This window comes from Ferrovibrio sp., from assembly GCF_964218355.1.
Taxonomy (GTDB): Bacteria; Pseudomonadota; Alphaproteobacteria; order Ferrovibrionales; family Ferrovibrionaceae; genus Ferrovibrio.
The window spans coordinates 1-222869 of record NZ_CAXPMC010000020.1; the positions used below are offsets into that span (position 1 = coordinate 1).

Consider the following 222869-nt stretch of genomic DNA (forward strand, 5'->3'; position numbering starts at 1 on the left):
GGGCGACAACGTGGCGATGGATGTCGAGCTGATCGCGCCGATCGCCATGGACGAAGGCCTGCGCTTCGCGATCCGCGAAGGCGGCCGCACCGTCGGCGCCGGCGTCGTCGCCAAGGTCATCGCGTAAGCGACGGCTCCGGTCTGTCGCGCGTGCAGGGGCGTAGCTCAACTGGCTAGAGCACCGGTCTCCAAAACCGGGGGTTGGGGGTTCGACTCCCTCCGCCCCTGCCAGCGTGGCGCAGACATTGGGTGAGTTGAAGGTTAGGTAAGAGGCGATGGCGAAGGTCAGTCCGATCGAGTTTATCCGGCAGGTTCGGCAGGAAACTGCCAAGGTGACCTGGCCGAGCCGGAAGGAGACCCTCGTCACCACGGCGATGGTGTTCCTGATGGGACTGGTCGCCGCCTTGTTCTTTTTTGCCGTGGATTCGGTGCTGCGCCTGGTGGTGCAGCTGGTCCTCGGTCTCGGGAGCTGACGATGGCGGCGCGTTGGTACATCGTCCATGTGTATTCGAACTTCGAGAAGAAGGTTGCCCAGGCGATCCGCGATGCCGCGGCGCAGAAGGGCATGAGCGATCTTTTCGAGGAAGTGCTGGTGCCGACCGAGGAAGTGGTGGAAGTCCGCCGCGGCCAGAAGGTCAATGCCGAACGCAAATTCTTCCCCGGCTATGTGCTGGCGAAGATGGAAATGACCGATGAGAGCTATCATCTCGTCAAGAATACGCCGAAGGTCACCGGCTTCCTGAGCTCTGGCGGCAAGCCGTCGCCGATCACGGAAGCCGAGGCGCAGCGCATCGCCAACCAGGTGAAGGAGGGTGTCGAGCATCCGAAACCTTCCGTCACCTTCGATGTCGGCGAGCAGGTGCGGGTGGCCGACGGTCCGTTCACGTCGTTCTCCGGCGTGGTGGAGGAAGTCGACGAAGAGCGCGCCCGCCTCAAGGTGGCGGTGTCGATCTTCGGTCGCGCCACCCCGGTGGAGCTGGAATACAGCCAGGTCGAGAAGCTCTGACCTGACTGCCGAGTACCCGGGCGCGTATCGGCCCGGTTCACCGCGTGGGAGGCTGCCAGGGTCCATTCGCCGGACCGGACGCCGCCGTACCGCGCCTCCGCTGACTGGAGGGCAATGCCGCTCCGAGGCAGGAAAGGACTGAGAGTATGGCGAAGAAGATTGAAGGCTACATCAAGCTGCAGGTTCCGGCCGGCAAGGCCAACCCGTCGCCGCCGATCGGCCCGGCCCTGGGCCAGCGCGGCGTCAACATCATGGAATTCTGCAAGGCGTTCAACGCGCAGACCAAGGATCTCGAGCAGGACATGCCGATCCCGGTGGTGATCACCGTGTATTCGGACCGCTCGTTCACCTTCATCACCAAGACCCCGCCGGTGACCTTCTTCCTGAAGAAGGCTGCCAAGATCAAGTCCGGCGCCAAGCTGACCGGCCGTGGCGAGAAGGTGGGCGCGGTGACCATGGATCAGGTGCGCGAGATCGCCAAGCAGAAGATGAAGGATCTCAACGCTCACGACATCGATGCCGCCTGTCGCATGATCGTCGGTTCGGCCCGCTCCATGGGCCTGGACGTTCACGGCGAATAAGGGGAGATCAGGACATGAGCAGCAAGGGCAAGCGTTACACCGCCGTCGCCAAGACCGTGAACCCCGACAAGCGCTACGGCGTGGACGAGGCGGTCAAGCTGGTGAAGGCCGCCGCCAAGGCGAAGTTCGACGAGACCATCGAGATCGCGATGAATCTCGGTGTCGATCCGCGCCATGCCGACCAGATGGTCCGCGGCGTCGTCACCATGCCGTCGGGCACCGGCAAGACCGTGCGCGTCGCCGTCTTCGCCAAGGGGGCGAAGGCCGAGGAGGCCCAGAAGGCCGGCGCCGACCTGGTCGGTGCCGACGATCTGGCCGAAATCATCAATGGCGGCAAGATCGAGTTCGACCGCTGCATCGCCACTCCGGACATGATGGCGGTGGTCGGCAAGCTGGGTAAGGTGCTGGGCCCGCGCGGCCTGATGCCGAATCCGAAGCTGGGCTCGGTCACCATGGATGTCGCCGGCGCCGTCAAGGCGGCCAAGGGCGGCCAGGTCGAGTTCCGCGTCGAGAAGGCGGGCCTGATCCATGCCGGTATCGGCAAGGCATCGTTCACCGAGGCGCAGATTCTCGCCAACGTGAAGGCCTTCATCGATGCCGTGCTCAAGGCCAAGCCGACCGGCGTGAAAGGTCATTACGTGAAGAAGATCGCGCTCAGCTCGACCATGGGTCCGGGCGTGCGCATCGAGCTGAGCGATGCGCTCGGCGGCGGCACCGAGAAGGCGGCCGCCTAAGACGTGACGAGTTTCGCCGGGCCTTCTTCGGGAAGGGCCGGCGAAGCGGCGCCTCTTTCGGCTTCGGCCGGGGACGTGTCCGCATCCTGTCCGAGACTGCAGGCGACCGGAGGCTTCGGCCGAAGGACTTAAGGGTACGCCACCTGCATAGACGGGGAAGAGAGCTTTCACGGGTCCGGCTGCGGCCGGGCTCAGGAAGGTTCGAGCCCTGGGACAGGCGAACCGGGTGATCGGTTTGCCGCAACCGGCCGAGCTGGAGACAGCGACAGCCGGAGCGACAGGTCGGTCGCTCAAGTGCCAGACAGACCGGATGCGCTCCGCAAGGAAACCACCCGGTTCTTGTTAGGGAGACGAGCAGTGGATCGTGCTCAAAAACAGGAGATGGTGACCTCGCTCAACGCGGTCTTCAAGAAGGCCGAGGTTGTCGTGGTAACCCAGAACGACGGTCTGACCGTTGCTCAGGTGACTGAGCTGCGCCGTCAGATGCGTGCCGCTGGCGCCAGCTTCAAGGTCGCGAAAAACCGGCTTGTCTGCCTTGCCCTCGAGGGCACCGCCTACGCACCCCTGAAGAATCTCTTCAAGGGCCCGACCGGCATCGCTTATGCGAATGACCCGGTCGCGGCAGCGAAGGTCGCCGTGGAGTTCGCCAAGAAGAACGACAAGTTCGTCGTTGTCGGCGGCGCCATGGGCGAAACCGTGCTGAATGCGGAAGGTGTGAAGTCGTTGGCGAGTCTGCCGTCGCTCGATGAGCTGCGCGGCAAGATCATCGGCCTGCTCAACGCGCCTGCGACCAAGGTCGCCGGTGTCGTGCAGGCGCCGGCTGGCCAGTTGGCCCGCCTGCTCAACGCCTACGCCACCAAGGGTTAAGGCTGAAAGCCGAACCGTAACAGTCCAACCAGGTATCGAACCTAAACTATCGGAGTCACTGAAATGGCTGATTTGAACAAGATCGTCGACGAGCTGTCGACCCTGACCGTCCTCGAAGCCGCCGAGCTCGCCAAGCTTCTCGAAGAGAAGTGGGGCGTTTCGGCCGCTGCCCCGGTTGCCGTTGCCGCTGCCGGCGGCGGCGCTGCCGCTCCGGCCGCCGAGGAGAAGACCGAGTTCAACGTGATCCTCGCCGACGCGGGCGCCAACAAGATCAACGTGATCAAGGAAGTGCGCGCGATCACCGGCCTGGGCCTCAAGGAGGCCAAGGACCTGGTCGAGGGCGCGCCGAAGGCGGTCAAGGAAGGCGTCAACAAGGACGAGGCCGCCAAGCTCAAGGCCCAGCTGGAAGGCGCCGGCGCCAAGGTCGAGGTCAAGTAAGTCTCGATCCAGTTGCTTACGGGCGGGGCCGGTCCGGCGTGGACCTGCCCCGGTTCCCGCACCAGTCAGTACCACGCTCCTGGCCGCCGCAGGGTTTCGGCGGACCAACGATACCGGATCTGGGCGCGGCGATCGCCCGGCGGGATATGGGCCCGCGAAACTCATCGCTTTCCGGATCGTTCGCAGTCTCCCCCGGAGGCTGCCCTGAGATGAGAGATTAGGAACAGACATGACCTTGTCGTTCACCGGCCGCAAGCGCGTTCGCAAGAGCTTCGGGCGCATCCCGAGCGTAACCTCGATGCCCAACCTGATCGAGGTGCAGAAAAGCTCCTATGACAGCTTCCTGATGATGGGCGATGACGCCGCGACGCGGCCCGATGCGGGCCTGCAGGGCGTCTTCAAGTCGGTGTTCCCGATCAAGGATTTCTCCGAGACGTCGTCGCTGGAATTCGTGAAGTACGAGTTCGAGGCGCCGAAATACGACGTTGACGAATGCATGCAGCGCGGCATGACCTATGCCGCGCCGTTGAAGGTGACGCTGCGCCTGATCGTCTTCGAGGTCGATCCCGACACCCAGGCCAAGTCGGTGCTCGATATCAAGGAGCAGGATGTCTACATGGGCGACATGCCGCTCATGACCGACAAGGGCACCTTCATCATCAATGGCACCGAGCGTGTCATCGTCAGCCAGATGCACCGCAGCCCGGGCGTGTTCTTCGATCACGACAAGGGCAAGACCCATTCCTCGGGCAAGTATCTCTACACTGCCCGCGTGATCCCGTATCGCGGTTCGTGGCTGGATTTCGAGTTCGACGCCAAGGACATCGTGCATGTCCGCATCGACCGTCGCCGCAAGCTGCCGGTCACCACGCTGTTCTTCGCGCTTGGCCTGACCCAGGAAGAGATCCTGGACGCCTTCTACAAGAAGGCGATCTACAAACATGACAAGAAGGGCTGGCGCACCGATTACAATGCCGAGCGCATGCGCGGCATCCGCCTGAATTCCGACCTGATCAACGCCAAGACCGGCAAGGTTGCGGTCGAGGCCGGCACCAAGCTGACCCCGCGTCTGGCCAAGAAGCTGGCCGAGGACGGCCTGAAGGAACTGCTGGTCACCCCGCAGGATATGGCCGGCAAGTACAACGCCCTCGACATCATCAACGACACCACCGGTGAAATCTATCTCGAGGCGGGCGAGGAGCTCGACGTCAAGAAGATCGAGATGCTGGAAGCTGCTGGCATCGAGCAGATTTCGGTGCTGGATGTCGACCATGTGACCATCGGGTCCTACATCCGCAACACCATGGTGGCGGACAAGAACCAGAACCGCGAGCAGGCGCTGTTCGAGATCTACCGCGTCATGCGTCCGGGCGAGCCGCCGACGATGGATACCGCGGAGGCACTGTTCCACGGGCTGTTCTTCGATTCCGAGCGCTATGACCTGTCGGCGGTCGGCCGCGTCAAGATGAATGCCCGCCTCAACCTCGAAGCCGAAGACACCGTCCGCGTGCTGCGCACCGAGGATATCCTCGCCTGCGTGCGCACCCTGACCGAGCTGAAGGATGGCCGCGGCGAGATCGACGACATCGACCATCTCGGCAACCGCCGCGTCCGTTCGGTCGGCGAGCTGATGGAGAACCAGTACCGCATCGGCCTGCTGCGCATGGAGCGTGCGATCCGCGAGCGCATGAGCTCGGTGGACATCGACACCGTGATGCCGCACGACCTGATCAATGCCAAGCCGGCGGCGGCGGCGGTGCGCGAGTTCTTCGGTTCCAGCCAGCTCTCGCAGTTCATGGACCAGACCAACCCGCTCAGCGAGATCACGCACAAGCGTCGCCTGTCGGCGCTCGGCCCGGGCGGTCTGACCCGCGAGCGCGCTGGTTTCGAAGTGCGCGACGTGCACCCGACCCATTACGGCCGCATCTGCCCGATCGAGACGCCGGAAGGCCCGAATATCGGTCTGATCAACTCGCTGGCGACCTATGCCCGCGTCAACCAGTACGGCTTCATCGAAAGCCCGTACCGGCGCATCCGCGATGGCAAGATCACCGATGAGGTGGTCTATCTGACCGCGATGGAAGAGGGCAAATACACCATCGCCCAGGCCAATGTCGAAATCGACGCCAAGGGCAAGCTGGCCGGCGATCTGGTGTCCTGCCGCTGCAACGGCGACTTCGTGATGACCCGCCCCGAGGGCGTCGACTTCATGGACGTTTCGCCCAAGCAGCTGGTTTCGGTGGCTGCGGCGCTGATCCCGTTCCTCGAGAACGACGACGCCAACCGCGCGCTGATGGGCTCGAACATGCAGCGTCAGGCGGTGCCGCTGATCCGCGCCGAGGCGCCGCTGGTCGGCACCGGCATGGAAGAAGTGGTGGCCCGCGATTCCGGCGCCACCATCGTGGCGAAGCGCTCGGGCGTCGTCGACCAGATCGACGGCACCCGCATCGTGGTGCGCGCCACCGACGAGACCGACATGTCGAAGTCGAATGTGGATATCTACAAGCTGCTGAAGTTCCAGCGCTCGAACCAGAATACCTGCATCACCCAGCGTCCGCTGGTGAAGGTGGGCGACGTGGTGAAGGCCGGCGACATCATCGGCGACGGCCCGTCGACCGAGCTGGGCGAGCTGGGCCTCGGCCGCAACGTGCTGGTCGCGTTCATGCCGTGGAACGGCTACAACTTCGAAGACTCGATCCTGATCTCCGAGCGGATTGCCAAGGACGACGTCTTCACCTCGATCCATATCGAGGAATTCGAGGTGATGGCCCGCGATACCAAGCTGGGGCCTGAGGAAATCACCCGCGACATCCCGAATGTCGGCGAGGAAGGCCTCAAGAATCTCGACGAGGCCGGCATCGTCTATATCGGCGCCGAGGTGCATCCGGGCGACATCATGGTCGGCAAGATCACGCCGAAGGGCGAAAGCCCGATGACCCCGGAAGAGAAGCTGCTGCGGGCCATCTTCGGCGAGAAGGCCTCGGATGTGCGCGACAGCAGCCTTCGCGTGCCGCCGGGCGTCTCCGGCACCATCGTGGAAGTGCGTGTTTTCTCCCGCCACGGCGTCGAGAAGGACGAGCGCGCGCTGGCCATCGAGCGGGCCGAGATCGAGCGTCTGGCCAAGGATCGCGATGACGAGAAGGCGATCATCGAACGTTCGATCTACGGCCGTCTGCGCGAGCTGCTGCTCGGCAAGCAGGCCGAGAAGGGGCCGAAGGGCTTCAAGGACGGCGGCAAGATCTCCGAAGCCGTGCTTGAGGAACTGACCCCCGGCCAGTGGTGGCAGATCGATCTCAAGAACGAAAAGAACATGGCCGACATCGAGGCCCTGAAGAAGCAGTATGATGCGGCCACCACCCGCATCCAGAAGCGCTTCGAGGACAAGGTCGAGAAGCTGCAGCGCGGCGACGAACTGCCGCCGGGCGTGATGAAGATGGTCAAGGTCTTCGTAGCGGTGAAGCGCAAGCTGCAGCCGGGCGACAAGATGGCCGGCCGCCACGGCAACAAGGGCGTCATCTCCCGCATCATGCCGGAAGAAGACATGCCTTATCTCGAGGATGGCCAGCCGGTAGACATCGTGCTGAATCCGCTAGGCGTACCCTCGCGCATGAATGTCGGCCAGATTCTGGAGACCCATCTGGGCTGGGCTTCGGCCGGCCTCGGTCGCCAGATCGGCGACATGCTCGACAAGGTGCGCCGCAACTCGGCCAAGGCCGAAGAGCTGCGCAAGGTGCTGAAGTCGGTCTACTCGAAGCAGGAATATGCCGAGAAGATCAACGACCTCGGCGACGAGCAGGTGATCGAGCTGTGCGACAATCTGCGTCGCGGCGTGCCGATGGCCACCCCGGTCTTCGACGGCGCCCATGAACCGGACATCGTCGAGATGCTGGAGAAGGCCGGCATGGACAAGTCGGGTCAGGTCACCCTGATCGACGGCCGTACCGGCGAAGCCTTCGACCGCAAGGTCACGGTCGGCTACATCTACATGCTGAAGCTGCACCACCTGGTCGACGACAAGATCCATGCCCGCTCGATCGGCCCGTACTCGCTGGTCACCCAGCAGCCGCTGGGCGGCAAGGCGCAGTTCGGTGGTCAGCGTTTCGGCGAAATGGAGGTCTGGGCCCTGCAGGCCTATGGCGCCGCCTATACCCTGCAGGAGATGCTGACGGTCAAGTCGGACGACGTTGCCGGCCGCTCGAAGGTCTACGAGGCCATCGTGCGCGGCGACGACAACTTCGAGGCCGGTATCCCCGAGTCGTTCAACGTGCTGGTCAAGGAGATGCGGTCGCTCGGCCTGAATGTCGAGCTGTCGCAGCGCTCCTACTGATCATCGCGAAACGCATTCTCCACGAGGAGACGACACCATGAACGAGCTTAGCAACGTTTTCGGCCAGCCGCAGGGCGCCCAGAGCTTCGACCAGATCCAGATCTCGATCGCCAGCCCGGAGCGCATCCGCTCCTGGTCCTACGGCGAGATCAAGAAGCCGGAAACCATCAACTACCGCACCTTCAAGCCTGAGCGGGACGGCCTGTTCTGCGCCCGCATCTTCGGCCCGATCAAGGACTACGAGTGCCTGTGCGGCAAGTACAAGCGCATGAAGTATCGCGGCGTGATCTGCGAGAAGTGCGGTGTCGAGGTCACACTGTCCAAGGTCCGGCGCGAGCGCATGGGCCATATCGAGCTGGCCTCGCCGGTGGCGCATATCTGGTTCCTCAAGTCGCTGCCCTCGCGCATCGGCCTGATGCTGGACATGACGCTGAAGGACCTCGAGCGCATCCTGTATTTCGAGAATTACGTGGTGGTCGAGCCGGGCCTCAGCCCGCTGAAGCAGTTCGACCTGCTGACTGAAGAGCAGCTCTACCGCGCCCAGGAAGAGTATGGTGATGACGCTTTCGTCGCCAAGATTGGCGCCGAGGCGATCCGCGACCTGCTGACCGCCATCGATCTCGAAAAGGAACGCGAGAATATCCGCGAGGAGCTGGCCGAGACGACGTCGGAACTGAAGCCGAAGAAGCTGGTCAAGCGGCTCAAGCTGATCGAGTCCTTCATCGATTCCGGCAATCGTCCGGAGTGGATGGTGCTCACCGTCGTGCCGGTGATCCCGCCCGAGCTGCGCCCGCTGGTGCCGCTGGATGGCGGCCGCTTCGCCACTTCGGACCTCAACGATCTGTACCGTCGCGTCATCAACCGCAACAACCGCCTGAAGCGGCTGATCGAACTGCGCGCGCCGGATATCATCGTGCGCAACGAAAAGCGCATGCTGCAGGAATCGGTCGATGCGCTGTTTGACAATGGCCGCCGCGGCCGCGTCATCACCGGTGCCAACAAGCGCCCGCTGAAGTCGCTCAGCGACATGCTGAAGGGCAAGCAGGGCCGCTTCCGCCAGAACCTGCTCGGCAAGCGCGTCGACTATTCCGGCCGTTCGGTCATCGTGGTCGGCCCGGAGCTGAAGCTGCATCAGTGCGGCCTGCCGAAGAAGATGGCGCTGGAGCTGTTCAAGCCGTTCATCTACTCCAAGCTTGAGCTGCGTGGCCTGGCCGCCACCGTCAAGATGGCCAAGAAGATGGTCGAGAAGGAGCGGCCCGAGGTCTGGGATATCCTCGAGGAGGTGATCCGCGAGCATCCGGTGCTGCTGAACCGCGCACCGACGCTGCACCGCCTGGGCATCCAGGCCTTCGAGCCGACCCTGATCGAAGGCAAGGCGATCCAGCTGCATCCGCTGGTCTGTGCGGCCTTCAACGCCGACTTCGACGGCGACCAGATGGCGGTGCACGTGCCGCTGTCGCTGGAGGCCCAGCTCGAGGCCCGCGTGCTGATGATGTCGACCAACAACATCCTCAGCCCGGCCAACGGCAAGCCGATCATCGTGCCGTCACAGGATATCGTGCTCGGCCTGTATTACACCTCGATGGAACGCGCCAGCCCGCTGGGCAACCGCGTCCAGATCAAGGATCCGGCCGTACTGATCAAGGCCTGGGCGGAAGATGACGTCATCGTCTATGACGCCAAGACCCATGTCGAGCTGCCGAAGACTACGGTCAAGGCGGAAGCCGAGCGGATCATTGCGTCCGGCGCGCTGATCGAGAAGACCCCGGTCTTCACGACGGTTGCCGAAATCCAGCAGGCACTGGATGCCAAGGCGATCACCCTGCATCACCGGATCAAGGCCCGCCTGCATACGGTGGATGCCGAGGGTGAACCGATCATCGCCCGCGTCACCACCACGCCTGGCCGCATGCTGCTGAGCGAGATCCTGCCCAAGCACAAGAATGTGCCGTTCCGGGTGATCAACCAGCTGCTGACCAAGAAGGAGATCACCAACGTCATCGACGTGGTGTATCGCCATTGCGGCCAGAAAGAGACCGTCATCTTCTGCGACCGCATGATGGCGCTCGGCTTCACCCGCGCCTTCAAGGCCGGCATTTCCTTCGGCAAGGACGACATGGTCGTGCCGATGGCGAAGGAAGGGCTGATCGAGGAGACCCGCAAGCTGGTCGGTGAATACGAGCAGCAGTACCAGGACGGTCTGATCACCCAGGGCGAGAAGTACAATAAGGTCATCGACGCCTGGGCGCAGTGCACCGATCGTGTTGCCGACGAGATGATGAAGATCATCCAGACCGATATCGACCAGGAAACCGGCAAGCGCAAGGGCATCAACTCGATCTGGATGATGGCCCATTCCGGCGCCCGCGGTTCGGCGGCGCAGATGAAGCAGCTGGCCGGCATGCGCGGCCTGATGGCCAAGCCGTCGGGCGAGATTATCGAAACGCCGATCATCTCGAACTTCAAGGAAGGCCTCACCGTGCTCGAGTACTTCAACTCGACCCACGGCGCCCGCAAGGGTCTGGCCGACACCGCGCTGAAGACCGCCAACTCCGGTTACCTGACCCGCCGCCTCGTCGACGTGGCGCAGGACTGCATCATCACCGAGGAGGATTGCGGCACCGAGCGCGGCCTGACCGTGCGCGAGGTGGTCGAGGGCGCCGAGGTGATCGCCACTCTGGGCGAGCGCATTCTCGGCCGCAGCGCGGCGACCGACGTCAAGCACCCGCTTTCGGGCGACGTGCTGGTGGCGGCCGGCGAGCTGATCGAGGAACGCGATGTCGACCGTATCGAGACGGCTGGCGTCGAAAGCGTCCTGATCCGTTCGGTGCTGACCTGCGACAGCCAGGTCGGCGTCTGCGGCAAGTGCTACGGCCGCGACCTGGCCCGCGGCACGCCCGTCAACATCGGCGAGGCGGTCGGCGTGATCGCCGCCCAGTCGATCGGCGAGCCGGGTACCCAGCTGACCATGCGCACCTTCCATATCGGCGGCACGGCCCAGGTGGCCGAGCAGTCGAGCCTGGAAGCCGCTTACGACGCAACCATCAAGATCGTCAACCGCAATCTCGTTACCGACAGCCAGAACCGCTTCGTGGTGATGGGGCGCAACTGCGAGGTTGTGCTGGTCGACGCCAATGGCCGCGAGCGCGCCCGCCACAAGGTGCCCTACGGTGCCCGCCTGGTGGCCGACGAGGGCGGCAGCGTCAGGAAGGGCCAGCGCATCGCCGAGTGGGATCCGTATACCCGCCCGATCATCACCGAACGCGAGGGTATCGTGAACTATCGCGACCTCGTCGAGGGCGTGTCGATGCGCGAGGCGACCGACGAGGCGACCGGCATTTCCTACAAGGTCGTCTCCGACTGGAAGCAGAACCCGAAGGGCAGCGAGCTGCGTCCGCGCATCACCCTGCGTGACAACAAGGGTGAGGTTCTGACCCTGGTGAGTGGTGCCGAGGCCCGCTACTACCTGTCGGCAGACGCGATCCTGTCGGTCGAGGACGGCGCCCAGGTCCATGCGGGCGACGTACTTGCCCGTATCCCGGTGGAAGGCACCAAGACCCGCGACATCACCGGCGGTCTGCCGCGAGTGGCAGAGTTGTTCGAGGCCCGGCGTCCGAAGGACCATGCGGTGATCGCGGAGATCGATGGCCGTGTCGAGTTCGGCAAGGACTACAAGGCCAAGCGGCGCCTGCTGCTGAAGCCGGCCGAGGAGGGTGCGGATCCGATCGAATACCTGATCCCGAAGGGCAAGCACATTGCCGTGCAGGAAGGCGACTTCGTGCGCAAGGGCGAGCATCTGCTCGATGGCAACCCGGCGCCGCACGATATCCTGAAGGTGATGGGCGTCGAGGCACTGGCCAACTATCTCGTCAACGAGATCCAGGAGGTCTATCGTCTGCAGGGCGTGAAGATCAACGACAAGCACATCGAGGTGATCTGCCGCCAGATGCTGCAGAAGGTCGAGATCACCGATCCTGCCGATACCACCTTCCTGATCGGCGAGCAGGTCGACCGCAGCGAGTTCGACGAGGTCAATGCCAAGACCGAGGCCGAGGGCCGCAAGATCGCCAAGGGCATGCCGGTTCTGCTCGGCATCACCAAGGCGAGCCTGCAGACCCGCTCGTTCTTCTCGGCGGCGTCCTTCCAGGAGACCACCCGCGTGCTTACCGAGGCTGCCGTTGGCGGCAAGGTGGACAAGCTGGTCGGCCTCAAGGAGAACGTCATCGTCGGCCGTCTGATCCCGGTCGGCACCGGCGCCCTGATGAGCCGCATGAAGTCGCTGGCCGCCCAGCGCGACCGCGATTTCGCGGATGCGCTGGAAAGCGAGCTGCAGGCTGCGGTCGGCGACGCCGCCGACTGAGCCTGAACGGAAACCACGCAGAGATGCTGCGTCAGAAGGGGAGCGGCTTCGCGGCCGCTCCCTTTCTTTTTGTGCTGCTTCTGCTGGCCGGCCCGGCAGCAGCGCAGGATCTGGTACCCGGGACGACCCTGGCCCATGGTGCCGGGGCGATCCGGCAGGCCTGGTTCGCCGCGCCCACCACGCGCTATCCCCATGGCGCGCTGGGCGACCCGGTCGAGGCTGGGGCCTTGGTGCTGCGCAATCCCGCCGGTGCCGATTATCGCCTGACCCTGCCGGAAGAGCGTGTCTTCGAGGATCTGGTCCCGCGGCTTGTGACCGCCGGCGGGCTTGGCGATGCCGCCATGGTGATCGAGAGCGACCGCGACCAGGGCGCCCGGCTGGCCTTCTACGGCCTGTGGCAGGAACAGGTGGTCCTGCTGGCTGCCACCCCCTTCATTGGGCGAAGCAACCGCTGGCTGGCACCGGTCGGCATCGGCGATTTCGACGGCGATGGCCGGGCGGAGGAAGTGGCGCTGGTGGCGATGCCGCATCTGGCCGGCCTGCTGCGGGTCTATCGCCTGCAGGCGGGCACGCTGCCGCTGCTGGCCGAGGCGGCCGGTTACAGCAACCATGTCTATGGCCGGGCCGAGATCGCCATGTCGGCCGTGATGAAGGCGGCAGGCCGTGATCTGATCCTGGTGCCCGACCGCGGGCGGCGGCGCCTGCTGCGGCTGTCGCTGCGCGATGGCCGGCTGGCAGAGGAAGAGGGCGCGGGACAGGAACTGCCCGCAGCCCTGCGGCGCCTGCGTCCCGAAGGCGCCGGTTTCACGGCCGAACTGGACGACGGCCGGGTCATCCCCGTGCCGCCCTGAGGCTGCTTGCCGCCTTGGACGAATCGCCTTAAGCCGGGGGCATGGACTGGCAGGATGAAGCGGTGGTCTTGAGCGTTCGCCATCATGGCGAGAATGCCCGCATTGCCACCCTGCTGACCGAATCCCATGGCCGTCATGCCGGATTGATCCGTGGCAGCGGTGCAGGCCGCGGAGGCAGCATACAGATCGGCCAGATCGTCCGCGCCGGCTGGCGTGCCCGGTTGTCCGAGCATCTCGGCAACTGGCAGCTGGAACCGCTGAGCCATCCCGCGGCAATGATGCTGGACGATCCGGCCCGGCTGGCGGCGCTGGCGGCGGTCTGCGGCCTGACCGATGCCGCCCTGCCGGAGCGCGAGCCGCATCCGGCCCTGTTTGCGGCCACCCGGCTGCTGTTCATGCATATGGCAGATATGCCTGACCCGGAAAGCTGGGGAGCGCTGTATGTGCGCTGGGAGACTGGCCTGCTGGCCGAGATGGGCTATGGCCTCGATCTCGACGCCTGCGCCGCCACCGGCGCGGCCATGGACCTGACCCATGTCTCCCCGCGCACCGGCCGCGCCGTTTCGGCCGCCGCCGCCGCACCCTATCTGGACCGCCTGCTGGTCCTGCCGGGCTTCCTGGTGCCGGGGCGGGGACTCGTGCGCAATGACCCCATGGCGGAAATGCTGGATGGTCTGGCACTGACCGGGCATTTCCTGGAAAACCGCCTCTTCGCCCAGCTCCATGCGGCCGTCCCGGCGGCGCGGGCGCGGCTGCTGGAGGCCATCCGTAGAACCGGTCCGGCATCTGGTGTAGAGAACGGGACATGAGCAAGCACGTACCGCCCAAGGATATCCCCGAGTCGATTCGCAATGTGCCGCTGCCCGACGCCCTGTCGGAGCGCTATCTGGCCTATGCGCTGAGCACCATCACCTCGCGCTCGCTGCCCGATGCCCGTGACGGGCTGAAACCGGTGCAGCGCCGGGTGCTCTATGCCATGCGCATGCTCAAGCTGGATCCGGCCTCGGGCTACAAGAAATGCGCCCGCGTGGTTGGCGACGTGATCGGCAAATACCATCCCCATGGTGACCAGTCGGTCTATGATGCCATGGTGCGGCTGGCGCAGGATTTCGCCCAGCGTTATCCGCTGGTCGACGGGCAGGGCAATTTCGGCAATATCGACGGCGATAACGCGGCGGCGATGCGCTATACGGAAGCGCGCCTGACCGAGGTGGCCAATGTGTTGCTGGCCGGGCTGGATGACGACACCGTCGATTTCCGCCCCAATTACGACGGCGAGGATGAAGAGCCGGCGGTGCTGCCGGCCGGTCTGCCCAACCTGCTGGCCAACGGCGCCAGCGGCATTGCCGTGGGCATGGCGACCTCGATCCCGCCGCATAACCTGCCCGAGCTGTGCGATGCGCTGCTGCATGTGATCAAACATCCGAATGCCAGCATCGAGAAGCTGGTCGAATATGTGCAGGGACCGGATTTCCCCACTGGCGGGCTGCTGGTCGAGCCGCTGGAAAGCCGCATCGAGGCGTATAAAACCGGCCGCGGCAGTTTCCGCGTCCGCGCGAAATGGCAGAAGGAAGAACTGCCACGCGGCACCTGGCAGATCATTGTCACCGAGATTCCCTACCAGGTGCAGAAGTCGCGGCTGATCGAGAAGATTGCCGAGCTGATCACCGACCGCAAGGCACCTTTGCTCGATGACGTGCGCGATGAATCCGCGGAAGACATCCGCCTCGTGCTGGTGCCCAAGAGCAAGAATGTCGATCCGGACGTGCTGATGGAAAGCCTGTTCCGGACCACCGATCTGGAGACCCGCTTCCCGCTGAACCTGAATGTGCTCGACGGCGGCCGCCTGCCGAAGGTGATGAACCTGCGCGAGGCACTGCAGGCCTATCTCGATCACAGGCACGAGGTGCTGGAGCGGCGCAGCCGCTATCGCCTCGGCAAGATCGAGCATCGTCTCGAAGTGCTGGATGGCTACCTGATCGCCTATCTCAATCTCGACGAGCTGATTGAGATCATCCGCCGCGAGGACGAGCCCAAGCCGGTGATGATGAAGCGCTTCAACCTGACCGACGTGCAGGCGGAAGCGATCCTCAACATGCGCCTGCGCAGTCTGCGCCGGCTTGAGGAGATGGAGATCAAGACCGAACACAAGGCGCTGTCGAAGGAAAAGGCCGAGCTGAAGAAGCTGCTGGGCGACGAGGCCCTGCGCTGGCAGACCATTGCCGGCGAGGTGCAGGAGCTGAAAAAGCAGTTTGGCCCGAAGACGGCCCTCGGCCGCCGCCGCAGTGCCATCGGCGACGCGCCGGTGATCTCGGAAGAGGCCTTCGAGGTGCTGGTCGAGCGCGAGCCGATCACCGTGATCTGCTCGGCCAAGGGCTGGATTCGCGCCATCAAGGGCCATGTGGCCGACGACGGTTCGGCCGCCTACAAGGAGGGCGACAAGGGGCGTTTCTGGCTGCATGCCGAAACCACCGACAAGCTGGTGCTGTTCGGCACCAACGGCCGCGCCTACACGATCAGCTGCGACAAGCTGCCGCGCGGCCGCGGCCATGGCGAGCCGGTGCGCCTGACCGTCGATCTGGGCAACGACCAGGATATCGTCACGCTGTTCAGATATCAGGGTGACCGCAAATACCTGGTGGCCAGCAGCGATGGCCGCGGCTTCATCGTGCCGGAAGCCGAGATGCTGGCGGCCACCCGCACCGGCAAGCAGATCCTGAATGTCTCCGGCCCGGCCGAAGCCTGTGTCTGCCGCGCCGTGGAGGGCGATACGGTTGCGGTGATCGGCGAGAACCGCAAGCTGCTGCTGTTCCCGCTGGATCAGCTGCCTGAGATGACCAGGGGGCGCGGTATCACCCTGCAGAAATACAAGGATGGCGGCCTTTCCGATGCCCGCGTCTTCACCCTGAAGCAGGGGCTCAGCTGGGTCGATTCCTCGGGCCGCACCAAGACCGAGGGCGACCTGAAGGAATATCGCGGCGAGCGTGCCCAGGCCGGTCGTGTCGTCTTCCGCGGTTTCAACAAGAACAACCGCTTCGACTGAGCGGCCTGCAGGAGATCAATCCTCGGCGGCGGGCCCGGCTTCAGCCTGTTTCGCGGCCCTGTCCAGTTCCTCCTTGAGGAACCAGGGGATGAAGGGAACCTCGACCTTGATCTCGGCGAAAGTGAAGTCGTTGATCTGACGCTGGCTGAGCGCGGCGGTGAATTCCGAAGCACCCAGGAAGATGGCCCGCTGGTCGGCATCCATCGGGTCTGTTGCCGCCATCACTACCGAGGTTACTCCGGGCAGGGCGCGCAGGTAGTAACGCAGGGCGACCCGGGCCGTATCGTCGGACTGGGTTGCCGCGAAGGGGGCCTTGACCACGGTAACCGACTTGCCGTTGATCGCGGTAACGGCGATCTCGTGGGTCATGCTGAAGGTGTCGGCGATTTTTGCGGCCTTCTTTTTGCGCCGGCCGAACAGGAATCCGAACATGCTGGTGCCAGTCCCGGTTGAAGGCCGTTGCCCGGCCCGGCAAACCAGATAGGCGAAGCCGCGACTTTGTGCAAGCTGGCGGCGGGCGTTCGGGGAGGGCTGTGACTTGCATGGGGCAGGCCGGCGTACTAGCAATGTTCGAGCCTCGGCAGGTCCGGGGCAACGGGTGGATTGAGCAGCGGGATACGTGATGGTGACGGAGTATCTGCAGGCGGCCCTGCTGGGTGTGGTCGAGGGCCTGACCGAGTTCCTGCCGGTGTCCTCCACCGGCCACCTGATCCTGCTGATTGACCTGCTGGGCTTTCAGGGCCCGGAAGGCAAGGTTTTCGAGATCGCCATCCAGCTGGGCGCCATCCTGGCCGTGCTGCTGGTCTACTGGCCGCGTTTCTGGGGCACCCTGACCGGTCTTGGCCGCGATGCGCGGGCCAACCGCTTCACCCTCAACCTGATCTTCGGCGTGCTGCCGGCCCTGGTGCTCGGCGCGGCCCTGCATGGGTTCATCAAGGCGGTGCTGTTCAGTCCCTGGGTGGTTTCGGTGGCGCTGGTGCTGGGCGGCGTGGTGATCCTCGTGGTCGAGCGCATTGTCGGCCGCGGCGTGGTGGCCAGTGTCGATGATTTCAGCTCCCGGCTCAGCCTGAAGATCGGCCTGATCCAGTGTCTGGCCATGATCCCCGGCGTCTCGCGGTCGGGCGCCACCATTATCGGCGCCCGCCTGCTGGGGGTGCAGCGGGCGGCGGCGGCCGAGTTCTCGTTCTTCCTCGCCGTGCCCACCATGGTGGCCGCCACCGCCTATGACCTGTTCAAGAACCGCGACAGTCTGACGCTGGATGGCGTCGAATTGATCGCCATCGGTCTTGTGGTGTCTTTCATCTGCGCGGTCCTGGTGGTGCGCACGGTGATCGCCTTCATCAACCGCTACGGATTTGTGCCCTTTGCCTGGTACCGCATCGCCATCGGCTCGGCGATGCTTGTGCTTCTGGTGTTGCGCTGAAAAGATAGCTGCAACGAGACCAGAAACATCACTTGGGAGGAGGGCGCCGGACATGACCCTGCCGGCATCCGTCTATGCGGCTTTCGCGGCCACCGCCGCACAATATCCGGATCACAGCTTTCTCTGCGTGCCCGTCCGGCCGGGCCGTGACTACGCGTCCGGCGGACTGGAACTCAGCTACCACGCGGCCGCCGCGCGGGTGGAAGCCCTGCGGGAAGCCTATGCCGCCGCCGGCTACGGCCCGGGGCATCGGGTGGCGCTGCTGCTGGAGATGCGGCCCGACCATTTTCTGCATTTCCTGGCGCTGAACGCGCTGGGCTGCGGCACCGTGCCGGTGAATCCCGATTACCGCCATGACGAGATGCTCTACCAGATGGAGCATTCCGAGGCCGATCTCGTCGTCGCCGTACCGCATCGCGTCGCCGACCTGCGGAAGGTTGCCGACGAGCGCAAGGCCAAGCCGCTGCCGGTGCTGGATGTGGATGCGCTGCCGGCCGCCTTTCCGCCGCCGCAGGCGCCGGCGCGCGATGTCAGGCCGGCGCAGGATACCGAGGCGAGCCTGCTCTATACCTCCGGCACGACGGGCCGACCCAAGGGCTGCATTCTCGACAATTTCTATTTCCTCAATGCCGGTGCCTGGTATCGCGACCTTGGCGGCCGGCTGGCGATCCGGCCCGGCGAAGACCGCTTCTACAATCCGCTGCCGGTCTTCCACATGAATCATTTCGCGGTCACCGGTACCTGCGCGATCCTGACCGCCAACTGCCTGATCCTGACCGAGCGGTTCAGCCCGAACCGCTGGTGGCAGGAGGTGGTCGAGACCCGCGCCACCATCATCCATTATCTCGGCGTGGTGCCGCCCCTGCTGCTGAACCAGCCGGAGACGGCGCTGGAAAAGCAGCACCGGGTGCGCTTCGGCATGGGCGCCGGCGTGGAGCCGCAGCTGCATGCGCGGTTCGAGCAGCGCTACGGCTTCCCGCTGGTCGAGGTCTGGGGCATGACCGAAACCGGCCGCATCTTCGCCGACTGCCACGAGCCGCGGCAGACCGACACCCGCGCCTTCGGCCGGCCGCTGCCCGGTTTCGAGGCGATGGTGGCCGACGAGCAGGGCCGCGAGATGCCACGCGGGCAGGAAGGTGAGCTGCTGGTGCGCCATTCGGCGGCCGATCCGCGCCGCGGCTTCTTCTCGGGCTATCTGAAGAACGACAGGGCCACCGAAGAGGCCTGGGCCGGCGGCTGGTTCCATACCGGCGACGTGGTGCGCATGGCCGATGACGGCATGATCTGTTTCGTCGACCGCAAGAAGAACATCATCCGCCGCTCGGGCGAGAATATCGCCGCCGCCGAGATCGAGGCCTGCCTGCAGGCCCATGACGCGGTGGCGCAGGTGGCGGTGCTGGCCGCGCCCGACGAGCTGCGCGAGGAGGAGGTGATGGCCTGCATCCTGCCGATGGCGGGGCAGGCGCCGACGGCCGAGCTGGCCGAGGCCCTGTTCGCCTGGTGCAACGAACGGCTGGCCTATTTCAAGGCGCCGGGCTGGCTGCTGTTCGTCGGCAGCCTGCCGACCACGGGGACACAGAAGGTGCAGAAAACGCAGATTTTCAGCCCCGGCGAGGATCCGCGCAGCCGGCCCGGCATCCACGATTTCCGCGCCCGCAAGAAGCGCTGAGAACCGCGACAAAGCAGCGCAGCCCGGGAATCTGCCGGGGGCTTTCCCGGGGCGCCGCGACGGGCTACATCAGGGACAGTCGCATTCGCCGGAGTTCCGCCCGTGAGCCTTGCCGCCCAAGCCATGCCCGCCCGCAGCACCGCCGGCAGCAACCCGCGCGCCGTCGCCATCTGGCTGTTTGCCGTAGCCGGGCTGGTCGCCCTGATGGTGGTGATCGGCGGGCTGACGCGGCTGACGGAATCCGGCCTGTCCATCGTCGAGTGGAAGCTGGTCACCGGCATCCTGCCGCCGCTGTCCGACGCCGCCTGGGCGGCCGAGTTCGAGAAATACAAGCAGTTTCCCGAATACCAGAAGATCAACATCGGCATGACCCTGGAGGGCTTCAAGGGAATCTTCTGGCTGGAATACTTGCACCGCCTGCTCGGCCGGCTGATCGGCGTGGCCTTCTTCCTGCCGATGGTCTGGTTCTGGCTGCGCCGGCAGATCCCGGCCGGCATGAAGCCGCATCTGGTGGCGATGTTTGTGCTCGGCGGCAGCCAGGGTGCGCTGGGCTGGTTCATGGTGAAAAGCGGCCTGGTCGATCATCCCGATGTCAGCCATTACCGCCTGACCGCCCATCTCGGCCTTGCCCTGCTGATCTTCGTCTACCTGTTATGGGGCGCGCTGTCGCTGGCACGGCGCGGCCGCATGACCGGCTTCGCCGGCGGCGGCATTGCGGGCTGGCTGGCTGGCCTCGTTTTTCTGCAGGTTCTCTCTGGCGGACTGGTGGCCGGCATGAATGCGGGACTGGCGCACAATACCTGGCCGCTGATGGATGGCGCCTTCATCCCGGATGGCCTTCTCATTGCCGATCCCTGGTGGATCAATTTCTTCGAGAATGCGATGACGGTGCAGTTCCAGCATCGCATGGGTGCCTATCTGGTGGCGATCCTTGCCGTGGTCACCGTGCTGCGCCTGAAGGGCCGCGCGGCCACCGGGCTGCGTCACGGTTTGCTGACCGCCGTGGCCCTGCAGATCGTGCTCGGCATCATGACCCTGCTGCATCACGTGCCGGTCTCGCTCGGCACCCTGCACCAGGCCGGCGCCGTGCTGGTGCTGGGCATCGCCACGGCCCTGTGGCATGACCGCGCCCTCCGGTCGCAGAAAGCCGCCTGACATGACGGACGGCGACCGCATCGTCCTGCTCTACTGCACGGCCGCCAGCGTCGTCGAGGCCGAGAAGGTTGCCGAGGCCGTGGTCGGGCAAAGGCTCGCCGCCTGCGCCAATATCATCCCCGGCATGCGGTCGCTCTACTGGTGGCAGGGCAGGCTGGAAAAGGGCGAGGAGGCGGTGCTGATCCTCAAGACCCGGGCCAGCCTTGCCGAAGCGGCGACAGAAGCCGTGAAGGCCGCGCATTCCTACAGCGTGCCCTGCGTGCTGCCGCTGCCGGTGGGGCAGGACGGCAATGCCGACTATCTCGCCTGGCTGCTGGCGGAGACGGAACCTGAGAGCGGTCCGGATCGCCGCTGACCGGGCATTGTCTTGCTACAATTCCGGTACTGTTCCGGACCCGGACGGACTGCTATTCTCCCGGCCTTCCGGAGGATTGAGTCCATGGCCCGCACTGCCGGTTTCCTGACGCTGGTGTTTTCCAGCCTCGCGCACACCTTCTCGCATCTCTTCACCCTGCTTTACGCCACCGTGGTGCTGGTGCTGGAGAAGGAATGGGGCATGGGCTACGACACACTGTTCGCGCTGTCGATCCCGATGAGTGTGCTGTTCGGTGCCGCCGCCCTGCCGGCCGGCTGGCTGGGCGATCGCTGGAGCGCCTCGGGCGCCATGGCGCTGTTCTTCGTCGGCGTCGGCGGCTGTTCGGTGCTGGCCGGCCTGTCGGATACCCCGCTGGCGCTGGGCCTCAGCCTTGCCGGCATCGGGCTGTTCGCGGCGATCTATCATCCCGTCGGCATTCCGTGGCTGGTGCGCAATGCCACCAACCGCGGCCGCGCGCTCGGCATCAACGGCGTGTTCGGCTCGGCCGGCACGGCCGGCGCCGCTTTGGTGGCGGGTTTCCTGGCCGATCTCTATGGCTGGCGCGCCGCCTTCATCCTGCCGGGCGCGGTCTGCCTGGTGGTCGCCGCCGGCTTCATCTGGGCGCGGCAGGCCGGCCTGCTGCTGGATCGCGCCGAGGATGCCGTGCCGCAGCCGGCACCGCAGAAGGGCGATATCTGGCGGGTCTTCTGGGTGATGTCGGCCACCATGCTGTGCACCGGCCTGATCTACCAGGCCACCGCCTTCGCGCTGCCCAAGGTGTTCGACGAGCGGCTGTCGGGCTTCTTCCATGACAGCGTGCTGGGCATCGGCGGCATGGTCACCATCGTTTACACCTGTTCGGCGCTGACCCAGCTGCTGGGCGGCGAGCTGGCCGACCGCTATTCGCTGCGCGGCGTCTATGCCACGGTGCAGTGGCTGCAGATTCCGGTGATCATTGGCGCCATGATGACCATCCATCCGGCGCTGGTCGGCGTGGCCGCCCTGATGGTCAGCCTGAATGTGGCCGGCCAGCCGGCGGAGAATTCGCTGCTGGCGAAATACACCCCACCGCGCTGGCGCGGCCGGGCCTTCGGGGCCAAGTTCGTGCTCACCCTGGGCGTATCGTCGCTGGGCGTGGCGGTGATCCCGGTGATCTACCGCCTGACCGGCACTCTGGACATGCTGTTCGTGCTGCTGGCCGCGGCCGCGGCCTGCGCTGGCATCTTCGCCCTGCTGCTGCCGCGCGACGGCCGCAGCCAATCGGCCGCTGCCGCGGATGCCGCGCAGCCGGCCGCGGCTGAATAGAATCGTGCCGGTTCTCGGGGTCCTGCCAATTCGTCACTCCCACGTAAGCGGGAGTCCAGACTTTGCACTGACTTCTGGGTACCCGGCTGGAGCCTGCTCTCGGCCGCGCCAGCGCGGACCCGTGGGCGGGCGTGGCGATTGATGTTTTAATAGTGCAGGCCGACGTAGTTCTCGGCCAGGCTGGTCATCGCCGCCGGCGACGAGACCAGATAGGCCAGTTCAGCCTGCTGCATCTTCTGCTCGAAACCACTGCTGTCCGGGAACCGGTGCAGCATGGATGTCATCCACCAGGAGAAGCGTTCGGCTTTCCACACCCGTGCCAGCGCCCGGGCCGAATAGGCGTCGATGCCGGCTTTCGAGCCTTGTTTGTAGAATTCCGATAGCGCCTGCCAGAGGTAATAGACGTCGCTGGCGGCGAGGTTGAGGCCTTTCGCACCGGTCGGCGGCACGATATGGGCGGCATCTCCGGCGAGGAACAGGCGGCCATGGCGCATCGGCTCGGCCACGAAGCTGCGCAAAGGCGCAATGCTTTTCTCGAAGGAGGGGCCCTTCTGCAGCCTGGCCACCGCGTCGCCGTCCAGCCGGCGTTTCAGTTCCGCGTAGAAACGTTCGTCTGACCAGTCCTCGACCCGGTCCTCCAGCGAACACTGGATATAGAGCCGGCTGCGGGTATGGGACCGCATGGAGCAGAGCGCGAAGCCGCGCTCGTGACTGGCATAGATCAGCTCGTCGGAGACCGGCGGCTTTTCGACCAGGATGCCCAGCCAGCCGAAAGGATAGACCCGCTCGAAACTGCGCAGCACGCTGTCCGGGATGCTTTTGCGGCTGACCCCGTGATAGCCGTCGCAGCCGGCGATGTAGTCGCATGCGATCTCGTGTTCGGCGCCGTCCTTTTTGTAGCGGACGCGCGGCTTGTCGCCGGTGATGTCATGCAGGCTGACATCCTCGGCCTCGTAGATGGTCGGCGCGCCGGCGGCGGCACGGCCTTCCATCAGGTCGCGGGTGATCTCGGTCTGGCCATAGACAATCACGCTCTTGCCGACCAGTTCGCGGAAATTGATGCGGTGACGCTCGCCGCCGAAAGCCACCTCGATGCCATCGTGGATCAGGCCTTCCCTGTGCATGCGGGCGCCGACACCGGCCGCGTCCAGCAGGTCGGCCGCGCCTTTCTCGACCACGCCGGCGCGGATGCGGCCGAGCACATACTCGCCGGTCTGGCGTTCAAGAATCACATTGTCGATGCCCTGTTTCGTCAGCAGCTGGCCGAGCAGCAGGCCGGCGGGGCCGGCGCCAATGATGGCGACCTGGGTGCGCATCGTGTTTCCTCCTGAATTCCGTCAGGAGAAACTAGGCCGGGCATGCGCCATGGGCGATGGACAGATGCGACAAAAAACAGGACAATCCGAACATGTCTGCCAGGCCCCGCCGGAAAACCGGCATCCCGACTTATGCCCTGTACGGAGAAACCGGTGACGATTTCCATGCCGGCTGGCTGCATTGCGAATCGATCCCGGCCCGCAGCGCGCTTTTCGAATGGGAAATCGGGGCGCACCGACACCGGAGTTTCTTTCAGATTCTGAACATCACCCGGGGCCGTGCAATCTGCCTGCTGGGAGATGCCGAAGAGGCGGCGGACCCGCCTGCCATGGTGACAGTGCCCCCGGGGATCGTGCACGGCTTCCGCTTCTCATCCGATATCGACGGCCATGTGATCACCCTGCAGACCGGACAGGCCGAACGCATCCTCGGAGGCATGGCCGGCGCGGCGCCGTTGCTGGCCGGGCCGCAGGTCTTCGCCCTGGCCGATGCCGGACAGGCGCAGGCCATGGCCGGCAGCGTGGCGGCGCTGGCACAGGAATTTGCCGGCAGCGAACCGGGGCGGCAGGGCCTGATCGAGGCGCATCTGTCGATCCTGCTGCTCAGCCTGAACCGGCTGGCGGTGGCCAGCGCGCGCGACAGCGGCGGCGTGGCCGATCCGGGCGCGCGCCACGCGGCGGCCTTCCGCGGCCTGCTGGACCGGCATTACCGGACAGAGCGGGCGGTGGCCTTCTATGCCCGCCGGCTGGGGATTTCCGAGACACATCTGAACCGGGTCTGCCGGGCGGCCTTCGGGACCTCCGCTCTGGGCGCGATCAGCCGGCGGCTGGCGCTGGAGGCGACCCGCGATCTGACCTTCACCGTCCTGTCGGTGAAGGAGATCGCCTATTCGCTGGGCTTCGAGGACCCGGCCTATTTCACCCGGTTTTTCACCAAGCAGACCGGCGAGACGCCGACCGCCTTCCGCCGCCGCTCAAGCTGAGCGTCAGGTCGCATTCAGAGCCCTGCGACCGTCAGGTCGCATTGAGCGCCCTGTCGAGGTCGCGGATCAGGTCATCGGCTTCCTCGATGCCGATCGACAGCCGGATCACGTCGTCGCCCGAACCGGCCGCGGCGCGCTGCTCGGGGCTGAGCTGGCGATGGGTGGTCGAGGCCGGGTGGATCACCAGGCTGCGGGTATCGCCGACATTGGCGAGGTGCGAGAAGATCTCCACCGTGTCGACGAATTTCAGGCCGGCCGCGTAGCCGCCCTTCAGGCCGAAGGTGAAGACCGAGCCGGCTCCGTTCGGCAGGTATTTCTGCGCCAGCGCATGATAGCGGTCGCCCTTGAGGCCGGCATAGCGGACCCAGGCGACCTTCGGATGTTTCGCGAGGAACTCCGCCACCGCCTGGGCGTTGTCGCAATGCTTGCGCATGCGCAAAGATAGCGTCTCCATGCCGGTGAGGATCATGAAGGCGTTGAAGGGCGAGATGGCCGGCCCGAGATCGCGCAAGGAGATGGCGCGGCAGGCGACGGCAAAGGCCATGTCGCCGAAAGTCTCCCAGAAGGTCAGGCCGTGATAGGCGGGCGAGGGCTGCGACAGATGCGGGAATTTGTCGTTCTGTCCCCAGTCGAACAGGCCGGAATCGACGATCACACCGCCCATGGAATTGCCATGGCCGCCGAGGAACTTGGTGGCCGAATGCAGCACGATGTCGGCGCCATGCTCGATCGGCCGGCACAGATACGGCGAGGCCATGGTGTTGTCGATGATCAGCGGGATGCCGGCGTCATGCGCGATCTCGGCCAGGGCTGCGATATCCGCCACCACGCCGCCCGGATTGGACAGGCTTTCGGCATAGATTGCCTTCGTCTTCGGCGTGATCGCCTTCCTGAAACCGTCGAGATCGTCCGGATCGACGAAGCTGGTATGCCAGTCGAAGCGCTGGAAGCTGACGCCAAGCTGGGTGATCGAACCGCCATAGAGCTTGTTCGAGGCAACGATATGGTCGCCGGGATTCATCAGCATGTGAAAGGCGACAGTCTGTGCCGCATGGCCGCTGGCCACGGCGGTGGCGGCGCGGGCGTTTTCCAGCGCCGCCACCTTCTGTTCCAGCGCCGCCGTCGTCGGGTTGGTCAGGCGGGTATAGATGTTGCCGAAGGTCTGCAGGTTGAACAGCGAGGCCGCATGGTCCGCATCGTCGAATACATAGGCGGTGGTCTGGTAGATCGGCGTGGCGCGCGCGCCGGTGGCCGGGTCGGGTGCGGTGCCGGCATGCACCTGCAGGGTGTCGAAGCCGTAGGGGGAGGTATTCTCCGCCGCGCGGTTCGCGGCGGGCTTGTCGGTCGCGGCCACGGTCAGATCCTGTTCTGCTTCTTCGAGTTGATCACGCGGGTATTGACGCCCATCCAGCCGATCTCGCGACTGAGCCGGCCGAACTCGATCTTCGGACAGCGGTTCATCACCACTTTCAGGCCGGCGGCCTCGGCCTTTGCGGCCGCCTCGTCGTGCCGCACGCCGAGCTGCATCCACAGCACCTTCGCGCCGATCTTTACGGCCTCGTCGGCAATCGGCGGGATGGTCGCCGAGGCCCGGAAACAGTCGACCATGTCGACCTTCACCGGGATATCCGACAGGCTGGCATAGACCTTTTCGCCGAGAATCTCGCCACCGGCTTCCTTCGGATTGACCGGGATCACCCGGTAGTCCTTCTGCTGCAGGTATTTCATGGCGAAATAGGACGGCCGGTTCCAGTTCGGGCTGGCGCCGACCATGGCGATCACGCGGGACGCTCGCAGGATGCCGCGGATGTAATCGTCGGAATACTTGTCGTGATCGATACGGTGCAGAACATCGCTCACGTCAGCGGCCTTCCCAGGTCGGCTGGCGTTTCTCGATGAAGGCGTCGATGCCTTCCTCGGCGTCACGGGCCAGCATGTTCTCGGTCATCACCCGGCTGGCATAGTCGTAGGCCTGGGCCAGCGGCAGTTCGATCTGGCGGTAGAAGGCCTCCTTGCCGGTTTTCACGCTCAGGGACGATTTCGAGGCGATCAGCTGCGCCAGCCGCAGCACCTCGCCATCCAGCGCCGCCTCGGGGACTGCGCGGTTGATCAGGCCGATCTCGGCGGCGCGGTCGGCCGGCACCAGCTCGCCGGTCAGCAGCATCTCCATGGCCTGCTTGCGCGGCACGTTGCGTGACAGGGCCACCATCGGCGTCGAGCAGAACAGGCCGATATTGACGCCGGGGGTGCCGAAGCGGGCCGTCTCGGCCGCCACGGCAAGGTCGCAGCTGGCCACCAACTGGCAGCCGGCCGCGGTGGCGGTGCCGTGCACCCGGGCAATCACCGGCTGGGGCAGGGCGACGATGCTCTGCATCAGCAGCGAGCATTGCCGGAACAGGGCCTCGTAATGCTGGCGGCCGGGATTGGCGCGGATTTCCTTGAGGTCGTGGCCGGCGCAGAAACCGGGGCCGGCGGCGGCGAGGATCACCGCCCTGATGCGGCCATCGGCCCTGATGCGGTCGAGTTCCGCCTGCAGGGCGGTCATCAGGCCCGTGGACAGGCTGTTATAGGCGCGCGGCCGGTTCAGGGTCAGCCGGACGATGCCGGCTTCCGGCTGGTCGCGGAGGACCGGCGGGGGCGTTTCCCCGGCTGATTCAGGCACTGCGGACACGGACGTCCCTCCTTGCTCGGCCGGCATGATAGGACGGGCTGCCGGGCCGGAAAAGGATGGGCGCCCGCAATGATGGAAAAACCTTGAAAAAGGGCCGTATTTTTGCCCCATTGCAGAGGCATGAAATGAACCCCCGCAGTTTCGGCGGCCGGTTGCGCCGGGCCGGGCTGCGGCGTAAAACCCGCCGGGACACCGGGGGCGAATCGTCCTTGTGACTGTCTAACGAGAAGAAAGCCCGCATCATGATCCGTCCGATCCGCAAAGCCGTTTTCCCTGTCGGTGGCCTGGGCACCCGGTTCCTGCCGGCCACCAAGGCGATGCCGAAGGAAATGCTGCCGGTGGTCGACAAGCCGCTGATCCAGTATGCCGTCGAGGAGGCCAAGGCCGCCGGCATCGAGGAATTCATCTTCGTCACGGGCCGCGGCAAGCATGCCATTGAGGACCATTTCGACCGCTCCTACGAGCTGGAAGACGTGCTGCGCGAGCGCGACAAGCGCGACCTGCTCGACCTGATCAATGGCTGGATGCCGAAGGCGGGCCAGGTTTCCTATACCCGCCAGATGGAACCGCTGGGGCTGGGGCATGCCGTGCGCTGCGCCAAGCCGCTGGTGGGCGATGAGCCGTTCGCCGTGCTGCTGGCCGACGACCTGATCCTGGCTGGCGAGCCCTGCCTGGCGCAGATGGTCGAGGCCTACAACAATACCGGCGGCAACATCATCGCCGCCATGGATGTGCCGCACGAGCACACCAAGCGCTACGGTGTCATCAAGCCGGGCAAGGACAGCGACCGCATGGTCGAGGTGACCGGCCTGGTGGAGAAGCCGGCGCCCAAGGATGCCCCCAGCAACACCGCGGTGATCGGCCGCTACATCATCCAGCCGGGCGTGTTCCATCACCTCGACACCATGCAGCGCGGTGCCGGTGGCGAGATGCAGCTGACCGATGCCCTGGCCAAGATGATCGGCGAGGTGCCGTTCCACGGGCTGCGTTTCGAGGGCGAACGCTATGATTGCGGCGACAAGGTCGGCTTCCTTCATGCCAATATCGCCTTCGCCCTGGCGCGGGGCGATATGAAGGCCGACGTGGCCACCATCGTCCGCGACATCGCGAAGACGCTCTGAGCCGAGCGATACCGTAGGGGGACCAGACAATGCGTGTTGCGATGATCGGTACCGGCTATGTCGGCCTGGTGTCCGGCACCTGCTTTTCCGAATTCGGCCACACGGTTGTCTGCGTCGACAAGAATCCGGAACGGATTGAGGCCCTGCAGAACGGATCGATCCCGATCTTCGAGCCCGGCCTTGAGGATCTGGTCGCCCGCAACGTCAAGGCCGGCCGGCTGTTCTTCACCCAGGATATCAAGGCCGCCGTCGACGGCGCCGATGCGGTGTTCATCGCGGTCGGCACTCCGTCGCGTCGCGGCGACGGCGAGGCGGACCTGTCCTATGTCTATGCCGCGGCTGGCGAGATCGCCGCGGCGATGACCCGCTATACCCTGGTGGTTACCAAGTCGACGGTGCCGGTCGGCACCGGCCGCGAGGTCGAGCGGATCATCCGCACCGCCCGCCCGGACGCCGATTTCGAGGTTGCCTCCAACCCGGAATTCCTGCGCGAGGGTGCCGCGATCGAAGATTTCATGCGGCCCGACCGCGTGGTCTGTGGCGCCGAGAGCGAGCGGGCCCGCGAGGTGCTGCGCGGCCTGTACCGGCCACTGTATATCAACGAGACACCGATCCTGTTCACCGCCATCGAGACGGCGGAGCTGATCAAGTATGCAGCCAATGCCTTCCTTGCCACCAAGATCACCTTCATCAACGAGATCGCCGATCTGTGCGAGAAGGTGAATGTGAACGTGCAGGATGTTGCCCGCGGTATCGGTCTGGACGGCCGCATCGGCGGCAAGTTCCTGCATGCCGGGCCGGGCTATGGCGGCTCCTGCTTTCCGAAGGATACCCAGGCACTGGTGGCAACGGGCCGCAAATATGAAGCGCCACTGCGCATCGTCGAGACCGTGGTCGATGTCAACGACCGCCGCAAGCGGCAGATGGCCGAGAAAATCGTCGCTGCCTGCAGTGGCAGCGTGCGGGGCAAGACCATTGCCGTGCTCGGCCTGACCTTCAAGCCAGAAACCGACGACATGCGCGACAGTCCCAGCCTCGAGATCGTGCCGGCCCTGCAGGCGGCCGGCGCCACGGTGCGGGCCTATGACCCGGAAGGCATGGGTGAGGCAAAGAAGCTGCTGAACGGCGTGGTCTGGTGCGACGACACCTATGCCGCTGCCAGCGGGGCCGACGCACTGGTCATCATCACGGAGTGGAACCAGTTCCGCGCCCTCGATCTCGGCCGCCTGAAGGGGCTGCTCAGCCAGCCGCTGATCGTCGATCTGCGCAACATCTACAAGCCCGCCGAAATGCAGCAGGCCGGCTTTGCCTATCACTCGGTCGGGCGACCGCCGGTCAGGACCTAGGCCGCGCCCGCAGCGGCAGTGCATACCAGGCCAGCGTCGCCGCCAGCAGGGCCGCCAGCAGACCGAAGGACCACTGATAAGCAGCCGCCGGGTAGCGCCCGTCGGCCGTCTGCGGCCACAGGTCGATGATCCAGCCGATACCGGCCTGGATGACGAAGGTCAGCCCGAACACCACGGCATTCAGCAGGGCGTTGACCCGGCCGGATTTCTCCACCGGGAAATCCGCGCTGCTGATCGGGTAGGCCAGCACGGTGGTCAGGCAGGTCAGGCCGAAGGCCACCCACAGCAGCGGGCTGGCCGGAAACAGGCCGGCGGCCACCACCACAAGGCAGACCACATACAGCGCCGTGGTCCAGATCATCGTCTGCGCCAGGGTTACGCCCAGCCGCTGCAGCCGGTCGGCCATGATGCCGTTCAGCGTGAACCCTGCAGTCAGGGCTACGGCCAGTACCAGCTGGATTTCTGCAGCCGCGCCCTGGCCGAGGCCGCCGACATCGCGCAGATAGGGACCACTCCACAGGGTCTGGATTGCCATGCCGCTGCCCATGCCGACCACTGAAACCGGCGCCAGTTTCAGGAAGCGGATATCGGCAAGCAGGCTGCCGAAATCACGCAGCTGGGCCGCGAGGCCCGGGCCGTCATGGCCGGGGCGGGCCTCGTCCGGCACGGCCAGGAAGATGAAGATGGCGGACAGCACGGAGAGGGCGGCCAGGACCCAGAACAGCGCCGGCCAGCCTGCCACCTGCAGACCCCATTCCACCGGCACGGTGGCGGCCAGCGCGCCGAGGCCGCCGGCCGTCATGAAGGCGCCATTGGCCAGCGCCCAGCGTTCGCGCGGCAGCCATATGGCGATGGCCTTCATGGCACTCATCAGACCGCCGGCGACGCCAAGCCCGATCAGGGCGCGCGACAGCGCCAGCATCGGCAGGCTGTCGGCCGAGGCAAAGGCAACGGCCCCCAGTGCCGCAATCAGCATCAGCCCGGCCTGCACCCGCGGCGGCCCGAAGCGGTCGAGCAGGATGCCTACCGGCAGCTGGGCGGCTGCAAACGTGACGAAGTAGGCCGCGGTCAGCACACCGAGATCGCCGGCGCCGATGCCCAGATCGGCCTGCAGGTTCGGTGCGATCACGGCATTCACGCTGCGGAACAGGTAGGACAGGAAGTAGCCGCAGGCGAAGGGAAACAACACGCGGCCGGCGACGAAGGCCGTGCCGGGATTCACGGGGACAGGCATTTCCTCGAACTCTTTTTGTCGTTACGAGACGGTATGCAGTTGTATAGCAGTGCTTTTGCCCGGGAGCGAGAATTCGCCAAGCGGGGTGCTGGTGATGCCGGCCGGCGGCGGTGCCACGGCAAGGGCCTCCGCCGAGGCGATGGTGGCATGGGCCGGCAGGGTCTTGGCGAGCTGTTCGATCCGCGCCGTGGTGTTGATGGTGTCGCCCAGCAGCACGATCTCGCGTTTGACCTCGCCCATTTCACCGGTCACCACCTCGCCGGCATGCAGCACGGCGCGGAATTGCGGGGCGACGCCGAATTCCTTCAGGTAGCTGTCGCGCAGGCTTTCCATCCGGGTATGGGCAGCAATGACGGCGGCGAAGGCCCCGGACGGATCACGGCTGCCATCCAGCGGCCAGGTGACGATCATCTCGTCGCCGACATATTTATGGACCACGCCGCGCCAGGCCAGGACCGGCTCGGTCAGGTCGCTGAAAAACCGGTTCAGCAGGCGGTGAAAGGCAAGGTCGCCGATCCGTTCGGCAATCGCGGTCGAACCGCGCATGTCGAAGAAGACGAACAGGCGCCGTTCCCGTCTTGGCCGATGATACCGTCCGCGCAGCATGTCGCGCAGCACACCGGGGCCGAGCAGCTGCGACATCTCGATCATGAACGAGAACAGGATGGCGAACAGCAGGGAGGCAGCCACCGTGATGATCGTGGTCTGGTTGAATCCGGTGCCGGGGTCGCCGGCAATCGGTACCAGCCGGCCACCCAGCCAGATGCTGCCGAGGATAACTGCCGTGTAATAGACGCCCTTGAGCAGGACGAGAGACAGGAAGGGCAGGCTGCGCAGACCGCCGCGGCCGGTATTGACCAGGAAAATGTCGAAGCCGCCGATCAGGCCGCCGATCAGCAGGCCTGTCACGATTCCCCGCAGCGTCCCCAGGACGATATCCGTCAGCATTTCGGGTGTAGCATCGCCACGGGACAGGGTGTAGGTGATAACGCCGCCATATACCGCCCCGGCCATGGCGGAGATGATCAGCACATAGGCCAGGATCATGCGGCGGCGGCGTTTCAGGCTGGGCGTGATCATCGGACGGGCCGGGTGGCTGGGGATGCCGCCATCATAGGAAAGCCAGCCGGCCCGGCAAGCGGGCCGAAGGGCGGGCAGACAAAAATGAAACCGCCGCGGTGACGGCAGTCACCGCGGCGGCGGATCATCAGGGCAGAGGCGTGCTCAGCCGGCGTCGGGCGAGACCACGGAGCAGGTAACCTTTTCCCGCTTCAGCTTCTGGCAGGCGGTGCGGGCATCGGCCTCGGACAGGCCGGTCATGCGGGCACGGTAAAGGGTGGTCTTGCCATCTTCCACCGGCTCGACCAGCGGCTCGGCCTCGGGCAGCTTGCCGCGGACCTTGTTGAGCAGCTTCTCGGCCGAGGCGGGGCGGCGGAAGGCGCCGAGCTGCACGGCCCAGTCGCCGATGGCGGCCTCGGCGGCGTCGGGCTTGCGTGCCGGCCGGGGTGCGGAATGTCCGGTCGATGCCTCGGCACTCGAGATCAGGCCGAAGCTGGTATCGTCGCGGCCCTTTTTCTCTGCCAGCACGGTGGCAGGGACGTCGCCGACCTTGCTGAAGCCGATATCCAGCAGCTGGACCATCCGGTTGTCGCGGGCCTTGACGCTGCTGCCGCCGAAAATGACGGCAACGATGCGGTGGCCGTCGCGTTTCGCCGAGGCGACCAGATTGAAGCCCGAAGCGGCGATATAGCCGGTCTTGATGCCGTCAGCGCCTTCATAGCGCTTCAGGATGTGATTGTGGTTCGGGAAGACCGCATCCTTCCATTCGAACTCGGCGGTCGAGAAATAGGTATAGTAGGACTTGTGGTCCTTGATCAGGGCGATGCCCAGCCGCGCCATGTCGCGCGCCGTGCTCTTCTGGGCCCGGTTCGGCAGGCCCGAGGCATTCTTGAACACGGTGCTGGTCATGCCCAGCTCACGGGCCCGCTTGGTCATCATCGCCGCGAACTTGCTTTCGGTGCCGCCCATGGCCTCGGCCAGCACCACGGATGCGTTGTTGGCAGACTTGGTGATGGCGGCGAGGATGGCGTCGCGCACGGTGATGGTCTGGCCGGCACGCAGTCCGATGCCATAGGGCTGCGCGGCGGCATGGGCCGAGACCGGCAGGGACTGGTTCATTTTCAGGCGCCCGTCCTTCAGCGCATCGAACGCCATGTACAGCGTCATCATCTTGGTCAGTGATGCGGGGTAGCGCTGTTCGTCGGCATCCTGGGCATGCAGGACGCGGCCGGTATCGGCATCCACCACCAGGGCAGAATAGCTGGCGGCCCGCACTGCAGCCGGCAGCGTCACAAGCAGGGCCGCAATGAAACAGATTGTTACGGTTGCGGGCAGAATCCGCCCCAGCGTTGCGGCGACAAGCCTCATTGCATCCCTACCACGGTTGCGCTTGTAATCGGGTGCGACCGGGTTCCCCCCAGGACGCGAATCAGTTTCAGGATATTAACCATGCTTCCTCTTGTCTAGCCTAATGTGTACTAACAAGTTGAATCTGCATGGATTCGCGGAAAACCGCAGCAACATCAAATCGTGGATGGCAGACTAAGATGCGCAGTCTTAACAAAACGTTGTTGCTGGCTTTTGCCCTGGCAGCAGGGCTTGGCGGCTGTGCTGCCGTCGGGCCGACCGATGATCCGATCCTGCGCAGCCTGACCTGGGAGCGATATGTCGGCGGCGACGATCTCGACCGGGGCTGCGTGGCGGGGCAGCCGCCGCGTTACCGGCTGGTCTACAACGCGGTCGAAAGCGAGCAGCGGCGGACATACGACATCACCGGCGTGGCTGACGGCGGCGGCATGCTTGAGGTGCGGGTGATCGGCCGCCCGAACCTGAATGACCGGCTGAACCCGATCAGCCTGCGCGATCCGCTGGCGCCCTGGCGGGGGCAGTCGGCGCTGTATCGGCTCGGTGCCGGCGAGCTGGCGGGCATTGCAGCGGTGCTGGAGGATGTTGGGTTTGGCGCCCGGGCTCCGGACGGGCTTTTCCTGCGCGGGGACAGCTTCTACTGGACGGCGGCATCCTGCCTGGACGGCGCCTTTCACTTTCATGCATGGTCCCGCGAGGGTGGGGCAGATGGTTTCGACAGGGTAACTTCGCGGCTGTTGGCGGCGCTGGCGCCGTTCGACCGCACCGGGGTTGCGGTCTATCAGCCGCGCGAGCTGCCATTGCCACCCTACAGCACGTATTTCAACGAAACGGCAGCTGATCGCAGCCGCGAAATTCCACACCGTTTTCAGGTTGGCAGGAACGGCCTGCGTTATTCCCAGGGGACAGTTAACTGACCGAAATACAATCAGTTAACTGATATTCCGCGCCCGGATATGTAAATTTGTGCGGCGCAAAAAAAACTGTTTGACGGGACAGCCTTGGGTTGGTATAAAAACAATGTTGCAGCGCAGCATTTTTCTAGCCGCCCCCGCTTAGCGGGTCCGGCCCGTTACCCACCGGACAAGCAAGGACGAGATTCCCCATGGCTACCAAGACCACCAAGACCAAAGCTGAAGGCGAAACCGCCGAGATCCTGAATGGCAACCCCTATGAGGCTGTGATGTTCGCGTCGAAAGAACAGATGGACAAGGCCATGAAGGCCGGCACCGAAGCCGTCGAGAAGGCCTTTGCGATGAGCAAGGACCGCTTCGAGGCGGCCGTGAAGAGCGTCGATGACGCCGCCAAGCTGGGCAAGGATCAGGTTGAAGCCGTTGTCACGGCGGGCAATCTGGCCAGCAAGGGCTTCGAGAGCATCAATGCCGAGATCATGGCCTTCACCAAGGCGCAGATCGAAGACAGCATCTCCGCCGCCAAGGCGATGATGGGGGTGAAGACCCTGCAGGAACTGATCGAACTGCAGAACGACTTCGCCAAGAGCGCCTTCGAGGCCTATACCGCCCACACCACCAAGGTGAGCGAGGTGGCCACCAAGACCGCGCAGGACGCCTTCGCCCCGATCAATGCCCAGCTCCAGGTCGCCGTCGAGAAGATGGTGAAGCCGCTGGCCGCCTGAATCGGCCGGAGCACAGTTTTCGGGTCTCCGGACCCGCTGTAACAGTAGCGTCCCCAGATAGCAGCGTATGACAGCCCGGCCCCTGTGGCCGGGCTCTTTTTTTGCGCCGGGGGTGCTGGTATTTTTTTACCCGGAGGCCATATCATTGACTTAAGCGCTTCTGGCAACAGGGGGGCTCCGGCAGTTGGGTATCGAGGCATGAGCGAACGGGATGGACGTGACGGACGCGGGCGGACCGAAGTCGGCGTGGTCACCAAGACCCGGCCGAAGACGCAGAAGCCGCCAATGTACAAGGTGCTTCTGCTGAACGACGATTACACGCCCATGGAGTTCGTCGTTCACGTGCTGGAGCGCTTTTTCAGCAAGCCGCGGGAAGAAGCCACGCGGATCATGCTGCATGTGCATCAGAAGGGGGTCGGCCTCTGTGGTGTCTTCACCTACGAGGTGGCCGAGACCAAGGTGACGCAGGTGATCGATTTCGCACGGCAGCACCAGCATCCGCTGCAATGCACCATGGAACGGGACTAGAGTATCGCACTGGCCGGTCGGGCAGAGTTTTCGCAACCTCGATCGAGGAGGCAGTAGGGCATGGCATCTTTCTCGCGCACACTGGAGCAGACGCTCCACAGGGCCCTGTCGCTGGCCGGAGCCAAGAAGCATGAATTCGCCACGCTGGAACACCTGCTGTTCGCCCTGACCGAAGATCAGGATGCGATTGCGGTGATGCGGGCCTGCAATGTCGATGTCGACAAGTTGCGCGAACGGGTCGGCGCCTTCATCGACGAGGATTTGCGCGGGCTGGTGGTTGGCGTGGTGCAGGATGCCAAGCCGACGCTCAGCTTCCAGCGCGCCGTGCAGCGCGCCCTGTTTCATGTGCAGTCGTCTGGCCGCGAGGAGGTGACCGGCGCCAATGTGCTGGTCGCCATTTTCTCCGAGCGGGAGAGTCATGCCGTGCATTTCCTGCAGGAGCAGGACATGACCCGGCTGGATGCCGTCAGCTATATCAGCCATGGCGTTGCCAAGGCACCGGGCCGTGGCGACCGCCGTGCGGTGCGCGGTGCCGACAGCGATGTCGAGCAGCGTGCCGAGCGGGCGGAACGCACCGACCGCGATCGCAATGCCGGCAAGGAAAAGGAGGCGCTGGGCGCCTACTGCGTCAATCTCAATGAGAAGGCCAAGGCCGGCAAGATCGACACCCTGGTCGGCCGCGAAGCCGAGATCGAGCGCACCATCCAGATTCTGTGCCGCCGCACCAAAAACAATCCGCTCTATGTCGGCGATCCCGGTGTCGGCAAGACGGCCATCGCCGAGGGGCTGGCCCTGCGAATCGTGCGCGGCGAGGTGCCGGCGGTGCTGCAGCAGGCGGTGATCTATGCTCTCGATATGGGCAGCCTGCTGGCCGGCACGCGCTATCGCGGCGATTTCGAGGAACGCCTGAAGCAGGTGATGCAGGAGCTGGAGAGCCAGCCGGGCTCGATCCTGTTCATCGACGAGATGCATACCGTGATCGGCGCCGGCGCCACCTCGGGCGGCGCCATGGATGCCTCCAACCTGCTGAAGCCGGCACTGGCTTCCGGCGCCCTGCGCTGCATCGGTTCGACGACCTACAAGGAATTCCGGTCCTACATCGAGAAGGACCGCGCCCTGCTGCGGCGGTTCCAGAAGATCGATGTCAGCGAGCCGTCGCCCTCCGATGCGATCAAGATTCTCAAGGGGATCAAGGGGTATTACGAGGAGCATCACGGTGTCCGCTACACCGAGGATGCGATCAAGGCCGCCGTCGAACTTTCGGCCAAGTACATCAACGACCGCAAGCTGCCCGACAAGGCGATCGACGTGATCGACGAAGTCGGCGCCGCCGAGCTGCTGAAGCCGGAAAGCCGTCGCCGCAAGACCATCGGCGTGAAGGAGATCGAGGCGATTGTGGCCAAGATCGCCCGCATTCCACCAAAATCGGTCTCGCGCGAGGACAAGGAATCCCTGCGCAACCTGGACGCCGAGCTGAAGCGGGTGGTCTATGGCCAGGACAAGGCTATCGAGGCCCTGTCCAGCGCGATCAAGCTGGCCCGGGCCGGCCTGCGCGAGCCGGAGAAGCCGATCGGCAACTACCTGTTTTCAGGGCCGACCGGTGTCGGCAAGACCGAGGTGGCGCGCCAGCTGGCGACCATCATGGGCGTCGAGCTGATCCGTTTCGACATGTCGGAATACATGGAGCGGCACAGCGTGTCGCGCCTGATCGGCGCGCCGCCGGGCTATGTCGGTTTCGACCAGGGCGGCCTGCTGACCGATGCGGTCGACCAGCATCCGCATTGCGTGCTGCTGCTCGACGAGATCGAGAAGGCCCATGGCGACCTGTTCAACATCCTGCTGCAGGTGATGGATCACGGCAAGCTGACCGACAATAACGGCAAGCATGTCGATTTCCGCAACGTCGTGCTGATCATGACCACCAATGCCGGCGCATCGGAAATGACCAAGCAGGCCATCGGTTTCGGCCGCGGCATCAAGGAAGGCGAGGACGAGGAAGCGATCAAAAAGCTGTTCACGCCGGAATTCCGCAATCGTCTGGATGCGGTGATTCCCTTCGCGCCGCTGTCGCCGGACGTGATCAACCGTGTGGTTGACAAGTTCGTCGCCCAGCTGGAAGGCCAGCTTGCCGATCGCAACGTCACCATCGCGCTCAGCGACGAGGCGCGCCTGTGGCTGGCCGAGCGTGGCTATGACAAGCTGTACGGCGCCCGGCCGCTTGGCCGCGTGATCCAGGAGAATATCAAGAAGCCGCTGGCCGACGAGTTGCTGTTCGGGCAGCTGGTCAAGGGCGGCCATATCCTGGTCAAGGTGGAAGACGGCAAGCTCACTTTCGAGATCACCGCCGAAAAGGGGCGGGCCGAGAAGAGCGGCAAGGTACCGGAATACGCCGGCTGACACTGCCCGGGGTCTCTTTCGGGAGCCCCCGGGGCAGCCCATAGACACTTCTCAGACGTGTAATTAAAGTTGCGGCAATGTGACGCGGCCGGATTCATGGTGGCGTCCACATAAGAACCGCACGCAAGTGCATGCATGTCTGACAGGAGGCATAATCCATGGCCGTTATCCGTTTGAAAGCCGCGCTTCTCGCGGGGGCTTTCATGCTGGCCGCACCCATGGCCACCAGCGACGCGTTCGCCCAGGCTAAGACCCTGCGCTGGGCCAGCCAGGGCGACTACCTGACAATGGATCCGCACAGCCAGAACGAGGGGCTGACCCGTACCGGCAGCTTCCAGACCTATGAGGGTCTGCTCGGCTACAGTGCCGATCTCAAATTCGTGCCGGCACTGGCCACATCGTGGAAGGCCGTGAACGATACCACCTGGGAATTCAAACTGCGCCAGGGCGTGAAGTTCCATGACGGCTCGCCATTCACGGCCGACGATGTGGTCTTCTCGGTCAAGCGTGCCCAGCATCCGAATTCGGATTTCAAGACCTATATCGCCAGCATTGCCGACGTGAAGAAGGTCGATGAGGCCACCGTCCATGTGGTGACCAGCGGACCGAATCCGATCCTGCCCAACCAGATTGCCAACATCTTCATCATGTCGAAGGCATGGGCGGAAAAGAACAGCGTGGTCGTTCCGCAGTCTTACAAGGACAAGGAGGAGACCTTCGCCGTGCGTAACACAAACGGCACGGGTCCGTTCATGCTGAAGCTGCGCGAGCAGGATGTCCGCACCGTGATGGTGAAGAATCCTGACTGGTGGGGCCTGAAGCAGAATCCGCATAACATCGACGAGATCGTCTACACTCCGGTCAGCACCCCGGCCACCCGCGTGGCCGCGCTGATCTCGGGCCAGCTTGATTTCGTGCTGGATGTTCCGGTGCAGGATGTCGAGCGGGTCAAGCGCTCGCCTGGCCTGCAGGTGAAGAAGACCAACGAGATCCGTTCGATCTTCCTGGGTCTCGATGTCGGCAGCGCCGAGCTGAAATACTCTGATGTGAAAGGCAAGAACCCGCTGGCGGACAAGCGTGTTCGGCAGGCCATGTATCATGCCATCGACATGAATGCGATCGCCCAGAAGGTGATGCGTGGCGACGCCGTGATCGCAGGCATGATTACGTCGCCCGGCGTGCATGGCTATGAGAAGGCGATCGACAAGCGGCTGCCCTATGATGTCGGCAAAGCGAAAGCGCTGCTGAAGGATGCCGGTTATGCGAATGGCTTCGGCATCCGTCTCGACTGCCCGAATGACCGCTATGTCAATGACGAGGGCATCTGCCAGGCGGTGGTCGGCATGCTGGCGCAGGTCGGCATCAAGGTCGAGCTGGTCGCGCAGTCGAAGACCCTGCATTTCCCCAAGCTGCAGAAGAAGGATACCAGCTTCTACATGCTGGGCTGGGGCGTGCCGACCTTCGACTCCCATTATGTGTTCTCGTATCTGGTGCAGACTCCGGACGGCAAGAATGGCGCCTGGAACTTCACCAACTACTCGAACCCGAAGCTGGATGGCATGATCAACGGCATGCTGACCGAACTCGACCAGGCCAAGCGCGACAAGCTGATCGCCGATGCCTGGAAGACGGTCAATGACGAGGTGATCTATCTGCCGCTGCATCACCAGGTTCTGAACTGGGCGATGAGCGACAAGCTCGACATGCCGATCATCGCGGACAACGTGCCGCGCTTCCACTTCGCGAAGCTCAAGTAAGCGGACTGCGCCGAACCTTCGGCCGGGAAACCGGCCGGGGGGATTCGCGCAGGATAAGCCCCATGCTCGGTTACATTGTCGGACGGCTGGCTCAGGCCGCGGTGGTCATGCTCGCGGTGGCGCTGGTCGCATTTCTGCTTTTCAATTACGTTGGCGATCCGATCAACAACATGGTCGGACAGGAAGCCACCACCACTGACCGTGCCGACCTGCGCGAGCAGCTCGGACTGAACGATCCGGCAATCGTCCAGTTCGGCCGGTTTCTCTTCAATGCGGCCGAAGGCAATTTCGGCCTGTCCTACCGGCTCAAGCGGCCGGTGGCGGTGCTGATCCAGGAACGCCTGCCGGCGACACTGGAGCTGGTATTCCTGTCGGCGCTGATCGCCATGGCACTGGGGCTGCCGCTCGGGGTATATACCGCGCTGCGCCGCGATGGCTGGCTCAGCCGGGTGATCCTCACCTCCAGCCTGGTGGGCGTGTCGCTGCCGACCTTCGTGATTGGTATCGGTCTGATCTACCTGTTCTCCGTCCAGTTCGACCTGCTGCCCAGCTTCGGTCGCGGCGAAGTGGTGCGGCTTGGCTGGTGGAGTACGGGTTTCCTCACGGCTTCCGGCTGGGCGGCGATCGTGATGCCGGCCATTACGCTCAGCCTGTACCAGATGACGCTGATCCTGAGGCTGGTCCGCACAGAAATGCTCGAAGTGCTGCGCACCGACTATGTCAGGTTCGCCCGTGCCCGCGGGCTCAGCAACCGCGCGGTGCATTTCCGTCATGCCCTCAAGAACACCATGATGCCGGTGGTCACCATTATCGGCCTGCAGATCGGCTCGCTGATCGCATTCTCGATCGTGACCGAGACGGTCTTCCAGTGGCCCGGTATGGGATTGCTGTTCATCCAGGCGGTCAGTTTCGCCGATATCCCGGTGATGGCAGCCTATCTGGTGATGGTCGGGTTCATGTTCGTGGCGCTCAATCTGGTGGTCGACCTGGTCTATTTCATGATCGATCCGCGGCTGAGCGGTCCGCGGCGGGCGGGGAAGGCGGCATGACGACGATGCTGGTCACCCTGCGCCGGTGGATTGACGGCGATCTGTTCTACAGCTTCCGGCAGTCTCCTGCCGTGGTCGTTGCTGCAGTCGTTGCCCTGACCATCATCCTGGCTGCCGTTTTTGCGCCGCTGGTATCGCCGTTCAACCCCTTCGATCCCGGTGCGGTACGGTTGATGGATGCCTTCACGCCACCAGCCTGGACGGATGCCGGGCAGGTGCAGTTCCTGCTGGGCACCGACGACCAGGGCCGCGACCTGTTCTCAACCATTCTCTATGGCAGCCGGGTGTCGCTGCTGGTCGGATTCTCGGCCATCGCCTTTGCGGCGATCTTCGGTACGCTGCTGGGTGTGCTGTGCGGCTATGTCGGGGGCTGGCTGGATATTGCCGTCATGCGGCTTGCCGATGTACAGCTGACCATCCCCAGCATCCTGATTGCGTTGATGATCGATGGCGCCGCCCGCACCGCATTGCCACGCGAACTGCATCACGAGATTGCCATCTTCGTTCTGATCTTCGCCATCGGCATTGCCGACTGGCCGCAATTTGCCCGGGTTGCCCGCTCGGCGGCACTGGTCGAGCGGAACCGCGACTATGTTGCCTCGGCCCGCGTCATCGGTCTGCCATCCTGGGCCATCGTGCTGCGCCATGTGCTGCCCAACACGCTGGGACCGGTACTCGTGCTGGCCACGGTGGGCCTCGCGCTGGCGGTGCTGTCGGAGGCGACACTCAGTTTCCTCGGCGTCGGTGTGCCGCCGACCCAGCCCTCGCTCGGCACCCTGATCCGGGTCGGCCAGAGTTTCCTGTTCAGCGGCGAGTGGTGGATCACCTTCTTTCCGGCACTGACCCTGGTTCTGCTGGTGCTGGCGGTGAATGTTCTGGGCGACTGGCTGCGCGACGCGCTGAATCCGAAGCTGCGCTAGTTCGCGGCCTGCCGCGCCGCATTTTCCCAGTAGCGCTGCCTTGCCGGATTGGGCGGCAGGTCGGCCCGGCCTGCGGCATAGAGGGCGGCCAGATCCTGCATGGCGGCAACATAGCCAAGGCGTGCGGCTTGCTCCAGCCACTGCCGTTCCAGCCTGCTGTCCCGGGCCACGCCATCACCGCTGCCATAACGGGTGGCCAGGGCATAGGCCTCGGCTGCATTGCCCAGTTCGGCGGCGCGCCGGGTGGCGTGCAGGGCGCGGGGATGGTCCCTGAGATAGCGGTAGCAGTCCGCCAGCAGCGACCAGGCCTGCACGTGGTCCGGCTGCATGCCGACCACCTGCTCCAGTTCGGCAGCAGCCTGGGCATATTCGTTGATCAATGCGGCATAGCCGGCGAAGCGATAGCGGTATTCGGCGGCTCCGCCGGCAACGGCAATCGCCCGGCGCAGGCTCTGCAGGCCTTCGCCATAGAAGCCGCCGGCAAAATAAGCCTGGCCGAGCAGGGCATGCAGTTCGGGGTCGCGTGGCCGATCCAGCAGCGCATGCTGGCAGGCGGCAGTCAGGCCGCGGGCAGCCTCGTCGCGGCAGCGTGCCAGCCCGTCCTCCGCCGCCGCGCCGTCCGGCAGCGCCGCCGGCAGCGCTATGGCGGCGGCGAGCAGCAGGATGGCAAGGCGGCCCGGCACCGCCATCACAGGCGGGCGCGGATATCCGCCGCCAGCCGGGCGATGCTGTCAGGGTCGCCGGGTGATAGGCTCCAGTTCATCTCGGCATGGTCGCCGAGCCGGCGGGGCAGCACATGGACATGGTAATGCAGCACCGATTGGGCGGCACCACGGCCATTCGCCTGCACGATGTTGATGCCGTCGGGTTGCACGGCGTCCTGCACGGCGGCGGCGATCTTCTTGGCGGTGACGGCCACGGCTGCAACGCTTTCGGCATCAGCGTCATGCAGATTGGCTGCATGACGCTTGCTCAGCACCAGGGCATGGCCGTGGTTGAAGGGATTGATATCCATGATGGCAAAGCTGAGGCTGTCTTCATACAGACTGAAGCTGGTGGCTTCACCGCTGATGATCCTGCAGAAAATGCAGCCGGCATCCTTGTTCATGACCGTTGTCTCCTCCCGTTTGCCGCCAGTCTACCCCGGCGCTGCGCGGGGGGCTATTCGCTTTCCTCCGGCCCATCTTCCTCGGGGTTGGGCCCGGACTGGCGGAAAGGTGAATGCTGGTCGAGCGCATCGATCATGCCGGTCATGTAGTCGCGCTCCTGCTGCAGGTAGCGGTCGACGGCCGCCTGGAAGCCCGGATCGGCCATCCAGTGTACCGAGCGGATCGGCACCGGCAGATAACCGCGGGCCAGCTTGTGCTCGCCCTGGGCGCCGGCCTCGACCCGCTGCAGGCCATGACGGATGGCATAGTCTATGGCCTGGTAATAGCAGCATTCGAAATGCAGGAAGGGATGCTGCTCGATGCAACCCCAGTTGCGGCCATACAGGGCCTCGCGGCCCAGCATGTTCCAGGCGCCGGCGATCCAGCGGCCCTCCCGCCGAGCCATCACCAGCATCACCCGGTCGGCCATGGTCGCCTGCAGCCGACGGAAGAAATCGCGGTTGAGATACGGTCGGCCCCATTTGCGGCTGCCGGTATCCATGTAGAAATCGAAAAAGGCGTCCCAGTGCGCGTCGGTCAGGGCCTCGCCGCTGAGGCATTCGATCCGGATGCCGGCGGCCACCGCCTCGCGGCGTTCCTTGCGGATTGCCTTGCGCTTGCGCGAGGCCAGGGCGGTAAGGAAGGCCTCGAAATCGGCATAGCCGTCATTCTGCCAGTGGAACTGTTCGCCCAGCCGCAGCAGCAGACCGTTCGCCTCCGCCCAGTCGGCCTGCTCTCCGGTAACGAAATTCACATGCAGGGACGACAGGCCGTACCGCGCCGCCAGTTGACGTGCCGCCTGCAGCAGGGCGCCGGCAATCGCCGGCCCGTCGCCACCCGGTGCCACCAGGAAGCGCGGGCCGGTAACCGGTGTGAACGGTACTGCGCTCAGCAGCTTGGGGTAATACTCGCCGCCGGCCCGCGCATAGGCCTCGGCCCAGCCATGGTCGAAGATGTATTCGCCCTGGCTGTGGCCCTTGATATAGAGCGGCAGGCAGCCGATCACATCACCGCCGGCATTCTCAGCCACCAGGTGAACCGGCTGCCAGCCGCTGCGGGGGCTGACGCAGCCGGATTGTTCCAGCGCATCGAGAAAGGCATGGGTGACGAACGGATTGTCGACGACGCCATCTGCATTGCCGGCACAGTGGTCCCAGTCGGCAGCCGGCAGCTCGGCAATGCGCTCCAGCGTACGGATCGTGATGGTTGCGCCTGTGTCCGTCGCTGCCGTCATGCCGCCGTCGAAAGATCCTCGAAGATCACATTGTCGGCATGGGCCGCTGCGCGGGCGCGCTCGGCCGGGCTGCGCACGGTCCAGCTCAGGATCGGCAGGCCACGCCGTCGCGCCGCCGCGGTAATCTCGGAGGGCAGGTCGCGCACGTCATAGGCAAGAAAATCCGGGTCGCCGTATCCCGTCATCAGGGCCCGTTTCAGCTGCAGCCTGGTGAACCAGCCGAGCCCCTTGGTCATGCTGGCCAGATCGGTCGCGATCTGGCCGCGCACGATTTCCGGCGCATTTTTCTGGAACCATTTCACCGTACGCGGGCTGAAGGACTGCACCACGAAGGGGCCTGGATAATGCTGCAGCATCTTCGCCACGCTGGCCTCGAGCAGGCCGGCAGGCTCGCCCTTGTCTTTCTTGATTTCGACCACCAGCGGCACCTGGCCCTTCACCTGATCGAGCAGGTCGCGGAAGCTGGGTACGGTCTCCGTCGTTCCCAGGATGGTCAGCCCGCGCAGTTCGGCCAGCGGCATCCGCTGCACGATGCCATCGCGGCCACAGAGTCTTTTCAGGTCGGCATCGTGGAACACCGCCACCTGGTTGTCGCCGGTCAGCCGCACGTCCATCTCGATCGCATAGCCGGCATCAATGGCGGCCTGGAAGGCGGCTCGTGAATTTTCCGGGATGCCTTTGGCAAGGTCGTGCAGGCCGCGGTGCGCCACCGGGGTTTTGGTCAGCCATTGCGGGGAAGTGCGGCGGCTCATGGTGCGGTGTCTCAGTCGATCAGGAAAAGGCCATCGGCCTCGAAGGCGATGTCGAAAGGCAGGGACGGGGCCATGGTGACCGAACGGGCCGGCACGGCTTCCGCGCCGAACAGCTGGGCCAGCAGGTCTGTCACTCCGTTGGCAACCAGATGTGCCTCGTCATAGGTGGCGGTGGCATTCACCAGCGCGAAGACCTTCACGCAGCGGTGGATACGATCTAGATCGCCGCCGCAGGCGGCCTGCATATGCGCCAGCAGGTTCAGGCCGGTCAGCCGCGCGGCGGCATAGCCATCCTCGGTGGTCAGGCCGCCGCCCAGCTTGCCGGCATGACGGATGCTCTGGCCCCAGGTCGGGCCGACACCGGCAACATGCACCAGATTGCCGGTGACCGTGTAGCCGACATAGGTCCCGGCCGGCTGATGCTGCGGCGGCAGTTCCAGTCCGAGGGCTGCCAGTTTTGCGGCAATCCGACCGGCCATGGATCAGGCTATCTCGAAAATCGCGTCGACCTCGACGGCCACGCCGCGTGGCAGCGAAACAGCGCCGACCGCGAAACGGGCATGCTTGCCGGCCTCGCCGAACACTTCGACCATCAGGTCGGAAGCGCCGTTGATCACCTGCGGATGGTCGGTGAAATCCGGCGTGCAGTTCACGAAACCGCCCAGTTTGGCGCAGCGGATGATGCGGTCGAGGCTGCCGCCCAGCGCCGCCCGGGCCTGGCTGATGATGTTCAGGCCACAGAGCCGCGCCGCCTGCTTGCCGGCCTCGATGTCGAGACCGGCACCCAGCTTGCCGAGATGCCGCAGTTCGCCGTTGAAGATGGTGATCTGGCCGGCCACGAACAGCAGGTTTCCGGCGATCACCGTCGGCACGTAGTTGGCGGCTGGTGCGGCCGGGTTCGGCAGCTCGATCTTCAGGGCGGCAAGGCGGGCATCATGGCTCATGGCGCGGGCTCCGGTCTGGACGGCAAAAGAAAGCCTGCCGGTTCTAGCGCGGAAAGTGGCCCGGGGGCAATGTGCCGGGGCCGGACGGTCATACCGGGGCAGGCTCAGCGGGCAGGGGAAGGCGGCAGTTTTGTCTGCTTGCGCTGGTACATGGCCCGGTCGCTGGCCCGCAGCAGCGCTGCCGGGTCACTGGTGCCGTCATAGGGCGCGATGCCGTAGCTGATGCCGACGGGAAGGGCAGCATCGCCGAAGCGCAGCGGCTGTCGCTCGATACGCTCGGCCAGGGCGGCAAGCCGCGGCTCGGCCTGTTCGGGCAGGGCTCCCGGCATGACCAGCACGAACTCATCGCCATGCAGGCGGGCAACGAAATCCGAGGCCCGGGCAGCGGGCCGCAGCCGCAGGGCCACCTGACAGAGCACGGCATCGCCGGCGGCATGGCCGTGGCGGTCGTTGATCGACTTGAAGCGGTCGAGGTCGATGAAAGCGAGGCAGCCGCCTTCCTGTTCGCGGCGGGCGCGGGCCAGTTCTCGGGTCATGAAGGATTCGAAGGCGCGCCGGTTTGGCAGCCCGGTCAGATCATCGGTTCCCGACAGCGCTTCCAGCTCGGCGATGCGGCCGGCCTGGTCGGCCAGCTTCTGCTCGCTTTCCGCAGCCGCCGTCAGGATCTGCTCGACCAGAGTCTGCTTGCGCGGATCGGGGTCGCGACGCAGGGCAAGACGCAGGCGCAGCACCAGGCTGGCAAAGCCCTCCTGCCGGAAGGCCGTTTCCTGGGCGGATATGGGCCAGCTGGAGGGCTGGCCGTCATTGGCGGGCATCGCAAGGGTCATGGCGAAACCGTCAGGTTGATCTCAGGCATAACAAAGCAAGCCATGTGCCAGCCATAAATGCCGGAAAACAGTCATTAAATTTTGCGCCAGCCGGCAGATTTTGCCGCCCTGGCACCGTGCTGCGGCCGGGCCGCATGTTTCCATCTCATCCGGCCGCAGCTAGTGTGGATAGGCGTGTTGTGCTGGATTCCGGGGATTCGTCTTGGTCATTCTGCGTCTGATCAGCCTGCTGGCCCTGCTGCTGGGCGCCGGCCTGCCCTGGCCGGCTGCGGCGGCAGAGGGCGCCGGCCTGTCCGCCATCGGCCAGGGGCTGGTTTCCCATCGCGCGCTCTACACCCTGTCGGTGGCCCGGCTCGACCCGCGCAATTACCGCAGCGGCGTGACCGGCGGACTCAGCCTGGAATTCATCAATGCCTGCGACGGGTTCGTGCTGAACCAGCGGTTCCTGATCGAAACCACCACGGATGACGGCACGATCCTGAACAACATGGTGCTGAATTCCTGGGAATCCCATGACGGCATGCGCTTCCGCTTCAAGTTGCGCGACGAGGTCAATGGCGACCTCGATACTGAGCTGAATGGCGAAGGCATATTGTCCGGGCACAACCGGGGTGGCCTGGTCCGTTTCTCGCAGCCGGAGGATACCGAACTGTCGCTGCCATCCGGCGCGCTGTTCCCGACCGAACACACGATACGGATGCTGGCGCTGGCGCAGGGCGGTGGCCACTGGCTGCACGCCCCGGTCTATGACGGCTCGTCGGCCGATGGGTATGCCGATGTCGGCGGGTTCATCGGCACGGCCCTGCCGCCGGAAACCGCCGGACGCGATGTGCTGCTGGCCCTGAAGGGGTTGCGCTCGTGGCGGGTGCGGCTCGGTTATTTTCCGTCCGACCGTGCGCAGGACACGCCCGATTACGAAATCGCCTATCGCCTATACGAGAACGGCGTTGCCGACGATATCGTGTTCGATTACGGCGACTATGCGATCCGCGCCACACTGAGCAAGCTGGAAGTACGGCCGCGCGACCGCTGCTGAGCGGTCACGCCGTCGCGGGGCTGCCGGCCGGCCACAGCCAGGCGGCACCGCGCACGCCGGAACTGTCGCCATGGCGGTGCCGCACCAGCGGTGTCGTCACCGTGTCGGAAAAGACCCATGCACCCCACAGGCGCGGCACGTTCAGATACAGCCGGTCGAGATTCGACAGGCCGCCGCCCAGCACGACGATATCCGGATCCAGCACGTTCAGCATGGCGGCCAGTCCGCGCGCCAGCCGGTGTTCGTAGCGCTGCATCGCGGCTTCGGCCGCCATGTCACCGGCGGCCGCGGCTTCGGCAATCTGCGGGCCATCGAGGTCGCGTCCAGTCTGTTGCCTGAAATCCGCGGCGAGGCCCGGTCCGGACAGGAAGGTCTCCTGGCAGCCATGTTTACCGCAATAGCAGGTCGGACCGGGTGTTTCATTGCCTTGCGGCCAGGGCAGGGGATTGTGCCCCCATTCTCCCGCTATGGCATTGGGCCCGGTCAGCACCCGTCCCTCGACCACGATGCCGGCGCCGCAGCCGGTGCCGAGGATCGCGCCAAACACGACGCCATGCCCGGCGCCGGCGCCGTCGCGGGCTTCCGACAGCGCGAAGCAGTTGGCGTCGTTGGCAAGCCGCACGGCGCGCCCCGTGGCTGCCGCAAGATCGCGGTCCAGCGGATGGCCGATCAGCCAGACCGAGTTGGCATTCTTGATCAGGCCGCTGGCCGGCGAGACGGTGCCGGGGATGCCGATGCCGACCGGGCAGGGGCGCCCCGCTTCTGCCTCAAGGGCGGCGACGAGATCGCGGATTGTCGAGACGGTGGCGGCATAGCTGCCGCGGGGCGCGGCGATGCGGCGGCGGGCGATGATTGCTCCGTCATCGGCCAGGACAATCCCCTCGATCTTGGTGCCGCCGAGGTCAATGCCGATTCGCATCGGTCACCCAGCCCCGAACAGCCTGTCGATATGGCGATGCAGGTCCGGCCAGGATTCCGCGCGGTGATGGCTGTCTGCGGCCGGTCCCAGCAGGGCCCCCAGGCGCGGGTCAGCGACGAAATGCAGACGATGCACCGCCGGTGCCAGGCGGGCCACCGAAGTGTGGTTCTGCGGGATGTCGTCGATGAAGACGGCCGGTGCGCCGACCTGATCGATCAGGGCGGCAACGGCGGGGCCCTTCGGACCACTGTTGGCGACCAGCGGGTAGGCCATGCCATGCCGGGTCAGGGCCCGTTCGCGGGCCGCCCGGGCCGGCAGCGGCACATTGCTGAGGATCACAACCTGTGCCTGCCGGCTCAGTTCCCGCAGGGCCTCGGCGGCACCATCCACAGGCATCAGCGATTCGGTCGCTTCGGCGAAGAAACCCTCCAGCAGGCCATGCAGATCCTCGGCCGGGACCACCGCGTCATCGTCGCGGCGGCGGATATTGCCGTAGAGGGCATAGGAGGCCCAGTCGAAATAAAGGCCGCGCCCCTCGAGAAAGCCCTCCAGTCCGCGCAGGAAGTAGAACAGCACCTCGTCCGCATCGGCGATCACCAGCGGCCGGCCGGGAACCAGCGACAGCGCGGCAAGCTGGGCGGCAACCGGATCCGGCAGGGGGGGGCTGGTGGTTGCTCCCGGGTTTGCTACAGTCTTCATTCAGGGGTCTCAAACGGCTTGGCCGGGCCCGGCGGGGATGGTACAAAACACTGGATATACTGGAAAACATAGCCCAGACGGGACGATAAGAATATCCGGGGAAGGCGGGCGATGAGCAAGACTGTACTGATTGTCGAGGACAACGAACTGAATATGAAGTTGTTCCACGACCTGCTGGATGCCCATGGCTACCAGACCCTCCAGACCAAGGACGGGATGGAAGCCCTGGCGATGGTACGGCAGCACCGGCCGGACCTGATCCTGATGGACATCCAGCTGCCGGAGGTTTCCGGCCTGGAAGTCATCAAATGGATCAAGGAGGACGATAATCTGCGTTCGATCCCGGTCGTCGCGGTGACGGCCTTCGCCATGAAGGGCGACGAGGAGAAGATGCGGGAAGGCGGCTGCGACGCCTATATCGCCAAGCCCATCTCGGTCGGCAAGTTCATCGAGACGGTCAAGCAGTTCCTGGAACCCGTCGCCTGAAGATCGCGTCCGATGACCGCGCGCATTCTGGTCGTCGATGACATCCGCACCAATATCAAGGTGCTGGAAGCCAAACTGACCAGCGAATATTACGAAGTGATCACCGCCGGCAGCGGCCCGGAGGCGCTGGATGCTGCCGCCCAGCAGAAGCCGGACCTGATCCTGCTCGACGTGATGATGCCGGGCATGGACGGTTTCGAGGTCTGCCGCCGGCTGAAAGCCGATCCGGACACTGCCTATATCCCGGTGATCATGGTCACCGCGCTCGGCGACCCGGAAGACCGGGTGCAGGGCCTCAGCGCCGGTGCCGACGATTTCCTGACCAAGCCGGTCGACGACATCGCCATGTTTGCCCGCGTCCGCTCGCTGCTGCGGGTCAAGCTGATGCTCGACGAGCTGCGGATGCGCGAACGCACATCGGCCTCGCTGGGCGTGATTTCGCCGCCGGTGCCCAGCCTCGACGAGGATTATTCCTCGGCCAGCATCCTGCTGGTGGAAGACAATCCGCGCGACCAGATGCGCCTGCAGCGCATGATCGAGGGCCAGTTCCGCACCGAAATCACGGCCGATGGTGCCGATGCACTGGCCCGCGCGCGCCGGCACGAATACGACTCGGTGGTGGTCAGCCTCAGCCTGCAGAATCCCGATGGCCTGCGGCTCTGTTCGCAGTTCCGCACCACCGAGGAAACCCGCAACGTGCCGATCCTGCTGCTGGTCGGGCCCGATGACCAGAAGCAGCTGGTGAAAGGCCTCGAGATCGGCGTCACCGACTATGTCGTGCGGCCGATCGACCGCAACGAGTTCATCGCTCGCCTGCGCGCCCAGGTGCGCCGCAAGCGTTATCAGGACCGGCTGCGGCAGCATTACCAGCAGAGCATCGAGATGGCGGTCACCGATCCGCTGACCGGGCTGTACAACCGCCGCTACATGGCCTCGCATCTGGCAACCCTGCTGACCCAGAGCGCGGCCCAGCACAATACCGCCGTGCTGATCATGGATCTCGATCATTTCAAGCAGATCAACGACACCCACGGCCACCCGGTGGGCGACGAGGTGCTGCGCGAGGTGGGCAACCGCATCGTGCGCAACATCCGCGGCATCGACCTGGCCTGCCGCTATGGCGGCGAGGAATTCGTCGTCCTGATGCCGGACACCGATCTCGACTCCGCCGAGATCGTTGCCAGCCGCCTGCTGCAGGCGATCGGCGAGAAGCCGGTCGGGGTGAAGACGGCGGCGGGCCAGCTGACCGTGACCTGCTCGATCGGCTGCACCGGGGCGCTGGCCGGAGACAGTGCCGAGAGCCTGCTGAAACGGGCCGACGACGCGCTATACGAGGCGAAGACCGGCGGCCGCAACCGGATCATCTACAGGCGCGCCTGAGCGCACTGCCGGGTATCCGCATAACGAAAAACCCCGCCGGGCTGCCCAGGCGGGGTTCCTGTTATCTGGCGCCTGCCCGTACGGGGCGGCGGCCGGAAACCTTACTTGATCTTGGTTTCCTTGAATTCGACATGCTTGCGGGCGACCGGGTCGTATTTCTTGAACGACAGCTTCTCGGTCTTGGTCCGCGGATTCTTCTTGGTCACGTAGAAGAAGCCGGTATCGGCGGTGCTCAGCAGCTTGATCTTCAGGGTGGTCGGCTTGGCCATGACACTGATTCCACGGGTTCGTACGGCAAGGATTGGCGGCGCAGCATAGGGATTCGCGGCGCGATGTCAACCGATTACCGGGGGGCCCCGTCCGGTGCCGCATTTGTCCAGCGGATCAGGGGCTTACCCAGCCGGTAGCACCAGAAGGCATGGCGGTCCGGGCGCAGGTCCGGCCCCAGTGTGGCCAGCTGGTCGAGCACGAATTCGGTGATGTCGGCCACCGGCAGGCGCCAGGCGGCCGGCAGGGGCCGGAAACCGAGGTCGAGCAGTTCCCCGGACCCGCCCAGGGTGACCGGCAGGCCGGTCACGTCGCACAGGAAGAACCGGGCGTGGAAGCGGATCGGGCTCTCTGCCGGGGTGATGGCCCGGCACAGATAGGTCAGTCCGGCCAGATCCGGCCGCAGCCGCCCGGCCGCCACCGGGCCCAGCGCGATGCCGGTTTCCTCCCAGGTCTCGCGCAGGGCCGCCACGGCCAGCGCAGTGGCCGTCCGGCGGTCTCCGGCTACATGCTTTCTCAGAAAATCATCGTTATATTTCAATAAATTTATAGGAGTTTCTGACCTGTCCTCTGCATCCAGGCGTCCGCCCGGGAAAGCATAGAGATTGGGCAGGAAGCGGTGGCGGCCAGCCCGGCGGCCCAGCAGCACCTCGGGCCCGTCCGGACCCCGGCGCAGCAGCACCAGGCTGGCGGCATCCCGCGGCGTCACCGGACGGGCAGCCATCATTCCCAGGACAGCTGGCGCCGGCCATGGCGCATGAAATGGAACGGCACCTGGCGGGCGGGATCGTCCATCGCCGCCGGTTCCAGCCACCCGGCTAGGTGCGCCAGAACATATTGCGTGATGCCCGGCAGCAGCAGGTCGCCGGTTTCCTCCGGCCGGATCCAGGTGAGCTTGTCGAGTTCGGCGGAGGGGCGGATATCGCCGCGTGCCGATTCGGCCGGGGCGGCGAAGAAACGGGCATCGAAGCGCCGCGGGCGGCCCGGCGGGGTGATCGCCCGGCAGATATACAGCAGCGGCGCCGGGTCGGGGATGAACCCGTCCGCGCAGAAGGCCGCCCAGCCCGGCGAGGGCGGCACGGCCGGCAGGCGGCCCGGGACTGCCAGCCGCAGGCCGGATTCCTCGAAGGTCTCGCGGATCGCGGCCAGAGCCAGGGCGGCGGCCTTGCGCGGGCCGGTGCGCCTGCTGCGGCCGAGCCGGGCCAGGCTGACCGGCGACAGCGGCGTGGCCGGGCGGATGCGGTAATCGGCTGGATCGAGGCGGCCGCCGGGAAACACGAAGCGGTTGGGCAGGAAGGCGCTGGCCCCATGACGTTCGCCCATCAGCACTTCCAGGCGGCCGCCGCGCCGGCGATACAGGATCAGGGTGGCGGCATCGCGCACCGGCTGCGATGCCGGCCTGGCTCCATCGCCGTCAGGCATGATCGGGTTCACCGCCGAAGCCATGCATGCGCTTGGCCCATTGCAGCCCGATCAGGCAACCCTTGATATGCGGCAGCAGCCACAGCGACAGGCCGAGCGTCAGCGGCAGCCACAGCACCATATGCACCCATTCCGGCGGCTGGACATGCTGTTCGAGCATCAGCATCAGCGGCACGATGATATGGCCGACGATCAGGATGGTGAAATAGGGCGGGGCATCGTCGGCACGGTGGCCGGCCAGTTCCAGTCCGCAGGAGGGGCAATGCCCGTTGACCTTCAGGTACCGGCCGAAGATGCGGCCCTGGCCGCATTGCGGGCAGCGGCCGCGCCAGCCACGCCGCATGGCATCGCCGGCCGGCCGCTCCGCCAGGTCGTCGAGCCTGAGCGGCATCACAGCCATCCCTTGCGCTTGAAGAACCAGTAGGGCAGCACGGCCGAGGCAATCATCAGCCCGATGGCGAGCGGGTAGCCGAAGCTCCAGTCCAGCTCCGGCATGTGCTGGAAATTCATGCCGTAGATGCTGGCGATCAGGGTCGGCGGCAGAAACACGGTCGCGGCAACCGAGAAGATCTTGATGATCTTGGTCTGCTGGATGTTGATCAGGCCGAGCGTGGCATCGAGCAGGAAATTGCCCTTGTGGGCGAGGAAGGCGGCCTGCTCGTTCAGCGACTGCACGTCACGCGCCAGGGTCTTCAGCCAGGTGCGGCTTTCCTTGGTGCCGCGCTGTTCGGCCATGGTTAGGTTGAGGAAGGCGATCAGGCGGGTCAGCGATACCAGGCTGTCGCGGATGCGCGAGGTCAGGTCCTCGACGCGACCGAGCTTGCGCACGGCATCCTCGAGATCGGTCTCGTCGGCCGATTCATGTTCGCCCTGCGGGGTGTAGCCGAAGATGTCGCGCGATACACCGTCGAGATCCTTGCCGGCATTCTCCAGCACGTCGGCCGCACGATCGATGATCGAATCCAGCAGGCCGCAGAGCACCGCATCGGGATTGCTGCGCAGACCGGGCTGACGCTGGGCGCGGGCGACATACTGGCGGAAGGACAGCGGATCGGCATAGCGCAGGGTGACCAGGGCCCGCGGCGTGCGCATGAAGGTGACGGCCGTCGTCTGCGGCAGCGGTGTCTCGGCATGGTACAGCACGTTGGCTGTCAGGTAGCTGACATCGCCCTCGCGATAGAGACGGCTGGAGGTTTCGATCTCCTGCATTTCCTCGCGGGTCGGCATGTCGAGTTCGAGCATGCCGTCGACGGCCTTTTCCTCCTCGGCTGTCGGCTCGATCAGGTCGATCCAGATCACGCCCTCGGGCAGGGGATTGCCGGGGTCGAGCGAGATGCGCTGGAATTCATTGCCTTGCGGCAGGTAGGCGTGAATCATGCGTGCCTTCCCTGTTTCTGGCCTGATCGAAAAATCGTGGTGTGGCGCCCTTTTAGACCCGTTTGAGGGCCGAGGGAAGCCCGGGAATCCGCCCCCGGCGATTTTGCCGCAGGGTCGTGACCCCGGGGTTACAGATCCGTCAGGGGCGAACCGGACTGGGTGCCGGCAGGGGCAGGCCGCGGGCCTGCAGCACTGCGCGCAGACGGTCCGGGTAGTCGCTGATCAGACCGTCGACCTTCAGGTCGAGCAGACGGTTCATGTCATCCGGGTCGTTCACCGTCCATGGCACAACCGCCAGGTTGCGGGCATGCGCGGTGGCGACAAGCTCGGCCGTCACGTTCCGGTGGAAGGGGGACCAGATGCCGCAGCCGGCGGCCTGCACCAGGGCCGGGGTCTGCGGGAAATCGTCGGCATCCAGCCCGGCAAGCCAAGGGCTGGCATCGGGCCGGCCGCGCTGCACGTTGTCGAAACTGGTGCCTTCGATGGTCAGGCAGGCGCGCGGAATATCCGGCGCCAGCCGCGCCGCTTCCTTCAGGCTGCGCCAGTCGAAGGACTGGATGGTGGCGCGCCGTTCGAGCCCGGCGGCACGGACGGCATCGACCAGGGCCACGGCCATCTGCTCCGGTGAGGCCGTTTCATCGGGCTTCAGCGGGTTGAGCTTGGTCTCGATATTGAACCGTACGTCTGCATTGCCGGCCTTGCGGACCAGCGCGAAGACATCCTGCAGCAGCGGCAGCTGCGTACCATCGACTGGTATCTGGTCGGGGAAGCCGCGGGCATAACGGCTCGACGGGTCCAGCCGGCCGACATCGAAGGCCTGCAGGTCCGCAATGCGGCTGTGCCAGATGGCCGGGCCGGGTGCCGCGATCCATGCGCCATCCTTGCGGGCCAGATGCGGCTGCAGCAGCGGATCGTGGCTGACCACCAGCTGGCCATCGGCGCTGAGGCCGACATCCAGTTCCAGCGTGGTGACGCCCAGCGACAGCGCCGTGGCGAAGGCAGGCAGGGTGTTTTCCGGCGCCAGGCCGCGGGCGCCGCGATGGCCCTGCAGGTCGAAGGCAGCAGCCGGCAGGGCCGCGGCGAGAATGGCGGTGCAGGCGAGGATACGGATCATTTTTTCTTCCGGCTGCGATGCTTGCTCCACGGCGCCTTGCTGCCCTGCCGCTTCTGCTCGGGGCGCTCCGCCGGTCTGCGGCCCCCGCGGCGCCCGGTATCGAGGCTGCGGCCCTCGCGGTCCAGCATCTCGAAGCGCAGGCCGCCGGTCACCGGCGTTGCTTCGGCCAGCCGCACGGCGACGCTGTCGCCCAGCCGGTAGCGCTTGTTGCCGCGCCGGCCGACCAGGGCGCGTTTCGCTTCGTCATGGGTGTAGAAATCGTCGCCGAGGCTGGAGATCGGCACGAAGCCGTCGGCACCGGTCTCGGCCAGTTCGACGAACAGGCCGAAGCGGGTGACGCCGGTGATGCGCCCGTCGAAATCCGCGCCGACATGTTCCGACATGTAGGCGGCGACGAAGCGGTCCATGGCGTCGCGTTCGGCCTGCATCGAGCGGCGCTCGGTCAGCGAGATGTGTTCGGCGGTCTGCTCGAAGGTCTCGTCTTCCTCCGGCGGCAGGCCGTCATCGCCCAGCTTCAGGCCGCGGATCAGCGCGCGATGCACCAGCACATCGGCATAGCGGCGGATCGGCGAGGTGAAATGGGCGTAGCGCGACAGGTTGAGGCCGAAATGGCCCTTGTTGTCGGGCGTGTAATAGGCCTGCATCTGGCTGCGCAGCACCACCTCGTTGACCAGCCGCTCGTATTCGCCGCCGCGGGCCGCTTCGAGGATGCTGTTGAAATGCATCGGCCGCAGGCCCTGGCCCTTGGCCAGCCGGTAATCCAGCGTGGCGAGGAACTTGCGCAAGGAATCGATCTTCTCGTCCGACGGCTGCTCGTGCACGCGGTACATGCAGGGCTGGCGGCGTTTCTCCAGCTCCTCGGCCGCCGCCACGTTGGCCGTGATCATGAAATCCTCGATCACCTGGTGGCTCAGCATGTGTTCGCGCGGGCGGATGGCAGCAATATGGCCGTCGCGGCCCATGACCACCCGGCGTTCCGGCGCGTTGATCGCCAGCGGCTGGCGGGCGGCGCGGGCTTCGTTCAGGGCGGCATGGCAGGCATAGAGCGGTTTCAGCACCGGATCGAGGAAGGGTGCGGATGCCTCGTCCGGGTTGCCGTCAATGGCCTGCTGCACCTGGGCATAGGACAGGCCGGCGGCGCAGCGCATCAGGCCGCGCACGAATTTGTGGCGCAGCTTTTTGCCCTTGGCGTCGAACCACAGATGCACGGCCAGGCAGGCGCGGTCCTTGCCCTCGACCAGCGAACAGAGATCGGCCGACAGCGCTTCCGGCAGCATCGGAACCACGCGGTCGGGAAAATAGGTCGAATTGCCGCGCATGCGGGCATCGTGATCGAGCGCGCTGCCGGGCTTCACGTAATGGGCGACATCGGCGATGGCGACGATGGCATGCCAGCCGCCCCTGTTGTTCGGATCGTCGTCGGGTTCGGCAAAGACCGCGTCGTCATGGTCGCGGGCATCTTCCGGATCGATGGTGATCAGCGGGATATCGCGCAGGTCGTCGCGGCCGCGCACCGTCACCGGCCTGGCTTTCTCGGCTTCGCGGATGGCGGCCTCGGAGAAATTCACCGGGATGCCGAAGCTGAAGATCGGAATCAGGCTCAGTGCCTTGGGGTCGGTGGCGCTGCCGATCACCTCGGCAACCCGGGCCGGCCGCAGGCCGAAGCGGCGGCCGGGCAGGGGCTGGGCCACCACGAACTGGCCGGACGATGCGCCGCCGTAATCCTCCGGCGCAATGACGTATTCGTGGCGCACCTTCTTGTCGGTCGGCTGCAGCCGGGCATGGCCGTCGGCATCGATGGTGAACAGGCCGAGCACCGGCTGTTCGTCCTGTTCCAGCCGTTTCATCACCCGGCCGGCATAGCGGTTGCGGCCGGCCCGGCTGAGGCGGGCCAGCACGCGGTCGCCGACGCCGGCTTCGGCTGCCTCGCGACGGCGCGCCTTGCCGCCGGTCTCGAAAACGATCTTCGGCGGATCGCCGTCGCCGGTCCACTCGACCGGCCGGCCGATCAGGTCGCCATGGCTGTCCAGCCGCACCAGGTCGACGAGGCAGACTTCGGGCAGCTCGCCCTTCGGCGTCATGCGTTTGCCATGGCCCTGCTGCAGGTCGCCGTCGGTTTTCAGTTCGCGCAGCAGTTTCTTCAGTGCCAGCCGGTCGTCGGCGCTGACATTGAAGGCGCGCGCGATTTCGCGCTTGCCGACCCTGCCCGGGTTCTCGGCAACATATTTCAGGATGTCCTGCTTGGACGGGAGGCCGGCCGCGACCTTCTTCTTCGCCACCGGCTAGGCCGCTGCGGTCTTCTTGGCCGCCGGCTTCTTCGCCGCGGCCTTTTTGGCGGCCGGCTTCTTGGCTGCCGCCTTTTTCTTCGGGGCGGCCTTCTTGGGCTTGGCTTCGGCCTTTTCCGCCTTCGGCGCAGCGGCCTTCTTCGCCTTCGGCGCGGCCTTTTTCTTCTTGCCGCCCTTGGCACGGGCGGCAATCGCCTCGATGGCCTGCTCCAGGGTCACGCCATCGGTCTCGACACCCTTGGGCAGCGGTGCATTGGTGGCGCCGTGCTTGAGGTACGGGCCGTAGCGGCCGTCGATCACGTTGATCGCCTCGCCATCATCGGGATGCTTGCCGACCTCGCGCAGGATGGTCAGCTGCGCGCCCTTGCGCGGACCCTTGCGGCGGGCATCGGCGGCGGCGATCAGCTCGACCGCGTGGTTGATGCCGATCTCCAGCGCCTCCATGGCGTCTTTCAGCTTGGTATAGGCGCCGTCATGCAGCAGATACGGCCCGAAGCGGCCGAGGCCGGCGACGATCTCCTTGCCGGTGCTGGGATGCGCCCCGACCACGCGCGGCAGGGCCAGCAGCTTCACGGCCAGTTCCAGCGTGACATCGTCCAGCGTCACGCCGCGCGGCAGCGAGGCGCGTTTCGGCTTGGTCTTGGCCTTGCCTTCGCCTTCGGCCTCGCCCAGCTGCACATAGGGACCGAAGGGGCCCTGGCGCAGGGTGATCATCTGGCCGGTGGCCGGGTCGGCGCCCAGCTCCTGCGGGCCGGAGATGGCGATGTCGCCATGACCGCCGCCGGCCGACAGCGGCCGTGTATAGCTGCATTCGGGATAGTCCGAGCAGCCGATGAAGGCGCCGGTGCGGCCGGCCTTGATGGCAAGCTGGCCCTTGCTGCAGGCCGGGCAGAGCCGCGGGTCCTTGCCGTCCTCGCGGGCCGGGAAGAAATGCTGGTCCAGCAGCGCGTTGATGGCATCGAGCACCTCGCCGCGGCGGCCCATCTTCTCGTCGATGCGGGTGACGGCATCCTTGACCGACAGCATGGTGGGGCTGTGGTCGTCGGCATGCAGGCTGAAATCCTGCCAGAAGTCGGCCAGCACCTGCTTCCAGTCGAGCTTGTGCTCGGCGATCTCGTCGAGTTTCTCTTCGAGGCCCGCCGTGAAATCGTAGGCGAAATACTGCTCGAAGAAGCAGACCAGGAAGGAATAGGCGAGCCAGCCGGCATCCTCGGGCTGGAAGCGCTTGTTCTCCAGCTTCACGTAGTTGCGGGCCTTCAGCACTTCCAGGATGGCGGCATAGGTCGATGGCCGGCCGATGCCGAGTTCTTCCAGCTTGCGCACCAGGCTGGCTTCCGAGAAGCGCGGCGGCGGCTCGGTGAAATGCTGTTCGGGCGTGATGCTGTCGCGGTCCAGCGGATCGCCGGTCACAAGCTTGGGCAGCCGGTTGTCGGCTTCCTCGTCGCCGGTCTTGTCGTCGATGCCTTCCTCGTACAGCTTGAGGAAGCCCGGCGACAGCACGACGGTGCCGGTGGCGCGGAACATGCCGGTACGGGCAGAATCGCTGATATCGATGGTGGTGCGCTCCAGCTCGGCGGATTCCATCTGGCTGGCCAGCGCGCGGACCCAGATCAGCTCGTACAGTTTCAGCTGCACGTCATCCAGATAGCGGGCGACCGCCTTCGGCCGGCGGCGGAAATCGGTCGGCCGGATCGCCTCGTGGGCTTCCTGCGCGTTCTTCTGCTTGGTCTTGTAGACACGCCAGCTTTCCGGCACGGCATCGCGGCCGAAATCCTCGCCGATCACGGCGCGGGCCGAGCGGATCGCCTCGTCGGCCATGCTGACGCCGTCGGTACGCATATAGGAGATCAGGCCGGTGGTCTCGCCGCCGATGGTGACGCCTTCATAGAGGCGCTGGGCGATCTGCATGGTCATCTGCGCCGAGAAGCCGAGCTTGCGCGCGGCTTCCTGCTGCAGGGTCGAGGTGGTGAATGGCGGCGCCGGATGGCGCTTGGCCGGCTTGATCTGCACGTCGACCACGCCATAGCGCAGATCCTGCAGCTTCGCGACCGCAGCCTTGGCCGCGGCTTCGGTATTGATGTCGAACTTGTCGAGCTTGCTGCCGCCCAGCTCGAACAGCCGGGCCTGCACCTTCTGGCCGTCCTTGTTCAGGAATTCGGCGCCGATGGTCCAGTATTCGCGGGGCCGGAAGGCCTCGATCTCGGTCTCGCGCTCGCAGATCAGGCGCAGGGCCACCGACTGCACGCGGCCGGCCGACTTGGCCGAGGGCAGCTTGCGCCACAGCACCGGCGAGAGGGTGAAGCCGACCAGGTAATCCAGCGCGCGGCGGGCCTGCTGGGCATTCACCAGGTCCATGTCGATGTCGCGCGGATGCGCCATGGCATCCAGCACGGCCGACTTGGTGATCTCGTTGAACACCACCCGCTTGACCGTCTTGTCCTTGACCACCTTGCGCTTGGTCAGCGCCTCCAGCACATGCCAGGAAATCGCCTCGCCCTCGCGGTCGGGGTCGGTGGCGAGGATCAGGGTGTCGGCGCCCTTGAGCGCACCGGCGATGTCGGAGACGGATTTCGATCCGCGCCCGGACATCTCGTAATGCATCTCGAAATCCTTGTCGGGCTCCACCGAGCCGTCCTTGGCCGGCAGGTCGCGCACATGGCCGAAGGAGGCCAGGACCGTATGGCCGGGACCGAGGTATTTCTCGATGGTTTTCGCCTTCGCCGGGCTCTCGACGACTACGACTTTCATAAGGCGCTGTTTTCCAACAAAAATTTTTATACGGGACAGCGACGGCGAGACCGGCGCGGCTCCCGGAACATGGGCGAAGCCCGGGGGCTTGTCAAATCGAGGGGGGCGGTCGTCCTCGTAAGCCTCTAGAATATATTTGGATTTTCAGGGGCTTCGGCGGGGTGGCCAGAGCCGGGCCGACTCAGGAGTAGCGGTCTTCCGGCGCCGGCTCCAGCGGGAAGGCGGCCACCAGCAGCATGCGCACGTCTTCGCTGCCGGCGGTCAGCGGCAGGGCCAGCCGTTCCCAGCTGCGCTCCACCTGCCAGGCCGAGCGCTTGTCGCGCGAGGTATAGTCGAAAGTGGCGGTATAGCGCCGCGACATCGGCATCCGGCTGTGCACCACGGCGTCATATTCGGTGCGCAGCAGCTCGGCCTGTTTCGCCGGCAGGCCGCTGACATGCTTGCCGGTCATGTCGACCTTGAACTGGTTGACGAAGGTCGAGCCGTAGAGGCGGTAGACGTAATCGCCATCATCCTTGCGCTCGACCAGCATCAGGTTGCCCAGCCAGGGCTTCATCTCGATCGGGTCGATATCGGCGCGGTCGGGCATGGACCGGCCCTGCCGCTTGCCGGCCCAGTAGGCATAGAGCGCCTGGAGCGTGTCCAGCGACAGCTGCGGTGCGCCTTCCAGCATGCGGCCCATGACGTCCGACCATCCCCCGTGGCGAAACGAATCGGTGGATATCCACTATATCCGGTGTTTCGCCTGACAGGTTAACGCAAAATCAGGGGATTGTCAGCCCTGCCGGCACATCCGCAGAATCGGATTCGACAGCACCGTGCGCACCAGATCGGCCTGCCGGCCACAGCCGGTCTTGGCGAAGACGGCCTTCAGCTGGGTCTTCACGGTATGCGGGCTCAGGCCGGTCCGCACCGCATAATCGTCGGCATGCTCGCCATCCAGCAGGGCGGCGGTCAGCCGCGCCTCGGCCGGCGTCAGCCGGAACTGTGCGGTCAGCGCCGCCTCGGTCGGCGTGATGCGGTCGTCGGGGTTGTTCACGAAGATGATGGCCGCCGCCTGCAGGCGGTCGGTACCGACCCGGTAGCCGGGCGCGGGACAGACCAGCAGCGACAGCGGCAGGCCGTCACGCCGCGGCATCACCAGCATGCCGGCATGGGACGAGCGGCCGGAAAAGCCCGCGACGGCCTCCCGGATCGTCTGCTGCAGCATCGGGTCGCGGTCATTGAACTGGGCGCGCAGCTGGCCGTGGCTGACGGTGATGCCCTGGCCTTTCCGCAGCAGTTTCTCGGCGACAGTATTGGAGAACAGCAGCCGGCCGGCGGGATTCACGACCATCACGCCGACGGCGAGTGCTTCGAGTGCGGCGAGGCCGATGCCGCCCCGTTGTTCCAGCCCGTGCAGCCTGCGGTACATCTGCAGGGCGCGGGTCAGATGCGGCAGCAGCAGGCCCACCGTCTGCCGGTCGTCCTCGGAATAGCCGCGGGCACCGTAGGCCCGGTGGATACCGATGCCGGCCATGGCGCTGGAATCCACGGCCAGCATGCCGCCGGCAAGATGGAAAACGCCAATTCCCTTGCACCAGTCGGCATACAATTCGGAATTCAGCAGCACGCTGTCGTCGACAAGCTGGTTTCCCAGCACCGGGATGCCGAAGCCGAGTTTCAGGGCGCCATCCACGTACATATCGGTGGCGTAGAAATGCGCTTCGTAATCGGCGAGCGCCTTGGCATCGTAATTGTCGGTATGCGACAGGATCACTGTCTGGCCGCTGGCCAGCTCGCGGAGCTGGATGGCGCAGCTGCCGGACTGGAAGGCCCGGGCCATCTCGGGCGCCACGTTGTGCCAGCCCTCGGGATTCAGAGCGGCGTCGTACAGCCCCTCCACCAACGCGGAAAACTGGCGCAGATCCATGCTACCCCCATCCCGCCGTTCCCGGCCGTGCCCCCGCACGGCGCCACTCTGGCACACCAATAGGTTTATTGGCAGGAATTTTCTTTGGCATACCCCGTTCGGGGGATGCCGCCGGCCTGGGCGATGAATACCGGTAGACCGGGGAATAGGCGATGCAGGGAGATCTGGCATCGGTATCGCCCCGCTACTTAACCGGGAGATCGATGAGATGAAAATGTCACTGGTGCTCGTCGCCGCAGCCATGCTGCTGGGCGCGCCTGCCGTTCAGGCGGCGGAGGATCCGGCCGAGGTGGATGCGGTGGTGGCCGCCACCAAGGCGGCCAATCCCGAAGTCTGCAAGGGCGGCGCCGCCGGCATTACCGCCGCAGTCAGCGCCCAGGTCCGGTCGCTGGCGCAGGCCGGCAAGATCAAGGGCAATCCGCAGGCGGTCGGCGCCGAGGCGGGCCAGAAGCTCAGCAGGAGCTGCATGGGCGGCTAAACCGCTGCATGCCGGACAAGGCCGCCGCCGGGTTTCGGCCGGGTGGCGGCCGATGCCTGGTGGGAGAGGGATGATGAGAAACCTGGCTGTGGCCGTGTTGGCCCTGATGACACTGGCGGCCTGCGCGACCAGCCAGAATGCGCAGCCGCTGGCGACGCCGCTGCCGCCGGCACCGCTGCCGGACTACAGGGTCGGCGACCGCTTCCTGTTCAAGGTCGGCCCGATCGAGGACCTGCAGAGCGTGATTGCGGTCGAGGCCGACATCATCACCTACCAGACCCGCGTGTTCGGCACCGTGCGGCAGTCGCGGGCCTTTGCCAATCCTGCCAACTGGTCGGGCGGCTCTTTCGCGGGGCCGATGAAGGTCGAGACGGAAGGCCGCATCGACAGCCTGTTTCCGCTGCGGGTCGGCAATGTCGCGACCACGAAGGGCGTCAATGAATTCGCCGGCCGGACCACCAAATTCACGCTGACCTGCCGGGTGCCGCGGCAGGAGAGCATCACGGTGACGGCCGGGCGGTTCGACACCATCGTTGTCGAATGCGAATACGTCCACGAGCTCGGCTCGTACTTTTTCACCTACTGGTACGCGCCCGCCGTCGGCCATTGGGTGGCGGTGCGTCGCGACGGCCGCTATCAGGAGCTGGCCTCCTGGACACGGGCCGGACAGTAAGCGCCACAGTGAGCGCCTTCGCCTGTCTCTGGTCAGCGCCCCGCAGGGCGGGCTAGTCTTCCGGTACAGGAATTCCGGGAGGAGAACAGGCGTATGGGCGGCGGATCGGACAGGGTGGCATTGGTGACCGGTGCGGCGCGCGGTCTCGGGCTGGCGGCAGCGACGAAATTCCTCGCCGAGGGCTGGAGCGTCGCCATGCTCGACGTTCTGGGGGATACCCTGCGGCATGCGGAGAAGGCGCTGGCGGCACCGGGGCGGACGCTGGCCATTGAGGCCGATGTCTCCGACCCGGCCGCCGTGCATGCCGCCGTGCAGCAGGCGAAGCAGCATTTCGGCCGCATCGACGCGCTGGTCAACAATGCGGGCATCGCCATCTTCAAGCCGATCCTCGAGGTCAGTCTCGAAGACTGGCAGCGCGTCATGGCAGTGAACCTGACCGGGCCGTTCCTGATGACCCAGGCGACGGCGCCGGTCATGCGCGACCAGGGCGGCGGCGCCATCGTCAACATCACCTCGATCTCCGGCCTGCGCGCCTCGACCTTGCGTGTCGCCTACGGCACCAGCAAGGCCGGGCTGGCGCATCTGACCAAGCAGCAGGCGGCCGAGCTCGGCGAATACGGTATCCGCGTCAACGCCGTGGCGCCGGGGCCGGTGGATACCGCCATGGCGAAAGCCGTGCACACGCCGGAAATCCGCGCCGACTATCACGACCACATGCCGCTGAACCGCTACGGCCTCGAAAGCGAACTCGCCAACGCGATCTTTTTCCTGTGCAGCGATCAGGCCAGCTTCGTCACCGGGCAGGTGCTGTGCGTCGATGGCGGCTTTGATTCCACCGGCATCGGCCTGCCGACCCTGCGCGGACAGCGGAAGAACAGCTGACGCTCTGAGAGCGGGGTCAGGCCCGCCCGCAGCATTGCTTGAACTTCCTGCCCGATCCGCAGGGGCAGGGGTCGTTGCGGCCGGGTTTCTTCGCCGGCTGCAGGTCGGTCTCGCCGTCGACATAGACCCAGCCGCCATCCGCCGCGTCACGCCGGAAGCGCGAGCGCTCGCGCAGGGCGCGCATCTGGCCCTGCACCTGGAAGCGCGCAACGAATTCCACGATGCCGGTGCTGTCATCCGCGCCGCCGTCCACGGTGTCGAGGATCTCCAGCCCCAGCCATCGCGTCGTCCGCATGCCGGCAAGAATGTCGGCCGCGTCGAAGCCGGCGCGATGCTCGGGCGCCAGCGTGCGGGCCAGATGCGCGACGTCGCCGCGCGCATAGGCCGTGTAGCGCGAACGCATCAGCGCCAGCGCCGTGGGGGCAGGCGCGCCGACCAGAATCGGGCCGCAGCAGGCCGCGAAAGACTGGCCGGACTGGCAGGGACAGGACGCCATCGAATGGGCGGCAGCTTACGCTGCCGGCTTCTCGTGATGCTCGGCCGGCCGGGCGAATTGCGGGAAGTTCGGATGCAGCACCAGCGGGATCACGTCGATATTCGTGAAGCAGGGATACAGCGGCAGGGCGCGGATGCGCGCCGCCACGGTGTCACTGTCCGGCAGGTTCCAGATCACGACGGTGCCGAGCGCATTGCTCTTGCGCCAGATGCCGACCAGTTCGCGCTTGGCGATGGCATTCTCGGAGGCGCGCCATTCCGCCTGCACCAGATCCTGGAATTTCTCGCCGGCGCGCAGATATTCGATCCGCACATCCACCATGTGCAGGATGCTGTCGGGCTTCGGTTTGCTGTCCGGCTTTTCATGGGCGGCCGGCGCCTTGGCGAACTGGGGGAAGTTCGGGTGGCCGATCAGCGGCGTGATCGTCACGCCGGTGAAGAACGGATACAGCGGCATGGCGCGGACCTGGTTGCCCAGCGCCTCGTGGTTCGGCACGTCGAGGATGAACATCGTGCCCATGCCGTTGGCCTTGCGCCAGATGCCGACGAACTGGCCCTTGGCCAGCAGGTCTTCCTCGACATCCCATTCGGCACGCACCAGCTGCTGCGCCCTGTCGCCCAGCGCCGAGAAATTGAACGTCACGTCGATCAGAAACAGCATGGGTCGTCCTTTGCGTCATTCTCGTCATCCCGGCCAGGCGGCGTTTTGCGCCGCGCGAGCCGGGATCCCATTCATTCGGTCCCGACAAAATGGGATCCCGGGTCTCCGCTGCGCTCCGCCCGGGATGACGGGTAAGAGGGGTCAGTCCACAATCCGCTTTTTCACATAGCTGCCCGGCGCGTCCTCGATCGCCTTCAGCTTGCCGGCGCCGGGCTGGCGCGCCGGCACTTTCGGGCCGGATTTCTTCGACAGCCACTTGTCCCAGTCGTTCCACCAGGAACCGACATGCTCGGTGGCGCCGGCGATCCAGTCCTCGACACTGGCCGGATTGGTCCTGGTGTCGTTCAGCCAGTGCTGGTACTTCTTGGCATTCGGGTGGTTGATCACGCCGGCGATATGGCCCGAGCCGGCCAGCATGAACCGCACCGGCCCGCCATAGAGATGCGTCGCCTTGTAGACCGAGCGGCAGGGTGCGATGTGATCCTCGCGGCTGGCCTGCAGGTAGACCGGAATTTTGATCCTGCCGAGATCCAGCTTCTCGCCGGCCAGTTCCAGCTTGCCCGGCTGCGACAGCAGGTTCTGCTGGTACATGTTGCGCAGGTAGAAGGTGTGCATCTTCGCCGGCATGCGGGTGCAGTCGGCATTCCAGTACAGCAGGTCGAAGGGGAAGGGCTCCTTGCCCAGCAGGTAGTTGTTGACCACAAAGGACCAGATCAGGTCGTTGGCGCGCAGCATGTTGAAGGTGGTCGCCATCTCGCCGCCGTCGAGATAGCCCTTTTCGCTCATCTTGCTGTCGAGATATTTCAGCGTGTCGTCGTCGGTGAAGACGCTCAGCTCGCCGGCCTCCGAGAAATCCACCTGCGCGGCGAAGAAGGTGACCGCCTTGATGCGGTCGTCGCCCTTCGCCGCCATCCAGGCCAGCGTGGAGGCCATCAGGGTGCCGCCGATGCAGTAGCCGATGGCGGTGACCTCGTCTTCGCCGGTGGCCTTCTTCACCGCATCCAGCCCGTCGAGGATGCCCTCGCGCATGTAGCTCTCGAAGGTCTTGTCGATCAGCGTCTCGTCGGGCTGGTTCCAGGAGACGACAAAGACCGTGTAGCCCTTTTCCAGCATCCAGCGGATGAAGGAATTCTCCGGCTTCAGGTCGAGGATGTAGAACTTGTTGATCCAGGGCGGCACGATGTACAGCGGCCGCTTGTAGACCTGCTCGGTCACCGGCGTGTACTGGATCAGTTGCATCAGGTCGTTCTGGTAGACCACCTTGCCGGGCGTGACCGCGATGTTGCGGCCGACCTCGAAGGCCTTGGCATCCACCATCTTGACGTTCAGCTTGCCCTTGCCGCGGTCGAGATCCTCCAGCAGGTTTTCGAGGCCTTTGACCAGGTTCTCGCCGCCGCTGTCCAGGGTGGCGCGCAGCACTTCCGGATTGGTCAGCGGGAAATTCGACGGCGACATCGCGTCGACGAACTGCCGGGTGTAGAAATCCACTTTCTTTGCCAGTTTGGGGTCCAGCCCGCCGGTCTGGCGCACGGTGTCCTGCATCCAGCGGGCGGTCAGCAGGTAGGACTGCTTGAGGAAGTCGAAGACGTGGTTTTCCTGCCAGTCGGGATGCCTGAACCGCTTGTCGCTCTTGTCGGGCTGCACCACCGGCTCGGCGGTCTTGCCGAGGAAGCGGTCGGCGGTATTCGCCCAGAGGGCGGCGTAGTCCTGCCACAGCTTCGTCTGCAGCTCGGCCAGCCGCTTGGGGTCGGCCATCAGCTGGGCGGTCATCGCCAGGAAGGCACCGCCCAGATTGAGGGGGTCGGGATGGGGCGGGGATGCCTCGTTCTGCTGGTGGGCGGCAAATTCCGAAAGCAACTTCTGGCTGCGCTCGGCGATCTTCGCCCAGTTCTGCGCCCAGACGGCCGGGTCGGGGAGTTTGATGTCACTGTCCGGTTGCTTCGCCATCCGACAGTCCTTATTCTCGGGCCCGTTTCCTCTGCCGTACGAATCAGGCACTTGCCCGGATTTGCACGACGTGATCTGAGGTTACGGGATCGGTCTGGGCCCCGCAAGACCGAGTTCCTGAAAGTCCGGCGACGCGGGGTGCGCGAATTGCCGCGCCGGTTTCCGGGCCGCGGTTTTACAGGCTGCAGCGAGTGGTAGGGGGATTTTGACATGGCAGGCATCGGCAGGGCTTCCGCCGGAACGGCGACCCGGGGCGCGGTTCGCATGCGCGGCGTGACCATGGCGGTCCTGCTGGCGGTCAGCCTTGGGCTTGGCGCCTGCTCGGTCCCGGAATGGGCCGACCCCACCGAATGGTTTGCCGGCGACGACACGCCGGCCCCGGCCGGCACTGCCGGCCAGCCGGCCAGCGCCCCGGCCGATGCCCGCTTTCCCAATCTCGGCCGGGTGCCGCCGCGGCCGGTGGAGCAGACCACCGCCGGCGAGCGCCAGCAGGCGATCAGCAGCCTGGCCGCCGACAGCGCCAATGCGAAATACACCGACGAGCAGCTGCGCGCCCGGCCGGCCGACAGCAACACGCCGCCGCCGGCCCCGCGCCAGCCGGTCAGCCAGCTGCCCTCCGCCGCGCCGGCCCAGCCGGCCGCGCCCCAGCAGGGCGGGGCGGGCCCGGTGACCCTGCAGCCGCCGGCGCCGACCGCGCCGCGGCCCGCCCAGCAGCCGGCGCCCGCCGCAACGGGCAATGCCGTGGTCGATACTTTCGCCCAGAGCCTGGCCCAGTCCTCGGCCACCACGCTGCCGCCGAACCTGGCCCAGTCCGCCGCCGGCGGCCAGCCGGGCGCGATGCCGGGCCAGCCGGGCTATGTCGCTCCCGTCGCCGGCCAGCCGGGCGGCAGCCAGCTGCTGGCGGTGATCCGCTTCAGCAACGGCGACACCGCGCTGGGCAGCGACGACCGCGCGCTGGTGCGCAAGGTGGCGGAGTATTTCAAGGGCCTCAGCGGCAAGGGCCAGCTGCGGGTGATCGGCTATGCCTCCAGCCGCACCGGCGACATGGAAGCCAGCGCCCATCGCCAGCTCAACTACAGCCTGTCGCAGAAGCGCGCCGAGGCGGTTGCCGCCGAACTCCGCCGCCGCGGGGTTGCCCGAGCTAGTATCGCGGCGGAGGCCCGCGCCGACGCAGCCCCGGTCTATTACGAGGCCATGCCGCGCGCCGAGAACTATAACCGCCGGGTCGAGATCTACCTCACCAACTGAGCAGATCACGACCGAGGAATGGCGGGGGCGCGGGGCGGAAAGCTGCCGCGCCTTCGTGCAACTGGACCCCTGTTTCCTGGACCTGACCAATGGATACCGAGTTTTACCGCATCAAGCGCCTGCCGCCCTACGTGTTCGAGGAAGTGAACCGGATGAAGGCGCAGGCCCGCGCCCGCGGCGAGGACATCATCGATTTCGGCATGGGCAACCCGGACAACCCGACGCCGCCGCATATCGTCGCCAAGCTGGTCGAGGCGGCGCAGAATCCGCGTGCCCACCGCTATTCGTCCAGCCGCGGCGTGCCCGGCTTGCGCAAGGCGCTGGCCAATTATTACGGCCGCCGCTTCGGCGTCGAGCTGGATCCTGAAAAGGAAGCCATCGTCACGCTGGGTTCCAAGGAGGGGCTGGCCAACCTCGCCATGGCGATCTCGGCACCGGGCGACACCGTGCTGGCGCCGAACCCGAGCTATCCGATGCATGCCTTCGGCTTTGTCATTGCCGGCGCCAATGTGCGCAGCGTGCCGATCGGGCCGGGCTTCGATTTCTTCGCCGGCCTGGACCGTGCCTACCGCCATTCCGTGCCGGCGCCGATCGCCCTGATCGTCAGTTTCCCGGCCAACCCGACCGCGATGACCGTCGATCTGGCCTTCTACGAGGCGATCGTCGATTTCGCCAAGAAGCGTAACATCTGGGTGATCTCGGATCTGGCCTATTCGGAAATCTATTTCGATGGCAACCCGCCACCCTCGATCCTGCAGGTGAAGGGCGCCAAGGATGTGGCCATCGAGTTCACCTCGCTGTCCAAGACCTACAACATGCCGGGCTGGCGCATCGGCTTCGGTGCCGGCAATCCGACGCTGGTCGGCGCGCTGGCCCGCGTGAAGTCGTATCTGGATTACGGTGCCTTCACGCCGATCCAGGTGGCGGCCACCGCGGCGCTGAACGGTCCGCAGGACTGCGTCGAGGATATCCGCAGGACCTACAAGGCGCGCCGCGACGTGCTGGTGAAGGGCCTGAATGCCGCCGGCTGGGCAATCCCGATGCCGAATGCCTCGATGTTCTGCTGGGCACCGATCCCGGACCGCTATGCCCATCTCGGCTCGGTGGAGTTTTCTAAGCTGCTGTTGCGCGAGGCCGAGGTCGCGGTCGCTCCGGGCATCGGTTTCGGCGAATACGGCGACAACTTCGTGCGGCTGGCCTTCGTCGAGAACGAGCACCGCACTCGCCAGGCGGTGAAGAACATCCGCAAGCTGCTGGGATCGCCCTCCAACCCGCCGGCCCCCGAGGGCAAGGCGGCCGCCAATGACTAAGGCTGTGGTCGGGAAAAAGGCCATCGGCGTCAGCCTGCCGCCGATGAAGGTCGGCATCGCCGGGCTGGGCGTGGTCGGTGCCGGCGTGGTGCGCCTGCTGGACCGGCATGCCGACATGCTGGCGGCCCGCATCGGCCGCCCGGTGAAGGTGGTTGCCGTTTCGGCGCGCGACCGGCGCCGCAAGCGCGACATGCCGAAGGGCAGCTGGCGCTGGTATGCGAAGGCCGAGGAACTGGCCGCCGATCCCGAGGTGGAGGTGGTGGTCGAACTGATCGGCGGTGCCGACGGCGTCGCCCGCCGGCTGGTCGAGGCCGCGCTGAAGGCCGGCAAGGGGGTGGTCACCGCCAACAAGGCGATGCTGGCCATGCACGGCGCAAAGCTGGCGGCCCTGGCCGAAAAGCATGATGCGCCGCTGGCTTTCGAGGCGGCGGTGGCCGGCGGCATTCCGATCGTCAAGGCCCTGCGCGAGGGACTGGCCGGCAACCGCATCGACAGCATCACCGGAATTCTCAACGGCACCTGCAACTACATCCTGACCGAGATGCGCACCACCGGCCGCGGTTTCGCCGAGGTGCTGGAGGAAGCCCAGAAGCTCGGCTATGCCGAAGCCGATCCCAGCTTCGATATCGACGGCGTCGATGCCGCCCACAAGCTGGCGGTGCTGACCTCGCTGGCCTTCAACACGGCGGTCGATTTCAGGGCGGTGCATGTCGAGGGCATCCGTCATGTCTCGGCGCTGGACATCTCGTTCGCCCGCGAATTCGGCTATCGCATCAAGCTGCTCGCCATCGCCCGGCGGACCCCCAAGGGCATCGAACAGCGCGTGCATCCCTGCATGGTGCCGGCCGACACACCGATTGCCCATGTGGACGGTGTGTTCAACGCGGTGGCAGCCGAGGGCGACTATGTCGGCCCGGTGCTGTTCGAGGGCCGCGGCGCCGGCAGCAACCCGACCGCCTCGGCCGTGGTGGCCGATCTTGCCGATCTGGCCGCCGGCCGCCGCGCGCCGGCCTTCGGCGTGCCGGCGGTGAAGCTGCAGCCACTGAAGGCTGCGGCGATGGCCGATCATGTCGGCCGTTTCTACATCCGGCTGATCGTGCGCGACCAGCCGGGCGTGCTGGCCGATGTCTCCGCCGTGCTGCGCGACCACAAAATCTCGATCGAGAGCCTGGTGCAGCGCGGCCGTGCCGAGGGCGACCGCCAGCCGGTGGCGGTGGTCCTGATCAGCCACGAGGCACGCGAGGCCGACATGGCGAGAGCCCTGCAGCGTATCGCGAAGCTGCGTTCGGTGCTGGAACCGCCGGCGCTGATCCGCATCGAGCAGCTCTGAGGGAGGCGTCCATGCCGCCGGCGAAGAAGAGCGTAGGCACGGCCAAAACCAAACCTGCTGCGCAGACCATCGCGGTGGAGCGCAATCTGACCCTGGAAGCCGTGCGCGTCACCGAGGCCGCGGCCATCGCCGCCGCCAGGCTGGCCGGGCAGGGCGACGAGATGGCCGCCGACCAGGCCGCCGTCGATGCCATGCGCACGGCGCTGAACGGCCTGAACATCGCCGGCACCATCGTGATCGGCGAGGGCGAGCGCGACGAAACGCCGATGCTGTATGTCGGCGAGACGGTGGGCAGCGGCAAGGGGCCGCGCATCGATATCGCGCTGGACCCGCTGGAAGGCTCGTCGATCACCGCCAAGGGCGGCCACAATGCGCTGACCGTGATCGCCTTTGCGAATGCAGGCTGTTTCCTCAATGCGCCCGATGTCTATATGGACAAGATCGCCGTCGGCGGCGGCCTGCCCGAGAATATCGTCGATCTCGATGCCGCGCCGGCCGAGAATCTGCAGAATCTGGCCGCCGCGAAAGGCGTTGCCGTCGCCGACCTGACCGCCTGCATTCTCGACCGCCCGCGCCATGCCGACCTGATCGGCCAGGTGCGGGCCGCCGGTGCCCGTGTCTCGCTGATTTCCGACGGCGACATTGCCGGCATCATCGCCACCACCGATCCGGATACCGGCATCGATATCTACATGGGATCGGGCGGCGCCCCGGAAGGCGTGCTGGCGGCGGCCGCCTTGCGCTGCATCGGCGGCCAGATGCAGGCCCGCCTGATCTTCCGCAGCGAGGACGAGCGTGCCCGTGCCCGCAAGCTCGGCATTGCCGATCTTGCCCGCAAATACAGCCTGACCGACCTGGCCTCGGGCGACGTGATCTTCGCCGCCACCGGGGTTACCGATGGCGACCTGCTGAAGGGCGTCAAGCGCGTGCCCGGCGGACATCGCGTGCAGTCGCTGGTGATGCGCTCGCAGACCGGCACCATCCGCCGTATCGAGGCGGTGATCCGGCCGCAGCCGTGAATGCCGTGACCGCCGTCGCGGAGGCCCCCTTTCTCGGCGTTGCCCGCTCGCTGCAGGGCCGGCGCTGGCGCCTGCGCAATGCCGACGAGCGGCTGGCCCTGGCCCTGGCCCAGCGCGCCGGCCTGCCCGAGGTGCTGGGCCGCGTGCTGGCCGGCCGCGGCGTCGATCCCGACAGCCTCGACGACCACCTCAACCCCAGCCTGCGCCGCCTGCTGCCCGATCCCTCGCGGTTCCGCGACATGGATGCGGCGGCCGACCGGCTGGCTGCCGCCATCATCGCCGGCGACAGCGTGGCCGTGTTCGGCGACTATGATGTGGACGGTGCCACATCCTCCGCCCTGCTGGCCCGTTTCTTCGCATCGCTGGGCCGGCCGCTGCGGGTCTATATCCCCGACCGCCTGAAGGAAGGCTACGGCCCCAATGCGCCGGCTTTGCGCGCGCTTGCCGCCGAGGGCGTGAAGCTGGTGATCACGGTCGATTGCGGCACGCTGGCCTTTGCACCGCTGGAAGACGCCGCCGCCGCCGGGCTGGAAGTCGTGGTGGTCGACCACCATCTGGCTGAACCGGAACTGCCGCGCGCCGTGGCCGTGATCAACCCGAACCGGCTGGACGAGCAGCCGGGCTTCGGCCAGCTTGCCGCCGTGGGCGTCGCCTTCCTGCTGGTGGTGGCGGTCAACCGCCGCCTGCGCGAGCGCGGCTTCTACAATGCAGATACCCGCCCGGAACCCGACCTGATGGGCTGGCTCGATCTGGTGGCTTTGGGCACGGTGTGCGATGTCGTGCCGCTGACCGGCGTGAACCGCGCGCTGGTTGCCCAGGGCATCCGCATCCTGCGCGGGCGCGGCAATGCCGGGCTGGCGGCGCTGGCCGATGCGGCCGGCATGGCCGAGCCGCCGGGCGCCTATCACCTCGGCTTCCTGATGGGGCCGCGGGTGAATGCCGGCGGCCGGGTGGGGCGCGCCGATCTCGGCACGCGGCTGCTGGCCTGCGACGATCCGCGCGAGGCCGCCGCCATGGCCGCCGAACTCGACCGCTACAACCGCGAGCGGCAGGAGATCGAGGCCGGCGTGCTGGCCGAGGCGATGGCCGAGCTGGAGCATGTGCCCGACGAGGCCGCGCTGGCGCTGGTGGCGCGGGCCGGCTGGCATCCCGGCGTGATCGGCATCGTCGCCGCCCGCATCCGCGAGGCGGCCGGCCGACCGAGCTTCGTCATCGCGCTCGACGACGAGTCAGGGCTCGGCAAGGGCTCCGGCCGCTCGATCCCCGGCGTCGATCTCGGCGCGGCGGTGGTGGCGGCCGGGCAGGCGGGGCTGCTGGTCAATGGCGGCGGCCACGCGATGGCGGCGGGCCTGACCGTCGAGGCCGCGAAGCTGAACGAGCTGAAGGCCTTTCTCAACACGCGGCTGGCGGCGGCGGTGGCGGCGGCCGGCGCCTCGGCCAGCCTCGGCATCGACGGCGCGCTGGGCATCGGCGGCGCCAATGCCGCCCTGTTCGACCAGCTGGAAAAGCTCGGCCCCTATGGTTCCGGCAATCCCGAGCCGCGGTTCGCCCTGCCGGCGGCCCGCGTCGTCACCGCCGATGTGGTGGGCGAGAAGCATGTGCGCTGCCTGCTGGCGGCGGCAGATGGCGGCGGCCCGCGCCTGCGCGCCATCGCCTTCCGGTCGCTGGACGGCGAGTTCGGGCCGGCGCTGCTGCAGGCGCGCCAGACCGGTGCGCCCCTGCACCTGGCCGGCCATCTGCGCGCCGATCACTGGCGCGGCGAGCGCCGGGTGCAGTTCGTGCTGGAGGATGCCGCGCGGCCCTGACCGGCGGCGTTCAGGGCGCCGGGCTGCCCGGCGGGTCGGCCGGCGGCAGCACCCGGCCGCGCACCCGCTCGCGGTGCAGCACATACAGCCCGCTCGCGACGATCAGCAGGATGCCGGCGGTGGCCATCTCGTTGGGCACGTCGCCCCAGACCAGCCAGCCGATCAGCAGCGCCCACAGCAGGCCGGTATAGCGCAGCGGCACGATCACCGGCACTTCCGCATGGCGGAAGGCATCCACCACCAGCAGGTAGCCGGCGGCGATGAACACCGCGGCGATGCCCAGCAGCAGCAGTTCGTACCAGCCCATCGGCACCCAGCCTTCCACCGTCGCCGCCGCCGACGTGACCGCGGCCATCATGCCGACATTGGTGAGGATGACGATCAGCGATGGCACGCCCGGCGCGATGGCGCGGGTGACCAGGTCGCGCACCACCAGGCAGCAGACCGCGGCGACGGCAACCAGCGAATAGGCATTGAAGCTTTCGGCGCGCGGCTGCACCACCAGCAGCACGCCGATGAAGCCGGCCACCACCGCGCTCCAGCGCCGCCAGCCGACCGGCTCGCGCAGCAGCAAAGCCACCGTGGCGGTCATCATCAGCGGCGAGGCCATGTTGATGGCCATCATGTTGCCGATCGGCATCTGGAACAGGGCGAACATGTAGAGATAGCTGCCGAACAGGTCGGCCAGGCTGCGCATCAGCACGCCGCGGTCCAGCGCACCGGCAATCTGCCGGGTGGCGCCGGTGGCATGGGCGGCAGCCAGGATCAGCAGCAGGGCGATGCCGCCGCGCACCGCCATCACCTGGCTGGTCGGCACCGTGGCGAAGACCAGCTTGCACAGGGCCTCGTTGACCACGAACAGGATGATGCCGAGCGACATGGCGAGGATGCCGCGGCGGTTGCCGGACCCGAAGATCCGCTCGTAAAGCATGATGGTACCGGACTGGAGAGGGAGGGGGCAGAAAGCAGAGAACAGAGGGCGGGCGTTAAGCCTTCCCGCCGGCATCGGGCGCCGCGTGGATCGGGTCGACCCAGAACACGGATTCAGGCTTTTCCACCGGCTCGATGTCGAGATTCACCACCACCGGGTCCTGGCCGGAGCGCACCAGCACGCATTCCAGCGTCTCGTCGGTGCTGGCATTGATTTCCTGGTGCGGCACATAGGGCGGCACGAAGATGAAATCCCCCGGCCCGGCCTCGGCGGTGAATTCGAGCGCGTTGCCCCAGCGCATCCGCGCCCTGCCTTTCACCACGTAGATCACGCTTTCGAGGTCGCCATGGTGATGGGCGCCGGTCTTGGCGTCGGGGTGGATATGCACGGTGCCGGCCCAGATCTTCTGGGCGCCGGCGCGGGCGAAGTTGATCGCCGTGGCGCGGTTCATGCCGGCGGTCTTGCCGGCGCTGGTCGGGTCCAGCCTGTCGGCCGGGATCACCTGCACGCCGTCATGCTTCCAGTCGGTGGAATGCGGGTGATCGGCGGCGTGATCGTGACCCATGACTCGGCTCCTGCGATGCTGAAAGCCGGATGGTAGGCAGCCGCCCCCGCCGGGGCAAGGGGCGCGGGCCCGGCAATGGCGGCTAACCCCCGGATTCCATTGACCTGTGCCGTTTCCGGCCGCCGCGCCGAAGCGCTTGATTTGTGGGGCGGAACCCGGTACACAGCCCTCCGCCGCGCGGTTTCTGCCGCGCCGCCAGGCCGACCCCATCGTCTAGAGGCCTAGGACGTCACCCTTTCACGGTGAAGACACGGGTTCGACTCCCGTTGGGGTCGCCAGCTTCCAGGCCAGCGACAGCACAGACCAGACGCACAGCCGATGCCCGCTGTGCATGAATGCGCGCGCATGGCCGCGCGATTGCAACTCCGGTTTTATGACATTTGCCGAAACGGCACAGAAAACGCATGGCGCCATGCGCTGCGGGCCAGTTTTGTATTGACCCGCTTTCTTTTGTCATAATGTAATATCGATATAACAAAAGCGGAAAGATCGATGCGCCCCGTAGCCTGCAGCCCGACATTCCTTTGCGCATCCCGGCCCGTCTGTGCATCCCGGCCGGGTCCGGCTGCAAAGGCGCGGCAGTCATGATCGCGGTCCGGGGCGCCGCCAAGATTTTCGTCGCGCGCGGCGCCGAGGTGCCGGCGCTGCTGCCCACCGATCTCGACATCCCGTCCGGCCGCTTCGTGTCCTTCGTCGGGCCGAGCGGCTGCGGCAAGTCCACCCTGCTGAACATGATCGCCGGCATCGTCGCGCCCTCCTATGGCGAGATCGAGCATGACGGCGCCGTCGTTTCGGGAATCAACCGGAATGTCGGCTACATGACCCAGGCCGACAGCCTGCTGCCCTGGCGCAGCGCCGAGGAGAATGTGTCGCTGCCGCTGATCCTGCGCGGCTGGCCGCGCGACAGGATCGCCGCCCGCGTCGACAGCATGCTGGCGATGGTGGGGCTGACCAAGTTCCGCCGGCATTTCCCCGCCGAGCTGTCGGGCGGTATGCGCAAGCGCGTCGCGCTGGCCCAGGTTCTGGCCTACGACCCCGGCACCCTGCTGATGGACGAGCCCTTCGGCGCGCTGGATGCCCAGCTCAAGCTGGTGATGCAGAACGAGCTGGCCCGCATCTGGGACGATACCCGCAAGACCATCGTCTTCGTCACCCATGACCTGGCCGAGGCGATCGCGCTGTCCGACGAGGTGGTGATTTTCAGCGGCCGGCCGGGCCGCATCAAGTCGGTGCGCAAGATCGACCTGCCGCGGCCGCGCGACGTGTTCCGGCTGCAGTTCGATCCGGCCTTCCGCGCCCTCTACAACGAGCTGTGGGACGCACTCGCCCCGGAGATCGGCGCGGAGGCCCGGGCATGAACGACAATGCCGTCGACACCCGCCGCGCGGCCGCCGCGGCCGCCGATATCGAGCGCACGCCCGGCCATGTGGTGCCGGGCCAGTTCCTGCGCGCCGCCGAGCGGGCCGAGCGCAACCGCCGCTGGAGCATCCGCGTCGGCCAGGTCGCCATCGGCATCCTCGTGCTGGCCTTGTGGCAGGGCGTTTCGGGCTGGCTGATCGATCCGTTCTTCATCTCGTCGCCGGCCGATGTGGCGGTGCGCCTGTGGTCGTGGACCATGAACGGCACCCTGGCCGGCGCCTTCGCCTATACCATGCAGGCGATGATCCTCGGTTTCGTGCTGGGCAGCCTCAGCGGTTTCACCGCCGGCTTCCTGCTCGGGCGGTCGGACCTGCTGGCGCGGATCTGCGACCCCTATATCACGGCGATCTACTGCCTGCCGAAGATCGCGCTGGCGCCGCTGATGATCATGTGGTTCGGCATCGGCATCGAAAGCAAGATCGCGATGGCGGCGCTGATCGTCTTCTTCCTGGTCTTCCTCAACACCTTCGCCGGCGTGCGCGATGTCAGCGCCATCCACCTGAACACCGCGCGGATCATGGGCGCCAATGGCTGGCAGCTGCTGCGCTACGTGATCTTCCCGTCGGCGGCGGCCTGGGTGCTGACCGGCCTCAAGGTCTCGGTGCCCTATGCGCTGATCGGCGCGGTGGTCGGCGAGCTGATCTCGTCCAATCGCGGCATCGGCTTCCTGATCGGCCAGGCCTCCGGCCTGTTCGACACCGCCGGCGTGTTTGCCGGCCTGGTGGTGCTGGCGGTGACCGGCATCGTGCTGAATGCCGGCCTGAAGATGCTGGAACGCCACCTGCTGCGCTGGCGCGACGGGGCATGAGGCAGCGGACAGGATACGGAAAGGCGGAACGGAACGGCCATGGCTTATGATCTGAAGATTACCGGCGGCACCATCGTGGACGGCAGCGGCGCGCCGGGCTATCGCGGCGATGTCGGCATCCGCGACGGCCGCATCGTCGCCCTGGGCGATGCGCCGGATGCGGCGACGCGCAGCATCGATGCCGGCGGGCTGACCGTGGCGCCGGGCTTCGTCGACATCCACACCCATTACGACGCCCAGGTCTTCTGGGACCCGATGCTGACCATCTCGCCCTGGCATGGCGTGACCAGCGTGGTGATGGGCAGCTGCGGTTTCGGCATCGCGCCGACCCGGCCGAAGGATCGCGGCCTGATCCTGCGCACGCTGGAGCGGGTCGAGGCGATGCCGCTGACCGCGCTGGAAGCGGCGCTGGGCGACGACTGGCCGTTCGAGAGCTTTCCGGAATATCTCGGCGCGCTGGAACAGCGCGGCACGGCGATCAATGTCGGCGTGATGATCGGCCATACGCCCACGCGGCTGTATGTGATGGGCGAGGCCGCGGTCGAGCGGGCCGCCACCGAGGACGAGATCCGGCAGATGCAGGATATCGTGCGCGACGGCATGAAGGCCGGCGCCATCGCCTTCGCCACCTCGGTCTCGCCGATCCATATCGGCTTCGACGGCAAGCCGATCCCGAGCCGGCTGGCCGGGATCGACGAGCTGCGCGCGCTGGCCCGCGCGGTCGGCGATGTCGGCCGCGGCGTGATCCACTATAACGGCGCCCGCGAGCCGCTGTTCGACCAGTATCTGGCCATGCATGAGGAAAGCGGCCGTCCGGTCTGCTGGACCGCGCTGCTGGCCGGCCAGCTCGGGCCGGGCCGCCACCGCGAAAGCCTGCAGCGCACCCGCGACCTGCTGGCCGCCGGCAAGCCGATCTATCCGCAGGTGGCCTGCCGCCCCATCGTCAGCGAATTCGATTTCCGCTCGCCGGTGGTGTTCGACACCTGGAGCCTGTTCCGCCCGGTGCGGCTGGCGAAGGGCGAGGCCGAGCTGTTGGCGATCTACCGCGACCCCGGCTTCCGCCGGGATTTCCGCGAGGAGGTGGCCGGCCGCGGCGGTCGCGACGGCGATTTCTCCGGCGGCCGCGACGAGGGCGAGATGCGCCGGGCCTCGTGGCGGCTGACCGAGATCAGCTATTGCGAGCCGCATCCGGAGCTGGTCGGCCGCAGGGTGGAAGAGGTGGCCGCCGAACGGGGACTGCCGCCGACCGACCTGATCCTCGACCTGGCGGTGGAAAGCAACCTGCGCACCCGTTTCCGCATGCCGCTGGTCAATTTCCAGGAAGACGAAGTGCAGGAACTGCTCAGCGACCCCAATACCGTGGTCGGGCTGGGCGATGGCGGCGCGCATCTCTCGCAGCTCTGCGATGCCTGCTATGCCACCCATCTGCTGGGCTACTGGGTGCGCGAGAAGGGCGCCTTCAGCCTGGAGCAGGGCGTGCACATGCTGACCGGGCGCACGGCGGAGATTTTCGGCATCGCCGATCGCGGCCTGCTGAAGACCGGCCGGCCGGCCGATGTGGTGGTGTTCGATCCGGCCACCGTGGGCGCCGGCCCGCTGGAGCGGGTCTACGACCTGCCGGCCGGTGCCGACCGCCTGATCTCGCGGCCATCGGGCATCCATACCGTGGTGGTGAACGGCACCGTGCTGCCGCCGCCGGGCGAACCGATGCCGGCCGGCACGAAGCTGCCCGGCCAGGTGCTGCGCAGCGCCGCCGCCGGCTGACACATCACAGGAGAGTCTGCGTCATCAACTCAGGAGGGGAATATGCGGGATATCGAACGTAGGTCTTTCATGCAGGGCGTTGCCTCGGTGGCGATGCTGGGCGGCTTCGGTGCGGCGGGGATGGCACCGGCAGCCTTCGGGCAGACGGCGCTGGAGGCGTCGAGCCTGCGGTCGAATGCCAAGTCGTTCCTCTGGGGCGCCGAGGATTTCGCCCAGGGCACCGGCCTGTTCACCGGGGCGGGGCTGAAGCTGTCGCTGGCGGCGACCAACCGCGGCGTCAACCAGGATGCGCTGATCGGCGGCGCCGCCGATATCCTGCTGGGCGCGCCGACCCAGAACATGCGCGTGCAGATCCGCCGCCAGCCGGTGAAGATGATCTGCGGCTGGGTCAACAAATTCGCCTCCAACGTGGTGATCCGCAAGGCGGCGGCCGACAAGGCCGGCGTCACCGAGGCCTCGGCGCCGGTGCAGAAGGCGGCCGCGCTGCGCGGCCTGAAGATCGGCACCACCGGCCCCGGCGGCGGCCCGGACCAGCTGGCGCGCTACCTGATGCGCATGGCCAAGATCGATCCGGCCACCGATGCCGAGCTGGTGCCGATCCAGGGCGGCGGCGCCGCCATCCTGGCCGCCTACGAGCGCGGCACCATCGACGGCTTCGTGCTGTCCTCGCCCACCTCGGATGTGGCGATTTCCAAGTTCGGCGCGGTCTACCTGTTCAACATGGTGACCAACCCGCCGCCGGAGCTGGAGGATTACCTGTACATCACCGCCAGCGTCAGCGAGAAGACGGCGAAGGAAAAGCCGGCCGAGCTGACCGCCTACTGCAAGGGCATCGCGCTGGCTTTGCGCGGCATCAGCGGCGATCCGGCCGGGTTCAAGGCCTGGGCCAAGACGCATTTCGGCGACATGGACCCGGCGCTGTTCGAGACGGCCTTCTCGAACAATATCGGCATGTACATGAAGACGCCGGTGCCCAGCCGCAAGCAGTTCGACCTCAATCTCGAATTCCTCGATGCCGAGCTGAAGCAGCTGGCCCAGCCGGGCATTCCGGCGGGGTTCAGGTTCGAGGATGCCTATGATCTCAGCTTCGCCGAAAAGGCGATGGCCTCGCTCTGACCGCAGCGGACGGGCCGATGGGGAAGGAACGGGGCGCTGCGGCGCCCCGTTCTGCTTTCAGGGCGGGCCGGGAGCCGGAGCCGGAAGGGTCATCTGTGTGCTGGCATCCCGCCCAAGCTCTGGGGGGCAATTGGGGCTAACCGTCAAGCCGAGGGCTCGGTAGAGGAATGATGTAGCAAGGCGGGGGTGTTTTGATGATAGTTTATTGAAGTAATTCTAATAATCCGATATTCGGAATTGATGATACGCCAAGCAACTTATTGTTGTGGAAGGATAAATTTGACACTTCGCGTTCCTCTACCCAGCATAAATTTGTTCTTCATATAGGCTAAATTAATTGCCGTTTTAGTCGAAAATAAGCTTGGTGCGTACTTGCAAAGGGGATAAGCGCCCAACATCTATTCAACTAGGCTGCGCTCTTGGGTTGAGGCAAGTCGATATGGTCGCGATTGGTGAGTCGCGGCGTGCCCGCGACTGTCAAATTGAACAGGTCGGCAAGGCCCGAAATGGCAAGCCGCGATACTGGTGCCGCGTTCATGGAGCATCGGCTACCGGGCACTACGGTGTGCGGCTAGCTCAGTGCGAATCGGCATACCGAGATACTGCACAACTTGGCGAAGCCCTAGAGCTACGAGATTCCGACTACCCGGGGGGTATCGCACTCTGGGGGGTCGTGGCGCCAGTGTATGACACGACGGGGCTCCCTCCTGATCGCGGCGTGCATGTCCATGCACGGCACGAACACAACGGCAAGAAACAGATTGATGCCACGTTTCCAGCCGTCGTTATGGCTTACAACAAAGGCGACCTATTTGCCGACGGGCGACTCCTGATTTCTCAAGAGGCTGCAGTCAGCTACTATATCTCTAAATTCATCGGGCACCCGGTAAAGCATCTGTTCTGCGTAAACTGCGGCGAGCTTCACCTTGATGCAGACTATTTTGCCGTTCACCCGCATCGTAAGCATCTATGCCATGGTTGCGGAAAGTATTTCAAAGATCCGTCCGGGGAAAGTGTCTCCAATCCTATTGCGTATCTTCCCAATCTTAGAGCGGATGCGCGGAAGACAAGAGAAATCATCCGGACATCAAAGGTATTGGAGGTTTCGCAGGCCGATCATCCGGGGGGTATTCAAGTCTGGGCGTCGAATCCTGCAATACTATGGACGCGTAACTTTCCCGAGGAGGAAGGCATTCACGTTCATCTGTATGGCGCCGACAACAATTGCCTAGATAAAGATGACACATACGGAACCGTGATAATCGACGGCGTAAAGCTGGATGAAGATTTGGTCGGCTACCTTATGGCCCAACGATCACTTCAATACTTGGCCAACAAGGTGGTCAGCCTGAATTGTCCGACGTGCGGAGCTTCACACTTTGATCGCAGCGAGAAGGCGTTCTATCCGCACCATGAGCATGAATGTGAGGCTTGCGGTTCAACATTTGTAGCGCCTGGGCGTCGACGGAAAGTAGTTTGTAATCCACTGGTGGAAATTCTTGATAGGTTGTGCGAATCAGCGGGCCGATTGCACGGAGAGCGAGCTAGATGAAGGGCTATATCTATATAACTGGCAAAGGCGCTGACCCGGGATTGTTCAATAACTTGAATGATCCGATCTTGTTTGCCAAAACACCGACGCTGGGCGCCTGCATGCCGAATATTCGCCGCCTTGTGACTAAAGGCGACTTTGTTTTCGTTGTTAGTGGGAAAACGGCCAGGGTTCAGCAGTACGTCGTTGGCGGTTTCAAAGTGAATGAAAAGATCAGTGCGCTCGCGGCGTTTCGACGGTTCCCTGAAAATCGCCTAGAGATGGGCGAGAATGGGCTGCAGGGGAATGTTGTGGTCGATGGCGCTGGAAAAAAACACCAGCTTGACCATCACTCGCCAGACACCTTCGAGAAGAGGATAGAAAACTATCTGGTAGGAACCGATGGGATCGCGCTGGAAACGCCAAGAGAGGTTGAACTGGGGCGTCAGCAGACGCTTTCAAAGCTATCCCAAATACTGAATCGGCCGCGCGGGAATCGCGTGATTGACGTGATGAGTCGTTGGTCAAAGCTTGATGAAAAGCAGGTCAACGATATGCTGGATTGGTTGAGGGGAATTAAAACCGATTCGGTGTAGTTAATGAACAAGGCTGCGGACGTCCTGCGCGAGCTTTCGCTATCGGAATCGGAAATAGCCGACCGGTCAAAACTACCTCTTGCCACTGTCCGTAGTATTTTAGCGGGAGGTGATCCGACCCTTGCGGATCTACGTGCATTGTCACGTGGCTTGCGGATTCCATTGCGAGTATTCGCTACCGGACTCCCTGCATTAAAGTCGGAACAGAATCTATCTCTGCTCTTCCGTAATACGCCGGGCAAAGAAAGGCGGCAGTATGAGGTCACGGTAGAGTCGGTGGCTAGTTTTGTCGACGCGTCACTAAAAATTCTTCCCAATAGGATCGGTAATCCACAATGGCTTTCGGCGTTCGACTATTCCGAAGAGACTTATGCTGAGGCGCATAGGCTAGCGGAACTGTTCCGAATGCAATTCATTCCGGATCGCCAGGATGAACCGATTCCGGATTTAGCTCAGGTCATCGACGCAGAGGGCTTAGCTGTTATTGGACGGCTGAACTTCTCCCAGTACGAAGGCGCTTCAGTCATCGCTGGTGGGCATGCATTTGTGTTCGTCTCGCCGCGCTTTGCGAGCAGGATGCTCTTCACTTTGGCCCACGAACTTGGGCACATCATTGCGCATCACCGTTTCGGCCATGCGGCAATATTTGAGCGTGCTTCAAGTATTGGGCGGGCGCGGTCAAAGTCTCGTAGCGAGGCATTTGTAGATGCATTCGCTTCTATTCTTTTGTTACCCGACCAGGGCGTCGGAAGAACTCTAAAGACGGTTCGAGACGTGTTGCGTATTGATACGCCGCAGCTAGGTGATATCGAAATATTACTGTTGGCGCGCATTTATGGAGTGAGCTTCGACGTTGCGGCTCGTAGGTGCGAGAATCTCGACTTGCTCCCAGCGGGAGGGGCAGTTGCGCTCGTGGATGAGCTAAAGCGAGCACATGGCAGCGCAGAGAGGCGGGCAAAATCTGCAAACCTGCCACCAAGAGTCAGTGTAGTGATTCCGCGCGTTTCTTCCAGCCTACTTCAGTTGGCCGTTGAGAAGGTTAAGGCAGGGGAGGTCTCTGCGGGTTGGTTATGTGATCAACTTGGCATCTCTGTCGAAGAGCTATACGCCGCACATGCGGGGCCCAACATTGACTCAGAATTACGTCATTGATGCTAGCTCCGCAATAAACCTCCTGAATGCGGGCGCATTGGGGGTAGTGTGCAGGCTGCGTGGATGCCGCTTGTGGCTGACCCCCATTGTTGTTAGCGAGTGCAATCCGACCCATGCAGCAGAAATTCTATCTCTTCATGAAGGTGGGCAGTGTGACTTTGTGGACGAAAGCGTCATTCCTGCTCAACTATTCACCGACTTGTTGAGTGCGCATGACTTGGGGGAGGGTGAGACAGAGTCGATCGCTGTCAGTCATAGTCTTGGATATGGGTTGTGTTGCGATGATCGCAAGGCACGTAGATTAGGGGCAGATGTCCTCGGTCCCGACAGTATTACTGGAAGTATCGGGTTGCTAAAGTTATGTGTGGAAGAGGGATTGCTTGAATGCGTTTCTGCGTTCGAGAAATTTTGCCTCATGCGTGATGCAGGGGGATTTCTGCCAGACACTCCCAGAACGCATTTCTGCGACGGAATTGATACGTGCTGAGAGTTTAGCTTGTGATCTCTATCTCAATCTGTATCTGCTAGATTAATAGCTAATAATCGCCCCTAGCGGCGGCGCCACTCCCGCGGACTGACGCCAAAAGCCCGCCTGAACGCGCGGCTGAAATGCGCCGCATCGCTGAAGCCCCAGCGGAAAGCAATCTGCGCGATGCTGCCGGTCTGCGCCGGCGCCAGCGAGAGATCGTGACGGCAGCGCAGCAGGCGCTGGTGCCAGATCCAGCGGTCGAGGGTGCAGCCGCCGGCGGCGAACACGCGATGCAGGTGGCGCAGCGACAGGCCGAGCGCATCGGCGATGCCCTGCGGATCAAGCGCCGGATCGTCCAGCCGGCCGCGTATATGGGCCATGATGCGCCGGCGCAGGGCGGCCGCGTTGTCACGGCCGTCGCTGCCGTGGCCGGCCAGCGGATCGAAGGCCGCGCCCAGCAACGTGAGCGCACTGTGCAGCACCGCCGGCTGCTGCATGGCCGGAAGATCGTCGCCGCGCAGCAGCAGCCGCAGCTGCGCCAGCAGCAGGGCCCCGGCGCCGTCGCGCAAGCTGACCGGCTCGCCCACGCGGTCGGCGGCATCGGGCAGGGCAGCCAGCAGCAGGTCCTGCGGCAGCAGCAGGGTGATCTTGCGCAAGCGCGCCGGCGCGCGGAAGCGCATGCGCCGCGTGCTGTCCCACAGCATGGCATGGCCGGCGGCCAGCGGCGTCTCGCGGCCCGCGCTGTCGAGCCATTCGCCGCCCTCGAGGATGCAGAGCAGGCCAAAGTAAGCCGCGTCGTCGCGGGCGATCTCGCCGCGGCCGCGGCGGCCGTCGCAGGGATCGCAGCGGCAGGCGATCAGCCCGGCCGGGCCGAGCGCGCGGCTGCGGATGCGGCCGTCGAAGGCGGCCTCGCTGCGCGCCGGCAGGTCCCAGGCCAGATGGGTGGCGCTGACCGTCTCGCGCCAGTGCTGGTACTGGCGCGCCGGCGGCTGGGCCGTGGTGGCATAGGTGGCGGGCGCTGTCATGTCGCTGGCATGCGCTCCGGTTTCCTTCCCTGTGCGGGCCTGCCACATCCGAGGGCGGGTCCCGATGGCATTGTCGGTCAAGTCCGGCGGCATGGCCGGACAAGACCGCGCGGCGGCCTTTGGCGAGAATAGTCGGGCACGAAACGGCAGGGGTCAACGCACCTTTTCATCCGCAGAAGACCGTTTCGCATCAGGAGGAGACCAGCATGACCGCATCCGCAACCAGCACTGCCGATACCGCAGCCGACAACCCGCCCGACCTGCTGTGCCAGACCGCCGCCATGGCGTGGATCGGCTTCGCGCCGGGCATCGACTACAAGGTGCTGCGCACCAGCGCCGAGACCGGCGTGTGGACCGTGATCTTCCGCTGCGGGAAGGGCTCGTCCTTTCCGCCGCATTTCCACCACGGCGCCGGCGAATACCTGATGCTGAAGGGCCTGATGGATTACCGGGCCGGGCAGGCGCGGGCCGGCGATTACGGCTACGAGCCGCTCGGCGTCTATCATGAGCGCACCGAGTTCCTGGAAGACAGCGAGCTGCTGTTCACCAATCACGGCCCGGTCGCCTTCACCAATCCCGATGGCAGCATCGCCATGCTGCTGGACTGGAAATTCTTCGCCGACAAGGCCGCCGGGCAGCAGGCGGCCCAGGCTGCATGAAGTGGGCTGCCTGAAGCGGGCGGCCTGAGCCGGGCCGGCTGACAGGGCCGGCTGACAGGACCGGCCGGCAGGGCCGGCGCCGCTGCCTCCGTATTGCATACGATAACATGCGATACGGCGGGCCGGGGCCGGCCTTGTCCCGGCCGGAATGTACACTATATGTTCCTGTCGGACAGAGGATGATGCCGGCGGCGGATGGCCTGCCGCCGCGGAGAGAAAGGAGGGGATGGCCGTACAGCCAGCGGTCGCAATAAGACGAAACGGTGCGCAGCGGTCAGAAACGGTCAGCAGCGGTCACGGCTGGTCACCAGCGGTCAGGAACGGTCACCAGCGGTCACCAGCGTCCGTAACGGTCAGAAACGGTCCGCAGCGGTCACCAGCGGTCCGGACTGGCGCAGCCCTGGCGCGGGAGTCCGGGCGGGGACAGGCCGCGCCGGAGCGGCTAGGCTGCCGGCATGACCACCGATTCCACCGATGCCGGCACCCCGGATGACGGCGCCCCGGATGACGGCGCCCCGGATGACGGCGACAGCCGTCCGCAGCGCATCCACGTCACCGGGCGGATCGCGCTCGATCCGCGCGAGATTGCCTTCAGCTTCATCCGTGCCTCCGGGCCGGGCGGGCAGAATGTCAACAAGGTCGCCACCGCCGTGCAGCTGCGCTTCGACGTGCGCCGCTCGCCGGCCCTGCCCGATGCGGTGCGGATGCGGCTGGAGACCCTGGCCGGCAGCCGGCTGACCCGCGAGGGCGTGCTGGTGCTGACCGCCCAGCAGCATCGCAGCCAGGAGCGCAACCGCCAGGATGCGCTCGACCGGCTGCTGGCGCTCATCCGGCAGGCGGCCGCGGTGCCGAAGACCCGGCGGCCGACGCGGCCGACGCTGGGCTCGAAGAAGCGCCGGCTGGAGGCGAAGGGGCAGCGCAGCGCGACCAAGAACCTGCGCCGGGTGCGGCAGGGCGATGAATAGGCGCGACCGGCGGGGTGCGGGCCGTTTTCCCGCCATAATCGGCCGGCAGGCTGGCCGCCATCGTCCTTCCTGCGAGTCCCGCCCGACCATGTTGCCAGGTTTTTCCGCTGCCGGCCTTGCGGCCGTTCTGCTCCTCTCCGTCCAGCTGCCCGCCCGCGCCGCGGACAACAGTGGGGCGCCTGCCAGTGAGATGCCGGCCAGTGAGACGCCGGGCGACAAGGCGCCGGTGGTCAGGGCCGGCAGGACCGAGCCCGAGCAGGTCGGCATCTTCAGCTTCGTGCTGGAGAACGACCTCTTCTACGATACCGACCGCCGCTACACCAACGGCGTGCGGCTGACCTACCTGACGCCGAAGGGCGGCGAGCCGGCCTGGCTGCGCGATGCCTTCCTGGCCCTGCCGATGTTCAACGCCACCAGCGACATCCGCGTCGAATACGGGCTGGGCCAGAACATGTACACGGCCTCCGACAAGCTGCAGGCCGATCCGCCGGCCAACGACCGGCCCTATGCCGGCTGGCTCTATGGCTCGGTCGGCGTGATCGCCAGCACCGACAAGGGCAATGGCAGCCGGGTGCTCGACCAGCTGCAGGTCAGCCTCGGCGTGGTCGGCCCGGCCGCGCTGGCGCATGAGACCCAGGATTTCATCCACGGCATCATCGAATCACCGAAGGCGCAGGGCTGGGACACCCAGCTGAAGAACGAGCCGGCGCTGCAGCTGACCTACCAGCGCAGCTGGCAGTCGGCGCCCTTCACGCTGCCGGCCGGCTTCGCGCTGGATGCCACGCCCCATGCAGGCGCGGCTTTGGGCAACGTCTTCACCTTCGCCAATGCCGGCGCCATGCTGCGCTTCGGCCAGAACCTGCCGGTGGATTACGGTTCGGCGCGGGTGCAGCCCAGCCTGCCGGGCTCCGGCTATTTCCAGCCGGTCGAGACTTTCGGCTGGTATCTCTTCGCCGGCCTCGACGGCCGCGCGGTGGCGCGCAACATCTTCCTCGACGGCAACAGCTTCGCCGACAGCCGCAGCGTCGACAGGCGCATCGTTGTCGGCGATGTCGCGTTCGGCATCGCCGTCATCGTGCAGGATGTGCGCTTCGCCTATACCCATGTGCTGCGCACCAGGGAATACGAGACCCAGGACGAGGCCGACCAGTTCGGCGTGTTCAGCGTGTCGTTCCGCTTCTGAGCGCCGCTCAGAGCGGGAAGAAGACCGTGTCGATTTCCTCGCTGGCGACGGCGCTGCCATCGGGCAGGTGGTCGCCCTGCTGGTACAGGGTGATGCCCAGCATCTGGAAGATGCGGCCGTCGCCGTCGGCCAGCGGCAGGCAGATCCGCTCGCCGACCCCGCTGTCGCCAAGGGCGGCAAAGACCCGGCCGGCCGCCCACATGATCGACGGCTCCTCGCAGACCCGGCGGTAATAGCGCTGCACGATCGGCAGGGCATCCGGCGGCATGATCGCCGCCAGCGGCTGTCCGGGCAGGGCGTCGGGCAGCCGGCGGCGGATTTCCTCGCCGGCCAGCCGCAGCACCAGGTCGCGCGGGCCCGGCAGATAGTCATACAGGAAGACATGCGGCAGCAGCTGCGGGAACAGGAAGATGTCGAGATCCTGCCGGCGCGGCACGGGGCGGCCGCCGCGCTGGGCATGCCAGTGCGCAACGAAGTCGCGCAGCACGGAGGCATGGATGTTCTGCAGGATCGGCTGGATGTCTGACACGGTCGCGGGCTTCGGGCAGGGCAGCCCCAATCCTCGCGATAATTGCGGCCGGCGCAAGCCGGCCGCCGCGGATTGCGCGGATTATTCGGCCGCCTGGCGCAGGGGCGGCAGGCTGGCGGCGAAGCCGCTGAGCGTGCGGCCGAGGCTCTCGCCCTCGGGATCGGCGAGCGCGGCGGTGCGCGCCTGCACCAGGGCATCGGCGGCGGCGGCCGGTGCGATGCGGCTGTCCAGCGCCGGACGGATGATCTGGTCGCGGATGCGCTCGTAATTACCGGCACCGCGCCTGAAGGTGTCGCCATAGCCCTTGATCAGGCGGGCGCAGTCGGCGATCTCGCGGGCCAGGGCGGAATCCAGCTTCGCCGCCCGCCGGATGCTGCCGAGCCAGTCCTCGATGCGCGCCTGTTCTTCGGCATAGCGGAAGCTGCGGGGCCGCCATGGCCGCAGCCCGGCCAGCAGCCGGAAGCGCAGCCAGCCGCCGATGCGGTTGCTGCGCACGGTCATGCCGAAATACACGCGGTCGAGCCAGCCGCGCCGGGCGCTGAAGCCGATCAGCGGCCGGGCGAGGAAACCGGGCAGCAGCGAGGCGATTTCCTCGATGCCGGGCTTGACGTAATCCGCGACCAGATAGGGCTGGCCGGGCCCGACCCGCTGTTCGCGCTCGATGGCGGCGAAGCGCTCCGGCTTCAGCTTCAGCTGGGCGACGCGGATCACGTCCTCGAAGCTCATGCGCAGCGCCAGATGCCGGGCCACCTCGGCGGTCAGCGCATCGTCGCCGAGGACCGCGACTGTCTCCAGCCGGTCGAGATAGAGGCCGGCATAGGCGAGGTCCTGGTAATCGGCCAGGCGTTTCACCCCTTCGGCCGCATGACGGCGGGCCGCATCCGGCAGGGCGGCGATGCGGCCGGGCAGCAGCGATCCGGCGCTCGCGGCCGTCTGGCTGGCGCTTTCGTCGCGGGCGGCGATCTCGCCGCGGCCATGGGACAGCCCGAAGCGGAAGCCGGCGAGGTTGCTGTCGACCGCCTTGCCATCGGCGCGGATGCCGGCCTCGAAGGCATCGGGCGGCAGGGGCAGGGCGCCGGCCCCGGCCAGCGCGCCGAGCAGCACGGCATTCAGGATGCTGCCGGCATCTTTCGCGGCCTGGTCCATGTCGAACAAGATGCTGGCCCGGGCGAAATCCCTGGCGGCGCGGAACAGGCGGCCGGTATCGTAGCGGCCGTCGCCCATGGCGCTGCGTTCGGCAATGGCAAACACGCGGTGGGTGGAGGCGATCAGCAGGGTGCGGTCCGGCGTCACGAAGCCGTTGGCGATGGCGCGCCCGGCTTCGACGAACTCGCTGGCGATCATCACGTCGACCTGCCCCGGCGCCGGATTCAGCGACATCACCGGCCGCTGCTTCGTCTGCTCGGGCCAGATCTCGATATAGTAGGTGGTGGCGCCGGTGCGCTGGGCGACGCCGGGAATCGAGGTGGCCTGCACGGGAAAGCCGGCACGCTGGGCGGCGCCGGTGATCCAGCCGGTCAGCACGCCGCCGCCTTCGCCGCCCATGGCGGCAATCAGGATGCAGATCGGACGCGACACGCTCATCGGACTTACTCTCCGGCCGCCGGCTGCGGCTGGGTGGCCGCACGGCCGCCAAGCCGGGCGATCACCGCGCGGTGCAGGCGGTCGCTGAACCGGTCCCACCAGCCGGGATTGTGGACGATCTCGGTTTTGTAGAAGGAGGGACACAGCACGGCGGCATGGGCGACCTCGCCGCAATGGCCGCAGCCGACGCAGCCGGAATTCACGCTGGCGACCGGATCGGTGCGCAGCGGATCGGGGTTCGGCTTGATGGTCAGCGAGGGGCAGCCCGACAGGCGGATGCAGGAATGATCGCCGGTGCAGACGGCGTCGTCGATGCCGAAACGGGTGCGCACGACGCGGTCGCCGGATTTCAGCGCTTTGGCTTCGGTCACCCGCAGGCGGCGCTGGCGGGCCAGCTGGCATTCGCCGTCGGCGATGATCACCTTCAGACCCTGCTCGGCGGTGGTGATCGCCGTGCGCAGGGCCTTCACCATCTCCGGCAGGCTGTAGCTGCGGATGCGTTTCACCCAGCGCACCCCCAGCGCCTTCACCGTGGTCTCGATATCCGAGCCGCCGGGCTGGTGATCGACGCGGTTGCCGCTGGATGAAGGCAGATACTGCACCCCGGTGGCGGAGGTATAGCCGTTCTGCATCACCATCAGCACACCGTCGCCCCGGTTGAACATCGAGGAGGCGACACCCGACAGCACGCCGTTATGCCAGAAGCCGCCATCGCCCATCACGGCGAGGGGGCGCTTCTCCGACAGCGGGCCGACACCGGCCATCGAGGCCAGCGACATGCCGTAGCCGAGGATCGAGTTGCCGGTGCTGAACGGGGCGAAGGTGGCCAGGGCATGGCAGCCGATATCGGCGGCGATATGCAGCTTTCCGGTCTGGCGCTCGACCAGCTTGATGGCTGTGAAGACCGGCCGCTCCGGGCAGCCGGTGCAGAAGGTGGGCGGCCGCAGCGGCAGGTCCGGCCCGATCAGGGCCTGGGCGGCCCTGCGGCTGTCCTGCATGGTCGAGAAGGCGGTGCGCGGTGCCGCGATGTCGATCTGCGGCTGCTCGGCGGCGATGAATTCCAGCAGGCCGCGGGTCAGAACCTCGATCGTGTATTCGCCGGCCGCCGGCAGCATGCCCTTGCCATGTACCCGGGTGTTGATGTCGGCGCGGCGCAGGGTGGCATGCAGGGCCTGCTCGATGTAGTCGGGGTTGCCTTCCTCGACCATCAGGACGGCCCGCTTGCCGGCGCAGAATGCGGTCAGCTGTTCCGGCACCAGCGGCCAGGTGACGTTGAGGACCAGCATCGGCACCCGGCTGTTGCCGAAGGCATCGCTGAGCCCGAGATTCATCAGGGCACGGTTGAGCGCATTGTACAGCCCGCCCTGCACGATGATGCCGACATCCGCCAGATCACCGGGCATGACTTCGTTCAGGTGGTTCTCGACAATGAATTTCCGTGCCGCGGGCAGGCGCTGTTCCAGCTTCAGCTTTTCCTGTGCGAAGGTGGCCGGCGGATGCGCCAGGCGGTCGTAATTGAAGCGGGCCGGCTGTTCGACGCGGCGGTTGCGGGAAACCGTGGCCGGAATGTTGTCGCTGGCCGGGAATTCGCCGGTGACATGGCAGGCGCGGATGCGCAGTTCCAGCATGACCGGCGTGTTGGAAGCCTCCGACAGGGCGAAGCCTTTCTCGACGCTGCGCACGATGGTGGGCAGATCCGGCCGCGGATCCAGCAGCCACATCGACGATTTCATCGCATAGGCATGGCTGCGCTCCTGGATCACGCTGGCGCCTTCGCCGTAATCCTCGCCGATCACGATCAGGGCACCGCCGATCACGCCGGGAGAGGCGAGATTGCTGAGTGCATCGGAGGCGACATTGGTGCCGACGATGGATTTCCAGGTGACGCAGCCACGGGCGGGATAGTTGATCGAGGCGCCGAGCAGCGCGGCCGCCGAGGCCTCGTTGGTGCAGGTCTCCAGATGGATGCCGAGATCGTCGAGGATGTCCTGCGACTGCACCAGCACGTCGATCAGGTGCGAGACCGGCGCACCTTGGTAGCCGCCGACATAGGAGACGCCCGATTGCAGCAGCGCCTTGGTGACGGCGAGAATGCCTTCGCCGTGAAAGGTGTCGCCGGCGCCAAGGCGCAGCGCTTCAATCTCTTTCGCGAAAGAGCGTTCCATACTCTGTTCCTCCCACTGCGGGGAGTCTCGCACCGGCCCCGGACAGCGTCAAGAATTAGTTGGAACTCAAACGAAACTGTATGGACTTCCATGGGGAGCCGCTGTTAGTCTGGCCCGCCTAACAACAGGGCGGTCCATATCCAACGAGGCTGCCCGGATCCGGAGGAAACATCATGGCCCTGATGAAACGTCACCTTTTTGCCTGTGCGGCTGCCGCGCTCGGCGTGGTCGCCGCTGCCGCCGCACCGGCCCCGTCTGCCTCGGCGGCCGACATCACCCTGCGCCTGGCCCACTGGCTGCCGCCGCAGCATCCGCTGCATCCGGCCTGGCAGGCCTGGGGTGCCGATCTCGAGAAGGCGAGCGGTGGCAGCCTGAAGGTGCAGATTTTCCCGGCCCAGCAGCTCGGCGCCGCCAAGGATCACTATGACATGGCGCGCGACGGCGTTGCCGACCTGACCTATGTCAATCCGGGCTACACGCCGGGCCGTTTTCCGGTGATTGCCGGCAGCGAACTGCCGTTCCTGTTCTCCAACGGCAAGAGCGGCTCCGCAGCCATTGACAGCTGGTACCGCAAGTATGCCCCGAAGGAGATGGCGGATGTGAAGGTCTGCATGGCTTTCGTGCACGAGCCCGGCACCTTCCATTCCAAGGTGAAAATCTCCAAGCCGGATGACGTGAAAGGCCTGAAGATACGCGCCGCCAACTCGACCGTGGCGCGGCTGGTGACCATGGCAGGCGGCACCAACGTGCAGGTCTCGGCGCCGGAGGCGCGCGAGGCGCTGGAACGCGGCGTGGCCGATGCCATCACCTTCCCGTGGGACAGCCTGTTCATCTTCGGCATCGACAAGGTCGTGAAGTATCACACCACGGTGCCGCTCTATATTTCCAACTTCGTGCTGGCGATGAACAAGGCCACCTACGCGAAGATGACCGACGCCCAGAAGAAGGTGATGGATGCCCATTGCACCTCCGAATGGTCGGAAAAGATCAACACCACCTGGTCCGACCGCGAGGCCGCCGGGCAGGCCAAGATGCTGGGGCTGGCCGGACATGAGGGCGTGAAGCCGGGCGATGCCGACATGGCGGCCTGGCGCAAGCTGGCCGACGAGATGACCAATGCCTGGTACGAGGATGCCAAGAAGGCGGGTGTCGACGGCAAGGCCGCCCTGGCCGAGCTGAAGGCCGAGCTGAAGAAGCGCAACGCGGCATTCTGACCGGTATTCCGGCGGAGCGGGGGCGGCAGCCATGCGGCGGTCGCCCCCGCCTGCATTCCGGGTTAGGCTGCGGGCGGGAATCGGCGGTCGGGGAGGGGCGCCATGGATCGCTTCATCGACAAGGTTGAACTGGTGGCCGGGCTGCTGCTCGGGGCCATCGCGCTGCTGACCTTTTCGGCGGTGATGGCGCGCTGGCTGTTCAATTACGGCATTCCCGATGCCTTCGACGTGTCGCGCCTGCTGCTGGGCACGGCGATGTTCTGGGGCATCGCCTCGGCCGGTTTCCGCAACCGGCATATCCAGGTCGACGGTTTCTGGGAGATCAGCCCGCCGCTGGGGCGGCGCCTGATCGATCTTTTTGCCACCGCAATCACCTTCGGCTTCTTCGCCCTGCTGGCCTGGATGCTGTATGGCAAGGTGGTCAGCGTGCTGGCCAGTTCGGAGCAGACCTTCGATCTGCGCCTGCCAGTCTGGCCGTTCTATGCGCTGGCGGCGCTCGGCATCCTGCTGGCTGCCGTGCTGCTGGGGCTGCGGCTGTTTCGTCTTGTGATCGCCCGGGGGCGCTGACGTGGATCAGGATTTCGTTGCCGTCGCCGGCTTTGTCGCATTGTTTGCCATGATGGTCCTGCGCGTGCCTGTGGGCGTGGCCATGGGCATTGTCGGCGTTTCCGGCTTTGCGGTGCTGGCCGCTTTCAATCCGGCGCTGAACCTGCTGGCGCAGTCGCCGATCCGCACCGTCACCTCCTACGAGCTGGCGGTGATCCCGATGTTCATCCTGATGGGCAGTTTCGCCACCGCCGCCGGCATGAGCCGCGAACTGTTCCGTGCCAGCGAGGCGTGGCTGGGGCATCGCCGCGGCGGCCTGGCCATGGCGACGGTGGCGGCCTGCGCCGGCTTTGCCGCCATCAACGGCTCGTCGGTGGCCACTGCGGCAACGATGACCAATGTGGCGCTGCCGGAAATGCGCCGCTTCGGCTACAGCGCCAGCCTGTCGACTGGCGTGATCGCCGCCGGCGGCACGCTCGGCATCATGATTCCGCCCTCGGTGGTCTTTGCGCTGTATGGAATCCTGACCGAGCAGGACATATCCAAGCTGTTCATCGCCGGTATCGGCCCGGGCCTGCTGGCCGTGGCGCTGTATATGCTGGTGATCCAGGCGATCGGCGCGCTGCGGCCCGCCCTGATGCCGCGCGGCGCGCGGACGCCATGGCGCGAGCGGCTGGCCAGCCTGCGCGACATCTGGGCTACCATGACGCTGTTTGTCGCCATCATCGGCGGCATGTATGGCGGCGTGTTCACCGCCACCGAGGCGGCCGGCTGCGGCGCGGTCGGTGCATTGCTGATCGGCATCCTGCGCGGGCGGCTCGACTGGGGCAAAATCCGCGGCTGCCTGATCGAGAGCGTGCGGACCTCGGCGGCGATCTTCACCATCGTGATCGGCGCCTTCCTGTTCGGCTATTTCCTGGTGATCACCCAGACACCGCAGAAGGTGAGCGACTTCCTCACCGCCCTGCCGATCGGACCCTATGGCGTGCTGGCGCTGATCCTGCTGATGTACCTGGTGCTGGGCGCGGTGATGGACGAAATGGCCATCATCCTTGTCACCGTGCCGATCATCTTTCCGGTGATGATGCAGCTTGGCTTCGATCCGATCTGGTTCGGCGTGATCGTGGTGATGCAGACCACGCTGGGGATGGTGACACCGCCGATCGGCATCAACGTTTTCGTGATCAACTCGATAGCGCGGGATGTCAGCCTGGGGCAGATATACAGAGGCGTGGCGCCGTTCATCCTGATCGATGTCGTTCGCATGATCCTGCTGGTGGCATTCCCGGCCATCGCCCTGTTTTTGCCCGGCCAGATGAACTAGGGCACAGACGCTGATGGCTCCACGCATGGCAGCGAAGAAACCACTTTCCGGCGCCGCCGCCGAAGCCCCCGTGGCCCCCGTCGCCGTCGTGCAGGCGGGGGGCGGTGGCGAGCCGCGGGTCGACCGTGGCCCGCTGCCCGGCTTCTACGGCTACAACCTGCGCATCGCCCAGACGGCGGTGTTCGACCATTTTGCCCGCACCGTCGGCCATATCGATGGCGAGGACATTTCGCCCGGGCGTTTCAGCCTGCTGGCCCTGCTGGGGGCCAATCCGGGCATCAACCAGACCGAGCTGAGCCGGGCGGTGGGGCTGGACAAGTCGACCCTGACGCCGGCGCTCGACCAGCTGGTACGCAAGGGCATCGTGCTGCGCGCCCGCACCGCGAATGACCGGCGCACCTATGCCCTGTCGCTCAGTCCGAAGGGCCGGGCCCTGCTGGACCGCCTGATGGCGCGGGTGCTGAGTCATGAAGAGGCCATCGTTGCCATGCTGAGCGCCGGCGAGCGGGCCACCCTGCTGCGGCTGCTGAAAAAGATAGCAGGCGGCCTGCGGGGCGCAGATCCCGGCTGACCGGGCGGACCGCTCACCGGCACGTGAAGGCGGTTTCCCTTGCCGCGGCTCCGGTTTTCAGAGAGCATCACCGCAATCCGGATACCGAAAATCACGGCGCCCGGCGGATCGTACGCGCGCCGCCGGCAAGCCGGACACCGCCGCCGCGACGAGGGATGTTCATGCCGGTCCTGTACCGTGCCGTATTGCTTGCCATGCTGCTGCTGGGGATTCCGGCCGTCCCCGCCATCGCCCAGACGGCAGGCGCGCTGTCCGGCCCCGATACCCGGGAGCTGGTGCAGGCAGACCTGATTGCCGAACCGGCCGCGGTCACGCCCGGCCAGCCTTTCTGGGTCGGCGTCCGGCTGCGCATGAAGGAACACTGGCATACCTACTGGCGCAATCCCGGCGATTCCGGCCTGGCCAGCGCGGTCGACTGGCGGCTGCCGGAAGGCTTTGCCGCAGGACCGATTGTCTGGCCGGCGCCGCAGCGCCTGCCGGTCGCGCATCTGGTCAATTTCGGTTACGAGGGCGAAACCCTCCTGCTGACCGAGATCGTGCCGCCGGCCGCCGCCATCTCCGCAACATCGGTATCCATCGGTGGCACGCTCAGTTTCCTCGTCTGCGAGACGATCTGCATTCCCGGCGAGGCGGAACTGGCACTGACTCTGCCGGTGGCGCCGCCGGGGCAGGCCGCGGCCGAACCGGCATCCCAAGCGACCTTTGCCGTGGCGCGCGCGGCGCTGCCGCAGCCCGCGCCATGGCCGGTTACGGTCGAGGCCGGCAAAGAGGTGGTCATGCTGCAGGTCGCGGCGGCCGGCCTGCGGGCCGATGCCATCCGCACGGCCTTTTTCTTTCCGCATGCCGAGACCCTGATCGATCACGCCGCCCCGCAGGCACTGACGGTGGACGGGAATGGCCTGACCCTGCGCATGACGCCGAGCCGTTATGGCGACGGCAAACCGGCCGCCACCGGTGGCGTGCTGGCCGTGGAGGAGGATATCGGCGGCCGCATCGTTCGCCATGCCTTTGCCGTGGCCGGCGACGGCGCGGCAGCCGCTGGCGCGGTGCCCGCCGCCGCGCAGGCACTGGCATCGGCATCGACGCCGGCCCCGGTTCCGGCTCCGGTCCCGGCCGGCGGCCTTGCCGCGATCCTGCAGGCGATGCTGTTCGCCTTCCTCGGCGGCATCGTGCTGAACCTGATGCCCTGCGTGTTTCCGGTGCTCTCGATCAAGGTGCTGGCGCTGGTGGCCCATTCCGGCGAGAGCCGCGCCCGCATCCGCCTGCACGGCCTGAGCTACACCGCCGGGGTGCTGGCGATGTTCCTGCTGCTGGCCGGCATCCTGCTGGCAGTGCGGGCGGCCGGGGCGCAGGTCGGCTGGGGTTACCAGCTCCAGTCGCCGGTGGTGATCGCGCTGCTGGTCTTCCTGCTGTTTGCCATGGGACTGAACCTGTCCGGCGTCTACAGTTTCGGCGGCGGCCTGTCCGGGATCGGCGGCGGGCTTGCGCAGCGTGGCGGCCTGGCCGGCTCGTTCTTCACCGGCAGCCTTGCCACCGTGGTGGCGACGCCCTGCACGGCGCCGTTCATGGGGGCGGCCGTCGGCTTTGCCCTGACCCAGCCGGCGGCAACCGGCCTTGTCGTTTTCGCCAGCCTCGGCTTCGGCCTGGCCGCGCCGTTCCTGCTGCTGACCCTGGTGCCCGGCCTCGCCGCGCGCCTGCCCCGACCGGGCGGCTGGATGGAGGTGCTGCGGCAGCTGCTGGCGTTTCCGCTCTACGCGACGGTGGTCTGGCTGGTCTGGGTTCTGAGCCAGCAGACCGGGCCGGATGGCCTGCTGGCGGCCCTGGGCGGGCTGGTGCTGGTGGCGCTGGCGGCCTGGGCGCTGGGGCTGGCGCAGCAGCACGGGGGTCGTCCGGGCCCGCGGCGCTGGGCACAGGGGACCGCGCTGGCTGCACTGGCCGGCCTCGCAGGGCTGGCCATGCTGCTGGCCCAGGCGGCGCCGCGTAGTGCCGGTCCGGCCACCGCCGCCGCGCCGGCAGCGGCTGCTGCGGGTGCCGCCATTGCCTACAGCCCGGCGCGGCTCGATGCGCTGCTGGCCGAGGGTCGGCCGGTTTTCGTCAACATGACCGCGGCCTGGTGCATCACCTGCCTGGTCAATGAGCGCACGGCCCTGTCTGCCGACAGCGTGCAGGCCGCGCTGGCCGCCGGCAACATCGCGTATGTGAAGGGCGACTGGACCAACCGCGACCCGGCCATCACCGCGCTGCTGGAGCGCCATGGCCGCAGCGGCGTGCCGCTCTACCTGTTCTATGCCGGCGGCGGTGCGGCGCCGGTGGTGCTGCCGCAGATCCTGACGCCGGCCATCGTGCTGGAGCATATCGGCCGTGCCACCGCCGCTTTATCCCGCCAGAGTGCCTCCATCCCAACCCCAGCAGGGAGTGTGCGTCCATGACCATGATCGCCAGACGTTCGGTCCTCGCCGGCGCGCTGCTTGGCAGCGCCGCCATGTTCGCCACCGGCCTCGTGCTGTCCGACAGCGTTGCGGCAGGCCTGCAGCCCGGTGCGTCGGCGCCGGATTTCACCGCCATCGACAGCAACGGCCGCACCGTGTCGCTGGCCGGGCTGAAGGGCAAGACCGTGGTGCTGGAATGGACCAACCATGAATGCCCCTTCGTGCGGAAGCATTACAGCTCGGACAACATGCAGGCACTGCAGAAGAAATGGACCGGCCAGGGCGTGGTCTGGCTGTCGGTGATCTCGTCGGCGCCGGGCGAGCAGGGCAGCGTGACGCCGGCACAGGCCAACCAGCTGACCGCCGAGCGCGGCGCCGCGCCGACCGCGGTGCTGATGGATCCGAAAGGGCAGATCGGCCGCGCCTATGGCGCCCAGGTCACGCCGCATATGTACATCATCAGGCCGGACGGGCAGCTGGCCTATATGGGCGGCATTGACGACAAGCCTTCGGCGCGGACGGCCGACATCGCCACGGCGAAAAACTTCGTCGATGCGGCGCTGACCGAGCTGGCCGCCGGCAAGGCGGTCAGCGCCACCAGCGCGCGGCCCTATGGCTGCACGGTGAAATACGCCGACCCGACGGGCTGAACGGTCAGCCGGCCGGCCGCGCCATCACGGGGTGGCCGGCGATTTCCAGGATCAGCTTGCGGCGGATCGCCTCGCGGAAGGCGTCGAAGCTGCGTGCCGGCACGATGAAGGCGCCGGGGCCGCCGATCACCTCGCGGGCATAGTATTCGTCGATATCCGGTTCCATATGCAGGATCGGCAGGCCGTTGATGGTGATGCCGAGTGCCATGGCCTCGGCGCGGTCGGCGTCCGGCGCGGGACCGACATTGGTGCGGCCGTCCCCCGAGACATCGATCACCCGCCGCACGGCCAGGAACGGCCGGCCTTCGGTCTGCAGGTCGCCCAGCAGCAGGCGGCCCTGCCGGATGGCCCCGGCGGGCGAGGTGCCGCCGCCATAGATGCCGCGTCCCGCCTGCTGCATCTGGCCGGCAAAGGCGGCGATGTCGGCATCGCCTTTCAGCAGGGTCCACGGGATGACCTGGGTCTGCAGGCTGTAGCCCGACCACTGGATATAGCAGACTGCGATGCCGCCATGGATGCCGCTGCGGATCGCCTTGATCACGTCGGGCGACCGGAAGGCATCGGCATAGCCCTGCTGCTGCAGCATGTAGAAATCCGGGCTGACGCTGCCTGAACAATCCGCCGCCAGCACGAGGGCGAGGTCGACGTCCGGTGCTCTGGCCAGCAAAGGTGGGGCGAGGCCCGCGGCTGCCGCAAAACCGGCCATGCCCGCCAGCAGCTGGCGGCGGTCGGGTGAAGCGGCTGTGCATCGGGCAGTCATCGCGGCGGTTACCCCTGCGACTCGGCCAACACGCGGCAAGCATACCACAGCCATTCCGCCCCGACCGGGAATGCGTGACCGGGGCCCGGGGCGGCAGATGTCACAGCAGAGGAAATAGGCCGCCGGCCGACGGTGACCAGAGCGGCCGGGCCGGCAGACCGTCAGCCGGCCGGCCCGGGAAAGCTGGCAGCTTCGATCTTGTTGCCGTCTGGATCGAGGATGAAGGCGGCGAAATAGGTTGTCATGGCTGCCTGACGTGGCCCCGGGGCGCCGTCGCTGCGACCGCCATGCTGCAGGGCCCGATCATGGAAGGCGGATACGGCGTCGGCATCGGCTGCCCGCAAGCAGACATGTGCGCCGGTTCCTTCCACTGCGGGAATCATCTGCGGTCGCAGATTCAGCCAGAACTCCGGATAACGCTTGCCGTAACCGATGGTGGCTGGACGTTCGGCCAGCCGCGTCAGTCCCAGCGGCGCCAGCACGGCATCATAGAAACGGCTGCTGACGGCAAGGTCCCGCACCGCAATGGAGATATGGTCGATCACTCCGCCATCCCTTTCACCGCTGCTGCCGGGCCCGTCATTCCGATGTCAGCCGCGGAACACCACGGTACGATGGCCATTCAGGAAGATGCGGTGCTCGACATGGTATTTCACCGCCCGGGCCAGCACGAGACTTTCGATGTCGCGGCCGACTGCGGCCAGCTGGTCGGGCGACAGGGCATGGTCGACCCGGCCGGTTTCCTGCTCGATGATCGGGCCCTCGTCGAGATCCTCGGTCACGTAATGCGCGGTGGCGCCGATCAGCTTGACACCGCGGGCATGGGCCTGCTGGTAGGGGCGGGCGCCCTTGAAGCTGGGCAGGAAGGAATGGTGGATATTGATGATGCGGCCGGGGAATTCGCGGCACAGGTCCGGCGACAGCACCTGCATGTAGCGCGCCAGCACGATCAGGTCGATGCGCTCCTGCACGATCAGGTCGCGCAGCATTGCTTCCTGCCGTGTCTTGCTGGACGCGGTGACCGGCCAGTGATGATAGGCGATGTCATGGGCCGCAGCACGCTGATACCAGTCGCGATGGTTGGACACGATGGCCGGAATCTCGATCGGCAGCGCACCGATCGAATAGCGGTAGAGGAGGTCGTTCAGGCAGTGGCCGAATTTCGACACCATGACCAGAACCCGGGCGCGGGCGGCTTCGTCATGGATCGCCCAGGTCATGGCAAACCGGGCGGCCACGCTGCCGAAAGCTTCGCGGACGCCTGCCGCAGTGCGGGTGCCGTCGAGATCCTCGAAGCTGACCCGCATGAAGAACAGGCCGGTCTCGGCATCGCCGAACTGGGCCGAGTCACGGATGTTGAAGCGCAGCTCGGCGAGAAAGCCGGACACGGCAGCGACAATGCCGGGGCGGTCGTGGCAGGACAGCGTCAGGATCATGCTCATGGGAATCGGTCTGTCTGGTTCAGGTATCGCGTGGGACGGGGCGTTTCTGGGGCGTGCTGCGCAGGGCCAGTGTGATGCGGCTGAACAAGGCGGCGCTGCGTACCGGTTTGACCAGCAGGCTGGGGACATCCAGTTTCTGCAGGCGGCTGAGCACACCGCCATCTGCGGCGGCGGTCATAGCCACGATCGGAATGGCGGTGCAGGCCAGATTCGGGTTGCCGCGGATGCTGCGGATCAGTGCGAATCCGTCATGGGGCGGCAGCGTCAGCTCGGTGATCAGCAGATCGATCGGCACCTCGGCGCGCTGCAGGATGTCATAGGTCTCGGTGCTGGTGGTGGTTTCGCGCACGTCGCCAAGCTGCAGCCGGGCCAGCATGCGCATCAGGCTGGTGCGGGCGGCTTCATCGGGATCGGCGAGCAGGATGCGGCGCAGGCGGATATCGACCGGCAGCCGCATGGCAGAGGAGGAAGAATGGGGAAACGAGGGCAAAGCGAGTCTGTATCTCTGAAACAGGGTTAACAAACAGTGTGGAGCGAGGGGATTCGGATTACAAGAATTGCCTCGCTTCCCGGCGGGGGCCAGCTTAATCTTCCCGGCAATATCAACAGATTCGCCCGGAATACAACGGACCATGATCAACCGCGGCCCCGATTATCTGCGCCAGATGGTGAACAAGGTGCTCGACGCGATGCTGCAGGGCGTGGTGGCCCAGGCCAAGAAGGGGCCGCTGACCCCCGAGCAGGTCGCGCGGCTGATCGAGGCCATGAAGAGCGCCCCCGATTACGATCATTTCTACCGGGCCTCGTATGCGGCACTGCTCAAACTCGACGAGGACGATCAGAAGCGCGGCGCCCGGATCAATGCCTTCGGCCGTCTGCTGGTGCACCCGCTGGATACCCTGTTTGCCGAGAACAAGCTGGATCGCCGCCTGATCGGCAACTTCTTCTTCTTCGTGCGTTCGCTGTTCGGCGATGAGGTCGATGCCATGGCCGAAGAGGCCGCCGCGATTGCCGACACCCTGCGCGAGGCAGACGGCAATCTGGAATGGCCACGGTTCTATGCCGATACCAGGGTCAAGCAAATCTACTTCCGGGTGATTGTGCGGCTGATGCGGGCTTTCCGCAGCTTCGATGCGCGCCGCGACTGGACGATGAAGGTGATGCAGCACGACCCGACTGCGGTCGGCCTGTCGTCGACGGTGTATATCGAGCGGCCCTTCGAGGGACAGCCGCTGCCCTTCGGTGACCGGGAGTTCTACCTGTTTTTCTCAGGTCTGGTGCGGCCGCTGGTCAAGCTGTCGGTCGAGGATGCCAAGCTGTTCCAGGAAACGACCGGTGAGAAGGCCCTGCATGTGGCCGGGAATTTCCTCGAACGGCTGGACGAATACCGCCCCAAGGTGGCCTGACGGCAGGAGTCGCCGGCTTCAGTTGGAATTCGCCGGCTCGCGGTGATCCAGCTTGGAGGCGAACTGTTCGAACAGTTCGCTGACGCAGCGGGCGACGGTGCGCTGGTGGTTGTCGTTCAGCTGATCCGCGGCGCGCATGCACATATCGGCGAATTTGCGGGCCAGCACCACGGCATCGCGATTGCTCTCCTGCCGGATGTCGTCGAACACCGTGGCGATGAAGTCGCGGGTCTGGCTGCCTTCGTGATGGGTCACCGGGCGTTCGCCCATCAGTGAATCCAGCATGGCGTTGAAGGTCTGCGAGGTGTCGATGGCAATGCTGGCAAGGATCTTTTCGATCCGCTCGTTGTCCTTCGGCGTCACGGGCTTTTTGTGTGCCTGCGGGCGCCGCTCGGCGGTCTCGCTGTCAGGCTGGCTCGGCTTGGGGTTCGAACGGGTCCACATGGCAGGTCACTCGCTGTAGTACTGCCGCCATTCTGCGGCAGCCGGTGATCAGTTCACGACTTCGCGGGAGGCACGGATCAGGTTGTCGATATGCCAGCCCTGGAACAGGCGGATGCCAGCAGCCATGCCGGCTTTCAGCGCCTCTTCGGTCTCGCAGCGGGCCATGATGACGCGGTTTGCATCGGCGTCGGCGATCCGGCTGGCAATGTCCTTTGCCGTCCATTCATCGTGGCGGTCGCGGAAATAGAACAGCTTGATGAAGTCCGCCTTGAGTTCCTTGCGCCCGAACAAGGCGAGCAGGTCGGGCGTGATGCCGTCCAGCAGCAGCCGGTAGCCGGAATTGTGCAGGAACTCGCAGGCCAGCAGGTATTCGCCGTAATCCCAGAACACATCATAGCGCTGCAGTTCGATGATGATCTGTTCCTTCTTCACGATATTGCCGATGCGGCTGTCGAAATCGCGGAAGGTGTCGCTGAGGATCGTGCTGACGTTGAGGTTGATGCTGAACGGTCCGCTGTTGCGGCTGACATAGCCGTCCAGCAGCGAGCGGAAAACGCGCGTGTCCAGCGTGCGGGTCAGGTGATGGAACAGCGAGCGGGCGCCGCGCAGGTTGACGTTCGGCGCGATGGCCTGGCGTAGTTCGTTCACGCCGACGAAGATTTCCTGGAAGATCGGTTTCGGCGGCTGGTTGCCGAAACAGACGGCGACCGGCTGCCGTTTCATGAAAGTCGAGACATCGGCCTTCTTGAGAATGTCGTCGATCTGCTGCAGCGCACCAGGGGTCAGCGGGGCGCCTTCGCCCTGGCCGGCGGCCGTGCCGGCCTTGGCCAGCAGGCGCTTGCGGCGCTCGGTGAAGGTCCGGAACCGCTGCTGCAGGCCGTCCATCCAGTCCTGCATCTCGTCCAGCTGGCTGTCGAAACGGTACCAGCGGACGGCATTCTCCGCCTCTTCAGGGGTCAGCCCGATGGCGATGTTGTTGCGGGTCAGGATGTCGTCGATCTCGAGGACCAGCTTCTCGAAGGTCTGGTCGAAGAAGCGTTCCGAAAGCCGCACGAACAGCACGATCGAATAATCGTGCAGCGTGTAGAACGTGCCCTCGTATTTGGACATGAGGGAACGGATCGAATGAACGACGATGTTGTAGCTCTCGCGGTTCCGTTCGAAGGTCTTGGGATTGACGAACTGGAGCACCGCCGCAAGACGACCACCGAAAATCTTCCCGCGCATCAGGCGGTCGAAATCGGTCAGCATCTTCTCGTCGTCGGTGGTAATCTGGTTCTGGTTTACTGCCTCGCTCATCGAAACGGTCGCTTTCTCCGGTAACGGTCATGGAGAGGGCGGCAACACGCCGATCTGTCGCTGTTATTTGGCCCCCGCGAGTATTCCACTATGGCAAATTACCCGCTGAGGCAAAAGCCATAAGACCCGATTACTAGCGAGCAGAGGATAAAATTTGCATTAACTGCAGGTATTTTTATGGTTACCTGGCCGTCAGGCCTCGTGCCGCCAGCATCGCCGGCGTGTCGTAATCCTGCAGAATCCCCGGATGATCGACGGCAACGTCGCAGATCCAGTCCGCATGCGGCATGAACAGGCTGCGGGCGCCGGCATCGCCGGCCAGCCGGCTCAGGTCCGGGAAGAACTGGGCTCCCCACAACACAGGGTTGCCGCGCTTGCCCTTGTGGGACGGCAGGCAGATGGCCCGGCCTTCGGTCGGGTTGAAGGCGGAAACCAGCTGCTCCAGCACGGCCGGCGGCACGTCCGGCATGTCGCCCAGACAGATCAGGGCGCCGTCGATATCACTGGGCAGGGCGGCCAGGCCGGTGCGCAGGGAACTGGCCATGCCCGATGCATAATCCGGATTATGTGCGACTGCGATGCGGTCGCGGTTGCCGGCGGCGGCGGCAACCGCCTCCGCCTGATGGCCGGTGACCAGCAGGACCGGGCGGTGATCCGTTTGCAGAGCATTATCGATCACATGGCGGATCAGCGGCCGGCCATCAAGTTCCGCCAGCAGTTTGTGGCTGTCGCCGAAACGGCTGGACAGACCGGCGGCAAGGACAAGGATGGCGATCCGCGGCCGGCTGGGCGGCCGGGCCGGTGTGGGGCGGTCGGCATTGTCGCGCGGCATCGGACGGCTGGGAATCTCCTTCAGCAGGCCGCCGAGGCCCATGCCCATGATGTCACGCGGCGTCACGTCGAGCCCGGCACAGAGACGCTGCAGCACCCAGTCGAAGCCGTTCAGCTTGGGCGAGCGCGCGCAACCCGGCACGCCGATCACCGGCACCTCGCCATGGCGGCCCAGCACCAGCAGGTTGCCCGGATCGACCGGCATGCCGAAATACGCGACCGTGCCGCCCGCAGCGACCAGACCGGCCGGCACCACATCGCCGCGATCGACGGTGGCCGATGCGCCGAAAACCAGGATCGGCGCGCAGCCGGCCGCTTTCAGGTCGCGAATCGCGGCCGCTATCGCCGGCTCCTCATGGGGCACGGTGCGGCTGGCCGCGATGCGGCTGCCCAGCCGGCCGAGGCGGATGGCGACGGCCTGTTCGGTCTTGGCCAGCACGCTGTCCTTCGTTTTGGCCACCCGGGTCAGCACGAGGCCGACCGCACAGGGCCGGAAAGGCGCGATCCGCACCAGCGGCCCGCCCTCGCGCAACAGGGCCTCGCCCTGCGCGATCACCGTCTTCGGCGCGGCAAATGGGATGATCTTCACCGTGGCCAGCATCTGCCCCGGTTCGACGATGTCGTGGTTTGCCAGGGTGGCCACGGTCAGGGCCTCGTCCAGGGCATTGAGCGCGGTCAGCCTGGCCGCATCGACCACGACCAGGCCGGCGGTTTCGGCATAGAGATTGGCGCGGCCGGTGAAGGCGGCGGCCGGCCGTGCGCCGGGACCGGCCGCGGTGGTGGCAATGCGGCGTGCGGCTTCGTCTTCCGGCAGGTCATCGTCATCGAGGCGGGCGATATGGATGCGGCTGTGACCGGCAGCCGCCAGTGCCGCAACGTCCTCGGCGCTGAGCAGCCGGCCCTTCCGGAAGCGTTCGTCGCCCACGGCGAGACTGTGGCCGAGTATACCGCCGGCGGCCTCCTGTACGGCAACGGGACCGAAGAACATGGATGTCAGGCCGCGGCCGGGCCGGCCGGCGCCGGTGCGGGAGCCGATGCGGCCGGCTGGCGCAGGGACGCGGTCATCTGGGCGAGAATGGAAATCGCGATCTCGGCCGGCGATTTCGCGCCGATGGTGAGTCCGACCGGGCCGTGGATGCGGGAAAATTCATGCTCAGCGATACCGGCCTCGCGCAGGCGCTCCAGCCTTGAGGCATGCGTCTTCTTGCTGCCCAGCGCGCCGATGTAGAACACGTCGGATTGCAGGGCCGCGATCAGGGCCGGGTCGTCGATCTTGGGGTCGTGGGTCAGGGTCACCACCGCCGTGCGGATATCCGGTTTCAGCTGGGCCATTGCTTCATCAGGCCAGTCATTCGACAGCTGCACGCCTGGGAACCGTTCGGCCGAGCCGAAGGCGCTGCGCGGGTCGATCACGATCACCTCGTAGCCGGCCAGCTGCGCCATCGGTACCAGTGCCTGCGCGATATGCACGGCGCCGACCAGCACCAGCCGCAGCGGCGGATTGAAGACATTGAGGAAGAGGGGGCCGTCATCCGTCTCGATGGTGCGCGGCCTGTCTTCCAGCATGGCGGCCCGGGCCGCCTCGCCGATGCGCGGGTCGCTATCCTTCAGACCCTTCTTGCCGTAGAGATACAGCAGCCGCTGCTCGCCGGTCTTCAGGAAGGTCGCCAGCACCACCGGGCGCTTTTCGGCCCGGTCCTGCTGCAGCTGTTCAAGGATTCCCTTTTTCATCCGTCGAGCCGTTCGACATAGACCTGGATCTTGCCGCCGCAGGCGAGGCCGACTTCCCAGGCCTGCGCATCCGAGACGCCGAAATCCAGCAGGCGCGGCTTGCCGTCGGCGATGGCGTCCAGCGCCTCGGTCACCACGGCACCCTCGATGCAGCCGCCGGAGACCGAGCCGATGAACTTGCCCTCGCCATCGACGGCCAGCTGGCTGCCGACCGGGCGCGGGGCCGAGCCCCAGGTGGTGACCACGGTGGCGAGTGCCACGTCGCGACCGGCTTTCTTCCAGTCCAGCGCGGCGGCGAGAATGTCGTCCTGGATGTCGGTGGTCATGCGGCCATCCTTCCGAGATTGTCCTGCAGGCGGTTGCCGGCCGTGCTGTCGCGGCTGAGTGCGGCGGCAAGGTCGGCAATGGAACTAAGATTGTGAACCGGCCGGAAATCGTCAACCTGGGGCAGGATGGCGCGGATTCCGGCCGCCTTCGGCTCGAACCCGTCCCAGCGCAGCAGCGGGTTCAGCCAGATCAGACGGTTGCAGGATTTGTGCAGGCGTTCCATCTCGCGGGCCAGTCCGCTGCCGCCTTCGCGGTCCAGCCCGTCGGTGACCAGAACCACCACGGCGCCCTGACCCAGCACGCGGCGCGACCACAGCCGGTTGAACTCGGCCAGCGTGGTGCCGATCCGGGTACCGCCCGACCAGTCCGGCACGGCTTCGCTGACCGCGGCCAGCGCCTTGTCGACATCGCGCTGGCGCAGCATGCGGGTGATGTTGGTCAGCCGCGTGCCGAACAGGAAGCTGTGCACCCGGGTACGGTCGCTGGTCAGGGCATGCATGAAATGCAGGAACATGCGGCTGTACTGGCTCATCGAGCCCGAGATGTCGCACAGCACCACCAGCGGCGGCGGTCGCAGGCCGGGACTTTTGCGCTTCAGGGGGATGATGGCGCCGCCGGTACGCATGGAGGCCTGCAGACTGGCGCGCAGGTCGATGCGGTGGCCACGCGGATCGGCACGCAGGCGGCGGATTTTCTGCGGACGGAACGGCCAGTCGATCCGGTCCAGTGCCGCCTTTGCCGCCTCCAGTTCTTCGGCGGTCATCTCGGCGAAGTCCTTCTGCTGCAGCAGTTCGTCAGCCGAGAAGGTCAGCGTCGCATCGATCTCGACCTCTTTCGGTGCGGCCTCCTGCGGCCGGTCGCCCTGGCCCGGCAGCATCGCCTGCCGGATGCGCTGCGAGAGTTCCTTTTTCTTCGGGTCGGCGCTGCCCTCGGCCTGCGGCAGCATCAGACTCATCATGCGCTCCATGATCTTCGGGTCGCGCCAGAAGATGTGGAATGCCTGGTCGAACAGCTCGCGCTGGTCGCGGCGGTTCACCAGCACCGAGAACAGCGTCCAGTACAGATCGTCACGGCGGCGGATGCCGGCAACCTCCACGGCGCGCACGGCATCGATGGCCTTGCCGGGCCCCAGCCGCAGGCCGGCGGCGCGCAGCAGGCGCACGAAATGCACGATATTGGCGGCAAAGGCGCCAGGCGTGCTGCCGGGATGCCCATGGTCTGGCAGGTCGGGCAGCAGGGTGTTCATGCCGCCACCGTTCAGACGCCGAGGGCGGCCATGTCCTGCTGCACCTTGTGCAGGATCGCGGCGGCCTCGGAGCCTTTCATCTTGGCGATGTCATCCTGGTATTTGAGCAGCACGCCGAGCGTGTTGTCGACGGTTTCGGGGTCCAGCGCCACCTTGTCGAGGAAACTGAGGGCGCGGGTCCAGTCGATGGTCTCGGCGACGCCGGGCAGCTTGAACAGTTCGGTTTCGCGCAGATGCTGCACGAAGGCGACGATCTCGCGGCTCAGCCGCTGCGGCACGCCGGGCACCTTGCGCTCGAGGATCGCCAGCTCGCGTTCGGCATCGGGATAATCGACCCAGTAATACAGGCAGCGGCGCTTCAGGGCATCGTGAATCTCGCGGGTGCGGTTCGAGGTGATGATGACGATCGGTGGTGCGGCGGCCTTGACCGGGCCGATCTCGGGGATGGTGATCTGGAAGTCGGACAGCACCTCCAGCAGATAGGCCTCGAAGGGTTCGTCGGTGCGGTCGAGTTCGTCGATCAGCAGCACCGGAGCACCGGCCGGATCGGGCCGCAGGGCCTGCAGCAGCGGGCGCTCGACGAGAAAATCGGGGCTGAACAGGTCGCGGGCCAGCGAGCCCTTGTCCCCTTCGCCGGTGGCTTCCGCGAGACGGATTTCCAGCATCTGGCGCGGGTAGTTCCACTCGTAGACGGCCGAGGCGAGATCCAGGCCTTCATAGCATTGCAGGCGGATCAGGCTGCGGCCCAGCGTCTGCGCCAGCACCTTGGCGATCTCGGTCTTGCCGACGCCGGCCTCGCCCTCGAGGAACAGCGGCCGGCCCATTTTCAGGGCAAGAAACAGTGTCGTGGCCAGCGGCCGGTCGGCGACATAGTCGCCCTGGTTCAGCAGGGTTTCGACGGCATCGATGGAGGCGGGCAAATCGGTCATCTGTCTCGGAGATTTAGGGCGGAACGGATCAAAATCATGCCCCGATTGACCGGGGCCCGCAATGATGGCCGGGCCGGGGCGTCACAAAACGGCAGGGCGCACCGTCTGGGGGACAGGAAATCATGCAAAGGAAGCCGCCATGACTGCCGCGATCCCCGATCCGCACCCGAACCGCCAGATGCTGCTGCGTCATCTTGCCGCCGAGAATGCCCATGACATGGAGGGCACCCTGGCAACCGTGCATCCGGACTGCATGTTCCGTGATTTTGCCACCGGGCAGGTCTTCCACGGGCTGGCCGGCGCCGAACGGCATTACCGGCAATGGTGGGAAGCCTTCGGCAATGTGGTCGAACGCATGCCCGATGGTGCCGCCTGGTGGATCGACGACGAAACCTATGTGGCACAGCCACAATATGTCGGCCGCCATGTCGGCCCGTTTCTCGGGATTGCGCCGACCGGACAGTCTTTCGTGCTGCCTTTTGCGGTCTTCGTGCGCTTCCGGGGCGGATTGCTGGCCGAGGAACGCTTCTACTACGACCTGGCCACCCTGCTGCGCCAGCTGGGGCAGGAGGCGCCGGACCCGGCCATGCTGGCCCAGGCCCGGGACTGGGCCGCCGGCCAGCCCGCCGGCGATCAGCGCGTCAGGATCGTGTAGCCGCGTTCGATGACCCGCTTGGTGGCCTCGAAGGCATGCACCAGTTCGTCATTGGTCTCGCGGGCGGCCCTCAGCCGGGCAATGTCCTCAAGGCTGGGATTGGCCTTGCCGGAGAGTTCGAGGGCGATCTTGACATAGCGGGCCCGCGCCTCGGCAACCCGGACGGCAAAGGCCATGAAGGATTCCCGGTTGAGCTCCGGCACCGCCCTGCGGATCACCTCGCGGTTGGCGCTGAAAATCCCCATTTCGATCTCTTCGAGGAATTTCTGCAGCTTGCGGGCGGATTCCCGGTCGAGCATGTCCTTGCTGACCAGGTGATCGACCTTGTTGTCCTTGCCAAACCCGATGATCTTCATCGCCGCCTCCTGCCGCGATTCGGGGAATGATCGTCACCATACCGCGTTTTCCGCAGCCGATGAGAGTGTATTCCTGATAATGGGCTATCTGAGGGGTATGGGGCATTCGGTTCCCGGGTGGCCCGGAAACGGCGCCACTGCCTTCCGGGCCGGAGAGGTCACGGGAACCGGAGGCGTCACGGGAATGGAGGTCCGGGCCGGAATTGAACCGGCGTACGCGGATTTGCAGTCCGCTGCGTCACCACTCCGCCACCGGACCCCAGCAAACGCGCCTCTTACTACGGGTTTCGCCCCCGCGGGGTCAAGGGGTTCAGGGGGCGTCCGGGTAGTGTGACGGATCGCACGCCGCGCCGGGTTCGTGGCCGCTAACCCCGCATCGGGCCATTGTTTTCACCGCATCGCAGCATTATAAGGGCAACATTCTTCCTTCCGCGTTTCAGCCCGGATTGCACGCCCATGGCCCAAGCCGACCGCCAATTTGCAGAAGCCCGCCGCTATATGGTGCTGACCCAGCTGCGGCCCAACAAGGTGATCGACGAGCAGGTGATCGCGGCCATGGCCGAGGTGCCGCGCGAACAGTTCGTGCCCAAGGCCTACCGCGGCGTCGCCTACATGGACGAGGATGTTGCGGTCGCGCCGGGCCGATTCCTGATGGAGCCGATGATCCTGGGGCGCCTGCTGCAGGAAGCGGAGATCGCCCCCTCGGACACGGCCCTCGTGGTCGGCAGCGCCACCGGCTATGACGTCGCGGTGCTCTCGCGGCTGGCCAGCACCGTGATCGGCCTGGAGGCCGACCCGGCACTGGTGGCGCAGGCCGGCCAGGTTCTTGAACAGCTGGGCAATGTCAATGCCGTCATGGTGGAGGGGCCGCTGGCCGCCGGCCTGCCCAAGCAGGGTCCGTTCAACGTGATCCTGCTGGCGGGCGCCGTGCCGGAGATTCCGCCAGCCCTGCTGGACCAGCTCGCCGAAGGCGGACGGCTGATCGGCGTGGTGCGCGCCGCGGAAAGCCCGATCGGTCAGGCGGTGATCGTGCGTCGGACGGCCGGGGTGCTTGCCGAGCGGGTGCTGTTCGATGCCGGAACCCCGGTGTTGCCGGGTTTCGAGCAGCCGGCCGGATTTGTGTTCTGAGCGGCACCATGGCCGTCAGCAGCCTGCCACTGGAAATCGGCGTCGCGGAACTTGATGCCTGGCGGCGTTCCGGTCGCGACATTGCCGTGCTGGATGTACGCGAGGACTGGGAAGTCGCGCTCTGCGCCGTGGATGGCAGCCTGCGCATTCCGATGCAGCAGGTACCAGGCCGCAAGGACGAACTACCACAGGACAAGCCGCTGGTGGTGATGTGCCATCACGGCGGCCGCAGCCGGCAGGTGATGCAGTGGCTGCGGGGGAACGGCTTCGCACAGGCCATCAACCTGGCTGGCGGGATTCACGCCTGGGCCAGCGAGATCGACCGGGATATGCCGACATACTGAACTCGAGTGATTGCATAATCAGGCGGAATCGCCGGGTGCTGACGGGGAACGACGCTGCAAGAAGCGCTCACAGGAAAAAAGGACAGATGCGCGTCATGACATTCAAGCAGGCCCTTCTGGCGTCGGCGCTGACCGGTGCCGTTGCAATTGCCGCCCCGTCGGCCTTTGCCCAGTCCTTCGCGGACGCGCTGTCCGCTGCGTATAACAACAACCCGACCCTGCTGGCGGCCCGTGCGGCGCTGCGGGCTACCGATGAGGGTGTGCCGCAGGCCCTGTCCGGCTGGCGCCCGACGGTGACGCTGAGCGGCGAGATTGGCCGGCAGCGCCAGGAATTCAGCGTGGCCTCGACCTCCTCGCGGGATGGCTATACAGATCCGCGTTCGCTCTCACTGACCGTGTCGCAGCCGCTGTATCGCGGCGGTCGCACCGAAGCCGCCACCGATGCAGCCGAGGCACTGGTGCTGGCCGGCCGCCAGGACCTGGCATCGACCGAGCGCAGCGTGCTGCTGGATGCGGTGACGGCGTATATGGACGTGGTGCAGAACCAGGCGGTGCTCGAGCTCAACCGCAACAACGAGGAAGTGCTGCGGCGCCAGCTGGAAGCCACGCGCGAGCGGTTCCGTGTCGGCGAGATCACCCGCACCGATGTCGCCCAGGCGGAATCGCGGCTCAGCGGTGCCACCGCCGGCAGGATTTCGGCTGAAGGCGCACTGGTTTCCAGCCGCGCCGTGCTGGCCCGGGTGATGGGCGAGATGCCGACCACACTGGTCAACCCGCCGCCGCTGCCGCCGCTGCCGAAAAGCGAGGAAGAGGCGCTGGCGGTTGCCTATGATGAAAATCCGACCCTGCTTGGTGCGCGGTTCCGCGAGGTCGCGGCGAAGTTCGATGTCCGCACGGCATCCGGTGCGCTGCTGCCGACCGTGTCGCTGAATGGCACGCTGACCAAGGCGGAGGAGCAGTCCACCACCCATATCGATTCGGAAACGGCCAAGATTGCACTGTCGGTTTCGGTGCCGCTGTATGAGGCCGGTTCGGTCTACAGCCAGACCCGCCAGCGCAAGCAGGTACATAACCAGCGCCGCATCCAGGTCGAGGAACAGCGCCGCGCCGTGCGTCAGCAGGTGGTGCAGGCCTGGGAAAATCTCAACACGGCCCGTTCGAATATCCAGGCGCGCCAGGCGCAGGTCGAAGCCGCCCGCATCGCGCTGGAAGGCGTGCAGCAGGAAGCCGAGGTCGGTTCGCGCACCACGCTCGACGTGCTGGATCAGGAGCAGGAATATCTCGACGCGCGGGTTGCCGAGGTGCGGTCACGCCGCGACGAGTATGTTGCCGGCTTCACCCTGCTGTCGGCGGTGGGGCGCCTCGGAGCCCGCCAGCTCAGCCTGCCGGTCGAATACTATGACCCGATAGCCAACTATGACCGGGTCCGCGACAAGTGGTTTGGCACCGATGGCGGCCTGACGGCGGACTGAGCGGCCTCAAAAAACGCAGCGAATCGGGTAATTCGTCGATCGATAGGGGATTTCCGGGAAAATCCCCTTAACCGGTGTTAACAGTTCGGTTATCCTTCCGGCGCATACCATCGGTCTATGATTCGGCCATGGCATGCGCCGGACGGTGTTTACGCGCCGGCCGGGATTTCAGGCCGGTGCTGGCTTCCGGACGGTATCCGGGATACGGACCAATTTTTCGGGCGAGGGCATGAGCGACCCCAAGGCAGGTCAGAATGAACCGACGATGGAGGAAATCCTTGCCTCCATCCGACGGATCATTTCCGAGGACAATGCCGACGGCGCTGCCGCCGATGCCGATGCTCCGGCTGCCGAAGCGGAAGCCCCGGAGCCGGAGGCTGCAGAGGACGAGCCGGTGATGGCGGCGCCGGAGCCGGACCCCGAGCCGGAGCCGGAACCCGAGCCTGCCTTCGAACCGGACCCCGAGCCGGCGCCGGAACCCGAGCCTGCCTTCGAACCGGAACCCGAGCCGATGATGGCCGAGCCGGAACCGGAGCCGGAAGCCGCTTACGAGCCTCCGCCGCCACCCCCGCCGCCGCCGCGCCGGGCTCCCCCGCCGCGTCCGCAGCCGCGCGAGGATATTCTCGAACTGACCGACATGGTCGACCGCGATTTCGAGGGGCTGGTTTCCGAGCCGACCGCCGCCCGCGCCGCCGCCCATCTTGGCCAGCTGTCCAGTGCGGTGGCCGGTTCGCGGGCCATGGCCATGGGCAACAGCCAGCGCACGCTGGAGGAACTGGTCAAGGAACTGCTGCGGCCGATGCTGAAGGAATGGCTGGATGCCCATCTGGCCACCATCGTCCAGCGCATCGTCGAGCGCGAGGTCGCCCGCCTGACCATCCAGGCGGAAGAAGAGCAGGATCACCTGTAAAATCGCGGCCGGCCGGCCGCTCCGGAACCAGTTCACACGCGGCCAAGTCTGGACTTGGGCCGCCGGATCGTCTTTATTTTCCGCCCTTTCCCGGAATTGCCGAAGCTGACCGAGCCCATGCTGGACAAGACCTATTCACCCCAGGACGTTGAAGCCCGCCTGTACAAGGCCTGGGAGGAGGGCGGCTGCTTCCGGCAGGGCGTGAAGTCCGGCCGGCCCTATACCATTGCATTGCCGCCGCCGAACGTGACCGGCAGCCTGCATATGGGGCATGCGCTCAACCATACCCTGCAGGATATCCTGATCCGCTGGCAGCGCATGCGCGGCCGCGATGCCCTTTGGCAGCCGGGCACCGATCATGCCGGCATCGCCACCCAGATGGTGGTGGAACGCCAGCTGGCGGAAAAGCAGCAGAACCGCCACGACATGGGCCGCGAGAAATTCGTCGAACGCGTATGGCAGTGGAAGGCGGAATCAGGCGGCATGATCACCGGCCAGCAGCGTCGGCTGGGCGAAAGCTGTGACTGGAGCCGCGAACGCTTCACCATGGATGACGGCCTCAGCCATGCCGTGCGCAAGGTCTTCGTGGAGCTTTACCGCGAAGGGCTGATCTACAAGGACCAGCGGCTGGTGAACTGGGATCCCAAGCTGCTGACCGCGATTTCCGATCTCGAAGTCGAGCAGCACGAGGTCAAAAGCCATCTGTGGTATTTCCGCTACCCGGTCGAGGGCATGGCGGACACTTTCATCACCGTGGCCACCACGCGGCCGGAGACCATGCTGGGCGATACCGGCATCGCCGTGCATCCGGAGGACGAACGCTACCAGGCGCTGGTCGGAAAGTACGCCATCCTGCCGATCGTCGGTCGCCGTATCCGCATCGTTGCCGACGAATATTCCGATCCCGAGAAGGGCTCGGGCGCGGTGAAGATCACGCCAGCACATGACTTCAACGATTTCGAGGTCGGCAAGCGGCACAGTCTCGAGATGATCAACATCTTCGACCGGCATGCGCATCTGAACGAGAATGTGCCGGAAAAATACCGCGGCATGGAGCGTTTCGCCGCCCGCAAGGCCATCGTTGCCGAGATGGAAGAGCTGGGGCTGGTCGAGAAGATCGAGCCGAACCGGCATATGGTGCCGCATGGCGACCGCTCGCAGGTGGTGATCGAGCCCTGGCTGACCGAGCAGTGGTATGTCAACGCCGCGGTGCTGGCGAAACCCGCCATCGAGGCGGTGGAGAAGGGCGATATCCAGTTCGTGCCGAAGAACTGGGAAAAGACCTACTTCGATTGGATGCGCAACATCCAGCCCTGGTGCATCTCGCGCCAGCTCTGGTGGGGCCACCAGATTCCGGCCTGGTACGGCCCGGATGGCAGGGTTTTCGTTGCCTATGACGAGGCCGAGGCACAGGCGGAAGCGGCGAAGCATTACGGCAAGGCCGTGGACCTGACCCGTGACGAGGATGTGCTGGACACCTGGTTCTCGTCGGCGCTGTGGCCGTTCTCGACCCTCGGCTGGCCGGAGCAGACGCCGGTGCTCGGGAGCCATTACCCGACCGATGTGCTGGTCACCGGCTTCGACATCATCTTTTTCTGGGTCGCCCGGATGATCATGATGGGGCTGCATTTCACCAAGACGGCCCCGTTCCACACGGTCTACATCCATGCCCTGGTCCGCGACGAGAAGGGCCAGAAGATGTCGAAGTCGAAGGGCAATGTGATGGACCCTCTCGACATCATCGACAAATACGGCGCCGATGCCTTGCGCTTTACCCTGTCGATTTTCGCCGCCCAGGGCCGCGACGTGAAGATGTCGGAGCAGAGGGTGGAGGGCTATCGCAACTTTGCCACCAAGTTGTGGAATGCTGCCCGCTTTGCCGAGATGAATGGCTGCGTGCTGCCGGACGATTTCGACCCGAAGGCGCCCGAGGGCATCATCAATAAATGGATTCTCGGCCGCCTGGCGCAGGCGGTGCGCGATGTGGATGCCGCGCTCGAAGCCTACAGGTTCAACGACGCGGCCGGTGCGCTGTATCACTTCACCTGGGGTACCTTCTGCGACTGGTATCTCGAACTGATCAAGCCGGCCCTGACGGGTGAGGATGCGGCGCTCAAGGCTGAAACCCAGGCAACCTGCGCCTATGTCCTGCGGCAGCTGATTCACCTGCTGCACCCCTTCATGCCTTTCGTCACCGAGGAGCTGTGGGACAAGCTGTACGGCCGGCCGGATGGGTTCCTGATGCTGCGTAGCTGGCCGGGCGACGGGGTGCGCAGCGAGGACAAGGCCGCGGCGGCCGAGATCGACTGGCTGATCCGCCTGATCGAGGGCGTGCGCGGCGCCCGGTCGGCACTGAACGTGCCGGCCGGCGCCAAGATCGCCATGCAGGGCATTGGCGATGATGCCGAACTGATCCGCCGCCTGTTGCGCCACAGCGACCCGATCAAGCGCCTGGCCCGCATCGAAACCATCACCATGGAGCAGGCTGCGCCGACCGGCGAGCAGGCCCAGGGCTGCGCCCGCATTGTCATTGACGGCACCACCTTTGTCCTGCCGCTGGCCGAGGTGATCGACATCGCGAAGGAAAAGGAGCGGCTGGGCAAGGAGCGCGACAAGGCGCTGGCCGAAATCGCCAAGATCGATGCCAAGCTCGGCGATGCCAGTTTCGTCTCCCGCGCCCCGGAAGCCGTGGTCGAGGAACAGAAGGAGCGGCGCGGCTCCTATTCGGCCCAGGCCGAGAAACTGGCCGACGCCTTGCAGCAGCTCGGATGAATGCCGCACCGCTCAGCCCCGAAGATCTCGCGCTGATCACGGCAGCCTCCGCCCTGATCCGCAAGCGCTATGCCGTCGGGCGGCACCATATCGCGGCGGCCCTGCGCACCCGGTCGGGCCGCGTCTTCACCGGCCTGCATCTCGACACCTATGTCGGCCGCGCCTCGGTCTGTGCCGAGGCGGTTGCGGTTGGTCAGGCGATGGCGGAAGGGGCCGGGCCCGATGATCCGGTCGAGGCCATCGTCTCGGTGCGGCATCCACGCCCGACCGAGCAGCACCAGGATATCCAGGTGGTTGCGCCCTGTGGCATCTGCCGCGAGATGATCCGCGACTTCGCCCCCGAGGCACGGGTGATCCTGAATGCCGAAGGCCGGTTGTCGGCCTATGCGCCGTCCGACCTGCTGCCGCTGAAATACCACCGGCAGCCCTAGGCCTCAGGCCGGCAGTCCGGCGAGGAAGACGCGGCGGATATTGCCGCCCAGCAGCTTCAGCATCTCCTCCTTCGAGAATCCCTGCGCCAGCAGGGCTGCCGCCAGCCCCGGCAGCTGGTCGTAGCCCGGCAGCACGGCCGGGCTGAGCAGACCCATCATGTCGCTGCCCAGTCCGACATGGTCGATGCCGGCCACTTCCACCATGCGCGCCATGCCTTCGGCCATGGCGGCAAGATCGGGGTAGATCGTGGAAGGCGGCCAGATGCCGATCACCCCATTGGTCTCGGCGATGACACGGGCATGATCCGGCCCGATGGTGCGGCTGTAGCGGCCGGGCTTCGGGTTCAGCGAGGTGTGCGACAGCACCAGTGGCTTGTCGGTCACGGCGGCGGCACGCTTCACCAGGTCGTAGGTGCCGTGCGCCACATCGACGACGATGCCGAGCCTGTTGCAGCGGCGGACCACGGCTTCGCCGGCCGCGGTCAGCCCACCATGCACCGGAGGCTCGGTCTGGATGTCGCCCAGTTCATTGACGCGATAGTGCGTGAGCTGCAGATGGCGCAGGCGCCACTTTGCAAAGGCTTCGTCGACACGGTCCGCCCGCCCTTCGAGGAAGTCGCCGCCCTCGCTGCTGACGATCACCGACGGTCGGTCCGGCGTTGCCGCCTGCAGGTCTGCCCGGGTGGCGACGACGCCGAGTTCCTGGCTGCGCACCAGATCGAAAAGCCGCGCGAAGGCCTGCCCGGCATAGGCATACAGTTCACCGGGGTCGGGATCGCGGTAGGGGCGGATGCGTTTGTCTTCGACCCGCGTGGCAGGACTGTCGGCCACCACGGCAAGGCAGATCGCCGCCATGCCGCCCTCGCGCATGGGGGCGGCCAGCGGGGAGAACGGGGCCTTTTCACGAATGCGCCGCAGCCCGATCAGGGAGCCGCCATGGCTGTGCAGATCCATGGTGGTCTGCCCGTCCAGCAGCCGGCGGGCTGCAGCAAAGGCGCCGGCATCGGGGGCGGCCTGTGCGGGGCGCAGCGGCATCCACGCGGCCAGCCCGGCCGCCAGCCCACCGGCGATCAGGTCCCGGCGGGTGAAGCCGGGGGCGATCGCGGCCGGTGCGGCCGGCACCGGCCGCTGCAATTCGCACCACCAGTCGCCGGCGGTGGTCTCGGCCAGTCGCAGAATACCGCGCAGCCGGTGCAGGCCGGCTGCCGCGCCGGTCAGTTCTGGCAGATGCAGGCGGCGTTCGGGCGCGGCCGGCAGGCAGCCGGCGCAGCAGACCGGTTCCTCGGTCAGCACGCTACCGGCCCCGGCGTCTTCCGGGTCGGCCGGCGACAGCCAGCCCTCGATCTCGACCATGCGGCCCTGCCACGCCGCCGCGGTATCCCGCCGCAACTCCGTCCAGGTGATCCGCATTGGCCGCCTCCCATGGGCCGCGGACAAGGCCGGCGGCCAATGTCAGCATACAATGACCGGCTTGACGGCGGGAAGACGGCCTGATGATGTGCGCTGCCAGGGAGACACCGCCGATGACCGATTCCGCGATCACCGACATCCTTGCCGTGGTGCAGATCTATCTCGATGGTCTGTACGAGGGCGATACCGCCAAGCTGCGGCAGGCCTTCCATCCGGCTTCCAGCCTGTTCGCCGCGGCCGACGGCAAGCTGATGCATGTGCCGCGCGAGGAGTGGTGCAAGATGGTCGAGGGGCGGGCTTCGCCCAAGGCGAACGGGCAGGGCCGCGAATACGACCGTATCCTGTCGGTCGACCGCACCGGACCCGATACCGCCATGGTGAAGCTGAACTGCGCCATCCTGCCGCGGGTCTTCACCGACTATCTCAGCCTGATCCGGCTGGATGGCCGCTGGGTGGTGATCAGCAAGACCTTCACGGCGGAAACGCTGCCGGCCGAAACGGTGCCGGCATGAAAGCCCGCGCGATCCTTGCCGCCATGGCGATCCTGCTGGGCCTGTCGGCCTGCAGCGATCCGGCCACCACATTTGCCGCCGGCCTGCGCAGCTGGTGCAAATCGGCCGACAGCTGCACCGACCACGGCCGGAACTGAACCGGGGGCCTGTATCCATGTCCGGACGGGACAGCGGCACCATCCGGTGTGGCCGCTTCACTCTGCAATACGCCATCGAGGGCGAGGGACGCCCGGTGCTGGTGATCGGCTCGGCCCTCTATTACCCGCGGCTGTTCTCGCAGAATCTGCGCCGGCATCTGCGCATGGTTTTCATGGATCATCGCGGCTTTGCGCCGGGCAACGACTGCACGGATGCGGGCGAGTACACGCTGGAAAAGCTGACCGGTGATATCGAGCAGGCCCGGCGCGATCTGGGTCTCGGGAAGGTCGTGATCCTCGGCCATTCCGGCCATGCCTTCATGGCGCTGGACTATGCCAGGCGGTATCCGCAGCATGTCTCGCATGTGGTGATGCTGAATGTGGCGCCGGATTATTCGGCTGCAGGCCATGCCGCCGCCGAACGCTATCTTGCGGAGTCCGTCTGCCCGGAGCGCAAGGCGGCACTGGCGGCCAACATGGCGCGCCTGCCGGCGGCCATGGAGGCGGCACCGGAAAAGGCCTTTGTGACATACTGCCTGCTGACCGGACCGAAGAGCTGGTATGACTGGACCTTCGATGCCGCCCCGCTCTGGGACGGCATCGAAACCAACATGACCATGTTCAACCATGTCTGGGGTGAAGTCTTCCGCGATATCGACATCACCGCCGGCCTCGATGCGCTGGACCGGCCGGTGTTTCTCGGCCTTGGCCGCTACGATTACCTGGTGCCGCCGCCCTGGTGCTGGGAAGCCGTTCGCGAGCGTTTCCGCGACCTCACCATCCGCGTCTTCGAGCGCAGCAGCCATGCGCCCTGCTTCGAGGAGCCCGCGGCCTTCGACGCCGAACTGCTGGGCTGGCTGGACTCGCGGCCTGCTGTCTGATCAGGCAGGCTGCGGCTGCGATCTGCGGCGGATCGCAACGGCCGTCAGCGTGGTCAGCGCCAGCATGGCGGCGACGAACCACAGCACCTTGCTGGCACCGCCATGGTCGAGCAGCAGGCCGATCACCAGCGGTGCCAGGGCCGAGCCGGCATCAAGGCCGGAATAGACGAAGCCGAAGACGCGGCCGGAGGCACCCTTGGGCGCGGCGCCACGCACGATCAGGTCGCGCGACGGCGTGGTCAGGCCCTGCAGGAAGCCTGCACCCACCACCACGGCCACCAGCATGGCTGCCGGCAGGTCGAGATTGGCCACCACCAGCATCAGGGCGGCAGCACCCAGCAGGCCGCCGATCACGATGGTTTCCAGCCGCACGCCGAGATCGGCGATCCAGCCGCCGACCATCACGCCCGCCGAAGCCCCCAGCAGGAAGCCGGTCAGTGCCGTGGTCGCCACGGTCAGCGGCGTCTCATAGAGGGCTGCCAGCGTGGCGGGCAGGAAATTCTGCGTGCCGATCAGGGCAAAGGACAGCAGCAGGAAATACAGGAAGCACATCACCACCGGCAGGCTGAGCAGGGGGCCGAGGGCTTCGGTCTTGGCACCGGACTTGACGGCGGCACGGCGGGCGGCGCCGGCATCTTCCTTCAGCAGGTCGCGGTTCAGCAGCAGGGTGGCGAGGATCGCATAGCCGACCAGGGCGGCGATCACCGGTGCCGCGCGCCAGCCGAACAGCGCGGCACCGCCGGCCATCAGCACCGGCGCCAGTGCCCAGCCGAGATTGCCGCCCAGCGTGTGGGTGCCGAAGGCGCGGCCGAGCCGCTTCTGGTCGACCGAGGCGTTCAGGATCGAGAAATCGGCCGGATGGAACACGCAGTTGCCGATGCCGGCGACGATCGCCACCGGCACCAGCATCCAGTAGGAGGGCACCAGGCCGTAGAGCAGGATGGCGGTGCAGAAGATCGCCAGCCCGCCGATCAGCACATTGCGGGCGCCGATGCGGTCGACCAGGAATCCGGCCGGGGTCTGCAGCACGCCGGAGGTGACGTAGAACAGCGTCATCACCAGACCGAGTTCGGTATAGCTGACGGCGAATTCGGTCTTCAGATACGGGAACAGCGGCGGCAGCACCAGCTGGAAGAAATGGCTGCAGCCATGGGCGACGCCGATCAGCGCCATCACCTTGAGGTCGCGGTTGGGAAGCGAGGAGGCGGGCTGGCCCGCGGGAAGGGCGAGATCGGTCATTTGCGGCCTGCGAGACGACGGTGTGGAGACTGGGGCGCGGTCGGGTGGCGTTTCCACCGGCTGTATCCGCCGGTTGCCGCGACTCTAGCAGATTGTTCATATACGGCCAGCGGAAAGTAACCGCCCGGTTCGGCGCTGCAGCAGGCTGGTGCCGGTGCAATAAAAAGCGCGGGGCACCAGGCCCCGCGCTGCGGTTTGCGGTGGGAAAGCGACCGGCTTACTTCGGCATCTTCACGCTCTTGTCGAGAAAGTCGTTGGTGTAGGATTTCGCAATATCGAAATCCTTCTCCATGCCGAAATAGGTCTTCACCAGATCGTAGTCGCCGGCCAGCCGCTTGCCGTCGAAGGCGCCAAGGGCGACGCCGGTGGTGGTCGGGTCGGTCATCAGCTCCTTGATGCGGTTCCACTGGTCGCGCTGGTTCGCCTCGTCGAGGCCGCTGACGCTGGCCATCAGTGCCTTCAGGCAGGGCGAGACATCGGCGACGCAGGCGGCAAACGCCTTCTGCGACACCTTGACGAACTTGGCCACCGTGTCGCGGTTCTTGGCGAGGTAGTCGCCGTTGACGATCACCGAGTTGCCGTAGAGGTTCAGGCCGATGTTGCGCCAGGCGAGGAAACCGAGGTCCTTGCCGAATTCGCGCACCTTCAGGTCATGCTCGTTGTAGAAGTCGCTGGTGATGTCGATCGCCTTGCTTTTCAGCGAGGCGAGCTTGGCCTGGGGGCTGACATTCACGAAGCTGACGGAATCGGCCGGGATGCCGACCGCCTTGGCGAAGGCCGGCCACATCACGCGCGAGGCATCGCCCGGCGGGTTGCCCAGCTTGTGGCCGGGGAAATCCTTGGGGCCCTTGATGCCCGAGGAATTCAGCCAGTAGAAACCCTGCGGCGAATTGGCATAGACGGTCATCACGGCGACGATGTCGGCGCCTTTGCTCTTGGCGACCAGGGCCGTGGCCATGTCGGCGACGGCAAATTCGGTGTTGCCGGCGCCGATGCGCTGGGCCGAGACGCCGGAGCCGCGGCCGGCCTCGATGCTGACATCCAGCCCTTCCTTCTCGTACCAGCCCTGGGCCTTGGCATAGTAGTAGGGCGAGTGATCGGCAGTCGGCACCCAGTTCAGCAGCAGGTTGGCCTTCTCGGCGGCATGGCCGGCGGTCGGGACCAGTACCGCGGCAACGGCCCCGCTGACGGCTCCGGCAACGGCGGTGGCAAGGAAACGGCGAAATGTCATGATGACCCCCTCGTGGCTGATTCGCCGGCCGCCTCCGGAAGTCCGTGTCCTGAGCAGGACCGGCGGTCTCCGGGCGGCGGGAACCGGCAGCATCCCGCCGCGGGCCCCGTGGGACCCTGCGGTGCAAACTGTAGCCAGCCCGTCATCGTGGTTCAATAAATAATCAACCAGTTGGATGATTGGTTGCCGAGTGCTAAGGAAGAGGAACTGATGTCCGAGACCACCAGCCGGGGACGGGAAGAGCCCACAGAACGCCGCCGCGACCCGGTTGCCACCCGGGCAGCCCTGCTGCGGGCCGCGGTGGCGGATTTCGCTGCCCGCGGCTTTGCCGGGGCCCGGATCGACGAGATCGCCCAGAAGGCGGGGGTCAACAAGCAGCTCGTCTATCATTACTTCGGCAGCAAGGACGAGCTGTACCGGGCGGCGCTGGAGGCGGTCTATGCCGAGATCCGCGCGCGCGAGAAGGCGCTGCAGCTGGGCGACCTGCCGCCGGTGGCGGCGATGGAGCGGCTGGTCGGCTTTTCCTTCGACTACCTGGCCGAACACCCCGAATTCATCGCCCTGCTGAACGACGAGAACCGGCAGGAGGCCCGCCATGTCCGCGGCTCCGAGCGGCTGGAGGAGATGCATTCGCCACTGGTGGCGCTGATGCAGGAAACCCTCGAGCGGGGCGCCGCCGCAGGGGTGTTCCGCCGCGATCTCGATCCGGTGCAGATGTATATCTCGATCGCCGGCCTGTCGTATTTCTTCTTTTCCAACAACCGCACCCTGTCGGCGATTTTCGGTCGGTCCCTCGACCGCCCCAAGGCGGTCTCCGAATACCGGCGCCATGTGGTGCGCTTTGCCCTGGCCGCCCTGCGGCCGGAGGCTGCCGACTGAAATAATCAAACAGTTGGTTGATTATGGTCCGGCCCGGGGCTAGACTGGCTCCAGTCATCCGGGCCGCACCGACGGGAGGGGGCATGGCGTCAGGCGACACAGCGGCCGCGGCCGCAAGCGAGACCGCTGCCGGAACCGCAGCCGAGAGCGGCGGCCGCTACCTGCGCTGGCTGGCCATTGCCGCCGTGCATGTGGCCGCGGTCATCCTGTGGGAAATCCTCGTGCGGCTGACCGGCCTGCCGGCCTTCATCCTGCCGGCGCCCAGCGTGATCTTCGCCACACTCGCCAAGGCCAATTACGGCTGGCTGGACAATACCTGGGTCACCGGGCTGGAGATTTTCGGCGGCTATGTGCTGGCGCTGGTCTCCGGCGTGCTGCTGGCCCTGATGTTCACCTGGTCGCGGCTGCTGACACTGGCGATCTTTCCGCTGTTCGTCACCCTGAACATGATCCCCAAGGTGGCGCTGGGGCCGCTGATCATCGTCTGGTTCTCCTACGGCATCAGCACCAACATCCTGATCACCCTCAGCCTCTGCTTCTTTCCGATCCTGCTGACCACCGTGCGCGGCCTGAAGGAGGTCGAGCCCGACCTGCTGGATCTGGTGCGCTCGCTGAAGGGGTCGCGCTGGCAGACCTTCATCTACATCCAGCTGCCCGGTGCGCTGCCCTATGTGTTCTCGGGTATGAAGGTGGCGGCGATCCTTGCCGTCGCCGGCGCCGTGGTGGGCGAGTTCATCGCGTCGGACCGCGGCCTTGCCTACCTGATGATCCAGGTGCAGGCGGCGCTGGATACCCCGGCCATGTTCATGGCCGTCATTCTCATCACCCTGCTTGGCATCCTGCTCTATCTGCTGGTGCTGGTGCTCGAGCATCTGCTGATCCGCAAGGATGCGAGGATTGCGTCATGACTGCGTCGAAAGAATTGTGGCTGGATGACAGCCCGCTGCCGGACGGCTTTGCGGACGAGGCGGCACTGGAGGAATTCATGACCCGGCCGAGCCGGGCGCTGGCCGCCGATCTCGAAGCGACCGAGGGCGACATCATGATCCTCGGCGTCGGCGGCAAGATGGGGCCGACCATGGCGCGGCTGGCCAAGCGTGCCGCACCGAACAAGCGCGTGATCGGCGTCGCCCGCTTCAGCGAGAAGGGCTTGAAGGAAGGTCTGGAGAGCCATGGCATCGAGACCATCGCCGCCGACCTGATGGATCGCGGTGCACTGGCGAAGCTGCCGGGCGCGCGCAACATCGTTTTCATGGCTGGCCGCAAGTTCGGCGCCAGCGGCAACCAGGCGCTGACCTGGGCCATGAATGCCCATGTGCCGGCCCTGGTGGCCGAACGCTTCCACGCGTCGCGTATCGTCGCTTTCTCCACCGGCTGCGTCTATCCCTTCGTGCCGGTCGCCAGCCAGGGCGCCACCGAGCAGACCCTGCCCGAGCCGCCGGGCGAATACGCCATGTCCTGCATTGGCCGCGAGCGCATGTTCGAGCATTTCTCGCAGGTGCATGGCACACCGGGCCGCCTGTTCCGCCTGAACTATTCCATCGACCTGCGCTATGGCGTGCTGCACGATGTGGCGCAGCTGGTGATGCGCGGCGAGCCGGTGGATGTCACCATGGGCCATGTCAACGTGATCTGGCAGGGCGATGCCAATGCCCAGGCCCTGCGCTGCCTGAAGGCGGCGACGGTGCCGACCTCGCCGCTGAACGTGACCGGGCCGGAAACCATCGCGGTGCGCTGGCTGGCCGAGAGTTTCGGCCGGCGTTTCGGCAAGACGCCGCAGATCACCGGCACCGAAGCGCCGGAAGCCTGGCTCAACAATGCCGCGGAGGCCGCGCGGCTGTTCGGTTATCCGCGCATCCCGCTGGCGGCCATGCTCGACTGGGTGGCCGACTGGGTGGCCCGCAGCGGCCGCAGCCTCGGCAAGCCGACCCATTTCGAAGTGCGCGACGGCGCCTACTGACCGCGATGGATGCCGTGCTGGACATTGACCACCTGACCGAAGCCGACCTGCCGGGCATGCTGGCCCTGTCGGCCGAGGCCGGCTGGAACCAGACGGCGGACGACTGGCGGCTGTTTCTCGATCTCGGCCGGGTGGTCGGCATCCGCGACGGCGACGGCCGGCCGGTGGCCTCGGCAGCGATCATGCCCTATGGCCGCTTTGCATGGATCAGCATGGTGCTGGTGACGGCACCGATGCGTCGTCACGGCCTCGGCACCAAGCTGCTCAACCACTGCATCACGGCCCTGCGCTGGGATGGCATCGTGCCACTGCTGGATGCCACGGCGGCCGGCGAGAAGGTCTATCTGCCGCTCGGCTTCCGGCCGCTTGGCGGCATCACCCGGTGGCAGGGACAGGGCGGGCCGGATGGCGGCAGTTTCGGTGCCGTGCTGCCGCTGGAGGAAAGCCAGCTGCCGGCGGCCGTGGCGCTGGATGCCGCCGTGTTCGGTGCCCCGCGCGCCAGCCTGCTGCGCAGCTTCCGTGCCCGCGCGCCGCATCTGGCCCTGCGGCTGAAGGAACATGGCATCGTCGTTGCCCGGCCAGGCCGGCTTGCCACCCAGATCGGTCCGCTGGCCGCCAGCGACGAGGGGGCGGCGCTGGCCCTGCTGCGCGCGGCGCTGGCGCGCGCGACCGGCCCGGTCTTTCTCGACGTGCCGGACCGCTGGACCGGTCTTGCCGCCGAGCTGCAGCGGCGCGGCTTCACGATACAGCGCAGTTTCCGCCGCATGGCGCTGGCGGACCGGCCGCCGGTCCTCGGCGACGCGGCCCGCGGCTTTGTCATCGCGGGTCCGGAATTCGGGTAGGACGACTAACCAGGGACGAGAGGCGTAATCATGGGTCTGCATCATTCCGGTCTGCCGCAGGACGTGCTGGCCAATCTGCGCAGGGGCGTGGTGATCCCGGCGCATCCGCTGGCGCTGGACGCGAACCGGCAGTTCGACCGCCGGCGCCAGCGCGCGCTGACCCGCTATTACGTGGATTGCGGCGTCGGCGGCCTGGCGGTCGGCGTGCATACCACCCAGTTCGCCATCCGCGAGGTCGGCCTCTACGAGCCGGTACTGGCGGCGGCCATGGAAGATGCGAAGGCGTGGACCGACCGTCCGCTGGTGATGGTGGGCGGCCTCGCCGGCAAAACCGCGCAGGCGGTGAAGGAAGCGAAGACGGCGGTCGGCCTTGGCTATCATGCCGGTCTGCTCAGCCTCGCCGCCATGAAGGATGCCTCGCAGGACGAGATCATCGCCCATTGCGAGGCGGTGGCGGCCGAGATTCCGCTGGTCGGATTCTACCTTCAGCCGGCCGTGGGTGGCGTGGTGCTGGATGCGGAATTCTGGCGCCGCTTTGCCAGCATCGACAACGTGATCGCCATCAAGGTGGCACCGTTCCACCGCTACCGCACGCTCGACGTGATGCGCGGCGTTGCCATGGCCGGCGCCGAGAAGCGCATTTCGCTCTATACCGGCAACGACGACCATATCGTGCTCGACCTGACCATTCCCTTCACGGTGAAGCGCGGCGACGAGACGGTGTCCTTGCGCTTCGTCGGCGGCCTGCTCGGCCACTGGTCGGTCTGGACGCAGCAGGCGGTGAAGCTGCTCGACCGGGTGCATGAAGCCGTGGCCGCCGGCAGCGTGCCGCCCGACCTGCTGGGGCTGGATGCGCGGGTGACCGACTGCAACGCCGCCTTCTTCGATGTCGCCAACGATTTCCACGGCTGCATCGCCGGCTGCCACGAGATCCTGCGCCGCCAGGGTCTGCTGGAGGGAATCTGGTGCCTCGATCCGAAGGAGGGACTCAGCCCGGGTCAGGCCGCTTTGCTCGACCGCGTCTGCCGCGAGCATGCGGACCTGTCCGACGACGCTTTCGTGGCTGCCAACCGCGCGCGCTGGCTGTCATGACTCCACCGCTCATCCGGCTGCAGAATGTCCGCAAGGTCTACCGCACCGGCGGGCGCGAATTCACCGCCGTCTCCGATGTCACCTTCGACGTGGCGGAGGGCGATCTCGTCTCGCTGGTCGGTCCGTCCGGCTGCGGCAAGACCACCGTGCTCAAGATCCTGGCCGACCTGCACAAGGCCACCGACGGCATTGTGCAGATCGGTGTTGCCGGGCAGGGCGGGGGCACCGGCTTCGAGGCCGGCCGCGATGTCGGTATGGTGTTCCAGCAGGCGCTGCTGCTGAAATGGCGCAGCATCCTCGACAACGTGCTGCTGCCGGCCGACATTCTTGGCCTGCCGCGCAGGGCGGCCCGCGAACGGGCGCGCGACCTGCTGGCCATGGTCGGGCTGGCCGGCTTCGAGGATAAATATCCCTACGAGCTGTCCGGCGGCATGCAGCAGCGCGCCGCCATCGCCCGCGCGCTGGTGCATGATCCGAAGCTGATCCTGATGGACGAACCCTTCGGCGCGCTGGACGCCCTGACCCGCGAGAAGATGAATCTGGAAATGCTGCGCATCTGGCAGCAGAGCCGCAAGACCATCATCTTCGTGACCCATTCGATCCAGGAAGCGGTGTTCCTCGGCTCGCGCTGTGCCGTGCTGACCGCCGGCCCGGCCCGCATGGCCGAGACCTTCCCGATCGACCTGCCATTCCCGCGCACGCTGGACATCAAGACCACCGAGCGCTTCGGCGACTATACCCGGCGCATCTACCGCCTGCTGGGGATGGAGTGAAGCCTACGCGGCCGGCTGGGCCGCCACCCAGTCGAGATAGGCCTGCAGGATGTAGCCCGCCGCCAGCTTGTCCACGAGTTCGGCCCGGCGCGCCCGGCTGAGATCGGCTTCATCCGTCATCATCCGCTGCACCGCCATGGTGCTCATCCGCTCGTCCCACAGGGCGACCGGCAGGTCGACCAGCTGGGCCATGTTGCGGGCGAAGGCCCGGGTCGCCTGGCAGCGCGGGCCCTCGCTGCCATCCATGTTCACCGGCAGGCCCAGCACCAGGGCGCCGACATTCTCGGCGGCGATCAGCGCCGTCAGCGCGGCGGCATCCTGGCTGAATTTCCGGCGGGCGAGGGTGCGCAGGGGCGAGGCGATGCGGTGGCCGGCATCGGACAGGGCCAGCCCGATGGTTTTCGTACCCAGATCGAGGCCCAGATAGCGCCGGCCGGGCGGCAGGCGGACGGGGCCTTCGGCCGGCCGGAATGGCGGCTTTTTTGCCGGATTTTCCGGCCCCGCGCCGGGGGGTGAGTCAGGGTTGCCGGTAGCCATGCCGGGTGTTACTTTCCGCCGCTATTTCAAGGGATTCTCCCCGGATATTACAGCGGACGGACAGCGCATGTCATTGGATAGAGACGCCGTGGCCAAGATCGCCCGGCTGGCCCGGCTCCGGATGGAGCCCGACCGGCTGGAGGGCATGACCGCGGAACTGAACCGGATTCTCTCCTTCGTCGAGGAGCTGCAGGCGGTCAACACCGACAATATCCCGCCGATGACCTCGGTGATGCCGATGAAGCTGCGCCAGCGCGAGGACATGGTCAATGACGGCGGCAAGCCGGAAGCCGTGCTGAAGAACGCGCCGCAGCGCCAGGGCGATTTCTACACGGTGCCGAAGGTGGTCGAGTGATGAGCATCGATCCTGCCGCCCTCACCATTGCCGGCGCCCTCGAGGGACTGGCGAAGAAGGACTACACCAGCGTCGAGCTGACCAATGCCTGTATCGAGGCGATGCGGGCGGCCAAGCCGCTGAATGTCATGATCACCGAGACGCCGGACAGGGCGCTGGAGATGGCCGCCGCCGCCGATGCCCGCCGGGGCAAGGGCGAGGCCGGCCTGCTGGACGGCATCCCGCTCGGCATCAAGGACCTGTTCTGCACCGAGGGCGTGCTGACCACCGCGGCCAGCCATATCCTCGACGGCTTCCACCCGGCCTATGAGAGCACCGCCACCGCGCGGCTGTGGCAGGCCGGCGCGGTGATGCTGGGCAAGCTCAATCTCGACGAATTCGCCATGGGCTCGTCGAACGAGACCAGCTATTACGGTCCTGCCGTCAATCCCTGGCAGACCAAGGATGGCCCGAAACTGGTGCCCGGCGGCTCGTCGGGCGGGTCGGCCGCAGCCGTGGCGGCGGGCTTCGTGCTGGGTGCCACCGGCACCGATACCGGCGGCTCGATCCGCCAGCCGGCCGCACTGTGCGGCATCACCGGCATCAAGCCGACCTACGGCCGCGTCTCGCGCTGGGGCATCGTCGCCTTCGCCTCGTCGCTGGACCAGGCCGGCCCGATGGCCCGCACAGTCCGCGACTCGGCGCTGATGCTGCAGGCCATGGCCGGCTTCGATCCGAAGGACAGCACTTCGGTCAACGAGCCGGTGCCGGATTACTGCGCCCATCTCGAAGCCGGCGTGAAGGGTCTGCGCATCGGCATTCCGCGCGAATACCGCATGGACGGCATGGACCCGGAAATCACCGCCCTGTGGGAGAAGGGCATGGCCTGGCTGAAGGATGTCGGTGCCGAGATCGTCGATATCCACCTGCCCAACACCCACTATGCCCTGCCGGCCTATTACATCGTGGCCCCGGCCGAGGCCTCGTCGAACCTCGCCCGCTATGACGGCGTACGCTACGGCCTGCGGGTGCCCGGCAAGGACCTGATCGAGATGTACGAGAATACCCGCGGCGAAGGTTTCGGCCGCGAGGTGCAGCGCCGCATCATGATCGGCACATATGTTCTGTCGGCCGGCTATTACGACGCGTACTATACCAAGGCGCAGAAGGTGCGCTCGCTGATCAAGCGTGATTTCGACCAGGCCTTCCAGCGCGTCGATGCCATCCTGACGCCGACCGCGCCGAATGCGGCCTTCCCGATCGGCATGACGCATGACGATCCGGTCACCATGTATCTGAACGACGTGTTCACCGTGCCGGTCAATCTGGCCGGCCTGCCGGGCATGTCGGTGCCGGCCGGGCTGAACAGCGCCGGCCTGCCGCTCGGCCTGCAGCTGATCGGCAAGCCGTTCGATGAGGCGACCCTGCTGCGGGCCGGCCGGGCGCTGGAGAAGGCGGCGGATTTCAGGGCAAAGCCTGCCCAGTGGTGGAGGTCGTAAGATGGCCGAGAAGGATTACATCCAGGGCAGCACCGGACCGTGGGAGGTCGTGATCGGCATGGAGGTGCATGCCCAGGTCTCCTCGCAGTCCAAGCTGTTTTCCGGTGCCGCCACCGCCTTCGGTGCTGAACCCAACCACCAGGTCAGCCTGGTCGATGCCGCCATGCCCGGCATGCTGCCGGTGATCAACGCCTATTGCGTCGAGCAGGCGGTGCGCACCGGCCTCGGCCTGAAGGCGCAGATCAACCTGCATTCGGTGTTCGACCGCAAGAACTACTTCTACGCCGACCTGCCGCAGGGCTACCAGATCAGCCAGTACAAGCAGCCGATCGTCGGCGAGGGCAAGCTGCTGCTGGACATGCCCGACGGTTCCACCCGCGAGATCGGCATCACCCGTCTGCATCTGGAGCAGGATGCCGGCAAGAGCCTGCATGACCAGAGTCCGCGCGAGAGCTTCATCGACCTCAACCGCTCCGGCGTGGCGCTGATGGAGATCGTGTCCGAACCCGATATGCGGAATTCGGAAGAGGCCGGCCTCTACCTGAAGAAGCTGCGTACGATCCTGCGCTATCTGGGTACCTGCGACGGCAACATGGACGAGGGCTCGATGCGGGCCGATGTCAACGTGTCGGTGCGCAGGCCCGGCGGTCCGCTCGGCACCCGCTGCGAGATCAAGAACGTCAATTCGGTGCGCTTCGTGCAGCAGGCCATCGAATACGAGGCACGGCGCCAGATCGAGATCCTCGAAGACGGCGGCAAGATCGACCAGGAAACCCGCCTGTTCGATACCGGCAAGGGCGTGACCCGCAGCATGCGCTCGAAGGAAGAGGCGCATGACTATCGCTACTTCCCCGATCCGGACCTGCTGCCGCTGGAATTCGAGCAGAGCTGGGTCGATGGCATCAAGGCGACACTGCCCGAACTGCCCGACGAGAAGAAGACCCGCTTTATCGACAAGCTGGGCCTCAGCCCCTACGACGCCTCCGTGCTGGTGGCCGAGAAGGAAGCGGCCGATTTCTACGAGAAGGTGGCGCAGGGCCGCGACGGCAAGCTGGCCGCCAACTGGGTGATCACCGAGTATTTCGGCCTGCTCAACAAGTCCGGCCAGTCGATGGAGGATTTCGTCATCACCGCCGAGAAACTCGGCGGGCTGATCGACCTGATCGCCGACAACACGATCTCCAACCGGCTGGCCAAGGATGTCTTCGCGCTGATGGTGGAAACCGGCAAGGATGCCGCCACCATTGTCGAAGAGAAAGGCATGAAGCAGGTCACGGATACGGGCGCCATCGAGAAGGTGATCGACGAGGTGATGGCGGCCAATGCCGACAAGGTGGCCGAATACCGCTCGGGCAAGGACAAGCTGTTCGGCTTTTTCGTCGGCCAGACTATGAAGGCCTCGGGCGGCAAGGCCAATCCGGCTGCCGTCAACGAGCTGCTGAAAAAGAAGCTGGCCGGCTGATCCGGCCGGATATCGCCAGCATGGAAGGCCGGGCTTGTCCCGGCCTTTTCTGTTGGGTTACCAAATATTTAGGTGGCGGTTGGCGGAAATTAAGCCCAGCCCGGCCGGTATCCGCACTACGGTGGCAGGAACGATCAAGGAGCTGCCTGCCGTCATGCGTGACGAGGTTTCATACTGCACGACCGATATCGACTTTTTCGGCACCGGTGCGCGCGAACTCGCGTTCCGGGTGGCGCGGCCGTATCTCGAGCAGGAAGGCCTGACCACTGCCGAATTGCTGTTCGGCCGGCTGCGCCAGAAGGTGCTGGCCAATGACGGCAGCCGGCTGGCCGACCTGCTGCTGCGCGTTGCCGCGCTGCAGTCGCAGCAGACCCGCCAGCAGGTGCCGGACAGGCAGGCGGAACTCGACCGGCTGGCCATAGCCGCCATGCGCCGGATCGACCTGCTGACCCGGCAGACGCCGTCGGATTTCGTCTTTGCCGGCCGGCCGCTGTCGCGCCTGGCCGATGAAACCGGACCTGAAGGCCTGCTGCGCGCGGGTATCATCCTGGCGGCCCGGCTGGCCACCGGCGACGAGGCCCGCAAGGCGCGGATCTGTCTCGACCTGCTGGAAAGCGGCGCTTCGGGCCTGTTCCTGGCGCATCTGGACCAGACGCTGGCCGAGCTTCTGCGACTGCAGCCGGCCCTGATCGGAAGCGATGGCGACCGGCTGCATCTGATCGGGATCGGGCTCATGCTCGCCGGTGCGGAGGGGGGCGACCTGTCTGTGCACCCCCTGCGCGAACGGCTGAGGGCGGGCATCGACGGCGGCGATCTTCCGCTGGTTGTGGCGGCCCTGGCCGAACTGCTGGCTGAAGCCCTGCAGGCGGCGCCGCTGCTGTCGGAAGAGGGCGTCGTCGGCGAGCTGGAGCTGCTGGCCGGTCTGCGGACGCGGATTTCCGCATTGCCGCTGCTGGCCGGAGAGCAGGCGTTGCGCGATGCCCTGCAGCGCCGCTTTGTCCGGCTGGCCGGTGCCGAGCTGCTCAATCGCGGCCTGTCCGAACTGCCGGCCTATGGCCGCAAGGCGCTGTTTCTTGCCGACCTCTATGCCGAAATCGACGAGGGCGAGGTGCGCGCCGACCTGCTGGCCTCGCTGGATTTCCATTTCGGGCATCGTGATTTCGTGCCGGCCTTTGCCGGGCCCGATGTCACGCGCGCGGAGGCGCTTGTGCTGGCGCAGAAGCTCGACAAGGCGCTGCAGCATCCGGGCTTTCCCGAGCACCGGCAGGCCCGGTTCCGCGATGGCGTCGCGACGGCAATCGCCGAAATCCAGAAGGGCGGCGATGAAGCCCCGCGCGATCCGCGTACCATCAACGGCGCCGAAGACTGCGTGCTGGTCGCCGGCGAAAGCATGCGGCTGCATAACTGGAGCCCGGTCGGCCTGCTGTTCGGCCCGGCCAGGACGGCGCCGTCGGTCGGCCAGACATTCAGCGCCCAGGTCACGGTGCGGGCCCCGGGCCTGGATATCCGTTTCGATGTGACGGCCGAGGTGGTCGGGCTGACGGGCGGTCTGATTGCGGCGCGGTATGATTGCATCGACGAAGCGGCCCGGCTGGCGATCCGCCAGTATTTCGCGCGCTGACGGCTGCGCCCCGGGCGCCTTCTTTTCGCCCATTTTGGCCGGCATAACCGGCATCTCTCCAGACCGAGGACCATAATGATCCGCAGCGTGATTCTGCCAGCCGCCCTGATTCTGTCGCTGGCCGCCTGTTCCAGCGTCCGCGAGACGCAGCCCGACCATACCGCCACCGAGCAGCTCCTGTTCTCGACCGCCGCCGACCGCGCGGCGGCGAAGCTGTCGCTGACCGTGCCCGACGGTGCGAAAGTCTTCGTCGACGGCAATGCGACCGATGGCAGCATGCAGGCAAAGTATCTGCTGAGTGCCATCCGCGATCAGGTGCTGCGTCGCGGCGGCCGGCTGGTCGACGACAAGGGGCAGGCCGACATGGCTGTCGAGCCGCGCATCGGTGCCATGTCGGTGGACCGCAACACCACGCTGTATGGCATCCCCGATTACGGCATTCCGATTCCGCTGGCGGGCGAGGTGAAGACGCCGGAACTGGCGCTGTACAAGCGCGACATCCAACAGGGCGTGATCAAGCTGGCGGTGACCAGCTACGACCCGAAAACCGGCGCGCTGATCCAGGCCGCCGATCCGGTCTATGGCTTCGCCCATACCACCGAGCGGGCCCTGCTGTTCTTCATCTACTGGACCCGCAACGATCTGGCGCCCGATGCAGCGGCAGATGGCTGGGTCAACCGGGTCTGACGCGCCGGCAAGACCATGGCCGTGGATGCCGTCTGCTTGGGTGAAGGCGTTCCAAATACGCTATACGGTTGTGAATGACGGTGGTAGCACAGCGCGCTCTTGCATAAAGCCGGCGGTTGTCGCTAAGTCTCGGCCATGAGCCGTTTGCACCGCAGAATCAGCGGATGATGTTTTGCGAGAACGCCAGTCAGACGCTGGGTGACGAAGCCCGCGAGCTGATCTTCCAGGTGGCCCGCGGCTATCTGGAACGGCACGGCATCACCGCCACCCAGCTGGTTTTCGATCCGGCCCAGCATGCCGCCCTGCTGGACGATGGCGCACGCTTCCAGGAAATCCTGCAGCGCATCGCCCTGCAGCAGGGCCAGCATACGCGGCGGCCGGTCTCGGAGCGCATGAAGGAACTGACCGCCCTGGCCGAAGCGGCGATGGCCAGGGTCAAGGCGGTGCAGCAGGCGGGGCCGGCGGCTCCGGGCAGCGATCCGGTCGTGCAGGCCGGTGTGCTGCTGGCGCAGCTGCTGAACCGGCTGCCCGACTGGAATGCGCGGGCCCTGCAATGCCTCGACCTGCTGCGCGCCCGCACCGTTGCCCAGGGCTTCGGCATGCTGGACCAGACGCTGGCGGAAATTCTCCGGCTGAAACCGGCCGTGGCCGATCTGTTCGGTGGAGAGTCAGATCGCGCGCGGATGATCGAGCTGTGCCTGATCCTCTCGGGTGGCGGCAGCGACCTGGACATGAGCGCGCTGCCGGTGGTGCAGCGGATCAGCCGGGAGGGCGGCCTCAGCGGCCTGCCGCGCTGCCAGGCGGCCCTGCGCGAACGGCTGCTGGAACTGCTGGGCGGTTCGCTGCCGCTCTATGCCGCCGAAGCATATGAGGAATGGCCGGCGCTGCTGGCACTCAAGCAGCGGATGCGCAGCCGGCCCGAGCTGGATGCCGACTGGCAGCTGGCCACGGCGATGGCCCGCCGCTTTGCCCGTTTCGCCAATCCCGAACAGCTCAACCCGATGCTGGCCCGCGAACCGGAATTCGCCCGCAAGGTCCTGCTGCTGCTGCAGCTCTGCCGCGAGATCGATGACGAGACGGCGAAGATGGAGCTGCACGGCATCCTCGGGCATTACCTTGAACACAAGGATTTCTCCGCCAGGTTTCTCGGTGCCCAGGCAACCCGCGAGGATTTCGACGATCTGGCGGCAACGATATCCGGCGATCTGGCCGGGGTGGGGATTCCGGAACCGCGCCGTTCGCATCTGCAGGAGGTGTTCCGCAGCCAGCTGGCGAAGGTGCCGCGCCCTGCCGGATCGCGGGCAGCCCAGCGCGGCATTGCCGGCCCTGCGGATTGCGTCACGGTGGGCGGCATCCGGGTGCCGCTGCGCAACTGGAGCCCTGCCGCCCTGCAGTTCGGTCCCTGTCCGCCGGGCATGGCAGTGGGCGACCGGCTGGCGGTTACCGTCAGTATCCGCAATGCCAGCCTGTCGATCGACTTCGGCGCCGAGGCCGAGATTCTGCGGGTGACCGATGGGCTGGCAGCGGCGCGCTACCGCTGCCAGGACAGCGGCGACGAGGCGCAGGTCCGCGCCTTTTTCGCCGGGTAAGCCCGGCAATGCGGCTACTCGATGCCGTTCGCCCGCTGTACCTCGCGCACGAAACGGATGATCGCGTCGATCTCATCCTGCGAAACCTGCGGCTGCGGCGGCATGTCGCCGAACGGCCAGTGATGCTGGCGGGTGCCGCGCTGGATGGCCATGACGAAGGCGATATCGGCGTGGTGGGAGGGTTCGTAGATGCGATGGATCAGCGGCGGTCCCTGCCGGGTGCCGCCGCCCTGGGGCCCGTGGCAGGCGGCGCAGTTGCGTGTGTAGGACATCTGGCCGAGCCGGGCCATCGGACTGAGGCTGGCCGGCATGGTCACGCCGGGGGCGGTCTGGTCGCCGCGGGCGGAGAGGGCGGGCAGGGCGAGCGCGGCGCCGGCAAGCAGCGCCACGGAAGAGAACCGGGACAGGAGACTGGATCGCGACATGCCGCCAGACTAGAAGATTCCCAGATGGGAAGGTCAAGCGGCCGGGCGACGGCAGCGAGGGAGACGTCATGAACCTGATGGAAGCGACGCTGTTCACCATCCTGCTGACCGCGCCGCCGGCACCCTTCACCTGCCGGCTGACCGACGATCCGAAGGCGGCGATCTGCAGCAACGACATCGTAATCCGCGAAGAGGCCGACGGCATGCTGGATTTCGGCGGCAAGTACACCGTGAAAAAGAACCGGCGCCGCGATCTGGTTTTCTCGAATGGCGTGACCGGCCATTTCGACAGCTTCGGCTGGCTGCAATTCTCCAACGGTTATGCGGTGCGCCGGATGGAAGGCGATACCTTCAAGATCGCACTGCCGAAAGGCGGCGACCTGACCTGCCGCTATACGGTTCCGCAGAAGGCCACACGCTGCGCACCCGGCTGATGGCTGCGGATCAGCGCTTCATGTCGATCAGCCGGGACAGCATCTCGTCGGTCGCGGTGATCACCTGGCCGTTCAGCGAATAGGCCTGCTGGGCGACGATCAGCTTGCTCATCTGCTCGGCGACATCGACATTCGACTGCTCGACGGCGCTGTTAATCAGGGAGCCGACGCCGGTATTGCCGTTGGGGTCGCCCGGTGCGCCGTAGACGACATTGCCGGCAAAGCGGTTGCCGATGAACGCGGTGCCATCGACACGGTCCAGACGGTCCGGTTCGGGGAAGTTTGCCAGCAGGATCTGCCCGCCAACGGCGCTGCGACCGTTGGTGTAGTTGTAGATGATCTGGCCGTCCTCGTCGAAACTGACGCTGGAGAATTCGCCGGCGAGCAGGCCGTTCTGGCGGATGTTGAAATTGGAGACATTGTTGTCAGCGGTGCCGAACTGGGTCAGGCCGCTGGTATTGCTGGCCGAGAAGGCACCGTTGAAATTGCCGAGATTGACGGTCACGGCCTGGGCGCCGGCGCCGAAATCGGTCGAGAAGGTGGCTGTGGCGGCCCCGGCCCCGGTGACGGTGAGATTCGGATCGGCCGAAACCATGGTGCCGAGCAGGCCGTTGGCGAAAGTGACGGTCACGGGGCCGAAGCTGGCCGGGGTGCCGTTCGCCGTATTGAACGTCATTTCCCAGGTATCGGTGGCGGTCTTCTGCCAGCTCACCTGGAAACTCTGCTCGTTGCCGTCGGCATCGATGATGCCGATGCCGTTGGAAATCTGGCGTCCGGTCTGCGCGCCGGCCGGCAGGTTGATGATATAGTCGACCGTGGCGGTCGCCGTCGCGGCGATCGCGGTCGTGTCGACGATGAAATCGCCCGGCGTGGTGCCGCCGACCGCAGCCGCCTGCAGGTAATAGCCGGCGGAGTTGACCAGCCGGTTGGAGTTGTCCTGGCGGAAATCGCCCAGCCGCGTGTAATAGGTGGTGTCGTCGAAAGTCAGCGGCTGCTTGGTCGTCGGGTCGACGCTGGTGGCCCGTGCCACCGGGATATAGCCGCCGCCGGCAATCGCGAAGGAGGTCCGGTTGCTGTTCTGCAGGACGGTGCCGTTGCGCCGGTTGTTGAAATCGGCGCTGGCGGTGATGCCCATGTTGCGGTTGGAATCCATCACCGGGCTGGCGCCCAGCACCTTGGTATTCACCAGGTCGGAGAACCGGGTGCTGACCTGGCGATAGCCGTTGGTGCCGGCATTGGCAACGTTGTCGGAGATATGCCCGATCGCGGTGGCCTGGGCATTGATGCCAAGCACCGCGGTACCGAGCGAGCCGAAGAACGTCATGGCGGACTCCATGTCCTGTGGATGCGTCTGTCGGCTGGACCGTAGCAAGCGTCATGCCGGTTCTTGTTTTTCGGTAACAGTATGAAATACAATGTCTTTGCTTTCGGGGTGGAGAGGGCGACCCGGCAATTTTTGCCGTTTTGCCTTGTTGCCGGAACCGGGCGGGCCATAATGTGCCGGCCTATCCCGGCCAGTGGACAGATGCTGCAGAGACCATTCCAGACCGCGCCGGAGGCGCAGGACGGCCCGCCCGGCAGAGTTCCGGCGGCGGGGACTGGCGACCTGTTTGCGGCCGTCTCCGTTTTCACCCGGCTGGGCGAGTTCAGCGACCGGCGCCGCGAAGCGGCTTATCTGGAAACCTGCACCGAGGAGATCCGCAGCCTGCTGCGCATCTGCGGCGTGGCGGCCACCGCCGCCTTTTCCCTCTTGGTGATCTATGACTGGCTGTTCTACGGGCCGGGGCCGGTCTTCTACTGGAAGGCGGCGGTGCGCTGCCTCGGCCTGCTGACCGGCGCCATTTTCTTCCTGGTGGTGCAGCGGGCGCCGAACGTGCAGATCCTGCATGCCGCGATCACGGTCGGCATGGCCACGCTCAGCTCGCTGGTCATGCTGACCTGGCTGATCGAGGCGCCGCCGACGCTGTCCTGCGCCACCCTGGCCTTCGCCCTGCTGCTGATCTACTACCTGCTGGCACCCGGCACCACAACCGGAATCATCGGCAATGCGGTGTTCCTCTCGGCCGGCGCGGTCGGCGTCAGCCTGTCGCGGCTGGGCAGCCACCCGGAGGACATCGTCGGCGTCGTGCTGCTGCTGACCGCTGCCAACGGCCTCGGCCTGGTCGGGATGCGCAAGTTCAAGCTGGACCGCCGCCGCACCTACCTGGCCCAGGAAGAGGCCCGGCGCGTCACGGCCGCGCTGTCCCTGTCGCGCCAGGAAAGCCGGCGCCGCAGCGAATACCAGGCCTGGGCGCTCGACTCCCTGCAGGTCGGCGTGCTGCTGCTGGACCCCGACTTCTACCTGCACACCCTGAACCGCCGGGCGGTCGAGCTGCTGGCGCTGCCGGCCGGATCGATCATCCCCGGCGACCGCTACGACGCGCTGATCCGCTTCCTGATCCGGCGCGGCGATCTCGGCGATCTCGACCTGTCAGACGTGCGCTACCATATCGACCGGCTGCTGCGCGGCAAGGCGGCAACCGTGGCCCTGCGGCTGCGCAGCACCGGCAAGGTGCTGGAAATCACCGCCGGCCGACTGCCGGACGGCTCGGTTTCGGTGACGGTGTTCGACGCCTCCGAACGCTATGCGCTGAACCGCCGGCTGCGCCATGCGGTCGAGGTGGCCGGCGACGGTTTTGCCATCTACGATGCCAACGACATCGTCACCATCTGCTCCAGCCGCTTTGCCGCACTGTATGGACTGACTGTCGACCAGACGGTCGGACGCAGTTACGACGAGCTGATCCAGCGCGGCTACGAACGCGGCGTGTTCGACCGCACGGGCGGCGGGCCGGGGGCGGTGAATGCCGCGGCGCTGACCCGCCGGCGGATTCCGGAACGGATGGTCGAGCTGCGCACCACCGCCGGCGAATGGTTCCTGGTGCATGAGCGCGTCACCCCGTCCGGCGACCTGGTCGAGCTGCGCACCAATATCACCGCCCGGCGCCGCATCGAGGACGAGCTGCGGCGCTCGAAGGAAGAGGCCGAGCGCATGCTGGCCGGCCTGCGCGAGGCCCAGGCGAACCTGATCCTGTCGGAAAAGATGGCCTCGCTGGGTTCGCTGGTGGCCGGCATGAGCCATGAAATCTCCACGCCGCTGGGCATCGGCGTCTCGGCCGCCTCGCACCTGGCCGAGGAGATCGAGCGGCTGTCCAACCTGTTCCGCGAGGACCAGCTCAAGCGCAGCGAGATGGACCAGTTCCTCGAGGCGGCCACCGAGGCGACCCGTATCATGCAGGCCAATCTCGGCCGCGCCGCGCGACTGATCCAGGCCTTCAAGCAGGTTTCCGCCGACCAGACCCGCGATGAAATCCGCAGCTTCGATCTCGGTGCCTACCTGCGCGAGATCATGCTGTCGCTGGCACCGGCCCTGCGGCGGCTGAGCCGGCCGGTGGAGATCGACTGCCCGGCCGGCCTGACCGTGCGCAACCGGCCCGGCGCGCTCGGCCAGATCGTCACCAACCTGGTGATGAATGCCGTGCAGCATGCCTTTGACGAGGATGCCACCGGCGCGCAGATCGACATCCGCGTCGGCCAGCCGCGCGAGGACCGCATCACCATCGAGTTCAGCGACAACGGGCATGGCATCGATACCGACAGCCTGCCGCGGATCTTCGACCCGTTCTTCACCACCCGCCGCGGCACCGGCGGCACCGGCCTCGGCCTGCATATCGCCTATAATCTGGTCACCCAGGTGCTGGGCGGCACCATCGCAGTTTCCAGCCGGCCGGGTGCCGGCACCCGCTTCATCATCAGCTTTCCCCAGGACGCCAGGTCCTGAAGCGCCGGCGGCCGGCCTGACGGCTGACAGGAGGTGTACGGAGGTTCTATCCTGTCCCTCCCGCCAGCCTTCCGGAGCCCGCCCGTGTCCGCAGCTTTCCGTTCCGTCTTCGTCGATGCCAACCCGACCCTCGGCGCCGTTGCCGACCGTCTGCACAGGGCCGGCGATCCGCCGCTGACCGTCAACCGCCAGCCCGACATCAGGCCGGAAGCGCTGCCGGCCCTGCTGGGCGATGCCCCGGTCTGCTGGATCGACCACACCTCTCTGCCCACCGAGATCGCCCGCCAGTGCAGGGGGCTGAAGCATGTCGTCTTCCTCGGCACCGGCGCGCGCAGCTACATGAACGTGGAGGAGCTGGCAGATCTCGGGATCGCCGTGCACCTGATCAAGGGCTATGGCGATACCGCGGTGGCCGAATGCGCCTTCGCCCTGATGTGGGCCGCGGCCAAGGGCTTTGCCGTGATGGACCGCGGCATGCGCGCTGGCAACTGGCTGCGCAGCGACGGCGTGCAGCTGACCGGCAAGACCGTCGGCCTGGTCGGCTTCGGCGGCATCGCCGCCGAGATGGCCCGACTCTGCCTCGGCGCCGGCATGAAGGTGCTGGCCTGGAACCGCAGCCCGAAAAGCTTTCCCGGCGTCACCTTCACCGATATCGACAGCCTGCTGGTGCAGAGCGATGTCGTCTCGGTGCATCTGCTGCTGAACGACGAGACCCGCGGCTTCCTTTCCGCCGCCCGCCTGGCGCGGATGAAGACCGGCGCGATCCTGGTCAATACCGCGCGCGGCGCCGTGGTCGACGAGGCGTCGATGATCGCCGCGCTGAAAAGCGGCCAGCTTGGTGCCGCCGGCCTCGATGTCTTCGATGTCGAGCCGCTGCCGGCCGGCCATCCGCTGACCATGCTCGACAATGTGACGCTGTCGGCCCATTCGGCCTTTCGCACCCCGGAAGCCAGCGACAACCTGATCCAGGCGGCGCTCGACCACAGCCGCCGCATCGCCACCGAAGGGAAATGACCATGGCGCGCCGTTTCGACCTGCTGTTCCGCGACGTGATGCTCTACGACGGCAGCGGCGGGCCGGCGCGGCGCGGCGATCTCGGGGTCAGTGGCGACCGCATTGCCGCCATCGGCGATCTTGCGGCCGACAGCGGCGACCGCGAGATTCTCGGCGCGGGCCGCCTTGCCCTGGCGCCGGGCTTCATCGATGCCCATACCCATGACGACGGCGCCATCCTCTGCGGTGCCGACTGCATGGAATGCAAGCTGTCGCAGGGCGTGACGACGGCCGTGATCGGCAATTGCGGCCTCAGCCTGGCACCGGCGGTGATGCGCCAGCGTCCGCCGGCCCCGCTCGACCTGGTCGGCGGGCCGGACAGCTGGCGGTTTCCCAGCTTCGCCGATTATGCCGATACGCTGCGGCGCCAGCCGCCGGCAGTGAATGCCTATGCCCTGATCGGCCATATGTCGCTGCGGGTGCAGGCGCTGGATTTCGATGTGCAGCGACCGGCGACCGACCGCGAGGCCGCGCAGATGAAGGCGAAGCTGGAACAGGCGCTGGACGAGGGCGCCTCGGGCTTTTCCACCGGCCTGTGGTATCCGCCCAGCCAGGCGGCACCCACCGACGAGGTGATCGCGGTGGCCGAGGCGCTGCGGTCGCGCGGCGGACTCTACGTGACCCATATGCGCGACGAGGGCGATGGCATCGTCGACAGCATCGAGGAAACGCTGAAGATCGGCCGCGATACCGGCAGTGCGGTGGTGATCAGCCACCACAAATGCATGATGCCGCAGAATTTCGGCCGCTCGGAAGAAACGCTGGCGCTGATCGACCGCGCCGCGAAGACCCAGGCGGTGGATTTCGACGTCTATCCCTATCCGGCCGGCTCGACCGCGCTGATGCCCGACCGCGTGGCCGCCGAACTGCCGATTCAGATCAGCTCGTCGGAGCCGCATCCCGAGATGGCTGGCCGCATGCTCAACGACATCGCCGCCGAATGGGGCGTCGATGCCCGCACGGCGGCCGAGCGGCTGCTGCCGGCGGCGGCGATCTATTTCTTCATGGACGAAGGCGATGTGCGCCGCATCCTCGCACATCCGCGCAGCATGGTGGGCAGCGACGGCATCCCCAGCAACGACATGCCGCATCCGCGCCTGTGGGGCACCTTTCCGCGCGTGCTCGGCCATTATGCCCGCGAGCTGGGCCTGATCTCGCTGGAGGCCGCCGTGCACAAGATGACCGGCCTGACCGCGAAGGTGTTCGGCATGGTCGACCGCGGCAGCCTGCATGCGGGTGCTTACGCCGATCTGGTGCTGTTCGACCCCGGCACCGTGATCGACACGGCCACCTTCACGGCGCCGAAGACCCCGGCCCGCGGCATCGCCGAGGTCTGGGTCAACGGGATTTCCAGCTACATGGCGGGCAAGGGCGTTACCGGCGCCACCGCCGGCCGGCTGGTGACGCGGAACATGGCCTGAGCCACGGCTGTTTCCGCAGAATTGTGCCTTTCATATGATTTCCCGGGCAGGGGAATCTAAGCAATTCCCAGTTGTGCATAACCGGTTGGTTACGGCATACTCCGGCAAACAGGATTTGATCGGGGATTCCCATGGAGATGTCGCTGCTGCCGGATATCCGGCCGGAAGGGGAAGAGCGCTACTTCCCGCGTGAGACCGAGGTGATGGTCCAGCGCTGGTGCACCATGGCCAAGATGAGCATGGACGACATCGCCGACAAGGTCGGGGTGCCGCGCTCCAGTCTCAGCCTGATGCTGAAAGGCGTCGACCCGGTGCCGGTGATCGTCGAGCGCAAGCTGCGCGGCCTGATCCGCTAGATCACACCATCGTCTGCATGAAAGCCGGCAGCGGCCGGCCTTCGCCCAGCAGCCAGCGGCCCATGGCGCCGGCCACCTGGCGCACCGCCGGCCGCTGGGTCATCCGCGTGCGCCAGGCGATCAGGTGTGCGGCCTCTGCCGGCATCGGCGCGCCCATGCGGTCGCCGAAGATGCCGGCCATGAAAAACGCGATATCGGCATAGCTGTAGTCGGGCCCGGCCAGCCAGGGGCGGCCATCGGCCAGCAGACCCTCGATGCGGCCGTAGAAGGCGGCGGCGCCTTCGCGGGCCGCCACCGCGGCCGGATCGCCGGGCGTGCCCTGCAGGCCCATCAGCCGGATGATATGGGGGAAATAGACCTCGTCGGACAGCAGCTCCAGCTGGCGGGCGCGGGCGCGGGCGGCGGTGTCGCGCGGCCATAGCGCCGGATCGGGCGCGAGGTCTTCCAGGTATTCGAAGATCTGGGTGGAATCGAACAGTTCGAGATCCGGGCCGCCGCCGCTGCGGTGGACTAGCACCGGCACCTGGCGTTTCGGGTTGATGCGTTCGACCTCGGGATGCTTGGGCTCATACAGGGTCTTCATGGCGAAGGGCACCATCACCAGTTCGTAGCGCAGGCCCTTTTCCAGTGCCGCGATCTCGGCCTTGGCGCCGAACATGCTGAGCGGACCGGAATAGAGGATGAGGGGGGCGGTCATGGCGAATCTCCGGGCGACGGTTCCGGCCGCCATGAAAACATAAAGCGAACGGCGGGGGCAAGCAGAGTTCCGGCAGGCGGCCTGCCGGGACATCGTCGGCTGGCGGGATCAGGCCTCCGGCGGTGCCGCCGCCATCACCGGCTGCCGGCCGGCTGTGGCCGGGCGCGGCTGGCGCAGCCAGCGCAGCGCGCCGTCGCGGTCGGGAAAGGCGCGGTGGCGGGCATGGGGGAAGATCGCCGCCATCAGCTTGAGGATCAGTGAAAACAGGCTGTCGCGGGTGACATAGGCAACGCGCGACGGCGGGCTTGCCGGCGCATCGCCCGGCTGACCCCAGGGCGCCATGGCGGCGATGTCGCGCATGGCGCCCCAGTCGATGCTGCCGGTGAACCGGGTCATGTCGACCAGGGTCGGCATGGACAGCCGCAGCCAGCCCTGCTGCAGCCCCTCGGCCAGTGCACGGCGCGCTTCGGCGCCGGTGGCACTGCCGACAGCCTCGGCATGGAGGATGCCGTCCTCGACGCGCAGCTCCACGTAATCGTCGCTGCCGCCGATGCGGATACCGGGGAAAAGATCGGGCATAAGCCTCATGAGGGTGAATGCGCTGGCAGGCAGGGGGCAGGATGGCAGGCAGGCGCTCCTCCTGCAAGATATATATCTCCACAAGGTATCGACCTTTAGTAGTAGGGATTTTTATCCTTTACTTATACATATACAGAACATATACTGCCACCCTGACCCTTTGGAGAACCAGCAGCCCCAGGAGCAAGCCATGACAGCCAGCCTCGCCTCAGGCAACGGACGCATTCCCGCCGATGCGGATGACGACGGCCCGCCGCATATCGGCTGGACCGCCGACAGCGGCCCGGCAGGGACCCGTTATATCCAGATGCCGGACGGCCGCCGCCGCTACGCACCCCGGCCGGGCGAGCGGATCAACTGGCCGGCTGCTGCCGCGTTGCTGGCGCAGGGCAAGAGCGTCGAGGCCGTTGCCGAGGCGATGCTCTGCGAGCCGGAACGGATCTGGCGCAACATGAAACGCAGTGCCCGCTTCCGGGCCCGGATCGCGCTGGAACACGAGCGGCAGGCGTTGCAGACCGGCCTGCAGTTCCGCAGCCTCGGCGGCCGCCTGGTTGGGCAGATCGCCGGCCATGCCGACCGGCTGGATGCGAAGACCCTGCAATGGATGGCGAACCGCCTCAACCTGTCGCAGGTCGCCCATGCCGGCCAGGAACTCACCGAGCGGCTGGAGGAACTGGCTGCCCTGCCGCCGGTGCCGGCTGGCAAGACGCGGGCGGCTTCTGCCGACACCTTCACCCGCAAATTCCTGGCGGCCCTGAGCGACGGCGACGCCGCCGCGATCCGCACGCTGGCGAAGGCCGAGCTGGTGCGGCGCGAGGCATTCAAGGTTGGCGCCGCCAAACCGGTCCCGGCAGATCCGGCGGCGGCCGGCGCGGACCGGCCGGAATCGGCAGCGGATCGGCCATGAATGGGACGGAATTGGCATGCACTTGGCGCGAATTGGCATCCCATTGGCCGGAATGGGCTGCAATTGGTTCGCGTCTGGATCACGGGTGCGTGTGATGCCGGTTGATAAGTCTCTGTTCCGGCTCTAGTTCGCCTGCCAGCCATGTGGTTCTGCGGGTTGCCGCGCCGGCCGCATTGCCGCAATCTGCCCATCCGCCAAACCGGAGTCCCGCAAGATGATCGATCTCTATTACTGGCCCACCCCGAACGGCCACAAGATCACGCTGTTTCTCGAGGAAACCAACACCCCCTACACGATCAAGCCCGTCAACATCTCGAAGGGCGAGCAGTTCGAGCCCGGCTTCCTGAAGATCGCGCCCAACAACCGCATGCCGGCCATCGTCGACCACCAGCCGGCCGATGGTGGCGCGCCGATCAGCATCTTCGAGTCCGGCGCCATCCTGCTGTATCTGGCCGACAAGTACAAAAAGCACATCCCGCAGGATCTGCGCGGCCGCGTCGCCTGCACCGAATGGGTGATGTGGCAGATGGGCGGCCTCGGCCCCATGTGCGGCCAGAACCATCATTTCAGCCAGTATGCGCCCGAGAAGATTCCCTACGCCATCGACCGCTATGTCAACGAGACCAACCGGCTCTACGGCGTGCTGAACAAGCGGCTGCAGGACCGGGCCTTCATCTGCGGCGACGACTACACCATCGCCGACATGATGAGCTATCCCTGGATCGTGCCGCATGAGCGGCAGGGCCAGAAGCTGGAAGACTTCCCGCATCTCAAGCGCTGGTTCCAGGCGATCTGGGACCGCCCGGCCACCAAGATCGCCTACGAGAAGGGCAAGGCCATCAACCAGGGCGTTCCCACCGTCACCGAGGAAGCCCGCAAGGTGCTGTTCGGCCAGACCGCCGGCGTGGTGAAGGCGTAATCTTTGCTGCCGTCATCCCCGCGCAGGCGGGGACCCAGACTGCCAGGACTGGGTTCCCGCCTGCGCGGGAACGACGAAGCTTTTTTCCGAGTACCCGACCCTGACGCCATAACAATCCCATAACAATCAAGGACACCCGCACCGTGATCGATTTCTATACCTGGGGCACGCCGAACGGCCGCAAGGTCGCCATCATGCTGGAAGAGACCGGCGTGAAATATCAGGTCTTCCCGGTCAACATCACCAAGAACGAGCAGTTCGCGCCGGATTTCCTGGCGGTGAACCCGAACAACAAGATTCCCGCCATCGTCGATCACGAACCGCCGGCGGCCTATGGCAGCAAGCCTTACGCGGTGATCGAGTCCGGCGCCATCCTGCTGTACCTGGCCGAGAAGACCGGACAGTTCCTGCCGAAGGATGCCGCCGCGCGCATGCAGGCGATGCAGTGGCTGATGTGGCAGATGGGCGGCTTCGGTCCGATGCTGGGCCAGACCCATCATTTCGTGCGGTTCGCCAAGGAGAAGGTTCCCTACGCCATCGACCGCTTCAAGACCGAGACGGCGCGGCTCTACAAGGTGCTCGACAGCCATCTGGCGAAGAACGACTATCTCGCCGGCAGGGAATATTCGATTGCCGACATGGCGACGCAGCCCTGGGCGGCGCGGCATGAATGGCATGAAATCGACCTCGCGGCCTATCCCCATGTGAAGCGCTGGTACGACGCCATCATGGCGCGGCCGGCGGTGCAGCGCGCCTTCGAGATACCGTGAGCTGGCGATGACCGAGGCCATTCTCGAAAACCCGTCGGTGCGCCGGGTGCGCGAGGCCCTGCTGGCCCGCGGGGCGGGGGAGCGGGTGATCGTGCTGTCGGACTCCGCCCGCACCGCGGCGCAGGCGGCCGAGGCGCTGGGCTGCCCGGTCGGCGCCATTGTCAAGTCGCTGGTATTCGCGGCGGAAGGCCGCGCGGTGATGGCGCTGGTGGCCGGCGACCGCCAATGCGACGTCGCGGCGCTGGGCCGGGCGCTCGGGCTGGCGGCGGCGCCGAAGCGGGCCGATGCCGATCTGGTGCGCGCGGCCACCGGCTTCGCCATCGGCGGGGTGGCGCCGCTGGGCCATCCGGGCCCGCTGCCGATCGCCATCGACGACAGCCTCGCGCGGTTCGACCGCCTGCATGCCGCGGCCGGGCATCCACATGCGGTTTTCCCCCTCAGTTACAGCGAGTTGCTGGACTGGACCGGGGCCCCGGCGGCCGCCATCGCGGCCGGTCCATGAAGACCGGGGATGAACATTGACAGGCCACCCCCGGGCCCTTAGAAGAAGCCCGGCATACGCCGTGTTAATACCCACTCGCGTGCGGAGGGGTGGCCGAGTGGCTGAAGGCGGCGGTTTGCTAAACCGTTATACACTGTCAAGGTGTATCGTGGGTTCGAATCCCATCCCCTCCGCCACTTCCCCTGTTTCCGTTTCCGTCGCGACCAGCATCGCCCCGCCGTTTCAGTCTCCGGCCCCGGTTTCGAGTCCGGCAGCCGGGTCCTAGTCCGCGAGGCTTTGCCATGCTGTCCCGCCGCCATTTCCTGCAGGGTTCGGCCGCCGCTTTCGCGGCCGGCCCCGCCTTTGCCCTGTCGCCGCGGCCGGTCGGCGCGGCAACCTCGCTGACGCTGACCGCCGGCGCCATGCCGCACCGGCTGCCCGGCTGCAGCGCCGACAGTCTGCTGTGGGGCTACAACAGCACCTGGCCGCTGGAACTGCGCGTGCAGCGCGGCCGGCCCTTCGAGGCCGTGCTGAAGAATGCACTGCCCGACCACACGGCGATCCACTGGCACGGCCTGCGCATTCCCTTCGAGATGGATGGCGTGCCGTATTTCACGCAGGCGCCGGTCGAGCCGGGGCAGAGCTTCCGCTATGCCTTCAGCCCGCCCGATCCCGGCACCTTCTTTTTCCATCCCCATTGCGACACCATCACCCAGCTCGGCCGCGGCCTCGCCGGCGTGCTGGTAGTGGAAGACCCGCGCGATGCCGGCCTGTTCGATCACGACCAGGTGCTGGTGCTGAAGGACTGGCGGGTGCGCAGGGATGGCAGCTTCGAGGATTTCACCACCGATGCCGGTGCCGCCAAGGCCGGCACCTTCGGCAGCGTGCGCAGCGTCAACGGCGCGGCGCCGCCCGAGATCGTGGTGCGGCCCGGCGCGCGACTGCGGCTGCGGCTGGTGAATATCGACCTGACCCGCATCCCCATGCTGGGGCTGCGCGGTGCGGCGCAGGCGGCCATCATCGCCACCGACGGCAATGCCTGCACGCCGTTTCCGGTGGATGGCTGGCGCCTGGGGCCGGCGATGCGCGCCGATCTCGGCGTGGTGATGCCGGCGACCGAAGGCGCGGAGGTCTTCCTCGAGGATATCTGGAGCACCAAGCCGCGCCTGCTGGCAAAGCTGGTCACCCGCGGCGCGGCACTGAGGCGCGACGGCGCGCAGCCGGCCCTGCGGCTGCCCGAGGCCGAGCTGCCGGTGCCGGACCTGAAGGCGGCCACCGAACTGGACATGGCGCTGCTGGCCGGCCATGCCGATCCGAAGATGGAGGCCTGGGCGAAGGCGAACGGCGTCAGCATCGACGAACTCTGCCTGACCCGGAAGGTGTTCTGGTCGATCAACCGGCAGTCATGGCCGGGCATGGGGCCAGGGCTGAAGCCCGATCCGCTGTATGAACTGAAGGCCGGCCGCAGTTATGTGATCGAGATCTTCAACGGCACGCCGCATCTGCATCCGATGCACCTGCATGGCCATACCTTCCGGGTGGTCGCCTCGACCGAGGAGGATGTGCGGCCGCACTGGTCGGATACCGTGCTGGTGCGGCCGAAGGAGCGGGTGAAGATCGCCTTCGTGGCCGGGCTGCCGGGCGACTGGATGGTGCATTGCCACATCATCGAGCATCAGGAAACCGGCATGATGGGCTACATCCGGGTCGCCTAGATTAAGGAAGTTTAATCCGGCGTTCAGGTTGGCCAGAGCCGGGGCTTCCTATCTTGCAGGGGAACAGTGCATCCCCAGCAAGGAGGTCTTTCATGACTGTCTCCCGCTTTCCCCGCAGCAAACGCGCCATCGCTGCCATCCTGCTCGCCAGCACGGTGCTGGCCGGCGGCGGTGGTTTCCTCGCCGTCCGCGCGGTGGCCGCTAACGATGCCAATCCGCCTGTCAGCGTGCCGCCGGCCGTGCAGCATGCCGGTTTTGCCGATCTGGTCGCCCGCGTGAAGCCCGCCGTGGTGAACATCGCCACCACCGAGAAGGTCGAGAAGGCCGATGCGCCGCAGATGCCGGGCTTTCCGCCGGGCTCGCCCTTCGAGGAGTTCTTCCGCCAGTTCATGGAACAGCAGCAGCGCAAGCGCGGGCCGCAGCATGCACTGGGCTCCGGCTTCATCATCGATCCGGCCGGCTGGATCGTCACCAACAACCATGTGATCGACAAGGCCAGCAAGATCGTCATCACCCTGGAAGACGGCACCAGCCATCCAGCCGAGGTGAAGGGGCGGGATGCCAAGACCGACCTCGCGCTGCTGAAGATCGATCCGAAGCAGGATCTGCCCTATCTGGCCTTCGGCGATTCTGATGCCGCCCGCATCGGCGACTGGGTGATCGCGGTGGGCAACCCCTTCGGGCTGGGCGGCAGCGTCACGGCGGGCATTCTCTCGGCCCGCGGCCGCGACCTGAATAACGGCCCCTATGACAACTTCCTGCAGGTCGACGCGCCGATCAATCCGGGCAATTCCGGTGGCCCGCTGTTCGACCAGTCGGGCCGCGTGATCGGCATCGACTCCGCCATCTACACGCCCAATGGCGGCAATGTCGGTATCGGCTTCGCCATCCCGTCCAATCTGGCGAAGACGGTGATCGCTCAGCTGAAGGAAAACGGCAGGGTCGAGCGCGGCTGGCTCGGCGTGCAGATGCAGCCGATGACCGAGACGCTGGCGAAGGCACTGGGGCGGAAGGACAGCGACGGCGTCATCATCAACGCGGTGGTGCCGGATTCGCCAGCGCAGGCTGCCGGCCTGCAGCAGGGCGACGTGATCATGGCCATCAACGGCACCGGGATCAGGCAGCCGCGTGACCTGGCGCTGGCGGTGGCCAACATTCCGGCGGGCGGCAGGGCCGAACTGCAGGTCTGGCGCGATGGCAGGGAGAAGGAGATTCGCGTCACCATCGGCAGCCAGCCCGATGACGAGGTGGCCGCAGCCGGCAATCCGGCGGCGGAAGGCAGGGTCGGCATGGCGCTGGCCGCGCTGACCCCGCAGGTGCGCCAGCAATACGGTCTCGATGACCAGACCCGCGGCGTGATCGTCGCCGATGTCCAGGCCGACAGCCATGCCGCCGAGAGCGGCGTGCGGCCCGGCGACGTGATCGTCAAGGTCTCCGGCAGCAGCGTCACCACCCCGGGCGAGGTCTCGGCCCGGATCGGCGAGGCGCGCAAGGCCCGCAAGGATGCCGTGCCGCTGCTGGTGCTGCGCCATGGCACCACCTACTACCTGGCGCTGGAGATCGCGTGAGCCGGGTGGCTGCATTTCCGGCCGGGACGGCCCGGGGCGGCATTGACCGCCCCGGTTCCGGCCGGGACAATGCGGTCATGAAAATCCTGCTGGTCGAGGATAATGCGCGGGTCTCGCAGTTCGTCCGCAAGGGCCTGGAGGAGGCCGGGCATGTTCTCGACCATGCCGAGACCGGCGATGACGGCCTGTTCCTTGCCACCACCGAGCGCTACGATGCCGTGATCCTCGATCGCATGCTGCCCGGGGATGCGGATGGGCTGGCAATCCTCGAGGCCATGCGCAAGGCCGGCAACCAGACCCCCGTGCTGATCCTCAGCGCGCTGGCTGATGTCGACGAGCGTATCCGCGGCCTCAGGGCCGGCGGCGACGATTACCTGACCAAGCCCTTCGCCTTCGGCGAGCTGGAGGCGCGGCTGCATGTGCTGCTGCGGCGCAGCCAGGTCGCGGCACCGCAGACGACGCTTAGCGTTGCCGACCTCACCATGGACCTGCTGTCGCGCCGGGTGACCCGGGCCGGGCAGACGATCCAGCTGCAGCCGCGCGAATTCAAACTGCTGGAATACCTGATGCGGCATGCCGACCAGGTGGTGACCCGCACCATGCTGCTGGAGAATGTCTGGAACTACCATTTCGATCCGCAGACCAATGTGATCGACGTGCATATCAGCAACCTGCGCCAGAAGATCGATGCCGGATTCACGCCGGCGCTGCTGCGCACGGTGCGCGGCGCCGGCTATATGCTGACGGCCGAATGACCCGGCTCTGGCGCTCGACCTCGGTTCGCCTCGCACTGGCCTATGCGCTGCTGCTGGTCGTGTCGTCGCTGACCTTGCTGGGGCTGGTCTGGTGGAACACCGTCGGCTATCTCGACCGCGAGATCGATGCGGTGATCGCTGCCGACATCCGGGCGATCGGCGACCGGCTGCAGGATTTCGGACTTGCCGGCGCGGTGCAGACCGTGCAGGAACGGGTGGACGCCAATTCCGACAAAAAGGCGATCTACCTGCTGGCCGATCCCTTCCTGAAGCCGCTGGCGGGGAATGTCGATGCCTGGCCGCTGAAGATCGATCGCCGCCTGGGCTGGCATGAGGTTGCACTGGTCTACGAGGGCCAGATGCATGCCACCCGGCTGCTACATGTGGCGCTGCCGGGCAATTTCCAGCTGATCGTCGGCCGCGACGTCCAGGACCGTGCCGCCATGCAGGCGATGGTGCTGCGCAGTGGCATCTGGGCGGCCGCGCTGGCGCTGCTGCTGGCGGTGGCGGGCGGCCTGCTGGTGCGGCGCTTCGTGCTGCGCCGGATCGAGACGATCAACCGGACCACCGCCGCCATCGTGGCCGGCGATCTCGGCCGGCGCATCCCGGTGCGCGGTGCCGGCGACGAGTTCGACCAGCTGGCCGCCACCATCAACGGCATGCTGGAGCAGATCCAGCAGCTGATCGAGGGTGTGCGCAATGTCTCGAATGCGATCGCCCATGACCTGCGCACCCCCCTGGCCGAATTGCGGGCGCGGCTGGAAGACATCCTGCGCCGGCCGCCGGATCGTGCCCTCGCCCTCGACAGTCTCGGCGAGGCGGTGGCCGATATCGACCGCCTGATCGGCGTGTTCAATGCGCTGCTGCGGCTGGCCGAGATCGATTCCGGACTGCGCCGGGCCGGTTTCGGCAAGGTGCAGCTGGCGCCGCTGGCGGCCGACCTCGCGGAGCTTTACGAGCCGGCGGCGGCCGAGAAGGGGGTGCGCCTGTCGCTGGAGACCATGTCAGGCCTCGACGTCAGCGGCGATCCCTTCCTGCTGGCCCAGGCCGTGGGCAATCTGCTCGACAACGCCGTCAAATACACCCCGGCCGGCGGCCATGTCCGGCTGGCCAGCGGGCGGGATGAAGCCGGCCGGCCGCAGATCACGGTTGCCGACAGCGGGCCCGGCATCCCCGAGGCCGAGCGCGGACGGGTCATCGAACGTTTCTATCGCGGCGATGCCGCACGCGGGCAGGGCGGAGTCGGGCTCGGGCTCAGCCTCGTGCAGGCGGTGGCCCGGCTGCATGGCGGCAGCCTTGCGCTTGCCGACAATGCCCCCGGCCTGCGGGCAGTGCTGACCCTGCCGGCGATGCCGGATTCTGGTACACTCGACCGCAACGACAGACCGGGCCGGATGGCAGACGCATGAATCACGATCACCATGACCATGACCATGACCATGACCACGATCATGAGGGCGGCACCGTGCTGTCCGATGTCGAACTGCGGGTGCGGGCGCTGGAAAGCGTGCTGGTCGAGAAGGGCTATGTCGATCCGGCCGCGCTGGACGTCCTGATCGAGACCTACGAGACGAAAGTCGGTCCCCATAACGGCGCCCATGTGGTGGCGAAGGCCTGGAGCGATCCGGCCTATCGCGACTGGCTGCTGAAAGATGCCACCGCGGCGATCCGGTCGCTGGGCTATATCGGCCGTCAGGGCGAGCATATGGTGGCGGTCGAAAATACCGCGGGCATCCACAACATGGTCGTCTGCACCCTCTGCTCCTGCTATCCGTGGCCGGTGCTGGGCCTGCCACCGGTCTGGTACAAGTCGGCACCCTACCGGTCACGGGCGGTGATGGACCCGCGCGGGGTGCTGCAGGATTTCGGCGTCATCCTGCCGGCGGACAAACAGATTCGCGTATGGGATTCCACCGCCGAGATCCGCTATCTGGTGCTGCCCGAGCGGCCCGCCGGTACCGAAGGCTGGAGCGCGGCGCGGCTGGCGACACTGGTCACCCGCGACAGCATGATCGGAACCGGGCTGGCACGAAGCCCGGCAGAGCCGGAGGGCGCACAGTGAACGGCGCGGCCGATATGGGCGGCATGATGGGCTTCGGCCCGGTCACACCCGAGCCGGAACACGAACGCTTCCATGGCGACTGGGAAAGGCGCGTGCTGGCGCTGACCCTGGCCATGGGCGCGACCGGCCAGTGGAATATCGACCAGTCACGCGCCGCCCGCGAAAGCCTGCCGCCACCGGAGTATCTGGCGAAGAGCTATTACGAGATCTGGCTGGCCGGACTGGAAAAGCTGATGGCCGAACGCGGGCTGGTGCTGCCGGAGGAAATCGCGGCAGGGCACATGACGGTGCCGCCGAAAGCCCTGCCGCGCATCCTGACTGCGGATGCGGTACCCGCTGTGCTGGCGAAGGGTGGCCCCACCGAGCGGCCGGCCGCCGCGCCGGCGCGTTACGCGGTGGGGGATCGCGTGCGGGCAAGGAACATGCATCCGCAGGGCCATACGCGGCTGCCGCGCTATGTGCGCGGCCATGTCGGCACCGTCGAACTGGTGCATGGGACGCATGTTTTTCCGGACAGCTCCGCGCTGGGGCAGGGCGAACAGCCGCAATGGCTGTATACCGTGCGCTTCGAGGGCCGTGAGCTGTGGGGCGGGCAGGGCGATCCGGTGCTGGCTGTCTCCGTGGATGCCTGGGAGAGCTATCTGGAGCCGGCATGACCGACCTCGCCAGCCTGCTGCCCGATCTGCCCTGCGACGAGACCGCCGCGCCGGTTTTCCGCGCCCCCTGGGAGGCGCAGGCCTTCGCCATGGCTGTGGCGCTGCATCAGCAGGGCCTGTTCACCTGGCCGGAATGGGCGGCGGCCCTGACCGCCGAAATCCGCCGCGCGCAGGCGGCCGGCGATCCGGATACCGGCGAGACCTATTACCGTCACTGGCTGGCCGCGCTGGAACGGCTGGCGGTCGAGAAGGGCGCTGCCAGCGCGGCCCAGCTGCAGGACCGGGCCGAGGCCTGGGACCGTGCGGCGCGGGCGACCCCGCATGGGCAGCCGGTCATGCTGGACTAGGCCGGTCAGGCTTCCGGCGCCGGGGGCAGGGGCGGCAGTGGCCGTCTTGCGATCTCGTCGGCTTCCTTCGGCGCCATCCCCAGCCCGCGCAGGATCGTGGCCGAGACGGCCGGGATATGCGCCCGGCCGGTGCGGCCGGTCAGCAGGCTGTTGATGCCGGCAAAGTTGGTGCCGGTGATCATGTCAATCGCGGCCGCCGTACTGGCAATGGCAAAGCGCTTCTGTTTCACGCCCAGCGTCAGGTCGGCCAGGATGTAGGGCTCGACCTGTTCCGCCCAGATCGGCGAGAACACCGCCACAGAGATCATGAACCGGGCCAGTTCCGGCTGCGCCAGGGCCATCGTCATGTAGTGCCGGCCGCCGATCGACATGCGCTCGGCACCATCCGGAATATGGGCAGCGCTGGCCTTGATCCGCTCGCAATAGTCGACACCGACCCAGATTGCGGCCGCCTCCATGATCTCTTCCTTGCTCTGGAAGTAGTTGTAGAAGGTGCCGTTGGCGACGCCGGCAGTGGCGGCGATCTCCTGGATGCTGGCAGCTTCTATCCCCTTGCCGGCAAAGACCTTGACGCCGGCCTGCAGCAGCCGCCGACGGGTCCGGTCGCGTTTTGACGGCGGCAGGGTCTTTTCCGGGGAGGCGGTCTTTCGGGTTGACAAAGTGAGAATCCTCTCATAAATGAGATATCTCTCAAATTGAGATAAATCTCAATTGCCATTGTAGCAAATGCAGACAGGAGAAAAAGGGCCATGGACGGCATGTCTCTCGGCTATCTGGTATTCGAGGTCTCCAGGCCGGATGCCTGGCGCGATTTTGCGGTCGGGATGCTCGGGTGCCGGGATGCGGAGGCCGGAGGCGGGGAAGCCCATGCTTTGCGGGTGGATGATGCAGCCTACCGGCTGCTGCTGCGGTCGGGGCCGGCCGACGACCTTGCCGTGCTCGGCTGGGAGTGCATCGGCCTCACCGAACTGCGGGACCTCGAGGCCAGGCTGCGGGCAGCCGGTGTGGCGGTCGCGCCGTTTGACGATGCCGACCTCGCGGCCCGCGCGGTGCGGGCCGGCCTGCGTTTCCGTGACCCGGCAGGGCTGGTCAACGAAGCAGTCGTCGGCCTGCCCCGTACGGCGACAGTCTTTGCATCGGAAGTGATGCCCGGCGGTTTCTGCACCGGAGAGTTCGGGCTTGGCCATGCCGTCCTTGCGGTTGGCCGCCGGCTGCCCGAGATCGAAGCATTCTATACCGGCATGCTGGGGCTGAATCTGACCGAGCGGATCGATACCAGGATCGGGCCGATCAAGGTCAACGGAGCCTTCCTGCACTGCAACCGCCGCCATCATTCCCTGGCGCTGATCGCCGTACCGGGACGCAAGCGGCTGCTGCATTTCATGCTGCAGGCAAACCAGTTGCGTGATGTCTGCCGGGCCTATGACCGCTGCCGCACGGCCGGCATACCGATCAGCCTCGATCTGGGCCAGCATCCGGATCCCGATGGCACGGTCTCCTTCTATGCGTCGACGCCATCTGGGTTTGATTTCGAGATCGGCGCTGGCAGCGGTGCGATTGATCCCGACAGCCATGTGACCGAGATCAAGACGCGCACCAGTGACTGGGGGCACAAGCCCAGCCTGCGCATGCAACTGCGCGGTGCCATGGACCTGCTTGCCGACAAGCTGGGCCGCCGGGCTGCATGATCTGACGAACAGACGAGACAAAAATGCACAAGGGTTTCAGAATTGCCATCTGGACGATGGCTGTTGTCGTCGTGCTTGCCGGCGGTGTGGTGCTGTATGCCCAGCTGGCCAGCGAGCACAAGCTGCAGCGCCGGATCGAGGTCGCAATGGCTCCGGTAGCACTGCCCGATACCGCGGCAGCACTTGAGCGAGGCCGATACCTGTATGAAACGCGAGGGTGCACGGACTGCCACGGCCGTGACGGTGCAGGGCGGGTGTTTATCGATGAGGATAACGGCTTCCGCATCAAGGGGCCCAATCTGACATCTGGCCGCGGCAGTCCGACAGCCGCATACCGCATCGAAGACTGGGTCCGGGCGATCCGTCACGGCGTGAAGCCGGATGGCAGGCCGCTGATCATCATGCCAAGCGAAGATTACAACCGGCTGAGCGATGACGATCTCGGTGCGATGATTGCACATATCCGTGCCTTGCCTCCGGCGGAGGGAGATCGGCGCGACATCCGGCTGCCTCTGCCGGTGCGGCTGGCTTATGCCATCGGGATCGTGCGGGATGCTGCCGAGAAGATCGACCACAGCCTGCCGCCGGCGGCACCGGTCACACAGGACGACAGCGCAGTCTACGGGGCTTATGTGGCGCAGATGTGCCAGGGATGTCACGGCGAGAACCTGCAGGGCGGCAGGATTCCCGGTGCGCCACCGGACTGGCCGCCGGCGGCCGACCTGCGCCCCGGTGGAACGCTGGACCGCTATCCCACGGCCGACAGCTTCATCGCCATGATGCATAGCGGCAAGCGGCCGGACGGCAGCACGATTCAGGTAATGCCGTTCGAATCGCTCAGCGGCATGGATGCGACGGAGGTTGCGGCGCTGTATGCCTATCTGAATACCCTGCCGAAGGCCGGCCGCTAGGCATAGCGGTTGCCGGGGTCGGGCTCGATGCCCGGCCCCGGTGCCTCCGCAACCGGGCGCGTCAGCCCAGCGCGGCCTGCACGGCCCGCCTGGCGATCACGCCGACCAGATGGGCGCGGTATTCGGCCGAGGCGTGGATGTCGTTGTTCATGTCGCCGGCCGCGGTCTTGATGCCCTTCAGCGCATCCGGCGAGAAGGACTTGGCCAAGGCCGCCTCCATCTCCTTGTGGCGGAACACGCAGGGGCCGGCCCCGTTGATGGCGACGCGGATGCCGCCGGCCGTTTCGGCCACGAAGGCGCCGACCATCACATAGCGCGAGGCCGGGTTCGGGAATTTCACGTAGCCGGCCCGTTTCGGCACCGGGAATTCCACCTTGGTGATGATCTCACCGTCTTCCAGCGCGGTCTCGAACATGCCGGTGAAGAAGGCGTCGGCGGCAATCTTGCGCTTGTTGGTGTGCACGGTGGCGCCGAGGCCGAGCACCGCGCCTGGATAGTCGGCCGCCGGGTCGTTGTTGGCCAGCGAGCCGCCCATGGTGCCCATGTTGCGCACCTGCGGATCGCCGATGCCGCCGGCCAGATGCGCCAAAGCCGGGATGGCTTTCTTCACCTCGGCCGAGGCGGCGACCGCGGCATGGCGGGTGGCGGCGCCGATGGTGACGCTGCCGCCGGACACCGCAATGCCGTTCAGATCGGCAATGCCGGTGACGTCGACGAGGTCGGAGGGTGCGGCCAGCCGCTGTTTCAGGGTCGGCAGCAGGGTCTGGCCGCCGGCAACGAACTTGCCGTCTTCGGCGCCGTCCAGCAGCTTGGCGGCGTCGGCCAGCGACGTCGGGCGATGATAGTTGAACGCATACATGGGGCAGTCTCCGGGGCTATTCGGCGGCGTCGGCCAGCTTGTGGCGCTGCATCACGTTCCAGACCTTCAGCGGCGTGGCCGGCATGGTGATGTCTTCAGTACCGAGGGCATCGGTGATGGCATTCATCAGCGCCGCCGGCGCGGCAATCGCGCCGGCTTCGCCGCAGCCCTTCACGCCCAGCGGGTTATGCGGGCAGGGGGTCTCGATCATGCCCACCTTGTAGGAGGGCAGGTTGTCGGCCCGCGGCATGCAGTAATCGAGGAAGGAGGCGGTCAGCAGCTGGCCGCTTTCCTGGTCGTAGACCACGCCTTCCAGCAACGCCTGGCCGACGCCCTGGGCGATGCCGCCATGGACCTGGCCCTCGACGATCATCGGGTTGATCACCTTGCCGAAATCATCGACCGCGACCCAGTTGACCACGGTGGTCACACCGGTATCGGCATCGATCTCGACCTCGGCGACATGCGTGCCGGCCGGGAAGGTGAAATTGGCCGGATCGTAGAAGGCACTGGCCTCCAGGCCCGGTTCGAGATCGGCCGGGTAATTGTGCGGCACATAGGCTGTGAAGGCGACCTGGGCCATCGGCACCTGCTTGTCGGTGCCCTTGACCGAGAAGTTGCCGCCTTCGAAGACGACATCGTCAACCGATGCTTCCATCAGATGGGCGGCGATCTTCTTGCCCTTCTCGATGATCTTGTCGGCTGCCCGCACAATGGCGGAGCCGCCCACGGCCAGCGAGCGTGAGCCATAGGTGCCCATGCCCATGGGTACGAGGGCAGTGTCGCCGTGCACGACTTCGATGCTCTCCAGCGGCACGCCAAGCTTGTCGGAGACCACCTGGGCGAAGGTGGTCTCGTGGCCCTGGCCGTGGCTGTGTGAGCCGGTGTAGACGAACACCGTGCCGGTGGCGTTGAAACGGATCTGGGCCGACTCCCACAGGCCGACACCGGCACCGAGCGAGCCGACCACCGCCGAGGGCGCGATGCCGCAGGCCTCGATATAGGCGCAGAAGCCGATGCCGCGCAGCTTGCCCTTCTTGGCGGCGTCCGCCTTGCGTTTCGGGAAGCCGGCGTAATCGGCCATCTTGCAGGCCTCGTCGATGGCCTTCGCGTACTGACCGGAGTCATAGACGCAGGCGACCGGCGTCTGGTACGGGAAGGCATCCGGCGGTACGAAATTCTTCTTGCGCAGTTCGACCGGGTCCATCTTCAGTTCCCGCGCCGCCGCCTCGACGATGCGTTCGACCACATAGGTGGCTTCCGGCCGGCCGGCGCCGCGATAGGCATCCACCGGCGTGGTGTTGGTGAAGACGGCCTTGACCTCGGCATAGACCGCCGGAGTCGTATACTGTCCGGCCAGCAGCAGAGCATAGAGATAGGTGGGCACCGCCGAGGCAAAGGTCGACAGATAGGCGCCCATGTTGGCCCTGGTATCGACGCGCAGGCCGAGGAATTTTCCATCCTTCGACAGGGCCAGTTCGGCATGGGTGACGTGGTCGCGGCCATGGGCGTCGGTCAGGAAGGCCTCGGTGCGGTCCGAGGTCCATTTCACGGCCTTTTTCAGCTTGCGGGCCGCCCAGATGCAGACCGTCTCTTCGGCATAGTTGAAGATTTTGGAACCGAAGCCGCCACCGACATCCGGGGCGATGACACGCACCTTGTTTTCCGGCAGGCCGAAGACGAAGGCGCAGAGGATCAGCCGCAGCACATGCGGATTCTGCGACGTGCTGTAGACCGTGGTGGTATCGGTGCCGGCATCGTATTCGGCGATGGCGCTGCGCGGTTCCATCGGGTTGGGCGCCAGGCGATTGTTGAGAAGTTCGATCTTCGTGACGTGATCGGCCTTGGCAAAGGCAGCCTCGGTGGCGGCCTTGTCGCCGAACTCCCAGTCGTAGCAGAGATTGCCGGGCGCATCGGGATGCACCTGCGGCGCACCGGGTTTCAGCGCCGTGACCACGTCGACCACCGGCTTCAGAACGTCGTAATCGACCTCGATGGCCTCGACGGCGTCATGGGCATGGGCAAGGGTGTCGGCGATCACCACCGCGACCTGGTCGCCGACATGGCGGACATGGTCGATGGCAATGATGTCGTGGCGCGGCGCCTTGTGCGGTTCGCCCTTCTTGTCCTTGACGGTCCAGCCGCAGATCAGGCCGCCGATCTTGTCGGCGGCGACATCCTTGCCGGTATAGACGGCGACCACGCCAGGCATTTTTGCCGCGGCGGCGGTGTCGATCTTCTTGATTTTCGCAAACGCATGCGGCGAGCGCAGAAAGGCGGCGTATAACTGGCCGGGGCGGTTGATGTCGTCGGTGTAATGGCCCTGACCGGTGATGAAGCGGAAATCTTCCTTACGACGGACGGATTGACCGATGCCCTGGTTTGTCATGACGTCACCCCCGCATTGCCTGTGCCCCGGCCATCACGGCCTTGACGATGTTGTGATAGCCGGTGCAGCGGCAGATATTGCCTTCCAGCTCGTGGCGGACCGTTTCCTCGCTCGGGTTCGGGTGGCGCTGCACCAGATCGACCGCGCTCATGATCATGCCCGGCGTGCAGAAACCGCATTGCAGGGCGTGATGCTCGCGGAAGGCTTCCTGCATCGGATGCAGCTTGCCGTCGGCAGCAAGGCCTTCGATGGTGGTGACCTTGGCACCCTGGGCCTGCGCGGCCAGCATGGTGCAGGACTTGATGCTGCGGCCATCCACATGCACGACGCAGGCGCCGCACTGGCTGGTGTCGCAGCCGACATGCGTGCCGGTCATGCCGAGATTTTCACGAAGAAACTGGACCAGGAGAGTGCGCGGTTCGACATCGCGCGTAACCGACTGGCCGTTGACGGTCATCGTCACGGAAATGGTCATGTATTCCTCCCTACAAAGCGCGGAGCGGGACATCTCATGCGCTTCACCCGGATGCAACTCTGGGGGAATCGCGCAACAGGCGTCAAGTTGCAAATCGGCGAAGGCGGCCGGACATGGAAATATGCGGCTCTCAGCCGCGCAGCACCAGGATGGTCACGGCACCGACGATCACGATCAGGCCGGCGATCCACAGCCATGACGGTATCCCGCCGGTTACCGTGGCCGGTTGCGCCGCAGCAGCCGGGGGCGCCGCTGTGGCGGGCGCCTCCGCTACTGCGCCGGCTGCGGCCTCTTGCGGTGCAGCAGCCGGCGGGCCGGCAACGATGGTGTTGAATTTGGAAAAGAACTCCTCGGCCATCTTCGCGGCAACGCCATCGACCAGCCGCGCGCCGATCTGCGCCAGCTTGCCGCCGATCTGCGCCTTCACGGCATAGGTCAGGCGCGTGCCGCCGGGTGCATCGGCCAGTTTCACCTCGGCGCTGCCCTTGCCGAAGCCGGCGGCAACACCGCCCTGGGCCTCGCCGGTGATGGTGCAGCCATTCGGCGGATCAAGGTCGGTCAGCGATACCTTGCCCTTGAACTTCGCCTTCACCGGGCCAACCTTGACCTGGACGGTTGCCTCGAAATCGGTATCCGAGGTCTTGGTGACGGTTTCGGCGCCGGTGATGCACTGGCGCAGGATTTCGGGGTCGTTGATGGCAGCCCAGACCTTGTCGCGGGGGGCGGGGATGAGCTGTTCGCCGGTCAGTTCCATGAAAAATACTCCGGAAATTCGCCGCCAGATGATTCACGGCCTGTTAACTTTAGCGATCTAGCGTGGGCAGAGCCAGTTTCAGGTTCTATATTCAGGCGATGAACAGCGTGAGGTGACGGCGGCGATGGTTCCCGCGACGCGGTCCGGTATCGATGTCAGCTTCTGGTTCCTCGAACGCGCCGCGTCCGAGCGCATCGCCATGTCCCTGCCCAAGCTGCGCTGGCTGCTGTACCTCGCCCAGGCGCATTATGCGATCCTGCGCGAGGGCGCTAAGCTGATGCCGGCGACGTTCCTGGTCGGCGAGGACGGACCGGTCGAGCCGACCCTGGACCTCGTATTCCAGGCGGGCATCGAAAACCCCTGGACCCCGGTGATGAGCGACACCGCGGAAGCCTTCCTGGAAGGTTTCTGGAAGCGGTTCGGCGCCCTGCCGGCGATTGCGCTGCACAAGCTGGTGATCGGCGATCCGGCCTGGAAGAAGGCGCAGGAGAGCGGCCCGGGCAGCGAGATCCATGTCGAACTGCACCGCGTGGCGCCGGCCCGGCCCGCCACCGTGCAGCGCGCCCCGATGCTGCCGAATGTCCGCGAGCAGGGACCGGTCGATCTGCCGCCCTTCGAGGAGGCCCTGAAGGCCAAGATCGCATCCCATGCCGGCGAGGCTGCGCACCCCCTGACCCGGGCGATGCGCGGCCAGCCGATCAAGAGCCCGAACAAGACCGCCTCGGTCGCCGAAGCGGTCGGCCATCTGCGGGCCGCTCCGCCGGAGACCCAGGAGGTGCGGTTCACTGCCGACGGACGCTCGGTCACGCGCTGGCGGCCGAAGCGCCGGGTCGATGGGCCGACCCTCTGATCGATGCCTGACCATCTTGCCGGCAGGTGGTCCAGTTTATCCGACATTGCCCGGTAAGCCTTGGACAGCCCTTTAGAATCGTTTTGCAGCGTTTTCAAAAGGTGCTACGCTCAAGGCCCCAGTGCGGCAATATGAAGGATTAAGAGAGTGGATCAAGGGGGCTTCGGCGACGCGGAAATCGTCAAGATTTCTGGCAAGGTCAAGTGGTTTAACGCGGTCAAAGGTTTTGGTTTCGTCAGTCCCGACGACAATTCCGGTGACGTGTTCCTGCATCTCTCCTGCCTGCGGCAGGCCGGCTACGAAAGCATCGAGGAAGGCACCACGGTCATGCTCGAGGTCGCGAAGCGGCCGAAGGGCATGCAGGCCGTTCGTGTACTGTCAGTTGACACCAGCACGGCAGCGCCGTCCGGGCGGGGGCCGGGTGGCGGCATGGGCGCACCGCGTCCGCCGCGCCAGCCGCGTTTCGGTGGCGGGGATCGTTTCGGGGGGGACCGGGGCGGTTTCGGCGACCGGGGTGGCTTCGGTGACCGCGGGGGATTTGGCGGCGGCTTCGGCGGCGACCGGGGTCCGCGCTTCCCGGCCGTGGTTGCCCAGGGCGATTTCTTCGAGGCCAAGGTCAAGTGGTTCAATGCCGTGAAGGGCTATGGCTTTGTTTCGCGCGGCGATGGTGACCAGGACATCTTCGTCCATATGGAAGTGCTGCGCCGCGAGGGCATCCAGGAACTGCAGCCGGGCCAGACCGTGCGGGTGCGCATCGGCCAGGGCCCGAAGGGTCCGCAGGTCGCGGAGATCCGGGTCGACTGATCCGGCGTCGCCGCCGGGATACAATCGGACGCCGGCCTGGAAACAGGCCGGCGTTTTTCATGCATGGTTGTCCGCAGGACTATTTCAGCTCCACGGCATAGTCCGCGACCGGCAGCGCCTTCGGGATCAGGCCCTGCTTGGCGAGATAGCCGGCGAAGCGGGCATAGCGGTGGCTGTCGAGCGCACGCGGCGACGGCGCGAAGCGCGGCAGCGTGTCTTTCCATGCGCGGCGGTTCAGGTCGTCGTCGAGCGCCTTGTTGTCCTTCACGAAGGCGGCCCAGCTTTCTGCAGGCCGGTTGTGCAGCATGGCCACGGCTTCTTCCAGTGCATCCAGCAGGCGCGGCAGGCGCGGATCCTGCAGTCGGCCGCTCTGCGCCACGAGGATCAGTTCGTCATAGAGCGGCACCCCGTATTCCTCGGGATAGAAGGCGCGCCCTGGCTTGCCGGCAATGTCCATCTGGTTCAGCTCGAAATTCCGGAAGGCACCGATGGTGGCATCGACCTTGCCGGCGAAGATCGACGGCGACAGGGCGAAATTGACATTCACCAGCGTCACGTCGGACAGATTCAGCCCATACTGTTCCAGCATGCTGCGCAGCAGCGCATCCTCGAAACCGCCAACCGAATAGCCGATCTTGCGGCCCTTGAGATCGGCAATGGATTTGACGGGACCATCACGCAGCACCACGAGGGAATTCAGCGGTGTGGCAACCAGCGTGCCGATGCGGCGCAACGGCAGGCCCTGGGCCACCTGCACATGCAGCTGTGGCTGGTACGAGACCGCCACGTCGGCCTTGCCGGCGGCAACAAGCTTGGGCGGGTCGTTGGGATCGGCCGGCGCGACGAGGTCGACCAGCAGTTCGTGCCGGTCGAAGATTCCGGCCTGCTGGGCCACCACCAGCGGTGCATGGTCGGGGTTGACGAACCAGTCCAGCAGGATGGTCAGCTTGTCGTGGGCGCTGGCCGCTGGCGGCAGCAGCAGGGCGGCGGCGAGCAGGGCGGCGGTCAGGCGATGCATTGGCATGATCCTCGGTGTCAGTTCGGTCCGGAAAGGGTGTGGCTGTCGGGCTGCCAGGACAGCAGGCGGCGGGACAGCCGGTCGACAAGGCCATAGAGCGCGACGGCACAGAGGGCCAGCACGACCAGTGCGGCAAACATCAGGTCGGTCTGCACACGGGCATTGGCCTGCAGCATCAGGAAGCCGAGGCCGGCGCTGGCACCGACCCATTCGCCGATCACCGCGCCGATCGGTGCGACCGCGGCGGCAACCTTGAGGCCGCTTGCCAGGGCCGGCAGTGCGGCCGGCAGGCGTATCTGCAGCAGAATGCGGAAACGGTGCCGCGGATCGTCGCCGGTCATGATGCGGGCAAGATCCAGCCAGCCGCTGTCCGTGCGCCGCAGTCCGTCATACAGCGTCATGGCGACGGGAAAGAAGATGATCAGCATGGCCATGACGATCTTCGAGGCCATGCCATACCCGAACCACAGCACCAGCAGCGGTGCCAGCGCGAAGACCGGCACCGCCTGGCTGGCGACCAGCAGCGGCAGCAGCCAGCGCCGGGCTGTACCCGAGGCCAGCAGGGCCAGGGCGGCCGATGCGCCGAGCAGCGCGCCGAACAGCAGGCCCAGCAGCATTTCCGCAACCGTGACGGCGGCCTGCGCCGCCAGCAGGTCGGCCCGGCCGGCCAGCGCCAGCCCCACCCGTGACGGCGGCGGCAGGATATAGGGGGGCAGCGCCAGCAGGTGCACAGCCGCCTCCCACAGCAGCAGCAGCCCGGCCAGGGTCAGCAGGGGGCGGGCCAGCAGGGGGCGGGGCAGGCGCATCAGGCCATCTCCATGCCGCTGCCGGCCTGCAGGGCGGCATGAACCTGCCGCAGGGCCGGCAGCAGCGCGGAGGACCGCACGTCGCGCGGCACCGGCTGGGGCAGCCGCAGGATCTCGCGCAGTCGGGCCGGACGGCCATCCAGCAGGAGAATGCGGTGGGCGATCCGGCAGGCCTCGGCCGGATCATGGGTCACCAGCACGACGGCCCGGCCGGCCAGCTGGCTGCAGGCGAGATCCTGCATCGCCTCGCGGGTGACCGCGTCCAGCGCCGAAAACGGCTCGTCCATCAGAACCAGCGGCCGGTTCTCCAGCAGCGTGCGGGCCAGGGCGACGCGCTGGCGCATGCCGCCGGACAGCGTGGCCGGGCGACTGCCGCCATGGGCGGCAAGGCCAAGCCGGGCCAGCAGGGCATCCGCCTCTGCCTGCGCCGGGCTTTCCCCACGCAGCCGGGAGCCGAGCAGGATATTCTGGCGCACGGTCAGCCAGGGCAGCAGCAGGTCCTGCTGGGCCATCCAGGCGGTCTGCGCGGTCAGGGAAGGGCCCGTACAGCCGGGCAGCAGGCCGGCCAGCAGCTTCAGCAGAGTGCTCTTGCCGCCGCCGCTGGGACCGAGGATGGCCACGATCTCGCCGGGTTGCAGGTCGAGCGTGAAAGCGTCCAGCACCGGAAGGCCGTCATAGGCGAAACCGGGGCAGCGGATGGAAAAGACGGGGGGCCGGAGTGACAAGCCGCTGATCCCTACGCCGGCATGACCCGGACAGGTTCGAGGGGTCGTCCGGCCAGTTCCGGACCTCTCAGCCGCCCATCGGCTCCCCCTCAGAGGCAGGGCTATTATAGGGGCTGAGGAATACTTGTTAAGTGCCACGGGACGACTAGATTTTCCGCCATGTCATCGCCCCCCCTGCTGCTTGGCAACGAGATTTACCGGCATTCCACGCTGGGCGGTAAACACCCGCTCTCGATTCCGCGGGTTTCCACCATGCTGGACCTGGTGGGTGCGCTGGGCTGGCTCGCGCCCGGCCAGTATGCCGAGAGCCGCCCGGCGCGGCCCGAGGAGCTGACGCGTTTCCATGTTCCGGATTATGTGGCGGCCGTGCAGGCGGCCGAACGGAGCCTGACGGTCAGCCCGGAGGATTCCCTGCGCTACAATCTCGGGCGTGGCGGCAACCCGGTCTACGCCAGCATGTTCCGCCGGCCGGCCACCGGGGTCGGCGGCAGCCTGATGGCGGCGGCGCTGCTGCTGGCGGAGGGCAGGATTATTCACAGTCCGGGTGGCGGCACGCATCACGGGCGGCCGGACCGGGCTTCCGGCTTCTGCTATTTCAACGATCCGGTGCTGGCGATCCTGCATCTGCTGGATGGCGGTCTCTCCCGCGTGGCCTATGTCGATCTCGATGTCCACCATGGCGATGGCGTTGCCGATGCCTTTGCCGGTGACGACCGCGTGCTGGTGGTGTCGGTGCACGAGGCCGGGCGCTGGCCGCATACCGGACTGGCCGACGAGGAGGGCATCGGCAACCTGTTCAACTACCCGGTTCCGCCGGGCATGAATGACAGCGAGATGGATGCACTGGTGGAAGGAGCCATCGGTCCGCTGGTCGAAAGCTTCCGCCCCGATGCGCTGGTGCTGCAATGCGGTGCCGATGCGCTGGCCGACGATCCGCTGGCAAAACAGGAATTGTCGAATCTGGCGCTGTGGCGGGCCGTGCGGGCGCTGAAGGGACTGTCGCCGCGCCTGTTGGTGCTGGGCGGCGGCGGCTATAATCCGTGGTCGGTGGCGCGTTGCTGGACCGGTATCTGGGCGGTGCTGAACGGCATCGGGATTCCGGACCGGCTGCCGGCACCGGCTGAGGCCCTGCTGCGCGGCCTGAACTGGAGCCGGGCCGCCGGTCGCAATCCGCCGGAGCACTGGTTCACCAGTCTGGCCGATACCGGACGTGACGGTCCCGTACGCGATGCGGTGCGGGCATTGGTTGGCCGCACGCGGGAAAGGATGAGGACATAGGAGATGATGGATTTTGTCGGGATGATGCGGCGCGGCCTGCTGGTGCTGATGCTGGTCTGCGGCGCGGCCCTGCCGGTTTCCGCCCAGCCGCAGCCGACCCTGCCGCAGAGCGATCTGGTGATCGAGACGTCAAAGGGGCCACAAAAATTCCGCGTCGAACTGGCCGATACCGACGCGACCCGGTCGCGTGGCATGATGGGGCGGCGCAGCATGCCGCCGGATGCCGGAATGCTGTTCGATTTCGGCCAGGAACTGCCGGCAACCTTCTGGATGAAAAACACCCTCATCCCGCTGGACATGCTGTTCATCCGGGCAGATGGCACGATCCTTAACATCCACCAGCGGGCGATCCCCCATGACGAGACCGGCATCAGCTCCGCCGGCCCGGTACGCGGCGTGCTGGAACTGAATGGCGGCACCGCATCCCGGCTGGGCATCCGGCCCGGCGACCGGGTACGGCATGCGATCTTCGGGAGCAGCACCGCCACGAAGCGGTAATCCGCGGTTTTCCGGGGCTGGCCTGCCGGTGCCGCTTCATGATAAACAGGCCCCGGATTTTCCGCTCGCCGGCTGGAGGGCGGAATCCGGCACGGGGTGTAGCTCAGCCTGGTAGAGCGCCAGCTTTGGGAGCTGGATGTCGGAGGTTCGAATCCTCTCGCCCCGACCAGGGATTTACGGCAGTCAGGACAGCAGTCAGGGACAACGGCGGCAGGCAGGGCAGCATGAAGGCGCGGATCTATCAACCGACCAAGACGGCGATGCAGTCGGGCAAGGCCCAGACCCGTAAATGGCGGCTCGAATACGATGCCGCCGGTACCCGCTTCGTCGAGCCGCTGATGGGCTGGACGGGGGCCCGCAGCACCCTGAGCCAGCTGGTCCTGTCCTTCGACAGCCGTGAGGCCGCGGAAGCCTATGCCAAGAAGCACGGCATCCCCTACGAGGTGGAAATGCCGCAGCCGCGCAAGGTGATCCGCAAGGCTTACGCCGACAACTTCGCGTTTACCAGAATTCGCTAAGCCTGCATCATGGCGGGGTGCCGCGGCGCGGCCGGCCTCGCTGGCAGCGGTGGCAGAATTTGCTCCGGGGTGCCCTTAGCTCAGTTGGATAGAGCAGCCGCCTTCTAAGCGGCAGGTCGGTGGTTCGAATCCACCAGGGCACGCCACTCAGCTGCATCAGCGCGGCCGGGCGCAGCCCAGCACCGTCTGCACCCCGGTCTCGTCACCGAAGGGCAGCAGCAGGCGCTGGTACCGGAACATCATCATCCGCTCGATGGCACCGATCCGGCGGTAATGCGGCACCCGCTGCCGGATCACCCGGTCATAGGCAGGCTGCGCATAGCGCCGGTACAGGAAATGCTGCTCATCGACACAGCGGCCGACAACATCCATGCCAAGGCGGGCCGATAATGCCGCACCGACGAAGGAATAGCGCAGACGCGGTTTCGGCGGCTCGACATGCACGATGAACAGATGCCTCTCGACCGGGCCGCCGCTGCGGAGGTCCCAGTGGTTCAGGAATGCGTGCGGGGGCATCGCGTTCTGGCCGCGAGCCCGGTCCCAGATGTCGAACAGGGCCCGCATTTCCGGTGAGGCGTCATCCTGGAAAGCCTGCCCTTCGGCAGAGCGCAGCCAGGTCCGGCTTTTGTAGCTGCGGTCGCGCAGCAGCGCGCCGACGATTTTTTCCTGCAGCTGCTCGGGCGAGACCGGTTTCGCAAGATAGCCGCCCAAACCAGCCTCCTGGCCCCGCCTGACGGCCTCTTCAGCTGTGTCCCACGTGACCAGAATAAAGGTCAGTCCGGGCTGGTGCATCTGCAGTTGCCGGAACAGGGCAAGGCCGTCCATGTCCGGCAGATGCAGTTCGGACAGGACGAGATCGAGTGGCCCGCTGCAGGCCTGCTGCAGGTCTGCGGCCTCCTGCGCTGACGCCGCGAACAGCAGATTGCGCACGCCAAGCTCCAGCAGAAACAGGCGCAGCAGATGCCGCGCATGGCTGTCGCTGTCCACAAGCAGGACGGTGAGGTCGCGGGGCAGTGTATCGGGGAGGGGCTTCATGTGGGCAGGCGGCGCTGGCCAAGTCTGGAACGGGTATTATACGCCAGCGCGAAGGCCGTGGATGATGCGCGCCTTTCCTTTCCATAATGCTTTGGATAATAATGGAAAACACTATTATGGCCGGTCCTGGATGCGGGACGGCCGACAAGGCCAGGTGGAGGATTCCCGGATATGACGACCAACAAGGTGGCGCTGGTGACCGGCGCCGGCAGTGGTATTGGCAAGGCTTCGGCACTGGCGCTGGCCAGGGCTGGCTACAATGTCGTGCTCGCCGGGCGCCGGCTCGAGCCGCTGGACACCGCCGCGCGTGAAGCCGAGAAGCACGGCGTGCGGGCGCTGGCGGTTTCAACCGATGTCGGCGATCCGGCCTCCGTCCGGTCGCTGTTCGCGAAGACGCGGCAGGCCTTCGGCCGGCTTGATGTCCTGTTCAACAATGCCGGCATGGGCACCCCGGCGATGCCGTTCGAGGATATTTCCTACGAGCAGTGGAAAGCCGTGGTCGATGCGAACCTGACCGGCATGTTCCTGTGCAGCCAGGAAGCCTTCCGCATCATGAAGGACCAGACACCGCGCGGCGGCCGCATCATCAACAACGGATCGATCTCGGCCTATGCGCCGCGGCCTTTCTCGGCGCCCTATACCTCCACCAAACATGCCGTCAGCGGCCTTACCAAAGCCTGCTCGCTGGATGGCCGCGCCTATGACATTGCCGTCGGCCAGATCGATATCGGCAATGCCGCGACCGAGATGACCGACCGGATGGCGAAGGGCGTGCTGCAGCCGGATGGTTCGACGCGCGTCGAACCCCGCATGGATGTGCAGCATGTGGCCGATGCCGTGGTGCAGATGGCGGGCCTGCCGCTGGAAACCAACATCCTGTTCATGACGGTGATGGCCACCAAGATGCCGTTTGTCGGCCGCGGCTGAGGCTAACCCCCTGCGGCGGCCCGGCGGCGATCCAGGGCCGCGCGGGCAAGGCAGAAGATCGTGAACAGCATCTGCGCGCCGGCCTGGGCTGTATTCGTCGTGCCGTCATACTGGGGGGCCACCTCGACGACATCGCCGCCGATCACATCGAGACCGATCAGGCCGCGCAGGATGGCCAGTGCCTCCGCCGTGGACAGGCCACCGACTTCCGGCGTGCCGGTACCGGGGGCGAAGGCGGGATCAAGGCCGTCGACATCGAAGGAGACGTAGACCGGACCGCTGCCGACCACGGTCCGGGCTTTCGCGATAACCGCCGGAATGCCCAGCATGGCGACCTCCTCGGCATGGATCACGGTCATGCCGGACTCGTAGGAGAATTCCCAGAGATATTCGGCGCCGCCGCGAATGCCGATCTGGATGGTTCGCTCGGGGTCGAGCACGCCGTCCAGTACCGCCATGCGGAACGGGCCGCCATGATGGAATTTCGAGCCTTCATAGGGCCCGGACGTGTCGCAATGAGCATCGATATGCACGAGCCCGACCGGCTCTTTCGCGCCAAGCGCCCTGAGGATGGGCCAGGTGACGGAATGGTCGCCGCCAACCGACAGTGGAATCACGCCGGCGGCGGCAATGCGGGCATAGAATGCTGCGATGTCCTGGTGGCAGTCCTCCAGGCTGAAGCGGCTGCGGAAGGGCACATCGCCGATATCGGCGGCGCGGCAGCCAAGCGCGGGAGCCATTTTCAGGGCATGCTCGTATGGTCCGATTCGCTCGACCGCCCGCACGGCGCGCGGCCCGAGGCGGGCCCCGGCCCGGTTGGTGACACCGAGGTCCATCGGCAGGCCGATGCAGGCGATATCGAGATCGGCGAAGGCCGTTGCGGCCGCCTCGGGCCGGTATGGCAGGCCCATGAAAGTGGCCACATCGGAAAAGGGCCATTTCCGGCGATCACCATCACTGAACTGCTGACTGGCCACGGCGCGAAATGCCGGATCATGGATGTCGCTGCCGCTGTTGTCCGCGTATCGGGCCCGGAGTGCGTCGAGTTTGGTTTTGTCCATCGTGATATAAGGTAACCCTTTGATCAGGGCGGGAACCCGCCATTTGGATAGGTTGGCGAAAGTGTAGCCGGAGTCTAAAACTTTTGCTCGCGGGACGGCCGAACCGGCCCCCCGCGCCAGAGAGGAGGCGGGCCGTGGCCGATGCGATCGGGCAGATGCGGGAGGAAATCCGCAGGCACCAGGAGGAAAAGGCCCGGCTTGAGGCAGAGGCCGGGGCTCTGGCGAAAAGGCGGCCTCAGCTTGATGCGGCCATTCTCGACGTCCAGGCCAAATTGCGGGCCGCCAAGGGCCCGTCACCGGAATTGCAGGCGGCGCTGCGCAACGCCAGGGAGGCCGCCCAGGGTGCCGCAGCCGGCATGCAAAGTATCCGAGTCAAGGCCGCAGAGCTCAGCGGGAAGATTGCAGAGCTGGAGAAAAACATTAAAATCGTTGAAGATTTCATGCGACCAAAGCAGTAGGCGGCGGGCGCGGGCGACAGAGGGGGAGAGGGGCAGAATGAACCCCATGGAAGTTGAACGGATGCTGGCGCGCCATCGCGAATGGCTGCTCAAGCGTCCTCGTGGTGCCCGTCTGAACCTGTCGCTGGCCGACCTGCAGGGCTACGATTTTTCCGGTGCCGATCTGCGGGCCGCCAAGCTTTCCGGCGCAAACCTTGCCCGGGCCGTCCTGGTGGGCACCAATCTTTCGGAAGCCGATCTTTTCGCCGCCAATCTCGAGCGGGCAGACCTGTCGAAGGCGATCCTGACCAAGGCGGACCTGCGCGGTGCCTCGATGCGCGGGGCAACGCTGGCCGGCGCCCAGCTCATGGGGGTCGATTTCCGCGGCGGCGCGCTGATGCAGGCATCCGACAATGGTGTCGGTTTCGGCGGCCCTGATTCCGATGGCAAGAAGCCGAAAGCCAACACATCCGGCGCCGATCTGGCGGAAGCCAATCTGCGCGGCTCGAATCTCAGCGGCTCGAACATGAACGGCGTCAATCTCTCCGGCGCAAACCTGTCACGGGCGAACCTGACAAAAGTTACGCTGCGCAAGGCCAACCTGGCCGGCGCAGATCTGAAGGGAGCCTGCCTGCGAGGCGTCGACCTGTCGCTGTCGCTGATCGACGGGGCCGATTTCCAGGGGGCCGACCTGAAGGGCGCTGTGCTTGAAGACGTCGATATGGATTCGGCGAACTTTGCCGGTGCCGAACTGTTCGTCGATGTGTCGAGCTTCGGCGATACGGTCGCCTCGATCCTTCAGGAGCATGAAAAGTGGATCAAGACCGATGGCCATGAAGGCACCCGTGCCGATCTGGCCGGTCTGAACATGGAACGCATCGATCTGGCCGGAAAAGACCTGAGCGGCGCGAACATGAAGGGTGCCAAACTGGCCGGTGCCAAGCTGCAGAATGCAACGCTGGTGATGACCGACCTGTCGGAAGCCGACCTGACCGGTGCGAATCTGATCGGCGCCCTTGCCAATGGCGTGAACATGGCGCGGGCCATCCTGAACAAGGCGGTCCTGCAGCGTGCCCAGCTCGGTCAGGTGCCGCTGCGAGGTCCGGATGGCAAGCCGATCGGGCGTTTCTGGTCCGCCAGCCTGGCGGCGGCAGAGGCGGCAGAGGCCGACTTCTCGGATGCCCTGCTCAAGGGGGCAAACCTGATCGACGCCAAGCTGACCAAGGCGCGGCTGATCAACGCCAACCTGAGTGATGCCAAGATGGTCAATACCGATCTCGAAGGGGCCGACCTGACCGGCGCCAAACTGCCGACGGCGAGCTGAAACGAAAAACGGGCTGAAGAACGTTCAGCCCGTCGCCTTCCGGTTTGTTTCAGTCTTCCATATTGCGGGCGCGTTCCATGCGCATCCGGCCGGCATGATCGACCTGTTCCTTGTAGGCTTCGGGCGCAAACGCCATCAGCTTGTGGTTCAGGTTGCGCGACATCTGCCATTCCTTTTTCGGCTCGCTTTTGCTCAGCAGGGCCTTGGATGCCAGATTGGACAGGATGCGCTCCCACAGGGTATCGGTGCAGCAGGGCAGCCGGCCTTCACCCAGCAGGCGATTCAACTTTTCGAGCAGCGGATCCGGACGGGCCGGCATCTCCAGCTTGCCGCCGGACAACTCGGCAAGAGCAATCAGTGCTTCCGACAGGTTGGTACGCGGCCCGAGCAGGTCCTGGATCAGCGAGGTTGAATCCAGGCAGGAAGCGGCGATCTCATCCATCAGGCCGGCGGTGGCAGGCTGCGGCCGCTCGATCATGTCGGTCAGCGCCACATCGAGACGGCCGGCATAGCTCGACAGGGTCTGTGTGACCTTGGTCATCTGGAAGAAAAACAGGAAGCGGAGCTGTTCTTCCGGCAATTTCCTGGCGTCCAGCTTTTCATACAGGGCGGCGAAATTGTTGTTCTCGAATGCCGGCAATCCCTTTTCCGCCATGGCATCGCGAACAAGCTGCATCTGTTTGTCGAACAGCGCCTCAAGCTTTTTGCTGCGCTCGCTCTGGCTCGGCTGGCCAGGCTGCGTCTGTGCGCCGGCAAGGGCATAGATACCGGCCCGCATGAAACTGCTCATGTCGTTGAGCTTGCGGAAATGCTGGGGGGAATGGATCAGTTCGATGCCGGTGGCATTCTGCTTGTCGAGAAACTCGCGAAAGACCGTACCGATCGCTTTGGCGGCCTGTCGGGAAGACAGGTCATGCGGTGCGGTGCAGAGCGGGAACTGGCCCTTGAAGGGCCGGGTGGTCATGGCTTTCGGCTTGTTGGATGCCGTCTTGGCGAATATCTCGGACTGGGTGGCAAAGCCGTCATCGCGTGCGCGGGAGCGCAGCACCTTGACGGCAGTAAAATCGCCCATATTGAGCAGCGCATTGGCCTGAGCGATTGCCGATTTTTCAAGCTGCTCATTGGCATGCTTGGTCATGCCGGCCTCACCCTCGAGGCGTTTGTCGAGACGCCAGCGGCCATCGACCTGAACGTAAATCTCGTAGGCATAAGCCCGTGAACCAAACATAGAACCGAACATCGCGTATTTCCCCGGATACAAATCGTTGTTTTATTACGGTGGCAGACCGTCGAAGCACCTCAGTTTACGCCGGGTGCGGGTCAAGATTGCAAGCAGTAATCACTATTCGATATGGGGTTGCCGAGCCCGCTCCGGCTGGGCCCGCTGTTCGATGGTCTGCAGCTGTTTGGCAAATCGTTCAAAGGCCTGGGCGACGGACAGAACGAATTGACGCTGCTGGGGATCCGGCATCTCAAGGGCCGCCTCGGCAAAGCGGCGCGCCTGATGGCGGGCCAGGCCGGCAGCATCCCGGAAGGCGTCGACACGTACCTGCTCGAATGTAGACAGGATACAGTCCCGGGTAATGCCTTCTTCCATGGTCTTGAAGGAGGCTTCCTTGACCATGCCATCTTTCAGGAGATCGAAAACCAGAAGCGTCTCTTCGGAAATCCGGCTGATAATGCCATCGACGCGTTCACGGTCGCGCGGAGAGGGGGCAAGCGCCGGGGTGGGCGGCGCCTTGCGGGCTCGTTTGACGACACTGCGCCACATGATCCTGGCGAAATCCTTTCTGGCGCCAAGCCGGGGACTGCTCATATTGCGATACAACCAACTGGCGTACCAGTACTTTCCGGGGCAATGGTTGAGCAAGGCTTAACCGGAGCGGGCGGCGGCCAGCCAGCCAGCCGCACCGCTTTCTTTTTTTGCTAAGGCGTTCAACAAGTTCAGAATATTTCACACTTGGACAGCAAACCTGCTATAAGGGGGCGCCTTAACAGGGGCGCAAAAAACAGGGGTCTTTCCACATAATGGCCCGGCCGGACACGGTCTGGCCATGCGGGGCTTGACCGTACGGTGCCGCGGGGTTAACTCGCTGCGCCCGGATCATCTCCGGGCGATGTACTGACTTGGGCAGGACATGGTGGCCATGCTCTGCAAAAGGGGTAGGGAGGTTGAGTTGCGTATCCTTCTGACTTTCAGCCGGGCAGTCGACTGGCTCAACGAGCGTATCGGCCACCTGGTCTTCTGGCTGGTTCTGGTGGCAGTGGTGGTGAGTGCCGGCAATGCCTCGATCCGCTATCTGTTCGATAGCAGTTCGAATGCATGGCTGGAACTGCAGTGGTATTTCTTCTCGGCGATCTTCCTGCTCTGCTCGGGCTACGCCCTGCTGCGCAACGAGCATATCCGCATCGACATCATTTCCGGACGTCTGTCTGAACGCGGGCAGACCTGGATCGATATCTTCGGCGGCATCTTCTTTCTGCTGCCGATGTCACTCCTCATCATGTGGCTGTCATGGCCTGTCTTCACGGATTCCTACATTCACAACGAAATGTCAGGTAATGCGGGCGGGCTCATTCGCTGGCCGGTGAAGATTCTGATCCCGATCGGTTTTTTCCTGCTGAGCCTGCAGGGAATATCGGAACTGATCAAACGGGCGGCTTTCCTGATGGGCCTGATCCCGAATCCCAATCCTAAAAAAGGCGGGGGCCACGGCACTCCCAGCGAGAAGCCGGCGGAGTAAACAACGATGATCGAATTCATTGCGGCCAACCTGGCGCCCATCATGTTTGCGGCGCTGGTCTTCTTCCTGCTCTGCGGCTATCCGGTTGCTTTTGCGCTTGCGGCTAACGGTCTGCTGTTCGGCCTGGTCGGGATCGAGCTTGATCTGCTGCCGCCGGCATTATTTCAGGCGCTTCCGGAGCGTATATTCGGCATCATGGCCAACGACACGCTGCTGGCCATCCCGTTCTTCACGTTCATGGGCCTGATTCTCGAGCGGTCCGGTATGGCGGAAGATCTTCTGGACACAATCGGGCAGCTGTTCGGTCCGATGCGGGGTGGTCTTGCCTATGCCGTGATCTTTGTCGGCGCCCTGCTGGCGGCGACCACCGGCGTGGTGGCGGCCTCGGTCATTTCGATGGGGCTGATCTCGCTGCCGATCATGCTGCGCTATGGCTACGACCGCCGGCTGGCAACAGGGGTCATCGCCGCATCAGGGACGCTGGCGCAGATCATTCCGCCAAGCCTCGTGCTGATTGTCATGGCGGATCAGCTCGGCCGCTCGGTCGGCGACATGTATGCCGGCGCCCTGGTTCCCGGCCTGATCCTCTCCAGTCTTTATGCCGGTTATGTGCTGCTGGTCACCCTGGTCTTTCCAAAGGCGGCACCGGCTCTGCCGCCCGAGGCCCGCAGTCTCCGGGGAATGGAACTGGCTTCCCGCGTATTGTTCTCACTGATTCCGCCACTGGTGCTGATCTTCCTGGTGCTTGGCACGATTTTCCTCGGCATCGCCACACCAACTGAGGGTGGCGCCATGGGCGCGTCGGGCGCGCTTATTCTGGCACTGGTCAAGCGTAAGCTAGACGTGTCCCTGCTGCGTCAGGCGATGGATACGACCGCCAAGCTGTCGGCTTTCGTGATCTTCATTCTGATCGGTTCGTCGGTCTTCGGGCTGACGTTCCGGGGCGTGAATGGCGATCTCTGGGTCGAGCATCTGCTGACCAGCGTTCCCGGCGGCGAAACAGGATTCCTGATCGTCGTCAATGTCATGGTCTTTCTGCTGGCATTCTTCCTCGATTTCTTCGAGCTGGCCTTCATCGTAGTCCCGCTGCTGGCTCCGGTGGCAGAGAAGATGGGCATCGACCTGATCTGGTTTGGCGTCCTGCTCAGCGTCAACATGCAGACATCGTTCATGCATCCGCCGTTCGGTTTTGCCCTGTTCTTTCTGCGCAGTGTTGCACCTGTGCATGACTACATCGACAAGGTCACGGGCAAGCTGACAGGCAAGATCACCACAGGTCAGATATACTGGGGTGCCGTGCCTTTTGTGTGCATCCAGATCGTCATGGTTGCGCTCGTTTTGATGTTCCCGGGGATGGTGACGCACTTCCTCGACCGCGGCCCGAAGCTGGATCCAGCGGCGGTGGAAGAGCAGCTGCAGATTGAAATCCCGAACTACGGCAACACGAATCCGTTTGGTCCGGGCAGCAATCCGCAGGATCTGTTCAGCACGCCGCCAGCGGACGAGGCCGAGACAAAGGCGGACTAGCCTGGCTTCTCATGACGGCTGAACGATGGGCCGGCCAGTATTGGCCGGCCTTTTCGTTTCTGGCGGATGCTTTTGGCTCCGGGCAAAAAAAGAAAGAGGCCTCGCAAAGCGAGGCCTCTTCCCGGCAGGACAGGGGGCGAAGCTTACCGCTTCATCTGCGAAGCAGCCGCCATGAAGTTGTCGAAAGTGCCTTCGGCGATACGCCACCAGAGCACTTCCTCGTCGCGGAACTTCACCCAGTTGTCGTAGACCTTCTTGAACTTCGGATTCTTGGCCGAAGTCTCGGCATAGAGCTGGTTGGCCGCCTTCAGCGACGCCTCCATGATCGACTTCGGGAAGGCCCGCAGCTGTGTGCCACCGGCCAGCAGCTTGCGCAGCGCTCCGGGATTGAGGGCGTCATACTTGGCAACCATCCAGGTATTTGCTTCGTGAGCCGCGGCCTCGAAGACGCTCTGATAGGCCTTCGGCAGCTTGTTGAAGGCATCGATGTTGCAGAGAGCCGAAAGCTGCGGCCCGCCTTCCCACCAGCCGGGGTAGTAGTAGTACTTGGCGACCTTGTTGAAGCCGAGCTTTTCGTCGTCATACGGGCCGACCCACTCGGTGGCGTCGATGGTGCCCTTTTCCAGCGCCGGATAGATGTCGCCGCCGGCGATCTGCTGCGGCACCAGGCCGAGCTTGGTCAGAACCTGGCCGGCGAAACCGCCGATACGCATTTTTAGACCGTTGAGATCCTCGACGGTCTTCATTTCCTTGCGGAACCAGCCGCCCATCTGGGCGCCGGTGTTGCCGGCCATGAAGTTGATGCAGTTATAGTCCTTGAAGAACTCGCGCATCAGCTCCATGCCACCGCCGTGCATCATCCACGCATTCTGCTGGCGGGCGTTGAGACCGAACGGAACGGCCGTATCGAAGGCAAAGGTGGGATCTTTGCCAATGTAGTAATATGCCGCTGTATGGCCGCATTCGACCGTTCCGGCCTGCACGGCATCCAGCACCTGCAGGCCCGGGACGATCTCGCCGCCGGCAAAAACGCGGATCTTGAATTTGCCATCCGTGGCGGACTCGACGCGCTTGGCGATCACTTCGCCAGCGCCGTAGATGGTGTCCAGGCTCTTGGGGAAGCTGGAAGCCATGCGCCAGTTGACTTCCGGCATGCTCTGGGCGATCGCCGGTGCAGGGAAGCTGGCCGCGGCCGTGATGCCGCCGGCACCAGCAAGGGCAGCCCCAGTGAGGAACTTACGACGTTGCATTGATTTTATCTCCCTAGTTAAGACTTTGTCGGTTCACGGGCCGGGTTCTTGCGACCCGATTGCCGACCGTTCCCCCGGCGAACCGCGTGAACGATGGCGGGAGATTAGGGGATTGATTTCACAAGGGCAACTGGGACAAAAAAAAGGGCCCCGCCGAAGCGGGGCCCTGCCTTAAATTCAGGCTGTCGTGGTTTAACGCCGGTCAGCCTTTTTTCCGGGCTTTGCGGCCGGTGGTCGACAGCATGAAGCTGTCGTAGGTGCCTTCGGCGACCCGGAACCAGAGCAGCTGCTCGTCGCGATATTTGACCCAGCTGTCGTAAATCTTCTTGAACTTCGGATTCTTGGCCGAGGTCTCGTCGTAAAGCTCGCTGGCCGCGTCGTAGCAGGCGTCCATCACGGCCTTCGGGAAAGGCCGCAGCTGGGTGCCGCCAGCGACCAGCTTACGCAGGGCAACCGGGTTCTGCGCATCATACTTCGCCAGCATCCAGGTATTGGCGTGGGCGCAGGCCGCTTCGATTGCGGCCTGATAGGGTTTCGGCAGGGCCTTCCACTGGTCCTGATTGACCATCATGGAAACCTGCGGGCCGCCTTCCCACCAGCCGGGATAGTAGTAGTACTTGGCGACCTTGTTGAAGCCGAGCTTTTCGTCGTCATAGGGGCCGACCCACTCAGCCGCATCGATGGTGCCCTTCTCCAGCGACGGGTAAATGTCACCACCGGCAATCTGCTGCGGAACCACACCAAGCTTGCTCAGAACCTGGCCGGCAAAGCCGCCGATCCGGAACTTCAGGCCCTTGAGGTCTTCAAGAGTCTTGATCTCCTTGCGGAACCAGCCACCCATCTGGGTGCCGGTGTTACCAGCCGGGAACTGGATAATATTGTATTCATTGAAGAATTCGCGCATGAGCTCGCGGCCGCCACCGAACTCCATCCAGGAATTCTGCTGGCGCGCATTGAGGCCGAACGGAATGGCCGCATCAAAGGCAAAGGTCGGATCCTTGCCGACATAGTAGTAGCTGACCGTGTGGCCGGCTTCGACGGTACCGTTCTGCACGGCATCGAGGACCTGCAGGCCCGGGACGATCTCGCCGGCAGCGAACACACGAATCTGGAACTTGTTGTCCGTAAGTTCCGCAACTTTCTTGGCCACCACTTCGGCACCGCCGTAGATGGTGTCGAGGCTCTTCGGGAAGCTGGAGGCGATCCGCCATTTCACTTCCGGCAGGCTCTGGGCCAGAGCGGGTGCAGGAAAGCTGGCAGCAACACCAACGCTGCCGGCGCCGGCGAGGGCGGCGCCTTTCAGGAATTTGCGACGAAGCATTCTGGGTATCTCCCTAGGCGAAGCTATAGCTGTTTTTCGGTCCTTGTCCGGGCCGGTTGTACAGCGATATGCACACGGAGAATCCGTGTACGGCCGGGGAGGTTAGTCCCAGTCCGGATTTTCCGCAAGAATCAGCCTTGGCCCCGGCAATCAGGGATTGCCGGCATCCGCCACGGGGGGAAGCAGGCGCCAGCCTTCAGGGGCGAGGGCCTCCAGGGGCCGGAAACGGCTCTTGTAGGCCATTTTCCGGCTTTCTGCGATCCAGTAGCCCAGATAGACATATGGCAGGCCGGTTTCCATGGCATTCCGGATGTGCCAGAGGATGATGAAGCTGCCCGGGCTATGGGCTTCAAAGTCCGGATCGAAAAAACTGTAGACGAGGGAAATGCCGTCGCTCATCTCGTCGGTCAGGCAGACCCCAAACAGGCGACCATCCGGGCAGCGGAATTCGGTCAGGCCGCTGCGCACCGGGCTGTCTTCGACCATGGCCCGGTAATCCGCGAACTCCATGTCAGCCATGCCGCCACCCTCATGGCGGGCCGTGACATAGCGGCGAAAGACCTGGAAATGCTCACGCGTGGCATAGGCGGGCAGTCGGCGGCTGAGAATACCTTCATTCCGCCGCCAATTGCGCCGCTGGGCCTTGTCTGGGAGAAAATCACGGGCCGGGACCCGCACCGGAACGCAGGCGTTGCACTGCTCGCAGGCCGGCCGGTAGGCCAGATCCTGGCTGCGCCGGAAGCCGGCCTGGCTGAGTGCATTGTGCAGCCCGTCAGGATCGTCACCGGCCAGCAGAGTCACAACCTTCCGTTCCAGCCGTCCCGGAAGATAGGGGCAGGGTGTCGGCGGCGTGGCAAAGAAGTGCCGCAAGGGTATCTGCAGGCGGTGTTTCACGTGCAGTCCGTCAGCAATATTCCAGCTTCGAGATTAGCGTAAATGAGGCCGTTGGCGAGGGGGATTCTGCAGACGGCAATATCACAGACGCCGGATCACGACGGTACCGCAGAGCATGTCATGCAGACAGCGGCGCCGATTGTTGAACAGGGGCCAGAGCAGAACCAGCCCCCATGTGAAGCTGACCGAGATGTAGAAAACCACGGTGTGCAGCAGCGCCTGCAGATACCCCGGTTTCCCGCCATTCCAGACGCGAACCTCGACACCGAAGAGCCGCATGCCAAGCGTGGCGGAAGCCGGGCCGCCAATGGTCAGCGTGTGGTAGAGCGTCTGCAGCAAGCCGGCCAGAAGCAGGATCACCGGCAGCAGAAGCCCGAAAGACAGCACGAAGAGAATTCCGCCGGCAACCCAGAACAGGACCAGGAGTCCCGCCAGCACCATGATATCGACCAGATAGGCCAGCATGCGCCGCAGCAAAAGGCCGTCGAAAAACCGCAGATCGCTAAATGGATCTGGTGCTGGAACGTGCTCGGGCGGCGTGACCGGAAGCGTGCGGGCAGACATGGCGCTGGTCAGCGTGCCGGCAGGACGCGAATCACACCGTTGCTTGGCCCCGGGCCATCGAGGCCCGGTGGCGGCGGCGGCGGCGGCGGCGGCACGCGCAGAGGGCCTGGGCGCAGAGGCTGATCACCGCGCCCGGCAGTCCGTGCCGCATCGCTGCCGGAGCCGGCCTTGGGAACATCGCTCAGCAGCAGAATAGCGATTCGCCGGTTGCGCGGGTCAAGGGGGTTGTCCTTGATCATCGGGTCCTGATCGGCATTGCCGGTGACCTGCCGTATCCGCTCGGTCGCAACACCGGCCTCGACAAGGGCACGGCGGGCTGCGTTTGCGCGATCAGTCGACAATTCCCAGTTGGAATAGCCACTCTGGCCGCCGCGGAAGGGCTGGGCGTCGGTATTGCCGCTGATCGCCAGCTTGTTGGGCAGCTTGGAGACCGCCTGCGCAACCTTCTGCATCAGGCGGCGGGTGGTTTCGTTCATCTGGGCGCTGCCTGATGGGAACATGGAAGACTGCTCCTGATCGACCAGCTGAATGCGCAATCCTTCCGGCGTCTTGTCGAACACGATCTGCTTTGAGAGTTCGGCCAGCTGGGGGTTTTCCTGGATCGCCTGACGGATCTGCATTTCCGCCTCGCGGAAATTTTCCGCTTCCATCTGGGCCACGCGGTCGCGCGCCGCCTGCGCATCGATCTGCTGCAGATCGGTGATCTGCTGAGGCGAACCCTGCTGGTCGGTCTGACCGCTGCCGCGGTTGGCCTCGGCAGGATCAGGGAAATCGCGCCCCTGGTCGCCCGGTGCCGGCGGCGGGCGACGGCTGTCCTCATATTTCTGGTCGTATTGCGGCTGGTCTGGCTGATCCGATTTCTCGGAAGCGGGACCAGTGATCATTGTCGGCAGGCCGAAGCTGGATATCTTGCCGCCATCTTCGATGATGGTACGCCCACCCAGCACGCCACCGGCGCCGGACAGGCTGCGGCTGACGGAAGCTGGCGAGAAGTAGTCGGCAATGCCTTTCTTCTGCTCATCGGTGGTGACATTGAGTAGCCACAGCAACAGGAAGAATGCCATCATCGCAGTCACGAAGTCGGCATAGGCAACCTTCCAGGCGCCGCCATGGGCGCCGGCTTCGGCCTTCTTGATCTTCTTGACGATGATCGGGCGTTCGCCCTCGGCGGCAGCCATAGCTCAGTTCTCCCCGCAGATCAAACGGACTGCACCTTGCTGGTGGCCTCTTCGACCTCATAGAAGCTGGGGCGTACGTTGGACATCAGGGATTTGCGGGCAAATTCGACAGACACCGCCGGTGCATATCCCTGCAGATGGGCCAGCATACCGGCTTTCATGCAGAGCAGGTATTTGCTTTCGTGCTCCCAGGTTGCCTTGGCGGCGGCGGCCATAGGCGACACGAAACCGTAAGAGACAAGAATGCCACTGAATGTACCGACCAGCGCGCCGCCGATGAGGTGACCCAGCACCTCCGGGGGTTCGCTGATCGACCCCATGGTGTGAATGACGCCCAGCACCGCCGCGACAATGCCGAGGGCGGGAAAGCTTTCGCCGAAGGCGGCAAGAGAATGTCCCGCAAGATGTGTTTCCTGGTGGTGGACCTCGAGTTCCATGTCCATCAGCGATTCCATCTCATGCGGATTCTCGCTGCCGAGGGTCATCAGGCGCAGATAGTCGCAGAGAAAATCCATCGCATGGTGATCAGCCATGAATTTCGGAAACTGGGTAAAGAGCTTGCTCTCTTCCGGTTTTTCGATGTGCTGCTCCAGGGCCAGCATGCCCTTGCTCTTGGCCAGCTTGAACACGCTGTACATCATCGACAGCAGTTCAAGATAGTCGTCCTTGGTGAACTGGGGCCCCTTGATGGCGGCTTTGAAGCCACCCATGGCCTGCTTGAGGACGGGTTTCGGGCTGCTGATCACAAAGGCGCCGATGCCGGCGCCGAAGATGATCACAAACTCGAAGGGCATCCACAGGACGCTCAGATGGCCGCCACCAGCCACATAGCCGCCAATGACCGAGCCGATCACAACAATGGAGCCGATAATGGTCAGCATTTCTGTCTCTCCACGCCCGTGCCGGGGAGAGACCCCCATGGCACGCCAACCCAGCCTCTTTTATCGTATGGATATGGTAAATAGAACATTGAAAACACCTGCCAAGGGTGTTCAGCGCCGGCTCAGAATCAGCCGCCCGGAGGCGCCGGCTTCGTATTCCGCGGGATTGGCCGAGATCGGGATGTACTGGACATCGGCCCAGGCCGCGGCCTGATCCCGGTAATAGGGCGATAATGGGTGCCCGGACTGGCCGGTCGACAGGATGAACTGGGAGCGGTTGAGATCGGCCAGGTCGTAAATCGCCCGCAGGGAGGGGGCGTGCCGGTTGGCATAAGGTGCGGTCTCGTCGGCCGGATCGCTGCGGCCGACATCGACCGTATAGGCGTCACCTGGGGTCGGAATCGAAACCTCAAAGAGGGATTTCAGGACGGGCACCCTGCTGAAAGGGCGATGCTGGGCATCGGCATAATGCGCATCCCCCCAGCGCCAGCGGCCAAGATCAGAGCCATAGCGGGCCTTGAGGTCGCTGAGGGCAAGGTCGAGTGCCTCGCTGATCAGGTCGGCGCAGGTTGTCTGGCGGCCGGTGGCGACATTGTGGCACCATCGGGCCTGACCGCCGGTATCACTCAGGATGTTCTTCATCAGCAGCGGGCGGAACCGCCAGAGCGACGTAAAGGCATCGCCCAGTTCATCCGCCAGAACGAGTCGGGTCAGTTCGCGGTACCAGGCGGCAAAAATCAGGGGTTCCGGCCTGCCGGCCGCCATGGTGCCATCCCAGCCGGTCAGGAGGTCGCGGCCATTGGTGATCTCGGGATTCTGCGGCGCCGTCTTGAGCGGGGCGGCCAGCATTAACGGCAGCAGATCCGCCGCCATCAGCGAGACCACATCTCCCTGGATCTGCTTGAAGCTCTCCACAGAATGCACAGACCGTTCCTTCAGCAGGTGCTCGATCCGGCGGGCACGATAGGGCTCAGCCCATTCGCTGGTGAGAAAAAACGGATAGCTGTCGGGGACGATCTTGTTGTTGGCGGTCACAACCATGCCGGAAGATGGATTGTAGCTGCGGGGCAGATCTTCGTAGGGGATAAAGCCCGCCCAGTCATAGCGGTCGTCCCATCCCGGCGCCGGCGCCAGGCCTTTCAGGTCATTGTCAGGCTTGCGGACGGGGATAAGCCCGGGCGCCAGAAAGCCTATATTGCCGTTGCGATCGGCATAGACGATGTTCTGCTGTGGTGTGACGTAGCGCCGGAAATTGTCCACAAAGGCAGGCCAGTTTCCGACGGTATCCATCCCGACGATGGCATCGGCCGTAGTGTCGTCATCGCGCAGTGCGGTCCATGCGAAAGACAGCACATAGCCGCTGTCGAGAAGTTTGCCAGCGCGGTCATAGACATCGGAAATGACCGGCCCATGACGGGTTTCCCGGACAGTGATGTCAACATTCCCTCGGCCGCGCACCTTTATGGTTTCTACCCGTTCAGTAAAAGCTGCGCTGCCCGTCGGGGTGATGTAATGCGCCGGATTGTCCGGCGCGATCCGTTCGATATAGATGTCCTGAGTATCCGGTCCGGTATTGGTGAAACCCCAGGCGATGAAGTTGTTGCGCCCCAGGATGACGCCGGGGATACCGGGCAGGGTGGCGCCGACGACATCCCCATGTGGCGAGGCCATATGCGCAAAGTACCAGAGAGAGGGGGAAGACAGGCCGAGATGCGGATCATTGGCCAGAAGGGGGGCGCCTGTTACCGTGTGCCTTCCGCCAATAACCCAGTTGTTCGACCCGATCCCTTCTGGAGGCTGCGGCGGCAGGCTTGCGGCAAGGCGATCGATGTTGATCGCTGCGGCAACCTGGCGATACAGCCCGCTCAAGTCGGCCAGCGAGATCGGCGCATCTCCCGGATAGGGTGGAAAAAACTCTTCGATCTGCGGGCGCGTGAGCCGGCGTGCGAGGCCGAGGCGGGCGAATTCGCTGCCCCAGTTGCCGCTGAGATCCCAAGCCATCATTTTCAGCCAGCCGAGGGAGTCGGCCGGGACCCAAGGCTCCGGCGTAATATCGAAGGCTAGGAATTCCGGCGGCAGCAAGCCACGACGGGCAGAGAGAAACGCGTTCACGCCATCAGCATAGGCTTGCAGGTAGGTCTGCGTTTCCGGCTTGAGAGCTGCGAAAGAGGCGGCGGCCTGGCGTCGGATTCCCAGGGTGCGCAGGAATTTGTCGGTTTCCAGTACGTCCGGACCGAACGCTTCGGCCAGGCGGCCGGCGGCGATGCGTCGGTTGATCTCCATCTGCCACAGGCGATCCTGCGCATGGACGTAGCCGAGGCCGAAGGCCGTGTCATCCCGGCTGGCCGCACGAATATGCGGCACGGCATGACGATCGCGGATGATCTCGACAGGGGCGACGAGCGGACGCCCAACCCGGACATCCAGGCTGTCAGTATCGGGCAATGATGAGCGGGCAACAAAGTAAACCGCTCCAGCAGCTGCGGCCAACATGAACAGGAGCAGCGTGAACAGTCGAAAAACCCAGCGCATTAAACCTCGGCCGATACAGCGGCAGTTCTGCCTGACCGTGATGGCTTAACAGATTTTCGAGGTGATTCGCAGTCTTGAATCGCCGTGCGAGGCGGCGGTGGTCAGGCGACGGCCAGCTGCCGGCCGCCGGTCAGCGCATTCGACAGCGCAGTGAGCGCCGCGGAAGCCGCCTGCGCCAGAGGGGCCGGGGCGGTCTGCGGCTGCTCCGTGCCCGAACCGCCCGTGCCCGAGGCTGCAGAGCTGGCGCCGCCAATGGCAGCCGCCTTGTCTTCGGCACTGCCAATGATGCGGACTTCGGGTTTCGGCCCGCCGCCGCCATCATTGATCGGCTGGGCCGGCAACAGATCCGAGGATTCAGGCAGGTTCTGCTGGTACTCGCGGACCACGCGGGGGCTGGGGTACTGCTGCTGGACTTCGCCGGTCTGACTGTCGCGGAACTGTACGATCGCCAGGCGGGTCTGCAGGTCGAGGCGAATGAAGGGGCTGAGATAGACCGCAACATTCGGCGAAGCCGTGGCGATCAGGACTTCTTCGCCGCCGCTGTTTCCGACACGCGCCGAAGAGGCCGCAAAACCCTCAAGGTTTGCAGCGCTGCTGGAAGCGCTATCGGACTGGCGGGCACCGCGGGCAATCGCACCGGTGCTGCCCGCCCCGGCATAAATGCCGATGGTTTCGAGCGGCATAATGGGCTTCTCCCACGCCAGATGCAGTAACTCAGTATCTTGTTTACCTTAACAAAAGCCTTTATGCAAGCCCTAATTGTTTCGGGGCCTGGAACAATCGCACGGGTAAGCCGATCCAGGCGATTGCCCGCCCCCGGGGCTTGGTGCAAACTGGCCCGGCAGATATAGATTCATCCTAAGTATATGATTTAACAAGAATACCCGGGAGGGGTTTATGGTCAAGGTTGCTTTCATCGGGCTTGGGGTCATGGGATATCCGATGGCGGGGCATCTCGCCAAGGCCGGCCATGACGTGACGGTGTGGAACCGGTCCTCGGACAAGGCGACACGATGGACCGGGCAGCACAAGGGGCGGGCTGCGGCCACACCGAAAGAGGCGGCTGCCGGAGCCGAGTTCGTGATGGCCTGCGTCGGGAATGATGACGACCTGCGGTCCGTCACCTATGGCGAGAGCGGCATCCTGGCAGGCCTCGCAAAAGGCGCTGTGTTTGTCGACCACACGACGGCTTCGGCCGATGTCGCCCGCGAAATCGGCGAGAAGGCAAAGGCGGCAGGGCAGGGCTTTATCGACGCACCGGTCTCCGGCGGACAGGCCGGCGCCGAGAACGGTCAGTTGACCATCATGTGCGGCGGTGATGCAGCTATCTATGAAAGGGTCAAGCCGGTCATCCAGGCCTACGCCAAGATGCAGAACCTGATGGGGCCGACCGGCAGCGGACAGTTGACCAAGATGATGAATCAGATCTGCATTGCCGGCCTGGTCCAGGGGCTGTCCGAGGCGCTGGCTTTCGGACGTGCCTCGGGCCTCGACCTGATGAAGGCGGTGGAGGTGATCTCCAAGGGGGCTGCGGGTTCCTGGCAGATGGACAATCGCCACAAGACCATGATCGAGGGCAAGTTCGACTACGGTTTTGCCGTCGACTGGATGCGCAAGGATCTCGGAATCTGTCTGGCCGAGGCACGTCGCAACGGCACGAGCCTGCCGGTGGCGGCGCTGGTCGACCAGTTTTATGCCGAGGTCCAGCAGATGGGCGGAAACCGCTGGGATACATCCAGCCTGATCGCGCGCCTGGAGGCGACCAAGACGAAGAAGTAGCGGCTGACGTGATGCCGGCGGCCCGTCAGGGCTGCCGGCCCTCGGCGATCATGCGGGCGATGTCCATCGCGAAATAGGTCAGCACGCCATCGCAGCCAGCCCGCTTGAAGGCCAGCAGACTTTCCCAGGCGACCCGGCTACGATCGAGCCAGCCGCGCTCGGCGGCTCCTGCCAGCATCGCGTACTCGCCAGAAACCTGATAGGCGAAAGTCGGAAGCCCGAAAGCCTGTTTCACGCGCCAGCAGATATCAAGATAGGGCATGCCGGGCTTGACCATCACCATGTCAGCGCCTTCGGCGATATCGAGCGCCACTTCGCGCAGGGCTTCATCGCCATTGGCCGGGTTCATCTGGTAAGTGCGTTTGTCGCCTCCGGCCAGGTTTGCCGCCGAGCCGACCGCATCGCGAAACGGACCATAGAAGGCCGAGGCGTATTTGGCTGCGTAGGCCATGATCTTCACATGCTGGAAACCCTCGGCTTCCAGTGCCGTTCTGATGGCTCCGACGCGGCCATCCATCATATCGGATGGCGCAATAATATCGCAGCCGGCCCGGGCCTGGACGAGCGCCTGCTGCACAAGCACAGCCACGCTTTCGTCATTCAGTATTTCGCCATTGTGCAGCAGGCCGTCATGGCCATGGCTGGTATAGGGATCAAGCGCAACGTCGCAAAGAATACCGATATTGGTTGTCGCGGCCTTGATGGCGCGAACCGTCTGGCAGACCAGATTGTCGGGATTGGTGGCCTCGCGGCCGTCATCGGTCTTTCTGGCCGGATCGGTGGCCGGGAACAGGGCGATGGCAGGAATGCCGGCCTGCTCGGCGGCCTGAGCCGCGGCGACAGCCGCCTTGACCGAGAGGCGTTCGACGCCAGGCATCGACGGGATGGCGGCATTGGTCGCCCTATCGTGGACGAAAATCGGCCAGATCAGGTCATCGATACCAAGGCGGTTCTCGGCGACCAGGCGGCGGGTCCAGTCCCGGTCCCGCAGGCGTCGGGGACGGAGGGCGGGAACGGCAGGAAGTGGGGGCAAGTGGCTCTCTGTCATGTCAGAGAGCTTTATTAAACCTCTCCTGGAACGCAATCCAGACCCAGGGGGACGTTCCGAGAAGCCTCCCCAGCCGCTGCGCCAGACCCGGAGAGATCGGCCGCTGGCCAGTCAGGACCAGCTGCAGCAGGCGCAGCGGCATGCGCGCCTCGACATGAAAGCGCTCGGGGTCGGAACCGCGTGCCGCTATGGCGCGCTGCAGCAGAATCCCGGGGTGGATGGGCAACATGACAGTCCGCCTCCGATGGCTGAAGAGACGCAACGCATAATCGTCAAGAATGCGCGGAACCGGTTAATGTCCGGTAAGTGCGGCTTTGGGCTGGCTGCCCGGTGGGACATTGACGGCCGGGAGACAGCCGATTAAGACCGCGGACAGGGAGGCAACGCCATGGATTTCGAGCTTAGCGAAGACCAGCGGGCAGTCCAGGCCATGGCGCGGCGGTTTGCGGCCGAGCGCATGAAGCCGAATGCGGCAGCCTGGGACGAACAGAAGCATTTTCCGGTCAAGGAACTGCGCGATGCCGCGGCCCTTGGTTTCGGCGGCATCTATGTACGCGATGATGTTGGCGGCTCCGGGCTGAGCCGGCTCGATGCCGCGATCATTTTCGAGGAGCTGGCGGCCGGCTGCACATCGACGGCGGCCTATATCTCGATCCACAACATGGCGGCCTGGATGATCGACCGTTTCGGTGGTGATGTCCTGCGGCAGAAATATCTGCCATTGCTATGCAGTATGGAGCAGTTTGCCTCCTATTGCCTGACCGAGCCGAATGCCGGGTCGGATGCCGCGGCACTGCAGACCCGGGCAGTAGATGCGGGCGATCACTATGTCCTCAATGGCAGCAAGGCCTTCATCTCCGGTGGTGGCCGGTCGGATATCTATGTCTGCATGGTACGGACGGGAGCTGCCGGTCCGAAAGGTATCAGCTGCCTTGTGGTTGAAGCCGGCACACCCGGCCTTTCTTTCGGCGCACAGGAACGCAAACTTGGCTGGAACAGCCAGCCGACCGCCATGGTGATTTTCGAGGATTGCAAGGTGCCGAAGGCGAATCTCGTCGGCACCGAAGGTGAGGGATTCAGCATTGCCATGGCCGGCCTCGATGGTGGCCGTATCAATATCGGCGCCTGCTCGATCGGTGCCGCCACGGCATGCCTGGAAGCCAGCCGTGACTATGTCGCCACCCGCAAGCAGTTTGGTCGGGCGCTGGCAGAATTCCAGTCCACACAGTTCAAACTGTCTGACATGGCGACCGAGCTGATGGCCGCACGGCTGATGATTCGCCAGGCAGCCGCTCGCCTTGATGCAAGGCATCCGGAGGCGACAGCCTCCTGCGCCATGGCCAAACGGTTTGCCACCGATGCCGGCTTTGCCATCTGCAACGAGGCCCTGCAACTGCATGGCGGTTATGGGTACCTGAAGGACTACCCACTGGAGCGCTATCTGCGGGATGCCCGGGTTCACCAGATTCTGGAAGGCACCAACGAGATCATGCGCGTGATCGTTTCCCGCCGGCTTCTGGCCGGCGCCGTCCTTGACTGAGTTGCAAGTTCCGAAGGATTCCCATGACCGATGAAATCCAGTTCAGCGTCCGCAACGGCGTTGCCCTCATTTTACTGAATCGTCCGCAGGCGCTGAACGCCCTGACGCATACCATGTGCGTGCCGCTGGAGCGCCATCTGCGGGACTGGGCCGCCGATCCGGTCGTGAAGACTGTCATTATCAAAGGCGCGGGCGAGAAAGCCTTCTGTGCCGGCGGAGATATCCGTAAGTTGGCCGATCGTGGCCCTGAAGGAGCGGATTACCGGAAGAGATTCTGGCACGACGAATACCGTTGCAACACCTTGATCGGTGAATATCCGAAACCGTTCATCGCACTGATCGACGGCATCTTCATGGGTGGCGGCGTCGGCCTTTCGGTACATGGCAGTCATCGGATCGTCAGTGAGCATGCGCTGTTCGCCATGCCCGAAACGGGTATCGGTCTGTTCCCCGATGTTGGCGGCACTTACTTCTTACCGCGCTGCCCGGGCGAAATTGGCATGTATCTCGGCCTGACGGGGGCCCGGCTGCGGGGCGCGGATATTTTGACTGCCGGTGCGGCCACCCATTTCGTGAGGCGTGAGAGAATGGCTGCGCTGGAAGAAGCATTGGTGGCCGCCGCACCTGGAAACACGGCAGAGGTCGACGCCGTACTGGAGAAACTCGTCGCCGATCCCGGCCCCTCGCCGCTGGCAGAATTGCGGCCGAAGATCGATGCGCTGTTCGGCCGTGACAGTGTGCCGGCCATCATCCGGGCGCTGGAGGCTGATGGCAGTGATTTCGCGAAGGAACAGCTGAAGTTTCTGTCCGGAAAGTCGCCGACCTCGATGAAGCTGACCTTTGCCCAACTGCGGCGCGGGCGCAGCCTGTCGCTGCGTGACTGCATGAAGCTCGAATGGCGAATGTGCAATCACGTGGCGGTCGGCCATGACTTCTATGAAGGCGTGCGGGCCGTGATCATCGACAAGGACCACAAGCCGCACTGGCAACCGCCCACGCTGGATGCCGTGCCGGATGCTGACATCGAACGTTATTTCGAACCGGTCGCAGGCGGCGACCTGCAGTTCGACTAAATAAGAAAACCCCGGGAGGATACGTTATGGCGAAGATCGGCTTTATCGGCGTCGGCAACATGGGCGGGCCGATGGCGCGTAACCTTCTGAAGGCTGGTCACGAGGTCAAAGCTTTCGACTTGTCGGCTGACCTTGTGGGGCAAGTGGTGGCAGCCGGTGGTGCCGCTGCCGCCAGTGCCACCGCTGCCGCCAGTGATGTCGATGCGGTTGTGACCATGCTGCCCGCCGGCAAGCACGTGAAGGCCGTTTATACCGGCGAGAAGGGAATTCTTGCTGCCGCACGGCCGGGCACACTGTTCATCGACAGCTCCACGATTGACGTCAAGACTGCCCGCGAGGTGATCGGGGCGGCCGAGGCAAAAGGTATGCTTATGGTGGATGCGCCGGTTTCCGGCGGGGTGGCCGGGGCAGAAAATGCCGGGCTGACCTTCATGGTTGGCGGCAGCGATACCGCCTTTGGCAAAGCCAGGCTGCTGCTGGAGGCCATGGGCAAGAAGATCGTGCATGCCGGCGGTGCCGGCAACGGGCAGGTTGCCAAGATCTGCAACAACATGGTGCTGGGCATCTCGATGATCGCCGTCTCCGAAGCTTTTGTGATGGCGGAAAAACTTGGCCTGCCGGCACAGGCGATGTTTGATATCGTATCGAGTTCGTCAGGGTCCTGCTGGGCACTTGTCAATCATTGCCCGGTACCGGGACCTGTTCCGACCTCGGCCGCCAATCGCGATTACATGCCAGGCTTTGCTGCCGATCTGATGCTGAAAGATCTGCGTCTTTCGCAGGAAGCCGCCCGGACGGCCGGTGTGCAGACGCCGCTGGGCGCCGAAGCAACGGCATTGTTTGCCGAGTATGCCGAGGGAGGGACGGGCGGATCGGATTATTCCGGTATCATCCGAATGATTCGCGCCATGGCAGGCTGAGCCGGCCGGTTTCAGGCTGGAATAACGGCGGTTGCCTCGATCTCGACTTTGGCCCGGTCCTCCAGCAGCGCTGCGACCTGTACAAGGGTCATTGCCGGGTAATGCCGGCCGAGGATGTCGCGATAAACCTTGCCAAGGTCGGCATTGCGGGCAATGTAGTCGTGTTTGTCGGTGACATACCAGGTCAGGCGCACGATATGTTCGGGCCTGCCGCCAGCTTCGGCGAGGACACGCACGATGTTGCGCAGCGCCTGGCGCGTCTGATCGACGAGGTCATCACTCTCGAAGCGGGCCTCGGCAGTCCAGCCAATCTGGCCGGCCACGAAGACCATCTTGCCCTGGGCCGCGACTCCATTCGCATAACCCCTGGGCTTGGCCCATTCTGCCGGATTCAGGATATCCATCGGCATTCCACCTCTCGATTATATTTTATATTTAAAATATAATTGCCGTCGAACGCAAGGGGCGGGAATTGCCGCCTGCGATGAAATTTTATGTCCCGATCCGGTCGTCACACGAAGTAAGAGTCGACAAAACCTGACCACTTGTTCAGGCTCGCCCTATAGCTTGTTCATTGGGCTTGAGCCGCCCGATACAGTGATGGTAACAGACCAGTCATGTCACACGCGACAGGGAGCGGTGACGGCGACGCGATCATAGAATTCCGCCGTATCGGGGCGGCACTCAAAGTGATCGCTGTCGATCCAGCCACCGGCACAGAGGTGTCGATGGTAGGGGATCCGCGCCTGTCGCAACAGGAACTTGCGCGACTGGCCGTGCGTAAGCTGCAGTTCGTACTCAAGAAGCAGCAGCAGGGCCGGTGACTGGGAAAACGGGGGCGAATGGAGTATTTCCTTCAGCAGCTGGTCAACGGCGTGACCCTTGGGGCGGTCTATGCCTTGATTGCCATCGGCTACACGATGGTCTACGGCATCATTGGCATGATCAATTTCGCCCATGGCGAAATCTACATGATCGGTGCCTTCATCGCGGTCATCAGCTTTTCAATCCTTGGCCTCGTCGGCCTGACCTGGGTGCCGCTGGCGCTGCTGATCGTTCTGATCGTTTCAGTGGTGTTGACCGGACTTTATGGCTGGACCGTTGAGCGCATTGCCTATCGCCCGCTGCGAGGATCTTTCCGTCTGGCGCCGCTGATCTCGGCGATCGGCATGTCGATCTTCCTGCAGAATTACGTACAGATCGCGCAGGGCGCGAAAATCAAACCGCTGCAGCCAGTCATTCGCGGTGGCTTCGAGCTGATGTCGGGCGAGGTATTCTCCGTCACGCTTTCCTACATGCAGATCATCATCATTTCTCTGACTGTCTTGCTGATGATCGGTTTCTCCTGGCTGATTGCCGCCACGCCGCTGGGCCGGGCCCAGCGCGCCTGCGAGCAGGACCGCCTGATGGCATCATTGCTCGGAGTGAATGCCGATCGCACGATCTCGCTCACCTTCGTGCTCGGTGCTGGCCTGGCAGCCGTCGCCGGGGTTCTGGTCACGCTCTATTACGGTGTAATTGACTTCTATATCGGGTTCCTCGCTGGCCTGAAGGCCTTTACCGCAGCGGTTCTGGGCGGGATCGGCAGCCTGCCTGGTGCCATGCTGGGCGGCTTGCTGATTGGCCTCATCGAGGCCTTCTGGTCGGCCTATTTCAGTATCGAGTACAAGGATGTCGCGGCTTTCTCCATCCTCGTCATCGTCCTGATCTTCCGGCCCACCGGCCTGCTTGGCCGGCCCGAAGTCGAGAAGGTATAGAACGATGACACTGCAACAGCGCCTGCGCGATTCTGTCCTGGCGGCTTTCGTGGCTGCGGTGCTTGCCCTGCCACTGCTGGGCTTTGAAACCATCGATACCGGTGGCCCCCTCGGTATCCGAACGCGGTTCGATTATGTGGCATGGGCAGCGGTGATTGTGTTTGCCGGCCGCTTCGCCTTCATGTGGCTGCTGGACTGGCATCGCGATCGCAAGATCGCCATGGCCCAGTCGGCCGATGAGGCAGAACAGCGGGATCTGCTGACCCGGTTGGGCAGCAAGGCCGACAAATGGCTGATGCCGCTCCTGATCGCCTTTGCCATTGTGCTGCCGATGATGCCGTTCGCGGATCGCACGGTGATCGATCTCGGGACAGTCGTGCTGATCTACGTGATGCTGGGCTGGGGGTTGAATATCGTGGTCGGTCTCGCCGGCCTCCTGGATCTCGGCTATGTCGCTTTCTATGCCGTCGGTGCCTATTCCTACGCTCTGCTGTCACTGCATTTCGGCTTCGGTTTCTGGGAAAGTCTGCCGCTGGCCGGCATGTTCGCAGCAATTTTCGGCATCGTGCTGGGTTTCCCGGTCCTGCGCCTGCGGGGCGACTATCTGGCCATCGTAACCCTCGGTTTTGGCGAAATCATTCGCATCATCCTGCTGAACTGGACGGATGTCACCCAGGGACCGAATGGAATCACGGGCATCGACCGGCCTTCGTTTTTCGGCTTCCCATTCACAGCGAGTCCGCCAGATGGGCAGACGGCATTCCACGATCTGTTCGGGCTCGACTACACGTCACTACATCGGATCATATTTCTGTATTACGTGATCCTGGTGCTCGCGCTGATCACCAACCTGTTCACCATGCGCATCCGGAAACTGCCGGTCGGGCGCGCCTGGGAGGCCCTTCGCGAAGACGAGATTGCCTGCAAGGCGCTTGGCATCAACCCGACCAACACCAAACTGACTGCTTTTGCGATTGGCGCCATGTTCGGCGGCTTTGCCGGCAGTTTCTTTGCCACCCGGCAAGGCTTCATCAGCCCAGAAAGCTTTTCCTTCATCGAGTCTGCCGTGATTCTGGCCATCGTCGTGCTCGGAGGCATGGGCAGCCAGGCTGGCATCGTCCTCGCAGCAGCCTTCCTCACGCTGCTGCCGGAACTGGCGCGCGAATTCTCGCTCTACCGCATGCTGGCATTCGGTGCAGCCATGGTGCTGATCATGATCTGGCGGCCCCAGGGGCTGCTGGCACATCGCGAACCGACCATCAGGCTGGCCAAGCTTAAAACCGGCAGCGGAGGTTCGCCATGACGAATCCTCTGCTGAGGGTTGAACACCTGACCATGCGCTTCGGCGGCCTGGTCGCGGTGAATGACGTATCCTTTGACGCCATGCCGCGGCAGATCACTGCCATCATCGGCCCCAATGGGGCCGGCAAGACCACCGTGTTCAACTGTATTGCCGGTTTTTACCGGCCGACGGTCGGCCGCCTGACCCTCAATTGCAATGGCGAGCATTACCTGCTGGAACGGATGCAGGGCCATGATATTGCCGCAAGGGCACGGGTGGCCCGTACTTTCCAGAATATCCGCCTGTTTCCGAAGATGACGGTGCTAGAGAATCTGGTGGTGGCCCAGCACAACCGCTTGATGCGGGCCTCTGGCTATACGGTGCTGGGGCTGTTTGGCTGGCAGGGTTATCGCGAGGCCGAGGCCGTCGCCATTGAGCGGGCGAAGTACTGGCTTGAGCGAACCGGCCTGGTCGCCGAGGCCGACGAACCGGCCGGTGGTCTACCCTATGGCGGCCAGCGACGGCTGGAAATTGCCCGCGCGATGTGCACCGAGCCGGTTCTGCTCTGCCTTGATGAACCCGCCGCCGGTCTGAACCCACGGGAGTCAGCCGAACTGAATGATTTGCTCAGATTCATTCGTGACGAGCATAATTGCGGCGTTCTGCTGATCGAGCACGACATGAGCGTGGTCATGCAGATTTCCGACCACATTGTCGTACTGGATTACGGCAAGAAGATTGCCGATGGCGATCCGGAAGCAATCCGCAATGATCCGGCTGTAATTCGCGCCTATCTCGGCGAGCCTGATTCTGACGAGAAGGGGGCCGCCTGATGCTGCAGGTCTCCGGTCTTCACACCTATTATGGTGCCGTCCATGCCCTGAAAGGCGTTGATGTAGACGTCGGAAAGGGCGAAATCGTCGCGCTGATCGGCGCCAACGGCGCCGGTAAATCGACGCTGCTGATGTCGATCTGTGGCCATCCAAAGCCGCGCTATGGCAGCGTGTCCCTGGAGGGACAGAATATTGTCGGTCTGCCGACCCATCATCTGGTACGCCACGGCCTGGCCCATGCTCCGGAAGGGCGCCGCATCTTTGCGCGCATGACGGTGCTGGAGAATCTCCGCATGGGTGCTGTGGCCGGTAATCCGGCTCATTTCGACAGCGACCTCGAGCGGGTCTTCACGCTGTTCCCGCGCCTGAAGGAGCGGCGCGAGCAGCGCGGCGGCACGCTTTCGGGCGGCGAGCAGCAGATGCTGGCCATCGCGCGCGCCCTGATGAGCCGGCCGCGGCTGCTGTTGCTGGACGAACCATCGCTTGGCCTGGCACCTCTGGTGGTAAGGCAGATTTTCTCGATCATCGAGGAGGTCAACCGCCAGGATGGTGTTACTGTCCTGCTGGTCGAACAGAATGCCTATCATGCCCTGAAGCTGGCGCATCGCGGCTATGTTCTGGTGAACGGCAAGATCACGATGACCGGCAGCGGTGCCGAGTTGCTGGCGGATGAGCAGATTCGTGCGGCCTATCTCGAAGGGGGGCACGGATGAGTGACATCCTTGGCGAGAATATCTGGGTCTTCATCGGACTGACCCTGATCCTGACCGGTGGATGCGCCTTCCTGATGGGGCAGGCCATAGCCGGCACCTGGCGGCCCTACCTGCAGGTGGTGCCTTACAGTCTCCTGCTGGCCGCCACCAACCGTTTCCTGTCCTTCGCACTGTTTGGGGAGCAACTGCTGGCCATTGTGCCATATCTTGTGGCTGTGGGGGTGGTGCTTGGTTTTGCAAGCTTTGGCTTCCGGCTGACCCGGGCGGACCAGATGGTGCATCAGTATCCCTGGCTATACGCGCGGCGGGGGCTGCTCGGATGGCGGGAAATCGGATCCGATACCTGAGGTTGTTGCCCGGGACCGGATGACTGTCTAATGTCTTGAACCAGCGCATCAAAAACGGGGAGATGTATCCATGCGTAAACTGACTGCAGGTTTGGCCGTATTTGCCGCCGCCGGGCTGTTCGCCGGCACGGCTTCGGCGGATGTGAAGATCGCGCTGAACGGTCCGATCACGGGCCAGCTGGCCAGCTTTGGCGAGCAGATGAAGCGCGGTGCGGAAATGGCCGTCGCCGATCTCAATGCTGCCGGTGGCGTCAATGGCCAGAAGATCCAGCTGGTTCTGGGTGACGACCAGTGCGATCCGAAGCAGGCCGTGGCCGTGGCCAACCGCTCTGTCCAGGAGAAGGTGGCAGTGGTGATTGGTCACTTCTGCTCCGGCTCGTCGATTCCGGCCTCCGACGTCTACAAGGAGGAAAACATCCTCCAGATCACGCCGGCCTCGACCAATCCGAAATACACCGACCGTGGCTACAAGAACACGTTCCGCGTCTGCGGCCGTGACGATCAGCAGGGCATGGTGGCCGGCGATTACATTGCCACCAAGTTCAAAGGCAAGAAGGTCGCGATCCTGCACGACAAGACCGCCTATGGGCAGGGCCTTGCCGACGAAACCAGGAAGAGCCTGAATGCGAAAGGCATGAAGGAAGCCATGTATGAGGGCATCACGCCGGGCGAGAAGGATTACTCGGCGCTGGTCTCGAAAATGAAGGCGGCCGGTATCGACCTGATCTATCTGGGTGGCTACCATCCGGAAGGCGGCCTGATTGTCCGCCAGGCCAAGGAGCAGGGCCTGACTGCCGCGCTGATGGGTGGTGACGCCCTGGTCGATAAGCAGTTCTGGGCGATTTCGGGGCCGGCCGGTGAGGGCACCCTGATGACCTTCGATGCCGATCCGCGCAAGAACGTCGTCGCCAAGCCGATCGTCGACAAGTTCAAGGCGCAGGGCTATGACCCGGAGGGTTACACCCTCTACACCTACGCTGCCATCCAGGTGTGGGCGCAGGCCGCCACCACCGCGAAGTCGTTCAAGACTGGCGATGTGGAAAAGGCCATGCGGGCCGGCAAGTTCAAGACCGTGCTGAACGAGGTTTCGTTCGACGGCAAGGGTGACACCACCACCCCGGCCTACAAGGTCTATGTTTGGAAGAACGGCTCCTATGACTATGTGAACTGATCCGCCTGGATCTGGGGAAGAAGCCCGGCGGGTATCGCCGGGCTTTTTTCTTGATTGCGTGTACTCTATGCGTTCTAACGCCCTTCCAGACGGCGATTGGGACGTGAAAATGCATTTTCTTGGTGCTGGGGTTGGCACCAGCCACCGGATATTGTAGGGTCCGGCGCATTCTTCCCCGAGGTATTTGCCCATGACCAAGCCCACGGTCGCCTTTGCCGCCGATCATGCGGGTTTCGAGCTGAAGAACCTGCTGCGCGACGAGCTTAAGGCCCAGGGCTATGGCATCCTCGACCTCGGCACCGATGGGCCGGACAGCGTCGACTACCCCGATTATGGCCGGGCCCTGGGCGAGGCGGTGGGGGCAGGCAAGGCGGCCTGCGGTATCGCCGTATGCGGCACAGGAATCGGCATCTCGATTGCCGCCAACCGTATCCCGGGCTGCCGTGCCGCTCTCTGTCATGACATCACCAGCGCCCGCCTGTGCCGCGAGCATAATGATGCCAATGTGCTGGCACTCGGCGCCCGCCTGATCGGCGTGGAAACTGCCCGCGACTGTGTAAAGACTTTTCTGGCCACCGACTTCGGCGGCGGCCGCCATATCGGCCGTGTGGCCAAACTCGGCCAGCCGGCCTGACCGGAATTCAGACGCCCCGTTTTCGGAGTCCCACCATGTCCAGCACTGCAGCCAAGCCCACCGTCACGCATGCCGGCTTTTTCGAGCGCCCGCTGATCCAGGCCGATCCTGAACTTTACGCCGCGGTGACCGGCGAGTTGGACCGCCAGCAGCACCAGATCGAGTTGATCGCCTCGGAAAACATCGTCAGCCGGGCAGTGCTCGAGGCGCAGGGTTCGGTGCTAACCAACAAGTATGCCGAAGGGTATCCCGGCAAGCGCTATTACAATGGCTGCGAATTCGTCGATATTGCCGAAAACTTGGCAATTGAGCGGGCCAAGAAGCTGTTCGGCTGCGGCTTCGCCAATGTGCAGCCCCATTCCGGCGCCCAGGCAAACCAGGCCGTGTTCATGGCCGTGCTGAAACCCGGCGACACGTTCATGGGCCTCGATCTTGCGGCCGGCGGTCACCTCACCCATGGCTCGGCTGCCAACCAGTCAGGCAAGTGGTTCAACGTGGTCAGCTACACCGTGCGCAAGGATGACCAGCGCATCGACATGGAGCAGGTGGCCAGGCTGGCTGCCGAACACAAGCCGAAGCTGATCATCGCCGGAGGGTCGGCCTATCCGCGCTTCTGGGATTTTACCCGCTTCCGTGAGATCGCCGACAGCGTTGGCGCCGTCTTCATGGTCGACATGGCGCATTTTGCCGGTCTGGTTGCCGGCAATGTGCATCCGAGCCCATTTCCGCATGCCCATGTTGCCACCACGACGACACACAAGACCCTGCGCGGACCGCGTGGTGGCATGGTGCTGACCAATGACGAGGCACTGGCAAAGAAGATCAACTCGGCGGTCTTTCCCGGCCTGCAGGGCGGCCCGCTGATGCACGTGATTGCGGCCAAGGCCGTCGCCTTTGGCGAAGCGCTGACGCCGGAATTCCGGGCGTACAGCCAGGCGGTGCTGGATAATGCGAAGGCGATGGCCGCCGCGCTGCAGGAACGCGGCTACGATCTGGTTTCCGGCGGTACGGACAACCACCTGATGCTGGTCGATCTGCGCGGCAAGGGCCTGAAGGGTAATGTTGTGGTCGAGAGCCTGGAGCGGGCGCGCATCACAACCAACAAGAATGGCGTGCCTTTCGATACAGAGAAGCCGACAGTGACCTCGGGTGTCCGTGTCGGCAGCCCTGCAGGCACGACACGAGGCTTCGGTGTGGCCGAGTTCCGACAGATCGGCCACCTGATGGCCGATGCGATGGATGGTCTGGCCAAACAGACCAATGACAACTCGGATGTCGAGCGCACCGTGGCGGAGAAGGTGGTGGCGCTGTGCAACCGCTTCCCGATTTATCCGCGCACATAATAAAAGCCGGACCAGGAGTGGGGGAGACCACAGGCGATGCGTTGTCCGTTTTGCGGGAATGACGATACCCAGGTGAAGGATTCGCGGCCGACCGAGGACAACTCGGCGATCCGCCGCCGTCGCTTCTGTCCAAATTGCGGCGCTCGCTTCACGACATTTGAACGGATACAGTTGCGCGAGCTGACCGTCATCAAGAAGAATGGCCTGAAAGTGCCATTTGATCGCGACAAGCTGGCCCGATCGATCATGATCGCGACGCGGAAGAGGCCCATTGATCCGGAACGGATCGAACGGCTGATCAACGGAATCGTGCGGCGCCTGGAAAGTTCAGGTGAGAGCGAAATCAAGTCGGATGCGATTGGCGAACTGGTAATGGACGGCCTGGCGGCACTGGACAAGGTTGCCTATGTGCGCTTTGCCTCCGTTTATCGCAACTTCCGCGAAGCCAAGGATTTCGAAGAGTTCATTGGTTCTCTGAGCGGTGCCGGCAGCGACGATGACTGATACCGCAGGCCGGCCGGACCAGGACGAGCGCTTCATGCGTATCGCGCTGGACCTGGCGGCGCGGGGGCTGGGTAATACCTGGCCGAATCCGGCGGTTGGCTGCGTTATTGTTAAAGACGGCCGTATTCTCGGTCGGGGCTGGACCCAGCCTGGAGGCCGCCCGCATGCCGAGACCATGGCGCTGGAACAGGCCGGTGCCATGGCAAGAGGCGCCACAGTCTATGTCACGCTCGAGCCTTGCAGCCACCATGGCAAGACACCGCCATGCGCTGAAGCCCTGATCACGGCAGGGATTGTCCGCTGCGTGGCTGCGATTGAGGATCCGGACCCGCGGGTGTCCGGGAAAGGCTTTGCCATGCTGCGCGAAGCCGGACTTGCCGTTCAGGAAGATTGCCTGTCCTTGGCGGCGGCCGACCTCAATGCGGGTTTCCTGATGACACGCCAGCAAAGCCGCCCCCTGGTTACACTGAAGCTGGCGGTCAGTCTGGACGGGCGTATTGGCACACATGCAGGTGACAGCAAGTGGATCACATCTCCGCTGTCCCGGCAGCGGACCCACCTGCTGCGCAGTCGCAACGACGCGATCATGGTTGGCAGCAATACGGCCCTGCAGGATGACCCGGAATTGACCTGCCGGTTGCCTGGCCTGCCGTTACGTCAGCCGATCCGGATCGTGCTGGATGGTCGTCTGCGCCTCAGCCTCACGGCCAGGGTGGTGGCCACTGCGCGGGAAAATCCGACCTGGATCATCACCCGTGAAGATGCGGAAGGGGCGCGGCTGCGGGCTTTCCAGGATTGCGGGGTTGATGTCATTCCGGTCCGTCCTGACGCCGCCGGCCTGCCTGACCTGGTCGAAGCCCTTCAGGAACTGGCGGCCCGCGGACTGACCCGTATTCTGGTGGAGGGGGGCGGCAAGCTGGCCGCCAGCCTGATTCGGGCCGATCTGGTCGACCGGATGATCTGGTTCCGCTCGGCCAGTGTGATCGGGGGCGATGGGCTGCCGGCCATAGCCGGTTTCGGGGTGGATATCGTTGCGGAAGCGCCCCGCTGGCGACGGATCCGGGCCGATATTCTGGGTGACGACCTGCTGGAAACCTTTGTCAGAGCCCACTAAAACTTAGAGCCATGTTCACAGGCATCATTACTGATATCGGCACGGTCACAGCCCGCGAGATGCGGGGCGATGCCCGTTTCCAGATTCGCACGGCTTACGATACCGGCAGTATTGCCATCGGCGCCTCCATTGCCTGTTCGGGCGTGTGCCTGACAGTGGTCCAGAAGGCCCAGGACTGGTTCAGTGTGGATGTTTCGGCCGAGACACTATCGCGCACCACTCTCGGGAGCTGGGTGCCGGGCAGCCGCGTCAACCTGGAACGCAGCCTGAAGGTCGGTGATGAACTGGGCGGGCATATTGTTTCCGGACATGTCGATGGTGTTGCCGATGTCCTTGATGTCATGCCCGAAGGCGATTCTCTGCGGCTGCAGTTCCACGCCCCATCCGACCTGGCCGGCTATATTGCTGAAAAAGGCTCGGTGACCATCGATGGCGTGTCACTGACGGTCAATCGCGTTCAGGGCAATCTTTTTGGCGTGAACCTGATCCCGCACACCCAGCAGGTCACTACCCTGGGCCAGCTATCGGCCGCCAGCAAGGTCAATATGGAAATCGATACCCTTGCGCGCTATGTCGCCCGCCTGCAGCAATGGGGGAAAGCATCGTGAATGGTATGGATGACATCCGGCGCTACATTGCATCTTCGGAGGAGATCATCGAGGAGGCCCGTAAGGGCCGCATGGTGATTCTGGTTGATGCCGAGGACCGTGAAAACGAGGGCGACCTTTACATCCCGGCAGAAACGGCGGATGCACCGGCAATCAATTTCATGGCCAAACATGGTCGCGGACTGATCTGTCTGGCCATGACCCGCCAGCGGGTCGAGCAGTTGGGCATACCGCTGATGGCGCAGCAGAATGCGACACGGCACCAGACGGCCTTTACTGTTTCCATTGAGGCGCGGGAAGGAGTGACCACGGGTATTTCTGCGGCTGATCGCGCCCACACCATCGCTGTTGCCATAGACCCGACGAAGGGCCCGGCCGATATCGGCACGCCTGGACATATTTTCCCGCTGGTCGCACGTGATGGCGGCACCCTGGTGAGGGCCGGGCATACCGAGGCTGCCGTGGATATAGCACGGCTGGCAGGTCTCAACCCGTCCGGCGTGATCTGTGAGATCATGAACGACGACGGGACCATGGCCCGGCTGCCGGATTTGATAGCCTTTGCCCAGCTGCATGGGCTGAAGATCGGCACTATCGCGGACCTGATCGCTTACCGGCGCCGCAATGACCATCTGATCGACCGCGTGGTGGAAGGCGAGATAGACAGCGTCTGGGGCGGCAGGTTCCGCATGCTGGTCTACCGCAACCGGGTCGAGTATGCCGAGCATATTGCCCTGGTGAAGGGGGACATTTCTGTCGGCGGGCCGGTCATGGTGCGCATGCACGCGCTGAATGTGCTGGACGACGTTCTCGGAGATCACGGCGGCCGCGCCGGCGTGCTGCATGCTGCCATGCGGATGATCGGCGAGGCTGGCCGCGGCGTGGTGGTGCTGATCCGGGAACCGCGCGCGACCGCGCTGTCGGACAGGGTGCGTCAGAAAATCGGCGAACCTGTTGAAAACAATCCACAACTCCGGGATTATGGCATCGGGGCGCAGATCCTCGTCGACCTGGGGGTTAAGGAAATGATTGTCCTGTCCAATGTGCAGCGTACCATTGTGGGCCTCGACGGATATGGCCTGACTGTGGTGGAGACCCGTCCGATCAGTGTTCAGAGGGAGAGCTGATAACATGGTATCGCGCGCGCGGAAGCCGGCCGCCAAGAAGCCTGCTAAAGTCAAGAAATTCGCCACCAGCAAGAGTCAGGTCATGGGGGGGCTGTCGATCGACATCCGCAAGCCCAGGGTGCTGATCGTGGAAGCCCGTTTCTACGAAGATATTGCTGACGCTCTGTTCGAGGGAGCCAAGGCAGCCATCGATGCCTCGGACTTCGATTACGATCGCATTGATGTGCCGGGTGCCCTGGAAATTCCGGCAGCAATCCGCTTCGCGATGAACCGGAAGGGCGAACGTGCTTATGATGGTTTCGTAGCGCTCGGCTGCGTGATCCGTGGCGAAACTGCGCATTTCGATGTGGTGATCAATGAAAGCGCACGTGGCTTGCAGCAACTGGCCATCGAACACCAGCTCGCCATCGGCAATGGCATCATTACGGTCGAGAATGAGGAGCAGGCCTGGGACCGCGCCCGCAAGGATCGACAGGACAAGGGCGGACAGGCGGCGCTCGCCTGTGTGGCAATGATCGGTCTCAAGCAACTGTTCTCGATATGAATGAGGGCAGCCAGAACCGCGGCAGCAAAACGCCCCGCCCGGCAGGACGCAGGTCGGTTGCGCGTCTGTTTGCGGTTCAGGCTCTTTACGAAATCGAGTTTGGCGGCGGCGTCCCTGAAGCGGTGATTGCCGATTTCCGGGCCAAGCGCCAGACCGAAGAGATCGACGGCGCGCAGATGCGCGAGGCCGATGCGGACTGGTTCACTGAAATCGTTCGCGGTGTATCGCGCCAGCAGACTGAAATCGATGAGGTTATCCGTGCGGCCATGCCGCGGGCGGATGCCATAGACCGTATGGAATCAATCCTGCGCTACGCGCTGCGTTGCGCGACATATGAAGTGATGGCACGGATTGATGTCCCCGCCGCCACTGTGATCGACGAATATCTCGGTATCGTGCGGGCATTCTTTGGCCCCCGCGAGATCAAGCTGGCTAACGGCGTCATCGATGCTGTGGCGCGCCGACTGCGCCCCGGTGAGTTTGCCGCCCAGCAGAACGGCTGAAGGCTGGCCGTGTCCAGCGGCCCTGACGAATTCACCCTGATCGCCCGCTATCTGGCGCCTCTCACGGCATCCGCCCCGGGAGCCTTCGGCCTGAAGGACGACGCGGCCGTTCTTTCTGTTCCGACAGGGCAGGATCTCGTCGTCACAACCGATGCGATGATTGAAGGGATCCATTTCCTGAAATCAGACGGGGCACCATCCGTGGCTCGCAAGCTGCTGCGTGTCAACCTTTCGGATCTGGCCGCCAAAGGAGCTGTGCCTCTGGGTTATCAGTTGGTACTCGGGCTGCCTGCACCGCTGGATGAAGGCTGGCTTTCCGATTTTTCTGCCGGCCTCGCGCAGGACCAGAAGACCTTCGGCTTTCCCCTTTATGGCGGCGACACGGTTCAGAATCCCGACAGGATCATGCTTGCCGTGACCGCTTTCGGCTGTGTATCCACCGGCACCATGCTGCCGCGTTCGGGGGCCCGGATCGGGGACCATATCTATGTCAGCGGCAGTATCGGTGATGCAGCCCTGGCGCTGGAAACGAAATTGCATCACCGCCTGTTCCCGTCTGCATCCATGATGATGTTTGACAGCCGGCTGCATCTGCCGATCCCGCGGCTGGCTCTCGGCCAGGGACTGCGCGGGATTGCCAATGCCGCCCTGGATGTATCCGACGGCCTGATACAGGATGCGGGCCATCTTGCAGACACGGCTGGCGTCAGGATCGTCCTGCAGGCTGATGCTGTGCCGCTTTCGCTGGCGGCAAAGGGGGCGCTGGCGGATGACCCGGGCCTGATGGAGACGATCCTTACCGGTGGAGACGATTACGAGATTCTGTTCGCGGCCCCGCCCGAGGCCGCGGGTGCAATTGCTCAGCTTGCACGGAAACTGCAGCTGGCCGTCACGCGGATCGGCCATGTCGAAGCGGGCGATGGTGTGCTAGTTTCGGGCCGGGACGGACAGCCGCTGACACTGGCAAAGGGCGGGTTTCAGCATTTTGGCTGAGAGCTGAATGGGACACTGCGGAACGTGCGGAAAGTCGCTTTCATACTGATCGCGTTGATTGCGCTGCTGGCACTAGCTGGCGGCGGGGTGGCGGTATACCTCCTGCTGCTGGCACCGAAGGAAGCAGCGGAAGAGATGGCGTCCGACGATCCGCCACCGCCGATCCCTGCCAAACGGCCAGCCTTCGTGCCGCTGGAGCCATTCAGTTTGTATGTGAAACCGGCAGGACAGCCGGTCCGCGAGATGATCGCAATTTTTCACCTTGAGGTTCCACCGGACAATGTGCCGCTGGTGAACGAGAAGATGCATCTGCTGCGTGATCGCTATATCGCGGAACTGCTGAAGGGCCCGCCGCTGGACGTGCCGGATCGCTTCACGGCAAAAGATCTGTACAGCCTCCGCGACAGACTGCAGAAACCGACCGATGACGTGCTCGGCAAGGGAATAGTGACACAGGTGCTGTTGCTGAATATTATTGGACAGCTGAAATAAGTAAAACAGGCTTCCGGATTCCCGCCATGACCGATTTATCTCCTGCTGCCGCCAAACGGAACGTCCTGACGCTGGCCATCTGCATGGCACTCTCCAACTCTGCGGTCACCCTGCAGGTAACCCTGGGCGGCCTGGTCGGCCATATCCTCGCGGAAGACAAGGCACTGGCGACCCTGCCGGTGACTTTCGTTGTGGCCGGAACGGCACTTAGCACCATACCGGCTTCCATGCTGATGCGCAGGATTGGCCGCAAACTCGGTTTTATTGCCGGCGCCTGTATTGCAATTGTCGGTTCGCTGCTGTCGGCCCTTGGGGTATACGAAGGGTCATTCTGGCTGTTCTGCCTCGGCGCCTTCATTTTTGGCGCCTCCAGCGCCTATGTGCAGCTATACCGTTTTGCTGCCGCGGATATTGCGCCGGTACAGATGAAAAGCCGGGCGATTTCATGGGTGATGATTGGCGGCCTTGTTGCGGCCTTCGCCGGCCCTGAAATTGCCAAGCATACCCGCGACCTGTTCACGCCATACCTGTTTCTTGGCTGCTATCTGGCTGCCGCGGCATTGCCGGTGGCCGTGCTGGCAGTTCTCAGTTTCGTCACCATTCCTGCCCCCAATGCTGCCGAGATCAGTGAAAAGGGGCGGCCTCTGGCCACCATTGTACGGCAGCCGGTTTTCTTTGTGGCTGCGATGGCAGGCATGTTCGGCTACGGTGTGATGAACCTGCTGATGACGGCCACGCCTCTGGCAATGCAGCTCTGCAGCCATCCGTTCAGCGCGGCTGCCACCGTGATCCAGTGGCATGTCTTCGGCATGTTCTTCCCGAGTTTCTTCACCGGCAACCTGATTGCCCGCTTCGGCGTGCTGCGGATCATCATTGTCGGTGCCGTACTAAATCTTGTCTGTATCGCCATAGCCCTGCATGACGTGACGATCCTGCATTTCCAGCTGGCATTGCTGCTGCTCGGCGTGGGCTGGAATTTCATGTATATCGGCGGCACAACCCTGCTGACCGAAGCCTACCGGCCGGCCGAGCGGAACAAGACCCAGGCGCTGAACGACTTCCTGGTTTTTGGCACGGTTGCCCTGGCCTCGCTCAGTTCCGGCAAAGTGCTGTACGACTGGGGCTGGCATTTCGTGCCGATGGGGGCCGTTCCATTCATTCTGATGGCTGCTTTTGGCGCCGTCTGGCTGCTCCTGCAGCGGCGCCAGGCGGTAGCTGCGGCCTAAGCCCCGGAAAAACAAAGCTATATTGCACCCGTCGGGCTTCTCTGGCATAACCGTTGGGTTTCAGCCCCGCGTCGAGTCTGGGGCCAATAATTGAGTGCAGTCGCGTATCCCGGTCTGGGCAGCGCTGCCCGGTCGGGCGTGTGTTTTACGGTAAAAGCACAAGACCAATAAACCTTGGAAGGAAAACGCTCATGACCGAGTTGTGGTTCGCCATCGCCTGTGGCGTATTGGCGCTGTTGTACGGTCTCTGGACATCGCGATCAGTCCTCGCGGAGTCGGCCGGCAATTCGCGGATGCAGGAAATCGCCGCCGCCGTCCAGGAAGGCGCATCGGCCTATCTCAATCGCCAGTATCGCACCATCGGCCTCGTCGGCGTTGTGGTCGCCATCATCATCGGTGCGACCCTGGGGCTGAAAGTTGCCATCGGCTTCATTATCGGCGCTGTCCTGTCCGGCGCTGCCGGCTATATCGGCATGAACGTTTCGGTTCGTGCCAATGTGCGCACCGCTGAAGGGGCCCGCAAGGGGATGGAACATGCCCTCGGCATTGCCTTCAAGGCTGGAGCGGTAACCGGATTGCTGGTGGTCGGTCTGGCGCTGCTGGGCGTTGCTGTCTACTACCTTGTGCTGCAGAGCCTCGGCGCGCCGGCCCGTGAAATGATTGACGCCCTGGTGGCGCTTGGATTCGGCTCGTCGCTGATTTCGATTTTCGCCCGTCTGGGCGGGGGCATCTTCACCAAGGGTGCCGATGTCGGTGCCGATCTGGTGGGCAAGGTCGAAGCCGGCATTCCAGAAGATGACCCGCGTAATCCGGCAGTGATCGCCGACAATGTGGGCGACAATGTTGGCGATTGCGCCGGTATGGCTGCCGACCTGTTCGAGACCTATGCCGTGACGATTGTTGCCACCATGGTACTGGCGTCGATCTACTTTGCGTCGGATGCCGTCCTGATGGCAAAGATCATGGCATATCCGCTTGTGATTGCCGGTGCGTGCATCATCACCTCGGTGATTGGCACATTCTTTGTCCGCCTCGGCAGCAGCCAGAACATCATGGGTGCTTTGTACAAAGGACTGATCGTAACCGGAATCCTGTCGGCGATCGTGCTCTGGCCGATCACCGAATACATGATCGGTATGGATACGCCGCTGACTGCCGGCGCATCCAGCTTCACCGGCATGAGCTTGTTCTGGTGCGGCATCATTGGCCTGCTGGTCACTGCTGCCATTGTCTGGGCAACCGAGTATTACACCGGCACTGAATACAGGCCGGTCAGAAGCGTTGCCCAGGCATCGACCACTGGTCATGGCACCAATGTGATTCAGGGGCTGGCGGTTTCGATGGAGGCGACGGCGCTGCCGGCGATATTCATCGTCATTGGCATCATTGCCACTCATATGCTGGCCGGCCTGTTCGGTATCGCCATCGCGGTAACCACCATGCTGGCGCTTGCTGGCATCATCGTGGCGCTTGATGCCTATGGTCCGGTCACTGACAATGCCGGCGGCATTGCCGAGATGTCGGACCTGCCGAAGGATGTACGCAAGACCACCGATGCACTCGATGCCGTTGGCAATACCACCAAGGCAGTCACCAAGGGCTATGCGATCGGTTCGGCTGGCTTCGGCTCGCTGGTGCTGTTTGCGGCCTATACCGAAGACCTGAAATATTTCTTCAAAGGGGTCACCATCGACTTCTCCCTCAGCAACCCATACGTGGTTGTCGGATTGCTGATCGGAGGTTTGCTGCCCTATCTCTTCGGCGCCATGGGCATGACGGCAGTGGGGCGCGCGGCTGGTTCCGTCGTTGTCGAGGTCCGTCGTCAGTTCAAGGAAATCCCTGGCATCATGGAAGGCACCGCCAAGCCTGACTATTCCAAGGCGGTCGATCTTCTGACGAAGGCCGCGATCAAGGAAATGATTATTCCCAGCCTGCTGCCGGTTCTCAGCCCGATCGTCCTGTATTTCGTCATCAGCTGGATCGCCGGCCAGGCCGCTGCATTTGCAGCGGTCGGCGCCATGCTGCTCGGCGTGATCGTCACAGGCCTGTTCGTCGCCATCTCCATGACGGCGGGCGGCGGTGCCTGGGATAATGCAAAGAAGTACATCGAGGAGGGTCATCATGGCGGCAAAGGATCTGATGCCCACAAGGCGGCCGTGACCGGAGATACTGTCGGCGATCCCTACAAGGACACGGCAGGACCGGCGGTCAATCCGCTGATCAAGATCACCAATATTGTGGCGTTGCTGCTGCTGGCCGTGCTGGCTCACTGACGTCCAATCAGGATACCGATCAGGAAAGGGCCGGGGCAACCCGGCCCTTGTTCTATCAGACAGAAATGGTGGCTGCGCTGATGGCCAGCAGGATTGCGACTTCGGAAATCTGCTGGGTGGCGCCAAGAATATCGCCGGTATGCCCACCGACCTGGCGCACAGACAAGACTGACATTATCAGCGTTATGGACGTCGCGGCCGCAAGACTGGCGACCACAAGCGGGGCATCCAGCAGCAGGAAGGAAATACCCGCAGCAATCACCAGTCCCGCGACAAGGGAGGGGGCACCGACCTTTCCGGCTACAGCCGAGAGGCCATCCTGACGGGCAGGGGGCAGGGCATACCAGAGTGCCGTCATTGCTGCACGCGAAAGGGCCCCGGAAACCACCAGCGCAATAATGATGGCGCCGCTCTGGCTCACGGTTTCGTCATATTCGCCCGAGATGGAGGCGAGGCTACCGGCCAACTCGCTGATCACGGCGAAACGCAGTCCGAACACAAGCAGCAGGGCCAGCACGCCGTATGTCCCTATCCGGCTGTCCCGCATGATTTCCAGCTTGCGGTCCTTTATACGGCCGCCACCGAACCCGTCCGCAGTATCGGCAAGGCCATCCTCATGCAGACCGCCGGTGAGCAGTATCTGGCAGCCCAGGGTAAGCAGGGCGGCGCTGGTGTTGCCAAGACCGAAACGGTTGGCGACAAAGAAAACAACTCCCCCGGCAAGCCCGACCAGTACGCCGATCAGGGGAAACGCCCAGACCGTGGCCGACAGGGACACCGGCTCCCGCGGGAGCGGAACCGGCAGACGGGTCAGCAGGGAAAGGGCAATCCTGAACTGGTCAAAAAACGTGCCGACTGCTGCCCTTCGAGGGGCGGTATCATCTGGCGGGGTGTTGCTGTCGGTCATGGCTGCTGATTGCGATCCGGTTGCTCCTGCCTTATAGCACGCAGATAGTCAGGAACGAAGCTGGGGTGGGGCGCGGCATGAGTGGTGTTTACAGCGATTTCACAGCATTGCGCGCTGCGCTATCGGACCTGCCGGAACCGGATCGCAGTGCCGAGGAGAATGCACGCCGTCACGACAGCCAGCTGACCAAGCCACCCGGCGCCCTTGGCCGCCTGGAGGATTGTGTGTTCCATCTGGCGAAATGGCAGCGACATGCTCCCTGCCTCGAGACAGTTCATATACTGGTCTTCGCCGGCAATCATGGCGTAACTGCCCAGGGGGTGTCGGCGTTTCCCGCGGAAGTGACCGTTCAGATGGTGGCCAATTTCCGTCATGGCGGCGCAGCCATCAACCAGCTGGCCAAGTTACACAAGGCTTCACTGGCCGTGATCGACCTGGAGCTCGACCGGCCAACCAGGGACTTCACCGGCGCCGCGGCAATGGATGACGCGGAATGTCTAGCTGCGGTCAATGCCGGCGCTGCAGCTGTCCCATCCGACGCGGATCTCTTGCTGCTTGGAGAAATGGGAATCGGAAATACAACCACCGCGGCCGCCCTCAGCGCCGCACTTATGGGCGGCACAGGACAGGACTGGACCGGTCACGGGACTGGGGTGACCGGAGCTTCACTGAAAACGAAAGTGGCCGCTGTTGACACAGCGCTGGCGTGGCATGGGACCGCCCTGTCGGACCCGCTGGAGGCTTTGCGGCGTGTCGGCGGCAGGGAATTGGCGGCGATGACCGGCGCAATCCTTGAAGCACGCCGGCGATCGATCCCGGTGTTGCTGGATGGCTTTGTTGTTTGTGCGGCCGCGGCCGTACTCGCCAGGCTCAAATCCGGCGCGCTGGATCACTGCCTGGCAGGGCACGTCTCGGCTGAGCCCGGGCATCGCCGGCTGCTGGAGCGGCTTGGCCTCGATCCCTTGCTGGATATCGGGATGCGTCTGGGAGAAGGATCCGGCGCCGCTGTGGCGCTTGGCATATTGCGGGCCGCAATCGCCTGCCACACAGGCATGGCAACATTTGCCGGTGCCGGGGTCAACAGTGGAAACTGAGTGCTACTTGCCGCTGTTATTGCCAGTGAAGCGGCCGAAGTTACCGAACAACTGCTCGAGCACGGTGAGTTCCTTGCCTCGGGTCGGAGTTTCCCGCCCGGCAAAGGCAATCTGCCGGCCGTCTTTCATGCCGTAGCGCTTGATCTCTTTCACTTTGCGGCTGTCCTTGTCGAAAGCGATCGCCACCACCTGCTGGTCGATCACCTCGGGGGCCAGAAAAGCGACGGCTTCGGTCTCGCCGGAAATGTAGTAAAAGGTCGTGCCCCAGTCAGGGAAGGTTGATGTCGTGGATGGCGAGCCAAGCAGGGCAGCCACCTGTCCGTCGGTCGTTTCGCCGACCACGACCTGCTTCAGTTTGTCTTCATCAATGCTGGTGCCGCGGAAATCCTCCCGCGGGGCACAGGCATTCAGCAGCATCAAAAAAGTCAGGGCGGCCAGTGCCGCGCCGTACCGGCGGATGGACATGACAGAAGACTCGCTATAACGCGGGACGCATACTATCTTTTCGCGCTTTCAAAGGCAAATGCCCGCCTGAAGATCGTCCGCATAATGGTGCAAGTACAGATGCTTAGCAGACTTTTCTCTCTCGGTTCGCGAAACGGAGCCCGCCAGGCGGCCGTAGCCCTGTACCGGACCATCGTCAGTCAGGCCCGGAAGCCTGTCTTCTACCGGGATTTTGGTGTGCCGGACACACTGGATGGCCGTTTTGACATGATTATCCTGCATGCCTTTCTGGTCAGTCGCCGCCTGAAGGCAGAGAATTCCAATCATTCGAAGGACCTTAACCAGGCCCTGTTCGACCTCATGTTCTCGGATATGGATAACTCGCTGCGGGAAATCGGGGTCGGCGACCTCAGTGTCGGCAAGAAGGTCAAGGCCATGGCCCAAGCCTATTACGGGCGGATTGATGCCTATGATCGCGGGCTTGCCGGGGACGATGAAACGCTGCCAGCCGCCTTAAAACGGAACCTGTATGCCTCGGGCGATGTCCGGCAGGAGCAGATAGCCGCCGTTGCGACCTATATCAGACGGGCCGATGCCGCGCTGGCGTCTCAGCCGGCGGACAAGCTGCTTGCCGGGCATGTGGATTTTCCTGTCGCGCAGCCGACAGTCCCCGGTTGACCGCCCCGGGGCAAACCCCTATGTTCCGCCGCCTTGACCGCAACCGGCCCGGAGGTTCGCGTCGTGACGAGAGAATCGCTGCCGGTCGAGTTCAGCCATGTTGTTGAGACCGGGCAGTTGCCCCCTGAAGGGGCAAACCTGGATTTGATTGCGACAGAAGCCGAGCGGACCGCTTTGGCCCGCCGGTTTCAGATCCTGGCTGTCCACAGGCTCGAGGCGCACGTTCAGGTTGTTCTGCACCCGGTTGTTGCTGGAAACTTCCTGGTCATGGGCCGCTTCGAGGCGGATGTGGACCAGGCCTGCGTGGTGTCACTGGAGCCGGTGCGGGAAGCGGTTTCTGAGAGCTTCAGCCGCAGTTTTGCCCCCACCATACCTGCCGGGGGCGCCCGAACCGGGACCGACGAGCCGGAATGGCTGGACCCGGACTCTGCCGACCCGCCGGACCTGCTTGCCGATGGTCGGATCGACGTTGGCGAAGTGGTGGCGGAGGAGCTGGCCCTCGGGCTGGATCCGTACCCGCGGAAGGCTGGGGCCGATATGCCGGAGCAATATCGTCCGAAGCCGGACGATGAGGAGGGGAAGATCAGCCCCTTCGCGGCGCTGGCCCGGCTGAAGGCGGAAAAAAAGGATTGAGGCGAAAGCCCTTGGTCCCCGGGCGCGCCGAGAGTATATAGGCGGGGATTCTGGCCGGGGTGGTCTGCAGGATACTGCGAACCGCCCCGCGTGACTTGTGAGAGAGATGTGTCATGGCTGTTCCGAAGAAGAAGAAGTCCAGCTCGAAGCGCGACATGGGGCGCTCCCATCATGCGCTGAAGTCGAGCGCGCATGTTGAGTGCTCGAATTGCGGCGAGCTGAAGCGCCCGCATCATGTGTGCGGTGCCTGCGGTCACTATGATGGCCGTGAGGTTGTGGCGAAGTCCGCTGCTGCCTGAGTGTTCTCAGGCCCATGTGCTGACCGGTTAAGGGCAACGGTGTGACCGCGGCCTTGACTATCGCGCTGGACGCCATGGGGGGGGACCATGCCCCTGAGATGGTTGTCAAAGGCGCTGCCGCCATTCTGCCGCGTTTCCCGCAGGTGAGGTTCATCCTGTTCGGCGATGCCGGGCAGGTGGAGCCATTGCTGCGCCGTTTCCCTGCGCTGCAGGAGAAGTGCGACCTGCGGCATACAAACGAGAAGGTGGCCAGCGACGACAAGCCGAGCCAGGCATTGCGGCGCGGGAAGAATACCAGCATGCGTCTGGCGATCGACTCGGTCGCTTCGGGTGAGGCGGACGCCATCATCTCTGCCGGCAATACCGGAGCGCTGATGGCGATGGCCAAATTCGTGCTGCGGACACTGCCGGGCATCGAACGGCCGGCAATTGCTTCCTTTTTTCCGACGATGAAAGGCGAAACAGTCCTTCTGGACCTCGGCGCAAATGTTGAATGCGACGCTCGCAACCTGGTTCAGTTTGCCGTCATGGGAGCCAATCTCGCACATTCAGCACTGGGACGGCACCGGCCCCGTGTGGGCCTGCTGAATGTCGGTGTCGAAGATGTAAAAGGGCATGATGAAGTTCGCGCTGCAGCCGAGATTCTGCGGGCAGTCGAGAACCCGCCTTTCGAGTTTGTCGGTTTCGTGGAAGGGAACGACATCACCCTTGGTGAAACCGACGTTATCGTGACCGATGGTTTTACCGGCAATGTCGCACTCAAGACGGCAGAAGGCACCGCAAAACTGATGGCGTCTCTGCTGAAAGCCGCATTTCAGCGTTCGGTCTTCACGAAGATTGGTTATCTGTTCGCGAATGCCGGCCTGACCATGCTGAAAGACCGCATGGATCCGCGATTCTATAACGGCGGCGTTTTACTTGGGCTTAACGGGATCACCGTGAAGAGCCATGGCGGAACCGATGAAGTCGGGTTTGCCGCAGCTCTGGAAGTCGCGATCGATATGGCGCAGGATCGGCTGATCGAACGTATCAAAGCAGATTTCTCCGGTGCCTTTGCCGATTCGCTGTCCGGACGGCCCGCAGGTCTGACAGAAGCGACCCAAGAAACACAAGAATCGAGTGCGAGGGTTTTATGATCCGGTCGGTCGTCGTTGGATGTGGCAGCTATCTGCCGGAACGCGTGCTGACCAATGCCGATCTGGCAAAGCTGGTTGACACCTCCGATGAGTGGATCGTCGAGCGTACCGGCATCCGGCAGCGCCATATTGCAGCGGATGGCGAGAAGACCTCGGATCTCGCGCTCAAGGCGGCTGAAGCTGCCCTGAAGAATGCCGGCATCGACGCTGCCTCGGTCGATCTGATCGTCCTGGCGACATCGACACCCGATGAGACCTTTCCGGCAACCGCCTGTCGTGTGCAGGCGCAGCTCGGCATGACCCGCGGGTTTGCCTTCGATGTACAGGCCGTATGCTCCGGCTTCGTCTATGCGCTGGCGACTGCGGACAATTTCATCAAAGCCGGACAGGCGAAAACTGCCCTGGTGATTGGTGCAGAAACATTTTCACGCATTCTCGACTGGACTGACCGGACAACCTGCGTGCTGTTTGCCGATGGTGCCGGTGCGCTGGTGCTGAAAGCGGAAGAGGGAACCGGCACCAATGCGGATCGCGGCATCCTGACGACGCATCTGCACTCCGACGGCCGTCATCACGATCTGCTATATGTCGATGGCGGACCCTCGAGCACCCAGACGACCGGCCATCTGCGTATGCTGGGCAAGGAAGTCTTCCGGCACGCCGTGGTCAATCTGGCCGAGGTGGTGCGTGAAACCCTCGATGCTGTCGGGATGCAGCCGGCCGACATTGACTGGCTGGTGCCTCACCAGGCCAACAAGCGGATCATTGACGGGACCGCCCGCAAGCTCGGGATGGGGACTGACCGGGTCGTCCTGACGGTTGACCGGCACGGCAATACCTCGGCGGCATCGGTTCCCCTGGCCCTGGCCGAAGCAGTTGCCGATGGTCGCATCAAGCGGGGGGATGTTGTGCTGGTCGAGGCCATGGGGGGTGGTTTCACCTGGGGAAGCGGCCTGATCCGCTGGTAATCCCCCGGCCGGCGGCCGGCCCCGCCTTTTTCTGCCGATTCCCGGCGGCGATTCGCTGAACGTCGTATTGACGCCCGCCCGGGGTTAAGTTAGCGTCCCTGCAATATAATTTGACGAATAGGGGGCGGTGGCGATGAGCGGTAATACCTTGACGCGGGCGCAGCTCAGCGAGGCGATCTACCAGGAAGTGGGCCTCTCGCGGAGCGAATCGGCCCAACTGGTCGAAACCGTCCTGAACGAGATTATTGAAAGTCTGATTGCTGACCATATGGTCAAGATTTCCTCCTTTGGCACCTTTCAGGTCCGCTCGAAGGGGGGGCGCATGGGGCGTAACCCCAAAACCGGCCAGGAAGTGCCCATCGAGCCGCGCAAGGTACTGGTGTTCCGCGCCAGCCATGTGCTGAAGGAAAAGATCAATGCCGGGATGCATGCGCAGCAGAACAAGGTGGCCCAGTAAATCGACGGCAGGACAGGATGGCGGATAGCGAAAGACTGCCCACCGGGCAGCCGGCGCGCAAATCTTCCGCAAAAAACAAAGCGGAAGCCGCCTTCCGGACAATCGGCGAAGTCGCCGCTCAACTTGATCTCCCGCAGCACGTGCTGCGCTTCTGGGAAAAGAAATTCCACCAGATACGCCCGGTCAAGCGCAATGGCGGGCGACGCTATTACCGCACCGAGGATGTGGCCCTGCTGGTCGAGATTCGCGCCCTGCTGCATGAGCAGGGCTACACCATCCGCGGGGTTCAGAAACTGCTGCGGGAAGGCGGGATGGCCAAAGCCGTCCGGGCCCGGGGCAAGGCCGGCAATGCCGGCATCATTGCCGGTGGCAGCGAGAAGCCGGCCATGAAAGCGGATGCGCGCCAGATCGGCATGCCCTTCGATTTGCTCAGTGACATGGGGCATTTGCGGCAGGCTTTGAGGGGCTGCCTGCGCGAACTCGAAGCGATCCATGCCGATATTGTAGCTCGGCAGACGCGCTAATTTATTGGACTTCCTGCAGTTTCCGGTGCCGGCGCGCGGTTGCTAACGCGGCGGGCCATGGGTATAGTGCGCGCCGCCCGAAGGCGGTCGCCAGCGTAACCGGCCGCGGCCTTCGGATCGGTCGGAGCGTAGCGCAGTCTGGTAGCGCATCAGTCTGGGGGACTGGGGGTCGTGGGTTCAAATCCCGCCGCTCCGACCATTTCTCCCCTCGGGTTCTGGAAACTCAGCGCCACGGCGCACCCACACCAACCGGGGCCGGGGCGGCAGTCACGATTCGCCGCAGCAGTTCCTCATAATGCAACTTGGCTGACAGGCCCGTCAGCGGATCTTCATTCTGGCGGAATGCGGCGGCAATCTGTGCCCAGTCCTCCGGCCGCAGCCGGCTTTCGGCAAGCGGGAAAACCTGCTCTTCCTCAAGCCGCATATGGTTCCAGTGGAATTCCGCATACTGGCGAACCAGTTCAGCCCATGCATCGCGACGACCACGGTCGGACGGCTGCTCCTGGTAGCGTCGCAGTGCCTGGCGCAACTCCCCCATTAGCTGGCGGTTTTTCATGTGCTCGGTCTCCAGGGTGTCCAGCAGCCCGGCAGCATCCGGCGCCCGCGCCCGCAGCAGCCGGAACAGGAATTGATCTTCCTTCGGGTGGTGGAACCGGTCTGGATACTGGTCGACATAATTCAGCATGGTGCCAAGGAGGCTGAAATCGGTCCGGCCGCCGGATTGCTGCAAATCCCCCATGATTGTCACCAGCCCGTGCAGGACGGCAGCCAGGGACCGGTGTTCTGCCTTGATGAGAGAGATCGCTTCCTGCATGGCATTTCCCCTTCCGGACATCACGATGCGGAGGGAGTCTGCGCCGCGTCAGTTCTGCGGCCTTGATCTGCAGCAAGGAAGCGGGAATCCGGGGGACTTCAGCGGCCGGGGGCATCCGCAACGCCATAACCGGCATCGCGGATGGCATTGCGGATCAGTGCCAACCGCTCCGGCGGCAGATTGCCGATCCGGACCTGATGCCGTCGCAGGTCGACTTCGAAGGCGGTCCCCGGGGCAGCATTGCTGATTGCATTGCTGATGGCCCGTTTGCAGCCCTCGCAGGTCATGCCTTCAATATCCAGGATGTTCATAGGCAGCCATGTTGTGAACCGGGAGCCAACAGCTTAGCCTGACGCCCTCTGACAGGCCAGTCCGCGGTTGCGCCCTGATGTCGCAGGCTGTTGAAGTATAAGTCTTATTTGGCCGTCACAGTCGCCCTTGCTGCAGGGGCGGCGCTTGCAATCCCGGTGGCCCTCGCTATAGTCCCCCTCGCGCCGGACAACCGGTAAAATCACGCTCAGGGAGCCCAAATACATGCTGATTTCCGAGGCCTATGCCCAGGCGGCGGGCGGTACGACCGACATGCTGACCTCGCTGCTGCCGCTGGTCCTGATCTTTGTCGTCTTCTACTTCCTGCTGATCCGGCCGCAGCAGAAAAAGATGAAGGAACATAAGGCGATGATCGAAGCCGTTCGCCGCGGAGATGTGGTCACCACATCCGGCGGCATCATCGGCAAGGTCGCCAAGGTCCAGGAAGATGGCATCGTCCAGATCGAAATTGCCGACGGCGTAAAGGTAAAGGTGGTCAAGGGCACGATCTCGGAAGTGCGCTCCAAGGGTGCCGAAATCGACGACGGCGAGAAGGCCGAGACCAAGGCGTCCTGACGTCTGGTTGGGGTCCGGCGCGCCCGCCGCGCCGGACATTGCCGTAGCCCGAGAACGTTGGCCGGGCTGCCTGAGGAATTCCGATGCTGTATTTTGCGCCCTGGAAAATAGCGCTGGTCGTTCTGGTCACCCTGGCTGGATTGATTACGGCCGCTCCGAACCTTCTGTCCCGGCAACAGCTGGATGCGCTGCCGCATTGGATGCAGCTTTCGCAGGTCAACCTCGGACTGGACCTGCGCGGTGGATCTCACCTGCTGCTCGAGGTTGATACCAACGCGGTTTTGCGCGAGCGGCTTGAGGCGCTGGTGGAAGGTGCCCGTGAGGAGCTGCGCCGCGAACGCATCGGCTATACCAACCTGGGCATTGCCGGCGGCAGCACGGTGGGCCTGCGCCTGCGTGACCCGTCCCAGGCGGCAAAGGCTCGTGAACTGCTCGGCAAGCTTGGCCAGCCCATACAGGGCGGCGCCTTCAGCCTTGGGGCCGCCCCGACGGATATGGCCGTAACGATCGCAGATGACGGACAGGTCCGCATGGTCCTGTCCGATGTCGCCGTGCGCGAGCGGGCCCGCTCTGCCGTCACGCAATCTATCGAGATTGTGCGTCGCCGAATTGACCAGACTGGTGTGAACGAGCCGACTATCCAGGTGCAGGGCAGCGACAGGATTCTCGTGCAATTACCTGGTGTCGACGACCCGGAACGCATCGAACGCCTGCTAGGCACCACGGCCAAGCTGGCATTCCGTATGCTCGATACCACAGCCGATCCGAATGCTCCGGTACCGCCGGCGGGGACCGAGATACTTGAAGGTGACAAGGCGCGCACCGGCAACGCGCCGGTTCAGAAGTATGTCGTCAAGCGCAAGGTGGAAGTCTCCGGCGACGATCTCGTTGATGCCCAGCCGGGCTATGATCAGCGTAGCGGCACACCGATGGTTTCCTTCCGGTTCAACGCGGCCGGCGCCAAGCGGTTTGCGGAAGTCACCCAGCATAATGTAGGCCTCCCCTTTGCCATCGTACTCGACAACAAGGTGCTGAGCGCTCCGGTGATCCGGGAGCCGATCCTCGGCGGCTCCGGCCAGATCACCGGCAACTTCACGGTGGCCGAAGCGAATGACTTGTCGGTTCTGCTGCGGGCCGGTGCTTTGCCAGCTCCGCTCAAGGTTATCGAAAAGCGTGTGGTCGGCCCCGATCTGGGGGCAGATGCCATTCGCGCAGGCACGATCGCCATCACCATCGGGTTCATCCTGGTCAATATTTTCATGATTTCCGCTTACGGCCTGTTCGGTTTGTTTGCCGTTGCTGCGGTATCACTGAACCTGGTCCTGATATTGGGCGCGCTGTCGCTGATGCAGGCAACCCTGTCTCTGCCTGGCATCGCCGGCATTCTGTTGACCATCGGCATGGCCGTTGACGCCAACGTGCTGATCAATGAACGCATCCGCGAGGAGGCACGGCTCGGCAAGTCACCGGTAGCATCGCTTGATGCCGGCTTTGCCCGGGCGTTTTCAACCATTCTCGATTCAAACCTGACGACACTGATCGCCATGGCCGTTCTGTTTGCCATGGGATCCGGTCCGGTTCGTGGGTTTGCCGTCACGATTTCCATCGGCATCGCCACATCGATGTTCACGGCTATCACCGTTGTTCGCCTGATGATGATCGTCTGGCTGAAACGGGCCCGCCCGAAAGCGATCGCGGTATAAGGGAAGACTGGTCATGATGCGTTTGCGCCTGGTCCCCGAAAAGACCAACATCAAATTCATGAAAGGCCGCTTTGCCGGCCTGGCAACTTCCGCTTTCCTGTCGATTGCTTCCATAATCCTGTTCTTTTACCCGGGCCTCAATTACGGCATCGACTTCAAGGGCGGTATCCTGATGGAGGTCCGCTTCGAGAGACCTGCCGATTTCCCAGCTCTGCGCGGCATGCTGGGCGGTCTTGATCTCGGCGAGGTGGCATTGCAGGAATTCGGCTCGCCCAGGGACGTCCTGATCCGCCTTGAAGGTTCGAACCGTGCCGACGAAGCGGAGAACAGTGCCGCCAATCTGGTGCGCTCCGAGCTGTCGAAGACCTATTCCGGCGTTGAGATTCGGCGGGTCGAAGTGGTTGGCGGCAAGATCAGCGCCGAGCTGTTCGAGAGCGGTCTGATCGCGGTTGGCCTCGCGCTGCTGGGGATTGCGATTTACATCTGGTTCCGCTTCGAATGGATGTTCGCGCTGGCTGCATTGGTCACACTGCTGCTGGATATCACCAAGATGATCGGCTTCTTTGCCGTAACCCAGCTGCCCTTTGGACTGACCGCTGTGGCCGCCATCCTGACCATCATCGGCTATTCGATCAACGACAAGGTGGTCGTTTATGACCGCATGCGCGAGAATCTGCGCAAGTACAAACAGATGCCGCTTCGGGAACTGATCGACCTGAGTATCAACGATACCCTTTCCCGCACCATCTTCACCTCAATGACGACCTTCCTGGCGATGATTCCTCTTGCCTTTATGGGTGGCGAAGCCGTCGAGGTTTTTGCCCTTGGCATGCTGTTCGGCATATTCGTCGGCACTTCGTCGTCGGTCTTCATTGCAGCACCGCTGGTTCTTCTCACCGGCGAGAAATGGCTGCGTCGGACCAAAACGGCAGAGACAACGGCGACATCTGCACCGGCATAAACCCGGGGTGACGTTATGGACCTGCTGCCCCGTATCCCGTCGGACCGGCAGTTTGTGAATGCATATGGTGATGGGGGATTCCGGATTTCCGGGCGGCACTGGATGCAGCCGGTTCTGGTTTTTCCGGCCTGCACCCTTGCGTGGGAGGTCCGCGGTTTCTCCGACATGAGTCTGGAATCGCTGCTGCCGGTTTTTGACGCAGAGCCTGCCGTCGAATTGCTGCTGGTTGGCTGCGGAACCTCTATTGCGTATTTGCCAAAAGACCTGCGTGGCGCAATACGGGAGCGCGGCGTGGTGATGGAACCGCTGGATACCGGCGCAGCCTGCCGGACCTATAATCTGCTGATGGGGGAAGGGCGGCGGGTGGCCGCCGCCCTTATCCCCGTTTAGTCCGGCTTACCAGGCACCGCCATTCTGCTGTGCCACCATGCAGTACAGCATGGGCAACGACAGCACGAAGTTGGTCCGCGAGCCAAGCATGGCAACTCGCGCCGATTTTGCCTTGGCCGCATCGTCAGCTGGAACAATGCCGAGCGCCCGCTTCTGGTTCGGCCAGATCAGGAACCAGACATTGGCGGCCATGAACAGCCCCAGCCACATGCCGATACCGATCGTGCGGCTGCCTTCCTGCAGCATCAACGCCTGATGGCCATAGCCGTTCAGACCAGAAAGCACCAGTCCGGTCACCACCGTGGCCAGCGCGGCCCAGCGGAACCAGAACAGCGCCTCGGGTGCGATGAACTTGCCGACCGCCGGCTTCAGCTCGGCCGGAATCTTCGGCATGGTCGGAATCTGCACCATGTTGAAATACCAGAGCAGGCCGATCCAGAGAATGCCGGACAGCACATGCAGCCAGCGGACAAAGAAGCTCCAGAAGGCGGGGTCAAAGCTGCTGTGCACCAGCAGGAAGACGAGCAGGGCGAGAACCACGCCCGCGCCAAGCGCCTTGTACATATTTTCCAGGATTTTTGCCATGAGAGCCGTATCCTTGTCGGTGTTTGTTATACGGGCCGTTCGGGTCAGGCCGGCAGTGTCTGCCGCGGTATGGTCGCCAGAATGAAAACAGTCAATG

At 65.0% G+C, this 222869-nt stretch carries 223 protein-coding genes, 7 tRNA genes, 1 pseudogene and 1 riboswitch; of the genes and pseudogenes, 146 read left to right on the forward strand and 85 right to left on the reverse strand.

Annotated features, from left to right (window positions below; translation table 11 throughout):
• The 13 genes and pseudogenes from tuf to parC form a co-directional block, all read left to right on the forward strand.
• A pseudogene (tuf, locus tag ACEQZY_RS14100) lies at positions 1–127 on the forward strand (elongation factor Tu); the annotation flags it as partial.
• Positions 128–154: 27 nt separating this feature from the next.
• A tRNA-Trp gene (locus ACEQZY_RS14105) sits at positions 155–231 on the forward strand.
• Positions 232–275: 44 nt separating this feature from the next.
• Positions 276–473 carry a preprotein translocase subunit SecE gene (secE, locus tag ACEQZY_RS14110; protein WP_341703634.1) on the forward strand — a complete coding sequence of 66 codons (198 nt, stop codon included), beginning with the start codon at positions 276–278 and terminating at the stop codon, positions 471–473.
• A gap of 2 nt (positions 474–475) precedes the next feature.
• Entirely contained in the window at positions 476–1006 is a 531-nt protein-coding gene (nusG, locus tag ACEQZY_RS14115; protein ID WP_341703633.1) for a transcription termination/antitermination protein NusG, read from the forward strand.
• Between the two features lie 146 nt (positions 1007–1152).
• Positions 1153–1587 carry a 50S ribosomal protein L11 gene (rplK, locus tag ACEQZY_RS14120; RefSeq protein ID WP_341703632.1) on the forward strand — a complete coding sequence of 145 codons (435 nt, stop codon included), beginning with the start codon at positions 1153–1155 and terminating at the stop codon, positions 1585–1587.
• A gap of 14 nt (positions 1588–1601) precedes the next feature.
• Positions 1602–2321, forward strand: a complete 720-nt coding sequence (rplA, locus tag ACEQZY_RS14125; protein WP_341703631.1) for a 50S ribosomal protein L1 — start codon at positions 1602–1604, stop codon at positions 2319–2321.
• A 357-nt stretch (positions 2322–2678) separates the two neighbouring features.
• On the forward strand, positions 2679–3188 hold the full coding sequence (gene rplJ, locus ACEQZY_RS14130) for a 50S ribosomal protein L10 (RefSeq protein ID WP_341703630.1): 510 nt from the start codon (positions 2679–2681) through the stop codon (positions 3186–3188).
• Between the two features lie 63 nt (positions 3189–3251).
• On the forward strand, positions 3252–3626 hold the full coding sequence (gene rplL / locus ACEQZY_RS14135) for a 50S ribosomal protein L7/L12 (RefSeq protein WP_341703629.1): 375 nt from the start codon (positions 3252–3254) through the stop codon (positions 3624–3626).
• 229 nt (positions 3627–3855) lie between these two features.
• Positions 3856–7953: a DNA-directed RNA polymerase subunit beta gene (gene rpoB, locus ACEQZY_RS14140; protein ID WP_370155299.1), complete on the forward strand. Its 4098-nt coding sequence runs from the start codon at positions 3856–3858 to the stop codon at positions 7951–7953.
• A gap of 37 nt (positions 7954–7990) precedes the next feature.
• A complete protein-coding gene (gene rpoC, locus ACEQZY_RS14145) occupies positions 7991–12313 on the forward strand; it encodes a DNA-directed RNA polymerase subunit beta' (protein ID WP_370155301.1) in 4323 nt (1440 codons plus the stop codon).
• 23 nt (positions 12314–12336) lie between these two features.
• A complete protein-coding gene (locus tag ACEQZY_RS14150) occupies positions 12337–13164 on the forward strand; it encodes a hypothetical protein (protein ID WP_370155303.1) in 828 nt (275 codons plus the stop codon).
• A gap of 41 nt (positions 13165–13205) precedes the next feature.
• Complete coding sequence (gene recO / locus ACEQZY_RS14155) at positions 13206–13973, forward strand: DNA repair protein RecO (RefSeq protein WP_370155306.1); 768 nt, start codon at positions 13206–13208, stop codon at positions 13971–13973.
• Positions 13970–16207: a DNA topoisomerase IV subunit A gene (parC, locus tag ACEQZY_RS14160; RefSeq protein WP_370155308.1), complete on the forward strand. Its 2238-nt coding sequence runs from the start codon at positions 13970–13972 to the stop codon at positions 16205–16207. The genes recO and parC overlap by 4 nt, the downstream gene beginning before the upstream one ends.
• Before the next feature lie 15 nt (positions 16208–16222).
• Here parC and ACEQZY_RS14165 read toward each other — a convergent pair whose 3' ends face one another.
• Positions 16223–16639 (reverse strand): hypothetical protein, encoded by a 417-nt coding sequence (locus tag ACEQZY_RS14165; RefSeq protein ID WP_341703623.1) that lies wholly within the window; start codon positions 16637–16639, stop codon positions 16223–16225.
• A 190-nt stretch (positions 16640–16829) separates the two neighbouring features.
• Between ACEQZY_RS14165 and ACEQZY_RS14170 the strand changes: the two genes are divergently transcribed.
• The 5 genes from ACEQZY_RS14170 to ACEQZY_RS14190 all read left to right on the forward strand — a co-directional run bounded on the left by ACEQZY_RS14170 (position 16830) and on the right by ACEQZY_RS14190 (position 22114).
• A complete protein-coding gene (locus tag ACEQZY_RS14170; protein ID WP_370155311.1) occupies positions 16830–17630 on the forward strand; it encodes an undecaprenyl-diphosphate phosphatase in 801 nt (266 codons plus the stop codon).
• 52 nt (positions 17631–17682) lie between these two features.
• Complete coding sequence (locus ACEQZY_RS14175) at positions 17683–19299, forward strand: AMP-binding protein (protein WP_370155313.1); 1617 nt, start codon at positions 17683–17685, stop codon at positions 19297–19299.
• 102 nt (positions 19300–19401) lie between these two features.
• A complete protein-coding gene (locus ACEQZY_RS14180) occupies positions 19402–20454 on the forward strand; it encodes a COX15/CtaA family protein (protein WP_341703620.1) in 1053 nt (350 codons plus the stop codon).
• 1 nt (position 20455) lies between these two features.
• Positions 20456–20809, forward strand: a complete 354-nt coding sequence (gene cutA / locus ACEQZY_RS14185) for a divalent-cation tolerance protein CutA (RefSeq protein ID WP_341703619.1) — start codon at positions 20456–20458, stop codon at positions 20807–20809.
• A gap of 84 nt (positions 20810–20893) precedes the next feature.
• Positions 20894–22114 carry an MFS transporter gene (locus tag ACEQZY_RS14190; protein ID WP_370155315.1) on the forward strand — a complete coding sequence of 407 codons (1221 nt, stop codon included), beginning with the start codon at positions 20894–20896 and terminating at the stop codon, positions 22112–22114.
• A gap of 146 nt (positions 22115–22260) precedes the next feature.
• Here the strand turns inward: ACEQZY_RS14190 and pobA are convergent, their stop codons facing one another.
• Complete coding sequence (gene pobA, locus ACEQZY_RS14195) at positions 22261–23430, reverse strand: 4-hydroxybenzoate 3-monooxygenase (protein ID WP_370155317.1); 1170 nt, start codon at positions 23428–23430, stop codon at positions 22261–22263.
• A gap of 92 nt (positions 23431–23522) precedes the next feature.
• Between pobA and ACEQZY_RS14200 the strand changes: the two genes are divergently transcribed.
• Entirely contained in the window at positions 23523–24413 is an 891-nt protein-coding gene (locus tag ACEQZY_RS14200; RefSeq protein WP_370155319.1) for a helix-turn-helix domain-containing protein, read from the forward strand.
• A gap of 31 nt (positions 24414–24444) precedes the next feature.
• Here the strand turns inward: ACEQZY_RS14200 and ACEQZY_RS14205 are convergent, their stop codons facing one another.
• From ACEQZY_RS14205 to ACEQZY_RS14215, 3 genes are read right to left on the reverse strand one after another with little or no spacing between them, the layout of a single operon-like run.
• On the reverse strand, positions 24445–25767 hold the full coding sequence (locus tag ACEQZY_RS14205) for an O-acetylhomoserine aminocarboxypropyltransferase (protein ID WP_341702975.1): 1323 nt from the start codon (positions 25765–25767) through the stop codon (positions 24445–24447).
• A gap of 2 nt (positions 25768–25769) precedes the next feature.
• Positions 25770–26273, reverse strand: coding sequence for a CoA-binding protein (locus ACEQZY_RS14210; RefSeq protein WP_370155321.1), 504 nt, complete (start codon positions 26271–26273; stop codon positions 25770–25772).
• Position 26274: 1 nt separating this feature from the next.
• The gene (locus ACEQZY_RS14215; RefSeq protein ID WP_370155323.1) at positions 26275–27084 is read right to left on the reverse strand and encodes an enoyl-CoA hydratase; all 810 of its coding nucleotides are present in this window, start codon (positions 27082–27084) and stop codon (positions 26275–26277) included.
• Positions 27085–27326: 242 nt separating this feature from the next.
• On the opposite strand from ACEQZY_RS14215, the gene galU reads away from it, so the two are divergent.
• Both galU and ACEQZY_RS14225 read left to right on the forward strand, forming a co-directional pair.
• Complete coding sequence (galU, locus tag ACEQZY_RS14220) at positions 27327–28205, forward strand: UTP--glucose-1-phosphate uridylyltransferase GalU (RefSeq protein WP_341702977.1); 879 nt, start codon at positions 27327–27329, stop codon at positions 28203–28205.
• Between the two features lie 29 nt (positions 28206–28234).
• Positions 28235–29551, forward strand: coding sequence for a UDP-glucose/GDP-mannose dehydrogenase family protein (locus tag ACEQZY_RS14225; RefSeq protein WP_341702978.1), 1317 nt, complete (start codon positions 28235–28237; stop codon positions 29549–29551).
• On the opposite strand, the gene ACEQZY_RS14230 is transcribed toward ACEQZY_RS14225, so the two are convergent.
• The 3 genes from ACEQZY_RS14230 to ACEQZY_RS14240 form a co-directional block, all read right to left on the reverse strand.
• A complete protein-coding gene (locus ACEQZY_RS14230) occupies positions 29541–30785 on the reverse strand; it encodes a nitrate/nitrite transporter (protein WP_370155325.1) in 1245 nt (414 codons plus the stop codon). The genes ACEQZY_RS14225 and ACEQZY_RS14230 overlap by 11 nt on opposite strands.
• Before the next feature lie 21 nt (positions 30786–30806).
• Positions 30807–31865: an adenylate/guanylate cyclase domain-containing protein gene (locus ACEQZY_RS14235; RefSeq protein ID WP_370155327.1), complete on the reverse strand. Its 1059-nt coding sequence runs from the start codon at positions 31863–31865 to the stop codon at positions 30807–30809.
• 144 nt (positions 31866–32009) lie between these two features.
• Positions 32010–33212 carry a D-alanyl-D-alanine carboxypeptidase gene (locus ACEQZY_RS14240; RefSeq protein WP_341702981.1) on the reverse strand — a complete coding sequence of 401 codons (1203 nt, stop codon included), beginning with the start codon at positions 33210–33212 and terminating at the stop codon, positions 32010–32012.
• Positions 33213–33340: 128 nt separating this feature from the next.
• Here ACEQZY_RS14240 and ACEQZY_RS14245 point away from each other — a divergent pair, with 128 nt between their 5' ends.
• From ACEQZY_RS14245 to ACEQZY_RS14275, 7 genes are all read left to right on the forward strand, one after another.
• On the forward strand, positions 33341–34126 hold the full coding sequence (locus tag ACEQZY_RS14245; RefSeq protein ID WP_370155330.1) for a hypothetical protein: 786 nt from the start codon (positions 33341–33343) through the stop codon (positions 34124–34126).
• 188 nt (positions 34127–34314) lie between these two features.
• Positions 34315–34845: a phasin family protein gene (locus ACEQZY_RS14250; protein WP_341702983.1), complete on the forward strand. Its 531-nt coding sequence runs from the start codon at positions 34315–34317 to the stop codon at positions 34843–34845.
• Between the two features lie 198 nt (positions 34846–35043).
• Positions 35044–35373 carry an ATP-dependent Clp protease adapter ClpS gene (clpS, locus tag ACEQZY_RS14255; RefSeq protein ID WP_341702984.1) on the forward strand — a complete coding sequence of 110 codons (330 nt, stop codon included), beginning with the start codon at positions 35044–35046 and terminating at the stop codon, positions 35371–35373.
• A 60-nt stretch (positions 35374–35433) separates the two neighbouring features.
• Positions 35434–37770: an ATP-dependent Clp protease ATP-binding subunit ClpA gene (gene clpA / locus ACEQZY_RS14260; RefSeq protein ID WP_370155333.1), complete on the forward strand. Its 2337-nt coding sequence runs from the start codon at positions 35434–35436 to the stop codon at positions 37768–37770.
• A 203-nt stretch (positions 37771–37973) separates the two neighbouring features.
• Positions 37974–39527 (forward strand): ABC transporter substrate-binding protein, encoded by a 1554-nt coding sequence (locus ACEQZY_RS14265; protein ID WP_370155335.1) that lies wholly within the window; start codon positions 37974–37976, stop codon positions 39525–39527.
• A 62-nt stretch (positions 39528–39589) separates the two neighbouring features.
• Positions 39590–40576, forward strand: coding sequence for an ABC transporter permease (locus ACEQZY_RS14270; RefSeq protein ID WP_341702987.1), 987 nt, complete (start codon positions 39590–39592; stop codon positions 40574–40576).
• Positions 40573–41496: an ABC transporter permease gene (locus ACEQZY_RS14275; RefSeq protein ID WP_341702988.1), complete on the forward strand. Its 924-nt coding sequence runs from the start codon at positions 40573–40575 to the stop codon at positions 41494–41496. The genes ACEQZY_RS14270 and ACEQZY_RS14275 overlap by 4 nt, the downstream gene beginning before the upstream one ends.
• On the opposite strand, the gene ACEQZY_RS14280 is transcribed toward ACEQZY_RS14275, so the two are convergent.
• The 7 genes from ACEQZY_RS14280 to ACEQZY_RS14310 form a co-directional block, all read right to left on the reverse strand.
• On the reverse strand, positions 41493–42188 hold the full coding sequence (locus ACEQZY_RS14280) for a hypothetical protein (RefSeq protein ID WP_370155338.1): 696 nt from the start codon (positions 42186–42188) through the stop codon (positions 41493–41495). The two genes, ACEQZY_RS14275 and ACEQZY_RS14280, sit on opposite strands and share 4 nt — an antisense overlap.
• Positions 42185–42604 carry an HIT family protein gene (locus ACEQZY_RS14285; RefSeq protein WP_370155341.1) on the reverse strand — a complete coding sequence of 140 codons (420 nt, stop codon included), beginning with the start codon at positions 42602–42604 and terminating at the stop codon, positions 42185–42187. Before ACEQZY_RS14285 ends, ACEQZY_RS14280 begins: the two co-directional genes overlap by 4 nt.
• A gap of 53 nt (positions 42605–42657) precedes the next feature.
• Positions 42658–43878 carry a GNAT family N-acetyltransferase gene (locus ACEQZY_RS14290; protein WP_370155344.1) on the reverse strand — a complete coding sequence of 407 codons (1221 nt, stop codon included), beginning with the start codon at positions 43876–43878 and terminating at the stop codon, positions 42658–42660.
• Complete coding sequence (locus ACEQZY_RS14295) at positions 43875–44630, reverse strand: glycerophosphodiester phosphodiesterase family protein (protein ID WP_341702992.1); 756 nt, start codon at positions 44628–44630, stop codon at positions 43875–43877. Before ACEQZY_RS14295 ends, ACEQZY_RS14290 begins: the two co-directional genes overlap by 4 nt.
• Before the next feature lie 11 nt (positions 44631–44641).
• Positions 44642–45109, reverse strand: a complete 468-nt coding sequence (locus ACEQZY_RS14300; RefSeq protein ID WP_341702993.1) for a RidA family protein — start codon at positions 45107–45109, stop codon at positions 44642–44644.
• A gap of 3 nt (positions 45110–45112) precedes the next feature.
• Positions 45113–45574 (reverse strand): RidA family protein, encoded by a 462-nt coding sequence (locus ACEQZY_RS14305; protein ID WP_370155347.1) that lies wholly within the window; start codon positions 45572–45574, stop codon positions 45113–45115.
• 104 nt (positions 45575–45678) lie between these two features.
• The gene (locus ACEQZY_RS14310) at positions 45679–46401 is read right to left on the reverse strand and encodes a GGDEF domain-containing protein (RefSeq protein WP_370155349.1); all 723 of its coding nucleotides are present in this window, start codon (positions 46399–46401) and stop codon (positions 45679–45681) included.
• Between the two features lie 202 nt (positions 46402–46603).
• On the opposite strand from ACEQZY_RS14310, the gene ACEQZY_RS14315 reads away from it, so the two are divergent.
• Positions 46604–47437, forward strand: a complete 834-nt coding sequence (locus ACEQZY_RS14315; protein ID WP_341702996.1) for an EipB family protein — start codon at positions 46604–46606, stop codon at positions 47435–47437.
• A gap of 4 nt (positions 47438–47441) precedes the next feature.
• Here ACEQZY_RS14315 and ACEQZY_RS14320 read toward each other — a convergent pair whose 3' ends face one another.
• Together ACEQZY_RS14320 and ACEQZY_RS14325 are read right to left on the reverse strand one after the other, a co-directional pair.
• Positions 47442–48356, reverse strand: coding sequence for an ROK family protein (locus ACEQZY_RS14320; protein WP_341702997.1), 915 nt, complete (start codon positions 48354–48356; stop codon positions 47442–47444).
• Between the two features lie 3 nt (positions 48357–48359).
• Positions 48360–49055 (reverse strand): hypothetical protein, encoded by a 696-nt coding sequence (locus ACEQZY_RS14325; RefSeq protein ID WP_370155351.1) that lies wholly within the window; start codon positions 49053–49055, stop codon positions 48360–48362.
• A gap of 111 nt (positions 49056–49166) precedes the next feature.
• On the opposite strand from ACEQZY_RS14325, the gene ACEQZY_RS14330 reads away from it, so the two are divergent.
• Together ACEQZY_RS14330 and ACEQZY_RS14335 are read left to right on the forward strand one after the other, a co-directional pair.
• Entirely contained in the window at positions 49167–49541 is a 375-nt protein-coding gene (locus ACEQZY_RS14330) for a response regulator (protein WP_341702999.1), read from the forward strand.
• 12 nt (positions 49542–49553) lie between these two features.
• Positions 49554–50921, forward strand: coding sequence for a PleD family two-component system response regulator (locus tag ACEQZY_RS14335; protein ID WP_341703000.1), 1368 nt, complete (start codon positions 49554–49556; stop codon positions 50919–50921).
• A 101-nt stretch (positions 50922–51022) separates the two neighbouring features.
• Here the strand turns inward: ACEQZY_RS14335 and rpmG are convergent, their stop codons facing one another.
• From rpmG to ACEQZY_RS14385, 10 genes are all read right to left on the reverse strand, one after another.
• Positions 51023–51190, reverse strand: a complete 168-nt coding sequence (rpmG, locus tag ACEQZY_RS14340; RefSeq protein WP_297684618.1) for a 50S ribosomal protein L33 — start codon at positions 51188–51190, stop codon at positions 51023–51025.
• A 74-nt stretch (positions 51191–51264) separates the two neighbouring features.
• Positions 51265–51915, reverse strand: a complete 651-nt coding sequence (locus ACEQZY_RS14345; protein ID WP_370155354.1) for an NUDIX hydrolase — start codon at positions 51913–51915, stop codon at positions 51265–51267.
• Positions 51912–52610: an NUDIX hydrolase gene (locus ACEQZY_RS14350; protein WP_370155356.1), complete on the reverse strand. Its 699-nt coding sequence runs from the start codon at positions 52608–52610 to the stop codon at positions 51912–51914. The genes ACEQZY_RS14345 and ACEQZY_RS14350 overlap by 4 nt, the downstream gene beginning before the upstream one ends.
• Positions 52603–53001, reverse strand: coding sequence for a DUF983 domain-containing protein (locus tag ACEQZY_RS14355; RefSeq protein WP_370155358.1), 399 nt, complete (start codon positions 52999–53001; stop codon positions 52603–52605). The genes ACEQZY_RS14350 and ACEQZY_RS14355 overlap by 8 nt, the downstream gene beginning before the upstream one ends.
• Positions 53001–53987 carry a magnesium transporter CorA family protein gene (locus tag ACEQZY_RS14360; protein WP_341703005.1) on the reverse strand — a complete coding sequence of 329 codons (987 nt, stop codon included), beginning with the start codon at positions 53985–53987 and terminating at the stop codon, positions 53001–53003. The genes ACEQZY_RS14355 and ACEQZY_RS14360 overlap by 1 nt, the downstream gene beginning before the upstream one ends.
• A gap of 139 nt (positions 53988–54126) precedes the next feature.
• Complete coding sequence (locus ACEQZY_RS14365) at positions 54127–55101, reverse strand: glycerophosphodiester phosphodiesterase (RefSeq protein ID WP_370155361.1); 975 nt, start codon at positions 55099–55101, stop codon at positions 54127–54129.
• Positions 55098–57380, reverse strand: a complete 2283-nt coding sequence (gene rnr, locus ACEQZY_RS14370) for a ribonuclease R (RefSeq protein WP_370155363.1) — start codon at positions 57378–57380, stop codon at positions 55098–55100. Before rnr ends, ACEQZY_RS14365 begins: the two co-directional genes overlap by 4 nt.
• Before the next feature lie 3 nt (positions 57381–57383).
• Positions 57384–60134, reverse strand: coding sequence for a type I DNA topoisomerase (gene topA, locus ACEQZY_RS14375; protein WP_370155364.1), 2751 nt, complete (start codon positions 60132–60134; stop codon positions 57384–57386).
• Between the two features lie 181 nt (positions 60135–60315).
• Entirely contained in the window at positions 60316–60816 is a 501-nt protein-coding gene (locus ACEQZY_RS14380) for a PAS domain-containing protein (RefSeq protein ID WP_341703010.1), read from the reverse strand.
• 93 nt (positions 60817–60909) lie between these two features.
• Positions 60910–62046 carry a helix-turn-helix transcriptional regulator gene (locus ACEQZY_RS14385; protein ID WP_370155366.1) on the reverse strand — a complete coding sequence of 379 codons (1137 nt, stop codon included), beginning with the start codon at positions 62044–62046 and terminating at the stop codon, positions 60910–60912.
• A gap of 208 nt (positions 62047–62254) precedes the next feature.
• On the opposite strand from ACEQZY_RS14385, the gene ACEQZY_RS14390 reads away from it, so the two are divergent.
• The 3 genes from ACEQZY_RS14390 (at position 62255) to ACEQZY_RS14400 (ending at position 64079) form a co-directional block, all read left to right on the forward strand.
• On the forward strand, positions 62255–62524 hold the full coding sequence (locus ACEQZY_RS14390; protein WP_370155368.1) for a hypothetical protein: 270 nt from the start codon (positions 62255–62257) through the stop codon (positions 62522–62524).
• A gap of 73 nt (positions 62525–62597) precedes the next feature.
• Positions 62598–63197, forward strand: a complete 600-nt coding sequence (locus ACEQZY_RS14395) for a hypothetical protein (RefSeq protein WP_341703013.1) — start codon at positions 62598–62600, stop codon at positions 63195–63197.
• 93 nt (positions 63198–63290) lie between these two features.
• Complete coding sequence (locus tag ACEQZY_RS14400) at positions 63291–64079, forward strand: SDR family oxidoreductase (protein WP_341703014.1); 789 nt, start codon at positions 63291–63293, stop codon at positions 64077–64079.
• 16 nt (positions 64080–64095) lie between these two features.
• Here the strand turns inward: ACEQZY_RS14400 and ACEQZY_RS14405 are convergent, their stop codons facing one another.
• The 3 genes from ACEQZY_RS14405 to ACEQZY_RS14415 form a co-directional block, all read right to left on the reverse strand.
• Positions 64096–64575 (reverse strand): YchJ family protein, encoded by a 480-nt coding sequence (locus ACEQZY_RS14405; protein WP_370155371.1) that lies wholly within the window; start codon positions 64573–64575, stop codon positions 64096–64098.
• Between the two features lie 15 nt (positions 64576–64590).
• Positions 64591–65235 carry a muconolactone Delta-isomerase family protein gene (locus ACEQZY_RS14410; protein WP_370155373.1) on the reverse strand — a complete coding sequence of 215 codons (645 nt, stop codon included), beginning with the start codon at positions 65233–65235 and terminating at the stop codon, positions 64591–64593.
• Positions 65236–65376: 141 nt separating this feature from the next.
• Positions 65377–67182 (reverse strand): PHA/PHB synthase family protein, encoded by a 1806-nt coding sequence (locus tag ACEQZY_RS14415; protein ID WP_370155375.1) that lies wholly within the window; start codon positions 67180–67182, stop codon positions 65377–65379.
• A 210-nt stretch (positions 67183–67392) separates the two neighbouring features.
• Here ACEQZY_RS14415 and ACEQZY_RS14420 point away from each other — a divergent pair, with 210 nt between their 5' ends.
• The 5 genes from ACEQZY_RS14420 (at position 67393) to recJ (ending at position 73894) form a co-directional block, all read left to right on the forward strand.
• Positions 67393–68430 carry an OmpA family protein gene (locus ACEQZY_RS14420; protein ID WP_370155377.1) on the forward strand — a complete coding sequence of 346 codons (1038 nt, stop codon included), beginning with the start codon at positions 67393–67395 and terminating at the stop codon, positions 68428–68430.
• Positions 68431–68519: 89 nt separating this feature from the next.
• Positions 68520–69740: an LL-diaminopimelate aminotransferase gene (locus ACEQZY_RS14425; RefSeq protein WP_370155379.1), complete on the forward strand. Its 1221-nt coding sequence runs from the start codon at positions 68520–68522 to the stop codon at positions 69738–69740.
• Positions 69733–71070 carry a homoserine dehydrogenase gene (locus tag ACEQZY_RS14430; protein ID WP_370155381.1) on the forward strand — a complete coding sequence of 446 codons (1338 nt, stop codon included), beginning with the start codon at positions 69733–69735 and terminating at the stop codon, positions 71068–71070. The genes ACEQZY_RS14425 and ACEQZY_RS14430 overlap by 8 nt, the downstream gene beginning before the upstream one ends.
• Before the next feature lie 74 nt (positions 71071–71144).
• Entirely contained in the window at positions 71145–72089 is a 945-nt protein-coding gene (gene glpX, locus ACEQZY_RS14435; RefSeq protein WP_341705457.1) for a class II fructose-bisphosphatase, read from the forward strand.
• A 5-nt stretch (positions 72090–72094) separates the two neighbouring features.
• The gene (gene recJ / locus ACEQZY_RS14440; protein WP_370155384.1) at positions 72095–73894 is read left to right on the forward strand and encodes a single-stranded-DNA-specific exonuclease RecJ; all 1800 of its coding nucleotides are present in this window, start codon (positions 72095–72097) and stop codon (positions 73892–73894) included.
• 10 nt (positions 73895–73904) lie between these two features.
• Here the strand turns inward: recJ and ACEQZY_RS14445 are convergent, their stop codons facing one another.
• Both ACEQZY_RS14445 and ACEQZY_RS14450 read right to left on the reverse strand, forming a co-directional pair.
• Positions 73905–74825: a DMT family transporter gene (locus tag ACEQZY_RS14445; RefSeq protein WP_370155387.1), complete on the reverse strand. Its 921-nt coding sequence runs from the start codon at positions 74823–74825 to the stop codon at positions 73905–73907.
• Between the two features lie 55 nt (positions 74826–74880).
• Positions 74881–75390, reverse strand: a complete 510-nt coding sequence (locus ACEQZY_RS14450; RefSeq protein WP_370155390.1) for a cupin domain-containing protein — start codon at positions 75388–75390, stop codon at positions 74881–74883.
• A 202-nt stretch (positions 75391–75592) separates the two neighbouring features.
• On the opposite strand from ACEQZY_RS14450, the gene ACEQZY_RS14455 reads away from it, so the two are divergent.
• From ACEQZY_RS14455 to ACEQZY_RS14490, 8 genes are all read left to right on the forward strand, one after another.
• Positions 75593–75668, forward strand: a tRNA-Glu gene (locus ACEQZY_RS14455).
• A gap of 306 nt (positions 75669–75974) precedes the next feature.
• Positions 75975–76748, forward strand: a complete 774-nt coding sequence (locus ACEQZY_RS14460) for an ABC transporter ATP-binding protein (protein WP_370155392.1) — start codon at positions 75975–75977, stop codon at positions 76746–76748.
• Positions 76745–77617 carry an ABC transporter permease gene (locus tag ACEQZY_RS14465; protein ID WP_370155394.1) on the forward strand — a complete coding sequence of 291 codons (873 nt, stop codon included), beginning with the start codon at positions 76745–76747 and terminating at the stop codon, positions 77615–77617. The genes ACEQZY_RS14460 and ACEQZY_RS14465 overlap by 4 nt, the downstream gene beginning before the upstream one ends.
• A gap of 39 nt (positions 77618–77656) precedes the next feature.
• Positions 77657–79381 carry an amidohydrolase family protein gene (locus ACEQZY_RS14470; RefSeq protein WP_341705418.1) on the forward strand — a complete coding sequence of 575 codons (1725 nt, stop codon included), beginning with the start codon at positions 77657–77659 and terminating at the stop codon, positions 79379–79381.
• A gap of 42 nt (positions 79382–79423) precedes the next feature.
• On the forward strand, positions 79424–80497 hold the full coding sequence (locus tag ACEQZY_RS14475; protein WP_370155397.1) for an ABC transporter substrate-binding protein: 1074 nt from the start codon (positions 79424–79426) through the stop codon (positions 80495–80497).
• Positions 80498–81179: 682 nt separating this feature from the next.
• Positions 81180–82049, forward strand: a complete 870-nt coding sequence (locus ACEQZY_RS14480; RefSeq protein WP_370155399.1) for a hypothetical protein — start codon at positions 81180–81182, stop codon at positions 82047–82049.
• On the forward strand, positions 82046–82624 hold the full coding sequence (locus ACEQZY_RS14485) for a hypothetical protein (RefSeq protein WP_370155401.1): 579 nt from the start codon (positions 82046–82048) through the stop codon (positions 82622–82624). Before ACEQZY_RS14480 ends, ACEQZY_RS14485 begins: the two co-directional genes overlap by 4 nt.
• A gap of 3 nt (positions 82625–82627) precedes the next feature.
• Positions 82628–83776 carry an ImmA/IrrE family metallo-endopeptidase gene (locus tag ACEQZY_RS14490; RefSeq protein ID WP_370155404.1) on the forward strand — a complete coding sequence of 383 codons (1149 nt, stop codon included), beginning with the start codon at positions 82628–82630 and terminating at the stop codon, positions 83774–83776.
• Between the two features lie 549 nt (positions 83777–84325).
• On the opposite strand, the gene ACEQZY_RS14495 is transcribed toward ACEQZY_RS14490, so the two are convergent.
• A complete protein-coding gene (locus ACEQZY_RS14495) occupies positions 84326–85270 on the reverse strand; it encodes a helix-turn-helix domain-containing protein (protein ID WP_370155407.1) in 945 nt (314 codons plus the stop codon).
• Positions 85271–85476: 206 nt separating this feature from the next.
• Between ACEQZY_RS14495 and ACEQZY_RS14500 the strand changes: the two genes are divergently transcribed.
• The 3 genes from ACEQZY_RS14500 to ACEQZY_RS14510 all read left to right on the forward strand — a co-directional run bounded on the left by ACEQZY_RS14500 (position 85477) and on the right by ACEQZY_RS14510 (position 88077).
• Complete coding sequence (locus ACEQZY_RS14500) at positions 85477–85929, forward strand: 2,4'-dihydroxyacetophenone dioxygenase family protein (RefSeq protein WP_370155409.1); 453 nt, start codon at positions 85477–85479, stop codon at positions 85927–85929.
• A gap of 455 nt (positions 85930–86384) precedes the next feature.
• Entirely contained in the window at positions 86385–86894 is a 510-nt protein-coding gene (arfB, locus tag ACEQZY_RS14505) for an alternative ribosome rescue aminoacyl-tRNA hydrolase ArfB (RefSeq protein WP_370155411.1), read from the forward strand.
• A gap of 190 nt (positions 86895–87084) precedes the next feature.
• On the forward strand, positions 87085–88077 hold the full coding sequence (locus ACEQZY_RS14510) for a lipid A deacylase LpxR family protein (RefSeq protein WP_370155414.1): 993 nt from the start codon (positions 87085–87087) through the stop codon (positions 88075–88077).
• A 7-nt stretch (positions 88078–88084) separates the two neighbouring features.
• On the opposite strand, the gene ACEQZY_RS14515 is transcribed toward ACEQZY_RS14510, so the two are convergent.
• The 3 genes from ACEQZY_RS14515 to ACEQZY_RS14525 all read right to left on the reverse strand — a co-directional run bounded on the left by ACEQZY_RS14515 (position 88085) and on the right by ACEQZY_RS14525 (position 92355).
• Positions 88085–88606 carry a PAS domain-containing protein gene (locus ACEQZY_RS14515; RefSeq protein ID WP_341705551.1) on the reverse strand — a complete coding sequence of 174 codons (522 nt, stop codon included), beginning with the start codon at positions 88604–88606 and terminating at the stop codon, positions 88085–88087.
• An 81-nt stretch (positions 88607–88687) separates the two neighbouring features.
• Positions 88688–90190 carry an indolepyruvate oxidoreductase subunit beta family protein gene (locus tag ACEQZY_RS14520; RefSeq protein WP_370155416.1) on the reverse strand — a complete coding sequence of 501 codons (1503 nt, stop codon included), beginning with the start codon at positions 90188–90190 and terminating at the stop codon, positions 88688–88690.
• 5 nt (positions 90191–90195) lie between these two features.
• Positions 90196–92355, reverse strand: a complete 2160-nt coding sequence (locus tag ACEQZY_RS14525; protein WP_370155418.1) for a thiamine pyrophosphate-dependent enzyme — start codon at positions 92353–92355, stop codon at positions 90196–90198.
• A gap of 173 nt (positions 92356–92528) precedes the next feature.
• On the opposite strand from ACEQZY_RS14525, the gene ACEQZY_RS14530 reads away from it, so the two are divergent.
• From ACEQZY_RS14530 to ACEQZY_RS14555, 6 genes are all read left to right on the forward strand, one after another.
• Positions 92529–93569: a TRAP transporter substrate-binding protein gene (locus ACEQZY_RS14530; RefSeq protein WP_370155420.1), complete on the forward strand. Its 1041-nt coding sequence runs from the start codon at positions 92529–92531 to the stop codon at positions 93567–93569.
• A gap of 102 nt (positions 93570–93671) precedes the next feature.
• Positions 93672–94136, forward strand: a complete 465-nt coding sequence (locus tag ACEQZY_RS14535) for a TRAP transporter small permease (RefSeq protein ID WP_341704898.1) — start codon at positions 93672–93674, stop codon at positions 94134–94136.
• A 1-nt stretch (position 94137) separates the two neighbouring features.
• Positions 94138–95439 (forward strand): TRAP transporter large permease, encoded by a 1302-nt coding sequence (locus ACEQZY_RS14540; RefSeq protein WP_370155422.1) that lies wholly within the window; start codon positions 94138–94140, stop codon positions 95437–95439.
• A 25-nt stretch (positions 95440–95464) separates the two neighbouring features.
• Positions 95465–96010 (forward strand): MarR family winged helix-turn-helix transcriptional regulator, encoded by a 546-nt coding sequence (locus tag ACEQZY_RS14545; protein ID WP_370155425.1) that lies wholly within the window; start codon positions 95465–95467, stop codon positions 96008–96010.
• Positions 96011–96171: 161 nt separating this feature from the next.
• Positions 96172–98439, forward strand: a complete 2268-nt coding sequence (locus tag ACEQZY_RS14550) for a protein-disulfide reductase DsbD family protein (RefSeq protein WP_370155427.1) — start codon at positions 96172–96174, stop codon at positions 98437–98439.
• Positions 98436–99089: a thioredoxin family protein gene (locus ACEQZY_RS14555; RefSeq protein ID WP_370155429.1), complete on the forward strand. Its 654-nt coding sequence runs from the start codon at positions 98436–98438 to the stop codon at positions 99087–99089. The genes ACEQZY_RS14550 and ACEQZY_RS14555 overlap by 4 nt, the downstream gene beginning before the upstream one ends.
• A gap of 4 nt (positions 99090–99093) precedes the next feature.
• Here the strand turns inward: ACEQZY_RS14555 and ACEQZY_RS14560 are convergent, their stop codons facing one another.
• The 4 genes from ACEQZY_RS14560 to ACEQZY_RS14575 form a co-directional block, all read right to left on the reverse strand.
• Positions 99094–99849 carry a DUF1194 domain-containing protein gene (locus tag ACEQZY_RS14560; RefSeq protein ID WP_370155432.1) on the reverse strand — a complete coding sequence of 252 codons (756 nt, stop codon included), beginning with the start codon at positions 99847–99849 and terminating at the stop codon, positions 99094–99096.
• 161 nt (positions 99850–100010) lie between these two features.
• Positions 100011–100394 (reverse strand): VOC family protein, encoded by a 384-nt coding sequence (locus ACEQZY_RS14565; protein ID WP_370155435.1) that lies wholly within the window; start codon positions 100392–100394, stop codon positions 100011–100013.
• 45 nt (positions 100395–100439) lie between these two features.
• Complete coding sequence (gene purU / locus ACEQZY_RS14570; protein WP_341703896.1) at positions 100440–101291, reverse strand: formyltetrahydrofolate deformylase; 852 nt, start codon at positions 101289–101291, stop codon at positions 100440–100442.
• 19 nt (positions 101292–101310) lie between these two features.
• Positions 101311–101748 carry a response regulator gene (locus ACEQZY_RS14575; RefSeq protein WP_341703895.1) on the reverse strand — a complete coding sequence of 146 codons (438 nt, stop codon included), beginning with the start codon at positions 101746–101748 and terminating at the stop codon, positions 101311–101313.
• A gap of 175 nt (positions 101749–101923) precedes the next feature.
• On the opposite strand from ACEQZY_RS14575, the gene ACEQZY_RS14580 reads away from it, so the two are divergent.
• Entirely contained in the window at positions 101924–102697 is a 774-nt protein-coding gene (locus ACEQZY_RS14580; protein WP_341703894.1) for a hypothetical protein, read from the forward strand.
• A gap of 18 nt (positions 102698–102715) precedes the next feature.
• On the opposite strand, the gene ACEQZY_RS14585 is transcribed toward ACEQZY_RS14580, so the two are convergent.
• The 7 genes from ACEQZY_RS14585 to ACEQZY_RS14615 form a co-directional block, all read right to left on the reverse strand.
• A complete protein-coding gene (locus ACEQZY_RS14585; protein ID WP_341703893.1) occupies positions 102716–103141 on the reverse strand; it encodes a hypothetical protein in 426 nt (141 codons plus the stop codon).
• 48 nt (positions 103142–103189) lie between these two features.
• Positions 103190–104440 carry an EAL domain-containing protein gene (locus ACEQZY_RS14590; RefSeq protein ID WP_341703892.1) on the reverse strand — a complete coding sequence of 417 codons (1251 nt, stop codon included), beginning with the start codon at positions 104438–104440 and terminating at the stop codon, positions 103190–103192.
• Positions 104441–104621: 181 nt separating this feature from the next.
• A complete protein-coding gene (locus tag ACEQZY_RS14595) occupies positions 104622–106259 on the reverse strand; it encodes an NTP transferase domain-containing protein (RefSeq protein WP_370155438.1) in 1638 nt (545 codons plus the stop codon).
• Between the two features lie 5 nt (positions 106260–106264).
• Positions 106265–107002, reverse strand: a complete 738-nt coding sequence (locus tag ACEQZY_RS14600; protein WP_370155440.1) for an XdhC family protein — start codon at positions 107000–107002, stop codon at positions 106265–106267.
• Positions 106999–107328: an XdhC family protein gene (locus ACEQZY_RS14605; RefSeq protein ID WP_341703889.1), complete on the reverse strand. Its 330-nt coding sequence runs from the start codon at positions 107326–107328 to the stop codon at positions 106999–107001. The genes ACEQZY_RS14600 and ACEQZY_RS14605 overlap by 4 nt, the downstream gene beginning before the upstream one ends.
• Positions 107325–108575 (reverse strand): VWA domain-containing protein, encoded by a 1251-nt coding sequence (locus ACEQZY_RS14610; RefSeq protein WP_341703888.1) that lies wholly within the window; start codon positions 108573–108575, stop codon positions 107325–107327. Before ACEQZY_RS14610 ends, ACEQZY_RS14605 begins: the two co-directional genes overlap by 4 nt.
• Before the next feature lie 11 nt (positions 108576–108586).
• Positions 108587–109504: an AAA family ATPase gene (locus tag ACEQZY_RS14615; protein ID WP_370155442.1), complete on the reverse strand. Its 918-nt coding sequence runs from the start codon at positions 109502–109504 to the stop codon at positions 108587–108589.
• A gap of 139 nt (positions 109505–109643) precedes the next feature.
• On the opposite strand from ACEQZY_RS14615, the gene ACEQZY_RS14620 reads away from it, so the two are divergent.
• Positions 109644–110159, forward strand: a complete 516-nt coding sequence (locus ACEQZY_RS14620) for an ester cyclase (RefSeq protein WP_370155444.1) — start codon at positions 109644–109646, stop codon at positions 110157–110159.
• On the opposite strand, the gene ACEQZY_RS14625 is transcribed toward ACEQZY_RS14620, so the two are convergent.
• Together ACEQZY_RS14625 and ACEQZY_RS14630 are read right to left on the reverse strand one after the other, a co-directional pair.
• Positions 110138–110515 carry a hypothetical protein gene (locus ACEQZY_RS14625; RefSeq protein ID WP_341703885.1) on the reverse strand — a complete coding sequence of 126 codons (378 nt, stop codon included), beginning with the start codon at positions 110513–110515 and terminating at the stop codon, positions 110138–110140. The two genes, ACEQZY_RS14620 and ACEQZY_RS14625, sit on opposite strands and share 22 nt — an antisense overlap.
• Before the next feature lie 185 nt (positions 110516–110700).
• A tRNA-Cys gene (locus ACEQZY_RS14630) sits at positions 110701–110774 on the reverse strand.
• Positions 110775–110971: 197 nt separating this feature from the next.
• On the opposite strand from ACEQZY_RS14630, the gene ACEQZY_RS14635 reads away from it, so the two are divergent.
• The 6 genes from ACEQZY_RS14635 (at position 110972) to ACEQZY_RS14660 (ending at position 117572) form a co-directional block, all read left to right on the forward strand.
• Positions 110972–111643: a protein-L-isoaspartate O-methyltransferase gene (locus ACEQZY_RS14635; RefSeq protein ID WP_341703884.1), complete on the forward strand. Its 672-nt coding sequence runs from the start codon at positions 110972–110974 to the stop codon at positions 111641–111643.
• Positions 111644–111651: 8 nt separating this feature from the next.
• Complete coding sequence (locus ACEQZY_RS14640) at positions 111652–111987, forward strand: rhodanese-like domain-containing protein (protein ID WP_370155447.1); 336 nt, start codon at positions 111652–111654, stop codon at positions 111985–111987.
• 95 nt (positions 111988–112082) lie between these two features.
• Positions 112083–113459, forward strand: coding sequence for a TolC family outer membrane protein (locus ACEQZY_RS14645; RefSeq protein ID WP_341703882.1), 1377 nt, complete (start codon positions 112083–112085; stop codon positions 113457–113459).
• Positions 113460–113688: 229 nt separating this feature from the next.
• A complete protein-coding gene (locus ACEQZY_RS14650) occupies positions 113689–114369 on the forward strand; it encodes a DUF2497 domain-containing protein (RefSeq protein WP_370155450.1) in 681 nt (226 codons plus the stop codon).
• 117 nt (positions 114370–114486) lie between these two features.
• A complete protein-coding gene (locus ACEQZY_RS14655) occupies positions 114487–117141 on the forward strand; it encodes a valine--tRNA ligase (RefSeq protein ID WP_370155452.1) in 2655 nt (884 codons plus the stop codon).
• Positions 117138–117572 carry a cytidine deaminase gene (locus ACEQZY_RS14660; RefSeq protein WP_341703879.1) on the forward strand — a complete coding sequence of 145 codons (435 nt, stop codon included), beginning with the start codon at positions 117138–117140 and terminating at the stop codon, positions 117570–117572. The genes ACEQZY_RS14655 and ACEQZY_RS14660 overlap by 4 nt, the downstream gene beginning before the upstream one ends.
• Positions 117573–117575: 3 nt before the next feature.
• Here the strand turns inward: ACEQZY_RS14660 and ACEQZY_RS14665 are convergent, their stop codons facing one another.
• Entirely contained in the window at positions 117576–118982 is a 1407-nt protein-coding gene (locus ACEQZY_RS14665; RefSeq protein WP_370155454.1) for a dipeptidase, read from the reverse strand.
• A gap of 113 nt (positions 118983–119095) precedes the next feature.
• Between ACEQZY_RS14665 and ACEQZY_RS14670 the strand changes: the two genes are divergently transcribed.
• Genes ACEQZY_RS14670 through ACEQZY_RS14680 form a run of 3 tightly spaced genes read left to right on the forward strand, consistent with a single transcriptional unit; the run spans position 119096 to position 120512 of the window.
• Positions 119096–119494, forward strand: coding sequence for a nuclear transport factor 2 family protein (locus ACEQZY_RS14670; protein WP_370155456.1), 399 nt, complete (start codon positions 119096–119098; stop codon positions 119492–119494).
• Entirely contained in the window at positions 119491–119631 is a 141-nt protein-coding gene (locus tag ACEQZY_RS14675; RefSeq protein ID WP_341704984.1) for a hypothetical protein, read from the forward strand. The genes ACEQZY_RS14670 and ACEQZY_RS14675 overlap by 4 nt, the downstream gene beginning before the upstream one ends.
• A 17-nt stretch (positions 119632–119648) precedes the next feature.
• Positions 119649–120512, forward strand: coding sequence for an alpha/beta fold hydrolase (locus ACEQZY_RS14680; RefSeq protein WP_370155459.1), 864 nt, complete (start codon positions 119649–119651; stop codon positions 120510–120512).
• On the opposite strand, the gene ACEQZY_RS14685 is transcribed toward ACEQZY_RS14680, so the two are convergent.
• Entirely contained in the window at positions 120513–121751 is a 1239-nt protein-coding gene (locus ACEQZY_RS14685; protein ID WP_341704986.1) for an MFS transporter, read from the reverse strand.
• Between the two features lie 217 nt (positions 121752–121968).
• Positions 121969–122982, reverse strand: a complete 1014-nt coding sequence (locus ACEQZY_RS14690; RefSeq protein WP_341704987.1) for an ABC transporter substrate-binding protein — start codon at positions 122980–122982, stop codon at positions 121969–121971.
• Positions 122983–123192: 210 nt separating this feature from the next.
• Between ACEQZY_RS14690 and ACEQZY_RS14695 the strand changes: the two genes are divergently transcribed.
• The 6 genes from ACEQZY_RS14695 to ACEQZY_RS14720 all read left to right on the forward strand — a co-directional run bounded on the left by ACEQZY_RS14695 (position 123193) and on the right by ACEQZY_RS14720 (position 128528).
• The gene (locus ACEQZY_RS14695; protein WP_370155462.1) at positions 123193–123861 is read left to right on the forward strand and encodes a TetR/AcrR family transcriptional regulator; all 669 of its coding nucleotides are present in this window, start codon (positions 123193–123195) and stop codon (positions 123859–123861) included.
• 83 nt (positions 123862–123944) lie between these two features.
• Positions 123945–124769 carry an ABC transporter permease gene (locus tag ACEQZY_RS14700; protein WP_341704989.1) on the forward strand — a complete coding sequence of 275 codons (825 nt, stop codon included), beginning with the start codon at positions 123945–123947 and terminating at the stop codon, positions 124767–124769.
• Positions 124766–125821 carry an NAD-dependent epimerase/dehydratase family protein gene (locus ACEQZY_RS14705; protein WP_370155464.1) on the forward strand — a complete coding sequence of 352 codons (1056 nt, stop codon included), beginning with the start codon at positions 124766–124768 and terminating at the stop codon, positions 125819–125821. The genes ACEQZY_RS14700 and ACEQZY_RS14705 overlap by 4 nt, the downstream gene beginning before the upstream one ends.
• A 14-nt stretch (positions 125822–125835) precedes the next feature.
• Positions 125836–126663, forward strand: coding sequence for a GNAT family N-acetyltransferase (locus ACEQZY_RS14710; protein WP_370155466.1), 828 nt, complete (start codon positions 125836–125838; stop codon positions 126661–126663).
• A 30-nt stretch (positions 126664–126693) separates the two neighbouring features.
• Complete coding sequence (locus tag ACEQZY_RS14715; RefSeq protein ID WP_370155468.1) at positions 126694–127755, forward strand: dihydrodipicolinate synthase family protein; 1062 nt, start codon at positions 126694–126696, stop codon at positions 127753–127755.
• A complete protein-coding gene (locus ACEQZY_RS14720) occupies positions 127752–128528 on the forward strand; it encodes an ABC transporter ATP-binding protein (protein ID WP_370155470.1) in 777 nt (258 codons plus the stop codon). Before ACEQZY_RS14715 ends, ACEQZY_RS14720 begins: the two co-directional genes overlap by 4 nt.
• A 3-nt stretch (positions 128529–128531) precedes the next feature.
• On the opposite strand, the gene ruvX is transcribed toward ACEQZY_RS14720, so the two are convergent.
• Entirely contained in the window at positions 128532–129065 is a 534-nt protein-coding gene (gene ruvX, locus ACEQZY_RS14725) for a Holliday junction resolvase RuvX (protein ID WP_341705244.1), read from the reverse strand.
• An 88-nt stretch (positions 129066–129153) separates the two neighbouring features.
• Between ruvX and gatC the strand changes: the two genes are divergently transcribed.
• The 6 genes from gatC to ACEQZY_RS14755 all read left to right on the forward strand — a co-directional run bounded on the left by gatC (position 129154) and on the right by ACEQZY_RS14755 (position 136257).
• On the forward strand, positions 129154–129420 hold the full coding sequence (gene gatC / locus ACEQZY_RS14730; RefSeq protein WP_341705245.1) for an Asp-tRNA(Asn)/Glu-tRNA(Gln) amidotransferase subunit GatC: 267 nt from the start codon (positions 129154–129156) through the stop codon (positions 129418–129420).
• Positions 129420–130898 (forward strand): Asp-tRNA(Asn)/Glu-tRNA(Gln) amidotransferase subunit GatA, encoded by a 1479-nt coding sequence (gene gatA, locus ACEQZY_RS14735; RefSeq protein ID WP_370155473.1) that lies wholly within the window; start codon positions 129420–129422, stop codon positions 130896–130898. Before gatC ends, gatA begins: the two co-directional genes overlap by 1 nt.
• Position 130899: 1 nt before the next feature.
• Positions 130900–132360: an Asp-tRNA(Asn)/Glu-tRNA(Gln) amidotransferase subunit GatB gene (gene gatB / locus ACEQZY_RS14740; RefSeq protein WP_370155475.1), complete on the forward strand. Its 1461-nt coding sequence runs from the start codon at positions 130900–130902 to the stop codon at positions 132358–132360.
• A 154-nt stretch (positions 132361–132514) separates the two neighbouring features.
• Complete coding sequence (locus ACEQZY_RS14745; protein WP_341704472.1) at positions 132515–133981, forward strand: hypothetical protein; 1467 nt, start codon at positions 132515–132517, stop codon at positions 133979–133981.
• 87 nt (positions 133982–134068) lie between these two features.
• On the forward strand, positions 134069–134668 hold the full coding sequence (locus ACEQZY_RS14750) for a DUF6655 family protein (RefSeq protein ID WP_370155477.1): 600 nt from the start codon (positions 134069–134071) through the stop codon (positions 134666–134668).
• A 164-nt stretch (positions 134669–134832) separates the two neighbouring features.
• Complete coding sequence (locus ACEQZY_RS14755) at positions 134833–136257, forward strand: hypothetical protein (protein WP_341704474.1); 1425 nt, start codon at positions 134833–134835, stop codon at positions 136255–136257.
• A 14-nt stretch (positions 136258–136271) separates the two neighbouring features.
• On the opposite strand, the gene ACEQZY_RS14760 is transcribed toward ACEQZY_RS14755, so the two are convergent.
• Positions 136272–136646 carry a cytochrome c gene (locus tag ACEQZY_RS14760; protein ID WP_341704475.1) on the reverse strand — a complete coding sequence of 125 codons (375 nt, stop codon included), beginning with the start codon at positions 136644–136646 and terminating at the stop codon, positions 136272–136274.
• A 104-nt stretch (positions 136647–136750) separates the two neighbouring features.
• Between ACEQZY_RS14760 and ACEQZY_RS14765 the strand changes: the two genes are divergently transcribed.
• The gene (locus ACEQZY_RS14765) at positions 136751–137116 is read left to right on the forward strand and encodes a hypothetical protein (RefSeq protein ID WP_341704476.1); all 366 of its coding nucleotides are present in this window, start codon (positions 136751–136753) and stop codon (positions 137114–137116) included.
• Between the two features lie 10 nt (positions 137117–137126).
• On the opposite strand, the gene ACEQZY_RS14770 is transcribed toward ACEQZY_RS14765, so the two are convergent.
• Positions 137127–138440 (reverse strand): flagellar hook-basal body complex protein, encoded by a 1314-nt coding sequence (locus tag ACEQZY_RS14770; RefSeq protein ID WP_341704477.1) that lies wholly within the window; start codon positions 138438–138440, stop codon positions 137127–137129.
• A gap of 201 nt (positions 138441–138641) precedes the next feature.
• Between ACEQZY_RS14770 and ACEQZY_RS14775 the strand changes: the two genes are divergently transcribed.
• From ACEQZY_RS14775 to ACEQZY_RS14790, 4 genes are all read left to right on the forward strand, one after another.
• Entirely contained in the window at positions 138642–140936 is a 2295-nt protein-coding gene (locus tag ACEQZY_RS14775; protein WP_341704478.1) for an ATP-binding protein, read from the forward strand.
• An 84-nt stretch (positions 140937–141020) separates the two neighbouring features.
• Positions 141021–141950, forward strand: a complete 930-nt coding sequence (locus tag ACEQZY_RS14780; protein ID WP_370155480.1) for an NAD(P)-dependent oxidoreductase — start codon at positions 141021–141023, stop codon at positions 141948–141950.
• 2 nt (positions 141951–141952) lie between these two features.
• Positions 141953–143410 (forward strand): D-aminoacylase, encoded by a 1458-nt coding sequence (locus ACEQZY_RS14785; protein ID WP_341704480.1) that lies wholly within the window; start codon positions 141953–141955, stop codon positions 143408–143410.
• A 131-nt stretch (positions 143411–143541) separates the two neighbouring features.
• The gene (locus ACEQZY_RS14790) at positions 143542–143766 is read left to right on the forward strand and encodes a hypothetical protein (protein ID WP_341704481.1); all 225 of its coding nucleotides are present in this window, start codon (positions 143542–143544) and stop codon (positions 143764–143766) included.
• 1 nt (position 143767) lies between these two features.
• On the opposite strand, the gene ACEQZY_RS14795 is transcribed toward ACEQZY_RS14790, so the two are convergent.
• Both ACEQZY_RS14795 and ACEQZY_RS14800 read right to left on the reverse strand, forming a co-directional pair.
• Complete coding sequence (locus ACEQZY_RS14795) at positions 143768–144463, reverse strand: glutathione S-transferase family protein (protein WP_370155483.1); 696 nt, start codon at positions 144461–144463, stop codon at positions 143768–143770.
• Between the two features lie 108 nt (positions 144464–144571).
• Positions 144572–145042, reverse strand: coding sequence for a hypothetical protein (locus ACEQZY_RS14800; RefSeq protein WP_370155486.1), 471 nt, complete (start codon positions 145040–145042; stop codon positions 144572–144574).
• Between the two features lie 190 nt (positions 145043–145232).
• Here ACEQZY_RS14800 and ACEQZY_RS14805 point away from each other — a divergent pair, with 190 nt between their 5' ends.
• From ACEQZY_RS14805 to ACEQZY_RS14860, 12 genes are all read left to right on the forward strand, one after another.
• Positions 145233–145949, forward strand: a complete 717-nt coding sequence (locus ACEQZY_RS14805; protein ID WP_341705654.1) for a hypothetical protein — start codon at positions 145233–145235, stop codon at positions 145947–145949.
• Positions 145950–146163: 214 nt separating this feature from the next.
• Complete coding sequence (locus ACEQZY_RS14810) at positions 146164–146868, forward strand: glutathione binding-like protein (RefSeq protein ID WP_341705655.1); 705 nt, start codon at positions 146164–146166, stop codon at positions 146866–146868.
• A 143-nt stretch (positions 146869–147011) separates the two neighbouring features.
• Positions 147012–147638, forward strand: coding sequence for a glutathione binding-like protein (locus ACEQZY_RS14815; RefSeq protein ID WP_370155488.1), 627 nt, complete (start codon positions 147012–147014; stop codon positions 147636–147638).
• Positions 147639–147645: 7 nt separating this feature from the next.
• Positions 147646–148140: a YbaK/EbsC family protein gene (locus ACEQZY_RS14820; protein WP_370155490.1), complete on the forward strand. Its 495-nt coding sequence runs from the start codon at positions 147646–147648 to the stop codon at positions 148138–148140.
• 83 nt (positions 148141–148223) lie between these two features.
• Positions 148224–148316, forward strand: a tRNA-Ser gene (locus ACEQZY_RS14825).
• Positions 148317–148421: 105 nt separating this feature from the next.
• Positions 148422–149834, forward strand: a complete 1413-nt coding sequence (locus tag ACEQZY_RS14830) for a multicopper oxidase family protein (protein ID WP_370155492.1) — start codon at positions 148422–148424, stop codon at positions 149832–149834.
• Positions 149835–149926: 92 nt separating this feature from the next.
• On the forward strand, positions 149927–151402 hold the full coding sequence (locus tag ACEQZY_RS14835) for a DegQ family serine endoprotease (protein ID WP_370155494.1): 1476 nt from the start codon (positions 149927–149929) through the stop codon (positions 151400–151402).
• Between the two features lie 77 nt (positions 151403–151479).
• A complete protein-coding gene (locus ACEQZY_RS14840; protein ID WP_370155497.1) occupies positions 151480–152157 on the forward strand; it encodes a winged helix-turn-helix domain-containing protein in 678 nt (225 codons plus the stop codon).
• Positions 152154–153566 (forward strand): sensor histidine kinase, encoded by a 1413-nt coding sequence (locus ACEQZY_RS14845; protein WP_370155500.1) that lies wholly within the window; start codon positions 152154–152156, stop codon positions 153564–153566. Before ACEQZY_RS14840 ends, ACEQZY_RS14845 begins: the two co-directional genes overlap by 4 nt.
• Entirely contained in the window at positions 153563–154219 is a 657-nt protein-coding gene (nthA, locus tag ACEQZY_RS14850) for a nitrile hydratase subunit alpha (protein WP_370155502.1), read from the forward strand. Before ACEQZY_RS14845 ends, nthA begins: the two co-directional genes overlap by 4 nt.
• Complete coding sequence (gene nthB, locus ACEQZY_RS14855; protein WP_370155504.1) at positions 154216–154875, forward strand: nitrile hydratase subunit beta; 660 nt, start codon at positions 154216–154218, stop codon at positions 154873–154875. The genes nthA and nthB overlap by 4 nt, the downstream gene beginning before the upstream one ends.
• A complete protein-coding gene (locus ACEQZY_RS14860; RefSeq protein ID WP_370155507.1) occupies positions 154872–155222 on the forward strand; it encodes a nitrile hydratase accessory protein in 351 nt (116 codons plus the stop codon). The genes nthB and ACEQZY_RS14860 overlap by 4 nt, the downstream gene beginning before the upstream one ends.
• A gap of 5 nt (positions 155223–155227) precedes the next feature.
• Here the strand turns inward: ACEQZY_RS14860 and ACEQZY_RS14865 are convergent, their stop codons facing one another.
• Positions 155228–155881, reverse strand: coding sequence for a TetR/AcrR family transcriptional regulator (locus tag ACEQZY_RS14865; protein ID WP_370155509.1), 654 nt, complete (start codon positions 155879–155881; stop codon positions 155228–155230).
• A gap of 90 nt (positions 155882–155971) precedes the next feature.
• Between ACEQZY_RS14865 and ACEQZY_RS14870 the strand changes: the two genes are divergently transcribed.
• A complete protein-coding gene (locus ACEQZY_RS14870) occupies positions 155972–156910 on the forward strand; it encodes a VOC family protein (protein WP_370155511.1) in 939 nt (312 codons plus the stop codon).
• Between the two features lie 23 nt (positions 156911–156933).
• Positions 156934–157821, forward strand: coding sequence for a c-type cytochrome (locus tag ACEQZY_RS14875; protein WP_370155513.1), 888 nt, complete (start codon positions 156934–156936; stop codon positions 157819–157821).
• A gap of 61 nt (positions 157822–157882) precedes the next feature.
• Here the strand turns inward: ACEQZY_RS14875 and ACEQZY_RS14880 are convergent, their stop codons facing one another.
• From ACEQZY_RS14880 to ACEQZY_RS14895, 4 genes are all read right to left on the reverse strand, one after another.
• The gene (locus tag ACEQZY_RS14880) at positions 157883–158680 is read right to left on the reverse strand and encodes a xanthine dehydrogenase family protein subunit M (protein ID WP_341702010.1); all 798 of its coding nucleotides are present in this window, start codon (positions 158678–158680) and stop codon (positions 157883–157885) included.
• 16 nt (positions 158681–158696) lie between these two features.
• Entirely contained in the window at positions 158697–161069 is a 2373-nt protein-coding gene (locus ACEQZY_RS14885) for a xanthine dehydrogenase family protein molybdopterin-binding subunit (protein ID WP_341702009.1), read from the reverse strand.
• Between the two features lie 4 nt (positions 161070–161073).
• On the reverse strand, positions 161074–161544 hold the full coding sequence (locus ACEQZY_RS14890) for a (2Fe-2S)-binding protein (RefSeq protein WP_341702008.1): 471 nt from the start codon (positions 161542–161544) through the stop codon (positions 161074–161076).
• Between the two features lie 130 nt (positions 161545–161674).
• The gene (locus ACEQZY_RS14895; protein ID WP_341702007.1) at positions 161675–162298 is read right to left on the reverse strand and encodes a carbon monoxide dehydrogenase subunit G; all 624 of its coding nucleotides are present in this window, start codon (positions 162296–162298) and stop codon (positions 161675–161677) included.
• Between the two features lie 124 nt (positions 162299–162422).
• On the opposite strand from ACEQZY_RS14895, the gene ACEQZY_RS14900 reads away from it, so the two are divergent.
• Positions 162423–163148: a hypothetical protein gene (locus ACEQZY_RS14900; protein WP_341702006.1), complete on the forward strand. Its 726-nt coding sequence runs from the start codon at positions 162423–162425 to the stop codon at positions 163146–163148.
• 147 nt (positions 163149–163295) lie between these two features.
• Positions 163296–163952: a cold-shock protein gene (locus ACEQZY_RS14905; RefSeq protein WP_341702005.1), complete on the forward strand. Its 657-nt coding sequence runs from the start codon at positions 163296–163298 to the stop codon at positions 163950–163952.
• 79 nt (positions 163953–164031) lie between these two features.
• On the opposite strand, the gene ACEQZY_RS14910 is transcribed toward ACEQZY_RS14905, so the two are convergent.
• From ACEQZY_RS14910 to ACEQZY_RS14920, 3 genes are all read right to left on the reverse strand, one after another.
• Positions 164032–164970 (reverse strand): ABC transporter substrate-binding protein, encoded by a 939-nt coding sequence (locus tag ACEQZY_RS14910; protein WP_370155516.1) that lies wholly within the window; start codon positions 164968–164970, stop codon positions 164032–164034.
• 17 nt (positions 164971–164987) lie between these two features.
• On the reverse strand, positions 164988–165776 hold the full coding sequence (locus tag ACEQZY_RS14915; protein WP_341702003.1) for an ABC transporter permease: 789 nt from the start codon (positions 165774–165776) through the stop codon (positions 164988–164990).
• Positions 165776–166501, reverse strand: a complete 726-nt coding sequence (locus ACEQZY_RS14920; protein WP_370155519.1) for an ABC transporter ATP-binding protein — start codon at positions 166499–166501, stop codon at positions 165776–165778. Before ACEQZY_RS14920 ends, ACEQZY_RS14915 begins: the two co-directional genes overlap by 1 nt.
• A riboswitch (TPP riboswitch) is annotated at positions 166493–166600 on the reverse strand. (Overlaps the previous gene by 9 nt.)
• Positions 166601–166660: 60 nt before the next feature.
• Between ACEQZY_RS14920 and ACEQZY_RS14925 the strand changes: the two genes are divergently transcribed.
• The 5 genes from ACEQZY_RS14925 (at position 166661) to ACEQZY_RS14945 (ending at position 168941) form a co-directional block, all read left to right on the forward strand.
• A complete protein-coding gene (locus tag ACEQZY_RS14925) occupies positions 166661–167779 on the forward strand; it encodes an acetoin utilization protein AcuC (protein ID WP_370155522.1) in 1119 nt (372 codons plus the stop codon).
• Positions 167780–167782: 3 nt separating this feature from the next.
• A complete protein-coding gene (locus ACEQZY_RS14930; RefSeq protein ID WP_370155525.1) occupies positions 167783–168277 on the forward strand; it encodes a DUF192 domain-containing protein in 495 nt (164 codons plus the stop codon).
• Positions 168278–168369: 92 nt separating this feature from the next.
• Positions 168370–168446: transfer RNA gene (locus ACEQZY_RS14935), tRNA-Pro, on the forward strand.
• Positions 168447–168501: 55 nt separating this feature from the next.
• On the forward strand, positions 168502–168795 hold the full coding sequence (locus ACEQZY_RS14940) for an ETC complex I subunit (protein ID WP_341701999.1): 294 nt from the start codon (positions 168502–168504) through the stop codon (positions 168793–168795).
• A gap of 69 nt (positions 168796–168864) precedes the next feature.
• Positions 168865–168941, forward strand: a tRNA-Arg gene (locus ACEQZY_RS14945).
• Positions 168942–168951: 10 nt separating this feature from the next.
• Here ACEQZY_RS14945 and ACEQZY_RS14950 read toward each other — a convergent pair.
• Complete coding sequence (locus ACEQZY_RS14950) at positions 168952–169830, reverse strand: response regulator (RefSeq protein WP_341701998.1); 879 nt, start codon at positions 169828–169830, stop codon at positions 168952–168954.
• Positions 169831–170001: 171 nt separating this feature from the next.
• On the opposite strand from ACEQZY_RS14950, the gene ACEQZY_RS14955 reads away from it, so the two are divergent.
• On the forward strand, positions 170002–170757 hold the full coding sequence (locus tag ACEQZY_RS14955) for an SDR family oxidoreductase (RefSeq protein WP_341701997.1): 756 nt from the start codon (positions 170002–170004) through the stop codon (positions 170755–170757).
• Positions 170758–170759: 2 nt separating this feature from the next.
• On the opposite strand, the gene speB is transcribed toward ACEQZY_RS14955, so the two are convergent.
• Entirely contained in the window at positions 170760–171818 is a 1059-nt protein-coding gene (gene speB, locus ACEQZY_RS14960; protein ID WP_370155528.1) for an agmatinase, read from the reverse strand.
• Between the two features lie 134 nt (positions 171819–171952).
• On the opposite strand from speB, the gene ACEQZY_RS14965 reads away from it, so the two are divergent.
• Together ACEQZY_RS14965 and ACEQZY_RS14970 are read left to right on the forward strand one after the other, a co-directional pair.
• Positions 171953–172276, forward strand: coding sequence for a hypothetical protein (locus ACEQZY_RS14965; RefSeq protein WP_341701995.1), 324 nt, complete (start codon positions 171953–171955; stop codon positions 172274–172276).
• Positions 172277–172322: 46 nt separating this feature from the next.
• Positions 172323–173579 (forward strand): pentapeptide repeat-containing protein, encoded by a 1257-nt coding sequence (locus ACEQZY_RS14970; RefSeq protein ID WP_370155531.1) that lies wholly within the window; start codon positions 172323–172325, stop codon positions 173577–173579.
• Between the two features lie 49 nt (positions 173580–173628).
• Here the strand turns inward: ACEQZY_RS14970 and ACEQZY_RS14975 are convergent, their stop codons facing one another.
• Both ACEQZY_RS14975 and ACEQZY_RS14980 read right to left on the reverse strand, forming a co-directional pair.
• Complete coding sequence (locus ACEQZY_RS14975; protein WP_341701993.1) at positions 173629–174819, reverse strand: hypothetical protein; 1191 nt, start codon at positions 174817–174819, stop codon at positions 173629–173631.
• A 102-nt stretch (positions 174820–174921) separates the two neighbouring features.
• Positions 174922–175350, reverse strand: a complete 429-nt coding sequence (locus ACEQZY_RS14980; protein WP_341701992.1) for a hypothetical protein — start codon at positions 175348–175350, stop codon at positions 174922–174924.
• Positions 175351–175717: 367 nt separating this feature from the next.
• On the opposite strand from ACEQZY_RS14980, the gene ACEQZY_RS14985 reads away from it, so the two are divergent.
• Together ACEQZY_RS14985 and ACEQZY_RS14990 are read left to right on the forward strand one after the other, a co-directional pair.
• Positions 175718–176323, forward strand: a complete 606-nt coding sequence (locus ACEQZY_RS14985; RefSeq protein WP_370155533.1) for a TRAP transporter small permease subunit — start codon at positions 175718–175720, stop codon at positions 176321–176323.
• 6 nt (positions 176324–176329) lie between these two features.
• The gene (locus tag ACEQZY_RS14990) at positions 176330–177850 is read left to right on the forward strand and encodes a TRAP transporter large permease subunit (RefSeq protein WP_341701991.1); all 1521 of its coding nucleotides are present in this window, start codon (positions 176330–176332) and stop codon (positions 177848–177850) included.
• Between the two features lie 143 nt (positions 177851–177993).
• Here ACEQZY_RS14990 and ACEQZY_RS14995 read toward each other — a convergent pair whose 3' ends face one another.
• The 8 genes from ACEQZY_RS14995 to ACEQZY_RS15030 all read right to left on the reverse strand — a co-directional run bounded on the left by ACEQZY_RS14995 (position 177994) and on the right by ACEQZY_RS15030 (position 187153).
• The gene (locus ACEQZY_RS14995; RefSeq protein ID WP_341701990.1) at positions 177994–179100 is read right to left on the reverse strand and encodes a TRAP transporter substrate-binding protein; all 1107 of its coding nucleotides are present in this window, start codon (positions 179098–179100) and stop codon (positions 177994–177996) included.
• 202 nt (positions 179101–179302) lie between these two features.
• Positions 179303–180421 (reverse strand): TRAP transporter substrate-binding protein DctP, encoded by a 1119-nt coding sequence (locus tag ACEQZY_RS15000; RefSeq protein ID WP_341701989.1) that lies wholly within the window; start codon positions 180419–180421, stop codon positions 179303–179305.
• A 150-nt stretch (positions 180422–180571) separates the two neighbouring features.
• The gene (locus tag ACEQZY_RS15005; protein ID WP_341701988.1) at positions 180572–181315 is read right to left on the reverse strand and encodes an arginyltransferase; all 744 of its coding nucleotides are present in this window, start codon (positions 181313–181315) and stop codon (positions 180572–180574) included.
• 81 nt (positions 181316–181396) lie between these two features.
• Positions 181397–181879, reverse strand: a complete 483-nt coding sequence (locus ACEQZY_RS15010) for an RDD family protein (RefSeq protein ID WP_370155537.1) — start codon at positions 181877–181879, stop codon at positions 181397–181399.
• 8 nt (positions 181880–181887) lie between these two features.
• Complete coding sequence (locus ACEQZY_RS15015; protein ID WP_341701986.1) at positions 181888–183057, reverse strand: flagellar motor protein MotB; 1170 nt, start codon at positions 183055–183057, stop codon at positions 181888–181890.
• Between the two features lie 20 nt (positions 183058–183077).
• Positions 183078–183938 (reverse strand): flagellar motor stator protein MotA, encoded by an 861-nt coding sequence (motA, locus tag ACEQZY_RS15020; protein ID WP_341701985.1) that lies wholly within the window; start codon positions 183936–183938, stop codon positions 183078–183080.
• 111 nt (positions 183939–184049) lie between these two features.
• The gene (locus tag ACEQZY_RS15025) at positions 184050–186470 is read right to left on the reverse strand and encodes a penicillin acylase family protein (RefSeq protein WP_370155540.1); all 2421 of its coding nucleotides are present in this window, start codon (positions 186468–186470) and stop codon (positions 184050–184052) included.
• Positions 186471–186571: 101 nt separating this feature from the next.
• Complete coding sequence (locus ACEQZY_RS15030) at positions 186572–187153, reverse strand: hypothetical protein (RefSeq protein WP_370155542.1); 582 nt, start codon at positions 187151–187153, stop codon at positions 186572–186574.
• Positions 187154–187367: 214 nt separating this feature from the next.
• Here ACEQZY_RS15030 and ACEQZY_RS15035 point away from each other — a divergent pair, with 214 nt between their 5' ends.
• A complete protein-coding gene (locus ACEQZY_RS15035) occupies positions 187368–188249 on the forward strand; it encodes an NAD(P)-dependent oxidoreductase (protein WP_370155544.1) in 882 nt (293 codons plus the stop codon).
• A gap of 25 nt (positions 188250–188274) precedes the next feature.
• Here the strand turns inward: ACEQZY_RS15035 and hemB are convergent, their stop codons facing one another.
• Together hemB and ACEQZY_RS15045 are read right to left on the reverse strand one after the other, a co-directional pair.
• Positions 188275–189297 carry a porphobilinogen synthase gene (hemB, locus tag ACEQZY_RS15040; RefSeq protein ID WP_370155615.1) on the reverse strand — a complete coding sequence of 341 codons (1023 nt, stop codon included), beginning with the start codon at positions 189295–189297 and terminating at the stop codon, positions 188275–188277.
• Position 189298: 1 nt separating this feature from the next.
• Complete coding sequence (locus ACEQZY_RS15045; RefSeq protein ID WP_341701981.1) at positions 189299–189526, reverse strand: hypothetical protein; 228 nt, start codon at positions 189524–189526, stop codon at positions 189299–189301.
• A 159-nt stretch (positions 189527–189685) separates the two neighbouring features.
• Between ACEQZY_RS15045 and ACEQZY_RS15050 the strand changes: the two genes are divergently transcribed.
• The 3 genes from ACEQZY_RS15050 to mmsB are packed head-to-tail and all read left to right on the forward strand — an operon-like array spanning position 189686 to position 192830.
• On the forward strand, positions 189686–190837 hold the full coding sequence (locus tag ACEQZY_RS15050; RefSeq protein ID WP_370155547.1) for an acyl-CoA dehydrogenase family protein: 1152 nt from the start codon (positions 189686–189688) through the stop codon (positions 190835–190837).
• Positions 190838–190860: 23 nt separating this feature from the next.
• The gene (locus tag ACEQZY_RS15055; protein ID WP_370155549.1) at positions 190861–191910 is read left to right on the forward strand and encodes an enoyl-CoA hydratase/isomerase family protein; all 1050 of its coding nucleotides are present in this window, start codon (positions 190861–190863) and stop codon (positions 191908–191910) included.
• A 26-nt stretch (positions 191911–191936) separates the two neighbouring features.
• The gene (gene mmsB, locus ACEQZY_RS15060) at positions 191937–192830 is read left to right on the forward strand and encodes a 3-hydroxyisobutyrate dehydrogenase (RefSeq protein WP_370155552.1); all 894 of its coding nucleotides are present in this window, start codon (positions 191937–191939) and stop codon (positions 192828–192830) included.
• Positions 192831–192841: 11 nt separating this feature from the next.
• Here mmsB and ACEQZY_RS15065 read toward each other — a convergent pair whose 3' ends face one another.
• Positions 192842–193234, reverse strand: coding sequence for a RidA family protein (locus ACEQZY_RS15065; RefSeq protein ID WP_341701977.1), 393 nt, complete (start codon positions 193232–193234; stop codon positions 192842–192844).
• Positions 193235–193447: 213 nt separating this feature from the next.
• Here ACEQZY_RS15065 and ACEQZY_RS15070 point away from each other — a divergent pair, with 213 nt between their 5' ends.
• The 19 genes from ACEQZY_RS15070 (at position 193448) to ACEQZY_RS15160 (ending at position 210294) form a co-directional block, all read left to right on the forward strand.
• Positions 193448–193654, forward strand: a complete 207-nt coding sequence (locus tag ACEQZY_RS15070; protein WP_341701976.1) for a hypothetical protein — start codon at positions 193448–193450, stop codon at positions 193652–193654.
• Positions 193655–193672: 18 nt separating this feature from the next.
• The gene (locus ACEQZY_RS15075; protein ID WP_341701975.1) at positions 193673–194587 is read left to right on the forward strand and encodes a branched-chain amino acid ABC transporter permease LivH; all 915 of its coding nucleotides are present in this window, start codon (positions 193673–193675) and stop codon (positions 194585–194587) included.
• A 4-nt stretch (positions 194588–194591) separates the two neighbouring features.
• The gene (livM, locus tag ACEQZY_RS15080; protein WP_370155617.1) at positions 194592–195890 is read left to right on the forward strand and encodes a high-affinity branched-chain amino acid ABC transporter permease LivM; all 1299 of its coding nucleotides are present in this window, start codon (positions 194592–194594) and stop codon (positions 195888–195890) included.
• A 32-nt stretch (positions 195891–195922) separates the two neighbouring features.
• Entirely contained in the window at positions 195923–196702 is a 780-nt protein-coding gene (locus ACEQZY_RS15085; protein WP_370155554.1) for an ABC transporter ATP-binding protein, read from the forward strand.
• Entirely contained in the window at positions 196702–197415 is a 714-nt protein-coding gene (locus tag ACEQZY_RS15090) for an ABC transporter ATP-binding protein (protein WP_370155556.1), read from the forward strand. The genes ACEQZY_RS15085 and ACEQZY_RS15090 overlap by 1 nt, the downstream gene beginning before the upstream one ends.
• On the forward strand, positions 197412–197762 hold the full coding sequence (locus ACEQZY_RS15095; protein WP_341701971.1) for a DUF6867 family protein: 351 nt from the start codon (positions 197412–197414) through the stop codon (positions 197760–197762). The genes ACEQZY_RS15090 and ACEQZY_RS15095 overlap by 4 nt, the downstream gene beginning before the upstream one ends.
• Before the next feature lie 70 nt (positions 197763–197832).
• Positions 197833–198933, forward strand: coding sequence for a branched-chain amino acid ABC transporter substrate-binding protein (locus tag ACEQZY_RS15100; RefSeq protein ID WP_341701970.1), 1101 nt, complete (start codon positions 197833–197835; stop codon positions 198931–198933).
• 190 nt (positions 198934–199123) lie between these two features.
• Positions 199124–199567, forward strand: coding sequence for a ribose 5-phosphate isomerase B (gene rpiB, locus ACEQZY_RS15105; RefSeq protein WP_341701969.1), 444 nt, complete (start codon positions 199124–199126; stop codon positions 199565–199567).
• 35 nt (positions 199568–199602) lie between these two features.
• Entirely contained in the window at positions 199603–200910 is a 1308-nt protein-coding gene (gene glyA, locus ACEQZY_RS15110) for a serine hydroxymethyltransferase (RefSeq protein ID WP_341701968.1), read from the forward strand.
• A 36-nt stretch (positions 200911–200946) separates the two neighbouring features.
• On the forward strand, positions 200947–201414 hold the full coding sequence (gene nrdR / locus ACEQZY_RS15115; RefSeq protein ID WP_341701967.1) for a transcriptional regulator NrdR: 468 nt from the start codon (positions 200947–200949) through the stop codon (positions 201412–201414).
• On the forward strand, positions 201407–202528 hold the full coding sequence (ribD, locus tag ACEQZY_RS15120) for a bifunctional diaminohydroxyphosphoribosylaminopyrimidine deaminase/5-amino-6-(5-phosphoribosylamino)uracil reductase RibD (RefSeq protein ID WP_370155560.1): 1122 nt from the start codon (positions 201407–201409) through the stop codon (positions 202526–202528). Before nrdR ends, ribD begins: the two co-directional genes overlap by 8 nt.
• A gap of 11 nt (positions 202529–202539) precedes the next feature.
• Entirely contained in the window at positions 202540–203136 is a 597-nt protein-coding gene (locus ACEQZY_RS15125) for a riboflavin synthase (RefSeq protein WP_370155562.1), read from the forward strand.
• Between the two features lie 5 nt (positions 203137–203141).
• On the forward strand, positions 203142–204263 hold the full coding sequence (ribB, locus tag ACEQZY_RS15130; protein WP_341702025.1) for a 3,4-dihydroxy-2-butanone-4-phosphate synthase: 1122 nt from the start codon (positions 203142–203144) through the stop codon (positions 204261–204263).
• A gap of 4 nt (positions 204264–204267) precedes the next feature.
• Positions 204268–204807 (forward strand): 6,7-dimethyl-8-ribityllumazine synthase, encoded by a 540-nt coding sequence (locus ACEQZY_RS15135; protein WP_341701964.1) that lies wholly within the window; start codon positions 204268–204270, stop codon positions 204805–204807.
• Positions 204804–205310 carry a transcription antitermination factor NusB gene (nusB, locus tag ACEQZY_RS15140; protein ID WP_341701963.1) on the forward strand — a complete coding sequence of 169 codons (507 nt, stop codon included), beginning with the start codon at positions 204804–204806 and terminating at the stop codon, positions 205308–205310. The genes ACEQZY_RS15135 and nusB overlap by 4 nt, the downstream gene beginning before the upstream one ends.
• 9 nt (positions 205311–205319) lie before the next feature.
• Positions 205320–206303: a thiamine-phosphate kinase gene (gene thiL / locus ACEQZY_RS15145; protein WP_370155565.1), complete on the forward strand. Its 984-nt coding sequence runs from the start codon at positions 205320–205322 to the stop codon at positions 206301–206303.
• 24 nt (positions 206304–206327) lie between these two features.
• Entirely contained in the window at positions 206328–206795 is a 468-nt protein-coding gene (locus ACEQZY_RS15150; RefSeq protein WP_341701961.1) for a hypothetical protein, read from the forward strand.
• A gap of 26 nt (positions 206796–206821) precedes the next feature.
• Complete coding sequence (locus ACEQZY_RS15155; protein WP_341701960.1) at positions 206822–208021, forward strand: MFS transporter; 1200 nt, start codon at positions 206822–206824, stop codon at positions 208019–208021.
• A 191-nt stretch (positions 208022–208212) separates the two neighbouring features.
• Positions 208213–210294, forward strand: coding sequence for a sodium-translocating pyrophosphatase (locus tag ACEQZY_RS15160; RefSeq protein WP_370155619.1), 2082 nt, complete (start codon positions 208213–208215; stop codon positions 210292–210294).
• A gap of 55 nt (positions 210295–210349) precedes the next feature.
• On the opposite strand, the gene cobS is transcribed toward ACEQZY_RS15160, so the two are convergent.
• Positions 210350–211201 carry an adenosylcobinamide-GDP ribazoletransferase gene (gene cobS, locus ACEQZY_RS15165; protein ID WP_370155569.1) on the reverse strand — a complete coding sequence of 284 codons (852 nt, stop codon included), beginning with the start codon at positions 211199–211201 and terminating at the stop codon, positions 210350–210352.
• Positions 211202–211278: 77 nt separating this feature from the next.
• Between cobS and cobT the strand changes: the two genes are divergently transcribed.
• Positions 211279–212295, forward strand: a complete 1017-nt coding sequence (gene cobT / locus ACEQZY_RS15170; RefSeq protein ID WP_370155572.1) for a nicotinate-nucleotide--dimethylbenzimidazole phosphoribosyltransferase — start codon at positions 211279–211281, stop codon at positions 212293–212295.
• A gap of 3 nt (positions 212296–212298) precedes the next feature.
• On the opposite strand, the gene ACEQZY_RS15175 is transcribed toward cobT, so the two are convergent.
• Positions 212299–212760 carry an outer membrane protein assembly factor BamE gene (locus ACEQZY_RS15175; RefSeq protein ID WP_341701957.1) on the reverse strand — a complete coding sequence of 154 codons (462 nt, stop codon included), beginning with the start codon at positions 212758–212760 and terminating at the stop codon, positions 212299–212301.
• 99 nt (positions 212761–212859) lie between these two features.
• Here ACEQZY_RS15175 and ACEQZY_RS15180 point away from each other — a divergent pair, with 99 nt between their 5' ends.
• The 8 genes from ACEQZY_RS15180 (at position 212860) to ACEQZY_RS15215 (ending at position 217633) form a co-directional block, all read left to right on the forward strand.
• On the forward strand, positions 212860–213417 hold the full coding sequence (locus tag ACEQZY_RS15180; RefSeq protein WP_370155575.1) for a ubiquinol-cytochrome C chaperone family protein: 558 nt from the start codon (positions 212860–212862) through the stop codon (positions 213415–213417).
• Positions 213418–213450: 33 nt separating this feature from the next.
• A complete protein-coding gene (locus ACEQZY_RS15185; RefSeq protein WP_370155577.1) occupies positions 213451–214050 on the forward strand; it encodes a DUF177 domain-containing protein in 600 nt (199 codons plus the stop codon).
• Positions 214051–214163: 113 nt separating this feature from the next.
• Positions 214164–214349, forward strand: a complete 186-nt coding sequence (gene rpmF, locus ACEQZY_RS15190; protein WP_341701954.1) for a 50S ribosomal protein L32 — start codon at positions 214164–214166, stop codon at positions 214347–214349.
• A gap of 41 nt (positions 214350–214390) precedes the next feature.
• Complete coding sequence (plsX, locus tag ACEQZY_RS15195; RefSeq protein WP_370155580.1) at positions 214391–215485, forward strand: phosphate acyltransferase PlsX; 1095 nt, start codon at positions 214391–214393, stop codon at positions 215483–215485.
• Positions 215482–216453 (forward strand): beta-ketoacyl-ACP synthase III, encoded by a 972-nt coding sequence (locus ACEQZY_RS15200; RefSeq protein WP_341701952.1) that lies wholly within the window; start codon positions 215482–215484, stop codon positions 216451–216453. Before plsX ends, ACEQZY_RS15200 begins: the two co-directional genes overlap by 4 nt.
• A gap of 133 nt (positions 216454–216586) precedes the next feature.
• A complete protein-coding gene (locus ACEQZY_RS15205) occupies positions 216587–216910 on the forward strand; it encodes an integration host factor subunit alpha (protein WP_341701951.1) in 324 nt (107 codons plus the stop codon).
• Between the two features lie 17 nt (positions 216911–216927).
• The gene (locus ACEQZY_RS15210; RefSeq protein ID WP_341701950.1) at positions 216928–217434 is read left to right on the forward strand and encodes a MerR family transcriptional regulator; all 507 of its coding nucleotides are present in this window, start codon (positions 216928–216930) and stop codon (positions 217432–217434) included.
• A gap of 122 nt (positions 217435–217556) precedes the next feature.
• Positions 217557–217633 (forward strand) — tRNA-Pro (locus ACEQZY_RS15215).
• 24 nt (positions 217634–217657) lie between these two features.
• Here the strand turns inward: ACEQZY_RS15215 and ACEQZY_RS15220 are convergent.
• Positions 217658–218248: a hemerythrin domain-containing protein gene (locus ACEQZY_RS15220; RefSeq protein WP_370155584.1), complete on the reverse strand. Its 591-nt coding sequence runs from the start codon at positions 218246–218248 to the stop codon at positions 217658–217660.
• A 98-nt stretch (positions 218249–218346) separates the two neighbouring features.
• Positions 218347–218559: a heavy metal-associated domain-containing protein gene (locus ACEQZY_RS15225; protein ID WP_341701948.1), complete on the reverse strand. Its 213-nt coding sequence runs from the start codon at positions 218557–218559 to the stop codon at positions 218347–218349.
• Between the two features lie 223 nt (positions 218560–218782).
• Between ACEQZY_RS15225 and yajC the strand changes: the two genes are divergently transcribed.
• The 4 genes from yajC to ACEQZY_RS15245 all read left to right on the forward strand — a co-directional run bounded on the left by yajC (position 218783) and on the right by ACEQZY_RS15245 (position 222187).
• Positions 218783–219133 carry a preprotein translocase subunit YajC gene (yajC, locus tag ACEQZY_RS15230; protein ID WP_341701947.1) on the forward strand — a complete coding sequence of 117 codons (351 nt, stop codon included), beginning with the start codon at positions 218783–218785 and terminating at the stop codon, positions 219131–219133.
• 83 nt (positions 219134–219216) lie between these two features.
• Entirely contained in the window at positions 219217–220836 is a 1620-nt protein-coding gene (secD, locus tag ACEQZY_RS15235; RefSeq protein WP_341701946.1) for a protein translocase subunit SecD, read from the forward strand.
• A gap of 13 nt (positions 220837–220849) precedes the next feature.
• A complete protein-coding gene (gene secF, locus ACEQZY_RS15240; protein WP_370155589.1) occupies positions 220850–221797 on the forward strand; it encodes a protein translocase subunit SecF in 948 nt (315 codons plus the stop codon).
• A 15-nt stretch (positions 221798–221812) separates the two neighbouring features.
• Complete coding sequence (locus ACEQZY_RS15245) at positions 221813–222187, forward strand: Mth938-like domain-containing protein (RefSeq protein ID WP_341701944.1); 375 nt, start codon at positions 221813–221815, stop codon at positions 222185–222187.
• 6 nt (positions 222188–222193) lie between these two features.
• Here the strand turns inward: ACEQZY_RS15245 and ACEQZY_RS15250 are convergent, their stop codons facing one another.
• A complete protein-coding gene (locus ACEQZY_RS15250) occupies positions 222194–222772 on the reverse strand; it encodes a urate hydroxylase PuuD (RefSeq protein WP_341701943.1) in 579 nt (192 codons plus the stop codon).
• Positions 222773–222869 lie beyond the last annotated feature (97 nt).

What these genes read in the sequence shown, in the direction of transcription:
- secE (WP_341703634.1), top strand. Translation starts at nt 276, where the DNA reads ATGGCGAAGGTCAGTCCGATCGAGTTTATCCGGCAGGTTCGGCAGGAA.
- nusG (WP_341703633.1), top strand. Translation starts at nt 476, where the DNA reads ATGGCGGCGCGTTGGTACATCGTCCATGTGTATTCGAACTTCGAGAAG.
- rplK (WP_341703632.1), top strand. Translation starts at nt 1,153, where the DNA reads ATGGCGAAGAAGATTGAAGGCTACATCAAGCTGCAGGTTCCGGCCGGC.
- rplA (WP_341703631.1), top strand. Translation starts at nt 1,602, where the DNA reads ATGAGCAGCAAGGGCAAGCGTTACACCGCCGTCGCCAAGACCGTGAAC.
- rplL (WP_341703629.1), top strand. Translation starts at nt 3,252, where the DNA reads ATGGCTGATTTGAACAAGATCGTCGACGAGCTGTCGACCCTGACCGTC.
- rpoB (WP_370155299.1), top strand. Translation starts at nt 3,856, where the DNA reads ATGACCTTGTCGTTCACCGGCCGCAAGCGCGTTCGCAAGAGCTTCGGG.
- rpoC (WP_370155301.1), top strand. Translation starts at nt 7,991, where the DNA reads ATGAACGAGCTTAGCAACGTTTTCGGCCAGCCGCAGGGCGCCCAGAGC.
- ACEQZY_RS14150 (WP_370155303.1), top strand. Translation starts at nt 12,337, where the DNA reads ATGCTGCGTCAGAAGGGGAGCGGCTTCGCGGCCGCTCCCTTTCTTTTT.
- recO (WP_370155306.1), top strand. Translation starts at nt 13,206, where the DNA reads ATGGACTGGCAGGATGAAGCGGTGGTCTTGAGCGTTCGCCATCATGGC.
- parC (WP_370155308.1), top strand. Translation starts at nt 13,970, where the DNA reads ATGAGCAAGCACGTACCGCCCAAGGATATCCCCGAGTCGATTCGCAAT.
- ACEQZY_RS14165 (WP_341703623.1), bottom strand. Translation starts at nt 16,639, where the DNA reads ATGTTCGGATTCCTGTTCGGCCGGCGCAAAAAGAAGGCCGCAAAAATC.
- ACEQZY_RS14170 (WP_370155311.1), top strand. Translation starts at nt 16,830, where the DNA reads ATGGTGACGGAGTATCTGCAGGCGGCCCTGCTGGGTGTGGTCGAGGGC.
- ACEQZY_RS14175 (WP_370155313.1), top strand. Translation starts at nt 17,683, where the DNA reads ATGACCCTGCCGGCATCCGTCTATGCGGCTTTCGCGGCCACCGCCGCA.
- cutA (WP_341703619.1), top strand. Translation starts at nt 20,456, where the DNA reads ATGACGGACGGCGACCGCATCGTCCTGCTCTACTGCACGGCCGCCAGC.
- ACEQZY_RS14190 (WP_370155315.1), top strand. Translation starts at nt 20,894, where the DNA reads ATGGCCCGCACTGCCGGTTTCCTGACGCTGGTGTTTTCCAGCCTCGCG.
- pobA (WP_370155317.1), bottom strand. Translation starts at nt 23,430, where the DNA reads ATGCGCACCCAGGTCGCCATCATTGGCGCCGGCCCCGCCGGCCTGCTG.
- ACEQZY_RS14200 (WP_370155319.1), top strand. Translation starts at nt 23,523, where the DNA reads ATGTCTGCCAGGCCCCGCCGGAAAACCGGCATCCCGACTTATGCCCTG.
- galU (WP_341702977.1), top strand. Translation starts at nt 27,327, where the DNA reads ATGATCCGTCCGATCCGCAAAGCCGTTTTCCCTGTCGGTGGCCTGGGC.
- ACEQZY_RS14225 (WP_341702978.1), top strand. Translation starts at nt 28,235, where the DNA reads ATGCGTGTTGCGATGATCGGTACCGGCTATGTCGGCCTGGTGTCCGGC.
- ACEQZY_RS14230 (WP_370155325.1), bottom strand. Translation starts at nt 30,785, where the DNA reads ATGCCTGTCCCCGTGAATCCCGGCACGGCCTTCGTCGCCGGCCGCGTG.
- ACEQZY_RS14235 (WP_370155327.1), bottom strand. Translation starts at nt 31,865, where the DNA reads ATGATCACGCCCAGCCTGAAACGCCGCCGCCGCATGATCCTGGCCTAT.
- ACEQZY_RS14240 (WP_341702981.1), bottom strand. Translation starts at nt 33,212, where the DNA reads ATGAGGCTTGTCGCCGCAACGCTGGGGCGGATTCTGCCCGCAACCGTA.
- ACEQZY_RS14245 (WP_370155330.1), top strand. Translation starts at nt 33,341, where the DNA reads ATGGATTCGCGGAAAACCGCAGCAACATCAAATCGTGGATGGCAGACT.
- ACEQZY_RS14250 (WP_341702983.1), top strand. Translation starts at nt 34,315, where the DNA reads ATGGCTACCAAGACCACCAAGACCAAAGCTGAAGGCGAAACCGCCGAG.
- clpS (WP_341702984.1), top strand. Translation starts at nt 35,044, where the DNA reads ATGAGCGAACGGGATGGACGTGACGGACGCGGGCGGACCGAAGTCGGC.
- clpA (WP_370155333.1), top strand. Translation starts at nt 35,434, where the DNA reads ATGGCATCTTTCTCGCGCACACTGGAGCAGACGCTCCACAGGGCCCTG.
- ACEQZY_RS14265 (WP_370155335.1), top strand. Translation starts at nt 37,974, where the DNA reads ATGCTGGCCGCACCCATGGCCACCAGCGACGCGTTCGCCCAGGCTAAG.
- ACEQZY_RS14270 (WP_341702987.1), top strand. Translation starts at nt 39,590, where the DNA reads ATGCTCGGTTACATTGTCGGACGGCTGGCTCAGGCCGCGGTGGTCATG.
- ACEQZY_RS14275 (WP_341702988.1), top strand. Translation starts at nt 40,573, where the DNA reads ATGACGACGATGCTGGTCACCCTGCGCCGGTGGATTGACGGCGATCTG.
- ACEQZY_RS14285 (WP_370155341.1), bottom strand. Translation starts at nt 42,604, where the DNA reads ATGAACAAGGATGCCGGCTGCATTTTCTGCAGGATCATCAGCGGTGAA.
- ACEQZY_RS14290 (WP_370155344.1), bottom strand. Translation starts at nt 43,878, where the DNA reads ATGACGGCAGCGACGGACACAGGCGCAACCATCACGATCCGTACGCTG.
- ACEQZY_RS14295 (WP_341702992.1), bottom strand. Translation starts at nt 44,630, where the DNA reads ATGAGCCGCCGCACTTCCCCGCAATGGCTGACCAAAACCCCGGTGGCG.
- ACEQZY_RS14300 (WP_341702993.1), bottom strand. Translation starts at nt 45,109, where the DNA reads ATGGCCGGTCGGATTGCCGCAAAACTGGCAGCCCTCGGACTGGAACTG.
- ACEQZY_RS14305 (WP_370155347.1), bottom strand. Translation starts at nt 45,574, where the DNA reads ATGAGCCATGATGCCCGCCTTGCCGCCCTGAAGATCGAGCTGCCGAAC.
- ACEQZY_RS14310 (WP_370155349.1), bottom strand. Translation starts at nt 46,401, where the DNA reads ATGACCCTTGCGATGCCCGCCAATGACGGCCAGCCCTCCAGCTGGCCC.
- ACEQZY_RS14320 (WP_341702997.1), bottom strand. Translation starts at nt 48,356, where the DNA reads ATGCGAATCGGCATTGACCTCGGCGGCACCAAGATCGAGGGGATTGTC.
- ACEQZY_RS14325 (WP_370155351.1), bottom strand. Translation starts at nt 49,055, where the DNA reads ATGAAGACTGTAGCAAACCCGGGAGCAACCACCAGCCCCCCCCTGCCG.
- ACEQZY_RS14330 (WP_341702999.1), top strand. Translation starts at nt 49,167, where the DNA reads ATGAGCAAGACTGTACTGATTGTCGAGGACAACGAACTGAATATGAAG.
- ACEQZY_RS14335 (WP_341703000.1), top strand. Translation starts at nt 49,554, where the DNA reads ATGACCGCGCGCATTCTGGTCGTCGATGACATCCGCACCAATATCAAG.
- rpmG (WP_297684618.1), bottom strand. Translation starts at nt 51,190, where the DNA reads ATGGCCAAGCCGACCACCCTGAAGATCAAGCTGCTGAGCACCGCCGAT.
- ACEQZY_RS14345 (WP_370155354.1), bottom strand. Translation starts at nt 51,915, where the DNA reads ATGATGGCTGCCCGTCCGGTGACGCCGCGGGATGCCGCCAGCCTGGTG.
- ACEQZY_RS14350 (WP_370155356.1), bottom strand. Translation starts at nt 52,610, where the DNA reads ATGCCTGACGGCGATGGAGCCAGGCCGGCATCGCAGCCGGTGCGCGAT.
- ACEQZY_RS14355 (WP_370155358.1), bottom strand. Translation starts at nt 53,001, where the DNA reads ATGCCGCTCAGGCTCGACGACCTGGCGGAGCGGCCGGCCGGCGATGCC.
- ACEQZY_RS14360 (WP_341703005.1), bottom strand. Translation starts at nt 53,987, where the DNA reads ATGATTCACGCCTACCTGCCGCAAGGCAATGAATTCCAGCGCATCTCG.
- ACEQZY_RS14365 (WP_370155361.1), bottom strand. Translation starts at nt 55,101, where the DNA reads ATGATCCGTATCCTCGCCTGCACCGCCATTCTCGCCGCGGCCCTGCCG.
- topA (WP_370155364.1), bottom strand. Translation starts at nt 60,134, where the DNA reads ATGAAAGTCGTAGTCGTCGAGAGCCCGGCGAAGGCGAAAACCATCGAG.
- ACEQZY_RS14380 (WP_341703010.1), bottom strand. Translation starts at nt 60,816, where the DNA reads ATGGGCCGCATGCTGGAAGGCGCACCGCAGCTGTCGCTGGACACGCTC.
- ACEQZY_RS14385 (WP_370155366.1), bottom strand. Translation starts at nt 62,046, where the DNA reads ATGGATCTGCGCCAGTTTTCCGCGTTGGTGGAGGGGCTGTACGACGCC.
- ACEQZY_RS14390 (WP_370155368.1), top strand. Translation starts at nt 62,255, where the DNA reads ATGAAAATGTCACTGGTGCTCGTCGCCGCAGCCATGCTGCTGGGCGCG.
- ACEQZY_RS14395 (WP_341703013.1), top strand. Translation starts at nt 62,598, where the DNA reads ATGAGAAACCTGGCTGTGGCCGTGTTGGCCCTGATGACACTGGCGGCC.
- ACEQZY_RS14400 (WP_341703014.1), top strand. Translation starts at nt 63,291, where the DNA reads ATGGGCGGCGGATCGGACAGGGTGGCATTGGTGACCGGTGCGGCGCGC.
- ACEQZY_RS14405 (WP_370155371.1), bottom strand. Translation starts at nt 64,575, where the DNA reads ATGGCGTCCTGTCCCTGCCAGTCCGGCCAGTCTTTCGCGGCCTGCTGC.
- ACEQZY_RS14410 (WP_370155373.1), bottom strand. Translation starts at nt 65,235, where the DNA reads ATGCTGTTTCTGATCGACGTGACGTTCAATTTCTCGGCGCTGGGCGAC.
- ACEQZY_RS14415 (WP_370155375.1), bottom strand. Translation starts at nt 67,182, where the DNA reads ATGGCGAAGCAACCGGACAGTGACATCAAACTCCCCGACCCGGCCGTC.
- ACEQZY_RS14420 (WP_370155377.1), top strand. Translation starts at nt 67,393, where the DNA reads ATGGCAGGCATCGGCAGGGCTTCCGCCGGAACGGCGACCCGGGGCGCG.
- ACEQZY_RS14425 (WP_370155379.1), top strand. Translation starts at nt 68,520, where the DNA reads ATGGATACCGAGTTTTACCGCATCAAGCGCCTGCCGCCCTACGTGTTC.
- ACEQZY_RS14430 (WP_370155381.1), top strand. Translation starts at nt 69,733, where the DNA reads ATGACTAAGGCTGTGGTCGGGAAAAAGGCCATCGGCGTCAGCCTGCCG.
- ACEQZY_RS14445 (WP_370155387.1), bottom strand. Translation starts at nt 74,825, where the DNA reads ATGCTTTACGAGCGGATCTTCGGGTCCGGCAACCGCCGCGGCATCCTC.
- ACEQZY_RS14450 (WP_370155390.1), bottom strand. Translation starts at nt 75,390, where the DNA reads ATGGGTCACGATCACGCCGCCGATCACCCGCATTCCACCGACTGGAAG.
- ACEQZY_RS14460 (WP_370155392.1), top strand. Translation starts at nt 75,975, where the DNA reads ATGATCGCGGTCCGGGGCGCCGCCAAGATTTTCGTCGCGCGCGGCGCC.
- ACEQZY_RS14465 (WP_370155394.1), top strand. Translation starts at nt 76,745, where the DNA reads ATGAACGACAATGCCGTCGACACCCGCCGCGCGGCCGCCGCGGCCGCC.
- ACEQZY_RS14470 (WP_341705418.1), top strand. Translation starts at nt 77,657, where the DNA reads ATGGCTTATGATCTGAAGATTACCGGCGGCACCATCGTGGACGGCAGC.
- ACEQZY_RS14475 (WP_370155397.1), top strand. Translation starts at nt 79,424, where the DNA reads ATGCGGGATATCGAACGTAGGTCTTTCATGCAGGGCGTTGCCTCGGTG.
- ACEQZY_RS14485 (WP_370155401.1), top strand. Translation starts at nt 82,046, where the DNA reads ATGAAGGGCTATATCTATATAACTGGCAAAGGCGCTGACCCGGGATTG.
- ACEQZY_RS14490 (WP_370155404.1), top strand. Translation starts at nt 82,628, where the DNA reads ATGAACAAGGCTGCGGACGTCCTGCGCGAGCTTTCGCTATCGGAATCG.
- ACEQZY_RS14495 (WP_370155407.1), bottom strand. Translation starts at nt 85,270, where the DNA reads ATGACAGCGCCCGCCACCTATGCCACCACGGCCCAGCCGCCGGCGCGC.
- ACEQZY_RS14500 (WP_370155409.1), top strand. Translation starts at nt 85,477, where the DNA reads ATGACCGCATCCGCAACCAGCACTGCCGATACCGCAGCCGACAACCCG.
- arfB (WP_370155411.1), top strand. Translation starts at nt 86,385, where the DNA reads ATGACCACCGATTCCACCGATGCCGGCACCCCGGATGACGGCGCCCCG.
- ACEQZY_RS14510 (WP_370155414.1), top strand. Translation starts at nt 87,085, where the DNA reads ATGCCGGCCAGTGAGACGCCGGGCGACAAGGCGCCGGTGGTCAGGGCC.
- ACEQZY_RS14520 (WP_370155416.1), bottom strand. Translation starts at nt 90,190, where the DNA reads ATGAGCGTGTCGCGTCCGATCTGCATCCTGATTGCCGCCATGGGCGGC.
- ACEQZY_RS14525 (WP_370155418.1), bottom strand. Translation starts at nt 92,355, where the DNA reads ATGGAACGCTCTTTCGCGAAAGAGATTGAAGCGCTGCGCCTTGGCGCC.
- ACEQZY_RS14530 (WP_370155420.1), top strand. Translation starts at nt 92,529, where the DNA reads ATGGCCCTGATGAAACGTCACCTTTTTGCCTGTGCGGCTGCCGCGCTC.
- ACEQZY_RS14535 (WP_341704898.1), top strand. Translation starts at nt 93,672, where the DNA reads ATGGATCGCTTCATCGACAAGGTTGAACTGGTGGCCGGGCTGCTGCTC.
- ACEQZY_RS14545 (WP_370155425.1), top strand. Translation starts at nt 95,465, where the DNA reads ATGGCAGCGAAGAAACCACTTTCCGGCGCCGCCGCCGAAGCCCCCGTG.
- ACEQZY_RS14550 (WP_370155427.1), top strand. Translation starts at nt 96,172, where the DNA reads ATGCCGGTCCTGTACCGTGCCGTATTGCTTGCCATGCTGCTGCTGGGG.
- ACEQZY_RS14555 (WP_370155429.1), top strand. Translation starts at nt 98,436, where the DNA reads ATGACCATGATCGCCAGACGTTCGGTCCTCGCCGGCGCGCTGCTTGGC.
- ACEQZY_RS14560 (WP_370155432.1), bottom strand. Translation starts at nt 99,849, where the DNA reads ATGACTGCCCGATGCACAGCCGCTTCACCCGACCGCCGCCAGCTGCTG.
- purU (WP_341703896.1), bottom strand. Translation starts at nt 101,291, where the DNA reads ATGAGCATGATCCTGACGCTGTCCTGCCACGACCGCCCCGGCATTGTC.
- ACEQZY_RS14575 (WP_341703895.1), bottom strand. Translation starts at nt 101,748, where the DNA reads ATGCGGCTGCCGGTCGATATCCGCCTGCGCCGCATCCTGCTCGCCGAT.
- ACEQZY_RS14580 (WP_341703894.1), top strand. Translation starts at nt 101,924, where the DNA reads ATGATCAACCGCGGCCCCGATTATCTGCGCCAGATGGTGAACAAGGTG.
- ACEQZY_RS14585 (WP_341703893.1), bottom strand. Translation starts at nt 103,141, where the DNA reads ATGTGGACCCGTTCGAACCCCAAGCCGAGCCAGCCTGACAGCGAGACC.
- ACEQZY_RS14590 (WP_341703892.1), bottom strand. Translation starts at nt 104,440, where the DNA reads ATGAGCGAGGCAGTAAACCAGAACCAGATTACCACCGACGACGAGAAG.
- ACEQZY_RS14595 (WP_370155438.1), bottom strand. Translation starts at nt 106,259, where the DNA reads ATGTTCTTCGGTCCCGTTGCCGTACAGGAGGCCGCCGGCGGTATACTC.
- ACEQZY_RS14600 (WP_370155440.1), bottom strand. Translation starts at nt 107,002, where the DNA reads ATGAAAAAGGGAATCCTTGAACAGCTGCAGCAGGACCGGGCCGAAAAG.
- ACEQZY_RS14605 (WP_341703889.1), bottom strand. Translation starts at nt 107,328, where the DNA reads ATGACCACCGACATCCAGGACGACATTCTCGCCGCCGCGCTGGACTGG.
- ACEQZY_RS14610 (WP_341703888.1), bottom strand. Translation starts at nt 108,575, where the DNA reads ATGAACACCCTGCTGCCCGACCTGCCAGACCATGGGCATCCCGGCAGC.
- ACEQZY_RS14615 (WP_370155442.1), bottom strand. Translation starts at nt 109,504, where the DNA reads ATGACCGATTTGCCCGCCTCCATCGATGCCGTCGAAACCCTGCTGAAC.
- ACEQZY_RS14620 (WP_370155444.1), top strand. Translation starts at nt 109,644, where the DNA reads ATGACTGCCGCGATCCCCGATCCGCACCCGAACCGCCAGATGCTGCTG.
- ACEQZY_RS14625 (WP_341703885.1), bottom strand. Translation starts at nt 110,515, where the DNA reads ATGAAGATCATCGGGTTTGGCAAGGACAACAAGGTCGATCACCTGGTC.
- ACEQZY_RS14635 (WP_341703884.1), top strand. Translation starts at nt 110,972, where the DNA reads ATGGCCCAAGCCGACCGCCAATTTGCAGAAGCCCGCCGCTATATGGTG.
- ACEQZY_RS14640 (WP_370155447.1), top strand. Translation starts at nt 111,652, where the DNA reads ATGGCCGTCAGCAGCCTGCCACTGGAAATCGGCGTCGCGGAACTTGAT.
- ACEQZY_RS14645 (WP_341703882.1), top strand. Translation starts at nt 112,083, where the DNA reads ATGACATTCAAGCAGGCCCTTCTGGCGTCGGCGCTGACCGGTGCCGTT.
- ACEQZY_RS14650 (WP_370155450.1), top strand. Translation starts at nt 113,689, where the DNA reads ATGAGCGACCCCAAGGCAGGTCAGAATGAACCGACGATGGAGGAAATC.
- ACEQZY_RS14655 (WP_370155452.1), top strand. Translation starts at nt 114,487, where the DNA reads ATGCTGGACAAGACCTATTCACCCCAGGACGTTGAAGCCCGCCTGTAC.
- ACEQZY_RS14660 (WP_341703879.1), top strand. Translation starts at nt 117,138, where the DNA reads ATGAATGCCGCACCGCTCAGCCCCGAAGATCTCGCGCTGATCACGGCA.
- ACEQZY_RS14665 (WP_370155454.1), bottom strand. Translation starts at nt 118,982, where the DNA reads ATGCGGATCACCTGGACGGAGTTGCGGCGGGATACCGCGGCGGCGTGG.
- ACEQZY_RS14670 (WP_370155456.1), top strand. Translation starts at nt 119,096, where the DNA reads ATGACCGATTCCGCGATCACCGACATCCTTGCCGTGGTGCAGATCTAT.
- ACEQZY_RS14675 (WP_341704984.1), top strand. Translation starts at nt 119,491, where the DNA reads ATGAAAGCCCGCGCGATCCTTGCCGCCATGGCGATCCTGCTGGGCCTG.
- ACEQZY_RS14680 (WP_370155459.1), top strand. Translation starts at nt 119,649, where the DNA reads ATGTCCGGACGGGACAGCGGCACCATCCGGTGTGGCCGCTTCACTCTG.
- ACEQZY_RS14685 (WP_341704986.1), bottom strand. Translation starts at nt 121,751, where the DNA reads ATGACCGATCTCGCCCTTCCCGCGGGCCAGCCCGCCTCCTCGCTTCCC.
- ACEQZY_RS14690 (WP_341704987.1), bottom strand. Translation starts at nt 122,982, where the DNA reads ATGACATTTCGCCGTTTCCTTGCCACCGCCGTTGCCGGAGCCGTCAGC.
- ACEQZY_RS14695 (WP_370155462.1), top strand. Translation starts at nt 123,193, where the DNA reads ATGTCCGAGACCACCAGCCGGGGACGGGAAGAGCCCACAGAACGCCGC.
- ACEQZY_RS14700 (WP_341704989.1), top strand. Translation starts at nt 123,945, where the DNA reads ATGGCGTCAGGCGACACAGCGGCCGCGGCCGCAAGCGAGACCGCTGCC.
- ACEQZY_RS14705 (WP_370155464.1), top strand. Translation starts at nt 124,766, where the DNA reads ATGACTGCGTCGAAAGAATTGTGGCTGGATGACAGCCCGCTGCCGGAC.
- ACEQZY_RS14715 (WP_370155468.1), top strand. Translation starts at nt 126,694, where the DNA reads ATGGGTCTGCATCATTCCGGTCTGCCGCAGGACGTGCTGGCCAATCTG.
- ACEQZY_RS14720 (WP_370155470.1), top strand. Translation starts at nt 127,752, where the DNA reads ATGACTCCACCGCTCATCCGGCTGCAGAATGTCCGCAAGGTCTACCGC.
- ruvX (WP_341705244.1), bottom strand. Translation starts at nt 129,065, where the DNA reads ATGGCTACCGGCAACCCTGACTCACCCCCCGGCGCGGGGCCGGAAAAT.
- gatA (WP_370155473.1), top strand. Translation starts at nt 129,420, where the DNA reads ATGAGCATCGATCCTGCCGCCCTCACCATTGCCGGCGCCCTCGAGGGA.
- gatB (WP_370155475.1), top strand. Translation starts at nt 130,900, where the DNA reads ATGGCCGAGAAGGATTACATCCAGGGCAGCACCGGACCGTGGGAGGTC.
- ACEQZY_RS14745 (WP_341704472.1), top strand. Translation starts at nt 132,515, where the DNA reads ATGCGTGACGAGGTTTCATACTGCACGACCGATATCGACTTTTTCGGC.
- ACEQZY_RS14755 (WP_341704474.1), top strand. Translation starts at nt 134,833, where the DNA reads ATGATGTTTTGCGAGAACGCCAGTCAGACGCTGGGTGACGAAGCCCGC.
- ACEQZY_RS14765 (WP_341704476.1), top strand. Translation starts at nt 136,751, where the DNA reads ATGAACCTGATGGAAGCGACGCTGTTCACCATCCTGCTGACCGCGCCG.
- ACEQZY_RS14770 (WP_341704477.1), bottom strand. Translation starts at nt 138,440, where the DNA reads ATGACGTTCTTCGGCTCGCTCGGTACCGCGGTGCTTGGCATCAATGCC.
- ACEQZY_RS14775 (WP_341704478.1), top strand. Translation starts at nt 138,642, where the DNA reads ATGCTGCAGAGACCATTCCAGACCGCGCCGGAGGCGCAGGACGGCCCG.
- ACEQZY_RS14785 (WP_341704480.1), top strand. Translation starts at nt 141,953, where the DNA reads ATGGCGCGCCGTTTCGACCTGCTGTTCCGCGACGTGATGCTCTACGAC.
- ACEQZY_RS14790 (WP_341704481.1), top strand. Translation starts at nt 143,542, where the DNA reads ATGGAGATGTCGCTGCTGCCGGATATCCGGCCGGAAGGGGAAGAGCGC.
- ACEQZY_RS14795 (WP_370155483.1), bottom strand. Translation starts at nt 144,463, where the DNA reads ATGACCGCCCCCCTCATCCTCTATTCCGGTCCGCTCAGCATGTTCGGC.
- ACEQZY_RS14800 (WP_370155486.1), bottom strand. Translation starts at nt 145,042, where the DNA reads ATGCCCGATCTTTTCCCCGGTATCCGCATCGGCGGCAGCGACGATTAC.
- ACEQZY_RS14805 (WP_341705654.1), top strand. Translation starts at nt 145,233, where the DNA reads ATGACAGCCAGCCTCGCCTCAGGCAACGGACGCATTCCCGCCGATGCG.
- ACEQZY_RS14810 (WP_341705655.1), top strand. Translation starts at nt 146,164, where the DNA reads ATGATCGATCTCTATTACTGGCCCACCCCGAACGGCCACAAGATCACG.
- ACEQZY_RS14820 (WP_370155490.1), top strand. Translation starts at nt 147,646, where the DNA reads ATGACCGAGGCCATTCTCGAAAACCCGTCGGTGCGCCGGGTGCGCGAG.
- ACEQZY_RS14830 (WP_370155492.1), top strand. Translation starts at nt 148,422, where the DNA reads ATGCTGTCCCGCCGCCATTTCCTGCAGGGTTCGGCCGCCGCTTTCGCG.
- ACEQZY_RS14835 (WP_370155494.1), top strand. Translation starts at nt 149,927, where the DNA reads ATGACTGTCTCCCGCTTTCCCCGCAGCAAACGCGCCATCGCTGCCATC.
- ACEQZY_RS14840 (WP_370155497.1), top strand. Translation starts at nt 151,480, where the DNA reads ATGAAAATCCTGCTGGTCGAGGATAATGCGCGGGTCTCGCAGTTCGTC.
- ACEQZY_RS14845 (WP_370155500.1), top strand. Translation starts at nt 152,154, where the DNA reads ATGACCCGGCTCTGGCGCTCGACCTCGGTTCGCCTCGCACTGGCCTAT.
- nthA (WP_370155502.1), top strand. Translation starts at nt 153,563, where the DNA reads ATGAATCACGATCACCATGACCATGACCATGACCATGACCACGATCAT.
- ACEQZY_RS14860 (WP_370155507.1), top strand. Translation starts at nt 154,872, where the DNA reads ATGACCGACCTCGCCAGCCTGCTGCCCGATCTGCCCTGCGACGAGACC.
- ACEQZY_RS14870 (WP_370155511.1), top strand. Translation starts at nt 155,972, where the DNA reads ATGGACGGCATGTCTCTCGGCTATCTGGTATTCGAGGTCTCCAGGCCG.
- ACEQZY_RS14875 (WP_370155513.1), top strand. Translation starts at nt 156,934, where the DNA reads ATGCACAAGGGTTTCAGAATTGCCATCTGGACGATGGCTGTTGTCGTC.
- ACEQZY_RS14880 (WP_341702010.1), bottom strand. Translation starts at nt 158,680, where the DNA reads ATGTATGCGTTCAACTATCATCGCCCGACGTCGCTGGCCGACGCCGCC.
- ACEQZY_RS14885 (WP_341702009.1), bottom strand. Translation starts at nt 161,069, where the DNA reads ATGACAAACCAGGGCATCGGTCAATCCGTCCGTCGTAAGGAAGATTTC.
- ACEQZY_RS14890 (WP_341702008.1), bottom strand. Translation starts at nt 161,544, where the DNA reads ATGACCATTTCCGTGACGATGACCGTCAACGGCCAGTCGGTTACGCGC.
- ACEQZY_RS14895 (WP_341702007.1), bottom strand. Translation starts at nt 162,298, where the DNA reads ATGGAACTGACCGGCGAACAGCTCATCCCCGCCCCCCGCGACAAGGTC.
- ACEQZY_RS14900 (WP_341702006.1), top strand. Translation starts at nt 162,423, where the DNA reads ATGGTTCCCGCGACGCGGTCCGGTATCGATGTCAGCTTCTGGTTCCTC.
- ACEQZY_RS14910 (WP_370155516.1), bottom strand. Translation starts at nt 164,970, where the DNA reads ATGCATCGCCTGACCGCCGCCCTGCTCGCCGCCGCCCTGCTGCTGCCG.
- ACEQZY_RS14915 (WP_341702003.1), bottom strand. Translation starts at nt 165,776, where the DNA reads ATGCGCCTGCCCCGCCCCCTGCTGGCCCGCCCCCTGCTGACCCTGGCC.
- ACEQZY_RS14925 (WP_370155522.1), top strand. Translation starts at nt 166,661, where the DNA reads ATGTCATCGCCCCCCCTGCTGCTTGGCAACGAGATTTACCGGCATTCC.
- ACEQZY_RS14930 (WP_370155525.1), top strand. Translation starts at nt 167,783, where the DNA reads ATGATGGATTTTGTCGGGATGATGCGGCGCGGCCTGCTGGTGCTGATG.
- ACEQZY_RS14940 (WP_341701999.1), top strand. Translation starts at nt 168,502, where the DNA reads ATGAAGGCGCGGATCTATCAACCGACCAAGACGGCGATGCAGTCGGGC.
- ACEQZY_RS14950 (WP_341701998.1), bottom strand. Translation starts at nt 169,830, where the DNA reads ATGAAGCCCCTCCCCGATACACTGCCCCGCGACCTCACCGTCCTGCTT.
- ACEQZY_RS14955 (WP_341701997.1), top strand. Translation starts at nt 170,002, where the DNA reads ATGACGACCAACAAGGTGGCGCTGGTGACCGGCGCCGGCAGTGGTATT.
- speB (WP_370155528.1), bottom strand. Translation starts at nt 171,818, where the DNA reads ATGGACAAAACCAAACTCGACGCACTCCGGGCCCGATACGCGGACAAC.
- ACEQZY_RS14970 (WP_370155531.1), top strand. Translation starts at nt 172,323, where the DNA reads ATGGAAGTTGAACGGATGCTGGCGCGCCATCGCGAATGGCTGCTCAAG.
- ACEQZY_RS14975 (WP_341701993.1), bottom strand. Translation starts at nt 174,819, where the DNA reads ATGTTCGGTTCTATGTTTGGTTCACGGGCTTATGCCTACGAGATTTAC.
- ACEQZY_RS14980 (WP_341701992.1), bottom strand. Translation starts at nt 175,350, where the DNA reads ATGTGGCGCAGTGTCGTCAAACGAGCCCGCAAGGCGCCGCCCACCCCG.
- ACEQZY_RS14985 (WP_370155533.1), top strand. Translation starts at nt 175,718, where the DNA reads ATGGTGGCCATGCTCTGCAAAAGGGGTAGGGAGGTTGAGTTGCGTATC.
- ACEQZY_RS14990 (WP_341701991.1), top strand. Translation starts at nt 176,330, where the DNA reads ATGATCGAATTCATTGCGGCCAACCTGGCGCCCATCATGTTTGCGGCG.
- ACEQZY_RS14995 (WP_341701990.1), bottom strand. Translation starts at nt 179,100, where the DNA reads ATGCAACGTCGTAAGTTCCTCACTGGGGCTGCCCTTGCTGGTGCCGGC.
- ACEQZY_RS15000 (WP_341701989.1), bottom strand. Translation starts at nt 180,421, where the DNA reads ATGCTTCGTCGCAAATTCCTGAAAGGCGCCGCCCTCGCCGGCGCCGGC.
- ACEQZY_RS15010 (WP_370155537.1), bottom strand. Translation starts at nt 181,879, where the DNA reads ATGTCTGCCCGCACGCTTCCGGTCACGCCGCCCGAGCACGTTCCAGCA.
- ACEQZY_RS15015 (WP_341701986.1), bottom strand. Translation starts at nt 183,057, where the DNA reads ATGGCTGCCGCCGAGGGCGAACGCCCGATCATCGTCAAGAAGATCAAG.
- motA (WP_341701985.1), bottom strand. Translation starts at nt 183,938, where the DNA reads ATGCTGACCATTATCGGCTCCATTGTTGTGATCGGCTCGGTCATTGGC.
- ACEQZY_RS15025 (WP_370155540.1), bottom strand. Translation starts at nt 186,470, where the DNA reads ATGCGCTGGGTTTTTCGACTGTTCACGCTGCTCCTGTTCATGTTGGCC.
- ACEQZY_RS15030 (WP_370155542.1), bottom strand. Translation starts at nt 187,153, where the DNA reads ATGCCGCTCGAAACCATCGGCATTTATGCCGGGGCGGGCAGCACCGGT.
- ACEQZY_RS15035 (WP_370155544.1), top strand. Translation starts at nt 187,368, where the DNA reads ATGGTCAAGGTTGCTTTCATCGGGCTTGGGGTCATGGGATATCCGATG.
- hemB (WP_370155615.1), bottom strand. Translation starts at nt 189,297, where the DNA reads ATGACAGAGAGCCACTTGCCCCCACTTCCTGCCGTTCCCGCCCTCCGT.
- ACEQZY_RS15045 (WP_341701981.1), bottom strand. Translation starts at nt 189,526, where the DNA reads ATGTTGCCCATCCACCCCGGGATTCTGCTGCAGCGCGCCATAGCGGCA.
- ACEQZY_RS15050 (WP_370155547.1), top strand. Translation starts at nt 189,686, where the DNA reads ATGGATTTCGAGCTTAGCGAAGACCAGCGGGCAGTCCAGGCCATGGCG.
- ACEQZY_RS15055 (WP_370155549.1), top strand. Translation starts at nt 190,861, where the DNA reads ATGACCGATGAAATCCAGTTCAGCGTCCGCAACGGCGTTGCCCTCATT.
- mmsB (WP_370155552.1), top strand. Translation starts at nt 191,937, where the DNA reads ATGGCGAAGATCGGCTTTATCGGCGTCGGCAACATGGGCGGGCCGATG.
- ACEQZY_RS15065 (WP_341701977.1), bottom strand. Translation starts at nt 193,234, where the DNA reads ATGGATATCCTGAATCCGGCAGAATGGGCCAAGCCCAGGGGTTATGCG.
- ACEQZY_RS15070 (WP_341701976.1), top strand. Translation starts at nt 193,448, where the DNA reads ATGTCACACGCGACAGGGAGCGGTGACGGCGACGCGATCATAGAATTC.
- ACEQZY_RS15075 (WP_341701975.1), top strand. Translation starts at nt 193,673, where the DNA reads ATGGAGTATTTCCTTCAGCAGCTGGTCAACGGCGTGACCCTTGGGGCG.
- livM (WP_370155617.1), top strand. Translation starts at nt 194,592, where the DNA reads ATGACACTGCAACAGCGCCTGCGCGATTCTGTCCTGGCGGCTTTCGTG.
- ACEQZY_RS15085 (WP_370155554.1), top strand. Translation starts at nt 195,923, where the DNA reads ATGCGCTTCGGCGGCCTGGTCGCGGTGAATGACGTATCCTTTGACGCC.
- ACEQZY_RS15090 (WP_370155556.1), top strand. Translation starts at nt 196,702, where the DNA reads ATGCTGCAGGTCTCCGGTCTTCACACCTATTATGGTGCCGTCCATGCC.
- ACEQZY_RS15095 (WP_341701971.1), top strand. Translation starts at nt 197,412, where the DNA reads ATGAGTGACATCCTTGGCGAGAATATCTGGGTCTTCATCGGACTGACC.
- ACEQZY_RS15100 (WP_341701970.1), top strand. Translation starts at nt 197,833, where the DNA reads ATGCGTAAACTGACTGCAGGTTTGGCCGTATTTGCCGCCGCCGGGCTG.
- rpiB (WP_341701969.1), top strand. Translation starts at nt 199,124, where the DNA reads ATGACCAAGCCCACGGTCGCCTTTGCCGCCGATCATGCGGGTTTCGAG.
- glyA (WP_341701968.1), top strand. Translation starts at nt 199,603, where the DNA reads ATGTCCAGCACTGCAGCCAAGCCCACCGTCACGCATGCCGGCTTTTTC.
- nrdR (WP_341701967.1), top strand. Translation starts at nt 200,947, where the DNA reads ATGCGTTGTCCGTTTTGCGGGAATGACGATACCCAGGTGAAGGATTCG.
- ribD (WP_370155560.1), top strand. Translation starts at nt 201,407, where the DNA reads ATGACTGATACCGCAGGCCGGCCGGACCAGGACGAGCGCTTCATGCGT.
- ACEQZY_RS15125 (WP_370155562.1), top strand. Translation starts at nt 202,540, where the DNA reads ATGTTCACAGGCATCATTACTGATATCGGCACGGTCACAGCCCGCGAG.
- ribB (WP_341702025.1), top strand. Translation starts at nt 203,142, where the DNA reads ATGGATGACATCCGGCGCTACATTGCATCTTCGGAGGAGATCATCGAG.
- ACEQZY_RS15135 (WP_341701964.1), top strand. Translation starts at nt 204,268, where the DNA reads ATGGTATCGCGCGCGCGGAAGCCGGCCGCCAAGAAGCCTGCTAAAGTC.
- nusB (WP_341701963.1), top strand. Translation starts at nt 204,804, where the DNA reads ATGAATGAGGGCAGCCAGAACCGCGGCAGCAAAACGCCCCGCCCGGCA.
- ACEQZY_RS15155 (WP_341701960.1), top strand. Translation starts at nt 206,822, where the DNA reads ATGACCGATTTATCTCCTGCTGCCGCCAAACGGAACGTCCTGACGCTG.
- ACEQZY_RS15160 (WP_370155619.1), top strand. Translation starts at nt 208,213, where the DNA reads ATGACCGAGTTGTGGTTCGCCATCGCCTGTGGCGTATTGGCGCTGTTG.
- cobS (WP_370155569.1), bottom strand. Translation starts at nt 211,201, where the DNA reads ATGACCGACAGCAACACCCCGCCAGATGATACCGCCCCTCGAAGGGCA.
- cobT (WP_370155572.1), top strand. Translation starts at nt 211,279, where the DNA reads ATGAGTGGTGTTTACAGCGATTTCACAGCATTGCGCGCTGCGCTATCG.
- ACEQZY_RS15175 (WP_341701957.1), bottom strand. Translation starts at nt 212,760, where the DNA reads ATGTCCATCCGCCGGTACGGCGCGGCACTGGCCGCCCTGACTTTTTTG.
- ACEQZY_RS15180 (WP_370155575.1), top strand. Translation starts at nt 212,860, where the DNA reads ATGCTTAGCAGACTTTTCTCTCTCGGTTCGCGAAACGGAGCCCGCCAG.
- rpmF (WP_341701954.1), top strand. Translation starts at nt 214,164, where the DNA reads ATGGCTGTTCCGAAGAAGAAGAAGTCCAGCTCGAAGCGCGACATGGGG.
- ACEQZY_RS15200 (WP_341701952.1), top strand. Translation starts at nt 215,482, where the DNA reads ATGATCCGGTCGGTCGTCGTTGGATGTGGCAGCTATCTGCCGGAACGC.
- ACEQZY_RS15205 (WP_341701951.1), top strand. Translation starts at nt 216,587, where the DNA reads ATGAGCGGTAATACCTTGACGCGGGCGCAGCTCAGCGAGGCGATCTAC.
- ACEQZY_RS15210 (WP_341701950.1), top strand. Translation starts at nt 216,928, where the DNA reads ATGGCGGATAGCGAAAGACTGCCCACCGGGCAGCCGGCGCGCAAATCT.
- ACEQZY_RS15220 (WP_370155584.1), bottom strand. Translation starts at nt 218,248, where the DNA reads ATGCAGGAAGCGATCTCTCTCATCAAGGCAGAACACCGGTCCCTGGCT.
- ACEQZY_RS15225 (WP_341701948.1), bottom strand. Translation starts at nt 218,559, where the DNA reads ATGAACATCCTGGATATTGAAGGCATGACCTGCGAGGGCTGCAAACGG.
- yajC (WP_341701947.1), top strand. Translation starts at nt 218,783, where the DNA reads ATGCTGATTTCCGAGGCCTATGCCCAGGCGGCGGGCGGTACGACCGAC.
- secD (WP_341701946.1), top strand. Translation starts at nt 219,217, where the DNA reads ATGCTGTATTTTGCGCCCTGGAAAATAGCGCTGGTCGTTCTGGTCACC.
- secF (WP_370155589.1), top strand. Translation starts at nt 220,850, where the DNA reads ATGATGCGTTTGCGCCTGGTCCCCGAAAAGACCAACATCAAATTCATG.
- ACEQZY_RS15245 (WP_341701944.1), top strand. Translation starts at nt 221,813, where the DNA reads ATGGACCTGCTGCCCCGTATCCCGTCGGACCGGCAGTTTGTGAATGCA.
- ACEQZY_RS15250 (WP_341701943.1), bottom strand. Translation starts at nt 222,772, where the DNA reads ATGGCAAAAATCCTGGAAAATATGTACAAGGCGCTTGGCGCGGGCGTG.